The organism is Streptomyces lanatus, from assembly GCF_014655715.1.
In the GTDB taxonomy this organism is placed as follows: Bacteria; Actinomycetota; Actinomycetes; order Streptomycetales; family Streptomycetaceae; genus Streptomyces; species Streptomyces lanatus.
In genome coordinates this window covers 1-175,024 of the sequence record NZ_BNBM01000023.1, presented here as the reverse complement: position 1 = coordinate 175,024, position 175,024 = coordinate 1, and the positions used below count along the sequence as shown (strand labels likewise).

Here is a 175,024-nt window from a genome sequence, read left to right as displayed (position 1 = left end):
CTACGAACGACTCCGGCAGAAAGCCCAGAACCCACTGTCATAGGCCTCCGTCAGTTGCACATCTAGGGCGCGTATCGAGTCGTGATCATCGGGTGGTCCTGGTGAGGTCTTTGATCCAGATCATCGAGGCGTGCAGGTGGAGACTGGCGAGGTAGCTGTCGGAAGTCTTGTTCGTATCGGGTGTCTCACCGTCCCAGTTCCGGCCTCCTGGTACGTCACGCTCTGGGGCGGGTGCGGCACGTGGAGCCGACGTGAGCCGACCGGTGCACTGATGTCCGGGCGGGGAGTCATGGGACATGGCCCGGCACCCGGCTCAGGTTCCGGGGAGGATACGGCGCGTTTCGTAGGCCCACATCGCGATCTCGACCCGGTTGCGGGCACCGAGTTTGGCCATCAGGCTGGCCAGATGCGTCTTCACTGTGCTGAGGCTGATGTGCAGTGCATCGGCGATCTCGGTGTTGGTCAGCCCGCGAGCGACGGCGAGGAGCACCTGCTCCTCGCGGGCGGTGACGGGGGAGACCGGCTGGGTCACGGGCCGGCCGGCGGGCAGGTCCGCGAATGCCTGGAGCAGACGGACGGTGATGCTGGGCGCGATGAGCGCCTCACCGTCGGACGCCGACCGTACGGCCTGCGCGAGAAGGTCCGGTCCCGTGTCCTTGAGGAGGAATCCGCGGGCGCCGGCACGCAGTGAGCCGTAGACGTACTCGTCGAGGTCGAACGTGGTGATGACGACCACGGCCAGCGGGTCGGCGACGCCCGGGCCGGCGACCAGCCGGGTGGCCTCGAGCCCGTCGAGTACGGGCATGCGAATGTCGAACAGGCAGACGTCGGGGCGTAGTTCGCGGGCCAGACGTACCGCTTCGTGTCCGTCGGCGGCCTCGCCGACCACCTCGATGCCGGGCTGGGCGTTCAGCATGATCCGCAACCCGGTGCGGATGATCGTCTGGTCGTCAGCGACGAGGACGCGAATGGACACCGCTCTCGCTCCTCGCTCTCGGCAGTTCGGCTTCCACATGCCAGCCCCGGTCGGTACCCGGGCCGGCTCGTAGTGTGCCGCCGAGCAGGGTCGCGCGCTCGCGCAGTCCGGTAAGTCCGTATCCGTCGCGACCCCGGCCGGTGCGCCGGCCGTTGTCGCGCACGCTCACCCGTACCGTGTGCCGTTCCGCGGCGACCCGGACGACGAGCTCGGTCGCGTCGGCCGCATGGCGCAGCGCGTTGGTCACCGACTCCTGCACGATCCGGTAGACGGCCGCGTCCACGGCCGGGGGCAGCGCGTCCAGTTCGCCGTCGAGCCCCAGGTCGACCCTGAGGCGACCACTCGGGGTGCGCACCAGGCGCTCCAGATCCGCGACTCCGGCAGGGGGCGCCAGCTCGGCGCCGACCCCGCGGTCGCGCAGCGCGGCGACCATGGCGCGCATTTCCTCCAGCGTGCGCGCCCCTTCCTCCTCGACCCCGTCCAGCGCCTCGACGGCGGCGGACGGGTCGTTGCCCGCGAGCACCCGGCCCGCCTGGGCGATGATCACCATGGCCGACACGTGGTGGGCCACCGTGTCGTGCAGTTCCCGAGCGAGCTGCTCGCGCTCGCGGGAGCGCACCTGCTCCAACTGCCGCTCGCGAGCGGTCACCCAGAACCGCACGGCAGCCCCGACCACGCCGGGCAGCAGCAGGAAGACCAAGCCCACGACCTTTTCGACGACCGGGGTCTCGTCCGTGACGACACACAGCGTGCCGACCACGAGGATCACCGCGCCGCCCAGCATGATCTCGCGTCCCGATCCCCACCGGGGCAGCGCGTACACCAGCACGAGCACGACCGCGCCGGTGTACAGGCCGACGGGCTCGCGCGGTGCGGCGACCAGCGAGGCCACCGGAAGCAGGGCCACCGAGCCGAACGCCAGCGTCACCATCGCCAGCGGGCGGGTCCGGCGCCACAGGGACAGCAGGCACAGCCATACGGCGAACACCACCGCCACCGGCCGCCACACGACGTTCTCGCGCAGGGTGGCCTCCAGCACCACAAGGGCAAGGCCCGCGACGAGCAGCGCCCAGTCCCGCCGCACCCGGGCGGGCGCGTCGGGCGGCCGGGGTTCGGTCCACAGGGCTCGCAGGTCGTCTCGCAGCACGGTTCTCAGCGTAGGGACCGCGGCGTGCTGCGCATCGGCCGAAAGGATGGGGCGTCACTCCGACTTGGGGCCGACGGATCCGTGGCCCGCGGGCCGATGCCGCGGAGCGCCGTGGCGACGAGCCTCGGCATCGGCGGCCGTACAAGGACGGCCGACGAGGTGGTTGGAGGACCCGATGCTCTCGAAAGCCCTGTTGCGCCTGGGCGCAAGCGCCGCGCGCCATCCCTGGCGGGTGATCGCGGCATGGCTGATCGCCGCCACGCTCGCCGTCCTCGCCGCGATCGCCTTCGGCGGGCGTACCGCGGACTCGATGACCGCTCCGGGACTGGACTCCCAACGCGCCGCGGAACTGATGGAGCGGGCCGGCACCGGCCAGGAGGGGATGACCGCCCAAGTGGTCGTCACCCCCCTCGACGACGGTGCGACGTTCTTCGACGACGACGGCGCGCGCACCGCTCTCACGCGGCTGCGGGCCGAGGTGCAGCGGCTGCCGCACGTGCTCGGCACGAGCGACCCGGCGGGGGCGCTCGACACGGGCGGGGACACCGCCGTGCGCGGCGGCCTCGTTTCGGCCGACGGACGGATCGCGGTCGTCCGGGTGCAGTACCCCGACCAGAGCCGACTGTCGTCCGAAGACCTGGACGCCCTCGTCGAGCTCGGCGACCGGCTGCGCGCCGAGCTGCCGCTGCGCATCGAGATGGGCGGGAACCTCTTCTACGCCTTCTCCGACCCCGACGGCGGCGTGAGCGAGCTGATCGGCCTCCTCGCCGCGGCCGCGATCCTGTTCCTGGCGTTCGGTTCGCTCGTCGCCGCCGCGCTGCCGATCGGCATGGCGGTCTTCGGGCTGACCGTCGGGGTCGCCACGATGACGGCACTGGCGGGGGTGACAGAGGTCCCCACCTTCGCACCGGTCCTGGGCAGCATGGTCGGGCTCGGGGTGGGCATCGACTACGCGCTGTTCGTGCTCGCCAGGCACCGAGAGTACCTCGCGCGCGGGCTCGATCCCCGCGAGGCGGCGGGGCGAGCGGTGGCAACGGCGGGGAGGCCCGTGGTCTTCGCCGGCGGCACCGTCGTCGTGTCGATCCTCGGCCTGGCGGTCGCGAACGTGCCGTTCATGACGGTGGGCGGGGTTGCCGTCTCGATCGTCGTCCTGACGATGGTGCTCGCGTCGGTGACGCTGCTGCCGGCCTTCCTCGGCGCGGCGGGCCCGCGGCTGGGCCGGACCGGCCGGGTCGGCCGGGCACTTCGGGCCGGGCGGTCGGGCCGCCTCGGCCGACGGCGGGACCCGGCGGCGGGCGCCGCCCCCGCCGTCGGGTGGCGTCGCTGGATCGGGCACGTCTGCCGGCACCCGGTGCCGTACGCGGTCGGCGCGGCGGGGCTGCTGCTGATCGCGACGCTGCCCGTGCTCGGCCTGCGCGTCGGCTTGCCCGACGACGGCTCACTGCCGCAGAGCCGTACTGAACGCCGGGCCTACGACCTCGTCGCCGAGGGGTTCGGCCCGGGCACCAACGGTCCCCTCGTCATCGCCGCGGACCCCTCCGGCGATCGGGGAGTGGTGGATCGTCTCGTCGCAACGGTCGCGGCGGATCCGGGCATCGCATCCGTCGCGCCGACGCACATCGATCGGGCCACCGGCGTCGCGACCCTCGTGGTGTTCCCGACCACCAGCCCTCAGGACGAGGCCACGGCCGACACCATCGCCCGGCTGCGCGCCGAGGTGCTGCCCACGGCGATCGGGCACGGCCCGGCCAGGGCGCACGTCGGCGGGACCGCCGCGAGCCTGTCCGATGTGGGCCGACGCACCAGCCAGCGCCTGCCGGTGTTCGTCGCCGCCGTGCTGGTGATGTCGTTCCTGCTGCTGATGCTGGTCTTCCGCTCGATACTCGTACCGCTCAAGGCGGTACTGCTGAATCTGCTGAGCATCGGCGCGGCCTACGGCATCATGGTCGCGGTCTTCCAGTGGGGCTGGGGAGGCGCACTCATCGGGCTGGAAGCGACGGTTCCGATCGTGTCGTTCATCCCGATGTTCCTCTTCGCCATCCTGTTCGGCCTGTCGATGGACTACGAGGTGTTCCTCCTCTCCCGCGTACGCGAGGAGTACCTGCGCACCGGCGACAACGGCACGGCGATCGTTGAGGGCGTCTCGCGCACCGCCCGGATCATCACCTCGGCCGCCCTCATCATGGTGGCGGTCTTCCTGTCCTTCGCCGTCGCCGAGGACCCCTCCACCAAAATGTTCGGGCTCGGCCTGGCCACCGCGATCTTCATCGACGCCACGGTCGTACGCATGGTGCTGGTACCGGCGACCATGACACTCCTCGGCCGGACCAACTGGTGGCTGCCGAAGTGGCTGGACCGGACGCTTCCCCGCGGCCCGGTCGGTACCGACGACACCGACGCGGAATCGACGGGTGAGGCCCCGCTTCCACGGCTGGTTGGCCCTTGACTCAACTGCTGCCCGCCCTTGGCGTCCGGCACCTCAGCGCGTCACCTAGGGGCATATCGAGTCGTGGTTGGAGGAGTCGACCACGCAGCGGGACCAGTCCAGGCCCGAGCCGCGTTCAGTTCGGCGAGCAGGACCTCATGGAGCCGGGGGTCCCCTGGGGGGCGCGGACGAGAAGCGGACTCGCGGTGCCACCGCGCCTTCACCGCCACGTGATTGTGGCAGCCTCATTCGTGCCCGGTAACGGGGGCCAGCCGGCGGGGCATTGGGCAGCGTGCCGTTCCTCTCCGCACTCAGGAGGGTCTTCACCGCGGGGGCGCAAGGCTGCCTTCCCAGCTACCGGCAGCTCTCTCGGCTCGCGTGATTCTGCGGCTACTCGTCTCCGTCGACGCGTTGTTACAGGGGATAGCGAGGCGTACCGGAGACGACAGCGAGATCTGGGCTCGGTGCTCAGAGTTGTGGCGTAGGTCTACTGATCTGCAGCTTGCTTACGTAAGGCACACCCCAGGGACCGATTGTCAGTGCGCTGTGCTTTGACCAGGTCGACCCGGCGTGGACACGCCACACGATGGGGCGTGCCTGCGCTGTTCTGACCAAACAGGGGGTACAACTTGAGACCGCGAATACTGCTGTCCGTGGGCGCTGCGACTGTGGCGCTTCTGGGCAGTCAGATAGGCATTGCCCAGGGGGCCGACGAGCCGAGAACGGGTGCGGGCACCTCGCTGACCACGGGGATGTCCGCCACTGGCCCATCTGCTGAGGAATCCTCATCGGGGGAAGACACCACCGTCGATGACCCTGAGACGGCCCCCACTGCAGAAGACTTGGCGCTAGGCGCCGACGCTACCGCGGAGGAGCCGACGGCCGCCCCGCCAACCGCCGAAGACGGACAGCGGGTCGGGCTGGCGGCTGGGCAGGAGACCACCTGCGATGACCAAGTGAAGGCTGCCGCTGAAACTCCCGGTGGAGAGTTCACGGCGTGTGCGTCGTCCTTGGAACCGGTTGACGAGCTCAACTCCGAGGAACACGCTGCCCTGTCGCGACGCGAGGCTCCCGCCAACACGTCTGCCGCTGAGAAGGCCGCCCTGGCCGAGATGGAAGCCACCCCGCAGGATGCCGCAGAAGACGCAGCCCCGGCGACTGAACCAGCCGACGAGCCGGACGCCGCGGCAGCGGCAGCCAGGCGCTCGGCGTGGAAGGAACCGAAGTGGTGCACCGACGCAGGCGTGGACTCGACGTGGTACATCGAGCGCATGCGCGGCTGCGGCATCTGGCGCGGTGAGGTCAACGCCATCGATGTGCGAACGGGCCGCAAGGTCGGCGGTATCAAGTACCTCGTCGTCGGCTACTCCTTCTCAGCCCGGGACTCCAAGACGTGGGCCTACCAGACGAGGCTGATGGAGGTGTCCCGGTGGGGGCGGCGGTGAACGGCACCAAGGCTTCCGGGACTGCCTCCTGCACCGGCAAGTGCAAGGTCGTGGAAAAGAGCTTCCCGGCACAGGGGATCTCCGCGAGTGCTGAGCCCTACGGGCAGTTCTTCATGAACACCACGATCAACACGGCCGCCTCCAAGCAGCGGGGAACGGGCCGGAGCATCGCGTCCTGGCGGTTCAGCAACTCCCAGTGGGTCGCACCGTCGGATGCCACGAAGCTGTCCACCGTAGAGGTCCGCTGTGACAACGCCCTGCCCGGCGCTCCCCGCCAGGTCGGCTGCGTGAACCTTCGCGCCGTGCCGGAGATCAGCTACAGCCTGACGGGCCCGTGGCCGGAGATCGCCAAGCACATCAAGGACGCCCAGGCCACCGGACTTGCCGGCAAGCACGGCACGACCAACTACCTGACGCGGCTCACCGACCGCTCCAAGATCAAGCAGAACCGCGAAAAGGCCTGTCCGTCGAGCCTGGAGCGTCCGCCGGGCAAGTCCTGCGACGAGTACCCCTTCGCCAGTACATGGCAGGGCGCCAAGTACAGCGGTGGACCGTTCAGCCGGCGCATGGTCAACGCGCAGCAGAACAAGAATGCGGGAGACGCGCTGAGGGGCTTTTACACCTACGCTCGTGTCCTCGAAGGGGACCGCTTCCTAGTATGGATCCGGTAGGCCCGCGACAAGATCGGGAAGACAACAGTCGTGAATGAGTCAGCCCGTACCGGGACAGGCCTGGTATTCGCCCAGTACCACCACTTCCAGATCGTGGACCCGCAGGGGGCTCTGGCCGACGACCTCGACAGCACCTACAACGGGCTGGTATCCGCCTCGGGCGGAGCCATCGAGGTGACCACCGGGATTCACACAGGCGACGTCCAGGTCACTGTCGAGGTGCACACGCAGCCCCCCGACGTGGCCGCGGACTGGGAAGAGATCGCTGAGATCTCGTGCCACTCCCGTTCCGGGGAAGTGCTGGTGACTCATTTCATGGACGACCCTGCGGACCTGCCCTCTCTGGCGTCCCAAGGGCCAGGCCCGTACCGGCTGCGCGTCCATGCGCGCGGCAGGGACCGGGCCGTCGACCAGACACCCGTGGACGAGGTCGTGGAGTCCTACCTGATCCAAAGCTGGCCCGCCGCACAGCAGGACGCTGTCCTGGTGAAGGCGACCGACGCTTACGGAGCCCAGGTACGTGCCCAGTCGGCTGACGACACCATCGTCATCGACCACGAGGACTCGCTCAACACCCAGACCGGCCGGGAACGCGACATCCTGCACCGGGCCGAACGCGGCGACTACTCCTGATCACCACCGCACGCCTTCGGTTGGGGCGGTGCATCCTGCATCCGCCCCAACCGAAGCGAGCCCCTTGAACCGCAGGGGCGCACAGGTGCGTTGAACCAGGCAGGCATCCCGCCCGCCGGGCTGTCTAGATGCACTCACCCGGCGGACGACGCTTCGCCCCTCCTGGATGCCGCCCAACACTGCTTCATTCCCAGGGACCGTCATTTGGCTGCCCTCTCCCACGCCTACGGAGTGAGCCGGTTCGGGCCGTGGAACAGGAACGTGGCCTCACGGATCGAATCGAGGCCGAGCATCCCCATCAGGATGTGAGGCCCAGCCCTCATGCCACTTGTCGTTGGCCGGAAAACGCGTACTTGGCACTGCTGCCACGCGCCTTCACACTGCCCACCAGATTCGCCATAGGGGGGACCGATCCGATGCCGAAGCGGAAGGGACGCCGCACCAAGACGCAGCGGAAGCGAGAATTACGTCAGCGGGCAGGCATAGTGGCGGCCGGGGTGACGGTCGCCCTCTTTGTCCTTTGGCAGTCTCCGTGGCTTCTGCTGGGCATCGTCGGAACAGGGACTGCGTCTGCCAGATGCTCGGTGGCCTCGGTTTCCCAGTCGTTCGGGTGACACAGCGCATGGGGGTGCAGGCGCATGGGGAGAGGCCGTAAGACCATGCTGAACCCTGTCTGAACGGAACTTCATGCGCCGCATCGCTGCCACCGCCCTTGGAGCCGCCGTGTTCCTCGGCGTCCTCGCCACACCCGCCAGTGCCGACGACCCCATCCGCCAAGGCTTCTCGTGCCGAACGAGCGACACACCCGTCGACATCCTCGGCGAGGCCGAGATCGGGAAAGGCCTGGCAGCCGAACTGCTCCACGGCGAAGGTTTTGCGGGCGCGCAGGGCACGCGTATGGGCTCCTCCATGGAGTGCAACGCCAGCGTTGGTGGCAGTTAGTCAGTTGGGCCTGGGTCTGGATCCCTGTCTGCTGTTCCGCCTTGCGTCCCGTGATGTACGCCGACGCCGTTGCACCGATCGCTCCCACTGCTGCCCCGATGACACCGCCGAGAAGGCCCGCCAGTCCCGCATCGATGGGTCACCGTCTTACGTGCAGAAGGTCACGCCGGGTCGTGACGAGGTCGTGCCACCGTGCACGCGTGGCTACTTCGCCATCGAGCCAGTGCGGAGCGGGGTGGTCGGCGGGGAGCGGGAGGCCGGCCATGAAGTGGACGATGTCGGTGTAGTAGGCGTACGTGCCGTCTCGGGTCTGTGCGCGTAGCCGGGCGATGGTGTCCGTCAGCGCCTCGCGGTCGTCGAGGACGGCCTGGTGGAAGGCATGGGCGAGTTCGAGGGTGGGCGTCATGGAGGTGAGCCCGGCGACGTCGAGCTCGCTGCGCAGGGCGCGGACGCGGTCCTCGACGGTGGGGGTGCCGGCGTCGCGGATGAGGGCGGCGATGGCGCAGTTGATCGTGGTGGCGAGCAGGGCGAGGCGTGCGGGCTGATGGGCGGCTCGGCTACTCCTCCTGCCCTTCGCCCCGCGAAGCGGCCGTGAGCGTGAAGGCGTGCTTGAGCTGGCTGCGGGCGTCTGGACGCTCCGGCCCTGCCACCTCATCCCAGAAGGCGTGCGTCGATCACCGCGGACAGCTCACGTTCCCGCCGGCGCAGCGCGGCGACCTCAGTCTGCTCCTGCTCCGACCAGCCCGGCGAGTCCGGATATCCCTCGGGGCGCTGTCCGCCCTCCAGTGGTTCGACGGAGTAGGGCAGCTGCTTGTACAAGGCGGTGAGGTCGGCCCGTACCTGGTTGAGGTCCCGCTGCGGGCTGAGGAGCTCGTTCGGAAAGTCGTACGTCACGACGGGATATTAGTTCGACTCCCGCCGCCGGGCGCCGGACGCCCCAGGCCGCCTTCGGCGGGGCCGAACGGGCGGCTCCCCTGCTGCTCAGTCCAACCACGCGGCGTGCGGGTGCTGTTCTCCAAACCGTACGTCACCGCAGACGAGTTGATCCGACTGCTGGTGCGTGCCATACCGCCGCGGCCGGTAGACCCGGCGACGACCTGCAAAGCCCGTTGGTTCCTACGGGTCAGCAATCGACGTCCGTATTGCAGGCTGTACCGGGCCGGTCAGTCGGGGTGATAGGGCTCGTTGAAAACGGCCACCCCTTGCTCGGCAGTAACTCAGACCTGCTCAGTGAATCTCCTCACCCACCCCGCTCGGTGGCAAGCGGACCGCCCCGTGCTCCAGAGCACGACGCTCAACGCGGCGCAGGCTGTTCGATCGCGCCGCCCCGATGAGGTGTAGGGATGTAGCCCTTCGCCCCAGGTGGCAGAGCGTCGAGGCACGCCTGGGAGCAGGCGTTGACCAGTAGCGGCAGGACGTCGGTCGCCACCACCTTGGAGAGCCAAGCCTGGTGCGGGCCAGTTGCCGAGATCGGCCCGGTGCACACACTGCAGGTGCGGGCCGCGGTGGTGCCCCAGCGGGAGGGATCCAGGCCGTCAAGATCCAGGACCGTATCGCCGGGCAGCTGGAGCCGTGGTAACGGTGGCCGGTACTTGTAGTTGCCGTATATCGAGCGTGTGCTCACTGTGCTGTTCACCAGCCGAGCGCACCGTGTGATTTCGTACGGGAACCAGTGCAGCCGTCCCGACGTGTACGGGCTGAACCCCTCCAGGTTCGTCATATCGCCGATCTCCGGGGGTATTCGCACCAGGTTGCTCCCGTACAGCACGAGGGTGCGCACCGCCGTCAGCCGTCCGATCGACGCCGGCAGGGTCACGATCTGCCGCCGCTGCTCCGGGCTCAGCTCCGGCAGCGGGCGGAATTCCTCCCGCCCGTCGGTCGCCGCCTCTTCGATCAGTTCCAGCAACCGGAGCCAGCCTGGAGCATGAGTGTCCTGGATCTCGGGGTGGAAGGACGTGGCCGCGCCGGGGGCACTCACGCGGACCTGGTTGAAGCAGTGGCAGCGGTCCTGCGGCACCCCAGGCCGGGAGTCCATCGCTTCGGGAAAGCGGTTGGGGAAGACCCTCGCAGGGAGTTGTTCGTCCGTCATGGCGCAACGATAGGGACGCGGCGCCGGGTACCGCACCATCCGAACTCCAGTTCGCTCGTTGTATATCCCCACTCGGTTGAACGCCGGAGTGAGTGGGGGTGATGAGCGGCACTGGTCGATTTCAGGGCTCTGTCCGCAGTTTCGTGAACAGGCGCAGTGGCCAGTGGGTGGTGTCCCCCACCGTGTCAGTAGGCTCGCGACGTGACGGATCACGGCATTGAGTTCCCGGCCTTTCGACTTCATGTTGTGCCAGCGGTTCTCGCCCTTGCGAGTCCCTCATGGCAGCGCGATGTCTGGCTGCGGCCGGAGGAGTTCGAGGACCTGGACTACGTGGTCACTGTTCTGTTCGACGACTTCTGCAACGCAGACGATCCCGCGCCGTGGCTGGGCAAGAGCCTGCGGACGGAGGAGGAAGTCGCGCTCATGAAGGAGCTGGGCAAGGTCTACTCGACGGTGCAGGAAGAAGTAGGTCGCGGTGCCCCGGACGAGGTCTATCTAGACGCTCCAGCTTGGGGCACCGTGATCGCAGTCGCGGGCAGGTTGGCTCAGGTGATGGTCACCAATGACCTCCAGGCCGCGGCTCTCCTGCATGAACAGCTCAACCTTCCTCACCATCAGAGGCCCGCTGAAGGGGCATCGCCGGCTGAGTGAGGATGCGAGTGCGGAGGAGTCCGAACGAGGCCCGGCCGTACATGGCTCGCTTGAGCGTTTTCACCCGGTTCACGTGGCCTTCGACGACGCCGGAACTCCAGGGGGAGAGTGAGGCCGGCGGTGACCGCGTCGAGGTCCTGGCGGAGGAAACCGGCGACGCCCTTCATCGGCTTCGGCGCGTCCTGCTCGGCCTGCCGGACCCACTCCAGCAGCAGGTATCCGCGCTGGTGACGGACCAGGTCAGCGAACGTCCGAGCGAGATCGCATGCCCGGGTGATGTCCGGGCAGGCGAGCCGGACTTGAAGGAGTCGCTCGTCCTGGCTTTCGGTGAGCGTCTCCCGGGGCCGCATGATCCACGAGGTGATCTTGCGAGGGCTCGGAATGTCGGCCCGGACCGGTTCGGCGGTGCCCGCGCGGAGGGCGGCGAGGGGTTTGCGGATCACCTGGCGGCTGCCTCGGTAGCCGCTAGCCTGGATTTCCAGGAACAGGCGTGTGCCGCTGACCTGGCCTTGGGCTTCGGTGAAGCGGGCGTTGAGGTACGCCCTGAACGGCTCCAGGACGCCGTTGGGTCGGCGTTCGTGGGCGGAGACGAGCAGCTGGTCGAGGTTGGTGTCGCGGAAGCAGCGGACGGCCTTGCGTTCGAGGTTCAGGCGTCGGGCGATGGCGCTGATTGTCCAGTGTTTCTCCAGCAGGCGGTGGATGTCCTCGTAGCGGTGGCGGGTGCGCTCGATGATCTGGGTGCGGGGCAGTTCCGCGGGCGGTAACAGCATCGGGGGAACCGCGGGCGCTTCGGTCACCGTCTCTTCCTCTGCATGTTTGCGCAGGCAGTCGCGGTGTTGGTGGCAGGTCTTCTCGACTGCGGCGGACAGGTTCTGCAGCAGGTGCCAGCGATCAGCGACTTCGAGGGCATCGGGGGCGGCTTTCCTGACCGCCTTGGTGTAGGCGGTGGCCCGGTCTCGGCAGATGATCTCCGCACCGGGATGCTCGGTGAGCCAGGCTGCGAACGTCTCGGAGGTGCGGTCTGGCAGCACGTCCACGACCCGGCCGGCCTCGACGTCGACCAGCACGGTGCCGTAGGTGCAGCCCTTGCGGAAGGCGAACTCGTCCACCCCCAGCACCCGCGGGGCACGGTCCGGCACTGCTGGCGCCGTCAGCAGCCTGAGCAGACGCGTCCGGCCCGCGGCCAGCCGTAGTCGGCGGTACAGCCGGCCGGCGGGACGGCCGCCGAGCTCGATCGCGATCGACCGCAGCCAGCCCACCAGCCCGGTGCTGGAACGGCGGTACCGCGCGGACAGCCCCGGCACCTGCTCGACGAATGTCGTGCGCGAACAGCCCCCGCGATCGCAGAAGTACCGGCGTACCCGCAGCCGGACGACGACCCGGCATGAGCCCAACGGCCGCTCATCCAGGGTGCGTTGATACGTGCTGTGTACGCGGCGGGCCTGCTTGCAGCAGTTCGGGCACCGGCCTGGGCAGGCCGTCGACACGGCCTCCACCACCAAGGCGTCCGAGGAGTCGCTGACCCCCTCCACCCGCACGTCGATCCCGGGAAACAGCACATCCTCAACCGTCTTGCTCGCCACGGCAGGAAGTCGCTGCCGAAACGATCCCGCGTTCTAGCGGCTGACCTGGGGATTCACGGAAACTGCGGACAGAGCCTTGAAAACGGCCAGAGCTACTCGCCGCCCCACTCGGTCCGCTGTTCAACGGAGTGGGGAGTTTCAACGAGCGCCCTCCGCGGGGTAGACCGGGCGCGCCCACTTGTGCGTCGGGGTAAGCCCAAAAGAGGGGCCACAGGATGATCTTGATGCCCAGCTGTTCTGTCGGGCAGCCAGGGCAGGCTCGGCCATGTGCTGGACTCCTGGCGTCGGCGCTGGGGCCGGGGAGTACCTCGCGGTTCCGGGGAAGGCACTGATGCACTCCGTGCTCTCGGTGGATGTCGGAGGCGTCGCCTCGCTGACAAGCTGCTGGCCGCGGGGCCTCAGCCTTCACGTGCGGTGCCGCGCCGGAAGGCAGAAGACCCGACGCGGCATCAGTCGTTGCCTCGGACTGTTCGGGACCGATGTCGACCCTGGAGCCGATGGAGGGCGGGCGCACTGGACCGGGTGGTGGATGCAGTCGCCCATGGTCCTGACCGGTCAGCGGAACGGTGATGCGGCCGGAGGTGATATGCCGGGGTGGGCAGACGCTGGCCGGGGAAGACCTCTGCGCCCTCGGTCGGGACGTCGACTCGCACCCTGGCACCTACATGATTCCTCGCCTGACCCGGCATGGGTCCAGTACAGCCCCCGGACGTGCTGGCCATCGCGACCGTCAGGGAGACGCATCCGTCGCCGAGTGTCTCCCCTGCGTTTGACGTAGGCGTGGCATGGGGCTGGACTGGATTAATGGGCGCTGCGGCCGAACTCCATTCCAAGGAGAGCAGCGATGACTACTACGGAAACCTTCAATCTTCTGGAGCCGTACAGGATCGCCGAAGAGACGTTTGTTATTCCGTGGGCCTTGGAGGCTCCGCCGGTCGGCCACTTCCCGATGAATTCGATGGTGATCCGGGGAGCCGAACCGGTGCTTGTGGACACCGGGGCGCCGGCGGTGCGATCTCAGTGGCTGGAGGCTGCATGGTCCGTGGTAGATCCGTTGGACGTTCGATGGATCTTCCTCACCCACGACGATCGTGATCACGCCGGCAACCTTTTGGCTGCCCTCGCCGAATGCCCGAACGCGACACTGCTGACGACCTGGTTTTCGATCGGACGCATGGCTGAGGAGTGGGAGACACCGATCAACCGGTGCCGTTTCATGATCGACGGCGATACGGTGGATGTCGGTGACCGCGTTCTGGTGGCCAAACGGCCACCTTTGTACGACAACCCGACAACCCGCGCCCTCTTCGACACGAAGACCAACGTCTTGTGGGCGGTGGATACCTTCGCGACGAATGTGCCAACTCCTCTGCCCGACGTCGCCGGCCTGTCTGCGGATGAATTTCGTGAAGGACAATTCTTCGGCGGGCGGCTGGTTTCGCCCTGGGTGGCGTTGCTGGACGGCCAGAAGTTCCGGGCAGTGGTGGATGACTTCCAGCGGTTGGACGCCGAGGTCGTCGCTGGCTGCCACTCGCCGGTGCTCCGCCGACCACGAATCGCGGAGGCATTCGATTTTCTCCGCCAGCTGCCTGAGATTCCGGCCTGGCCAGAGTTCACACAAGCCGACCTCGACCAGTGGATGGCGTTGGCCGAGACCTCGGTCCCGCCCGAACAGCCACGGCCGTCGGCCACGTGACGAACGTTCCGGGGACCGTCCGGTCGGATGTCGGCTGGGTGGGGAGATCCACTGAGCAGGTTTGGGGACACCACCGAGCGCCGGTGGGGAAATTCAAAGAGCCCCATCATTGATTGGGGCTTCCTGGATGCGGCCAGAGTTGCGATTCCTCCTCAGTTGATCCGGTGTGGAGGCTGGGGATCATGAGCCTGTCACGGACGCCATGTGGGCAGCTTCCCGGCCGGACGGGACGGTTCGATCATGTGGCCCAGCCGGTGCGGGTAACGGACCCTGGGCGCTGCGGCCGCCACGGTCGCGGCAGCCAGGACGACGCTTGCCAACAGCAGGGCCGCCGAGTAGTCGGTTCCCAAAAGAGGCTGGGAGATCAGGGGGCCGATGATCTGCCCGATCCCGTAGGCCGCCGTCAACAGCGCGTTCGCTCGCCGGCAGCAGCGAGGAGCGGTCCAGGCACGGCACTGGCGCGGTCGGCGCGCTGCCGCCCCACTCCTGCAACCGCCGGGTCAATCGGCGTAGGCGTCCCCCCGGTGGCGGGTCATCGAGCGGCGAGGACGCGCGCCCACGGCTCATCGATGTCGGCCAAACCCAGCACGGCGACCACGTTGTCGAGCAGTCCGGCGCCGAACCAGCGCCGCACGGCGTCGTCGTCGCCCAGCAACTGCCGGACGGTGTCGACCTGTTTGGCGTAGCACCGGCGCACGGCCTGTGCCACCAGCGGCTCGCCGGCCGCAGCCGGGGCACTCCGTCCCTGCACATGCCTGCACCGTACGACTGGTGCGGATGGCTGCCGACCACCCGATGACCTCAGCGAAGCGGGTCTCCGCGTGCACCACTGGAAGACCCGACGAGCGTCGTGGTCAGCGGGTGCCCGCCTCGGCGCGCCTGTAGAACGCGGCGAGCTCGTGGGGGTTCTTGGTGTAGACGTCGATTTTGCGGACCATGCCGTCTTCGACCTGGTGGATCTCAACCATGGTCAGCGGGAACTTCTCACCGGTGGTGTGGGCTGTGAGCGTTCCGATGACGCCGGCCGGGCCCTCGAATACCTCGGCATCGGTGATGGCGACGTTGGCGTAGCCCATCATCGCGCCGAGGATCGACTGCACGAACACCTCGCGGCCCTGGTGCACGCCGCCGTAGGGGAGCTGGTTCGGCTCATCGACGATCACCTCGGGGGCGAGCTTTGCCAGGACACCTGGCACGTCGCCCTTGCTCAACGCGTCATACAGCCCTCGCACGACATCCGCGGGGCTCTCCGTCACCGTCTCGATCTGGTTGCTCATCTGCTGTGTCCTGTCAGTGTTCAGTTGCTGCCGACCGGGGCGCGTGCGTCCTCGCACCGGTCGGGCCCCGGGGGATCGGGGCACGCACCATGCAACGCGACACGGCCGTGACGGGGGAGTCCTTGCTGTGAGGGGTACTGGCAGGGCCCCTCACCTGTCGCGCAGCCTGCCTACCCTGGCCTCATGGACAACCGGGACGCAGTCAGCGCATTCCTCCGCTCCCGACGCGACAAGATCACCCCAGAGCAGGCCGGTCTGCCGACGTACGGTCAGCGCCGGGTGCCCGGACTGCGCAGGGGAGAGGTCGCCACACTCGCTGGCGTGAGCGTCGAGTACTACACGCGCCTGGAGCGCGGCAACCTCCAAGGGGTCTCCGACAGTGTGCTCGACGCCCTCGCCCATGCCCTGCGGCTCGACGACACCGAGCGCATGTACCTGTACGACCTCGCCCGCGCTGCCGGACCGGCGCCCGGGGCGCGGGCACCGCGGCGGGAAAGCCGACCGACGGTGCGGCCGAGTGTGGCGCGGATCGTCGATGGCATGCCGGAGCTGCCGGCGTACGTGATGAATAACCGCCTCGATGCGCTGGCCGCCAACCCGTTGGGCCGGGCCCTGTACTCGGAGATGTATGCCGACCCGACATGGGGGGCGAACGTCGCCCGGTTCGCGTTCTTCAACTCCGCAGCCAGGCGGTTCTACACCGACTGGGAGCGCATGGCCCGCTTCGCCGTGGGCGCGCTGCGCATCGAGGCGGGGAAAAACCCCTACGACCGGGAGCTGTCGAACCTGATCGGTGAACTGTCCACCCGCAGCGATGCCTTCCGTGTGATGTGGGGCTCGCACGACGTGCATGTCTTCCGCGAGAGCACCAAACGCCTCAACCATCCGCTCGTCGGCGAACTGGAACTCGATCAGGAGACCATGAGCCTGCCGGACGAAAGCGGCCTGAGCGTTGTCGTCTACAGCGCGCCCCCCAAAACCGCCGCGGAGGACGGCCTGAAGCTACTCGCCAGTTGGTCCGCCACGACCGGACAGGAGCAGGACACGCAATCCACGAGCAACCCGCCGCCCCTGCAGGCCTGACGGGGCGGTACTGGCCCCTTTCCGGCGCTCAGTAGAGACTGTCACCCGGCGCGAGCGAGCCAGTGAGCTCGGCCTCGATGATGTCTGTCCTGTGCGAGCGGGCCCGCACCGGCAGGCCCAGGAAGCGGCGAACTCGGTCGCGATCATGCGAGCAGTTGCGGCAGGCGGGACGGTGACGTAGACGACCGGGATGCGGTCCGCGACGTGTGGGTGCCGGGCCCGGTCAAGGAGCTCGTGGGAGGGCCCCAGCTGGGTGATGGCGATGGTCTTGCCAGTCCCCGCGCCATGACTCGAAGCCGACATGCTGCCCGGTCGTCACCGACCAGTACCAGCCCGCGAAGTGGCGCTCACCCCTCGACCAGCGAAACGGACGCATGGGAGCCGCGTCCTCGAACTGAGTCGTCACGCAGTTCAGCAGCGGGCGCCGCCGACGCTCGCGTTCAGCATCCACGTATGACATCTCGACGTACGGGCCCGCAAGATCCATCCCGGTCAGTGCAGCCACCCAGCGCCCTCAGGGCGATCGCCGGCGTGACTAGGTGTTGCGGGTCATGACGTTGTTGACGGTGGGTTTGGGGCGGTGGGCGGGGCGGGATCGATTGTGGACGGTCTGGCGCGGACGATGGCTTGGTCTCCCCGTGGACCGAACAGGTGCAGGATCTCCACGGCGCTCGTGTCCGCGGGGCCGAACCAGTGGGGCTCGGTGGTGTCGAACTCGGCCACTTCGCCGGGCCGCAGCGTGAAGTCCTGCGCCCCGAGGATGAGGCGCAGCCGACCGGCGAGGACGTAGAGCCATTCGTAGCCCGCGTGGGTGACCAGTTCCGGCTGGCGGGGTGCCAGTACCTGCTTGAAGACCTGCACTCGGCCCGGGTACTGCGTCAGGGGCACGAGGACGCTGCCGCGCCCCTTGCGCAAGGGCCGGAGGTGCACCCGAGGGTCACCGCTGGCCGGCGCCGCCACCAGCTGGTCGAGTGCGACGTGGTGCGCCCGTGCCAGCGGGATGAGCAGGTCCAGAGTCGGGCGCCGCCTGCCCGATTCCACCCGGGACAGTGTGCTGACCGAGATCCCCGTCGTGGCCGCGAGTGCCTCGAGCGTGAGTCCCCGTTCCCGGCGCAGCCTGCGCAGCCGGGGCCCGATGCCATCGAGGATCTGCTCCAGCTCCGTGTCCCCGGATTCTGTGTTCATGGACCCAGTTTTGCAGTGTTCGCAAAATTGATGGGCTACGGCCGTCGCGCGGGCCGAGCCTTGCCGGGCATTGTTCCCGAACATCAGAGGTAGACCGTGACCGCGACGACACACCCTGTTCAACCCATGCTGAGTGCGCGCAGACGCTGGACGGTACTGGCCGTCTGCTGCCTGAGCATGTTCCTGGTGGGCCTGGACACCACCATCGTCAATGTGGGCCTGCCATCCATTGGGCGCGGCCTGGGTGTCGACACGCGCGGTCTCGAATGGATCGTGGATGCCTACACCCTCGTCCTGGCCAGTCTCCTGATCTCCTCCGGCGCACTGGCGGATCGCTTCGGACGCCGCCGGGTATTCCAGTGCGGGCTGGCCGTGTTCGGCGCGGCCTCACTGATCTGCGCGCTCGCCCCGTCGGCCGGCGTACTCATCGCGGCCCGCGCCCTGCAGGGCATCGGCGCCTCGATGCTCAGCCCCGTGGCGCTCGCGATCGTGGTGAACGCGATGCCCGACCCGAAGGAACGGGCGCAGGCGATCGGCATCTGGGCGTCAGTGTTCGGACTGAGCATGGCCGCCGGACCCGTCACGGGCGGCGCGCTGCTCGCCGGGCTCGACTGGCGGGCGCTGTTCTGGATCAACGCCCCCGTCATCGTGGCCGCTCTGCTGCTCAGTGCGGTGTTCGTGCCGGAGTCCCGGGCACCGCGGGCCCGGCGGCTCGACCTGCCCGGCCAGGTCCTGCTGACCATGGTCCTCGCCGTCGTGGTCGGCGTCCTGATCGAAGGGCCGCGCATCGGCTGGACGTCGCCTGCGGCGCTGGCGGGATACGCATGGGCTGCCGTGGCGACAGCCGGATTCGTGTGGGTCGAGTCCCGCCGACGTGAGCCGCTCATGGATCTGTGGCTCTTCGGGCGACCGACCTTCAGCGGTGCCGTCGTGGGCGCGGTGGCGGTCTTCGTCGCCCTGAACATGACGCTGCTGCTGAACACCCTCTACCTGCAGCACACCCGGGAATGGACGCCGCTGGCCGCCGGCATGGCGACCTTGCCCCTGGCCGTCGGAGCGACCGTCTGCGCCCCCTGGTCCGGCCGCATGGTCGGCCGCACGGGACCGCGACTGCCGCTGCTCCTTGCCGGCGGTTTCATCACGGTCGGCGCTCTCTGCCTGGTCCGGCTCACCCCGCACACGAGCGTGCTCCTGCTTCTGGCCACGTACTCGCTCATCGGCATCGGGTTTGGCTTCGCCAACGCCCCGATCACCAACACCGCGGTCAATGGACTGCCATCCGCCCGTGCTGGCGTGGCCGGGGCGATCACCTCCACCGCACGGCAACTCGGCTCCGCCCTCGGCATCGCTCTCGCCGGCGGCCTGGTCACGGCCACCAGCCCGACGGGCCTGGCACATGCGTCCCGCCCGGGCTGGATCGTGGTCGCCACCTGCGGCGTACTGCTCTGCCTCGTCGCCCAGGTATCACGGCCGAAGGGGACCACCACGAGCCCCGCCGCCCCACAAGCGCGATGAGCCGCGTGACTCACCGCGACGCACCGTTGTCAGTTGAAGGGCGCCGCCGCCTCGTCGAGCGCTGCCGAACTCGCCCCATTGCTCACGTCGCTGCTGAGATGGGAATCTCCCGGGCCTGTGCCTCAAAGTGGGTGAACCGCTACCGCAGATTCGGCGAGATCGGGCTCTTGGACCGCTCCTCGACGCCACGACACCAGCCGACGGCCACCCCAGACGAAGTAGTAGCCCAGGTCGAGGTCCTCCGACGCGCCCACAAGTGGTCGGCAGCCCGCATCTCATTCGAGCTGACACAGGCCGGGACACCCATCAGCCGACGGACTGTGAGCCGACATCTGGCTCAGCTGGGGCTGAACCGGCGCCGGTTCATCGACCCAAACGGGGCGTCGAACAGAGAACCCCAAAAGATCATTGCTCGTCGACCAGGTCACATGGCCCACGTCGATGTCAAGAAGGTCGGTCGCATCCCCGACGGTGGCGGATGGCGCGTTCACGGCCGCGGGAGCGAACAAGCCAAGTCCGTCAACAAACGCAAGAAGAAGACCGAACGCGGCGGCTACGTGTACCTGCACTCAGCCATCGACGGATTCAGCCGACTTGCCTACACCGAAGCCCTGCCGGACGGGAAGGCAGCGACAGCGGTCGCGTTCCTGCACCGGGCACGAGCGTGGTTCGCCACTCACGGGATCACCCGAATCGAACGGACAGTGACGGACAACGGCTCCTGTTACCGGGCTGATGCCTTCGCCAGGGCCCTCCTCGAGGCCCGGCACCAGCGGATCACTCCGTACACCCCACGGCACAACGGCAAGGTCGAGCGCTACAACCGGACCCTGGCCGAAGAATTCCTGTATGCCCGGCCATGGACCTCAGAACAGCAGCGCACAGAGGCCCTTGAAGTCTGGAACGTCCACTACAACCGACCCCATACGGCCGTTGAGAACAGGCCCTCGGCAGCTCAACTATGTCGGGGGCGTCACCAACGTCATGGCCTCGTACAACTAGGTCGCTGATACGACAGCCAAAACGACTGGGTTCGCTGAGTAAACGCCTCGATTGGATGAGAACAGACAGTGCCGTAGCACGCCCTGCCCCCTGTGCTCAGCGCCAGCCCAGTGCCGGAGCGACATGGGTCAGGACGCTCTCGATCACGTGGGCGTTGTAGGCGACCCCGAGCTGGTTCGGCACGGTGAGCAGCAGTGTGTCGGCGACGGCGACGGCTTCGTCGTCGGCGAGCTGCTTGACCAGCACATCGGGCTCGGCGGCGTAGGAACGGCCGAAGATTGCACGGGTGTTGGCGTCGATGTAGCCGATCTGATCCTTGGAGTTGCCCTCACGGCCGAAGTAGGCTCGGTCACGGTCGTCGATCAGTGCGAAGATGCTGCGGCTGACCGACACCCGCGGCTCGCGGGTGTGCCCGGCCTCCCGCCAGGCCTCACGGTAGGCCTCGATCTGCTTGCGCTGCTGGACGTGCAGCGGTTCGCCGCTTTCGTCGTCCTTGAGGGTCGAGCTCTGCAGGTTCATCCCGAGCGTGGCCGCCCACGCCGCGGTGGCGTTCGAGCCGGATCCCCACCAGATACGGTCCCTGAGGCCCTCGGAGTGCGGCTCGATGCGCAGCAGCCCCGGCGGGTTGGAGAACATCGGATTGGGGTTGGGCTGCGCGAACCCCTCGCCCCTGAGCACATCGAGGAGGCGCTCGGTGTGATCGCGTGCCATGTCGCCGTCGGTCATGCCCTCGGACGGCACATGCCCGAAATGGCGCCAGCCGTCGATGACCTGCTCCGGGGATCCCCGGCTGAGGCCGAGCTGCAGCCGACCACCGGAGATCAGGTCCGCGGCGCCCGCGTCCTCGGCCATGTACAGCGGGTTCTCGTAGCGCATGTCGATCACGCCGGTGCCGATCTCGATCCGGCTGGTACGCGCACCGATGGCCGCGAGCAGCGGGAACGGCGAGGCGTACTGCCGCGCGAAGTGATGGACCCGGAAGTACGCGCCGTCGGCGCCCAGTTCCTCCGCGGCGACCGCGAGATCGATCGCCTGGAGAAGGGAATCCGCCGCGGAACGCGTCTGCGAGTGTGGGGACGGCGTCCAGTGTCCGAAGGACAGAAACCCGATCTTCTTCATACCGCTTTCAACAATCAAGGTCGGCGTTCATTCCCTGCCGACCCTGCCGCGGCAGCTTGGACCAGGAACGCGGTCGGACGACAGACGTTCTGCAGGGTCTTCCCGCGTGCGCCAGGGCCATGCACATGCGACAGCCCTGGCCAGCTCAGCTGCATCCCTTGGCCAGCAGTTCCAGAGAGACCTTCGCGAGGATCGGTGTTCTGGCCCGGGCGGTCACGAGCTCCTCGGGCTCGCTGGCCTCACCAGCCCTGCTGGCTGGCTCTGAGCCCTGCAGGCCGGTGTCGGCCTGCAGGGGCAGTGAGGCGTCCGGCTGGAGTCGGCCCGGTTGCGGACCCGCACCTTTCTGCAGTGGCCCCGCGGAGCGGTGCCTGTCAGCGCTTCTTGTACGCGGCGGTGACTTCGACCTCCACGATCCAGCCCTTGACGGCCAGCGAGGCGACCTCCATCGTGGCCCGCGCGGGACGGGCTTTGTTGGCGACCAGCGGTGTCTTGGGGGCGGAGGTGCCCATCGGGACCGGGACGACCTCCTTCGAGGTGAGGTCGATGTTGGCGAAGTACTGCCGGTACGCGCGGTTCCAGCCGGCGTAGTCGGCGGTGTCGGCGCCGGGCGGTTTCATCAGGTAGCACTTCATGGAGATGACGTCGGCCAGGGTCAGGCCCGCCGCTTCGACGTTGGTCTTGATGTTGCGCAGGACGACGAGTGCCTGGGCCTCGGTGACCGTGACACCCGAGGCGCCCTGAGTCAGGGCCGGGTCCGTGTAGAGCTCAGGTGAGCCGGCCGGCGCGGTCGGGTTGAGCGCGGTTGGGCCGAGGCCGCTGCTCTGGTAGATCGCCACCTCACCGCCGGTCACCACTCCGGTGGCGATGGCCGGGTTGGACTGCCCCTCGGGCAGCATGACGCGGACCTCTCTGGGACCGGGCCACCAGTCCTTGCCTTCGGCGAGCGCGGTGCCGCCGGTGAGCAGCGAGGCGGTCAGGGCTGTACCGATCACAGCCTTCGTAGGTCGCTTCATCTGGCTTCCTCCGTGGATACCCCCATCTTTAGGTGGGGGAGGAAACGGAGCCCCTGCGGAGCAGGGCAGGAAGAGATGAATCGCCGCCGGGCGATTCGTCGTTCAAATACCAACTCGCCGCAGGGGCCCACAAATTGAGGTGATAGTTTGTGAGCTATGCCCACTCACGTGAAGCGGGCATTCAAGTACCGCTTCTATCCGACGGATGCGCAGGCAGCCGAGCTGTCGCGCACGTTCGGATGCGTGCGCAAGGTCTACAACATGGCGCTCGCCGCGCGCACCGAGGCATGGACGCGCCAGGAGCGGGTCAACTACAACGCCACCTCCGCGATGCTGACCGCGTGGAAGAAGACCGAGGAACTCGCCTTCCTGAACGAGGTGTCGTCGGTTCCGCTCCAGCAGTGCCTGCGGCACCTGCAAGGGGCGTTCACTAACTTCTTCGCCAAGCGGGCCAAATACCCCCGCTTCAAATCCAGGCGGAAGTCCCGCGCCAGCGCGGAGTACACCACCTCCGGGTTCAGGTTCCGGGACGGGAAACTGACGCTGGCGAAGATGAAAGACCCGCTGGACATCTGCTGGTCCCGGCCTCTGCCGGAGGGGGCGTCGCCATCCACGGTGACCGTGTCCCGCGACAGCGCCGACCGCTGGTTCGTCTCCATGCTCTGCGACGACACCCCGGCCCCGATGCCCGCCACGGCTGGCGCGGTCGGCATCGACGCCGGGCTGGACCATCTCGTGACGCTGTCCACCGGAGAGAAGATCGCCAACCCCCGGCACGAACGTCGCGACCGCGCCCGACTCGCGAAGGCCCAGCGGGCTTTGGCGAAGAAGGTCAAAGGATCGGCGAACCGGGGCAAGGCCCGTCTGCGTGTCGCGAAGATCCACGCGATGATCGCCGACCGCCGCCGTGACGGCCTGCACAAGCTGACCACTCGACTCGTGCGCGAAAACCAAACGCTCGTGATCGAGGACTTGACCGTGCGCAACATGGTCAAGAACCACAAGCTTGCCCGAGCCATCTCGGACGCGAGCTGGACCGAACTGCGGTCCATGCTGGAGTACAAGGCAGCCTGGCACGGGCGGAACCTCGTGGTCGTGGACCGGTTCTTCCCCTCCTCCAAGCTGTGCTCCGCCTGCGGGACCATCACATCGATGATGCCGCTCAACGTCCGCACCTGGACGTGCGAGGGCTGCGGCACGACCCACGACCGGGACGCGAACGCAGCGAAGAACCTTCTGGCGGCCGGGCTGGCCGTGACAGTCTGTGGAGCTGGTGTAAGACCTCAACGGGAGTTCTCCCGGACGGGGCAGTCGGCGACGAAGCAGAAAACCCCACGGCGCGAGCCGTAGGAATCCCCCTCGTTCACGAAAGGGAGGAAGTCAAGCGGCCATCACCCTTTCGTGGATGTCGGTCACGACCTTGCGGGCCGAGGTGAACGCGCCGTGCTGCCAGGCGATGACATGGCTGAGCCAGTCACCGGCGAAGTAGACGTGCCCGGCAGGCTGGTTGAGCAGCGTGTATTCGGGCCCGGTCTGTGAGGGCCAGCCCACCCAGCCGGCCTCGATATGGGGCGTGCGGTGCCAGGCGACGCTGAAGGAGTGATCGAGTTCGGTGCGGTACTTGTCGCCGTGGATCTTCACGCCCCGGCCCACCGCCCGCGCGAGGCGCTGGACATGCGGCAGATCGCTGTACGCGATGGCGTTGGCACCGAAGTTGTAGTAGCCGATGAGCGTGCCGCGGCGGCCCTGGTAGCCGTTGGAGGGGTACCAGATGGTGGCCAGGTCCGTGTCGGTCGGCGTGATACCGCCGTAGATGTGCTCGTCCGTCTCCCACCAGCGGCTGCGGTACTCGAGCCCGATCTTGCCGACGGGGGTCGGGACGGCGTATTTGAGGGCCGCGGTTATGTCGGTGCCCAGGTTGTGCTTGAGGCGGGCCATGACCATCGGCGGCATGGCCGCGACGACGAAGTCGGCGCGTTGGGTGCGGATACGGCCGCCGGCGTCCTCGTATGTGACCTCGGCGCCGTCCGGCAGGTCCTTGACCTCCAGCGCCTTGGCGCCGTAGGTGATGCGGTTCTGGCCGATTGCCTTGGCCAGGGCGTACGGGATCGCGTCCATGCCGCCCACCGGCTGGAACATCAGCATGGCTTGGTCGTAGCCGAGTTCGAAGGCGAAGCGCTGCCCCACGCCGCTGGCGATGACGTCGGACAGCGTTGGCACGGGGCCGAGGACGGTGCCGTCCTCGAAGGCGGCGCCCGGCTCGGTGGAGTAGCCGCGCCGGTCGGTGCCGGTGTAGGTGTAGCCGTCGGCTTTGCCCTTGATGGCGCCGAAGCTCTGCAGGAACGTGATCAGCCGTTCCTTGTCCTGCGCGGTGAGCTGTGCGTCCAGGGCGCCCTGGTCGGTGGCCTTGGCGAGGAGTTCGGAGACGTAGCCGTAGACGTCGGCCTTCGCCGTGCGCCAGCGCATGGGCTTGCCCGCCAAGGCGGCGCTGCTCTCGTGGTAGATGTACGCGTTGGCGTTCTGGTTGGTGAACACCTGGAGTTCGACGCCGAGTTCGCGACAGTACTCGAGAGTGACGTGGGACTGCGGCAGCCGGGCCGGGCCCGCGTTCATGTACTGGCCCTTGGTGAACGCCGCCGTCTGCGTACGCCCGTCGAGATCAGTCAGCGTCGTGCCGCCGCGGACCGTCCAGTTGCGGCCGCCGGGGCGGCTGTTCGCCTCCAGGATTCGGCAGTCGTAACCGGCCTTGCCCAGCTCGTACGCCGTCGCCAGGCCGGCTATGCCGCCGCCGAGCACGAGCACCTTCTTGCCGCCGCGCCCGGTGAGCGCGAAGTCACTGCGCCGGGGCGCCCGGTACGCATCAGCCCGCACGTCCGGCACCGGCGCGAGCCCAAGTGCGCCCATCGCCGAGTACAGCACTCCGGCGCCACTCGCGACGCCGACGGACCTAAGGAAGTCACGGCGGGATGCCGGGGATTGCTCTGCAGCCATCAATTCCTCCTCACCCGCACCCCGGGGCGCGTGCCGGCCGGGGAGCGGTCGTTCGGTCAACCCGGTCACGTGGGGGGTGTGAGTCACTGAGGAGACCGGAGGTGCGTCATGAGCCTCCGTCAGGACTGTTACAGCGCCATGCCACTGACGTAACCGGTCCGAGCCGTGCGCTGGGCACCAGGAGGAAGGCGGGGGAGTGGTCCCGTCTTGGGCCGGGGCAGCCTTCCCCCCTCACGGGTTGGGCAAGAAGCCTTGGTGGGCGAGGCGTCTGAAGTGGCTGCGGGTGACGTTCACGTCCGGGTCGTCGGTGGCAGGCGGCGCCTTGGTGGTGAGGACCAGGGCCGGGACCGGATATTCGGTGTTTCGCTCGCCCCTTGAGGACGCAGGATGGTGCGCATGACTTTGGCCACCCCCCTGCTGCACACCGCTCGCCTGCGACTGCGCCCCTTTGCCGACGCCGACGCGGATCCCCTCTTCGCGCTGCACAGCAGCGCCTACGTGCTGCGCTACTGGGACTCCCCGCCGTGGACCGAACGGGCCCGCGCCGAGCGGTTCATCGCGATGTGCCGGAAGATGGCGGACGAAGGCACCGGGGCGCGAGTGGCCATCGACCGAGCTTCTGACGGGGCCTTCGTCGGCTGGTGCGGTCTGACCGGATGGAACCGGGACTACCGCAGCGCGTCGTTGGGCTATGTCCTCGGCGATGCGATGTGGGGCAACGGCTACGCGACGGAGGCCGCGCACGCCTTGCTGCAGTGGGCTTTCGACACCCTGGACCTGAATCGAGTGCAGGCCGAGACCGATACGCGCAACGTGGCATCCGCCCGGGTATTGGAGAAGATCGGATTCGTGCGGGAAGGGACGTTGCGGGAGGACTGCGTCGTGAACGGCGAGGTTTCCGACTCGTGGGTGTTCGGGTTGATCAGGCGAGAGTGGCGGCCGTCGCCGCGCCGATTCCGGCCGGCTAACTGGCTCTAACAAGAGCAGGCGATCATGTGACTGTCGGCTTGATCGCTCGTTGATTGGGGGGCATGGGGCAGCGTCAGTCGCGGCCGTGGATCGTGTCGGACGAACTGTGGTCGCTCATCGAGCCGTTGCTGCCCGAACCGCCGCCCAAGCAGGTCGAGGGACGGCCGCGAGTACCCGACCGGCAGGCCCCGTGCGGGATTCTGTTCGTGCTGCACACCGGCATCCAGTGGGAGTACCTGCCCCATGAGCTCGGCTTCGGCTCGGGCATGACGTGCTGGCGCCGACTGGCGGCCTGGAACGAAGCCGGCGTCTGGGGGCAGCTGCACCAGCTGTTGCTGAACAGCCTGCGGTCCCGGGCTCGTCCCGCTTCCGCGCCTGCCCGCCGACCACTCTGCACCGAAGACGCCGACCGGCTGCGCGCAGGCGCGCCATGGACAATCTGTTCGGCGGAGTGCGCGCGCCTTCCACTCTGGGCACGTTCCTGCGCGGGATCATTTACGGCCACGTGCGCCAACTCGCCGCGAGCCACCGCCGCTTCCTGAGGCGCTCTGCCACGTCGCACAGCCCGGTGAGGCGCAGGCCCAGGCCGGGCTGCCCGAGGAGGTGGGTGTAGTGGGCGACGCTCATGGCGCCGCCCATGGCCAGAAGGCGGATTCCCTCGGCGGTCAGATCCCGGCCGCCCAGGTGGTGCCGTTGAGTGTCCGCTGTTTTCCGAACCGAGCTCCAGGCGCTTTCGTCGACGGAGGCCCGTGCGCCGGTGGGGGCGGTGCTGCGGGCTTGCGAGAGACCACGCAGGACGGCGATGAGCGCCGTGTATGGGCCCCTCACCGTGCTCATCGCCCCTGCTCCTCGGCATCCCGTCGCCACACAGCCGGAAGGCCGCGCGCCCGCGTCGCCCCCGGACCGGGCGTTGAGGACGGTCGACAGCCAAGGGCTGCCGTAGCGTTCGAGCGTCCGTCCTTCAGCCCTTCACCGCCCCCGAAGTGAGCCCCTGCACGATGTGGCGGCTGGCGAAGGCGAACAGGAGCATGGTGGGCAGGATGGTGAGGACGGCCGCCGCGGACATCGAGCCCCAGTCGATGTTGAAGCTGGAGATGAAGCCGTTCAGGGCTGTGGGGACGGTCTTGTTGCTGTCGCTGTTCATCAGCGTCACCGACAGGAAGAGCTCGTTCCAGCAGTTGACGAAGTTGAAGATGAACGCGGCGATGATTCCCGGGCGCATCACCGGCAGCAGGACCCGGAACAGCGCCGAGAACCGAGACAGGCCGTCGATCATGGCGGCCTCCTCCAGGGCGTCCGGGATGTTCTCGAAGAAGCCGCGCAGCATCACCGTGCAGAACGGGATGCACACCGCGATGTAGACGAGGATCAGACCGAGGCGGTTGTCGACCAGCCGCAGGTCGGTCATCAGCAGGTACAGCGGTCCCAGCGCGATGAACGACGGGATCATCTGGGTGACGAGGGCGGCCATCAGCAGAGCCGACTTGGTGCGGAACTCGAAGCGGGCCAGCACGTACGCCGAGAGCATCGAGATCGCCGTCGCCGTCGCGCCGGCCACCGTCGAGACGATGAGGCTGTTGGTGAGGTAGGTCCCGAAGTCGGCCGTGCCGAACAGGCCGCTGTAGTTCTCCAGGGAGAACCGCTCGGGCCAGTAGGCGAGCGGGAACTTGAAGATGTCGCCGGGCGCCTTGAGCGAGGTGACGGTGATCCAGTAGAGAGGGAAGACGGTGAAGAGCAGCCACACGCCGAGGAAGGTGAACTTGACCACCCGGCCGACCGTGGACTCCTTGCCGATCATCGCCGCACTCCTTTCTTCTCACGCGTGGCCATGAGGAAGAACACCGCGAACACCAGCAGCGCGGCCACCACGAGGAGGCCGAGCGCGGAGGCCCTGCCGTAGTCGCCCTGCTGAGTGATCTTGATCATCCAGGTGGTCACGATGTGCGTCTCGTTGTTCGGCCCGCCGCCGGTCATGCCGAAGATCAGGTCGGGGAAGTTGAAGATCCAGATCACCCGCAGCAGCACGGTCAGCGCCAGCGTGGTGCGGATGTACGGGATCGTGATCTGGAACAGCGTGCGCGCCTTGCCCGCGCCGTCCAGCGCCGCCGCCTCGTACAACTCGTCGGGGATCGACTGCAGCGCGGCCAGGATCATGATCGCGAAGAAGGTGACGCCGTACCAGATGTTGGCGATGAGCACGGCCACCATCGCCGTCTTCGGATCCGCCAGCCAGGCGACCGGTTCGTCGATGAGACCGGCCTTCTGGAGCAGGTCGTTGACGACACCGAACTCGCTGTTGAACAGCCAGCGGAAGAGGATGCCGATGAGGAATCCGGAGATCGCCCAGGGGAAGAAGATCAGCGCCTGGTAGAGGCCGCGGAAGGGGAAGCGGCGGCGCAGCCACAGCGCGAGCGCGAAGCCGATCACCAGCTGCGGCACGATCGAACCGAACACCCAGATCGCGCTGTTGCCGAGGACGGTGCCCCAGGCCGGATCGGCGAAGACGTCGCGGAAGTTCTTCAACCCGACCCAGGAGGTGTCGGTCAGGTCGGTCAACTTCCAGTTGCGGAAGGCCATCTGACCGCCCGCGATCATGGGGTAGTACGTGAAGACCGCCACGAAGACCGCGGCCGGCGCCATGAACGCAGCGATCTGAAGACCGCGCCGGGTGGTGAACTCCCGCCGCCGGCCCCCGCGGGGGAGACCCCGTTTGTGCGAGGTCTCCCCACCGCCCGGCGTCTTCGTCTTCGTCGCCGTTGTGGACGTGACGGACATGTCTACTGCTCCTGCTGCCACTTCTCGGTCCAGTACGCGTCCCAGCTCGCGACCAGCTTCTTGGGCGTGGTCTTGCCGAGGATCAGTTTCTGAACGTCGGCGTCCGCCTTCTGCTGCCACTCGGCCCACCAGGTGACACCGCGCGGCTGGGTGACGACCAGGTACTTGTCGGGCTGCTCGGTCATGGTGACGTAGCTCGACCAGGGGCCGGTCTTGTAGAAGGGGTCGCTGGTCGCCGACTTGAGGATGGGCACCAGGCTGTTCTTCTTGGTGAACGTCGTCGACGCCTCCCCCTGGGAGAGGAACTCGACCAGCTTGACCGCCTCGGCCTTGTGGTCGCTGCCCTGGGCGACACCCCACCCGGCGGTGGCCAGCGGCTGCACGGTCTTGCCGCCGGGCCCGGCCACGAGCGGCGCGGTGCCCCACTGGTCCTTGTCGATGGACTTGGACTCCGAGACGGTGGCGATCACTTCAGGGTCCTGGAGCAGGAAGGCCGTCGAGCCGTTGGAGAACGCCTCGACCATCTCCGGGTAGCCCCAGGCGACGGACGACTTGGGGGAGGCCTGTTTGAAGAGCTTGAGGTAGTTCTCCATGGCCTTCTCCGCCTCGGGGGCGGCGAAGATCGTACGGCCGTCCTTGAGCTTGAAGCCGTTCGCCGGGTCGACCTGGTCGGCGAGGTAGGCCTCGATGGCGGCGGTGGCGTTGCTGTTGGAGTTGGCGCCGCCGCGGAAGGCGTAGCCGTAACGGCGCTTCGCCGGGTCGTGGATGGCGGAGGCCTGCTCCACCAGTTCCGCCCAGGTGGCCGGCGGCTTGCTGAAGCCCGCCTCCTTGATCAGGTCGGTGCGGTAGAAGAGGCTCAGGCCGTAGAAGCCGTACGGGACGAAGTACGTCTTGCCCTTGGCGTCCTTCGAGGCGTTGACGGCGTTCTGGGTCATCGCCTCCCAGCCCTTCCAGCCGTCGAGGTCCTTCTTCATGTCGTAGAGCCAGCCGTTGTTCGACCAGGGCCCGACGGTGATGTCCCGGACCTCCAGGACGTCCACCCCGCTGCCGGACTGGAGCATCTGCTGGAGCTTCTGGTCGGCCTGCTCGGTGGGCGGGGAGACCAGGTTGACCTTGACCTTGGGGTTCTGCTGCTCGAAGTCGGCTATGAGGTCCTTGAGCAGGTCGGTGCGGGTCGGGTTCGTCAGGCTCTCGACCATGTTGAGGGTGACTGTTCCGCTCGCCTCGGGGCTCATGGTGGAACAGCCGGTCAGGACCATCGCGGCGGCGGTGCCGAGCGCGAGAACTGCCGTCCTTCTTCTCATTGTGCTGACCTCTTCCCTGAGTTCTCTCGTGCCCACTTGCCGAGGACGGGGACGCATTCCTCGGCGAAGTACTCGTAGTCGGCGGCGGTGTTGTAGACGTGGGCGGACAGGCGCATGTAGCCGATGCCGTCGAAGCTGGTGAAGGCCGCCTCCACGCCCAGTTCGAGGGCCACCCGGTCGCGCAGCGCGTCCGCCTCGATCCGGTCGGCGGCCAGTCCGTCCGGGAGGCGCACCAGGCGCATGCCGGGGACGGGCATGCCGACTTCGACCGTGGTGTCCGCGCCGAGCGCGCTGCCGATGACCGAGGCGCCGTAGTCGGCAAGGTCGTCCATGTAGCGGCGGGCGGCGGGCCAGCCCCAGGTGCGCTCGACGAAGGCGAGGGACGTCGGCGCGGCGAGGTAGGCGGTGGCGTCGATGGTGCCCTGCGTGTCGAAGCGGTCCGGGAACGGATCGGCCGCGGCCCAGGAGTCGATGAGCGGGTAGAGCCGCTCGCGCAGCGGGCCGCGGGCGACCAGCGCCGCGGTGCCGCGCGGGGCGCAGCCCCATTTGTGCAGGTTGCCGGTCCAGAAGTCGTAGGTCGCGTCGGCGAGCGGCGCGTCGAGCAGTCCGGGCGCGTGCGCTCCGTCGACGAGGACGGGAATGCCGCGCCGACCGGCCTCGGCCCCGATGCGCTCCACCGGGAGCCGGCGCGCGGTCGCCGAGGTGATCTGGTCGACGACGACCAGTTCGGTGGCGTCGCCGACTTCGGCGACCACGGCCTCGTACGCCTGGTCCGCGTCCGCGTCCAGCGGCACCCGGGCGGTACGGACCCGGCCGCCCCAGCGCCGTGCCAGCCGCTCGGCACCCATCGTCACGGCCCCGTAGCCGTGGTCGGTGACGACGATCTCCCCGCCGGGACGCAAGGCGAGGGCGGCGTAGACGACGCTCGCGCCCGCGCTGGCGTTCGGCACCAGGGCGAGGTCGCCGGCGGGGACGCGCAGGAAGTCGGCCAGCTCGATACGGGCGGCGGCGAGCCGCTGGGGGAGCGCCGGGAACCACACCACGGGTGAGCGTTCCATCTCCACCCGCAGCAGTTCCTGCCGTTCCTGAGCCACCAGCGGAACCGCCCCGAAGGAGCCGTGGTTCAGGTGCTTGAGGGCAGGATCCAGCGACCACGCCCGGTCGGCGGGCCGGCCGTCCGCCAGCAGCAGAGGGCGCGGTGCGGTGGTCACCTCGGTCTCGCTCACAGGACTCCACATCTGGGCGGGGCGGGCTCACGGAAGATCAGAATCCGCCGGACACGTTTGATGACTCGGCATCCTGCACCACCTTTCTCGGCGGAAACAAGGGTCGTACAGTGAAAGTCATCAGATGACTTTCAAGTGGCATGCATCCGACACATCTGACACTCGCTACAGTGCTCCGAGGGCGGCGGCATGATTCGCCGGCCCGTCAGGGGAGGAAGAGGGGACGGATGTCCGCAGTCGAGAAGGCGTTCCACGGCCTACGGCACATGATCGGGACGGGGCGCCTCGGTCCGGGCGACCGCATTCCCCCCGAGGGCGAGCTCTGTGAGGAGTTGGGCGTCTCGCGGGGGTCGCTGCGCGAGGCCGTACGGATGCTCGCCGCCCTGGGCGTCATCGAGCCGCGACACGGCTCGGGCACCTACGTCTCACAGCTGAGGCCCGAGGACGTGATCGGCAGTCTCTCCCTGACCCTCGAACTCCTGCCGCTCTCGGGCCTGTTGGAGGTCTACGAGATCCGGCGCGTCCTGGAGGCCCATGTGGCCGCCCAGGCGGCGGCGCGCTGCACACCGGAGACCGTGCGCACGCTCTTCTCCCTCATCGAGGACATGGAGGCCACGAGCGACCCCACCAAGGCCTCCGAACTCGACCACCGCTTCCACGCGGAGATCGCCCGCGTGGGCGGCAATCCCACCCTGGCCACTCTGCTGGCAGTCTTCCGCGCCCGCTCCCGCAAATACCAGGTCTTCACCCTGCCCGAGGGGCCTGACCTGCGCAGGAAGAGCGACGACGACCACCGCGTCCTGGCCACCGCCATAGCCGACCACGATCCCGTCGCCGCGGCCGGCGCGGCCCAGGCGCATGTCGCGCAGACGGAGAGGTGGCTGCGGGCGTTCATGCCGCCCGTCGAGGAGGCCGAGCGTGCGGAATGACGGGCAGGCGTGGGGCCGCGACGATCGGCAGGGTGACGCGTTTAGCGGCTCTGGGCGCATCTCACCCCTGCGCTTGGCGTCCTGGCAGGTGAGACCTCCGTCGATCTCCCGGCGTCGGCTACGCCTGGACCGCGCCGTGTGCGATCAGGCTCTCGGCGCAGTTGAGGACCGTCTCGCGTGCGGGGCGTGGCTGCCAGCCGAGGAGGGTGCGGGCCTTCTCGGTGCTGTGCCGGTTGCGGCGGCCCAGTGAGGGGGTGATCTCGCGGAGCGAGGGATCTTGGTACCGCGCCGCCAGACGGACCGCGAAGTCCGGGATCCGACGCGTCCTGACTCGACGACCGCGTTCGCCCAGCCCGTCGCGCAGGATGCGGGCCATGTCGTTCATCCACAGGAACTCGCCGGTGGCGAGGAAGCGTTGACCGGCGGCGGCCGGTGAGGTCATCGCCAGGATGTGCACCTCGACCAGGTCACGGACGTCGACGACCTCGAGGCCGATGCGCGGGGCTCCAGCCGTCTGCCCCGAGACCATGCGGGCGATGATCCCGACCGACCCGAGGTTGCCGGGCGTGAGCACGGGGCCGAACACGGCACCGGGAAGCACGGTCGTCAACTCGGTGGGACCGTCGTAGCCCTCCATGTAGTCCCAGGCGGCGCGCTCCGCGAGGGTCTTGGAACGGCGGTACGGGATCAGCGTCGGGTCGTCCGGGTCGGTCCACAGGGTCTCGTCGGTGACGCCCTCGGCGGTGTACGACGACGGGCTCGCCGCGTTCGCCGCCGACGTCATCACCACGCGCCGTACGCCCGCCGCAGTCGCCGCCCGCAGTACGCGCAGGGTGCCGTCGCGCGCCGGGGCGATGAGGGCCTGGGGGTCGCCGGAGGCGGCGCCCAAGGGGGACGCGACGTGCAGGACGTGGTCGACGCCCTTCATCGCCGCGTCCCAGCCGTCGTCCGCCGTGAGGTCGGCGGCCGCGAAACTCAGGCGCCCCGCCGGGTCGACCTCGCTGGAGACGGCCTCGGTGACGAAGCACTCCCGCTCGGAGCTGCGCACCGTGGTCCGTACGTCGTATCCGCGGCGCAGCAGCTCGGCGATGCACCAGCCGGCGATGTAGCCGCTGCCGCCGGTGACCAATACCGATTCGGGCATGGGAATCCTCCGTGGAAGGGGGGGTGGGATGAGGCCATGTGCCAGAATGAAACGGAGGGCCCTCCGCTATGCCTTCCAAACGTAACGGAGGCCCCTCCGCTTGGCAACCGGCACGGCCGGCCGCGTGGCCTACGGGCACGACCGCCCGGCACGACCGACCCGGTACGACGGAATCGGCATGATTGGATCTCTCACGTGAACCCGCCACCCGCGAAACCGACCCGGAGAGACGCCCTGGGCAACCGGGAGCGGATCCTGACCGTCGCGCGCGTGGCACTGTCCGGGTCCGGTTCCGCCTCGCTCACGGCGATCGCCAAACAGGCGGGCGTGGGCATCGGCACGCTCTACCGGCACTTCCCGACACGGGAGGCGCTGGTCATGGAGCTGTACCGGCACGACATCCAGGGCCTGATCGACCGTGTGCCGGTCCTCCTGGGGGAGAACCCGCCTCTGACGGCGCTCCGCCTCTGGTTCGAGGAGGTCGCGCACTACGGCCGGCTCAAGTTCGGCGTGGCGGAGGTCATCCACGCGGCCGCCAACGGCGGTCTCGACGACGAGTACTACGGGCCGTTCGTCGCCGCCATCGCCCGCCTGCTCGAAGCCGGCGCGGACGACGGCACCCTCAAGCCCGGCCTCGACCCGGAGGACGTCCTCCTCCAGCTCGGCGTTCTGTGGCGTATCGAGCCGGCCCGAGGCGGCGCGGCGCGGGCGGCCCGCATCCTGACACTGATCGTGGACGGACTCCGGACCAGGCAGTCCTGACCGGCCCTCGGCGTGACGCGGCGTGTGCCGAGGCGGCGTACTTCATCGGATACGTTCCGACAGTCGCCTTCTGTCCGTCCGACGGCGACACTTCCCACGGGGGGCAAGCGCTTCCTGCGGGTGTTCGGCGGGTCGCACGGCGAGGTGCAGTCCGCGCCCCGGGTGTCGGTACAACGCCTTGTCAGCGCGACAATGGCAGCTGTATAACGTTGTAAATGTCAAGCACTGGGACTCGGCGCCAGGCTCACGGTGACGACACCGTACCCGCACCGACCGCCCGAGTCGGGCCGCTCTGAAAGGGAAAGCCGTGCGGGTCAGCCTCAAGGACGTCGCCGCCCATGCCGGGGTCTCCATCAAGACCGTCTCCAACGTGGTGAACAACTACCAGCACGTCACCCCGGTCATGCGTGAACGTGTTCAGCGGTCCATCGACGCGCTCGGCTACCGGCCCAACCTTGCCGCCCGGCACCTGCGCAAAGGCCGCACGGGCATGATCGCGCTCGCCCTGCCGGAACTGGGCAACCCGTACTTCGCCGAACTGGCCGCCGCCGTCATCGATGCCGCCGCCGCCCATGACTACATCGTGCTGCTGGACCACACCGGCGGACGCCGTGAACAGGAACTCCTCGTCAGTCAGGGCTTCCGCGCGCGCGTCATCGACGGACTCATCCTCAGCCCCATCGAGTTGGAGGCCGAGGACCTGCGCGACCGTGCGGAGAACGTACCGCTGGTGCTGCTCGGGGAGCGTGACTACGACCTGCCCTACGACCACATCGCCATCGACAACGTCGCCGCGGCGCGCACCGCCGTCCGGCACCTGGTCGGCCTCGGACGCCGGGAGGTGGCGTTCATCGGCGACCGACGCGGCCGCAGCGAGCCCGCGCAACTGCGCGTACGCGGCTGGCGCGAGGAGCTCACCGCCGCCGGACTCCCCGCCGACGACGGGCTCGTGGCCGCCACGGACGGCTGGGGGCATGTGGACGGCGCGGCGGCCATGACCCGGATCCTCGATGCCGGCCGGCGCCCCGACGCGATCTTCGCGTACAACGACCCGATGGCCATCGGTGCGATGCGGGTCCTGTATGAGCGCGGACTGCGCGTCCCGGAGGACATCGCTGTCGTCGGTTTCGACGACGTGGTCGAGGGGCACTTCGGCGCGGTGACGCTCACTTCCGTGTCGCCGGACAAGACAGCCATCGGCCGACTCGCCGTGGAGTCGGTACTCGCCCGGCTGGGCGGCGAGGCTGCCGAACCCCGCCGAGTCTGGGCGGACTACCGTTTGGTCGAGCGGGAGAGCACCCTCGGGCGCGGGGCGCCGGCAGGCGTTCCGCAAGGCTGACCTCTCGACGGGTACCGGTTTGTGCGGGTACGGCGGCGGTGACCACTTCACCGGCCGCGGCCTGAAACCCTGCTTCCTGCTTGCCGCGCTCGGTGGGCACCCGTGGCTGCCGCCGAGCGCTTGGTCGCCCGAGGTCCCTGGGCCGTACGGGAGTTGACGCACGCCCCGAACCCGCCATCGGGTAAGCGCTTCCCCCGTATCCCCGCCTTCCAACGATGCACACAGGTGTGCGCACAGGGGGTTTACAGCGTCCTTCCAACGATGTAAAAACCTCCTTGCAGCGGGCCCGACAACGTTGCCCGCCAGGGGAGATGCACCGTTTCTGCTCCTGCGTCAGCTCCCCAGTTCCCTTTCAGCGTCGCCCGGATCGGGGTCACCATGCAACGCACCACTCACCGTCCTCGTCTCCTCACCCGCCCCGGGGTCGTGGCCCTGGCCGCCGCGGTGGCCTTGACCGCCGGCGCCTGCGCGAAGTCGGAGGACGACGCGTCGAAGGACACGCAGTCCCCGGCGGCAGCCGGAGCCGAACAGAAGGTCGTCACACCGAAGCCGGGCAGCAAGACCTGTGCGATCGACGCCTACGGCGCCGAGAAGCTGGATCTGAAGAACGCGACCGTGGGCTTCTCCCAGTCGGAGAAGGAGGCCAACCCGTTCCGCATCGCCGAGACCCGGTCCATCAGGGACGAGGCGAAGAAGCGCGGCGTCAAGTTGCTCACGGCCAACGCGCAGTCGCAGTTCTCCAAGCAGATCAGCGACGTCCAGGACCTTCTGGCCAAGGGCGCTGACCTGCTGGTGATCGCCCCGCTGAACTCCGACGGCTGGGACCCGGTGCTCCAGGCCGCGGCCGCCAAGAAGGTCCCGATCGTCACGATCGACCGGAAGATCAACGCCACCGCCTGCAAGGACTATGTCTCCTTCATCGCCTCCGACTTCGTCGAGCAGGGCAGACGCGCCGCCGACCAGATGATCGAGGCGACCGGCGGCAAGGGCGAGGTCGCCATCCTCCTCGGCTCGGCCGGCAACAACGTCACCACCGAGCGCACCAAGGGCTTCAAGGAGCGGATCGCCGAGAAGGCACCGGAGTTGAAGGTCGTGTTCGAGCAGACCGGTGACTTCGCCCGCGAGAAGGGCCAGCAGGTGACCGAGCAGCTCATCCAGTCCAAGCCCGGCATCAAGGGCATCTACGCCGAGAACGACGAGATGGGCCTCGGCGCGGTCGCCGCGCTCAAGGGCGCGGGCAAGAAGGCCGGCGACGTCAAGATCGTGACCGTCGACGGCACCCGCAACGCCGTCCAGGGCATCGTGGACGGCTGGATCAGCGGAGTCATCGAGTCCAACCCCCGGTTCGGCCCGCTGGCGTTCCAGACGCTGGAGACCTTCACCAAGGGCGAGGAAGTCCCGCAGGACGTCATCATCCAGGACAGCGCCTACGCCGCGGACAACGCGAAGTCGGAGATCAGCAAGGCGTACTGAACCCTCGGGGGCCCGGCGAGTCCGGGCCCCCGGCCCACTCCTGCACCCCTTCTTCTTCCTGGAGGCACAGGTGGCACCCCCCGCCGAAGTCCTCGCCGTCCGCGGACTGAGCAAGTCCTTCCCCGGCGTCCGGGCCCTGGACGACGTGGACCTCACCCTGCACGCCGGCGAGGTCCACGCCCTCATCGGCGAGAACGGCGCCGGCAAGTCGACCCTCATCAAGCTCCTCACCGGCGTGTACCGCCCCGACGCAGGCGAGATCACCTTCCAGGGCAGCAAGGTCTCCTTCGCCACACCGCTGGAGGCACAGAAGGCGGGCATCTCGACCATCTACCAAGAGGTCAACCTGATCCCGCTGCTCAGCGTGGCCCGCAACCTCTTCCTCGGCCGCGAACCGCGCAACCGCTTCGGCGTACTGGACATCGCACGCATGAACCGGGAGGCCGAGAAGACCCTGCGCGGCTACGGCGTCCGCGTCGACGTCCGCAGGCCGCTGCGCACCCTCGGGGTCGGCGCCCAGCAGATGGTGGCGCTGGCCCGTGCCGTGGCCACCGACGCCCGCATCGTCATCATGGACGAGCCGACCTCCTCCCTCGAACCGCGCGAGGTCGAGACCCTGTTCTCGGTGATCCGGCGCCTGCGCGACGCGGGCATCGCCGTCGTCTACGTCAGCCACCGCCTCGACGAGCTCTACGCCGTGTGCGGCACGGTCACCGTGCTCCGCGACGGCCGACGCGTCCACCACGGCAGCCTCGCCGACCTCGACCGCCTCGCCCTGGTCTCCACCATGCTCGGCCGGGACCTCGGCGAGGTCCGCGAGGAGGGCCTCACCAAATTTACCGGCGACCACGAGGCGACCGACACCCAACCGGTGCTGGACGCGCGCGAACTGACGGTGCCGCACAAACTTCACGAAGTGTCCCTGAGCATCCGGCCCGGCGAGGTCGTCGGCCTCGGCGGGCTCCTCGGCTCCGGCCGTACCGAGACCGCGAAGGCCATCTCCGGTGCCCTGCCGGTCCGTTCGGGCCGGGTCACGGTGGCCGGCGTCCCGCTACGCGGCGGTTCGGCACCGGCCGCCATCCGGGCGGGCGTCAGCCTGCTGCCGGAGGACCGAAAGAGCGAGGGCATCGTCCCCGGCCTTTCGGTCCGCGAGAACATCGCGCTCGCCGTCCTGCCCCGCCTCTCCCGCTTCGGCCTCGTCTCCGAGGCGCGTGTCGACAGCGTCGTCGACACCTTCATCAAGCGGCTGCGCATCAAGGCCTCCTCACCGCACCAGAAGGTCGGTGAACTCTCCGGCGGCAACCAGCAGAAGGTGCTGCTCGCCCGCTGGCTCGCCATGAACCCCAAGGTGCTGCTGCTCGACGAGCCCACCCGCGGCATCGACGTCGGCGCCAAGGCCGAAGTGCAGAAACTCGTGGACGAACTGGCCGCCGACGGCCTGGGCGTCCTGCTCATCTCCTCCGACCTGGAGGAACTGATCGAAGGGTCCGACCGCGTGGTCGTACTGAAGGACGGTGCCGTCGTCGGCGAACTGACCGGCGACGACGTCACCGAGGACAAGCTGATGCGCACCATCGCCGGGGACGCCCAGGTGGAGCACCTGGCCAAGGAGGTGGCCACCGATGGCTGAGGCCACCCTCCGCACCGTCCCGCTGGACAAGGCCCGCGTGCTCCAGTGGCTGCAGACGTACGGCGTCTACGCGGGTGTCGCGGCACTGCTCGTCGTCAACACCGTCATCACCCCGCACTTCCTCTCCGCCGAGAACTTCCGCACCCAGGCCGTCCAGGTCGCCCCCGTCATCATCGTCGCCCTCGGCATGGCCCTGGTCATCGGCACCGAGGGCGTCGACCTGTCCGTCGGTGCCGTGATGGCGCTGGCGGCCTCCGTCACCGCGCTCTACCTCGGCTACGGGCTGCTGCCCGCCCTGCTCGTCGTCGCGCTCTTCGCCGCCGCGGTCGGACTGGCCAACGGCGCGCTGGTCGCGCTCGTCGGCGTGCAACCGATCGTGGCCACCCTGGCGCTCATGGTCGGCGGCCGGGGCCTCGCACTCGTGCTGCTGCCCCAGCTGGAGGACCTGCGCAACCCCTCCTTGGCCTCCCTGGGTTCCGGTGACGTCCTCGGCATCCCGTACCTGATCCTGATCGCCGCCGTCCTGGCCGTGCTGGTGGCCTTCGTGGTGCGCCGCACCACCTTCGGCCGCCAACTCCTCGCCATCGGCGACAGCCGGCCCGCCGCCCAGCTCGCCGGTCTGCCGGTGCGTCGCGTGCTGATCATCGTGTACGTCGTCTGCGCGCTGCTCGCGGCCGTCGCCGGTGTGCTGGCGACCGCCCGCCTCCAGGCCAGTGACCCGACCTCGCTCGGCAACCTGATGGAGCTCTCGGCCATCACGGCGGTCGTCGTCGGCGGCACCCCGCTGACGGGCGGACGGGTCAACATCGCCGGCACCGTGGCCGGAGCCGTCCTCATCCAGCTGCTCACCGCCACCCTCATCAAGCACGATCTGCCGCCCTCCTGGACCCAGATCGCCCAGGCCATAGTGATCGTCGCCGCGGTGTACGCGGCACGGGGACGGGGGAAGCGATGACCGTCACGAAAGCGGACGCGTCTGTGACCACCGCGAACAACGAGCCGACGGGGGAGACCGAACCGGTCGGCTCCGCGCGCTCCGAGCGGCTGAGCGCCCTCATCCAGCAGCACGGCGCCCTGGCCGTGCTGGTGCTCGTCTCCCTGGTGGCGTCGTTCTCCTTCGACTCCTTCGCCACCGGCGACAACGTCAGCAACATGGCGACGAGTTCGGCCTTCCTGGCGATCGTCGCCCTCGGCATGACCTTCGTGATCATCACCGGCGGCATCGACCTGTCCGTCGGCTCGCTGTTCGCCCTCGGCGGCGTCCTCGCGGCCTGGGGGTCACGCCACGGCACCCTGGTGGCCCTGCTGCTGCCGCTGGCGGTGTGCGGACTGATCGGCGTCGTCAACGGCCTGCTGGTCGCCCGCTCCCGACTCGCCCCGTTCATCGTCACCCTCGCCGCCATGCTGGGCGCGCGCGGCCTGCTGCTCGCCATCACCGACGAGGGCGCTGACACCTTCCTGATCGGCAAGGGCTCCTTCCTCGCCGAGCTGGGCCAGGGCACCACCCTGGGGCTCGGCAACCCGGTGTGGATCACCCTCGCCCTGTTCGTCGCCGGAGCCGTCGTGCTGCGCCGGACCCGCTTCGGACAGCACGTGTACGCGGTCGGCGGAAACGAGGACGCGGCGGCCCTGATGGGCGCTCCCGTGGCCCGCACCAAGATCCTCGTCTACACGTTGTCCGGCCTCTTGGCCGGTCTGGCCGGCGCGCTGAACGCCGCCTGGCTCGCCTCCGGCGTGACCATCCTCGGCAACGGAATGGAACTGGAGGCCATCTCCGCCGTCGTCATCGGGGGCACCCTGCTGACCGGAGGCCTCGGCTACGTCAGCGGCTCCTTGGTCGGCGTCCTGCTGCTGAAGGTCATCCAGAACGTCATCAACCAGATCGGCTCCCTGGACTCCTCCTACCAGCAGGTCGTCAGCGGCGCCTTCCTCGCCGTCGTCGTCATCGCCCAGACCTGGCTGGGCCGCAGACGACAGCTCATGTGAGAAACCCGAGCCCGACGGCCGAGCCCCCACGGCAGGCCGCCGACCAATTCTGATCTCCGGCATCTCGCCTGTAGTCCACGTGTGTACGGTGGCTCTCATGCAGCTTCGGTACAGCTTTCGTCTGTACCCGGATCATGCCCAACGCGGCGCGATGGCACGGGCGTTCGGGTGCGCCCGCGTCGTGTTCAACGACGCCGTGCGCGCCCGTGCGGACGCCAGAGCGGCGGGAGGCCCGTTCCCGAAAGCCGGGGAGCTGTCCACGCGCCTGATCACCCAGGCCAAGCAGACCGAGGCCCGCTCCTGGCTGGGCGAGGTCTCCGCGGTCGTGCTCCAGCAGTCCCTGCGCGATGCCGAGACCGCATACAGGAACTTCTTTGCTTCCCTCAGGGGCGAGCGCGAGGGGCCCAAGCTGGGGGCGCCGAGGTTCAAGTCCCGCAGGGATGCCCGGCAGTCGATCCGGTTCACCGCCAACGCCCGCTGGTCGATCACCGACAGCGGACGGCTGAGCCTGCCGAAGATCGGGACCGTCAAGGTGAAGTGGTCGCGCACCTTGCCCACCACCCCCACCTCCGTGACCGTGCTCCAGGACGCGGCCGGGAGGTACTTCGCCTCGTTCGTCATCGACACCGACCCGGACGCCGACGCAGCCCGTATGCCCGATACCGACCAGCAGAGCGGCATCGACCTGGGGCTGACGCACTTCGCGATCCTCGACGACGGCACGAAGACCGACTCCCCGCGGTTTTTGCGCCGCGCGGAGAAGAAGCTCAAGAAGGCCCAGCGGGAGCTGTCCCGCAAACAGAAGGGATCCAAGAACCGGAACAAGGCCCGCCTGAAGGTCGCCCGCGCCCATGCTCAAGTTGCCGACGCGCGCCGTGAATTTCACCACCAGCTCTCCACGAAGCTGATCCGCGAGAACCAAGCCATCGGCGTGGAGGACCTGGCGGTGAACGGACTGGCACGCACCAGACTGGCCAAGAGTGTGCACGATGCGGGCTGGTCACAGTTCGTGGCCATGCTCGTCTACAAGGCCGACCGGTATGGGCGTACCCTGATCAAGATCGGCCGGTTCGTGCCGACCAGTCAGACCTGCTCGTACTGTGACCACGTGGATGGACCCAAACCCGTCCACATCCGGGAATGGACCTGCCCCGCGTGCGGAGCCCTCCTCGACCGGGACATCAACTCCGCACGCAACGTGAAAAAGGCCGCCGGACTGGCGGCATCGGCCTGTGGAGCGCCGATAAGACCAGAATCCGTTCTGGCACAGCGCAACGAAGCAGGAAGCCACGGATTCCCTCCCGAAGCCCCTGCCGCGTAGCGGCACAGCAACGAGAGAGAAGGCCAGAATCCTCGGGCTTCAGCCGAGGAGCAAGTCAAAGCTTCGAGTCGCGCAACTGCCTCGACGAGTATTTGTGCCACTACTACGCCGAGTTGTGGCTGGCCACCCCGGGCGGCACCCACACCTGGGACAACCCCGCGCTCTTAACAGAGGACACCACCTGGGCCGTAGAAGCCCGGTGGGCACCGTGACCGAGGGATAGCGAACTGAGTGGGCCCGGCAGGGAAGTGCCATCCGCCGGGCCCATTCGTCGCCGCTTCCGCTACGGCTTCTCGTCCGTATAGAGGGCGCTCACCTCCTCGGCGGTGAGGGCCTTGTCATAGGCGTGGACCCCGTCGACCGCGCCGTTCCAGAAGTCCGTGTCGTTGCCGCCCCATTGGGCGCGGCCGACGGACAGGGAGCCGGTGCTGGGGTAGGCCGCGCCGCCGGTGGCGGTCGCCGCCGGCTTGCCGTCGACGTAGAGCTGGATGGTGTTGTCGGCGCTGTCGCGGACGCCGACCAGGTGGTACCAGCGGCCCTTCTCCGGCGTGGTCACCAGGCGGGCACGGCTCTCGCCCGGGGTGCTGAAGGCGAACGCGCCCTGCCCGTACTGGAGATAGAACGGGCTGGCCTGGCGCCGGGTGTCCTGGCTGACCGCGGTGGCGTAGTTGCCGGGGAGCTCGTCGAGCCGGACCCAAGCGGACACCGAGTAGCTTCCGGTGGTGTCGAGCACCGGTCCGTCGGTCTCGGCGTACTGGCCGTCGCCGTCGAACTTCAGCGCGCTGCCGCTGACTCCGGGCGTCCAAGTGGTGCCCGTGGAGAGCGTCAGGGGCTTGGCGTTCGGGCCGTCGTCCTTCGCCGTGGTCCCGGTGCCCTCGTCGAGGGCCCAGTGACCGCCACCCTTGAGGGGCTGCCGCTCGCCCGCTGCGGCACCGGCGGCGATGACCTTGCGGTTGATCTCACGGACCCGGACCGGGTCGACCTTGATCTCCCGACGGTCGTACGTGTACAGGCCGTTGAGCTCGTTCTCCAGGTCGGAGATCTGGGTGTAGATCGAACCGGACAGCTCGGCTCCGGCCTGGTCGAGGTAGAACTTCTCGGTGTTCTCGACGTACTTGCGGGTCAGCGCCTCCTTGTCGTTGACACCGCTGTAGATCACCGTCGGCGCGCCCGGCCACATGTGCCCGGGGGTGCGCAGGGTGAAGCCGCCGTGCTCACCGTCCATCGCGGCCCGCTTGTCGTCGGGGAACGGCGGGTCCTCGTTGTTGTAGTCGTGGTGGTCGATGATGTCGCCCTTGCCGGAATCGCCCTTGGAGTTGCAGCAGTTGACACCGCTGTGGGCGCTGACGACACGGGACGGGTCGGCTTCCTTCACGGCCTCCGCGATCTTGCCGGTCTCGGTGCGGTCCCACTCGCCCCAGCCCTCGTTGAAGACGATCCAGCCGATCACGGACGGCGCGTTGTGGTGCTCCCGCATCATCTCCCGGCCCTGGTCGACGAAGGCGCGCTGCCCGGTCTCGTTGGTGATGTTGCCGGAGACGAAGTCCTGCCAGACCAGCAGGCCGAGCTTGTCGGCGTGGTAGAACCAGCGCGCGGGCTCCACCTTGATGTGCTTGCGCACGGCGTTGAAGCCGAGTTCCTTGTGCGCCTTCAGGTCGAAGGCCAGGGCCTCGTCGCTCGGCGCGGTGTACAGGCCGTCGGGCCAGAAGCCCTGGTCGAGGGTGGCGAGGGAGAAGACCGGCTTGCCGTTGAGCACCAGTTTCTGGAAGCCGCCGACCTTCGCGATGCCTATCTTGCGCATACCGAAGTAGCTGCCGACCTTGTCGGTCGACCTGCCGTCGGTGAGTTTGACGTCGAGGTCGTAGAGGTAGGGGTCGTCCGGGCTCCACAGGTGCTGGTTGGCGACCGGCAGCCGCAGCTGCTTGTTGGCCGGTCCGCTCACCCTGCCCACGACGTTGCCGCGCTTGTCGCGCGCGACGGCCTCGACCCGGGCCCCGGAGGACGCCTTGCCCGACTCCACCGTCACCGCGAGGCTGCTCGTGTCGATGTCGGGCGTGGAGACAACGTTATCGATCGCGGCGTTCGCGACCGGCTCCATCCAGACGGTCTGCCAGATGCCCGACGACTGGGTGTAGAAGATGCCGCCCGGGTTGGTGGACTGCTTGCCCATCGGCTGGTCGGCGCCGCCGGTGTCGGTGACCGCGACCACGACCTCCTGCGGCCCGCTGCCCTTCAGCGCGTCGGTGATGTCGGCGCTGAACGCGTCGTAGCCGCCGGTGTGTTCGGCGACCTTCGTGCCGTTGACGAAGACACGTGCCCGGTAGTCCACCGCGCCGAAATTCAGCTTCAGCCGGTTGCCCTTGCCGACCTTCCAGTCCCTCGGGACGTCGACCAGCCTGCGGTAGAACATGTGGTCTTCGTGCCGCTCAAGACCCGAGAGCTGCGACTCCACCGGATACGGCACGGTGATCTTCTCGTCCAGGTCCTTGCCGAACACCGGCTGCTCGCCGGCCTCGGCGCCGCTGAACTGCCAAGGACCGTTGAGGTTCTTCCACTTGGAGCGCACCTGCTGCGGACGCGGGTACTCCGGCAGCGGGTTCCGCTTGTCGACCTTGTCGCCCCACTTGGTGGTGAGACGGTGGGTGGAGGCGTTGTCGGCGTAGCGGATGACCTTCGGAACGGTCTCGCCGCCCGACGTCAAGCCGCCCTCGCCGTCGTACGTGACCCGGACCTGCTGGTTCTTCTGGATGGGCTCGGCGAGCGTCACGAGCAGGGAGTTGCGGTCGCCGGGAGCGACGGTGGCCGACTTCAGGGGCATGGCCGTGGTGTCGGCCTCGACCTTCAAGTGGTCCTTGACCGCCTGGAGTTGACCGACCCGGCCCCCGAAACGGGCCCGTAGGCGGCGTCCGTCCGCGGCCACGGACAGCTCCACCGGGTACACCTCGAAGCCCTCGGGCGGGGTGAACGCCGACATCGGCACGAGCTGCTTGGACAGGCCCGGGCCGGCCCAGCGCAGGAACATGTTGGCGCCGCCGAAGTCCTGGAACATCTCCAGCCGGAAGTCGTGCTTCTCGCCCGCGTTCAGCCGGATCGCGGCGCTGGTCTGCTCCCGGTCCCAGTCCGGCTCCCAGTGGTCGATGACCGGTTCGCCGTCGATGTAGAGGCGGAAGCCGTTGTCGCCGATGGCGTAGAAGGTGTAGTCGCCGGTGGCGGGTGCCTCGATCTGGCCCGTCCAACGAGCGGTCGTGTGCTCCGTCCTGCCGTTCAGCTCCTGGAAGGTGCTGGTCAGACCGGAGAAGTTGATCTGTGGGTCGAGCAGCGTGCCACCGAGTTCGGCGAAGTCCCGTGCGCCGGGGGCCGACATGCTGAAGTACTCGCCCTTCAGGCCGTGCACCTCGACGTCGGCCGCCTCGACGGAGAGCGCCGAGGCGCTGCCGGTCGGCTCCGCTGCCGACGCGGTGGCGGCCAGACCGCTCGGGGGCACGACGAGAGCGGCCGTGGCCAGCAGCGCCCAGAGTCTGGTCCGTGGGCGGATGTGTTGTCTTGTCATCGAACCCTTCCTCGCACAGAGACCGCGGACCGGGGCCGGTCGGCTGGGAAGACCAGGCCGCAGGCATGACGGAAGACCGGTACGGACGCGGTCGGGCGGCTCTTTCAACGTTGGAAATCTTGCGACAGCCGAAATGACAGCACGGCCCCCGGCCGCTGTCCAGACTTTTCGCACCACCCTCTCGGGGCGTCATCCGAGGGCCAGTTGTGACCCGTGGCCCTCCATGGGATTGACATGTTCGCGGCTCACAACAATGCTCCTTGAGACTTGTTCCATCGATGGAAATCGGGGGCGCCGAGGTGACCATGAAACTTCCGCGCCGGATCACCGGCGCCGCGGCCGTGCTCCTGTCCGGCGTCCTCGCCGCCGTGCTGTCCCTGACCGCCGCCGAGCCCGCCCGTGCGGGTCAGACGAGTCTGCGGGCCGCGGACCCGAGCGTGCTCAGGGTCGGCGGCACCTATGTCTCGGTGCAGTCGGCCGGTGGGGGCATCGTCGTGCGGCAGGCTCCGTCCACGGACGCTCTGGCGTCGGCGCCCGCCCGGCAGGTCTGGTCCGACACCCGTGACCGCGGCGAGGTCTGGGCCCCCGAGATCGTGCGGGACGGCGGCCGTTACTACATCTACTTCTCGGCGGGCCGCGGTCCGGCCCACCGGATGTACGTCATCAGCTCGGCCGCCCCCGACAGCGGATACACCGCCGAGACCGAACTGGCCCTGCCGGACGGCAAATGGGCCATCGACGGAACCCTGTTCACCTTCAACGGACAGCGCTGGTTCGTGTGGTCCGGCTGGGCCGGCGACACCAACGTCGAGCAGAACCTCTACATCGCCCGTATGAGCAGCCCGACCACTCCGACCGGCGCGCGCCACATCATCTCGCAGCCCCGGGAGAGCTGGGAGCGGGTGGTCGGCAACCCGTTCATCAACGAGGCCCCCGAGGCCATCAAGGACCCCAACGGCCAACTGCACATCGTGTACTCCGCCAACGGCAGCTGGAGCGAGCAGTACTGCCTCGCCGACCTGCGGCTGCGCGCCGGGGGAGACCCGACGTACGTGTGGGACTGGTACAAGTCCAACGGCTGCCTGTTCGGCTCCAACCACGCCACGATGATGGCCGGCTGGGACCCGACGCTGTACGTCAACGGCCCCGGCCACCACAGCTTCGTCCTGCTCGACGGCGACATCGGCACCAGCCCGCCCGCCGGCCCCAGGTTCCCGCTGATGTTCCACGCGGTCCCCAAGGGGACGCCGTACGCGTGGGAGAACCGCTACTGGTACACCGGCACGTTCTGCTGGTGGGGCAACACCACCTACAGCCGCGCCAACGTCCCCGGCGAGAACACGAACACCGGCTGGAGCCTGAAGTTCTTCGAGTAGGCGACCCTCAGAACCGCGGTGCCGGTGCCTGGTCCTCCACCAGCTCGGCAGCCTCCTCCAGCGTGGCGCGACCGACGGCCGCGAACCCGCCAGTGGTTGACCCGCCGTCTCCTTCATGCAGGCCACGGCGATCACACCGACCACGGATGCGGCCATGACGTAGTACGCGGGCATCAGGTCGGTGCCCGTCACGTCGCCCGGTACAAGAAGCGCAATACCGTCGAGAGGGCTATCAACAAACTGAAGAACTTGCGTGCCGTTGCGACCCGTTACGACAAGCGCGGATACGTCTTCCTCGGCACCGTCACCGCGGCGGCCCTGGTCATCTGGCTCCGCGCATGACCGCGTGCAACGACGTCAGCTCACCGAGGCGCCCGGTGCCAACGCCAGGCCCGCTGCCGCGAGGAAGTCCTCAAGGCTGATGGCACCACTACCGGTGCCGTCGTCCCATTCGGTCAGGAGCCCCGAGAGGCCCTCGTTCCAAGAGTCTGAAGTGTCGGCATCAGGGTCCGGGCCAGGATGCCACTCGACGCAGCCCTCGCCATGCCGGTATCGGAGATACAAGTACTGGCCGTCTACCGTCCAGGCATCCCACTGCGACGGGCAGGCAGAACACGTCTGCACAACCCGCACCAGCTTCCGGCCCTCATCCGTATCCATCCGAGGATGGTCGCGCACGAGCAGACCCGGGGCAATCCAGTTCAGGCTGCCGTCACAGGTGCCTTAAGTAGCGGTCAGACACACGCCGCCAGTGATCGGCTGGACAGCTCCATGGTGCCGAGCAGGCACACCATCGACAGCCCCAGCATCAGCGTCGCCGCCGACACCAGGCTGCCCTGCCTGACCAGCAGGAACGCCGGGAGGGACAGGACGAGGAAGCCGAGCATGCCGGCCATCAGCAGCGGCTTGCGGCCCAGCCTGTCGCAGAGCCGTCCCACCTGGTTGATGATCGCCATCAGCACGGCCATCGTGGCGATCAGGATCAGCAGGCCGTGCGTCTCGGAGTAGCCCATCTCGTCCGAGAGGTACGTCGGCATGTACGACAGGAGCATGTAGTCGCCGATGTTGTAGGCACCGACGAGGCAGATGCAGAGGATCAGGGTCGGCCAGTACTCGCGGAAGATCTTCGCCAGGTCGCCCTTGGCGGTCGTCTCGACCACGGAGGCAGCATCGGAGGCGCGGTGCAGGGACTCGTCCTCCAGCCTCTGGAACGCGGGCGTCTCGTCCAGCCTCAGCCGGAGATGGAGACCGACCAGCCCGAGCGGACCGGCGACCAGGAACGGCACCCGCCAACCCCAGGACTCCATGCCGCCACTGCCCAGCAGCGAGGTCATGACCGTGACCAGCCCCGCGGCGCCGACGTACCCGGCCAGCGTGCCCAACTCCAGGAAACTGCCGTAGAAACCGCGTCGTTTGTCCGGTGCGTACTCGGCGATGAACGTGGACGCGCCGCCGTACTCACCGCCCGTGGAGAAGCCCTGGACGAGCCGGAAGAAGATCAGCAGAACCGGGGCCCAGAAGCCGATCGCGGCGTACGACGGGCTCAGGCCGATGGCGCAGGTACCGATCGCCATCATGATCATCGTGAGGGCGAGGACCTTCTTGCGGCCGACCTTGTCGCCCATCGGGCCGAAGACCATGCCGCCGATCGGGCGCACCAGGAAGGACACCGCGAAGTCGCGAACGACGACAGCAGCTGCACGGTGTCGGTGCTGGAGGGGAAGAAGACGTGACCGATGGTGACCGCGAGATAGCTGTAGATCCCGAAGTCGAACCACTCCATGGCGTTTCCGAGCGCGGCCGCTTTCACCGCCCGCCTCACGGCCGCCTCGTCGGTGACGCTGATGTCGGTGCGCGGGAGCGGAGGGTTCTTGCGCCGCTGCACCGCCTGAAGAGCAGCCTGTGGCGCCTTACCGCCGCCGGGTCCAGTTCGGCCTCGACCGGATCGGAGTCGCTGACCGCCATGAGCGGGATCCCTTCCGCCGAGCATCGGTGCCGACACGATCGACTGCTCGCCCGAGACTCTTGCCGACGCGTCGATCGATCAGCGCGATCGCAGCCACGCCCTGCCCGGGTACCCCGACGCCCTCTCGTGTCCCACGACCGGGAGATCGCTGCGGCGGGCCCGCTCGACTGTTGAGGGGCGAGGCGTCATTCGCGTCCGGCAGCGCCCTGCCCCTGACGGTCCCAGCCTGCCTCCGAACGCAGCACTCCGCTGACCCCTTCCGTGCTCTCCCGAAGCACCAGCCGATGCGCCACCACGAGGTCCTGAGGTGACCGCACGACGGTCGAGGAGGCGTCCGTCGAGGCGGATCCCATGGCCTCGTCCATCCGGCGTTGCAGGAGTTCGACGGCGACCTGGGCGACCGCGGCCTTGTCGGGGGCGACGGTGCTGAGCGTGGGGACGCTGAAGCGTCCGGCCTCGACGTCGTCGAAGCCGATGACGGCGACTTCCTCGGGAACCCGGATGCCGTGCTCGTGCAGGGTGCGCAGCGCGCCCAGCGCCAGCTGGTCGTTGAGGCACAGCAGGGCGTCGGGGCGGGCGCCCTCGCTCAGTGCCCGGGCCAGCGACTCGGCGCCGTCGGGCGTCCGGAAGGACTCGACGGGCAGGAGGGCGGCCGGGTCGTAGGCGACGCCCGCTTCGGCGAGTGCGGCGCGGTAGCCGCGGGTACGGGCCTCGGCCGTGCCCAGGCGCGCGTCGTCGCGTCCGCCGATGACCATGATGGAGCGGCGGCCGAGGCCGAGCAGGTGCTCGGTGGCTTCCCGTGCCGCTTTCTCGTTGTCGATGGCGACGTGGTCGGCGCCTTCCTCCAGCAGTTCGCCGATCAGCACGGTGGGCGGTGCACCCGCACTGTCGCGCAGGTCGTCGGAGGTGAGGGCGAGCGGGCTGAGGATGACTCCGTCGACGAAACTGGAGCCGAACCCGGTCAGTGCCGCCAGCTCGTGATCGCGGTCCGCGCCGGTCTGGTGGATCAGCACCGTCAGGGAGCGCCGCTCCGCCTCGCGGATGACGTGCCGGGCGAGCTCGGCGAAGTAGGGGACGTCCAGTTCGGGGATGACGAGCGCGATGATGCCGGTGCGGCCCTGGCGCAGATGGCGACCGGCCAGGTTCACCTTGTATCCGAGTTCCTCGATGGCATCGCGGACGGCACGTCTGGTCCGGTCGGAGACGTGGGTGTAGTCGTTGATGACGTTGGAGACCGTCTTCTCCGACACGCCCGCGAGCCGCGCGACGTCCTTGATCCTTGGTCGTGCCACCGGAACCTCCCTGCCCCTCAGCGCTGCTGAGTTTATGTCCCGGCAGGTCGCGGATCGGCGGTGCGTCCACCCGGCCCGTTCGGCCCCCGATTTCCGGCCGCGCCTCCTGGCTCTTTACAGCCAATGTACATCGATGTAAAAACTAGCCATCGCATCGGCTCGACCGGTGCGCCCCCGCCTGGCCCAGGCGGTGGACCGCCCTTGAGACGGCTGGTCCACCGTCGGTCCGGCATGCGTGTCCGGCCGTCGGAAGGTCCGCGATGTTCACCCGCTTCTCCGCTTCACCACCAACGCCCGCACCCGCTGCGGCACCTGCTCTCACCCGCCGCCGACTGCTGCGCGACGGCACCGCCGCCGCGGGTGCGCTGCTCGCCGCAGGCCCGCTGTCCGGCTGCGCCTCACCGGCCGCGGCCGACGCCTCGGCGCTGAGCGTCTGGGATCTGTTCCAGGGCGGCGACGGCATGCTGATGGACGACATGATCAAGGCCGCCTCCAAGGGCCCCCAGGGGTTCGAGGTGGAGCGGACGATCCTGGACTGGGGCCCCTCGTACTACACCAAGCTGGCCATGTCGGCCGCCGGCGGCCGGGCCTCCGACGTCGCGATCCTGCACCTGTCCCGACTGGCTGGCTATGCGCCCGGCGGCCTCCTCGACCCCTTCGACCTGGACCTGCTCGCCGAATTCGGCGTCAGCGAGAAGGACTTCGCACCGGCCGTCTGGTCCCGGACGCGGCACGAGAACACCGTCTACGCCATCCCGCTCGACGTCCACCCCTTCATCGTGTTCTACGACAAGGAGGCCGCCGACAAGGCCGGACTCCTCGACTCCTCCGGTGAACTGGCCCCGATGGGCTCCCCGGACGCCCTGCTCGACGCCGGCAAGGCGCTCGCGAAGGCGACCGGACAGAAGGGCATCCTGTTCGGCCACGTCACCGACACGGCCCAGAACTGGCGGCAGTTCGCCGCCCTCTACGCCCAGACCGGCTCCGCCTTCACCCTGCCGGACGGCGGCCCACCGCAGATCGACGTCGACGCCGCCATCCACGTGGTCACCTTCATGCAGCAGCTCTTCGACGGCCGCACCAACCCCAACAACCTGGACTACAACGGCGCGACGGCCGGATTCATCGGTGGCCGCGGCGGCATGATCATGACCGGCGAGTGGGAGCTGCCCACGCTGAAGAAGTCCGGCATCCCGCTCGGCGCCGCCCCGTTCCCCCAGGTCTTCGACAAGCCGGGCGTCTACACCGACAGCCACAGCTTCGTCCTCCCGCATCAGGAGAACCCCGATCCGCAGCGGCGCCGCGAGGCACACCGGTACATCGCGGCCATGGTCAAGCAGAGCCTCACCTGGGCGAGCGCCGGTCACATCCCCGCCTACCAGCCCGTGCTCGCAGAACCGGAGTACGCCGCCCTCGACCCGCAGTCCTCCTACGCGGACGCCGGCGAGGTGGCGGTGCTCGACCCGCCGAACTGGTTCGCCGGGGCCGCATCGAACTTCCAGAACCGGATGTGCCAGCCCCTGCAGGCGGCACTGCTGGGCAACACCTCCGCCGAGAAGGCGGTGCGCCAGATGGTCCGCGAGGCGGACACGCTGCTCCGGCAGCCCAACCCGGTGGCCTGACGAGCAGAAGGAGTGACCCACGTGACCACCACCGCACCTCCCGGCACCGGCACCCTGACCGGCCCGGCCTCCGACCGCCCCGGCGGACTGCGCCGTATCGGCCTCAAGGGCGGCCGCACCGCCAAGGGCCCCGGCCTCGCCTTCGTCCTGCCGTTCGCGCTCGTCTTCGCCCTGTTCCTGGTGTGGCCCATCGTGCACGGGCTCTGGATGAGCTTCACCGACAGCTCACTGACCCTGCACGACACGGCCTTCGTCGGCTTCGACAACTACACCGAGGCGTTCGGCGACCCCGACGTCTGGAGCAGCCTCGGCAACACGGTCGTCTTCACCGCCATCTCCAGCGTCCCGCTGGTGCTGATCGCACTGGCGATGGCCCTGCTGGTGCACAGCGGCCTCGCCGGGCAATGGGCCTGGCGTCTGGCCTTCTTCGCCCCCTACCTGCTGCCCGTCACCGTCGTGACGCTCATCTGGACCTGGCTCTACCAGCCCGAACTCGGCTTTGCCAACCAGTTCCTCGACACCCTCGGCATGGCGCCCGTCGGCTGGCTCTCCGACGAGTCCGTCGCCATGTGGTCGATCGCCGCCCTCACAGTCTGGTGGACGGTCGGCTTCAACTTCCTGCTCTACCTCGCCGCCCTCCAGTCCCTGCCTTCAACCTTCTACGAGGCGGCGGCACTGGACGGCGCCGGCGCCTGGCGGCGCCTGTGGTCCATCACCCTGCCGCAGCTGCGCCGGACCACCGCACTGGTCGCCATGCTGCAAGTCCTCGCCTCGCTCAAGGTGTTCGACCAGATCTACATCCTCACCAAGGGCGGCCCGAACGCCTCCACCCGCCCGGTCCTGGAATACGTCTACGACGTCGGCTTCACCGGCTACCGGCTCGGCTACGCCTCCGCCGTCTCCTACCTCTTCTTCGCCCTCGTCATCGTCGTCTCGCTAGTGCAACTGCGTCTCTTCCGCCAGGAGGACTGACCGTGTCCGCCACCGCAACACCCCTTCGCCCGCGGCGCCGTCCCCCCTTGGCGCCCGCCGAACCCTCCCTGGTCCTCGGCCACGGCCGGCTGCCGCGCGTCCTGGCCGGCACCGCGCTGGCCGTCCTCGCCGCCGTCTGGCTGCTGCCGTTCATCTGGGCCGTCGCCACCTCGGTGCAGAGCGAGCAGGACGCCGCGTCGCCGGGCCTGTCCCCGATCAAAGGCGCCTTCACGACCGAGGCGTACCAGCAGATCCTCGAACGCGGGAACGTCACCGTCTGGGCCTTCAACAGCTTCCTCATCGCAGGCATCGTCACCCTGATCACGGTCGTCGTCTCCACGCTCGCCGCGTACGGCTTCTCGCGCGGCACCTTCCGCGGCCGCCGGACCCTGCTCGCCGTCACCGTCGCCGCGATCCTCGTGCCGCCGCAACTGCTCGTCGTACCGCTCTTCGAGCAGATGCTGTTGTTCAACCTGGTGGACACCTACGCGGCGGTCATCCTGCCGCAGGTCGTCGCGCCCATGATGGTCTTCATCCTCAAGCGCTTCTTCGACGGCATCCCGCGTGAGCTGGAGGACGCGGCCCGCATGGACGGGGCCTCCGAGCTGCGGGTGTTCCTGTCGATCGTGCTGCCGCTGTCGAGGCCGATCGTCGCCGCCGTCGCGATCTTCGTCTTCATCGGGGCGTGGAACAACTTCATGTGGCCGTTCATCGTCACCAACGACCCCGACCTGATGACCCTCCCCGTGGGCCTGGCCACCGTCAAGGACGCCTTCGGCATCCAGTACGCCCAGTCCATGGCGTCCGCGCTGCTGGCGGCGCTGCCTTTGATCGTGGTGTTCCTCTTCTTCCAGCGCCGCATCGTCGACTCCGTGGCCACCACCGGCCTCGGCGGCTCCTGACCCCACCCCCGCCGTACGCACAGGCCGGCGGCCTCCCGCCGGCCCCCGATCGACTGGAGCATGTGTGCCCACCCCCTCCGTACCGCGCCCGGAGTACCCGCGACCGCAGTTCGTGCGACGCGACTGGCTCAACCTGAACGGCGCCTGGCAGTTCGAGACCGACCGAGGGGACAGCGGGCTCGAACGCGGCCTGCTCGGCCGCGAGCTGCGCGACGAGATCCTCGTACCCTTCCCGCCCGAGTCCGAGCTGTCCGGCATCGGTGACACCGACTTCCTGGAGGCCGTCTGGTACCGGCGCGCCCTCACCCTGCCCGCCGAGTGGGCGGGACGCCGCGTGCTGCTGCACTTCGGAGCCGTCGACCATGACACCACCGTGTGGGCCGACGGCAATCAGGTCGCCCGCCACCGCGGCGGCTTCACCCCCTTCACCGCCGACCTCGGCGACATCGCGGGCAGCGGTGAGGAGGTCGTCATCACCGTCCGGGCCCGCGACCCCAAGTCCGGCCCGCAGGCCCGCGGCAAGCAGGCGATCCAGTACGCCAACCACGACTGCAACTACACCCGCGTGACCGGCATCTGGCAGACCGTCTGGCTGGAGCCCGTCCCCGACCTGCACCTGCGGCGCCCCCGCATCACCCCCGACCTCGCCGGCTCCGCCTTCCACCTCGAACTCCCGATCTCCGGCAACCGCCCCGGCCACCGGGTACGTGCCGTCCTCAGCGACGCCGACGGCGAGGTGAGCCGCGCCGAGGCACGCGCCGACCTCGACCTGGCCCCACGCCTGCACCTGCCCGTCCCCGACGACCGGCGCCGCGAGTGGAGCCCCGAGGACCCGCACCTGTACGACCTGCGCCTGGAACTCCTCGACGCGAACGGGCAGATCGTCGACACCGCCGAGAGCTACGCCGGTCTGCGTGCCGTCGGCCTGCGCGGCAAGGCCGTCCTGCTCAACGGCCGCCCCGTCTTCCAACGCCTCGTCCTCGACCAGGGCTGGTACCCGGACGGGCTGATGACAGCGCCGACCGACGAAGCCCTCGTACGCGACATCGAGCTGGCCATGGAGGCCGGCTTCAACGGGGCCCGGCTCCACCAGAAGGTGTTCGAAGAGCGCTTCCTCCACCACGCCGATCGTCTCGGCTACCTGGTCTGGGGCGAGTTCGGCGACTGGGGCTGCGAGATCGGCGGCTCCTCGGGCGACAACCAGCAGCCCGACGCCTCGTACGTCGCCCAGTGGCTCGAAGCCGTCGAACGGGACTACTCCCACCCCTCGATCATCGGCTGGTGCCCGCTCAACGAGACGTACCAGAAGCTCCACGACCGCATCACCCGGCTCGACGACGTCACCCGCGCGATGTTCCTGGCCACGAAGGCCATGGACACCAGCCGCCCGGTGATCGACGCCTCCGGCTACGCCCACCGCGTCGCCGAGACCGACATCTACGACTCACACCACTACGAGCAGGACCCCGAAGCCTTCCGCGAGCTGATGTCGGGGCTGGCGAAGGACGCCCCGTTCGTCAACGCCCATGAGAGCGGCGCCCCTTACTCACTGCCGTACGGCGGACAGCCTTACTTCGTCAGCGAGTTCGGCGGCATCTGGTGGGACCCCGAGGCGGCCGCCGCGCAGTCCGGCGAGGACCGCACCGAGTCCTGGGGCTACGGCGAACGCGTCCGCGACGAGGAGGAGTTCCACGCCCGCTTCACCGGCCTCACCGGCGTACTGCTCGACGACCGTGACATGTTCGGCTACTGCTACACCCAGCTCACCGACGTCTTCCAGGAACGCAACGGCATCTACCGCTTCGACCGCAGCACCAAGCTCGACATCGACCGCATCCGCGCCGCGCAGCAGCGGCCGGCGGCGATCGAGGAGAGGGCGGAGGGCTGAAGCCGCTGCGCAGGCTGATGCCGCCAGTCCGGCGGACGCTGTCACGTTCTTCGCGTCGTTGTGGCCCGGGTCATGCCGGGTGCCGCAGGAGGGACAGGTCCACTCCCGTACGTGAGGGGGCTTGGGTCTGTCTGTCCCGGTGGCCGCAGGCGAAGCACGCCTGACTGGTGGGCTGCGCGTCAGCCACTTGAGCATGGGCACGGGCAACCTGCACCGCCTTTGCTACGGCATCCTTATCTCAAGGTGTCGCGGCCTGCGAGCGGAGACCTGTGCGCCGGAACAGCCGGGCCCGTCCGACCGGCCCACGGGTCGCTCCCCTCGGCCCCGAAGCAGATCCGATTGGGACCGAGGGGAGGCTCAACGCGAGGCGCCGTCCCCACTGTTACGGCAGGCTGCCGGTCGCGAAGTACGCCCGGCAGACCGTGCCCTCGAAGTCGGTGGCGATCTCGAGGACCCGCCTGCCGTCCGCCGACGGCAGCAGCGGTGAGCTGTAGTTCTGGCAGTAGTTCACTTCCGGGTTCGGCACGGTCACCGGTGCGGCGATCGCCGTCCAGGCTCCGCTGCCGTTCCGTGAGTTGGTGAGGACCGTACGTCCGCTGCCCGCGGCGGGTGTGCCGTCCCGGTTGAGCAGGCGCTGCCCGATCAGCAGGATCCGCCCGTCGGCCCCGCCGCCCGGAGTGGGCGCCCAGGCGATGGTCGGGGCGGCACGGAAGTACCTGCCGTCCGCCGTCTCGGGGCGGATGCCGAGGTTGGCGGGGTCACCCCAGTTCCAGCCGTCGGCGGAGGTCCGGTAGTGCACGACGCACTGGTACTGACCGCCGGGATTGCAGATCTCGTAGCTCATGAAGTAGGTGCCGTTCGGCAGCCGCCGCACCACCGGCATGCCGGGCCGGTCGGGCGCCCATGTGCTGGCCACGATGTTGTGGTGACCTTCCCAGTGCACCCCGTCGTAGCTGCGGGCAGCGACGAGTTTCTGGCTGTGTGCAGCGTCGGTCTCGTCGGCGTAGTGGCAGACCAGGGCGCCGTCCGCGGCCACGGAGAACTCCGGTTCCCACAGCCCGCCCGTGCCGTTCGCGACGGCGCAGGACGACAGGTAGGACCAGGTGCGGCCCACGTCGTTGCTCCGCCAGATCCGCAGCGCCATGCGACGGTCCTGCTCGTCCTGGCCGGCTGAGGAGGCCCACAGAAGGGTGCCGGGCGCCAGGGCGCCCACCTGGCGGGGCAGTTCGAACAGGGTGGAGCAGCAGAGTCCCTGGCCCGCTGCGGACTCGGGGTCGGCGACCCTGCCGACCTCGCGGAAGGTCGCCCAGGAGTCCGTGCTCTCGTGGATGGCTCCGATGCCGTTGTTGCCGTCGAAGGTGACGACGCTCGCGAGGACACGCCCGTTGGCGGAGCCGTTATGGGCGAGCCGAATGACCCGCGGGTACAGGCCCGTTCCGTTCCGCAGCGGAGTTCCGGTGGCCGTGAGGGAGGGCGCGGAGGGTGTTGTGTCAAGGGTCGAGGGCGCCGCCGCGTCGGTGGTCAGGGGCGAGGGGGCGGCGGGGGTGGCCGGCAGCAGGCTCAGTAGGCCGGCCAGTGCGAGCGCGAGGAGTCGATGCCGTCCGAGGGCATGCCGAAGTCGCAGGATCACCATGGTGTCCTTCCGGGTGGGGGAGATACGCGCCAGGCTAGAGCGGGATGTACATCGATGTAAACGGGGGCGACGCAGGCCGTTCGTCGAAAGCCGACCGGCCCTCGGCGCAGCAGCAAGAGACGTTCCCGGCCGGGGAATGGCACCACGCGCTACAGGAGCCCGTAGTCCTCGTGACGCTGGTTCAGCCGGCGGGGGAGCCGGGCGGCGAGGAAGTCGTTGAGTCTGCTGACCCGCTGCGAGCTGTGCGCGTCATCCTCGGTCAGGGCGTAGATGTCCGCGGTCCGTGTCGGCACGTCCGGCAGTACACGGACGGGCTCGCCCCGATCGAGATGACGCCCGACGTGCCACCGCGAACGCATGATGATGCCCGCCCCTCCAGGGCTCACCCGGGGACGACGTCACCGTCGTTGCTGGAGAGGCTGCCGCGACGCGGACGCGGATGTGCCGGGTGCCGGCCGTGTCCTCGAACCGCCACACATCCCAGCTGGGCAGCCAGCCGAGCTCCGGCCCGCCCGGCCAGAGCGAGCCCAACTCGCTCCAGGACGTGGTTGAGCCGCATGGTGAACCGCGCATGTGGGGCGGCCAGCCGGGAGAACGGCTCGGCGAACGTCCTGCGCCGACAGCTCGACGAACCGCAGATGAAGCGCCGAACGGTCAACCGGATCACGAAGCCCTGCTCCGCGAGCGGAAGATCCCTCAGCCTGCGCTGATATCGGTCGTGGACCCGGTCCGAGAAGCAGCCGCAATCCGGACACGCCCAGCCGGCCCCGCGGCCTCTCGCCATGACTTCGACCGAGCCGAACGCGGCCGTCACCGCCTCGACATACACATCGTCGATACCGGCGAACACCAACGAGTCCCAGAACGGTGCATCGGTCTGCATGACCAGCACCATCACTGTCCAAAGCCAACAACAGCGGCGGTCGACAGGGACCTGAGGGAGCGTCAATTCTGGTCGTCGGACGACAAGGCGTACGCGGTCTCACGCGAACAGTTCCCACGCAATCGAACTTCGCTGTAACGCTCCGCGACGACTCCCCAAGATCTTTGCCAGAACCCGTTTCCGGGCGACTGTTCGCGGACGGGGACTGACAAATGCATGTTGTGACAGAAGTGTTGACCGGAGTAGGCGCCGAACCTATCTTCTGACCGATTCTACGAACCGCGTTCGATATACCGGCATTGACGGTATCTCCGCACCGCCAGCACCAGAGGGAGCACCCTGTGAGACCAGCGCTTACCCGGCGAACAGTCCTCGGCATGATCGCCGGTTCGGCCGCGGCCACCGTCACTGGTGTCTCGGCCGGTACCGCCCACGCCGCCGTGCCCGCGTCCCCCGGTGTGACGTACACGAACACCATCGCCGAGCAGCGGGCCGACCCGCACATCTTCAAGCACACCGACGGCTTCTACTACTTCACCGCCACGGTTCCGGCGTACGACCGGATCGTGTTGCGCAGGGCCACCACGATCCAGGGGCTGACGGCGGCCCCGGAGACGACCATCTGGACCAAGCACGCCAGCGGTGAGATGGGCGGCTACATCTGGGCTCCGGAGATCCACTTCATCGGCGGCAGGTGGTACATCTACTTCGCCGCCGGCGCCTCGTGGGACGTCTGGAGGATCCGGCCCTACGTGCTGGAGTGCACGGACGCGAACCCGATCACGGGGACCTGGACGGAGAAGGGGCGCATCGTACTGCCGCTGAACACCTTCTCGCTCGACGCGACGACCTTCGCCGTGAACGGCACCCGCTACCTCTCCTGGGCGCAGAACGACCCGGCCGTCGGCCGTGGCACCAACCTTTACATAGCGCAGATGTCCAGCCCGTGGACCATCACCGGCACTCCGGTCATGATCAGTCGGCCGACCGCCTCGTGGGAGACCGCCGGCGCGACGGTCAACGAGGGCCCGGCCGTGATCCAGCGGGGCGGCAAGGTCTTCATGACCTTCTCGGCCGCCGCCACCGACGCCAACTACTGCATGGGGCTGCTGACCGCCTCCGCCTCAGCCGACCTGCTCAGCGCCTCGTCGTGGGCCAAGAACCCGAACCCGGTCTTCGCCAGTTTCGCCGCCACCAGCCAGTACGGCCCCGGGCACAACCAGTTCACGGTCTCCGAGGACGGCAAGTCGGACATCCTCGTCTACCACGACCGCAGTTACAAGGACGTCGTCGGTGACGGCCTCAAGGACCCCAACCGCCGCACCCGCGTCCAGAAGATCTACTGGAAGGCCGACGGCACCCCCGACTTCGGCATCCCGGTCGCCGACGGCCTCACCCCCATCCGGCTCTCCTCGTACAACTACCCCGACCGGTTCATCCGCCACTGGGAGTACCGCGCCAAGATCGAGCCGAACGTCGCGCCGCTCGCCGACTCGCAGTTCCGAGTGGTCACCGGTCTCGCCGGCACCGGCACCGTCTCCCTGGAGTCGGCGAACTTCCCCGGCTACTTCCTGCGTCACAAGAACAACGAGGTGTGGGTGGAGAAGAACGACGGAACGTCGCTGTTCGCCGGCGACGCCTCCTACATGGCCCGGGCCGGCCTCGCGGACTCCGCCGGTGTCTCCTACGAGTCGTACAACCTCCCGGGCCGCTACATCCGCCACTACAACTATCTGCTGTACGTCCAGGCTGTGAGCACGACGACCGCCCGGGCCGACGCCACCTTCTACGCCCAGTGAGCCACAAGTACGGTCCGTTACCCTCCGGAAGGCTCCGACCCCACGGCTCGGAGCCTTCCGCACCAACCGGCACACTGCCACCGCTCGCGTGGCAAATGGCCATTCCCGCGTCCCTCAAGGCCGTGAGGCAGGCTCTGCTCGCTCCTGCGAGTGATCGCGGGCTCGGGCCCTGTACCCGCTCGGTCCTGCGGGTTAGCCGCTTATGCGACCCATTGCGTTGAAGTCCGCCGCCACCGCGGCGGCTGCCGTCCTGCTCCTGACTCCCAGCGCGTCCGCGTCGCCACCCCTAGGCCCCATCAGGCGGGCAACTTCCCTGCCATAGATCCGATGTGTAGCGCTCCCATTCATCGAGTGGGTGGCCCTTCAGGGCTAGCCTATCGCCGCAAGAATCCTTCGACCATTGATTTTTGGATTCTATCGCCTCCGCTACAGACGCGGCCATCGTGGTTCATCTATAAATTCATCGGATGTCTCCTGGAAGTTGAAGCGGAAGACGGCCGCCGCGCCGGTGTTCCGCTCCCCGCTCCCCGCATCTCCCTCCCCCGACACATGGAGCCGCACCATGTCCTCCGCCTCCCTCAGCAGACGTTCTCTGATGAAGGCCGCCGCCCTTGCCGGAGGAGTGGCGGCCTTCGGACTGCCGCAGGCCCTGTGGCCCTCCACCGCCGAGGCGTACACCGTCCCCTCGAAGATGGACTGGTGGTACCAGGCCAGGTTCGGGATGTTCATCCACTTCGGGTCCTACTCGCATCTCGCCAGGGGCGAGTGGGCGATGGACCAGCAGCGGTGGAGCAAGGCGAGCTACCAGACCCAGGTCAGCCAGAAGTTCAACCCGAGCCAGTTCAACGCCGCCGCCGTCGCCGAACTGGCCAAGAACGCCGGCATGAAGTACCTCGTGATCACCGCCAAGCACCACGAGGGCTACGCGATGTGGAACTCCGACGTGGCGAGCTTCACCGACACCACCGGCAGCAAGCTGTACAACCTGCACGACTACAGCGGCTTCCAGACCGACCTGCTCGGGGACCTCAAGAGGGAGTGCGAGAGTCGCGGGATCAAGTTCTGTCTGTACTACTCGATCCTCGACTGGAACCATCCTTCACAGGTCGACCGCTACCAGGGCGGTTTCACCACGATGTCCTCGCAGGCCGCCCGCACCGCCTACATCGCCGACATGAAGGCGCAGCTCCAGGAACTGCTGGACCGCTACGACCCGGCGCTGCTGTGGTTCGACGGCGACTGGTCCGGCGAGCCCTCCAGCCCCACCCTGGAGGACTGGTGGCTGAAATCGGACGGCGTCGACCTCTATAACTGGCTGATCGCCCGCAAGCCCGGCCTCATCGTCAACGAACGGGTCAAGCGGGACCTCGGTCTCGGCGACTACGCGGTCGCGGAGTTCGGGGTACCCGCCCAGCCGATGAACCGGCAGTGGGAGAAGTGCGCCACCATGAACGGCTCCTGGGGCTACAACGCGGGCTTGGAGACCCGCTACAGGTCCTTGAAGGACATCGTCCAAGAACTCGTCACGGTGGTCTCCCGGGACGGCAACTACCTGTTGAACATCGGCCCTACGGGCGAGGGCTTGGTCACCGCCGGAACTGAGACCGTCCTGAACGGCCTGGCCTCATGGATGTCGACGTACGGCGACAGCATTTACGGCACCAGCGGCAGCCCGTTCGCCACCGAACCGACGTGGGGGAAGGTCACCAAGAAGAGCGGCAGGCTCTTCGCCCATATCTTCACCTGGCCGACGAACGGCCAGCTGCGGATCCCGGCGCTCGACAACACGATCCGCCGCGTCTATCTGCTGAACAACCCCTCGGCCTCGCTCTCGTACACCGTCAGCGGCGGCACCATCGATGTCACCGTGCCGGCCACCGCGCCGGACGCCAACGTCTCCGTGGTGTGTGTCGAGGTCCAGGGCATGCCCATCAGGGTTTCCGCAGCGGTGTTCCAGAACGTCAACTACCAAGGCAGCGGCGCCGTTCTGCCGCTGGGCAGCTACACCTCCTCCCAGCTGTCCGCCGCCGGACTGGGGCCCGCCATGGCCTCCTCCCTCCTGGTGCCCGACGGCTACCAGGTGACGGGCTACTCCGGCGACAACTTCACCGGCACCGCCTGGACGTTCACCTCCAACACCCCCGACCTCCTGGCGACCGGCAACAATGACGCGATCAGATCACTGAAGGTGACGTTCAGGCCCGACAAGTACTACCGCCTGACCAATGTCACGAGCCGCTTGGCGCTGGACAGCGGCGGCAATGTCGCCAGTGGCTCGAACCTGAAGCAGTGGCAGCCGATAGACCACACCAATCTCCAGTGGCAGGCGATCGAACTCGGAAACGGCTACTACAGGCTCGTCAACCGCACCAACGGCATGGTCGCCGACGGCTGGGGCTCCACCACCAACGGTGACGCGGCCCGGCAGAAGGCCTGGGACGGCAGCGAAACGCAGCAGTGGCAGATCACCCACCGCGGCCAGGACCAGTACTCGATCGCCAACCGCAGCACGGGACTGGTCCTCGACAGCGGCGGAAGGGTCGCCTCAGGGGCCGTGACCAAGCAGTGGACATGGCAGCAGAGCACCAACCTGCTGTGGACGTTCAGCCCTGTCGCCTGACCGGCGCCACCCCGGTGACCCACCTTCCCACCCGGTCGGGGCTGCGGCACACGACCGGGTGGTAAGCGTTGCAGGACGGCAAGCCGGTGCCCTCGGAACGCGCTGGGCCCCTGCCCGGCCTCACCAACTTCGCGCTCCACCTGCTCAGGGACCTCAATGCCGTGACAGCCGGCCTCACCCTGGAATGGAGCTCTGGCGGCACCGAAGGCGCCGTCAACCGCATCAAAAGATCAAAAGGCAGCTCTACGGGCGAGCCGGATTCGAACTACTCCGCAAGATGATCCTGCTCCAGTGACGCTCCGCGACCGTTCCCCAATATCTGTGCCAGAACCGAATTCTGACGTCACCATCGGGGTTGCGGTGTCAAGCTGGATGTGCTGAGTAAAGGAGCACCCCCGATGCTGCCTGGCCAGTCGAAGGTCGAGTTGTACGCCGCGCTGCGGCGCGACTCCCGCGATGGCATGTCGAACCGGGCGTTGCAGTGCAGGTACGGCGTCACCTGGAGCACGGTCGACAAGGCCCTGACCTCGGCTTGGCCGCAGCCACGCACGACAACCGCTTCGGCGCGGCCGTCGAAGCTGGTTCCGTTCACGCCGCTGATCGACGAGATCCTGCTCATTGATCTGGATGCGACCAGGAAACAGCGCCACACCGTCGCCCCGGATCTACCGCCGTCTGATCGACGAGCACTCCTCGTCCGAGGCGTTGCGTTGACCACTTGAACCCGCACCGATGAGAGGGCGCAAGCGTCCTGCGGGCAACCGCGTGGTCCGGCCGGGGACTGAGAGTCCGGTGTTTATACTTTGCTCGCGACCACCATGTAGTTCTCGGCCTCGAGATCGAACGTGCTCAGTTCCGTCCGGAGTCCGACCCGGTGCAGCTCGACTTCGAGTTCCTCGTACCGGTAGGGCCAGCAGGACAGCAGTTCCGAGCGGACGAGAACCAACCCGGTCGCATCGACTTGCGCGATCGCAATCTCGATGTGGTGCTCCTCCTCCCAATGCGGCGCAATCTCCCAGCGGTAGACCACGACGGCATCGCGACCGTTCCGGCGGACGAGTCGGTCACTGATCTCCAGCCGGGAACCTCTGGCCCTCACGAGTTCCCAAGTGCGGGATGTGAGTACCAGGCGCCCGCCGGGGCGCAGAAGCCGTGACATCGACTCCAGAGCAGCACCCCTGCCTGTCGCGCCCGTGGCATGGTGAAGCGAGTTGCCGACGCAGAACACCATGTCGAACGTGTTGTCCTGGAAATGGTCGGGCAACTCTTCCCAGTTCGCCCGTACGGCCCGGACGGATGCCCCGAACTCCTCGGACAGCTCTGCGGTCCGACGGACCATCGCTTCGCTGGCGTCAGTTGCGACAACCTGCATGCCACGACCGGCGAGGCCAACCGCCAACTGTCCGGTTCCGCATGAACAGTCGAGGACGTGAGCGTTCGACGGCAGCAGATCGAGGACGTCGTCGAACGACGCAGCGAACTCGGCTGGAGACAACTTTGCATCCGAGATGAGCCATTCGTACACCTCGGCAAGCACGTCATAACCTGTCACAACCACTATCTCCGTCAGGCGGCGGACTCAGGGTAGGGCGTCAGTCCATCAGCGGAGCAAGCCGGGCACCAATGGTTTTCGCAAGGATGGCTCTGGCGGTGTTTGTGGGTTGTCAGTTGTCCGTCTGAGTGGATTGGCTATGGCGACGCGTTTGGGACCACTGAGGCGTCTCGAATCGGCCCCAATCTGTGAAGACCGCCGCCTGCGAAGACGGCTTGAAAACAGTCCTGCTTGGCCCTCCGAGCCGGTCACGGGCGGGGCCGATGAAGGTCGCCTCGGAGCGGGCTTCACATTTCGGGGCCTGCTGAAATCGCCTCGGTGGGGACGGAGGGAGTCGCCCTAGCCAGCTGGTTGAACTCGTCCCGGACAAGCGGACGTTGCACCTGGTCGCCGGAGGCGTGGGGATCGGTCTGGCAGTGGCCGCCCTGCTTCTGACGTTCGTACGTCCGCTGCGTCGCCCGATCCTGAACTTCCTACGCACCGCCCTGACCGACGCACGGATCCTGCACACCCGGCCCAGCCGCATCCTCGCGCTCTGGGGCGGAGCCGCCGCCACCCCGCTGCTCCAGGCAAGCGTGAACGCCTCGGTCGGCTTCGCGCTGGGCTTGCCGCTGACCTGGGCGCAGAAGACCTTCGCGTTCCTCGTCGCCAGCACCGCGGTCGGAGCCGTACCGGCACCGGGCGGCATCGGCCCCATCGACGCGGCCCTGGTGTTCGCCATGGTCCTCCTGGGCGCCGCGCTGAGCCTGGCCACGACAACGATCATCGGCTACCGGGTCCTGACGAGCTGGGTGCCTCTGCTGCCGGGCACGCTCGTGCTTTCACTCCTCGTCCAGCGCAAGGTGCTGTGAGCCGGGCCACACCTCAGTCCCTAAGACGCCCTCTTCTGCTCAACTCCCTTCTCTCGTAACGTCGTTGCCGCTGCTTGAAGTGGCCATGACGTCGGGATGGGATGTATGGGTGGGATGGGCTCAATGCGCAGAGGCGGGACGGGCTCAATGGGCAGAGGTCTGCTTTCGCTGGTTCTCGCCACGGTCACCGGTGCCGCGTTGCTCGTCGCACCGGCCGCCGCGGCGCCGCCTCCACCGGGCGATGTCTACCGGCCCGTCCGTGGGCCGTCCGCCCCGGCCGAGTACCGCTATATGCAGAAGACCCTGCCGGGAGAGTCGATCCCACGGCACGCACACGACCTCGCCGCCGCGCAGGCGCGCGAACTGCCCACCGTGGGCGGGCGCTGGAAGGGCGTCGGACCCACCAACATCGGCGGGCGGATCGTGTCCCTCGCGCTCGATCCCAAGCGGGCCGACACGCTGTACGCGGCGGCTGCCAGCGGCGGGCTCTGGCGCAGCACCGACGCCGGTCAGACGTTCCACTCGGTGTGGCCCGACAGCTGGACGCAGGCCATGGGCGCGGTCGCCACCGCGCCGGACGGCACGTTGTACGTCGGCACCGGCGAGCCCAATCCGGGCGGCGGCAGCATCACGTACGAGGGAACCGGCATGTACCGCAGCACCGACGGCGGCCGGAACTGGACGCCGATCGGCCTGCGTGACTCCGGGGCGATCAGCGCCATCACCATCGATCCCGCCAACCCGCGCCGTATCTATGCCGCCGCGGCCGGATCGCTCTACAACGGCGGTGGCGACCGGGGCGTGTACCGCTCGGAGGACGGTGGCGCCACTTGGGAGCGGATCCTCGCCGGCGCCAACGAGTTCACCGGCGCCACCGAGATCGTCGTCGACGGCGACCGGCTCTACGCCGTGATGTGGGACAAGCGCCGCCGCCCCGATTTGCGGACGTACGGCGGTGTCGGCTCGGGTGTCTTCCGCTCCGCCGACGGCGGTGAGACCTGGCAGCGGCTCGGTGGCGGGCTGCCCGCGCAGGGCACCGGCGTAGGGCGGATCGGACTCGCCGTCGCGGGCGACCGGCTCTATGCGATCGTCAACAAGGCCGACGGCTACTTCGAGGGCTTCTACGCCTCCTCCGACGGCGGCGACAACTGGACCCGTACGCCCGACAACCAGGCCCTCACCGACTCGCAGTCCAGCTTTGGCTGGTGGTTCGGCAAGGTGTGGATCGACCCCCGGGACACCGAGCACGTGCATGTGGCCGGGGTCGCACTGCTGACCACGAAGGACGGCGGCGACACCTGGAGCGCCGACGACACGAGCATGCACGTCGACCATCACGCCATGGTGTGGGACCCACGCCGCCCAGGCCGCGTCTACCTCGGCAACGACGGCGGCGTCTACCGCTCCGACGCGCGCGGCGACGGCGGCTGGGTCAAGTCCCGCCACCAGCCGTACACCCAGCTCTACAGCGCGGCGATCAGTCCGCAGGACGTCACCAGGATCTCGGGCGGCGCTCAGGACAACGGCTCGCTGCGCTCCTGGGGCGGTGACGGCTTCAACGAGTACCTCGGCGGCGACGGCGAGGAGAACCTCATCAACCCCACCGACGTGAACAACGTTTTCGCCTGCTACCAGTACGGCAACTGCTTCTCCTCCACCGACGGGGGAGACACGCTCACGTACTTCGCCGACCGGACGACGTTCCAGCGCCGCAACTGGTTCACACCGATGGAGTTCGACCCGCGTAACTCTAAGGTCCTCTACTACGGCTCCGAGGTCGTCAACCGCTCCACGGACGGCGGCGAGACCTGGCGGGCCATCAGCCCCGACCTGTCCGGCGGCCCGGGCACCGACCCCGTCTACCCCAACTACGGCACCATCACCTCGATCGCCCCGGCGTCCGACGGCCGCACCGTGTACGCGGGCACGGACGACGGCCGGGTCTGGGTGACCAGGGACCTCGGGGCCACGTGGACGAAGCTGGCGGAAGGGCGGCCCTGGGTGACCCGGGTCGTGGTCGACCCGAAGAACCCGAACCGGGTGTGGACCACGCACTCCGGCTACCGCTCCGGCTCCCCGCTCCCTCATGTGTACGGCAGCACCGACGGCGGCCGGCACTGGCGGAACCTGTCGGGCAACCTCCCGGACGCGCCCGTCAACGATCTGGTCGTAGCGCGGGGCGGCATCCTCTACATCGCCACCGACCAGGGCGTGTTCACCAGCGCCACGCGCGGCGGCCGGTGGCTCCGCCTCGGCCGAGGCATGCCGCAGGTGCCGGTCGACGACATCGAGTACGACGCGGGGCAGCACCGCATGGTGGCGGCGACGTTCGGCAGGGGCTTCTACGAGCTGACGACGCCCTGAGCTGCGGATGCTGGGGATAGTCAGGCAGACACGTCGAGCGCGGCGATGCCGGATTCGGCGCCGTGGCCCTGACACAGCGCCCGTGGCGCACATGTGAGACTCGGTCGGACTGCAAACGCACCCGACCGAAGGTGACGCCAACCATGACCGACTTTCCTGAATCAACGCTGGTGGTCACCGGAGCAACGGGACGCCTGGGTGGGCGTGTGGCCCGCCGGCTGGCCGAGCGCGGCATCGCGCAGCGGCTGCTGGTGCGTAACCCCGAGCGGGCTCCCGAGCTGCCCGGTGCCACGGCGGTCGGCGGCAGTTACCACGACCATGACACCGTAGTCCGCGGTCTGAGCGGGGCGAAGACCGTGTTCATGGTGTCCGCTTCCGAGAGCGCCGACCGGCTCGACCAGCACAAGGCCTTCGTGGACGCCGCGGCAGAGGCGGGCGTCGGGCACCTGGTCTACGTGTCCTTCTTCGGCGCCGCGCCCGACGCCGTGTTCACGCTGGCCCGCGATCACTTCCACACCGAGGAGCACATCCGGGCCAGCGGGATGGCGTACACCTTCCTGCGCGACAATCTGTACGCCGGGTTCGTCCCCGACCTGACCGGTGAGGACGGTGTCATCCGCGGTCCGGCCGGGCAGGGACGTGCGGCCTTCGTATCCCACGACGACATCGCCGAAGCCGCCGCCACGGTCCTCGCCCGGCCGGCCGGGCACGCCGGTGCCGTCTACGACCTGACCGGTCCCGAGTCCCTGACGCTGGACGAGGCGGCGGCGATCGTGTCAGAGGTGCTCGGCCGCACCATCACCTACCACCCCGAGACGGTCGAGGAGGCATACGCCTCCCGCGTCTCCTACGGTGCCCCGCAGTGGCAGCTCGATGCCTGGGTGTCCACCTACACGGCCATCGCCGCCGGCCAGCTCGACGGGGTCAGCGACGCGGTCCCCCGCCTCACCGGCCACCCCGCCACCCCCCTCGCCGACGTCATACGCGCCGCCCGCAGAGGGGCAGGCAGGTGATCAGTACTCCAGCTCGGGGCGCAGGCTGTAGGCCCGCAATTGGAATGTCCCGTTCCGTCGTGACGACCTGCGTGTTCTCGCGTTGTCTCATTCGGTTGGCCCAGCATTCTGTCTCACGATCTTGTCCTTTTCGCTGCCCTGCCCACCCGGGGCATACATCGGCCGACCGCCACGAAGGATCGGTCAGTCTCCGAAAGGAATGTCGCCGTTGGTGGCGAGGTGGTGGATATTGCTGTGGGCCTGTACCCAGTCGGTGATGTAGCGCAGGGCCTTCTCTGCGGCAGAGTCGTCCTCCCCGCAGCCCTCCGGGTCACGGACACCGTCGGGATAGCAACTGGCCATGTGTCCATAGATCAAACCGTCCGCGCCAGAGCGGCGGGAGTCGAGATAGGCATCTACCTGCCGTGCGGCCCCTGTGGGGCCCCTGAGCCGCTGATGGTCCAACCGAAGACGCTGGCGAATTCGCCGCGATCGCGTGCCTGGGCCCCGAGACTAACTGGTCCTAACAAAGCCTCTGGACGTGTCGGTGGGTGATCAGGCAAACGGCGAGTCCGAGGAAGGCTTCATGGATGTCGTCGCGTCGTTCCCACCGGATGCGAAGGCGTCGGAAGCCGTGCAGCCAGGAGATCGTGCGCTCGACGACCCAGCGGAAGGTGCCCAGGCCGGTGCCATGCGGCTGGCCACGTTCTGCGATCACCGGTCGGATCCCGCGCTGCCGCAGAAGCCGGCGGTACTTGTCGTGGTCGTAGCCGCGGTCCGCGAAGAGCATGTCGGGCCGCCGCCGTGGTCGGCCGACGAGTCCCGCGACTGCCGGGATCTTGTCCAACAGGGGCAGGAGTTGGGTGACGTCGTTGCGGTTCCCGCCGGTCAGCGACACCGCGAGCGGGATGCCCTGCCCGTCGGTGATGACGTGGTGCTTGCTGCCCGGACGCGCGCGGTCGACCGGACTGGGTCCGCTTTTGGGCCCCTGCGTGCGGCCCGGACGTGGGAGGAGTCGATCACCGCCCGCGACCAGTCCAGCTGGTTCTTCGACCGCAGCTTGTTCAGCAGCATCTGGTGCAGCTGGTCCCAGACGCCGGCCTCGTTCCAGGCCGCCAGCCGGCGCCAGCAGGTCATACCCGAGCCAAAGCCGAGCTCCTGGGGCAGGTACTCCCACTGGATGCCGGTGTGCAGGACGAACAGGATCCCGCACAGGGCCTGCCGGTCGGGCACCCGCGGCCGTCCCTCCACCTGCTTCGATGGCGGCTCGGGCAACAACGGCTCGATGAGCGACCACAGTTCGTCCGACACTATCCACGGCCGCGACTGACGCTTCCCCATGCTCACATCAACGAACGATCAAGCCGACAGTCACATGATCAAACCGCTTTTGTTAGAGCCAGTAAGACCGTGTCCTATGTGGTCAGGCGGACGAGGCGCTTGTAGCAGCACAGGGCGGCGGCGAGGTCGAGAAAGGCCAGGTGGTTGCGGGGATGGCGTTCGTATCGAGGGCTGAGTCGGCGGTAGCCGGATAGCCAGGACATGGTCCGCTCGATGACCCAGCGGCGTCGCCCTAATCGTTCGCTGGACTCGATCCCTTTGCGCGCGATGCGTACTCCGATGCGCTTCCATCGAAGCCATCTACGCAGGTCGGGGCGGTCGCAGGCTGTGTCCGCGTGCAGGCGCTGAGGCTTGAAGTAGCGGCCGCGATGGGGGTCGTGTTTCGTTTGGTGCCCCTCGACCATGGGCTTCAGCTCTTCGCTGTCGTGGGTGTTGCCGGCTGAGACGCCGACGAGGAGAGGCAGTCCGTTCGCGTCCGACAGGATGTGCATCTTGGAACCCGGCTTGCCCCGGTCCACGGGGCTCGGACCTGTGTGTTCGCCCCCCTTTTAGCCCTGACGTGCGCCGTGTCGAGGACGACACGGGTGACGTCGATGAGGCCGGCGTCATCGAGTCGGTACAGCACGGCCTCGTGCAGGCGGCCCCAGACACCGGCTCTCGACCAGATCAGGAAGCGGCGGTGAGCAGTCGACTTCGATATCCCGAAGCAGGGCGGAAGCTGGCGCCATGCGCAGCCGCTGACCAGGACGTAGACGATGGCAGCGAACAGCGTCTCATCAGGCGTGTCCTGCGTTCCGCCGCCCTGTGGCCGCATCCTTGACGGAGGGATCAACGGCTTGGCGATCTCCCACAACCCGTCCGGCACGATCCAGCTCCACGTTGCCCGCCCCATGCCGGGTCAACGTCCGCCTCACCACATAGGACACGGTCTTAGAAGAGCCCGTATAAGACCGCGTTATGGGGCAGCCGCGCATCGCATACTTCGGCCGTACTCTCGCCTTACAGCAAAGCATTCTTTCACTCCCGCCGACGCTGGCGTATCACTTAACGGGCACTTTCATTCTGAACAGTTTCTCTGCATTTCGGAATGCAATCTTTTCCTTGTCTTCGCGTGGCAAATCGACTCCGCGGAACCAGTCGGTCTGCTCCTTTATGTCCGCGAACGGGTAGTCGGTTGCGAACATCACTCGATCCACGCTTATGTACTTCAGCAGGAGATCGAGCAGTTCGGTCTGGGGGAATGCGCTGGTTGTGACCCAGAAGTTGTCCTGGAAGTATTGCCCGATGGGCTTCTCGAGCGAGTCTTTGGTCGGCTCGCCCATGTCATTGACGATCCGCTCGTAGTAGAAGGGAAGACCTTCGCCCATGTGGCCGATGATGATTTTCAGTTTGGGGAATCTGTCGAAAACCCCGTACGCGATCATCCGAATGCATTGGGTCAGCACCTCCTGGTGCCAGCCATATCCAGACCCACTGAAAATGTAGTCTTGGTACTCTTCCGTGTATTTAGACCGTGTGGTGCTGTAGTAGATCTTGAAGACCTCGTCAGCTGGATAGCCGGGATGCAGGTAGATCGGCACATCGAGAGCAACAGCACGTGCCAGCACAGGCTCGAAATCGGGATGATCGAGATACTTCTTCGCGATGTGTCCGTTGGTCAGTGCGCCCAAGAAGCCATCTTCCCGAACCGAGCGTTCCAGTTCGTCCGCCGCCGCCTCCGGGCTCTGCAAGGGCAAGGTGGCGAAAGCCTTGAAGCGGCCCGGATATTTGGCGATTGGCCCGTCTACAAGTTGCCGGTTAAGACGATAGGCAAGGTCGATGCCCCTCTGCCCAGGGACATTTTGTACGGAGGGTGTATGAGCAGAGAGGATTTGAACATTGAGTCCCCCCGCATCCATATCGCCGATGCGGCGTTGGCCTAGATCCGAAAGACCAATTTCCTCAAGGAACGCTATGTGATCCTGATTGATGGAGTTCAGCTTCAACAACGTGGGAGTCGAAAAGGTCTCCTCCGTGCCGATGAAGGGCAGGTCCTGGTCCCGCCGTGAAATGTCCGAAGTCTTGTCCGAAGTCTCGTTCTCGCTCACTTCCGAGACAATGGCGTGCGTGGACAAGCCGGCACCAATGCCAAGCGCCGTGCTGGCGGTGAGAAAGCCGCGGCGTCCCATGGGCTTCATGTCAGTCCCTCTCTTCAGGCGTTTGTGTGGTGAGGTATCCGTACGGCATCCGTCTGCGAGATGCTTCAGGGGGTCTTCGCGTCCTGCTCGCGCACCGCGACAGCGCTCAGGTCGAGGAACCGCTCGCCGGTGCGCAGCGGCTGTGGTGGAGCTGACGACCGCCCGCGTGCGCGCTGCGCGGGCCGGTCGCGGCGGGCCCGCACTGTTGTCGGCGTGTGACCCCGCATGCGGCGACAGGGAACGCCGTCGCCAGCGCCCTGGTGGCCGCCTCGAACCGCAACCGGCCGGGCTGCGCTTTCCCCGATGGTGCTGCGTCGACTGCCATCACTAGCCTTCTACATACGGGTTGCATCGCTTATCCGCATGCCTATTTCCTACCGAGCGAACCTGAGACGAACGTTAAAGAGCTGCTCACGCGCTCTGCTGAATGATCAGTTGTGGGGGCTTCTCGAGCCGTTGCTTCCGCCGTGGCCCGATGAAGGCGCCCGGTCCGCGGCCGGTGCCGGATCGGCAGTGAGCTTTTTCCAACCTCAGGTTGAGGCGTGACGAAGGGCGGGGATGGTCTTCACGATGGCGGTGACTCGGTTGGTGCTACAGCGGAGTTTCCGCGGGAGGCGCCAGCCCTTCAGGGCGGCCATGGTTTGCTCGCCGAGGCAACGGATTCCGGCGTGGGTGCTGTTGCACCGACGTTGCTGCAGCTTGAGACGCCGGCCGCGGACGGGCGCCCGGGTGGTGCCGCCGGCGCCTTGATATGCCTTGTCCGCCCAGCGCTTTACCTCCGCGCGGCAGGGGGCGTAGCCACCGGCAGCCCCCATGCCGTGGCGAGCGCCCGGAATGGTGGGTGAGGCCGCCAGCAGCCGACCTGCCGCGTCGGCGATGACCTGCCACGCCGAGCCGGGCTCGTCGGACATGGCGGCGCCGACACGGCTGAGAGCTACCGCGGAGCTGCGCACCGACCGGTGACCGGTCGGTGCGGGCTCGGTCTACCGGTTCGCGGCTTCGCGAGAGGCGATCCGGTTCGTGCGACCGACCACGCGGTCCACGGTGTTGCGCACCGCGAGACCCGGCCGGGTGCGGGGCACCATGAGCCTGGAGAGCAGACCGACGCGTCGCTGCCGCGGGCCTACCTCACGGCGGAGGGGTGTCGAGGGCGAGGTCGTAGTCCGGGTCGGCGATGACGACCGGCGGGTTGGCTGGCCCGGGGGTTGGGTGGGCGGGAATCAGGTCGCGGCCGGTCGACAGGTAGGCGATCTCATGGACATCGATGATCAGACGGGTGTCGTCGAGGGGCAGGATCTCGAAGGGCAGTGTGTACAGCTGGGCGTCGGGAGCGACGAACAACCGCGTGCGGCCGTCGATCCGCAACGGGTCCACCAGGGCCTTGCGCAGTGCGACGGCCGCCTCGCCGGACGCCCGCGCGACATCGTCCGCAGCGGCCTTGTCCACGTCGATGTCGCGCGCCCGGTCGCCGCGGCTGACGTGGCGGCGCAGCAGGGCGATGTTCGCGTCGATGCTGTCGGCCCTGCCCAGGTCGATCAGGCGGACGTCGTCGTCACGATCGGGGGTGACGACGAAGGCGTAGTACCGGTCGGGTCCCCACGGAGACTCGCCCTGCGCCGGGATGGCCGACTCGTTGAGCGCCGGAACGCACAGGAACTCGACGAGCGCCGACCCTGCGGGCAGCCGTGACCGGACTGCCTCCAGGGTGACCCGCTGCAGCACCTCGCCCAGCCATCCTTCGCCAGGGAAGAGGATCCGCAGCTCGGACTCGAGGCGGTCGCGGTTTCCCATGAGAGCCCCCGCCCTGCCGGCGTAGTCGGAAAGCCGCTCCAGCCACTCCTCCCGGCTCAGCTCACCCTGCTCGGGCCACCCCTCCATGAGGTGCCGGTACACATCTTGATGAGCGCTCTCGATTTTCGGATACATCCCGTACCGCAGGCTCCGCGCGAATGTGGCGAGTACGTCCCCGAGTAAGTCCTCGATGTCCTCGGGGATCTCGCCGTTCTCGATGCTCTGCGCCACCTCGGCGAACTTGCTGTGCGCGTCACCGCCGTCATGATCCCTGCTGTGGATCTCCTCGCGCCTGCGTACGAAGTCGGCCTCGGCCACGATTCCCTTGCGCCGCCAGACGACCTCCAACAGCTGCGCCACCATGGCGGGTGACTGGAACTGGGGCCGGCCGAGGATGTTGAGCAGCGCGACCGGCTGATCGACGGCGAGGGAGGCGATGCCCACCACGGTGGACTTCCCCAGGATGAGACCATCCTGATACCGCTCGGCCGTCAGAACGACATCGATCGCCTCGCGTTCGCGTCCCATCGCGACGAGAGCTGAACCGAGATCCCGCAGCAGCTCAATGTACGGCGGCTTGCGTTCCGCATCGGTGTCCCGGCCCAGCAGTTCGACCGCGCGTCGTAACAGTTCCTCCGCGCCCTCCCAGTGGCCCTTCGCGAGCTGAACCGCTCCGCGCATGCCGACGGTGACAGCGATGGCCGGAGCATCACCGCCCACCGCCCTCTCCATCAACCGGAGGCTGGTCTGCAGAAGTTCGTCGGCCTCGTCGAAGCGTTGCTGCGCCATGCGGCACTTCGCCAGTCCGGCGCAGGCGTTCGCGTAGTGCTCGTTGTCGCGGCCGGCCTTCCGCTCGATGAGGTCCATCGCCCGGCGCAGCGTGCTCTCCGCATCGTCGTACTGGCCCTCGGAGGAGTCGACTGCGGCCTTGCCGATGAGCAGCATCGCGTGGTCGACGGAGTCCTCGAGGCCGGCCGAGCGATGGAGCTCGATCGCCTCCTCCATATTGCGGCGGGCGGAACGGCTGTCCCCGACGTCGAGATGGAGCACGGCGAGGTTGTGCGTGGTGACCGCGAGCTCCGCGCCCGACTGGTGGCCCATGACGTATCGGTAGCTGAGCATCGCCTCCCCGAATTCTCCGGAGAGCTTCTGGGAGAGCGCTAGCTTGGCCACCGTGTCAATGGCGGTGGGGTGGTCGAAGCCCAGCTTCGATTGATCGATCGCGAGGGCCTCGCGGTACCGGGCGGCGCTGTCGGAATGTCGACCCAACTGGTGGTACAGGTAGCCGAGTTGCTTAAGGCGCGATCCGTACTCCGGCGAGTCGGCGCCCTTCAGGCGGCGGGCGATCTCGACGATCTCCGTCACCTGGGCTTCGGCCGCACTGAGCTTTCCCATGTCGATGTAGACGTTGGTGAGACCGTCGGCCATGCCGATGTACCGCAGGTCGTCTGTGCCGAAGAGTCGGCGCCTGAGATCGACGGCCTCGCGATAGAACCCTTCGGCCTCGGCGTGCTTGTCGAGGTTTGCGCACACGAGGGCCAGGTTGCCAAGACACGTCGCGTACGACGGGTGGTCGGTTCCGACCGCCCAGGAGAAGGATTGCAGCGCCTGGCGGTGCATCTCTTCGGCGGCCTCCAGCTGGCCCTGAGCGTGTTTTGCCTGGGCAAGGTTGTCGAGAATGGTCGCGTAGACCTCGCTGGACACCCCGTCGAACAGCAGCGCCATCTGAAGAGCGGGGGCCAGCAGCGGTTCGGCTTGCTGCCAGTCGCCGGTCGCGGCGTAGGCCATGGCCAACTCGTTCAGGCTGCGGCCCGTCTCGGGATGGAAACCGCCGTGCCGGCCGATGACGAGTGCCAGCACGAGGTGGGCGATGTGGATCGACTGCCCGTGGTCGCCGTTGGACCGCAGCGCGTGGAAGCTGCCCCGGAGGCGGTTCACCTCCTTGTCGGCATCCGGCACCGCCTGGATCCACTGGTCGAGCAACTCGGTTTCCATCAGCGCGATTTGGGTCTCCATGCACTCGACATCCATATCGAGGCACTCGCGCAGGTGCTGGCGTCCGGCATCCAGGTCGCCGGCGGTGATCAGATATGTCCCGGCATAGCACAGCGCCTGGCACCGCTGAAGGCCATTGTCCGCTTCGGCGATGACCGACGCCGGCTCCCGTCGGCCCAGCGTGACGTCGAGGAGAGTGGACTCCCACGGGCCGACGGCGCTCTCGTGCAGGGTCTGCCCGATCGTGTCGTCGGGAGCCATCCCCATCCGGCGCATGCTGATGAGGAAGACCTGCACCATCCCCAGGCTGGGGCCGGTTTCCAGGATGCCCATCGCGATCTTGGCCGCGGTGGGGTAGTCGCGTCGCACGAACGCCCACAGACACTGCTCGAACGGTTCGTAGTCCACCTGATCTCCCGTCTGTCACTCACGGATTACCGCGCCCATGTCCGTCATGCCCGGGGGCCGATCACTGGACGTCATCAGGATCGTCAGGTCCGCCCGGGACCCGCGTGGTGACCTCGACGGTCTTGATGGCCCAGTCCAACGCGACAGGCGGCGCCGTCTCGAGATCGCGCTCCACCGCGAGCAGGCCGAGCCAGTCCAGGACCCCGGTGACGCCGCGCCGCCCGCCCCGGGCGGACGGCACATGCGTTTCCCGCAGCCGTGGCAAGGCGAACGGGGCCGAGCTGAACGGCTCCTCCGCAACCAGGAGCACCAGCCAGTCCGTGACACAGGCGCCCGGCTCGACCGGCTGGTCGGGGGGCAAGGACAGCGTGACGGCCGCACGGTTACCGGCCTCCGCCGTCCAGTGTCCCGCCACGTACTCCCCGGGGAACAGGTCCGCATGCATGCGGTACCGGTCGGTCAGGTCGAGCAGCACGCAGAACAGCTTCCGGTCTGTGGTGTTGCGCAGCCGGACAAACATTGACGGCGGCTCCCATCTCTCGCCGGTCCAGGTGTAGGCGAAGTTGAGGTCCTTCACCAGCGCGGGAGCGCCGTCGCGGGGCGGACGCTGCCGACCCGGCAACGCCGGGACAAACTCGAGCTGGATCGCCTCCTCAAGTGCGGGGGACGCGCTCTCCAGGTTGCGTACCTGCAGCCAGCGGGCGATGTGGTCCAGGTCGTGGACGGTCTGCTGGATGCCGCGGTCGTCGATGGGGAGCGGGGACGCCAGTGGCCTGTCGTCGAGACCGGCGACCTGAATCGTGCCGTCGCCTTGGCATACCCGCAGCCCGAGCCGGAGAGCGGACTCATCAGTGGTGGGGACGATGCGAATGTACGGCGACGGGCCGCCGCCGGGACCGGCGGCCTGGACTCTCTCGGCCAGGCGAAGGGCGATGTCGGGGTCCGCCTGGACCGACACCGCGACAGGAGGCAGCGGTACGTCGGTCAGGACCATGTCGTACTGCTGTTCCTCCTCGGGTGCCCACCCGACCGGTTCGACGACGCTGCGCTGGATGTACACGTCGGCAACGTGCACCTCTCTGAGCGGCGAGCTGCGGTGCACTCCGAACCGCGAGCCGGCAACGACGCCGTGCAGAGCCCCCGCGTCCACCTCCCACTGACCCCGCAGGTACCGCAGGGCGACCCGGGCAGCGCGCGGCCGCAGCGCCCCGCCGAAAACCTCCCGGTCGGCAAGATCACCGAGCGCCTCCAGGCCGGGAATCTGCCGCAGGAGCCGGCCCTCGACACGGCACCGGGCGTAACTGAACACCTGGCGGTAGGTGGCGTCATGGCCCAGCCGGGCCAGCGCATGGCCGAGCGCCTCGGTGAACACACCATGCCAACCGTCCGGGAAATGCCGCTCGTTGGCCACCTCCCACTCCTCGCACGCGGACAACGCCACATGCCCGGGCAACTGCGCGCCGGGAACCGGACCGGATGACTCTGCAGCATCGGCAGCCAGCTCGGGCAGCAGGTCACGCAGTTCGGGCGCAGTCTCCAACCCAGGTGCGAACCGCGGGGTCAGGCCGGGCGGCAGACCCTCACGCATCGCGCTGCGGGAATGACATGCATCCATGATCGTCACCAGGGTGGCGCCGGTGCCGACCACCTCGTGCGCCAGGACGGCCAGCTCCTTGTCGTACAGGTCCGGACACCGGCGCGGCTGTCGTGACACACCACCGTCTGGCACATGCCAGCGCTTTCGGCGTACCAGATCTCCTTAGGCAACGGCCCCGTCGAGCCGTGGCCGCTGTACCAGAACAGCGCGATGTCGTCGGCGCCCAGACCACCGAGATGACTGCGGAACGCCTCGATAATGTCGGCCCGGGTGGCCTGCTCGTCGCAGCGCTTCTCGATGACCAGGTCCGCCGGCGCGATCCGGTCGCGCAACAGCCGCTCGGCCAGTCCGACGTCATTCACACAGCCACGCAGGTTCAGGTGCGGCAGCCGGTACGTGTCGATACCGACCAGCAGGGCGTGGACCTTGGGCATCGATGAAACTCCTGTCCGTGGCGGTCTCGCAGTCATGGACCGACGTGCGCGAACGGCAGCCCACCCGGTGGACCGCCCGTCGATATGGGCTCCCAGCTGGCGAACGGAATGATGCAGCCCCGCAGTGGTCGGTATGCAGCACGCTGCCGGATGCCACTCGATGTGCTGCCACTCATTGCACGAGCCACCACCACGATCCGTTCCCGACCACTCAGGGCGCACAGACGCACATCTACGGCGCACACCGTCACGATCTGAGCGCCGCTACCAACGGCTTCGAGAACAGGCCAAACACAACGCTTTGGCGCGCCATCTGATGTCCCACGGACCGCACCACACGTACGTCACGTCAATTCTGTGGAATCAGGGTCTGTCAAGCAGTTCGGCATGCGGTGCGGGGCCGCGCTACGGTCGGAAGCCGGCCTGCCGGGGCGGCGCCGACGGGATGGTCGAGGGTGCACCACAGGCAGCTCAGAGCGTGAGTCGCTGATCACATGCGCTGCCATCACTCTGATGACCAGGCGCATCGCCCGCCGGACCTGCCGTGGTGCGGGCCCGCAGACTTTCCGAGAGCACGAACGGAACTGATCATCATGGCCCTGCCGACGGGCAGGGCCACCTCCCCTTGGCCGCGACGACGCCGTCACCTGGACGACGGACGGCGGCTCCGGAACGTGTCGACTGCCATGACGGCCCGGAGTCTCTCGTCCCGGCTCACCCAGCGGGCAAACGGGCGGCCCCGGACCGCACGTCCGCGCGGGTCCGGGGCCAGTGACACCTGTCGCGCCGCGTCACCGGTTCGATGCCTCGGTCCGCAGGGTCGCCGCGTCGGTCGGCTACGAGGCGGTCTTTGTCCCGATGCCGTGGGCGAGGAGGCTCTCGGCGGTGTCCTCGATGGTGTCTTCGATGGGGCGCGCTCGCCATCCGAGGAGCTGCTCCGCCTTGGTGCTTGTGGCGTCGAGGTCCCGGCCGAGCTGGTATTTGAGCAGTCGCAGTTCCGGGTTCACGATGCCCAGTGTGCGTGCGGCCCAGACGGGCAGTTCGCGGGTCGGGGCCTTCGCGGCGCGCTCACCGAGGCGGTCATGCAGGATGCGTGCGATGTCGATGACGCGCAGGCTGTGCCCGGCGATTGCCAGGAAGCGTTCGCCGGTGGCTGCCGGATCGGTCATCGCACGCAGGTGCAGATCCGCGACATCGCGCACGTCGACGAAGCCCATCCCGAAGGGAGGGCACGCAGGAACCTGTCCTTCGAGCATTCGGCGGACCAGACGCAGGGATGGCGGGTCGTCCAGGCCGAGCAGGGGTCCAAGGACCCCCACGGGATGAACCGCCGCCAGTTCCAGGCCACCGCCTTCGTCCTGGACGAACTGCCAGGCGGCGCGTTCGGCGAGTGTCTTGGACCGCTGGTAGGGCGGGATGTCGCTGTCGACGTCTGTCCAGTCCTCCTCGGTGAATGGGGTCGAGCGCGGGGGGTGCCCGATTCCGATGGCGCCGAAGGCGCTGGTCAGGACGACCCGGCGCACACCGGCGTCGCGGGCTGCGCGCAGCACTCGCAGGACGCCCTCGCGTGCCGGGACCACCAGGTCGTCGTCGTTCGCCGGCGTATGGCGCAGGGTCGGCGAGGCGACGTGCAGGACGAAGTCGCAGTCGGCGACGGCAGCGTCCCAGCCCTTGGGCTGTTCGAGGTCGGCGCGTACGACCGTGAGACGGTCGTCGTCGAACGGTGTGGCCGCGTGCAGCCAGGACCGCAGCGCCGGCTCGCGTTGCAGGTCGCGGACCGTGGTGCGGACGGTGTGCCCGGCATCCAGCAGGGCCTGGATGCACCAGCTCCCCACGAAGCCAGTTCCTCCGGTGACCAGTACTCGTGTCATCTGTCTCTCCTCAGCTCTCGGCTCGTGCGGTAAGGGGTGCCAGCGAGTGCGCCGCACGGTGGCGCTGGGCGGCGGCCACGCTGCTTCCGAGGAGGGCGTGGCCGATCATGATCGGGTAGATCACGGCGCGTTCGAACAGGCCGATGTTCCACATCCAGCCGCTGAACACGTCGGTCATGAAGAGGGGGAACGCGATCAGTCCGGCGGTGCCGAGAGTGATGCTCGCGAGCGACCGGCCCCGGGTGAGACCGATGCGTGCGCCGCCGGTTCCGACGGCGATCGCCATGATGTTGCCGGCGAGCATGACGCCCTGTGCGCCGAAGGTGTGGAACGCGATCAGGCCGTTGTCGACGTTGGCGTTGGAGCCCTGGAAGAGGCCGACGAGCGAGACCCCGGCGCCGGCGAGGACGGCGAGGCTGATGATGATGATCGGGCGGGCGCCCTTGCGCGGGTCGAACACGAGGAACGCACCGACGATCAGGAGGGTGCCGTAGATGACCCAGCCGGTGTCCATGACGGCGCCGAGGGGGGAGTTGGCGACTTGTCCGAACGCGGTCTGCGGCGGGCCGGTCAGGCCGAGGTGGCTGACCCAGTTGTACAGGGGCGAGTACGGAGGGTCCTGCCATGCGGCGGCGGTGATGAACTCGGCGGCCCAGGACACGAGCGGGCCGAGAAGGATGAGGAGGGCTCCGGCGCGGGCAGCGGCGCCGGAGCGGACGATGGGGTTCATGCGAGAGCCATGCCGGGGACTCGCTGGCGGATTGCCTCCATCTCGGCTTCGTCCGAGACGCCCTGCCAGTCGTAGCGGGGGGTGTACGGGGCCTCCAGGACGCGCACGTCGTCGCCGGTGAGCTCGGTGTCGAGGGAGGCCACGGCCTCGTCGATCTGCCGGACCGAGCCGGCGCCGACCAGCGGCGCGGTGACGACCGGCTGGCGTCGCAGCCAGGCAAGCGCGACCTGCGCGCGGCTGACGCCGTGAGTATCCGCGACCTGCCCGACGGCGTCGATGATCGCGTGGTTGGACGCCTCCTCGGCCGGCGAGTAGAGCAGGTCCGCGTAGGCGCCGTCCGTCTCGGAGCGCACCGTCGAGCGGGCGTCGTCCCACGCGCGGGTGAGGCGGCCGCGGGCTAGCGGCGACCAGATGATGGTGCCGACGCCCTCGTCCAGGCACAGCGGGATCATCTCGCGCTCCTCCTCACGGGCGAGGAGGTTGTAGTGGTCCTGCATCGACACGAACCGCGCCCAGCCGTTTTCCTTCTGCAGGCGCAGCGCTTTCGCGAACTCCCACGCGTGCATGGACGACGCGCCGAGGTAGCGGACCTTGCCGGCCTTCACGAGGTCGTTGAGTGCTTCGAGGGTCTCCTCCCAGGGGGTGGAGTGGTCGTTGCGGTGGATCTGGTAAAGGTCGATGTAGTCGGTGCCCAGGCGGCGCAGCGAATGGTCGACCTCGGTCATGATCGCCTTGCGTGACAGGCCGCGACCGTTGGGTCCCAGCCGCATCGGGTGGCGCAGCTTCGTGGCGATCACCACTTCGTCGCGGTCGGCGAAGTCCTTGAGCGCCCGGCCGAGGATCTCCTCGCTGGAACCGTTGGAGTACATGTTCGCGGTGTCGAAGAAGTTGATTCCCGCTTCCAGCGCGTGCTTGATGAGCGGGCGCGCGTCCTGTTCGCCCTTCGACCAGACGGGGTGCCCGCGGTCGGGCTCGCCGTAGGTCATCGCACCGATCGCGATCGGGGATACGTCGAGGCCGGTCATGCCGAGCTTGATGTAATGCATGACGCTCCTTAGAGTATGTGGAGAACTCTCCATTTAACGTAATGGAGAACTCTCCACTTAGCAAGGTGAGGTCCTGTGGTCCGCTCAGACGCCCGTGAGAACAGGGCGCGCATCCTCGCCGCCGCACGCGAAGCCCTCGCGGCGGACGGCAGCACGTCGATGAACCAGATCGCTCAGCGCGCGGGAGTCGGGGCGGGCACCCTGTACCGCAACTTCCCCACGCGCGAGTCGCTGGTCCTGGCCGTCTACCAGGACGAGGTGGCACGCATCACCGGCACCGTGCCTGACCTGCTGGCCCGGATGCCTCCACTGGAAGCGCTCCGCCACTGGACGACCGACCTCGTCGAGGCCATGCGCAGAAAACATGGCCTCGGCGACGCTCTCGGCCCGGGCGCGCACCAGGCGATCAGCGAGCAGAGCTACGGGCCGGTCATCGCCGCGATCACAGAACTACTCGACGCCGGCAAGAAGGACGGAAGTATCCGCCCGGACGCCGACCCAGGCGACTTCCTCCAACTCACTGGCGCACTGTGGCGCGCCGTGTCCAGCCCCGAGGACCGGGCGCCCCACATGCTCGCGCTCATCCTCGACGGACTCCGCGCGCACCGGTAAACGACATGCACGCGACATGGCCCGTCAGATGAACGACTCTTCTGCGGAATCAGATTTGTCAAGCTTGCGTTGCTTTGCCCTGTCGGACGCCGACGATCGGTAGGAGTTGAGCTGTGCTGGGTGCCGTGATCTGCCGGGGTGTTGGCCCGGCCGGAGTCGGGGTATCGGCGAGCCTGCCGAGGAGTTCGTCGATCGCGGTCTGACCGTCGGTGAGAGCGGCTTGTTCGTCCTCGGTGAGCGGGATCGAGACGGCCATCCTCTGCAAGTTGCCTTTGGCTTCAAGGAGTTGGGCTCTTGTGGAGTCTTTTGGGGAGTAGAAGTCGCAGCGGGCGCAGGCCATACGGTGCTGGCACTGTTCGAAGAAGGTGTAGGTGCAGTAGCCGTGTCCGAGGTCGTAGTGCTGCCAGGGCTCGCCGGCTGCGGCAGCGCCGGAGGTGACCGCGTCGCGGTCGACGAGGACCTCGATGGTGCGTACGTTGCGGGCGAAGTACCCGGCGTCCTCGTATGCCTTGGTCAGCGTGTTGGGGCTGATCTTCGCGTAGTGCTGGGTGGACTCCGGGGAGCGGTGTCCGAGCCAGGCCTGCGGCTCGAACACGGTCATGGGTTCTTTCGCGTTGTAGAGCTGGCTGGCGATGGTGGAGCGGGCACGGTGACTGGTGATGCTGCCGCGGACGTCGGCGGCCGGGATGCCAGCCTTGCGGCAGAGCATGGGGATGATGCTGCTGTTGATGTAGCCGCTGGAGACGGCGCGGGCGCGGTAGGCGAACAGGAAGTCGACCTGTTCTCCGGTGCGTTGGTCGGTTCGCTTCGGCTGCTGGGGGCGCAGTGCTTCCCAGGCGTTGATGGCCTGGCCGAGCAGCGGGTCGACCGGTTTGGTGAACGCCGTCCCGGTCTTGTGCGCGGGCACGTCCAGCAAGCAGACGGCGTCCCGCGCGAGGATGCGCTCGGAGTCCCCGGCGACGGGGCTGCCGTCGTGCTGCCAGCGGATACAGCCCAGGCGCAGCCGGGCGATCTCGTTGCTGCGCTGCCCGGCGAACAGCCAGGTCAGCGTGACGGCCCGGACGAGTTCCAGGGGGTAGATGGGCCCGGCTTTGCCGCGAGGAAGGTCGGCCGATTCCAGGTTGAGTCCGGCCCACAGCAGCTTGGCCCAGATGTCGTCGGCGATCACACGTGGATTCGGGCCGACCAGGGCGTTGATGGTGCGGGGCACGGAGAGCGCGCGGAGAGGATCGAAGCCGAGGCGCAGCCACTGCCAGTCCTGGATGTCGCGGAAGAAGACCCTTACGGTGCGGATGAGGCCGGCTTTAGAGGTGGCCTGGAGCGGCTGGCCGAGGCGTTCTTGGAAGCTGCTGGTGTGTACGACGTAGTCGCCGATCTTCATACGGTCGACGGCTGCGATCCAGGCCGCGCACGTCTGCCGCGTCCATACTGCAGGGTCAGCGGCTTCCGGTTGGTGCGCGGCGATCCACCGTCCGGTCTTCAGCAGCGCGGCCCGGTTGTGGAGGCGCGCGCGGTGGGTCATGGTCGCGGTGGCGTACCAGCGTTCCACCCATTGGGCCCAGACCCGGGGCACTCCGTCGTGGCTGACCACGTCAGAGCCGGAGTTCACGAGGGGCGGGTCGCAGAAGCCGAGGGCTGCCACGGCGCGTTGTACCGCGTACAACACCTTCGTGCTCTCGTCGGTCAGGAGATCCTCCCGCCGGACTCGGTCGAAGAACGCGGTGGTGAGGTCGCTGCTGTGGGGGCTGCGGTTGAGCAGGAAGAGCTGGCTCAGCACCGAGGGCACGTTCTTGTCGTGGTCCTGGCCGTACTGGTAGCCCCAGTCGGTCAGCACGGTACGGACCCGTCCGATCTCCGACTCGACGAGGCGGCGACCGAAGACGCGGCAGGCGAGCGACAGCCGGTCGAAGTGTCCGAGCCGGTGGAAACCGGTGAAGCGTTCCAGATGGTAGGCGTACCCGCACAATGTCGGGCGCACTGATCCCGCGGTCCAGTCGGGCACCTGCTCTTGAAACGCCCGGTGATGGTGGCCGAGGAACCTCAGCCATTCCTCGCTGTCCCAGTCCCAGTACGCACGTCCGACATCCGCGCACCGCAGCAGCACCACGGCGGCGGCGTCGTTCATGACCCGCCGTCCATACTCGGTGCGCCGCACGTCGAAACTGGCATTGATGTCGTGCAGAGGGCGTGTGAGACGGACGATGTCAGCCCACTGTGGGGCATCAGGGTCGTGATAGCGCTGTCGGCGCAGGTTGCGTTGGCCCAGCTCGCGAATGGCACGCTGCTCCGCTCCTGCCAGCGCAGGTGAGCGGTCGTAGCGGTGCAGGTCGATCGGAGAGCGCCAGCGTCCGGGGGAGTCCTCGGGCAGGGACGCAGCCGTCATCGCGAGCATCCTCCCGCCCCGGCCTGCGACGTGTCCGGGCCGGCGAGCATCTGGACCCGCCAGGCGTGAATGTGATCCATCCCGCTCTTCAGCTTCTCGGCGAGGTCACGGCCGGAGAGGTGGATGTACTGCAGGGTCGTGTCAATGTGCCGGTGCCCGGCGAAGGAGGCGATGGCATGCAACTCCCAGCCCATCCGCGCCAGATCGGTCAGGCACAGATGGCGGGTGGTGTGGGTGGAAAGCCGCTCGACACCGGCCGCCAGGGCGAGACGGCGTACCACCTTCGACCAGGTCCACAGACTCAGCGGCTGGCCATGGTTGCGCCGGGACTCCGACAGGAACAGTGGCCCCCGGGCCCGGCTGACCGTCGTGCGATGCGTGAGGTAGTTGGCCAGCAGCACGCCTGTCGGCGCGGAGTACGGCTCCACGCGTTCCAGCCGGTTCTTCGTCGTCTCCGCACGCACCCGCAGCGTCCGGTGCGCCGGATCCAGATCGTCGGTGCGCAGCGAGCACAGCTCCTCCCGGCGCAGCGCCGCATCGTAGGCGAGCGCCAGCATCACCCGGTTACGCACCGGTTCACGCCGTGCCACCTCCAGCAGATCCAGCCACTGCCGCTCGGTCGGGATCCAGGGCAGTTTGGAGAACCGAGGCACCAAACCTCGCTCCTGATAGCTCCCGCGTCGGCCAGGCGTGTACCGCCTGCGGCCCACAGGGTTCGACTCTCGCAGGCCTTCCTTGATGAGGAAGTCGTAGAACAGACGTACCGGCACCAGGCGTTGCTGGATCGTCGCGTTCGCCAGACCCGCCCCCGACTCGATCGAGACGACGTTCGCCCCGCGCCGGTGCGGCCGAGACGTCAGCTCGCGAACGAACACACCCACGTGCGCGCGGCCGGCAGACAGCGGATCGACCGCTTCTCGCTCACACAGCGCGAGGTATTCCGCGAGTCCCCGGGCGTAGGCGTCCAAAGTCCCTGGCGCGCGCCCGAGGTCTTCCCAGGCCTGCAGCCAGGTAGCTGCGTGATCGTTGCGTGCCAGCACCGGCCACTTGGCCATGAGTATCGATGTACTGCTCAAGCCGTTCCCCAGGATCGTGGATGAAGCCGGGCTACAGGATCACCCAGGCAGATTCCACATAACTTCTAGGAGATGCGGTCTGTGGGACGTCCCGCTTGCACAAACGGCAACCCGTCGCTTCCACGAACTCGGCACCAGCCTCCGCGGCTGCGGCTCGGGGCACAGACGCGAGAGTGAGGGACTAGCGCTGACGATCGCCTGCCCGCTGCTCTTCATCGTCCTGATCTGCCTCTTCCTTGGCTTCGTTGAGTACGCGAAGGAGAGTGTGCATGGCCAGAAGTGCGGGGAGGGTGAACTCTTCGCGGTAGGAATCGTATGAGGCGTGGTGAGCGGCGAGATGTCGGTTGAACGTGTCCTGCGTCGTCACGCCGTTCCTGGTGTCGGCGAAGACGTTCTTGATCGAGCGCAGGACGAGGTGCGCGCGCAGGTCGAAGATCCCCACGGAACGCTCCGGCAGCGGAATCGCGGTGTCCACCCTCCGCAACGTAGCGCCAGGCCCGGTGTGCCCCCGGAGGTCGCGGATCTGGGCGCGGAACTCCTGCCGATACCACTCGATGCGGTGATGCTCCATGGCGCTGTTGAGGACATTCCCGGCAAGGGAGAGCGCGCCTTCCCAAGCACCCTGACGGGCGCACTGAACAGGCACACGGGCCAGTCCGGTCAAGTCGTCCAGGTCTCCATGCGTGACGTTGCTCAGACCTTCGTCGAGCTGACGGAGCACCTCGGGCCGGTGGTCGAGAAGATAGGAGTATCGGCCGCTGCGATCCGGCTCCTGCAGCAGGGCACGTAGAAGCTCGGAGCTCGGTGCCCACATCATCCCAATGCCGTCTTCGGTGCAGATGTTGATCAGGTGCTCCCACTCCTGGTCGTCGAAATCCTGAAGGTTGGGCGGGAACAGCAGCCCCGCGAGTCTCTGCGCCTGAGAAGCTGTGCCAGAACCGGTGATCTGCGACGCGCTGTGACTGGCGCCTGGTGCAAGACTCGCTCTGACGCCTGCGGCTCATCGAAGAAGACAAGGCCCCCGTCTGATCACGTGACGGGGGACCGACGGCAAGTGTTTGTGAGTAGCGCCGAAACGGCCGTCTCCGTGACTACACCCACGTTAGAAGATCAAGACGGCGTGTGCAGGAAGGTTATTCCGTGCTTGCCGGCGAGTTCCGACACGGCCTGGGGGCCGCCGGCGTCCTGCAGGCTGCGGAAGCTCTCGACGAGGTCTTCGGCAAAGTGCTCGAACCCACCGGGAGACGAGATTTGAAGCAGTCGGGGTGCTACGTCCGAGGTCGGGCGGACGGCGTGCGGAATACCGCGGGGCAGCAGCATGAAGTCGCCCGGCTTGGCTGTGTAGACGCGGCCGTCGAACGTTGCCTCGATTTCACCTTCGAGCATGTAGAGGACTTCGTCGACGTTGTGGTGGATGTGGAGAGGCAGGTCGCCGCCGACGGTCACCTCCAGCACGGAGTAGCCGCCCCCGGTGTCCTCGCTCCCTGCCTTCAAGGCGAATTCGGGCGCCACCGGTACGCGGGTGGGCCTGCTCTCGCCCTGTGAGAGGTAGATGAACCGATCTGTACTTATATCTTCTCCTGAAATGGGTAGGAAGGTCGTCGGATCCGCGTGAAGGGCCGTATCCGTCACGGACGCCGTTCAGATCACTTTGAGGGCGTCGACCACGGCTTCGCGGAGCGGAGATTCACGGTCTTCTGCCTTCGATTTCTGCGCCGACGACGTGCTCAAGGCCGCCTTGCTGATCGCGGTTTCGGCTCAGAGAAGGACGCTGGGGTCGTATGGCTCGTCGGGTATGAACTCGTGGCGCCATGCGCGTTCGCTGAGCTCGGAGGCAGACGCCCCGGCTTGCCAGGCTTTGACGAGCTTGTTCGGATCGACGAAGTGGCCGATGGGTTTGGCCGCGAAGTCGTGGGAGTGGCGCATGCACTCCGTTGACGTCCAGCTGTTGCCGAAGTTGTCGACGTGGAGCTCGACGCTGTTGCCGTCCGGGTCCGTGTAGTAGAACGCGGTCTGGGCGCCGGCATCCGTGCACAGGACCGGAACGATGCCCTGGGCCTGGGGACGGAGGTAGGTGCCGAGCAGTTCCTCGAGGGTGCGGTAGGCGAAGGCGAAGTGCTGGATGCGGCGGTGCGCGGCCTTGTTCTCGTCGGCGCTGAAGCCGGGCACTTCCACGAAGGCCAGCCGGTGGTTGGCCTCGTCGTTGGTCACCCAGACAGACTTCATCGCGGGGGCGCCCTTCGTACCGGCGCTCGCTGAGTCGGTGCGGTGGACCACATCCATCCCGATCACCACCCGATACCAGCTCACCATGGCGTCAGCGTTGCTGGTGGTCATCCCGAGGTGGTGCAGTCGAGGGTGGCGATCGTCGTGCTGTTCACCCTTCGTCCTCCTTACTCGGTCTGTCGACTGACACCACCGTATGGGCTTAGATGAATAAACGGCAGTAGGATGTTTTCCTGTACCTAAGCGGCCCCGCCCGGCGCGCAACACCGGCGAGCGCGCCCCGCTCCCCGGCAGCGGCCGCGCCGCCCAAGTGGGCACGCTCGGGGCAACGGGAAGCCCCGGCTGGACGGGGGAGACCAGCCGGGGCCGTGTGCGGTGACGTGCGGGGGGCGGTCGCCTCTCGGCGGAAGGCTCCATGGGGCTTCAGCCGGACGGTCGTCCCCATGGGCTATAGGTGAGGCCCGGGGACACTGTCCCCTCCGCAGCCACACATAGATGAACGGTCAACTGCCGAGGGTTGTTCCATACGCTGCCGGACTTCCGTTGTGAGGTGGGGCACTCGGCCGCACGGCTGCGGGTCACTTGAGGAAGTCGGCAACGAGGGTGGCGAATTCGTCCGGGGTGGCCAGCCGGATCCCGAGGCCTTCGGCCTTGGCCCGCTTGGATCCGGCGCCCTCGCCGGCGACGACGAGGGTGGTCTTCTTGGAGACGCTGGAGGAAGAGCGGCCTCCAGCCCGTTCGATGAGCTCGTTCATCTGGTTGCGGCTGAGGTTCTCCAGCACGCCGGTCATCGCGCCGGTCACGACCACCGTCATGCCGGCCAGCGGGCCACCCGCCTTTTCCTGCTCCATGCTGCTGTCGGGACCGTCGGCGGCGGGGGTGGGCGGGGTGGCGCCGGGTTCGGTCATGTTCACCCCGGTGGCGGCGAGTTTGTTGATGAGCGGGGTCAGTTCGGCGAGTTCGGCGACGATGGAGGGGGCCTTCTCGGTGCCGATGCCCTCGACCTGCTGCATCGCTTCGGCGTCGGCGGCGCGGATGTTGTCCATCGTGGCGAAGTGCCGGGCGATCCGGCGGGACATGGAGCGGCCGGTGCCGCGCACCCCGAGTGCACACAGCACGCGTGACAGGGGCTGCGCCTTGGCCGCGGCGATCGCCGTGATGAGGTTGTCGGTGCTGGTATCGCCCATCCGCTCCAGGCTCAGGAGCTGCTCGCGGGTGAGGGTGAACAGGTCGGCGAGGTCGGCGACGAGACCGGCGTCGACGAGCTGGACGATGCGGGTGGCGCCGAGGCCTTCGATGTCGAGCTGGTCGCGGCCGGCGGCGTAGGACAGGGCGGCCACCAGGTGGCAGTTGCGGCCCATTGCGCAGCGCCAGCGCTGCTCGCTGGTGTCGATGCCGGCACCGCACCGCGGGCACACCTCGGGGAAGACGATGGGCTGTTCGTCGCCGGTGCGCAGGTGAGCGACGGGGGCCTCGATGCGGGGGATGACGTCGCCGGCACGGTGGACCATGACGTGGTCGCCCAGGCGCAGGTCTCGGCGGGTGATGTCGGCCGGGTTGTGGAGGGTGGCGTAGGTGATGGTGGCGCCGTCGATCTCGACGGGTTCCAGGACGGCTCGCGGGGCGATGACGCCGGTGCGGCCGACGTTCCACTCCACCTCGAGCAGCCGGGTGATCTTCTCGACGGCGGGCAGTTTGTAGGCGATCGCCCAGCGCGGGGCGCGTGATCCGGAGCCGGCGGCCTGCTGGTCGGCGGCGAGGTCGGCCTTGATGACGATGCCGTCGATCCCGAACGGCAGGTCGGGCCGCAGGGCGGCGATCTCCCGCACGCGGGCCAGCACCTGTTCGACGCTGTCGGCGGTGGTGCCGGGCACCGCGGTGGTGGCGGTGGTGTTCACCCCGTACGCGGCGGCCTGCGTCATCAGCTCGCTGTGTGCGTTGCCGCCCAGCCGCGCGGCGAGCGCCGTCTCGGTGTCGGGCAGGGGCAGCAGGCTGTAGCCGAAGAACGTCATCGGCACGGTGTAGGTGCGCTCCTTGGCGCGCAGGGTGCCCGCCGCGGCGCCGCGCGGATTGGCGAACGGCTGCCCGCCGTGCGCGGTGCGCACCTCGTTGGCCTGCTCGAACTGGGCGGTCGTCATGAGGACTTCGCCCCGCACCTCGACCGTGACGGGCTCGGCAAGTTGGTCCGGCAGGCCCTCGATGGTGCCGATCGCGTGCGAGACGTCCTCCCCGGCCGTCCCGTCGCCGCGGGTGATCAGCTGTCTCAGCCGGCCGTGGGAGTAGCGGGCGGCGATCGCCAGACCGTCCAGCTTCGGCTCGACACTGAACCGCTCGACCTCGTGGCCGGTCCTCCGGGCCAGCGAGGCGGACCAGGCGGTGAACTCCTCCGGCGAGAACACGTTGTCCAGGCTCAGCATCGCCACCGTGTGCGGGACGTCGCCCTCCACGGCGCCGCCGGCGACCTTCCCGGTCGGCGAGTCGGGCAGCACCTGGTCGGGATGGCCGGCCTCCCACGCGGCGATGCCGCGCACCAGCCGGTCGTAGGCGTCATCGTCCAGCACCGATGTACCGCCCGCGTAGTAGGCGGCCGACGCCTTCACCGCGTCCTCGACCGCCTGCGCGTAGGCGGCGGCATCCACGATCACTGCACCTGGTGTTGTCATGCCCGCCATCCTGCCCGCCACCACTGACAATGCCTCCGGCGAACGGAGGCCGGACGGCCACCGCCGCCGGTTGCGGGGTCACGGTTCCCCTCCGTGATCTGGTACCAGCTGTTACCATCCGGGCATGGCGAAGACTCAGAAGGGCTGGCGGGTCGACGACGAGATCGCGGAGCTGGCCACGGCACGGGCCAGAGACCGCGGCATGAGCGTCGGCGACTACATCGCGGCTCTCGTGCGCGAAGACGCCGACGGGCTGCGCCAGCGAGGCCTGGACGCCGCCCGGCGTTTCCTCGATGAGCACCAGTCGGTCTTCGACGAGGCCGAGGACGCCGTCCGTCCCTCCCCGGGGGCACACGCCGCGTAATGGACCTGCACATCGACGTTCCCTGGATCCTGCAGGTCGCGGAGATCGCGGGCGCGGCAGACCCGGCCCCCGACGACTACGGTGTACCGGTGGCCGCGGTCGCCTGCCATCGGGCCGAGCTGCTGGAAACCCCCGTCTACGACGGCCCCTACGCCCGCGCAGCCGCGCTGGTGCACATCCTTGGACGCTGCCGCTGGCTGGAGCGCTCCAACATGGCCGTGGCCGCTGCGACCGGCGTGATGTACCTCGAGGCCTCCGGAATCCCGGTCAAGCCCACACGCGAGGATGCCGTCGCCCTCCGCGACCTGCTGCGTGACCCCGCCTGTACCGCCGCCCAGATCACGGTCCTGCTGCGGACCTGGCCGCAAGCCACCTGACCGCATTGTCACGAAGCCCTCCCGCGAGGAGGGCCAGGGGCGGGTCCGGACAGGAGGCGGAGGGCGGCCTGTTGCCGTATTTCCCCCGGTTCAGATCGCACGACGGGCCGTACGAGCACAACCGAACACTGGCGAGGGCCGACGCCGCCTGTGCCGGAAGCCGTATTCGCGTACCCCTCGCCCCGCGCCCCGAGCGATGTCGAGAACTCCCGCGCGGCTCCGACGTCACCTCAGGAAGGCATCCAACGGAGGGACGAGGTCATGAGCAAGGTCGTTTCAGGCATCTCGATGTCGCTGGACGGGTTCGTCGCCGGCCCGAATGTCTCCCGCGAGCAGCAGCTGGGCGACGGCGGCCTGCCGCTGCACCAGTGGCTGCACCAGCCGGACCCGCGCGACATCGACCTGCTGGACGAGATGCGCGCAGGGCTGGGGTCGATCCTGATGGGGCGGGTGTCGTACGGCCTGGCGGAGGGCGACGGCGGCTGGGGTGAGGGCGGGCCCGCCGGACCGACGCCATGCTTCGTGCTCACCCACAAGGCACCCGCCTTGGAGACGGTACGGGCCCCGTCGGTCTTCACCTTCGTCACTGACGGCATCCACAGCGCGGTGGCCCAGGCGAAGGCGGCGGCGGGCGGCAAGGCGGTCGCCGTGCACGGCGCGAGCGCGGCTCAGCAGTGCCTCGCGGCCGGGCTGCTGGACGAGATCCAGATCCATCTGGCCCCGGTCGTGCTCGGCGGCGGCACTCGGCTCTTCGAGCACCTGGGCGGGCAGTACCGGCTGGAGCGTACGAAGGTGATCGAGACGCCGAACGCCACCCATCTGCGGTTCAGCGTGATCCACTGACCGGCTCCGTACTCAGTGGACGAACGGGCAGTTCGCCACCGACAACGGCGGCTGGCACCGCGTGACCGGGTCGATCGTCCGGCCCAGGACCAGCCGTCAAAGCAACGACACCACGTTCTACGTGAACTGCAAGGATTCGGTGCCCAGCCACCGCAAGCACCGGCTGGAGGCCCGCGGCTATGCCATCGCCAACGACGGCACCGAGGTTCGCGGCAACCTGTTGTATGTGAAGGCGAAGTCGCGGCGCTGTCTGTAAGCGCCTTCGAGGAAAGGTGGATTCCGTGGACCATCCTGCCAACACCTTCGGCTATACACCTGCGAATCCAGAGTCCGGGCGGGAGGCTGTGTTCGTACCTGAACCGCAGGACTCGGCAGACCAGGGCGAGGATGAAGTCCAAGAGGAGCTGGTCCAGGGACGGGCCCGGCGCACTGAGCCGGGCGAATTTCCACCGGATTACTGGACTCGTTGACATACACGGCGCTTATATCGGCGCCGATTGATGCTCAGAGTCAGGTCTCCCCGTGGCGCACGGGGAGACCCTCTTCGTGACCACCCACGAGATCATGCAGGAGGCGTTCGCTTTCCTCGCCGCATCCAGCCCGAACTACGAGGCTGACGCCTCAAGGCACCTCATGCGGTTCGCGGTCGGCGTCCCGACGTCTTCTTGGACGGCTGCTTCTTCGCCGTCGTCTTCTTGGCCGCGGCCTTCTTCGGCATCTCGTGCACGTCGGCCGGGCCTTCGCCACTGCCCCCGGTCAGGCGACATCCGGGCCCGATCGCGGGCGGTTCGACGGCTTCGTGGATGAGGACTTCGGCACGGTTATGGACACCAGGCGCCGCCTGATGAGATCGCACCGGCACTACCGCCCGGCAGCGCCGTAGGCACTGCTCATTGGGCCCGAACTTGTAGATCATGACGAGCAACCTACCGACGAATCCCACGCCTGAACGAGCGATATTTGCTGGTCAGGGCGACACCAGATCATGGCCCCGCTCTCCTCCTCCACTCCACTCAGCCGATGCCCGGCTGGCGCAGGGCGTCCAGCTGGCCCGAGGCAAGTTCGGCGACGGGCGGCAGGCTTACAGGTTGCGCAGGTAGGCGGTGTGGATGATGCGGGCGGTCTCCACCGGGCCGTCGCACAGCGTCGGGTGCTGAGTGGTCGCATCGCCGAGGAAGTCGGTGAGCGGAGCACGTGAAGAAGCGGCCGTGAAATCCGTTGGGCACGCGTTCGACCCGGACCTACCATCGCGCGCATGACGACTCATCACGAGATACTCGAAGCCGCTCTGACCCAGATCACCGCCGGTTACGTGTTTCCCGAAAAGACGGCTGCCATCGACGCGGCGATCCGGCGTCGGCTGGACGAAGGCGCATATCTGGACCTGGACGTGCGGGAGCTGTGCGAGCGAGTCACGGACGATCTCCAGAATGTCTGTCCGGACAAGCATTTGCGGTTGTTGTGGGCCGAGGAGCCGCAGTCGATGGACGAGGAGCCGGAGGCCGTCGCTCGCGCCCGATTCGCGCAGTACGCAAGGGAGAGCAACTACGGCATCCGGCGGGTGGAGCAGCTCGACGACAACATCGGCTACCTCGACCTGCGCATGATCGCCCCCGCCGATCTGGGTGGTCCCGCGATCGCTGCCGCCATGCAACTGCTCGCTCCCACCGAGGCATTGGTCATCGACCTGCGGCAGTGTCGGGGCGGCTCACCGGAAGGCGTGCAGTTGTGGTGCAGCTACTTCTTCGCTGACGACGGGGTGCACCTGAACGACATCTACGAGCGGGCCACTGACTTGACCCGCCAGTACTGGACCCTCGGGCACCTCGCCGCACCGCGCTACCTGGACCGCCCGGTCACCGTACTGACCAGCGACCTCACCTTCTCCGGCGGAGAGGAGCTGGCGTACAACCTGAAGGTGCTGGGGCGCGCCACCTTGATCGGCCAGACCACCCGCGGTGGCGCTCACCCTACGGACCGGATTCCGGTCGCCCCGCACGTTACCGTGACCGTTCCCGCTGCCCGCTCGATCAACCCGGTCACCGGCACCAACTGGGAAGGCGTCGGTGTCGAGCCCGACGTGGCCGTCGCGGCCGGGGACGCGCTGAAAGCGGCGCTGGAGCACCTGCGCACGCGGATCGGCTGAGCAGCGTTCGACGCTTTGCAGATAAGCGGCGGGGAGGCTGGGGCGGATGGGGCAGGTACCGGTGCCGTGATCATGGAGTTGCGACGCTCTGTGATCACTGGAGAAATCTGTGCCTGCGCTTCCTTCATGGCTGACCGAACCGCTCTGGGACCAATTCGCCGCCCTGCTGCCGCAGCGACCGCAGTTCGAACCGACCCACCCGCTGGGCTGCCACCGACGCCGTATCAGTGACCGGATCGTGTTCGACAAGTTGCTCCAGGTTTTGCGATTCGGCTGCTCGTACGAGGCAATCGCGGACTCCACCTGCTCGGCCACGACCATCCGCAACCGACGCGACGAGTGGATACGCCTGGGCCTGTTCGCGCGGTTGAAGCGGATCGCCCTGGATGCCTACGACCGCGTCGTCGGTCTCGTCCTGGACCAGATCGCCATCGACGGCGCCATCGCCAAGGCTCCCGGAGGCGGCGAAGCGGCCAGACGATCCCCGGTCGACCGAGGCAAACAGGGCATGAAACGTTCGAACATGACCGACGGCTACGGCATCCCGCTCGGCCGGGTTCTGGCCAGCGCCAACCAGTACGACTCACCCCTCCTGGCCCCGACTCTCGCTCTCCTGGAGGTTCTTGGACCGCTGCCCGATGAGATCACCGTGCACCTGGATGCCGACTACGACTCCACCAAGTCCCGTACCGTGCTTGGCAATCGGAGGCTGTACGGCCAGATCGCCCGCAAGGGGACCAAGGCGCCGATCCAGGCGACCCAGCGGTGGTACATCGAGCGCACCCACGCTTGGCAGAACGCCTTCCACCGGCTCGCCCGCTGTTACGAACGCCGGATCACCGTCATCGAAGCCTTCTTCGACCTCGCCGTTCGTAGCCTGATCCGCCGGGCGTGGACCACCCACCGCTGGGATGTGCGTCCCCAGCGCCGACCATGAGCGGCCGCCTATCTGCGTGGCCCCTTAACGAATATCAGAGAGGAAGATGATTGACATGGGTCAGCCGGTAGCGTTCTTCGAAGTGATCAGCACAGATCAAGAGCGGGTACAGAAAATCTACGCGGATCTGTTCGACTGGCAGGTCACCCCGGATCCGGCGATGGGTGGCTACGCTCTGGTGGACACCGGCGCCGGCGGCGCGGCGATCATCGGAGGGATCGGCCCGTCGATCGCCCTGGGAGACACCGGAGTCAAGATCTACATGAGGGTCGACGACCTGGACGGTTACCTGGAGAGGGCCGAGGCGCTGGGTGGGAAGAAGGTGGTGCCGCCCACCGACCTGCCGGGTGACCACAGCCGTTACGCGATCTTCGCGGATCCGGACGGGAATCTTGTCGGCCTGTGGGCCTGACCGGCAAACGGAGGATCCCGTAGAAGGACGAGACGCACTGCCCGATGGCCGACATCGCGACGGACGCTGCGACTGACGAGGCGCTGCGTCACTTGCTGAACCGCGTCGCCGGGCGGTCCTGCGTCTCGTCGCCCATGACGCGCGGGCGAGATTGCCGCGGCGTTCGACATCACCCGCACCGCGGTCGGCCATAGGGGATTGCCGGTCAGGCCGGTCTGGTCGAGTCCGGTGCGGCCTCGGCGGTCGGGCGATGCCGGCAGTCATCGGGCACCGCCTCGCGGGCGTGAGCTGGGGATGGACGTCGCCGGGTTCCTGATGATGTCCCACATGGCCGAACCGGCCGAACTCGCCCGCCAGGCGCGGCTCATGGAGTCGTACGGCGCGCACTGCGTCTACGTCACCGAGTCCGGCGGTCAGCTCACCATGGACGGTATCCGCGACCGCTTCCGCGTCTACCGTGACGTCTTCGACCCGGTCACGGAGTTGGGCATCCACGCCCATCACGACCTCGCCCTGGGCGTGGCGAACACCGTTGTCGCCGTCGAGAGCGGCGCTGTCCGCGTCGACGCCTCGCTCGCCCGTCAGGGGGGCAGGCGCGTGCAACTGCCCCCTCGAGGCTTTCATCGCGGTCGCCGACCTGATGGGGTTCGAGCACGGCCGCGATCTGTTCCCGCTGATGGACGCCGCCGACGATCTCGTACGACTGCTGAAGGACCGCGAGGTGAGGGTGGACCGCGAGACGCTCAGCCTCGTCCACGCGGGCGTGTATTCCAGCTTCCTGCGCCACGACGAGACCGCCGCCGCGCGCCACGGCTTGGACACCCGCAGCATCCTCGTCGAGGCCGGCGCGCATGGTCGGCGGCCAGGATCGCCGATTCGCCAGCGCCTGCGTTCCACTCTTTGGCAGTTGTCTCCAGAGAGGAACAGCACGCACCTCAGTCTTTGACAGTGCCCCGCTGAGCGGTGAGCGCAACTTGGGTCAGGAGGTCTCGAAACTGGGCCCGCTGTTCTTCGCTCAACTCCACAAGCAGCCGTGCTTCAGCGGCCGCGACATCAGTTCGCATGCGCTGCAGTTGCGATCGGCCTTCGTCCGACAGGATCACGTGGCGAGCCCGCCGGTCCTGCGGATTCGGGCGCCTCGACAGCAGACCCTGCCTCTCCAAGTCGTCGAGAAGATAGGTCATCACCGTTCGGTCGAGACCAACCTGGCCGGCCAGTTCGAGTTGCGTGGGGGGCTTGTCCCCGGCCTCGGCCAATGCCATGAGCACCAAGTAGGCGCGTGACCCTCCGGGCAGCGTCTCCGAGGCGTCGGCTGCAGCGCGCCGAAGCGCCCCCGAGATCATGCGAATGGCCCAAACCAGGTCGTTGTCCAAGGCAAGACACTTGGCGCTTTCGCTCGCTCGGCCGCGGGGTTCAGAGGACATCGCATCACCGTAGCACCTTTCGACATCACTACAGATAGTCTTGTGAGCAGAATATCTTGTCTGCATAGTGTCCTTGGAGGGGGTGCTCCAGCTCCGCGATGACGCAGCGGGTGACGGGCTGCGGCCCGGCTATGGCAAGGAGACGCGCCATGGCCGTCAGTGACGAGTCGACACGGCGAAGCGCCCTGGTCGCGGGGGCGACGTCGGGGATCGGGCGGGCGATCGCCGAGGGCCTGGTCCGACGGGGAGCGTCCGTCGTCTTGCAAGCCAGGGACAGCAGCCGGAGCGACGCCGTGGTGTGCAGGGCCGGCATCTATGAGTTCGTCTCGACGGTGCACGCTGACGCCGCGAGCTTCGACCGCAGGTCGCCGTCAAATGCGGGCCCGTTCCTACTGCTAGCAGCCTTGATGCCCGGAATGGTGCACCGACAGAACGGATCGATCATCCCGATCGTGTCGGGCTCGGCGCGAATCCCGGCTGCGGTCGGAGCGGCTTACGGCACCTCGAAGGCCGGCATCGAGATGCTCGCTCGCTCTTGGGCGTTTGAGTTGGGGTCCGTCGGGTGCGCGAGTCAATACGGTCTCCCCGGTAGCCGTCCACGTCGAGGGAACGGCGGCGATGCTCGGCGGGCATGCGGCCTGCTCGATGGGGCAAACGCGCGAGGGCGCGCCGAGGGGCCCGAGCGAAATCGCGGATCTCGCCTGCTCTCTGCTCTCGCCTTTGAGCAGCTGCGTCAACGGTGCGGTCCTCGCTGGCGATGCCGGCGAGCGCGGCGCCAGATGGCGGTCCTGTCCGTTGGCCCTCGCCCCTGACCGCGCCGTCCCGGGAGGCGATGGCGAGGACCCTTGGTGACCGCGGGGCCGCCGGGGATGTCTGTGGTGACGCGCCCGGCCCCCAGCCGAGGTCCGACTGCAGTTCGTCGCGAACCACCGGCACCCGCGTCATGCCGGGCTGTTAGCCAGCCCACTTTTCTTGAAAGCAGATGTTCTGTTGTGCATACTATCTGCATCGCAGCCGAACTATGGAGGTACCGGCACCATGAACCTGTTCCGTCTCGACGCGAGCATCCGGACCGAAGGATCGGTGAGCCGCGCCCTCGCGGACACCGCCGAGAAGGCGTGGCTCGCCGAGCACCCCGGCGGCGTCGTGACCCGGCGCGACCTCGGGTTCCAGCCGCTGCCCGGGGACGCGTGGACCGCGCTCGCCCACGAAGTCGTCAACCCGGCCGCACCGGCCCCGGCCGAGGCGCACGAGCTCCTCGACCGCCTCGGCGCCGAACTCCTCGCCGCCGACGCGTTCCTGTTCGCGGTGCCGATGTACAACTGGAACGTCCCGGAACAGGTCAAGACCTGGATCGACCTGATCCTGAAGCACGACCAGGTGGGGATACACGGTGACCAGCCGCTCAAGGGCAAGCCGGCGCTGCTGACACTGAGCCGGGGCGGCGGCTACGGGCCCGGCTCCCCGAAGGAGGGCTGGGACTACGCCACGCCCTACCTGCGCAGGATCCTGGCCGACGTCTTCGGGCTCGACCTGCAGATCGCCGAGGCGGAGCTGACCCACGCGTTCTGGAACCCGGAGATGGCGCACCTGCGAGGGCTGGCCGAGGAGTCGATGAAGACGGGGCACGAGGATGCCGCCGAGCACGGGCTGCGCATCGCCAAGCTGAGCAGGGTCTGACCCCCCAGGGTCTGTCTCGTAGATCACCGCGGGCTGCGCGCCCCCTCCGCGCGGCACCTCCCGCTTGCGGGGGACTGGCCGCGTCGGCGTCGTCACACAGAGGATCCCCTGACGAGCATTCCTCCGCCGCCTTGCGATGCATCCGCGCGGACGGCCGCTCGCCACCGCACCGATCTGCGAGACAGACCCTGGAACGATTGTTCTCAAGGCGTTCTGAAGGGACTGCACATGGGCAATGGGGCCGCAGTGCGGGAGACGGCCGTTCCGTCGTCGGTCATGCAGAAGGCGTTCGATCTGCTGGAAGTGTTCCGAAAAGGCCGCGTGTTGACGCTGAGTGAGGTGGCGCGCCGCGCCGGTCTGCCGAAGTCGACGGCCTACCGCGTCCTCGGGATGCTCGTCCAGGTGGGGGCGGTGGAACATGAGGGCACCGGCTACCGGATCGCGTTCCGGATGATGGCCCTCGGTGCGGCGTCGCCCGAAGGAGCGGTCCGCAACGTCGCGCTTCCGTACCTGCTGGATCTGCACCGGGCCGTCGGGCACACCATCCATCTGTGCGTCCTGCGCGGCCCGGATGTCGTCTACGTGGAGAAGCTGTACACGCCGCGGGCGCGGTTGTTCGCCACGGAGGTCGGGATGGCTCTGCCCGCTCACTGCACGAGTGTGGGCAAGGCACTGCTGGCCCACACGGACCCGGGCCTGGTCGAGGCGGCCACCACGGGCCGTCTGCGCGCGCTCACCGCGCACTCTGTGCGGGATCCGGAACTGCTCCGTCGTGAGCTGCGACGGGTCCGGCAGCGTGGGGTCGCCACCGACGTCGAGGAGGCGGCGCCCGGACGGTCGTGTGTGGCCATGCCGATCGTCTTCGGCGGCCAGGCGGTGGCGGCGGTGTCGATCGGGTTCCCCACCGAACACGGGTCGGCCGATGTCTTCCTGCCACCCCTGCGACGGACGGTGTCGTCGATCGTCAGGGCACTGCCCGGCGTCCTGACGTGACGGGGGCAAGCTGGGCGGCCGGCAGCAATCCCTGACGGTGTCTCCACCGCGTCCGACCCGGCCGCATGGCAACCAAGTGCTCGTCGCACGACAGCTGACGAGCCACTTCGAAAGGAATCCCGATGCATATGCCACGCATTACACGCATTCGCTCCAGGGTGGTCACGCTGGGTGTCATAGCGTCGGGGGTCGTCGCGCTCAGCTCTGCGACCGCACTCCCCGCCAACGCGGCAACCAGGTACTGGACGGTCCAGGGGACCGGATCTACGCCGGCCGCGGCCAAGAAGGCCGCCGATAAGAAGTGCACCGATGCCGGAGGGCACCCAGACCCGTGGGCAGGCTACGTGCAGAAGTCCGTTGGCTGGACCGCAACTGAGCAGTGCTCCAAGTAGGGGCGCGGTTGACATCGATCCGCATCGACGGGAATCGATGAGACGCACAACGGCACTTGACCCGCGAAAGCGCAGGTCAAGTGCCGCTTTTGCTGTGCGTCAACGGGGACAAGGACGACCGCGTGCGCGGTGTCGAAGGTGGAGGCGCGGACGTCGATCCATCCGGTCCGGTGCGTGGAAGGGCCCTTTCCGTGGTCGTTGAGGTGGCGGGGAGAGAGCAGGCCGGGGCCCGGCTCGCGGCGGAACGGTTGTGCCGGTTCCCGGAACACGCGCAGCGCCGGCGGAACGATGTGCCGGTTCCCGGAACACTCGCTTCGTCGGCGCGGTCTCCCGCCTTAGCGTCAACGTCATCAGCTCAGTCGGCGCCCCGATCGACGCGCCGCTCGACGCCGTCGCCCGCACGCTCGGGCTTCCCGCCCCCCAGGACGGCCGGGCCGCCGGAAAGACCTTCGCCACCGCAGCTCACTGACCATCCCGGACAACCTGAGGAGAAAGCACATGAGCTTCTTCACATCGCTGAGCTATGTCGTGGTCCGCGGTCCACTCGACGAGTGGGCCCGCTTCGCCACCCAGACCATCGGCGCGGAACCCTCGCCGTCCGCCGCGGGCGAACTGCGCCTGCGACTCGACGAGTACGCGTACCGCATCCTCGTCGAGGACGGCGAGCCCGCGGGCCCCCGGTCCCTGATGGCACTGGGCCTCACCGTCCCGGACGCGGCCACGCTCGCCGCGCTGGAAACTCACCTCGCCGCCCGGGGCATCACCGTCCGCGAGGACGAGGAACTGCGAGCCCGCCGGGGCGTCAAGGGACTGCGGGTCTTCTCCGATCCCGCAGGCCAGACGATCGAGGCCGTCCACGGCCTGCCGCTCGCCGACACTCCGTTCGCGTCCCCGCTGGGGGTCCGTTTCGTCACCGGTGATCTGGGGGTCGGGCACGCCCTCCTGACCAATCCGGGTGGCGCGCGCGAGCTGGCCGAGTTCTACCAGCGTGAGCTGGGATTCAGGCTGACCGACACGATATCGATGGCTCAGTTCGGATCGGACGAGAACGCCTACTTCCTGCACTGCAACCCCCGCCATCACTCCATCGGCGTCGGCGAGGGCGTGGGCCCCATCCCGGGCCTCGATCACCTCATGCTCGAAGTCTCCGACTTCTCCACCGTCGGCCGCATCATGAGCCAGATCAACGGCGATCCCGACCGCGTCATCATCACGCTGGGCGAGCACACGAACGACCACATGACCTCGTTCTACGTGACCACGCCGTCCGGTTTCCAGATCGAGTACGGCAGCGGCGGCGTGGTGATCGACGACGACACGTGGCAGGTCGCCCACTACGACGCGATCAGCGCCTGGGGCCACAAGTACATCGCGGCCGACGCCTGAACCGCCACCGGAGACAAAAGGAAAGCCATGCCCACAACCGAGGCCCTGACCGAATCGGCGACCAGCAAGTACGTGCAGACCAGCAAGTGGAAGCTGCACTACAACGAGGCCGGTGACGGTCACCCGCTGATCCTGCTGCACGGCGGGGGAGCCGGCGCCAGCGGCTGGAGCAACTACTCGAGCAACATCGCCTCCTTGGCACGCCACTACCGTGTGATCGCCATCGACATGCCCGGCTGGGGCAAGAGCGACACCGCCGTGCCGGGCGACCGCGACCACGTGGAGGCGCTGGAACTGGCACTGGACGCGCTCGAACTGGACCAGGTCGCCATCGTCGGCAATTCGCTGGGCGGAAGGACGGCGCTGCGGTTCACGGCGCACCATCCCGAGCGCGTCAGCCACCTGATCCCGATGGGCGCCCCCGCCCCGGGGGTCAACGTGCTCGGCCCGCCCAACGACAAGACGGACGGAATCCTCCCCTTGGTGCGCGCCTATTTCGACCCGTCGCCGGCGAACTTCCAGGCGATGGTCGCAGCGTTCGCGTACGACCCGGCGCTCGCCGAGGACGCCGACCTCGCCCGCCAGCGGTCCGAGGCCGCGCTCGCCCGGCGGGACCACCTGGAGAACATGAGGCTCTCGCTGCCCAGCGGGGATCTCAATGGCCCGCCGCAGCTGTTCCAGGACCTGCCGCCGCTGCTGGCCGAGCTCACCGTGCCCACGCTGATCGTGCAAGGGCGGAACGACCGCGCCGTCCACTTCGAGAACGCGCTGCGGTTGATGGCGATGATTCCGTCCTCCCGGCTGTACCTCATCAACAACTGCGGCCACTGGGCGCAGATGGAACACGCCGAGGAGTTCAACCGCGTCGTGCACGAGTTCATCTCGGCACACTGACCCGGAACGGGCGGTGTCCTGGAACCGACTGGGCGGTCTTGGCGCCGCCGCCGGCGCGTACACGCCGCTGCGGATGCGGCTGAAGCCGATGGTGCGGATGAAGACGATGAGTCACCCCGCACCGTGCATGAATCCCATGCGGGATTGCCGGCTCAGGGCAACGGGCAGGTCGGCATCCTCGGTGACAGCGACGATTTCCCGCTCGATGCGGGTGCACGGGCGGCCGAGCCGGTGCCCGGCCTCGGCGAGCAGCTGGTCGGCGACTGCTCCACTCTCTGATCCGCCCGCCTGGCAAAGGCTCCGGCTTGCGAGCCCTCGGGGCCCAAAGTGTGGTGACCGCCGCCGATAAGATCTGAAGGGCAACACGCCGGGACTTGACACAGAATCGGCCTGGAAGACGCCGATCGTCCGGCCTGCGGCAATCATGGCGTATACGTCCGGATCGTCCTGTGGAATCGACGCCATGTCCAGGCTGATGCCGTGGTGCTCGGCAATCAGATCGCACGCGGTGTGCAAGGCGGCCAGGATGCTCAGCCCTAGGATGTCTATTTTCAGGAGTTGGGCGGCGGCCACATCATCTTTGTCTCCTTGCAGGACCGAGCGGCCTTCTCGTGTGGCCCACTCGACCGGCATAATTTCGCCGATTGGCTGGCGGGTTAGTACCATCCCGCCGACATGGATTCCCAAATGGCGTGGCAGTGTATGGAGCTGCCCGGCGAGGGAGCGTACGTCGTCGGGGATGCTGGCCTCGGGGCCGGGTGGCTCGTGGTGAATATGGCGGGTCATCTCGCTGATCCGGGCCATCGGATAGCCGAGCGCGCGCTGAGTCCCGCACACTGAGGCGGGGTTGGTAGGTGATGAGGTTTGCCACCAAGAGCAGGCCGTGTTTGAGTGCGTCGACAGAGGTGATCCCGAGGGCGTAACAGACTACGGAGGACGCGGCGCTGCCGCGGCCCTGGCACCAGATCCCCTGCTCGGTCGCGAACCTTGTGATGTCCCAGCAGATCAAGAAGTAGCCCGGCATGCCCATGTCGGTGATCACGGACAGCTCGTAGTCGAGCTGTTTCCACGCCGCCTCGGCTGCCGGGTCGGTGCGCGGCCCGTAGCGGCGGGTACAGCCTTCTTCGGCGAGGTGGCGCAGATAGCTGTCGGTGGTGTGCCCGGCGGGCACCTCGAAGTCCGGCAGCTGCGGGCGCAGTTTCCTCAAGTCGATGACGCTGCTGCGGGCGAGGTCGACGGCGGACGCGACGGCCTCTGGGTAGCGGGACATGAGGATGCGCATCTCCGCGGCGCTGCGCAGGTGCGCCGCCGGGGCCGGCGGCAGCTCCCCGACCGCGGTGTCGAGGTTGGCGCGGCGACGCAGCGCGGTCAGCGTCGCGGCCAGCCGCGCGTTGCGCGGGGCTGCGTAGCGGACCGCGTTCGTGGCCACCACCGGCAGACGCCATCGCTCTGCCACCGCGTGCACGGCGGCCTTGCGCGGCCCGTCTTCGGGCAGGCGGTGATCGACGAGTTCGGCGTGCAGAGGGGTGCGGCCGAAGAGTTCGGCCAGCCTGTCCATCCGGTCGTGGATGGCGTCACTGTCATACGCGGCCTCCCCGGCCACGGGGCAGCCGGTGAGGATCGCCCACTCTCCCTCGTGCGCGGCAGCCGACAGCGCGTTGAGGTCGTAGACCGGGGCGCCTTTGGCTCCGGCCAGCTGCCCGGCGCTGATCGCCGCGGACAGCCGGGTGAAGCCCAACAGGCTGCGGGCGATCACCACGATGGACCCGAGGCCCTGGTCCAGGGTGAGTTCGGCGCCGTAGATGGTGCCGAGGCCGCACTCGTTCGCGGCCTCCGCCAGACGTCTCGCGCCGTAGAGCCCGTTGGTGTCGGTGATCGCCAGGGCCTCGATACCGAGGCGGTGGGCCCCGGCGACCAGCGCCACCACATGGCTGGCGCCGAAGAGGAACGAGCTGGCGGAGTGCACATGCAACTCCGCCCAGGTGCCGCCGGGCGCCGGCGCGGCGCGCGCACCGGGGAAGCGCAGCACCTGCCCGCGGCCGTGGTCAGCCATAGAGCGCCTCCACCGCCCACCGGCCGTCCTGGATGTGCGGCAGCCAGGCGCGACCGTCCGCGCACGCGACCTGCAACCGCGCCAGACGGCGGGCCTTGGCGGGGATCCACCAGTCCTCCAGCACCGGCCACGGCCCCGCCCACCCCGTCACCGCCACCGGCGCGCCCCCGTCGATGGACAGCGCGGCAGGGGCCTGGGCCAGCAGGATGCGTCCGCTCACCCCGACCGAGCCGCCATCCGCCCCGACCAGCAGGGCGGGGTGCCGCGGTGAGCAGGCGATGCATGAGGTGCTCGGTAAGGGGGGTTCCCGCAGCCGCATGCCGGTACTGTTTCCGGCTGTCAGCAGCCAGGTCCCCGCGTGCTGGGGGAGCGGGGTCATCACAGTGGTGTACGGGTTTCGATCCGGTTGATCGGGTACCACCCCGGGGATCCCAGAACGCGATCTCGTGGGGTGTGGCGATGGCGACCGCGACACCGCTCTGGGTCAGAGGGACGACACAGAGCGCGGTCCGCTCCGGGCTCGTGGCGGCCCTGCGCGAGGTCCTTACTGCGGTCGAGGCCGGCGGTATCACCGGCCTGCCCGGGCTCGCCGCTCGCCACACCGGTCGGCGCATCACCGCCTCCGGCGCCCGCGCCCGGGTACGCGGCAGGGCCGTCCTGATCACCCCCACCGGCTCCGGCTCCGGCCGCGTCGGGGGCCAGGCCATCGCTTCTGGCTCCGTCCGCCTGCGTCTCCTGATCGCTGAAGCGGCCCGGCTGGGACTGCGTCTGGTCTTCACCGTGCGCCTTGCCAGGACCGGCTGTGTGCACTCTTCCGGCAGCCGCACGGACTCACCCGGTATCCGCCGCGGCGTCGTCCAGTGTGCCGGCCACACTGAGGAGCGCTCCTAGGGATCTGCCCAGACCGGCGGGTTCGATGCCGGCGGCTTCGCCCGTCGCGTGGATGCCGCAGGCGGCGACGTCACCATCGCCGTGCACCGGTGGCTGGTCGGGACCGGGTCGCATCCGGCCGGACGTCCAGATCATCGACCTCGGGGTCCGTACCTGGCGCTCCCGCTGACCGTACCTGGGGCAACTGTCACTCCAAGCAGGGTCCTCAGCTCTCTGTCTCGGTGGGCTGCGTTTCGGCTTCGGGCGCAGCCGCCGGCTTGGGTGCGGGTGCGGTGTAGAAGACGGACCTTCCTTGTTTGGTGCGTTCCGCCTGGCTCTTGGCCACGAGGCCTTCGAGCGTGACCCGCACGACCTTGACCGCGATCTGACGCTCCGGGTGGGCCTGGTCGAGCGCGGCAGAGATTTCCGCGGCCGAGCGGGGTTCCTTCAGCTCGAGGAGGTGGCGTCGAATGAGCTCAACCAGGGTGGGCTGGCCCGCCTTTGCGGCAGCTGCCGGTTTGGCCACGGGCTTCGTGGGTGCCGTGTTCTCCGGTGCGGTGGTGGACTTCCGGGCCTTTTGTTTCCCGCCGCGTGCGGTGCCGGTCTTCTTCTGCCGGGGGGAGGGCACCGTGGCGCCGTCGGCCTCTGCGGCTGGCTGGGCCGGTGCCTGGGTGACGCCGAGTGCCTGCTGCACGTTCACCAGTACCGTGTGGTCGTGCTGGACCGCGGCGAGTTGCTCTTGCAGGGACGCGATCTCCGCACTGAGACGTTCCTGCTCTTTCGCATTGCGGTCGAGGTCGCCTGTCACCTGGGCGACGTACTGCGATGTCAGTTCAGTGGCGGGAGCTGTTGTCTCAGGCATGGGGCTGACCTTTCCTCGGCGATCGAACGTCTTGCGAGGCTGTGCCACTTGTGGGTGACGCCCCTGTTGGGCGAGGTATCGGCGGTCTGGCATGGGCGCCGCAAGTGCCGCAAGATGCCTCGGCGTACAGATCGTACGGACAAACAGCGCCGGTTGTTCCTGCCGGATGGTGTCTTCTTACTCTTGAGACAGTCTCACAATCCTCATGTCTGTTGTGCGCGAGGCAGGACAGCGGAGCGTGGCTGGGTCTGCGGCTGGGGCAGTTGCCAGATCACTTCGTCGGTCTCCCGGTTGTTCTGCCAGGCCTTCAGGGTGCGTGTGGTCACCAGCCGGTCGGGTAATTCTCCGGTCTGTTGCGGGGAGTGCCCGCACAGGCGGGGTGAGGATGTCCATGTCGGTGCTGTGTTCGCCGGGGGTGCAGGTGTGTGCGGCCAGCACGAGAGCGGCCGGCCGCAGCGCGGGAGCTGCGGCCGGCAGGACCAGGGGAACAGGCCGCAGTGCCCAGTCGGCGGCACGGCGTCCGGGCGTCTGGTCCAGCAGCGCCGCGTCGGGCAGTCGCACCTGCACCGGCAGCGTGTGGAAGTCCGGCAGCGCGAGCCAGTCGGCATGGGCCGGCTCCAGCCACAGCTCGCGGTTCTCGCGAAGGCGCATACCCTGCAACAGGCCCGCTGGCAGCTGGACATGACTACAGGTGCCAGGACGAAGCGCGCACCGGCCCGGTCGCGGACGCAGTCCCACAGTCCAGATGCGCCGCACTGCTGCGTGCGCGCCGGGCGAGCCTCGTGGGCTGGCCGCCCCTCTGCCGCACCAGCCCATACCTCTCCTGGCAGCGTGTCGTCCCCGACCCCCGCACCTGCGCGGATACCGAGGACGACACCACACGCTGCGCTGGTCGAACTGGCGCCGCCAACGCCAGGCAATCGCCCGCCGCTGTCACTACCTGCGGTGTTGTCGCACGCTCGAGGGGCGGTCCCCATGAGAGCGCCCCTGCACGTTCGGAGTGCCGCTGCACTCCCGCCATCTGGCGAAAGACCAGGTCAGACAGCGAAATCCTGCTGGAGTACTAACCCCGCGCCGGTGAATGGTGGCTCGAAGGCGGCGCGGGCGGCGGGAAGAACCCCACCGGTCTCGAGCGGGCCGTAGTCCGGCACCTAGCTCTTGCCTTGCGTTGTATCAGAACGTCGAGGGGTTGCTGCAGCTGTACAGGAGCGCACCACGGTCGTAATAGTGGGGCCACTGCATGTGGCTGCGGGTATCAGGGCCGTAGACACCGTCGGCACTGCCGGAGAGCCCGAGCTTGTTGTTCTGGAGCCACCTGACGGCCTCGACCGTGCCAGTGCCGTAGATGCCGTCGGCGCCACCGGAGTTGTTGATCCGCTGGGCGGCCCAGGTGCCGCCGTAGCAAATGATGATGGCTTGCTGAAGAGCTTCGACCGCCGACCTGGAACCCACCTGGTAGCCCATGTAGCAGGAGATCCCGTTGTCCGTGCGGGCTGGGATCTTGTATTCGTTGACGGTCCCGCTGAGATGTGGCACGTCGCGCCACGCGGTGGTGTTGCAGGGGCCGTAGGCGGCATGGGCCGGCTCGGTCATCATCGGGCTGGCCGTCAGGCCGGCGGCGAAGAGGAAAGCCAAAGCCCCCAACACGCTGATCCGCAAGCGGAGCGTGGTGGACACGCGTTGTTTCACGATGCAACCCTTTCTGGTTGGTGATGTCGTCTCAGTGACGGCCTCGCCCACGGACCTTAGGGTCATCGGGGGCTTCGGACTTTGCCATCCGTGCAGGGAACTGTGTCAGTGGTGCACCGCCTCAAGTTGGCGCCGCATCAGGTGAGGGCTCTGCGTGGGCCCGTCGAAGCCGTTGCGCAGCGAGAGAGAATCCCGCCAGACTGACGGCGGGAACTGTCCGTGTCGAGGGGGGGCTTGTGGGGGAGCGGACTGAGGTACTGCCAGGCTGGCTCTGTGACCGACGCAGACGAGGGTCTGCCTCGTGAGCCCGGTCCTGGACACCGAGTTCATCCCGCCGCAGGACCGGGAGGAAGTGGTCCGAAACGCGGTGTGGGAATCCATGGTGGCGGTCGACATCGACCACGGACCGCCGGCTGAGGACATCTCCGTCCGCATTGGGCTCGGCACCGTGGGACCCATCAGGATCTGTTCGGCGCGGGCGACCGCGGTCACCCTCCGTCGGACGGAGCGGCTCGCCCGGGAGGACGAGGAGCCGGCCGTCACTCTCGGTGTTCAGATGACGGGCAGCAGCGTGGTGGTGCAGAACGGTCGTGAATGCCTGCTGAGGCCGGGGGAGTTCGCCGTCTACGAATCGATCGCTCCCTACACACACCTCTTCGACGAGGGAGTCGACTACCGCTTCATCCGTTTCCCCCGCACGGCACTCGCGCTCCCCGACCGGTTGCTACGGGACATCACCGCGGTCCCCCTGGGATCCGACAACCCCATTGCGCGCCTCGCCTTCACCTACTTCTCCCAACTGGCCGCCAGCGACGCATTGCACCAGGGCGTGCACGCCGAGGCCGTCGTGGAACCCAGCGTCGAACTCCTCCGTGCGGTCCTGACGTCCCAGCACGGCAACTCCAGCCTGGCCAGAGCACCGTTGGAGGCGACACTCAGCCTGCGGATCACCCGATACATCCGGGCGCACCTAGCTGATCCCGATCTGTCGGCGGCACGGATCGCCGCCGCACACGACATCTCCGTACGTCATCTCTACGCGGTACTGTCCCGGTCGGGCATCAGCCTCGGAGACTGGATCCGTACACACCGCCTGGCGGAATGCAGGCGAGAGCTGGCCGGCCCGAACGGCCGGCTGCGGACCATCGCAGCGATAGGACGAAGGTGGGGCTTCGTGGACGCGACCCACTTCAGCAAGGTGTTCAGACAGGCATACGGACTCTCGCCCCGGGCCTGGCGCGATCAGAACCACCCCCGCTCCTGCGCGTAATGGTCTTTGCGCGGCCAGGTTTCGCGTGAACCCGACCTTGGATGCTCGGTCTGGGCCCTGGGTTCAGACCGAGCGGTCCATCAAACTCATGCCAGGCGAAACCGTCTTCGACCGGACCACGAGAAGGCCAGCCTTCAGGAGCGGGGCCACGGGTGTGCACAAGCCCAACTCATCGCGCCCGGAGCGCGAGTGCCGTGGGCTGGCTGCATAGGTTCGCCAAGTTCTTCAGGCCGCGGCGTCGACGGGACGTCCGCCCCAGTAGATGCCTCTCTCGCTGCGGATCCGGGCGCGTTCCTTGCGTTCGGCGGCCAAGACGTCGCGTTGACGGGCATTGGCGTTGCGCCACAGCAAGCAGCGTGTGCAGGGCCCGGATCTGCACGGCGTGGTTGGGGTGATGGGAGTTGGCGATGAGGGTGAACTGCCGCAGCGGTCCGAGGTGGACCTCGATCGGGTTGGCCCACGAGGCATAGGCTGTGGGCGTCCTGCTGTTGGGGCCGTTACTTGCGCTGGGCTCGTGCCCGTGCCCCAGCGGGCCGGCCTGCCCCGCACGGTCGTTGACGGCCCGGGGCCGGACAGCCTGGTTCACCCAAGGGCGGAGGAACTGCCGGGTCCTGACGCTGGATCTTGTCGGTGGCGGCCATGCCGACGCGCTCCTGCTGTCCGTCGGCGGGCATGCTGGCACGGTTGTCGTTCGGCGTCTGCGGCCGCTGTCGGGTGTGGGTCGGCTTCGCGGTCTGGGCCGACTGGCCCCGCATGGACTTGTCTGGGCGGGCGGCCGGGGCGCGTACCACGGCACCGCCGTCCTGTCGGACCGGGGCAACGGCTGGTCGTTGAACGCGCCTCCCGCAGGCCCCACGCGACCTCCTCACCACCGCAGCGACGGCAAGTGCGGCCATGGACCGGCCCTTGATGGCGATTCTTGAAAACGGCTCGGTCCGCAGTTGCGTGAAGGTGGGTAGTCAAGCCGCCGATCAGTTTGGCCACGGCAGGACGGTGAGCTCCGGCCATTCCTCCTTCCAGCGCGCCGCCTTGGCCTCATAGACTTCCCGCGGAGCCAGGACCGAGTTGGGCCGCACGACCAGGTTGAACACGTCGGAGAGCCCGTGAGGTGCGTAAACGCGCCACCCTCTATCGGATTCCAGCCGGACGCCCAGACAGCACGTTGTTGCAGCGAAGCAGTCGATCGCGGTCTCGGTGGATTCGTGTGGCGGACACGGGTTCCCGAACTTCTGCTCGTACCAAAGATGCACGCGGGCTTCGTTGCGGATCTCCACCTCGGCCGGCAGGCCGGTGAACACCTCCTGCCCCGCCTTGATCACGGCGTCCTCCGCTTCCCAGGAAGGGTCGCTGCCGTCGAAGTAGAAGACGTCGTAGTCCTTGATGCCGTTGGTCGGGGGCCTGTCGGTGACCACGTTCCATACCGTCTGGAACAGGCAGCCCGCCGTCAGGTACCAGCCGGGCAGCTCAAGTGTTGCCGCCCTAGCCATCACGTCAGTCAAGATCTCGTTCTGGGAGAGCACGGAGCGTAAGCCGTTGAGTTGCTCATCGAGAGGAAGTCGCCCAAACATCCGCCTTGCCTACCACGATCGCCGCCGGAGCATCACGGCTGGGTGAGGATGCGGGTTCGCAGGAGTTCGAACGAGGCGCGGCCGTACATGGCTCTCTTGAGTGTTTCACCCGGTTCACATGGCCTTCGACCACCTCGGAGCTCCCGGGCAGGGTGAGTCCGGCGGTGACGGCGTCGAGGTCCTGACGGAGGAGGCCGGCGAAGCCCTTCATCGGCTTGGGCGCGTCCTGTTCAGCCTGCCGGATCCACTCCAGCAGGAGGTATCCGCGCTGGTGGCGGACCAGGTCGGCGTAGGCGCGGGCGAGATCGCAGGCGCGGGTGATGTCCGGCGGGCCAGCACCAGCGGGCCACGGTCCGGCACCGCTGGCGCCGTCACGGCCTCGCCGTGGCCGAGGAACTGGTGCTGTCGGTCAGGACCGTGGAAAGGCACATGTTTTCGGTCCTGGAGGGGCTGGGTGCCGCAGCGAGATGCGGGCCTTGGTCCAGGCGAAGCAGGCACGGGCGGGTCCGGCAGGCTACGCGTACGCCCCGGGGCGGAGAACTGCCAGATGGACAGGGGGAGGCCGAGAACGGCGACCAGCGCGGCGACGGAGGGAAGGGGCCATCGGGCGCGTTCGAGGGATGTCGAGGCGTAGTTCGTGGTCGGCGAGCCGCCGGTCGGTCTGGTCGCCGCGCGGGATGAGCAGGGCGAGGGAGCCGTCGACTCGGGCGAACCCTTCGGCCATGGTGCCGCGTAGCTTCTCCGGCTCGACGGCGACCGACTCGAGTGGGGGCGGTTGGGTCACGCGCTGCCACCCTGGTCGTCGTCGACCAGGCCGAGGCCGACACGGTCGAGCAACTGCTCGACGGCGGGCAGGGCCATGACGCGCGTGGGTCCGCTGGCGACGGCGAGGGCGCCGGCGACCAACGGCAGGGACTCGAGGTCGGTGCGGCAGATGCCGGACGACTCGATGCGCACGAGGACCTCGTCGGCGCCCGGGTTCCGGACGAGGACGTCCTCCAGTTCGACGGCGCCCTTGCCGCGTATGACGGCGGCCTGCGTCTGCACTGACATGGATTGTCTCCTCGGGCGGTTTTAGAAGTCCTGGTCGGTGGGGCGGATCACGATCTCGTTGACGGCCCGGCGGCGCGGGCTGGTGGCGATGTAGGCGATGGCGTCGGCGATGTCCTCGGGGTGGAGTTTCTCCACGCCCTCGAAGCGCTGGCTCTCCGCCTCCTGCGCGTGACCCTGCTGGTGGCTGAACAGTTCGGTGTCCACGGCGCCCGGCTCTATGACCGAGAAGCGCAGGTTGCGGCCGCCGAACTCCTGGCGCCAGGCCTCGGTGGCCGCGGTGACGCCGAACTTGCTGGCGTTGTAGATCGCAACCCCGGCCGTCGCGACGCGGCCGGCCACGGAGCTGATGTTGATCACGTCGGCGACCTGCCGGTCGGCGCTCTTGGCCGCCTCCAGCAGGTGGGGCACTGCGGCCTTGACGACGTACATCACGCCCTTGACGTTGACGTCGATCATCTGGTCCCACTCGTCCAGGCGTGCACGCTCCGAGTCGCCGTTGAGCATGGATCCGGCCGCGTTGACCACGATGTCGAGGCGGCCGAGGCTGTCGACGACCTCCTGGACCGCGGCGGCCGCGGAGTCCGCGTCGGTGACGTCGGCGGCGACCGCCATTGCCCGGCCGCCTTGAGCGGCCACGAATTCGGCGAGTTCCTCGACCCGGTCCTTGCGGCGGGCGACGAGCGCGACGGTGGCGCCCTCTTCGGCGAGCCGCAGGGCCGTGGCCCGTCCGATACCACTGCTCGCGCCAGTGACAAGCACCACAGTCGAGTTCAGCTTGCTGGTCATACGTCTGCCCTCCAGAAAAAAGAGGCATAGTTGCTGCTCACACTCAATGTATGAGGTCTCTTACTTGCTTCAATGTAAGAGGACTCTAGCGTGAAGTCAAACGCCCGCATCGACGGAGGATGGAGGCGTGCGAAACCGCCACTCCGACATGTAAGATCTCCCTTACATTGAGTGAGGAACGGAGGAATTCGTGCCGAAGCGCAGTACCTACCACCACGGCGACCTGAAGGCTGCGCTGGTGTCCACCGCGCTGGAACTGATCGCGGAGCAGGGCATCGCTGCGCTGTCCGTGGCCGAGGTGGCCCGGCGCGCAGGTGTCAGCACAGCGGCTCCCTACCGCCACTTCGCCAGTAAGCAGGCCTTGCTCATCGCCTGCGCCGTCGCCGCGGCCCGCTCACTCACAGCGCGGATGCTCCAAGCACAAGAGGAACTGCCCCGCGACAAGCAGGGGTCGGTCGACCCGGTCGAGGCCACAGCGGCCGCAGCCGCCGCCTACACGCGCTTCGCCGCCGAGAACGGCTCCGGACTTGACCTGATCTTCGCCCCCGAACTGCAGGACGCCGGAGACGAGGATCTGCTCCAGGCCGGCCGCGGCGTGATGGACGCCCTGCTCCCCTCGGCCCTGGCCCTCACCGGCGGAGACGCACGCGAGGCCTTGGAGCTGCTGGAGCGGCAGATCGCCGCGGCTCACGGCTACGCGGCGCTCCTGCGTTCCGGCTTCCTCACCCGGCGCCGGCCCACGCTCGACAACGTGGCCTCCCACGCCGCGGCCATCGCGCGAACCCTGGCCCGCGAGGCACAGCCCACCGCCCAGAGTTGATCCCCACAGGCGCCTGCCACACCGACGGCCCCCGGTTCACGAAACCACCGGTCGCTCCTCACGCGAGGATGACGGGCACGCGGCGGGCCCGACTGCTCTGGCCACGCCGCCGCGACCTCTCCAGGTGAGGCACTGTCGGCAGCTCGCGCAGGGTGCTGGTTCCGGGGAGGCGGCCTGGAGGTTCACCTGGGCGTCGAAGAGGACTTCCACCCGAACAGGAAGGCGCATCCAGGCATCCTTGTGACCTCCATCCAGGCGCTCGCTAAGCGCCTGGAAGTCAACGGAGTCGGCGTCACCTGGGATGACAACTTCCCCGGGCATACCCGCTTCTACGCGTTCGACAAGCTGGGCAACCCCGGCTGGAATTCCTTGAACCCGTCCGCGATTGACGACGTCAGGGTGACCGGTGAACTTCTTTGGTCCAGGTGTCGGTACGAGGCCCTCGCCGGGTGAGGCGTCGGGTCATCATGGTCATGAGTGCCCAGTTCAGGTGGGCTTCGGAGTGCTGGGGTAGGCGTTCGTAGTCGCGGGCGTCGCCGCAGTCCCAGACATGGACCACGACCCGCCCAGGGCGCCCGTCATCCGGGGGATGCGCTGGACCTTCCAAGCCCAATGGGCGGAGTGCGGCGGCTCGTCGACGTCTCGCGGCAGGGGAGTCGTGGGCACCTCGTCGTGCGAGACCCCGTCGATCGGCCGAGTCTGTGCCGGGGTCAGCCAGGCCGTGTACTTGTGAGGCTCCGCCTGCTCGGTCGCCAACTGGTGGAGAGACAGTATTCCGGGGGTGCGCTATTGGGCGCCTCGGAAACCTCTCCGGGAGCGTGCAGGCACGTAGGATGCGGCGGTGCCGTGTGGGGACACGGCCGGGGGGAGAGGGCGAGCGTGCGCTCGGCGTGGGATGGGATGAGAAGGATCTGTGCTGCGGTCTTGGGTGTCTTCCAGCTGTTCTGTGCCGTCATGTTCGTGCCTGTGTTCGTGGGTCTGGTGATCGTGGGACTCGTCTGGGATGACCCCGGCGAAGTGAATCGACCAGCGCCGGCTGTGTCGGAAGAGCCTGCCTCTGTGTCCCCGGTGCAGTGGACGTACCAAGGTGCTGTGTGTGCCGACGGCTGGGTGTCCGCCTCTGTCGGGGAGCGGGGCGCGTGCAGCCATCATGGCGGGGTCGCCGGAAGCTGGGTGGCAACGGACGGCACCGAAGTGATCTGTCGAAACTCTCCGCCGCGCGCTCAAGAGCAGATCGACCGGTCAGTGGCCGCCTTCGGCCGGATTGTCTGCTAGACAACAAGGCGTCCGAGTCAGGCCCAGTGGCTATTCGGTCGCACCCATGCGGGCGGCGAGGCAGGCGCTCCAATCGTCCTTGGCGTAGTTCGTCCAGCTCTGTGCCGTGCTGGGGTGCATGCCGAAGAGGTCGGCGACCACGATCGGCGGGAGGCTGGTGACGGCTTCGATCATGGCGGTGTAAGGCATCCCATTCGTGGTGGTGAAGGCGGTTCCTCAGAGGGTCAACCCGGCATCACGGCGCAGAGTTGGCGCGACGTCACCTTCACTCGGGCCTCCCGGCCGCCGGTGCAGGCGGATCCTGCGAGACACCCGCCGACAAGGCATCGATGATCTACGTGACCTTCTGCAACGGACGCCGGTTGCTTCACGGGCTCTAACGGTTGTCTCAGGTTCGCTCTTTAGGAAGGAGGCATCAGGGAAGCGATGTAACCCGTATGTAGGAGGCTAGTGATGGCAGTCAAGGCAGCGCCGTCCGGGGAAGCGCCGGCCGGTCGGTTGGCAGGCCGGTGGGTGCCGTGGTTGGTGATTGGCTTATGGCTGGTGCTGGCGGCGGGCATGGTGCCGCTGAGCGGAAAGTTGAGTTCGGTCACCACCGACAGCGCCGTGGACACTCTGCCGGCCAGCGCCGAGTCCACCAAGGTGGCGGTGCTGGAGGACGGTCTTCCCGACGGTGACGACAACACGTTCGTCTTCGTGTACCACCGTGCCAGCGGCATGACCGACGCCGACCGCGCGACGGTCGAGCGCCACTACGACACCCTTGCCGAGCGGTACCCGCCGAAGGCGACGGCGGCGGCCGGCGGCGGCGACGAGGGCCCACCGACGAGCCCCTCCACCGACGGCAAGGCGATGATGTTCACCCTCGAGGTGAGCACGGCCTACGGCGCACCGGAGGACATCGTCGGCCCGTTGCGTGACGCCGCGAAGGACCGCCCCTTGGGCCTGGAACTCGACGTGAGCGGCCCGGGCGCGATCGACGGCGACATGGATGCCGTCTTCGACGGCATCGACGTGCAGGTCCTCCTCACCACCATCGTCGTCGTCACGCTCCTGCTCATCCTCACCTACCGCAGCCCGGTGTTGTGGATCATCCCGCTGGTGGCCGTTGGCGCGGCCGCGCTGACCTCGATGGGGACCGTCTACCTGCTCGTCAAGGGCTTCGGCATCGTGGTCAACGACCAGAACTCGGCGCTGCTGACGATCCTGGTGTTCGGCGTCGGCACGGACTACGCGCTGTTGCTCATCGCTCGATATCGGGAGGCGCTGCACCACCACGAGAACGTCCGGGTCGCGATGGTCCACGCGCTGCGCTCCGCGGCGCCGGCCGTCGTCGCGTCCGCGGCCACCGTGGTCGCCGGCCTGCTCTGCCTGCTCGTCGCGGACCTGAACAGCACCAGCGGGTTGGGCCCGGTCGGTGCGGCCGGCATCCTGTGCGCGCTGGTGGCCATGCTGACGCTGTTCCCGGCGGTGCTCGTGGTGCTCGGCAGGGGTATCTTCTGGCCGGCCGTCCCGCGGTTCAGCACGGCCGTGGAGGAGAAGCCGGGGCTGTGGGGACGGCTCGGCGCCGCCATCAGCCGCCGCCGGTGGGTGGCGACGCTCGGCTCGCTCGGAGTCCTCGGCGTGCTCGCCCTCGGGCTGGCGGGCAACACCGGCGCCCTGCGGGAGCAGGACCAGTTCCTGTCCGCGCCGGAGTCGGTCACCGGCTTCACCGTTCTCCGCCAGCACTTCCCGGAGCTCGGCGGCCAGCCGATGACGATCTTCACGCGGCCGGCGCACCAGGAGCGGGTGCTCGACATCGTCAAGGACACTCGCGGTGTGGCCCTGGCCGTCCCGGAGCAGACCAGCGGTGGCTGGGCCAACATCTCCGTGTTCCCGAAGGACGCGCCGGACACCGTCGCGGAGTACGACACGATTCTGCGGGTGCGCACCGCCGTGCACGCGGTGAGCGGGGCGGAGGCGATCGTCGGCGGGCCGAGTGCGGAGAACCTCGACACCGAGGTGACCACCGAGCGCGACGAGAGGCTGGTGATCCCGCTGGTGCTCGCCGTCGTCCTGATCGTCCTCGGGTTGCTGCTGCGCGCGATCCTGGCCCCGCTGGTCCTGATGGCCACCGTGATCGTCTCATTCGCCGCGGCCTTCGGTGGCAGCGTGTTCGTCTTCGACACGATCCTCGGGTTCAAGGGTGTCGACTATTCGGTGCCGCTGCTGGCATTCCTGTTCCTGGTGGCGCTCGGCGTTGACTACAACATCTTCCTGGCCAGCCGGGCCCGGGAGGAGACCGTGCGTCTCGGCACCAGGGAGGGCATGCTCAAAGCCCTCTCCGCCACCGGTGGCGTCATCACCTCGGCAGGCCTGGTCCTGGCGGCCACGTTCGCGGTCCTCGCCACACTTCCGCTGGTGATGCTGATCGAGGTCGGGTTCCTGGTCGCCTTCGGCGTGCTGCTCGACGCCCTGCTGGTGCGGTCGGTTCTGGTGCCCGCCCTCACCCTGCTGATCGGCCGGCGGATGTGGTGGCCGAGCCGGCTGTCCCGTCCAGCGGCAAAGCTGCCGGACGGTCAACAGTCGCTCGCCGACGACGAGGAGCCCGCGCTGCAACGGTGAGCGCGGCGGCACGGACGAGATCCGGGACGGGCCTCAGGCCCGTCCCGGATCTTTTCACGGGCCCGACCGGCCGCCGCCCTTTGGTCCTGCGCCACGCGCCGGGGCTGGGGTCGGCGCACCGCGGTGTCCTGCCCCGACGGTGGGCCGCCCGGGACCATGCCCGAGGGCCGCCGACCCTTGTCCTGCGCCGTGCCGTCGGGGCTGGGGTCGGCGGATCGTGGTGTCCTGCCCCGGTGGTGAGCTGCGCTGGGCCGTGCGCGAGGTCGCCGTCGCTTGTCCTGCGCCGTGCGGCCGGGTCAGGTCAGCGCGCCGCGGTGTCCTCCCCGGCGGTGAGCCGCGCGATCGGGGCGGGCGGGGCCGCGGCCGGAAGGTCGACCCGAAGCAGCGCGCCACCGCGTGCGGAGCGGGCGACGGTGGCCCGGCCGCCGTGGGCGTCGACGACCCGCTGCACGATCGACAGCCCCAGACCGGATCCCGGCAACGCCCGGGCGCTGTCGGCACGGTAGAACCGGTCGAACACCCGCGGTACGTCGGCGGCTTCGATGCCCGGCCCGGCGTCGTCGACCTCGAGCACCGCCGACGCACCCTGGGCACGGAGCCGGACCTGGACCGGCTGGTCCGCGGGGGACCACTTGCCGGCGTTGTCGATGAGGTTGAGCACCGCCCGCTGGAGGGCGGCGGGACGCCCGCTCACCCACACGGAGGTCACGTCGAGCGCGACCTCGATGTCGGGCACGCGGGAACGCGCCCGGGTCGCGGCGGCCACCACCACGTCGCCGAGGTCGAGCAGCTCGGTGTTCTCGTCGCTGACGTCACCGCGCGCCAGGTCGGTCAGCTCGGCGGCAAGGGTGCTCAACTCGGCCACCTGGGCGCCGAGATCGTTGAGCAGCCGGGTCCGGCTCTCCGCCGGCAGTGCGCTGTCCAGGGTGCCGCGCCGATCGAGCCGGATCAGCAGCTCGGCGTTGAGGCGCAGGCTGGTGAGCGGGGTCTTGAGCTCGTGGGCGGCGTCCTCGGCGAGCAGCCGCTGGGCCCGCCGGGAGTCCCGGAGCGCGGCGAGCATGTCGTTGATCGACTGGATCAGCCGCCGGATCTCCCCACCGCCCTCATCCGGGATGTCGGCGTCGAGATCCCGGGTGTGCGCGACACGTACCGCTGCGGCGGTCAGCCGGTCGATCGGTGCCAGCCCGGTCCGCGCCACGGTCCGCCCGACAAGGGCACCGCCGACCACGCAGAACAGCCCGATCAGCAGCATGCCGAACCCGAACCGGTTGACCGGGCTGTCGTCGGCGACGCGGGCCACCTGGACCGCGCCGTCGCCCGCCCGCAGCGTGTAGATGAGGTAGCCGTCCTCGTCGCTGTCGTTCGACTCCATCAGGTCGGCCGACGCGCCCTGCGCCACGCGCCCGGCGTGCTCGCTGACGGGGGGCAGCGCGGGTTGGCCGGCCGGCGTCCGGGTCGAGCCGTCGGGCAGGATGACCCGCACCAGCCGACCGGATCCGGGATACGGCGGTAGCTGGACCTGCGCCAGCCCGGCGCGCTGCGCGTCCGTCGCCAGGACGCGGGAGTCGGCGCGCAGCTGATTCTCGGCGCTGTCCCGCAGCTCCCAGCCCATCAGCTCGCTGGCCACCTGGAAGGCCACGAACACGCTGACCGCGATGGCCGTCGCCGCGATCACCGTCAGCCTGGTCCGCAGGGACCGCCGGCGCCACCATCGGGTCAGCCGGCGCGGTTCCCGGCCGGTGGGCCTGCTCACGGAGGAGTCTCCCGCAACGTGTATCCCAGGCCGCGCAGCGTGTAGATCAATCGCGGCTCACCCTCGGCCTCCATCTTGCGGCGCAGGTAGCTCACGTATACCTGGAGGTTGTTGGCGGTGGCGCTCATGTCGAAGCCCCAGATCGCCTCGAACAGCGCGTCGCGGGTCAAGACCCGGGTCGCGTTGCGCATGAGGACCTGCAGGAGGGAGAACTCGGTCCGGGTCAGGCGCAGCGGCCGCCCGCCCCGCCACGCCTCGAACCTGTCGGGATCGAGCCGGACGTCGGCGAACGACAGGATCTGCGACTCCCCGTCGGCCGGCGTGCGCCGGCGCAGCAGGGCCCGCACCCGGGCCAGCAACTCCTCGGTGGCGAACGGCTTGGGCAGGTAGTCGTCGGCGCCCGCGTCCAGCCCCGTGACCCGGTCGGAGACCTGGTCACGAGCGGTCAGCATCAGCACCGGCAGATCCCGACCCGCGGCCCGCAACCGCCGGCAGGTCTCCAACCCGCCGAGGCGGGGCATCATCACGTCGAGGATCAGCAGATCCAGCGTGTCACCGCCGGCCCCACCGACCCCGTCGAGCACGGCGAGACCGTTGGCGACGGTGCTGGTGTCGTAACCCTCGACCTGGAGCACCCGCTCCAGCGACTCACGGATGGCCGCTTCATCATCCGCGATCATGATCCGCACGCCGGCCCGCCCCCTTCCAGTCGATGCTTTCGCCGCTCATCGTCCCCGATCAACCTGAAGCCAGGATTAGCGCGTCGCTGGGGACCGCGCTCTTAGCTTGACTCTGAAGCTCAGGAAAACCTAGCGGGCTTGGGGCCGGCGCCCGTGGGTTCCGATGCGGGTGACACCGGTGGCGGCTTCGAGCTGCTGCTTCAGGCGCTGGTTGTCCAGGGTGACTTGCTGGATGCGGGCGGCGGCCGACGAGAGGTGGGCGGTCAGCTCCTTGTTCCGCCGCTTCAGCTTGGCATTGCGAGCAACGAACTGGTCGTAGTGGCTGGTTGGAGTGTCGACTGCGGGTGCGCTGGTGCGGGCGGCTTCGGCGATGTCCCGGGCGATGCCGGGGAAGTGGCGGCGGAAGGTGGTGTTGCTCAGCCCGAACTCGCGGGCCAGGGCGAGGACGGTGGGGCGCTTGCCGGTGTCGATGGCCGTTTGGCGGAGTCGGGTCAGGGCCGCATGGACCCGCGCTTGGGATGGGAGGTCGGTGCGACGGGTCACGAAGGCTCCTGAGTGGTGGCGAGGAGGCCTTCGATCTGGTGCTTGCGCCGGAGCAGTCGGTTCTGCAGGAGGGGCGGCAGCGGTGGGCGTCGGGTCAGCTGCTGGTCGACCAGTTCGATCTCTCCTCGCAAGGCGTCGGTGTTCTCCCTGGTGAGGGCGACGTTGCGGCAGGCCAGTGGCTGGCACTGGGGGGTGGTCTCCGAGTCCTTCGAAGGCTCCTTGGCGGGCTCGTTCACAAAGGGCCTTGGCCGGGTCGTGGACGTAGGTGACGTAGGTGCCGGGATGGACCGCGGGGTCGTCCCGGTTCATGATCCGTCGGAGTCTGCGGTCGTCGAGGACGACGGTGCCCTGGAAGCGGGATCGTTGTTCGAACTCCTCCAGGCGGCGGGTGCCTCGGCGGCTGCCGGGCCGGCCAGGCGGTTGTGCTCGTGGGCGTCGATCACGGTCAGGAGGTGTTCGCCGCGGGCCAGGGCTTGTTCGCTTTCGACCTCTGCCCGGAAGCCGGAGTCGGCTGGTGCCTAACGGTGCAGTCGGGTATCGGAACTCACCGAATAGGTCGGACGGCGCGGTGCCCCATTTGATGGGGCTCAACAAAAGCATGCCGTGTCCGGCTTCGAGCAGGGCGGCTTCAGAAGGCCGGCGCCACGTGGGGGCTGAGCACGTGGCGGATGGCGGTGAAGGCGTATCCATGGCGCGCGAGGGAGTCGCCCCAGTTCCGTTCGTCGGGGTCGTGCTCGTAGCGCAGGCAGTGCCAGCGGGCGGAGACTGGGTCGGTCTTGTCGTCGACGTTGTGCCCCAGGTTCTCCAGGTGGGCCCTCCACCTCTGGACGACATCGAGGTCGGTCTCCCCGGGACGCCGGTCAACGAGGTCATCGACGGCTTGCCGGCGCACGGCAGCGGGCTCAACGCGCTGCTCTTTGGCCGTGATGTCGGCGTACGACTGTTTGTGTCCAGCCGCGTACACCGAAGCGTCCCCGTGGAATCCTGCGGCGAAGGTCGGCGGAATCCGGGTACCTGTTGACTCTCCCTCGGTGGGAGACCCAAGGGTGGAGCGCATGCACGTCGGTGACAACACGCTCTGGAGTATCGGGGAAGTCGCTCGGAAGACCGGGCTGTCGGTGAAGCTGATCCGGCACTGGTCGGACGCCGGGGTCGTTCACCCGGCACGTCGGACTCCGGCCGGCTACCGGCTGTACGGCACCGAGGCACTGGCGCGGCTGCAGCTGGCGCAGACACTGCGAGGGCTGGGCCTGGGGCTGGCGACGATCCGGAACGTACTGGAGCGCGAGAGCACCCTGTCAGGCGTGGCCGCGACGCACATCGACGCGCTGGAGAAGCAGATCCGCACGCTGCGAACGCAGCAGGCCGTGCTGCGCTCCGTCACCCGCCGCAACACCACTGCCGAGGGGCTCACCACCATGACCGAGCTGGCGCGCATGTCCGCCGCCGAACGCCGTTCCATCATCCAGGACTTCGTCACCGACACCCTGGGAGAACTGGACGTACCCACCTACCGACGGGGCCTGCTGGCGGCCACCCCTGACCTGCCCGCCGATCCCACCGACGAGCAGGTCGACGCCTGGCTTGAACTAGGCGAACTCGTCAGGAATCCGGCTCTGCGCGCCAGTGTGCGCCGTATGGCCCACTACGCCGCCGAACACCACCCAGGCGAGCACGACGATAGCGCGTTGCGGGACGCAGAGGAGGTGACAGACGACTGGCTGCGGCGAGTGGAGACAGCGGCGGCGCAAGGAATTGCCCCGGACTCGCCAGCAGCCGATCCCGTCGTCACCGCCATCGTGGCGAGCTGGATCCCCACGCAGGCTGCTCCGGACGGAAAGGAGCTTGTCGACAACGCGCAGGCCAGAGGTCTGCTCCTTGAACAGCTCGAAGTCGCCTCCGACACGCACGCGGAGCGGTACTGGCAGCTGCTGTGCATCATCAACGGCTGGCCCGTGCGGCCCAGCATGGCGGCAGCCGGCCGATGGCTGACAACGGCACTGCGGACGCATCCTGAACCCGGTGTGCGAGCTGCGCGACTCGGCGAGATGTACGACGCCGGGGAGGACGCGTGGGAACCGACCGGCGTGCTCCAGACCTGTGAAGAGGTCCTGGATGCCGTCGGCGTACTCGTCTCCGCGGTGGAGGCGGGCCAGTTCGACAGGCCAACGCCCTGCGCCGACTGGGACGTTCGCGCCCTCCTCAACCATCTGGTCTGGGAGAACCTGCTGTGGGCCGGTCTGGCCGACGGAACTCCCCGCTCCGACTTCACCGCCGACCACATCGGGGACGATCATGTCGCGGCCTTCCGTACCGCAACCCGGGCCGCACGGTCGGCCTTCGCACGCCCGGGCATGCTTGAGCAGCGCTACGGGCCCGCCCCCGGTCGACGGCTCGTCGAGCAGCTGGTGATCGAGATGCTGGTCCATGGCTGGGACCTGGCCCAGGCCATCGGGCACCCCTACGACACCGTTCAGCACGTCGCTGAGACGGCGCTCCCCGTCGTACGCGAGATCTACGGCGATCTGCCCCGTACTGCCGCCGGTTCCTTCGCTCCGCCGCAGCCGGTCCCCGATGACGCCGATCCTCTTGACCGTCTCGCCGCCTACCTGGGCCGCACTGTCACGTGACGAACGGCCGGCGCGACCACATTCCCGTGTACCCGCTTGAGTCCGTTCGCGTGTACGCCGACACGTGATGTAGAGGCGGTCGCCAGTGCGGAGATCGCGTCCTCCTGCGAGCCGTCACTGTCGCGCTCGCTGAAGTGGTCGGCACGGGTGCCGATCGGCTCACGGGTGCGATCCCATGCCTGCGTCCATTCGGCAGGGCCACCCTCGCCTTGTCACGTCCGCGACTGCTCGGTGATCGTCGTCATGCCGATGTCCTTCCCCGGGGTGCCGTGAGGCGACCCCTTACCAAACTTGGACTGGTTGGGGTCTCGACCGCGGTCCTCGGAGGGCCCGGAATACGCCGGCAACCTGCCGTACGCAGAGACGGCCAGCAGCTTGTCGCCCGGCTGCGTAGGCGGCTGCGGCGGCGAGGACGGCGGAGTCCATGCCCACGATCACAAGCTAACGGCCGGGCCCGGCATAGTGTGCAGATACGTACGGGCCGCGTCGGTGAACCGAACGCGGGCCGCGTGGATCTGATCCCACGGCGCTATAGGGGCGTCTATGTGTCGACGGCCCTGAACGGCTTCGGAGAGAAGATCCCGGGCCTGGTCCTCAGTGACGGCGCCCTCGTCGATGGCTCGGCGCAGAGCCTCCGCGGTCTCCCGGTAGGCCGCAGTGAGCGCGCTCACCTCCTCCGGGTCCGCTGCCCGGATGGAGTGGGCCTGGTCCTGGTTGCTCGGCGGCGTGTCGCGGGCCTGCGGGTTCATGGCCGAGGTGACCCCCCGCAGGATCACGAGGCGGCCCAACGAGGGCATAGACGGCGTCTCGGTGCGGCTCAGGTTGAGCAGCGCGTTTACGGCGACGAGCCCCACCCCTGGAGGGAAGAGGATTCGGTCGCTCGGTTCCTCGAAGACCGGGCTGAGCCGGTGCCGGGCTGCCAGGAAAGGCAGCTCTGACCGGCAGCGCTCTTCGGCCTGTTCGACGGCCGCCGCAACCTCGTGGGCAAGAGGGATCAGGTCCGGGGGGCCTTCCAGCTCCACGCGGGCCAGGGACGTACGGAAGGCGGTGCGGGGCTCGGAGGCGAACGTCAGACGTACGCTCAGCTGATTCTCTGCGGTGGCGTACTCCTCAACGGCTCGCCACAGGACGGGCCGCATGTGTTCCGCGACGGCGTGAGCGGACTCGATCAGGGCGACGTGGGCGGCGCGTTGGGCTTCTCGGGCCTTGTCCTCGAAGGTGGACCGCGCGGCGCGTTCGGCGGCGTCGCGTGCCGCGGCGGCTTGGGCGTGGCCGCCGCGGGCGGCGATCCACTGTCCGGCGAGGCTGACGGCGTGCGGTATGGCTGCGCCGGCTGCTGCTGCGGCGGCGGTCATCAGGTAGGACATGACAGGTGATCATGCCGCAGTGTGGGTGTCCTTGTGCCGGTTGTCGGTGCTGTCGCGCACGATGGACGGCATGGCGCAGGAGAAGGGCCCGGACCCGAGGGTGAAGTGTCCTGCAGAGTTGGTCCGTCATCCGGCGACTGGAGGAAATGGCCAAGGGCCGTGGGTTCGAGTTTTCCGAAAAGGGCTCGGCGCCGAACCGACGGGTGACACGGCAATCGGTACACCTGCGGGCTCGGGTTCGGTCGGGCCTGCCGAACCGCCGGTGTCAGCTCGCACTGCTGTCCGGGGCTGTGGCTGCTCTGGTGGCGTACATCCTCGCCCGGCACACGTCCTCGGACCTGGGACAGGCATTGGCCTGGAGCGGCGCCTCTTTCCTTGGCATCACCTACCTCGTCTTCACGATCGAAGAGAAGTTGGGCCTGTGACGTGTGCCCAGCGTCCCGTGTACACGCACACAGCGGGGCACCGCCGTCCGCGCGAAGCGGACGGCGGTGGGTGGTGCTGGCTCAGGGGGCGGGCTCGTATGTCACGGTCTGCGCTGGGCAGCTTGCGGAGGCGTTCTCCAACGCGGCCAGCTCGACGTTGTCGACGGCGAGAGCCCAGCGGAGCTTGGTGCCGACCCATTCGGCGAGGTACCGGCAGTGGACGTCGGCGGCCGGCGGCAGCCATTCGGCGGGATCCTGGTCGGCTTTGCTGCGGTTGGAGCGTGCGGTGACGGCGACGAGCGAGGTCTCCGCGCCCTGGTCGTTGGCGTATGCCTCGCGGCGTCGTGGGGTCCAGGCCGAGGCGCCGCTGTCCCAGGCTTCGGCGAGGGGGATCATGTGGTCGATGTCGAGTCCGGATGCCGACATCACGACGGTGGCGTCGTAGTACGAATACCAGCTGCCGCCGGTCAGGCGGTGGGCCGGCCGGACGGCGGGCGGGGTGACCGCTACATGGATGAGGACTTCGGCGCGGGTGTTGCAGCCGTCGACGGGGTTGTCGCCGGTGTTCCAGTGGCGGAACTTGTTCCGGTCGTAGCCATCTCGGGACTCGGTGGCCACGGGCAGGCCCCCGACGGCTTCGGTCAGGGGCAGGGTTTCGGCGGCGTGGGCCGGGGTGGAGACGAGGACGGGAAAGCGGTCCCGTCGCCGACGTCGATGAGGATCCTCGCTCCGGTCCTGACTCCGATCCCCGGCATGGACGTCAGGACCTTGGAAAGGTCCGTCAGCAAGCTGACGGACCCAGACGAAAGATCGAGCTCAGACGCCGCGGCAGACGAGGGCCTGCCCAGCAACGGGAACTGAGCACCACATCGCCTGCATCCCGCTCCGGGCTGCATCGTCGCGTACCGCCTGCGCCGTGGGGTATTCCGAGGGCGACTTGGACGCTGACCTACAGTCCAGATCACCTAGACCGAGGACATCCACACTGCAGAACTGGAGCTGGGAGTGCAGGCCGCTCGGAGATTCGATGGCCGTGGCGGGGCTGGCCAGCCCGAGGACCAGTCCAGCCGTGATGGCAACGCCATAAACGAACGGTGCGACTGCCCTGTTGCGAGTGATCATGCTTGGCAAACGACAGAAGGGGTCGTCTGTCACGCGGAACCCGCAGGCTGTGTTCCGGCGGATGGCCGAGAGCCTTGAGATCAGAAAGCTGATCAGGAGTCGGGTACATACGGAAACGCGACACGAATTGCGATCTCTCGGCTTCGTGTCGGTGGTCGGGAGAGTCGGTGGTGGCGTTCTGGGGTGGGGTGTTGTGGGGCTGGTCAGTGGTTGTTTGTGGGTGGGTGGGTCGCTGTCATGAGGTGAGAGATTGATGGGCGGGTCCACTGTCGTGTGGCTTTATCGCATGGCAGCTGATGCTGTCTCAGGTTCAAGATTTCTTATGCGCTGAGGTGGGCTCGGCCGGTGTGATCGAGGGGTGGATCGAGCGGTAGGGGCCGGCCGTGGGGCTGCGCTGCCCAGGGCGTTGGTGGTGCGTCGTCTGCTGGAGCGGCAGCAGGCGGGGGAGTTGTCGACCCGGCATGTGCGTGCGGTTGCTGAGACGGTGGGAGTTTCGGAGCGCACGGTGTGGCGCTGGCTGGAACAGGCCAAGACGACCGGGCAGATGGAGGCCGGGGCCCGGCAGGGGTATGCGGTGTCGGACGAGGTGTGGGCGCTGTTGGGGGAGGTGGGAGGGAACGTAGCTGAGCTGAGGCGTCGGCTGGTCGATGCTGGTGGCGGGGCTTCGGTGCCGTCGGCGTCGACCTTGCACCGGGTGATTCGCAGGGACCGTCGGGCGGGGCGGGCTTTGCTGGTCGAGCGGGAGCCCGAGGTGGCCGGGCCGAGGAGGCCGGATCCGCTCAGCGAGCTGGGCTTGAACGTCGTGTCCGACAGAGGTACCGACGGGCAGGTGTTTCTGCGGGAGCAGAAGCATCTGGCGCAGGTCCCGGTCCTGGTGCCGGGCGCCCAGGTCGTGCATACGTCTGCTGTGCAGTCGGTGCTGCGGACGGTCGCGCACGCGTCCGCGGTGGGCGCGGTGGTGTGTTTGTACGGTGACGCCGGCCAGGGCAAGACCGTCGCGTTGCAGTACGCCTTGTCCCAGCTGCCGCACCCGGCCCGGGTCCGTCGGGTCCATGTCGGTATGCACCCGACGGTTCCTGAACTGCGCCGGGTGCTCGCGGATGCCCTCGAGTTGGGCAGGCGTCTGCCGCGCGGGGCGGGGGAGGCCGACCTGATGCTGGTGAACGCGCTACGACAGCCCCGCGTGCTGGTACTGGACGAGGCACAGCGCCTTCCGGGGCCGGCGCTGGAGTTTCTGCGCGGGCTGTGGGACCACCCGGACACGGACACGGCACTCGTGCTCGCGGGTGCGGGCAGCGAACGGGCGCTGCGCCGGGTGCCCGCGCTGGCCTCTCGGGTGCTGACCTGGGAGTTGGTGCCGCGTCTTCGCCCGGGTGAGGTGGCGGCGGCGATGGCGGCCTTCCACCCGCTGTGGGAGGACGTGAGCGAGGACGATGTCGTGTGGGTGGACGAGCATGTGGGCCACGGCAATTTCCGGACGTGGGCGAAGCTCACCTCGCACCTGACCGCCGAGATCTACGGCAAGAGCCGTGCGGTAGTGGACCGCCGGTTGCTGGAGCGGGCCTGCGCACGGCTCATGGGGCCGCTGTGACCGGCGCCTTTGGGCCGGGAGAGGCCGGGGGCCACGAGGACGGTCCGCACACGCGGGGAGGGCTGCCTTCTTCCTCCCTGTCGGCGCTGCGCGGCCCTGCCGTGCGCCGTCTGCTCGCCCTGCGGCAGGACCAGAAACTGACGACTCGACATGTGCGGCTGATGGCGGAGTCGTTGGAGGTGACAGAGCGTACGGTGTGGCGGTGGCTTGCCGCTGCCGAGCGTGACGAGGCCGCGGCCGCGGAGCCCGGGGCGCGGGTCCAGAGCAAGGACCGCTTCTCCGTCACCCCGGAGGTGCGCCGTCTGCTGGCCTTGTGGAAGGGCAACGTCGCGGCGGTCCATCGTGAGCTGACCGCTCGCGCGGCCAGGGGCGAGGGGGAGCCGCCTCCATCGATTCCGACGCTGCACCGGGCGATCCAGCGGGATCTGACGCCGGGGGAGCGGGCTGGGCTCGCGGGAGGGGAGCGGGCGGCGCGCAAGCATGATGTGTTCCTGGCCCGGCCGCGCGGCTGGCGCAACCAGGTGTGGGAGACCGACCACGTCCAAGCGGCGGTGCTGGTCGACGTCGAGGGCAAGTCCCGCAGGCCGTGGATCACCTGGTTCACCGACTGCGCGACGAACGCGATCACCGGCGTCGCGGTCACGCCGGGAGACCCGTCGCGGGAGTCGGTGCTGTCCGCACTGCGCTCCGCGGTCCTGCGCGAGGACCCCTACGGCCCGTTCGGCGGTCTGCCGCAGAAGGTGCGGGTCGACCGTGGCAAGGACTTCCTGTCCCGGACGGTGACCGCCGCGTTCGATCTCCTGGACGTCACTGTGGAGGACCTGCCCGCCTACACCTCCCACCTCAAGGGCACGGTCGAGGGCCTCAACCGGGCGGTGGAGAGCATGTTCCTGGCCGCGCTGCCCGGCTACGCCCGCCAGCCCCGCCCCGGCAAACGCCCCTCCCGGCCGAAGGACGAAGTGCTGCTCAGCTTCGAGGACTTCACCGCCCGGCTGCTGGACTGGACACGGTGGTGGAACACCGGGCACCGCCCCGCGCCGTTGCGGGGCAAGACTCCGCTTGAGGCGTGGCAGGACGATCCCACCCCGCTGCGGGACGTGCCGGCCGCGGATCTATGGACGTTCACCCTGGAGGACGCCGGTACCCGCACGCTGACCACCCGCGGAGTCCGTTTCCGCAGACGCGACTACGTGGGGCCGTGGATGACCGGCCAGGCTGGCATCCAGGTCCGGGTCCGTTTCATGCCCCACCACGATCACCGGATCGAGGTCTACCATGCGGCCACCGGCCGTTACTTGGGGTCTGCGGACCTGGCCGATCAGGCCACCGAGGAACAGGTCAGCGCCGTACGAAGAGCGCGATCCGCCCGTAGCCGCCGTCTGAAAAAGGATCTCGAAGCTTCCCAGCGGGAGCGCTACGCCGCCGTGAACCAGCCCGAGGCGCCCCGGCGGCTCGGTGCGCTGACCACCGCGCAGGCCGAGGCCGAGCTCGCCCAGTCCGCCGGCACCGCCCTGTCGGATCTGGCGATGCCGGACCTCATCCCGCCCGCCGCGCCCCCGGCCGACTGGCGTACCCCGCCTTCCCTCGTCACCCGGACCGCGCCCGGCCGGCCTCCTCCCGTTCCGTCCGAACCTGCCCCCAGGCGCCCGCCCGGACCGGCTGAACAGACCACTGAAGACGGAGATGCCTCGTGACCGCGGCCACCTACCAGTACGTCGACCTGCCCGATGCGTCGGTGGTCACCACCCGGGCCCTGCTCACCGCCCGGGACAACATCACAGACACCGTCGCCGCCCGCGCGATGATGTGCATCCACGGCGGCGCCGGCTTCGGCAAGACCCTCGCCGTCAACATCTGCCTGCGCGCACTCGAACCGCACGAGGACGTCCGCAAGATTACCTTCCGGGCCCGGCCTACCGCCCGCGCGGTGCGCTACGAGTTGTTCACCGCGCTCGACCTGGCCGGCGAACCACCGCGCCACCCCAGCGAGTTCGACCGCCTGCTGAAAACCGCGCTGGCCGAACGCCCTCGCACCTTCCTCGTCGACGAGGCCCAGTGGCTCAACGGGGAGGCGTTCGAATACTTCCGCTACCTGTGGGACGAACCCTCAACCCAGCTCGCGATCATTTTCGTCGGCGGGGAGGGCTGCCACACAGTGCTGCGCCGTGAACCGATGCTGTCCTCCCGGATCTTCATCTGGCAGCACTTCACCCGCCTCACCCCCAGCGAGGTCCTGGAGGCCATTCCTTTGTTTCATCCGGTCTGGGCCGACGCCGACCCCGATGACATCACGTTCGCCGACCAGCACGCCGCGCACGGCAATTTCCGCGCCTGGGCCCAGTTGACTGCCCACATCCGCACCGCCCTGGCCCGCACCGGCCGCCCCCGGGTGGATCAGGAGCTGCTGCGCTGGGCCTTCAGCCGCCTCACCTGACCACCACACCGATGCCGCCCGCCGTGCCCCCGTCCGTCGCCGTGGTCATCGACCCGGGCGACGATGCGGTTCACACGCACACCGCCCTGGCCGCCCACCATCCGCCCGCTGGGCGGATCACCCTGCACCCCGGCCCGGGCACCACCAGCGAGACCGGCCTCGCCCACGACCTTCTGGCCGCCCTGGGCAAACCGCCCCTGCTCCCGGGCCGTTTCCCCGCCGGCCGTCAGCCCGCCTGGGAAGCCGCCACCGCCTGGATCAACGCCCTGCCCGTGAACCGGCTGACCGTCCTGCGCGCCCACCGCCTCACTGCCCGCCGCACGATGCGCCTCCTGGAGCTGCGCGCCCTGACCGGCATCCACCTGACCCTGGTCTGCCACCGCTCTCACCTGCCCGCCGCCCTGCACCAGGCCCTGCAGACGGCCGACTACGCCATCACCGCCGACTTCCAGGCCGCCCACCGCCACTACTACGGCACAACCGCTCCCGTACCCCAGCCTGCGGACGAGCCCGCCCAGCCGACAGATCAGTGGCTCACCCTGCCCGCGCTGGACCGCCTGGTCTCCTACGACAGCCCTGCCCCCTGTACCGCCCCGTGCGTACCGCCGCCGATTGTCTTCCGGCACCGCCCGCCACCGACACCCCTCACCGAGCAGGCAGTCCAGGAGGTCGCCCGCCGCCTTTCCACCGTGACCGCCCACCCCCGTTTGGCCGCCGCCCTCGCCGCCGCGCTCTTTACCGGCGCCTCCTTCCAGCAGCTCGCCACCGCCCGCCCCGGCGACTACGACGCCGCCGCGGCCACCCTGGCCCTGCATGACCGCGCCCGCTACACCGACGGCTGCGCCACCTACCGCGTGCCGCCGTGGGCCCGCGTCTTCCTGAAGGCCGCCGTCTGCTTCGCCCGGCTCGCGCCCGGCCAGGACCAGCATCTGCTGGCCGGCCCGCACGACCGCACTCACCTGCTGCGTGTGGCGGAGGCGGCCAGACTGCGCCCGCCGCAGCCGCCTGCCGGCCAGCGCGCCGGGCCTGTCGGCCGTATCCAGTGGGACTGGCGTGAACGCAAGGAAGCACAGGGCTACGACACGATGCTGACACGGCACCAGGTGCCGCCCTCGTCCTGAGCCCGGAACCTGGTGCACAGTCAGGCGATGGAGAAATCGGCGAACTCGAGGTCGGTGAAGGCGATCCCGAGGCCGTGGGCGCGCAGGCCTGCGTCCCGGAAGTAGGCATGCCCCAGCGCTCGGGCGAGGATCACCATCTGCTGCTGCTCGCCTGCGCCGGCGTCCTGGGCGGCGAACAGCTCGCGGGCTACTTCTCCGGACAGGTACTGGGTGATCAGCCGGATGCGCGGGTCGTCCGACGAGCCTGCCGGAGCGGCGAATCCGAACCGCGCTCTGGTGTGGAGGACAAAGCCGTCGGCCTCGGCCCGGGCCCGCCGGCGGGCCCGCACCCGGGGCTGCCATCGTGCCCTGACGGCCTCATCGATCAACTTCGCGTGCACAGCACTGGGGTTGCGGCGCATGCCCGGCCGGGTGGTGGTCCACCTCTGTACCGTGCGCTGGGAGATCCCCAGGAGGGTGGCCACATTCTTCGTGGAGTTCTTCTCCGTCTTGAGCAGGAAACGCACAGCGGCATCACGGGTGGGCACGGGACGGGTCAGCAACGCCTGTTCGAGCCCCTTGACGATCTCACCCATGCCAGCCCCTTACCGTTCTGCTACTGCGATGGCCGGTGCATGGCGGCCCGTCTGCTCTCCCAGATCTCTCACACCAAGCCGCTTGCCCCGGCCGGTTCAGGCATAGCCAGGACACCACTGGCGGCCCTCGGCTAAAGAACGTGTACGAACCCAAGCCCTCCCGGGGCAACCCTGCTATTGCCACCGCCGTTTACGTAATCCGTACGCGTTTGGTACGCGAAACGTGCGCTTCACGCTAGGGTCGGGGCTGGAGGTGCTGCATGTCCGAGCTGTTCGACGCGGTCGACGCGCTCATCGCGTCCCGCTCCCCGTTGCCGCCCCCGGCGGAGCGCAAGCGGCTGCGCCAGGCGCACGGGCTGACGCTGGACGAGGTGGCCGCCGCACTGCAGGTGCGGCGGGCGACGGTCAGCGGCTGGGAGGCCGGCAAGACCGAGCCACGGCCGCCGGAGCGTGACGCGTACGCCCGCATGCTCAAGCAGCTCGCCCAGCTCTACCCCGCCAACGCTCCGGTGCCCCCCGAAGACACGGCGGTCCCCGGAATGCCTGCCGTTGCGGCTGCTCCTGCGCCGTCGGCAGCTGAACCGGCCCAAGCCCACGCTGACTCCGGGCCTGCTCGCAGGATCACTGCACGCTCCACCACTCCTGCCGCTGTACCGCGTCCGGCGACCACGACCAGGCCGACGTCGCGCGGTCCGGCCGCGAAGAAGGCCGCCCCCGCCGACACCCCGGCAGGCGGGAGGGAAGCGAGGTTCGAGAACGGTCCGCTTGCGGTCGTCGACGTCGACGCAGAGGGCCAGGTGCTGGCGTACTGCGTCGGCGGCCTGGTCCTGGACGTGCCTGCCAAGTCGCTTCCCGCGCTGGTGGAGTGGACGCTTGGCGAAGGACGGCTCGGTCAGCCGAAGTTGTCCGGACCGGGCAAGGACGCCGACCCGCTGATCGTGCTGACCGGGGCCGCATGCGAGCGTTACGGCCTGCCCATCACGCTCACCAAAGAGGAGCGCCTGGCCGGCCGGATCCCGGAGGGCCACAAGGTCATCAAGCAGCTGACGCGCGCCAACTGGCAGCTGACCAAGCGCGGGTTCGGGCCGTGGGCAAGGATCTACCGCCCCGCGCAGGGCTCGGACCGATCCTGCGTGCAGCTGTGCATCCCGTCGTGGGACGCGCTCGACACCCGGCATTGGGCCGACGCCGCCCAGTTGCCGCCGGCCGACCTCGCGCGGCTCCTGGGCACCTATGCGACCCGCGTGATGACGCCGCGCGGCTCCACCGCCGTCACGGGCCTGGAACTGATGACCGCCCTGCACCCGCCGACCCGCGCCTCCGAGCCCGACGCCGACGGCAGGCGGCATTCCGAGCGCAACCCCGGCTCGCTGGGCAAGGATCCGGTGGACTGCGCGCCGTGCGAGGCACCCGACGGGCACCCGCTTCTCACCGATCTGCCGCGCTTCCACCAGCGCACCCCGGCGGAGGTCCTGGTGGAGGAGGCGTACGACTGGGCACGCCCGCTCACCGACGCCGAATGCCTTCGCCCCCACCTGGTGGGCATCGACGTGAACATGGCCTTCGCCGCAGGCGCGAACGGCCTCACAGTCGGTCTGGGCGCGCCGATGCACGTCAAGAACCCTGTCTTCGATCCGAAAATGCCCGGCTCCTGGCTGGTCGACCTGAGCCACGTCGACCTGGCCCGCGTGAAGGTGGCCAAGGACAGGTGGGCGCAGCTGGACGGCGAGCTGCTGCCCAGTCCGTTCACGCCGAAGGGCGAGCGCCCGACGGGGCCGGCCTGGTACGCCACGCCGACCGTGGCGTACGCGGTAGAGCTCGGCTACGACGTCACGCCGATCGAGGCGTACGTCCGCCACGACAACGGCCGCTACCTGGACGCCTGGTACAACCGGCTGCGCGATGCCTACCTGGCCACGATGGCCGACCTCGGGGTGGGCGTGGACCTGTCCCCGGAGGAGTTCCTGAAGGCGATGGACGGCTACCGGCAGCGTGACCCCCAGCTGGCGATCGTGGTGTCCGCGGTCAAGGCGACTGTGAAGGGCGGTATCGGCAAGCTGCGCGAGCGTCCCCGCGGGGAGGGCTGGAAGCCCGGGCAGCCCTGGCGGGCCCTCGCCCGGCCCACCTGGCGCCCGGACATCCGCGCCGCCGTCATCTCCCGCACCCGGATCAACATGCACCGAAAGATCGTCAAGCACGCCGCCTTCACCGGCCAGTACCCGGTGGCCATCCTCTCGGACTGCGCCGTCTACGCCTCCGACGGACCCTCTCCGCTGGACTTCCTGCCCTACCGGGACGGCAAGCCGCTGCCCGGCGGCTTCAAGCTCGGCGTGAACCCGGGCCTGGTCAAGTGGGAGGGCACCCAGAGCGTGCTGTGGGGCGAGGGCGTGCGCGAGCAGTTCAACGCTCCGGAGCTCAACCTCGCCCGGTACATCAAGGACGGCACCGTCACCGACGTCGACAACGGGGAGTAGCAGGCGATGAGTGTGTTCGGGGACGGCCTGGACGCCGCGGTGCAGAAGGCGTTCACCCGCCCGGCGCCCAAGAGAGCGCCCGCGCAGATGCGCTACCTGGTCAAGCAGCTGGGGAGCACCAAGGCGGTCGCCCAGATGCTGCGCATCTCCCAGCGCACCGTCGAACGGTACGTCAAAGACCAGATCAAAAAGCCGCGCCCGGACCTCGCCGCCCGCCTGGAGGCCGAAGTGAAGAAGCGCTGGCAGCCGCAGATCCGGGCCAAGGCCCGGCAGAAGGCGGCGACCACCGACGGCATCGTCATCGACACCCGCGCCCGGATCGGCTACACCGCCCCGATCGGCACGACGGACGAGGACCGGCTCCGGCACCTGACCGTAGCCCTGCCGCCCCGCTACGCCGCCCGCCTCTTCAACGCCCAGGAGCAGGGCGCCAGCGACCAGCAGCTTCAGCAGATCGCCGCCGAAGCACTCAAGGAGGTGTACTTCCAGGACAACGGCCGCCGCGCCGGCCAGTTGGAGGAAGTCCGCTTCACCGACATCGAGCACCTCGAGTTCGACCTGTAGATCGGCGCCGAGGCGGCGCTGCCCCGTACAACATGAAGCGCGCACCTGCCGGGAGCAGGTGCGGGCCGACGACGGAAACGAGTGCTGTGGGCAAGCGAAATGCAGGGCGTGGCCCCTTACAGCTTCGCTAGCTTGACCTGGTGACACCTTCGACCCATACACGTCCAACGCACGGGCGGCTGGTATGACATCCGTGGCTTCGCTCTTCGCCTGCCGTCCCGCTGACGTGACCCTGGAGCGCGTTCGCGAGCTGGTTGCCATCGGCCAGCCCGAGAGCCTGACCTTGGAGTACAAGGAGAAATACACCCCCAGGATCCCGACCTCGGTCGCGGCGATGGCCAACAGCTACGGCGGCCTCATCCTGGTCGGCGTCACCGAGAGCAACGTCGACGACCGGGTCATCGGTGTTCCGGAGGGCACGATCGTCCAGATCGTCAACGGTTGCCATCAGACGCTGGAGCCCCCCTGGGTGCCGGAGATCATCCCGGTGCCCCTGCCGGAGACCGATGGCCGGACGGTCCTGGTCGTGCGCGTGGACGCGGCCAAGGCATCGCGCCCGCTTCTGATCCAGGGGGCTGCTCCCATCCGGCTGCACGGACGCAACTCGGTAGCGGACCGAGCAGGGCTCGCACGGCTGATCAATGAGGCCGCGCCCCGGGCTGTGGTGGCCGGACTGCGGTTGCCGCCGGCCGACCTGCCCCTGGACGACCAGGGGAAGTCGAGCGCCGACTTCCTCGTGCGTACGGGGATGTTCGTTCCGGTCGACGCGGCGGCCACCTGGCGCCCGCTGTCGGAGCGCGGCGTGCAGGCCTTCGCCGACGCGCTGAACAACTCGCCTGTGCACCATGCTCTGTTCCGCTGGTGCGCATCAATCGGCGAGGGCGGCATGAACCCGTTCTACCGGTCGGGCTTCAACAGGGCCCGCAAAATCCGGCTGTTGTGGCAGGGCGGCCCAAACGGAGCGCCGGCCTTCCCGCTGGAGGCTGTGGCCAGGATCGACCTGCCGGATGCCTACGGGGCTCCCGTCTCGCACCTGCAGGTCTCCGTGGAAGTCCTCGCACGCTTCCGGCATACCTTCGGCCGCACAGTGCCCCTGTCCGTTGCCCGCCTGCACGAGCTGGTCGACGCACTGACAGCCACGCTGGTCGATGACAAGGTCACCGAAGCGCTCGCCGCTCTGGCGGGCGTCGATCCTCTCGTGATGCCCCAGCCACTTGGCCTGGACTTCCTCAGCAGCACTGACATGCCGGACCTGCTCGCCGGGAACGGACTGACTTCGGTGCCGGACGCCGGCACATCCCGGGGAGCCAACCTGCTCGCTGACCCGGGCGTCGACCAGCGTGACCTGGGGGAGCGGCGTGCGCTCATCGACAGCTGGCTCCAGCAGATCAGCCTGGACGCCGGCCTGCTCGGCATGGAGAAAGTCCTGGAACAGCTCCACAACGCCTCTCTCTAGCAGCAACCATGATCTCTCCGCCGCGCTGAGGCTCTGTAAGGCACGAAGACGCCGCGCTCAGCCCCACCTCCTCGGGGGCGGGCGAGCGCGTTCGGGGGAGCGGGCTACCGCAGTACCTGAGCCTGGGCGGCCCGCGAAAGAACATTACGACGGCCTTGGCGCTACGGGACCTCTCTCCGAGCCGCACCCCCATGAATCGAATAAGTGATCCACTTTAGGGAAAGTTGGGACACAGAGTGATGCAGTGGCCCAACATGCAGTTATGGACGGGAATGAGCCAACGTTCTTTGATCGGCGTCCTGCTGCATCAGGGGCCCTCTCGTACGGGAACCGACTGGTCGTTAGGGACACCTCTCACGTGCTTATCGAGGCCATCCCCTTCTTCATCCCCCACAGGAACTCATCGACTGAGCTGTCCATGAAGCTCGTCCGTACAGACAAGCGGACCGGTGAGCAGTGCGAGATGACGCTCAAGTCGGAGGACCTGTACATACTCAAGCGACACATTGCCCAAGCGCTCTCTGTGTCTGAGCAAGACGACGATGGCCAGTTCATCGTGCTCAGGACGGATGGGTTCGGGGCACAGCCCGATGCATCCGACGACGCCGTCGACGCTATAGGCAGCGCTCTTGAAAACCGTCGGTTCGCCGCACAACTCGCCCATCAGGTCAACCCCGAGACTCTGGCCAAAGCTTTCTCAGCTGCCGTCAGGATCGGCGAGCTGAGGGCGGCAGTCACCGAATTGCAAGAGCACCTTGCCGAGGGCCGCAACCGAGAGGACGTCTACCAAGACTGGTGTGAGCGCCACTCCTGGGCTTTCGGCAACGCCTACGTCGCCCGTGATGATCAGAGAGTGATCGGAATCGGCGACCATGTCGACCTCCTGATGAAGTCCACCGCCAGCGGGCTCCGTGACGTATACGAGCTGAAGCGTCCGGACAAGGACGTGATCCTTTACGACGACACGCACCAGAACTGGTACTGGTCATCGCATACAGCGAAGGCGATCGGGCAGTGCCACCGCTACCTCGACACCCTGCATCGCGCAGCAGAGTTCGGTCTGCGACCTGCCCGTCCCGACATCGTCGCTTACCACCCCCGTGCCCTCGTCATCATCGGGCGGTCTTGCGATTGGGAGGAGGCGCAGCTGCGTGCTCTGCATGGGCTCAACAGCAGGATGCACGGAATCACCGTCATGACCTATGACCAGCTCGTCTCCCAGTGCCATGCGCTACTGACCCACGTGACCGCCGCAGACGAGGCCACCGAATCCGAGCGGAGCGAGTTGACTGCTTAGCCTTCCCGGCGTGCATGGACGGGCCGGGCAGAAGCACCCTATCCGGCCACACGAGGCTTCTACGCCCACCGCATTCCGATCGCGGACAGCTGTTCCACCCGCTCCGGTGACAACGTCGCGGCCCGGCTGCGCTGGTTCCCGACCCATGCACCGAGCCGGAGCTCCCGCTCCTCCTGGCCCTCGCCGTCGATGCCGACCACGATGGTCTCCACGTGCTTGCGGGGTACCCGCAGGTGTCCCTCGCGCTCGTAGAACTGCTGCGCGGCGGCGTAGTTGAGGGCCCATTTGTCGGCCTGGGTACGGCGTGGGCGTGGCTTCTCGTCCTCGGCCGCGGGCTCGATCCCGAGGACGTGCTCCAGCATCCACTGCTGCACGCTGGTGAGCTTGTCGAAGCCGAGCCGCTGGGTGCGCACCCACCGTCCGAGGTCCTCGCCCTGGCGCACGACCTGGCCCGGTTCGGTCGGCAGCGCACCGCCTTCGTCCAGGTGCTGCCGGGTGAGGTGGAAGGCGCGCTGCCACTCCACGGGCCACGTCGGGCACCACGATGGGTCGATCTCCTCCAGTTGTTCGCGCCGGTCGTCGGACAGAGCGCCGGCCAACGACCCGACCGGGAGCTCCTCGGCGCGCCGCTGCTCGATCTCGGCTGCCTTGCGGGCGGCGGCCCGGGCGTTCTTCAGCCAGATGCCCACCTTCGCCCTCTGGTAGGTGGCGTCCAGCGGGGCCAGGAGGTGCCCGTTCTCGGCAGCCCACCCGCGGGCGGCGGACAGGCCCTCCTCCCAGGCGACGTCGAAGTGCGACCACACCATGCCGAGCTTCTCCAGCTGCTGGACGCGGCCCTCGTCCATGTCCCCGCGGGCGTAGAAGCGCCGGTTGTCGGCGATCCACTGTCCCAGCGGGAAGTTCGCGAGCGAGGCCGGCCATCCCCCGGCTTCCGCCTCCTGGCCGTCGGCGGCGGGCACGCGGTACGTGAATGGGACCTTCAGGTCGCCGTGCTCACGAGTATGTCGTCTCAACCGAGATGCAGAAGCAAGGCTCTATCTCAGCTCTCTGAGCTGGGGTGCTGCAAAGATTGAGAAGATGATCAAGCGATGGATTGTCTGCCTTTTTGTGCTCTGACCTGCAAGGATGCACTGATTGAGACGGGCTTGCATGTTCAGTGAGACGACCTGATGTGGTAACAGGTGAGCGGGGGTTGCTGTGATCATATCCGGCGGTCACTCAGGGAAGGTCACCGCACGCTCAAGCCAGCCGACCGCCTGCAGATCCTTGGCGAGCCAGTGGTAGGCGAGGTTCGTGGCCTGGCGGTCATGGTAAGGAAGCAATGCCTCCTGGTGGACGACGCCGGGTGAGCGGAATGCTGAGAAACTGTCCTCGCGCAGGCTCTCCCAGAGTGAGCTGGCGGGGAGGTGAGGCTCGTCGGACAGGCGCAGATCGACGGTGGGCTGGTCCTGCGGGGCGGATGTTGCATCGGGGCGTAGGGCGTACATGACGGTGGCGGGCTGAGGCTGCGACTCGTCTGTTGGCATGGCTACCATGCCTTCGGCACGGACGGGGAAGATGCTGTACAAGCCGAGCGCGGCCCCGAACCGCGGGAAGTTGAGCTCGACCAGGTCGCGGTAGCCGATGAGAGCGTCGCGCAGCACGTCGGCGGTGATGGACCGGGTGAGGGCGGGGGAGTAGGCCTGCCATAGGAAGCGGGGTGAGGGGCTCATCCGATCGGCGGGTGGCCTGGGGTTGGCGAGAGTGTCTCCCTGAATGTGGTGCAGGTGCGTGCTGAGCCAGCGGACGTCGTCGGAGTCGATCTTGCGGCCACCACCCCACTGCCACGATGCCCGCACGTAGGTTGCGGACTGGTCCTTCAGGATGTCGAGCTCGGTCTGAAGATCGCTGAGACGGATGTGCTGGCCGACCCGTGAGTAGTGTCCTTTGGCCATGATCTGCCGTGCGAGGAACCATGCGCGTTCGGCGGCGAGAGGCGAGGTGGGTGCCACGGGCAGGGTGCGCTGCTGTATCCGGTTGGCCAGGGCGGGGCGCAGCAGGGAGCGGGCCCGCTCCCAGCAGGCCAGGCGTCCGTGCGGGGCGGGGAAGCTCGTCCGGTCGTGAAACCGGGTCAGGGGGTTGGGCAGGGACGCGAGGTCGGCCCACGCGACGAGGTCTTCGTCCAGGACGCCGGGCCGTGCCTGCGCGACGGTCAGCCAGTCATGGTCGAGCTGGACGGCCCACGGGATGAGCTGGCCCTGCTCGTGCGGGACCAGAAGAGGGCCGAGGGGCTCAAGGCTTGCAAGCCAGCAGAGGGTGGCTTCCCGTAGCTGGCGTGCCACTGCGGGCACCTGTTCCCGACCGTCACTGCCGACCGTCGCTTCGCGCGCCGGCGCGGCCGGGGACAGACTTCTGTCCCCGGGGGCCGTGGCCGTCTCGTCCAGGACCCAGGAGGCTGCTGCCGGGTTGGTGCGCGTCAGGGTGCGCACGAGCGCCTCGGCGTCCTCGTCCGGCGCGGCTGCCACGACGAAGGCGATGGCGTACCGCCAGTGGGGGAAGGACTGGGGTGCGGCGGCGGACGCCAGCGGTGTGTGGCCCTCCTGCAAGGCCTGGGCGGCGAAGTGCTGCTCGAACAGGGGGAGCGCGAAGCGCAGGAGACCTCCGTCGTGGACGATGAGGCCGGTCTCCTCCAGCTCCCAGATCAGATGCTGCGGGGCAAACGAACTGGCCTGGACGGGACCTTGCTGGTCCAGGATGCGCGCGGCGAGGCGGGGCAGAGCCTCCCATACGTCCCGCGAGGCCTGCGGGTGCTCGCGCTGGAGAATGCGGGTGGCGAGCTGGGAGAGCAACTCCCGGGCGGAGACGTGCGTGTCGCCGCCGGCACGCAGACGGCTGGCGAGGGCGTGAACCTGCAGTGGACTGGTCAGCAGATGCCGCGTCTCGTGCCGATCCGGAACCCTGAGATACTCCTCGCCGAGCACGGTGCGCAGCAGCTGCAGACCCCGTCGTGGGGGCCAGGGCGGCACGGGCAGACGTTCGTCATCCTCCACACTTCCCGCGCCCGGCCGGGTGGTCGCCAGCACACTGACACGAGGCCAGACCTGCACCAGCTGCCGTGCATCACACAGCAGCTGGTCGGCCTGCCGAGGGCTGACCGCATCGAGGTTGTCGATAACCACCCGGCAGGTGCGCACCGGGTCGTTCCCCAGCGCGTCCTGGACAGCCTGGGCCAGCGTGGAGGTGATCTCCCGGGCCTCCAGCCACAGCGGAATGTCGATCTCCGAATCGGCCCACGCCTGGGTCAGTCCCTGACTCCACCAGCGTTCGGCTTCCTCACTCTTGCCCGCGCCCATGGGGGCGACCAGGACGCGAAGGGCGCCCTCGGGCACCGCCACCACCGGGCCGGCATGCTCTGCCTTCCAGGCCAGGACCGCACGCACGCGGTCGGCAGGGGTGCTGCGCAGGCGTACGACGCTGCGCGCCCGGCATCTGCGCGAGGCCAAGTCGAGCCCGTCCTGGCGGGAGCGAAGGCGCGGCGTGAACGGTACGACGGCGCTCATGCGCTCCACAAGGTCATCCATGTTGAAGGAGACGGCAGCAACCTGGGCCACCTCGGCGTCGCTCAGCGCCAGGCCCACCGCGCGCGAGCGCGTCTCGATCTGCCTCTCCTTCCAGGCACGCAAGAGATCTGCCGGATAGTCGTCCGGCGTGGCGTCGATCTCGGATGCGTGCCGCTCGCACAGCAGGATGAGATTGCCGAAGCTGCGGTTGTCCTCCTTGCTCATCCCGGGATCCCACCGCGGTCCGCCTTCACTGCGGGCGTGGATGTGCGCGATGCGGCTATTGAGCAGGCGCTGGCCGGTAACCGGGTTCTCCCGGTACAGCGGCTCTCCGCAGTCGGGGATCCCACAGGTCAGCGCGGTGGCGTACAGCTCCTTTACGGTGCTGTCGGTGGGCGGGGCATGCCGAAGGGGCACATGGCTGGCAGGCGGGACGTCGGCACCCATGAGCACAGTGTGGCGGGCCACCGCCGTCAGCGCAGACAGACTCCCTGCGCCGCAGGCGGCCTTACTCCAGGCGGGCCCGGTCGGAATTCGGGCTGGGGTCTTCTCGGCCGGCGTGGTCGGACACGTCGGGTTCGTGATCGAGCCAGTGCTGGCGCACGGTCCAGTGGACGCGAGGACTACCCGCATCGCGGAGGAAGATATCGGCGACGAGGTCCCGGGTGCAGGTCCTTCCGCCGTGGGCGCTGTATACGCTGTCACGGCGCTGCGGCTGCGGGGTGCTCCGTCGCACGATCTGCACGATGCGCGACTTCATGCCCGACACCGTAGCCGGGCGGCCGTACGGACAGTGCCGGACGCTCAACTCGCCTGCGGCAGGGCGGTCATGGGCCGAGGTGGATGTCTTTGTAGGCTGCCTCGATCGCACCGGCATTGATCAGCGCGATGCGCAGCTGTTCATGTCCGGCCGTGCCCTCGGCGGTGCTCTGGGCAAAGAGCCGGGCCGCATGTCCTTGGATCTCCTGCCGGTGGAAGACGTCTACCTGGGCGCCGAGCACGGCCGCTGCGATCAGCAGGGCGTCAGCCGAGTCGGGGTGGCGCGCTGCACGTTCGGCTACCGCGTAGGGCGCCTCCACCTCCGGCTGCCGGGCAACGGTGCGAGCGGTCAGCTCCAGCCAGGCGGCATCGTCGAGACGGTCGGCGTAGGCGAACCGTCCTGCACCGGTGAGAGCTGCGGGCTCCAACTGCGTATCGAGCGCGCAGCGCCACAGCGCTGTCGCACGCTCGGGCCACGGGCTTGTTTCCGCGCAGCGGATCACGGCTTGGGCAAGGCGAGACAGCAGCTCGGACACCGCTTGGGGCCCGCCGTCCTGCGCGGCAAGCTCCGTCAGCAGTGCCAGGGCCGGCCCCAGGGCCTCGGAGCCGGTGAGGAACGACAGGATGATCTTGTCGAGGACGGGGATGCCGCCCGGGCCGGCCGCCGCCCGCAACAGTGCCGAACGATCCAGGCGCGCCAAAACGCCGGTGTGCGGCTGCCCCTGTCGCAGCCAGGTCGCGGTGGGGCGCCAGGGGGTGTCGAGTGCGTACAGCCGGTCGGTGTGCTCCTCGGCCCATGCCGCATCCATGTGTGTGAGTTGGCCGAGACAGAAGCCGATGATCGCCAGGGCCTGGTCGTCGGGCTCGTCTTCCAGCAGGCGGGTCAGCACCCCGCGGGCCGGGTCGGCCAGCGCCTGGCCGGTGCGGTGAGCCTGCTGGAGGGCCCCGGCGGTCAGCGACAGCAGCGCCGCCCCGCCCGGTTGGTCGACGGCTGTCAGTAGCGGCTGCGGGGTATCGGTACGGGGCCGTGTCCAGCCGGTGACCAGGTCCTGAAGCCACTCGACGGCCGCCTCTGACTCTCCCGATGCGGTGTCCAGCAGCAGGCCGCTCTCCCACGCCCGGTGCAGCAGGTTGCAGATCACCCGCTGCAACTGCTCTGTGCCCGACTTGTCCTGCCCGGCTGCCGGTCGGGCTGCGAAGGCGGCCAGGGCGATCGAAGCGAGCTCGCCGTGGTCGAGTTTTCCTTCACGGGTGGCCCGGTGCAGGGAGTTGAAGTAGGTGGCCAGCATGGCCGGGTCGCTGGCCACTGCCGCTGCCACGGCGTCCACATCGCGGGCCCACAGTTGCGGATCCTGGGACACCAGGTCGCCGAGCAGACCGGCGCGAGCGCCACTGGCGTCGACGTCGGTGCGTTCGACGGGCGCATTGACCAGGAGGCCTGCCGCGGCAGCCGGTCCTTCCTCCGCTGCACGGGCAGCGAACACGTCCGCTGACAGACCGCCATGGCTCTCGAACCAGGTCGTGAAGCGCATGACCGGCTCCGGACGCGCCGGCGCGGGCCGCTCCGTCAGCGCGCGGAGCGCCTCTATCAGCGGCCGCCACGGCTCGAGCACCTCCGGGGACAGGACCGGGGACAGCTCCCACACGGTGCGCCAGGCTGACGGTAGCGGCTCGTGCGCCGCCTCGTAGGCGTCCTTCCAGGAGGCGATCTCCTGCACAGACGGTGCCTGCCCCAGACCCTGGGCCAGCGCACTGTGCAGTCCGACACGGTCCTGGTCGGGGCAGGCGTCCTCGAGCAGTGCGAGGAAGTCCGCGACGTCCGCGCGCGGGGACCCGGCAGCCACAAGCCGGCCAGACAACGGGAGGGCCTGCTCCCACCAGATGCCCGACGATGCCGGGTCGGCCCGGTCGGCGTCGTAGCTCTCGACAAGGACGACCGCGCGCAGTCGGTCGGCGGCCGGGCCGGCCGGCAGCTTGTTGTCCAGCACCCGCAGCCGCTCGGACAGCGGGACGCCCAGCCGGGCGTCCTGCCGGGCCAAGTCGAGCACCACGCGTATCAGTGTGAACAGCACGCTCCGCGGCGGATCGGCCAGGGAAATCTCCCGCAGGTCGTTGACCAGGCTCATCTCCCACTCGTCGGCCGCCGCCAGATGCACGGCGAGCACAGAGGCCACCGCAGACCGGATGATCACCCCCAACCGGTCACCTGCTGGACGCAGTTGGCCTTCGGGGTGGGCCGTCTGGGCCAGACTGCACGCCAACTGCGCCGCCTCCCAGGACTCATGGACGCCGAAGGACGGCTGACGCAGCACGTCCTCTACGACGCGGACCCACTGCCCGGTGCGGTCGGACACCAGGACGTTCCGGGCCCAGTAACTGATGCGCAGCAGCACATGGCGGTCCTGCTGCTCCCTGGCGAACTGCTGCAACACTGCACACGCCGTCATGCCTGCCTCGGCCACCAGACTCACCGTCATGCCGACCGCGCCCGGGCCGCGTGCCTCGATCACGGCACGCTGCTGATCTACCCACGCGCACACCTGCGGCGCGTCGGCGGCTATCTGCCGCCGCAGGTAGGGCAGGGCCGGCCAGCGGGACGTCTCCGGCAGAAGCCGGTCCAGCGGCAGCAGGCCAAGCCAGTGCCGGCTCACTGCCGCGCGGAAGAAGTAGCTGCCGGCACGAGGATCCGACATCGAGGCAATCTCGGCAGCATCCTGCGGCGACGGCTGCTCGCTCAAGGCCAGTTGCCGCAGCCGGTCGGCACGCTCCGGAAGCCCCAAAAACAGCTGCTCGAAGGCCGCCACCACGCCCTCGAACCGCACGCGTGACTCCCCGGGCGTAGCGCCCGACCCATGCAGCACGCCGGAGGTGTCCCGATAGAACCGGGTCCAAGAGTTGCGCACGGCCTCGGCCTCGGCCAGCCCCATCTCCTGTCGCGTCAGCTCCTGCACCAGGTGCGCGATCTGGCGGACGCGCCGCCCGCCCGGATTGTTCTCCTCCGCCCGCAGCGCATCGACCGCAGCGGCGAGGGCGTCCAGCAGCCCATCGGTGACCTGGTCGTCTGCGCGCCAGACATCGACGGCCGCCTTGGCGGCATCCGTGACAGTGCCCCTCGCCGCCTCGATGCCCTCGATGTCATTCGGCGCCAGATTGAGGATGCTGTCGATCGCCCCCCGGCAGCACGACTGGGCGACCTCATACGGAGCGTTCCACCGGCCCGGATCGGACAAGACCGCCGCCGCATCCCGCAGGAGGTTCAATGCCCGCTCGCCGTGCGGCCCTTGAGCGGTCAGCGCCATGGACAGTTCGGCAGAGACGGTGAAACCGGTGCTGCCGGCAGCACCGCCGGCCGAGTCGTTCGCGACAGTCACCCGGCCACCGTAGCGGCCCCAGACGCGGCAACAGCCGCATGCAGTGGGCGGAACGCAGCAGCCCCGGGACTCCTGTGCCCACCGGCAGACACATTCGCCGCCCTTCTTGACACATGATTCGTGATTAGCGAATCATGAATCATGTCTCAAGAAGCCTTGGAGCGGCTACGTGAGGCGTCCGTGCGGGTCTTCGGCAACCGCTACCGGGCGGAACTGATGCTGGCGCTCGCTTCGGCGGACGCGCGCGGGGTGTGCCTGGGCGATCTCGCGGTGGCCCGGGAAGTCCCGGCGAGCGTCTACCAGGCCCCGGTGCGGGCTCTAGTGGAGGCGGGCCTGGCCCGGAAGCTGCCGCGGGTGGCGGGGGAGAGGCGCCGCTGGTACCGGCGCAGCGACGATGACGCGCTCTGGCAGTGTCTTGAAGGCCTGTTGAGCTGTTTGGCACAAGCACCCGTATCCATGCGGGTTGGATAGACGACGGGGCCGCCGCGCGCGGCCGGGGCCCGGTGAGGCAGGGTGGAGGCCATGGCGACCTTGGCGAACTCCGTGATCGACCGTTCCATGCGGACGGCATCCGCGGCTCTGCTGGAGGCAGGAGCCCAGGCCCAGGCCGCGTCCTTGCAGGGCGTCGAGGCATCGTTCTTCTACCAGATGGATTCAGCCGAGCACGCCAGGCGCCGGCACGCCGCTGCGGCTCCTCTGGACCGGATAGCGGCCCTGGAGACGCTCCTGGACCTCCCGGTCGGCATCCCCGTTCCGCTCGCCAGGCTCGGTGCCGACCAGCGGCGCGCCGTGCGGACCCTGCCCACGGGATGTGCCGACCGTGACCGCACCTCGGTGACCCGGCGCGCGGTGCGCCCGGCACGCGTCGACCTGGCAGTGGTCCGGGCCTCCGGGTGGCGCCAGGGCCTGCACGATGCCGGCCGGTTCGCGCCGTTCTGCCGCCGCGCGATGCTGCTCACCCGCTGCCCCTCGCACCTGGACGAGGCACTGGCCGAGGCCGACTTCTACGGCATCGGTGTCTTCCTCGCTGCCGGTGACAGCGTCGAGATGGTGCTGGAGCCCGCCCCGTACCGGCCGTTGCGGCACACCGCCGCCGCATGGTGCTTCGTGGAGGAGCTGTATCAGCTCCTGCGGTAGTCCTTCGCGTCCGTTTGCGGCCGTGCCGCCTCGGCCGGGGCAGCCAGCGCCCACCGTTTGAGCTGCGGGGGCACTTTGAAGCCGTTCGGCTGCAGCAGCTGCGCGTTCAGCAGCGGATACCGGCCCACGGCCGTAATGCAGCGTTCGTGCCACCACCGTTGGCGCGCCGAGCCGGGAGCGAGTGCGGTCAGAGTGCGCAGCCACTCCATCATCACCGCCACATTGTGCGCAGCCGCCCGCGCCTGCCGATCACCCGCATTACTGGCGAACGAATCCAGCGCCCGCACTTCCTCGCACGCCGCGCAGCCGCAGACGGGGGCCGCTGCGCCGGCGAAGCGGTCGGCCAGCGTCTTGCCGAGGAAGAAGTGCATCAGCTCGGGAAACAGCACGTGCGGCGACGTCGAGAAGTTCTTGCTGGTTTCGGCCTTCTGGCCGGGAGCGACGATGTGCCGCAGCTTGCTGCCGGCGCCGAACGCCGTGAACGCCGCCCCCGCGGCCAGTGCGCCGAAGGCGGCCAGGTCGGTCCGCAGCAGCGCCGCCCCCGGCACCTCAGTGACGATGCGTCGCAGGTGGTCGACGGCCCCGGGGTGACGGGCGAGCGGATCCATCTGCCCTCCCAGCATGAGGGCCTTGGGCCCGGGCACCAGCCGCAGGCAGGCGATCAGCTGCCGCACCGAGTCCTCCTCACGCAGCCAGCCCACGTCCACGGGCGCGGCGAAGACGACCTGCGGATCGTCCAGCGCGGCCACCTCACGCACCGCCGCCTTGAGCGCGTCCGAATCCTCCGCGTGGAGGTAGCCGGTCGGGGTCATCGGCGCGGTGACACCCACGGCCCGCTGCTCCGCCAGTGACACGGCCAGCGGATCGTCGAAGCCGAACGTGCCCTCGGACGCGTCCGGGAAAGGCTCCTCCTCGCTCGCCGCCCGGAGCTCATACACGGCCGGGTCCACCAGCAGCGGCCCACTGAACTGCTCGACGCCGCGCAGTTTCCTGGCCTGCTGCAGCGCACCAGGACCGCACAGCACCAGCCCGCTGCGGCCCGCGTCGAGCTGCGGGCGGAAGAAGCCCACGCGCGCCGGGCTCACGTGCAGCAACAGGCGGCCCTGCAGGACGCGCAGCGCACCGGGCAGGGCCTGGGGCGAGTCGGGAGGCTCGGTGAGATCCGATCGGGAACGCGGCATCGGGGCAGACGGATCGATCATGGCCTCACCTTCGAAGCGGCACGGGATAATGAGCGGTCGCCTGCCACGTACAGGCGTTCAAAGTCCTGGGGCAGCAGCCGGGCGCAGGCTGCCGCCTGGTCGATGTCCAGGCCGCGGTCCGACAGCAGGGTGTCCACCAGCGCCTCAACGCACCGCGGCCGTTCCGGCGTGATCTCGACCGGTTCGGCGGTGCGGTAGCCGAGAGCCGACATCTCCACCACCACGGTGCGGTACTGCCACTCGCTGAGGGCGTTCAGGTCGACCGCGCGCCGCAGCAACGCGCTCATGGACACCCGCCAGATGCGCTTGAGCGCCGCCAGTTGCGCAAGGTCCACACCGCCGGCGAACGCCCGTCGGATGTCGGCCGCGGGCATCAGGAACTCCGAAGCGAAGGCATCGGCCTGCTTCTCCTGCTCTCCTGCCCTGCCGGGCTCGGTGTGCATCACCAGATGCCCCAGCTCGTGCGCGACGCTGAAACGGCAACGGTCGCCCGGAGCAGCGTCGTTGACCAGCATCAGCGGCCGCTGGCGGCCGTCCCACTGGCTGACCGCATCCAGCAACCCGCTGCCCAGGTCCCGCACCACGACCCAGCCGCCCGCCGCCTCGACGGAGGCGATCACATCGGCCACCGGACCCGCCGGCAGTTCCCACTCCCGGCGCACCCGGCGCGCCGCGTCCTTGGCGGTCGTGAGATCGTCCAGCGTCACCTGCGGAAACCGGTGCGTGGCATCCGGTACGGCGGCGGCACCGGCCATCCCGGACACCTGCAGCCGCACCAGAGCGAGTTGGGCGTGAATGCGCCGCAGCGCGGGCGCGGACAGAGAGGCCCGCTTGCGGTGATGGATCAGCCCGATACCCACACCGCTCACCTGCGGATCCACGCACAGCAGCTCCGGAGGGTAGCCAAGGGCGGCGGCGTACAGCGCCAACCGGTCCTCGCTGACTTGCAGCCGCCCCGACTCCGCCTTGCTGACGTACCCCTGGGAGACAACGGCGCCTCCGTCCGACGCTTTGGTCATGGCGTCGGCGACCCCGGTCTGCGTCATCCCCCGCGACTCGCGCGCGAGCGCGAGCATACCGGGGTGAGCCTGCAGGCCACCGGATGTCATCACACCACACCACCTCAGATCAGACCTCAAAACATTAACATGAAATATTCCTAAAGTGATTCGGAAGTCGTGTGACGTCGGCCGCACCCAACTACCGTCCCGCGCTGACCCCGTGGCCATGCCTTGCGTCGCGCTGCTTCGCGGCGCCGCCGTTGTCACAGGCGCCGTCTAGGCTTGTCGCTTCTGTACCTGCACGGGAAGTTCGAGTCGGGGGGAGCAGCATGGCGGACGCCAGCACGGGGCAGGGCAACTATCTCTACGAGCGGCTGACGGAGAAGAACTTCCAGCGCCTGTGCGCGGCCCTCCTTGCCCACGTCCACCCCGACGCCCGCTGCTACCCGGTCGGGCACTCCGACGGCGGCCGGGATATGACCCGCACCGACGGCGCCGAAGCCGTCGTCTACCAGGTGAAATGGACCAGCAAGGCCGCCCAGAACCCGGTCTCCTGGCTCAGCGCCGCGGTGAAGGAGGAGGCGGACAACATTCGCCGACTGGTGCGTGCCGGCGCAACCCGGTACGTGCTCATCACCTCCGTCGCCGGCACGGCCGTCCCGGGGCGGGGCAGCATGGACCGCCTGGACGCCGAACTCACCCGGTTCAAACGCGACTTCAACATCCCCATGCAGGTGTGGTGGCGCTCCGACATCGACGCGCGCGTCGATGCCGCGCCCACCGAACTGAAGTGGGCCTACGCCGACATGCTGGCCGGCCACGACCTGGTGCGGTACTTCATCCACGGCGCCCGGGCAGCTGCCCAGCACCAGGACCTGCGCACCCTGGTGATGAAGGTGATTGCCACGCAGTGGGAGGAAGACTCCAAGGTCAAGTTCAAGCAGGTCGAACTGACCACCCACAACCTCGACGACCTGTTCGTCGACGTCGGCGCCACCCGTGTCTCCGAACCGAGCAACCTGCGCCGACCCCTGCCCGGATCGCTGGACCTCGGCCAGGACTCTGCCGACCTGGCCGGGGCCGCCCGCTACCTGATGCGCGCCGACCGTCCGTTCACCCTGGTGCGCGGCGAGCCCGGCCAGGGCAAGTCCACGCTGAGCCAGTACCTGTGCCAGCGCCACCGCGCGGCCTACCTCAGCGAAGCCGACGAGTCCGCCATCGGCCCGGCCGCGCCGGAACAGCCCGCCGACCCGCGTATCGCACTGCGTATCGACCTGCACGACTACGCGGCCTGGCTGGCAGGGCAGGACCCCTTCGCCGACGACATGGGCGCGGTCAAGAAACGACTGCGCCGCGACGGACAACTCGAACAATTCCTTGCCGCGTTCTTCACGGCCCACGGCGGAGGGCTGCCCGCCGACGCCGCGACGGTGCACGATCTTCTGGGCCGACTGCCCGTCCTGGTGGTCCTCGACGGGCTCGATGAAGTCGCCAGCCCCAGCACGCGCAAGCGCGTCGTCAGCGAGATCGACAACTTCACCGCCCGGCTGCGCACCGCGCTCAACGCCCAGTTGATTGTCACCACCCGGCCCAACGCGTCAGAACTGGCCGAACCGTCCGAGAACCTGTTCGAGACCATCGCGCTCACCCGCCTCAGTCCTGAACTGCGCAACACCTACCTGCATAAATGGGCGCGAGCCCGAGACATATCAGGCCCCGATCTGGTCGAGCTGGAGCGGACGTTCAGACAGCGCTCCGCCGAGCCGCACATCGCCCAGCTGGCAGACAACCCCATGCAGCTGACGATCCTGTTGTTCCTGATGCAGCGGCGCGCCAACTCCGTGCCCAACAGTCGCACCGCGCTGTACACCTCCTACATGGAGACCTTCCTGGACAGGGAGGCGGAGAAGTCGGCGACAGTCCACGAACACCGCGCCGACCTGGAGGAGGTCACAGCGTTCTTGGGATGGCATCTGCAGGCACGTGCCGAAGCGGAGAACGGCAACGGCCAGATGCCGACCCGCGAACTACTCAAAGCGGTCATGAACTACCTGTTCGACGTCGACAAGGACGAGTCGATGTTCACCGACTTGTTCACCGCCGTCACCGACCGGGTCTGGGCCCTCACGAGCAAGGTGCAGGGAACCTTCGAGTTCGACGTGCAGCCGCTGCGTGAGTACTTCGCAGCCCGCTACCTCTACGAGTACGCGGGTGCCGACCAGCGAGGCTTCGACACCGGCGAGGTGCTGCGCAACATGGTCCGGCGCGGATACTGGCTCAACACCCTGCGCTTCTACGCCGGATTCGCCAATCCCAACGAACTCGGCGGCATGGTGGAGGCGCTGGAGGAGGAGCGCGAGGCCCGCCTGCACCCCAACCAGGTCCGCATGGCTGCCTGGAACCTGCTGGCTGACGGCGTGTTCGTCGGACGCAAGCGCTCGCAGAACCGGGCCGCGGAGCTCTTCCTCGATGATCTGAGCGTCCGCCTCATCCACCACAGCGCCACCTACATGCACGAACTCCCAGAAGTAGCCGGAGACCGCGGCGGACACCGCTTGGCGGCCGGACTGAGAGCGCTCGTCGAGAAGGAACCTGTCTCCCGGGCGACAGCCGAACGCATCCAGCTCGCGTCGCGTCTGGATGACCCCGCCAAGTTCGACGCTTGGTGGCAGCACCACATGCTCGCGGCAGCCGGTACCGAAAATGAGCGCACCTGGTTGGAGATCGCCGCACCCACCCAGAGCCTGGCCCGCGTCGGCGCCGCGGTCGTCAACCGCCTCGCCCTGGCCGACCCGGCCACCGCAGCCGCGGCCCTCGCCGCCGGAGCTGTGGCGGAACCTGACTCCCCGGCAGAACACACACTTCTCCGCGCCGTCCTCGACGGCCACGCCAGCGACATCACCCACCTCTGCCCCGGCTACGTGGGAGACGTACTGCGCGTACTTCGCCCCGACTACTACATACGCAAGGCATGGGAACAGCCGGATACCGCAGACGGGCGAGAGACCATCTGGGCCCCGCAGCACCACCGGCACGGCGCATTCCGCCGTCTTCGCGACAGGGACCCCCGCTTCGCCCTCCTGCAGCAGAAGGCGAAGAACACCGCAGGGCAGGCAAACACCACATCAATCTGGGGCAACACCGCCCGCGCCGTCAGCGAACTGTTCGGACCATGCTGGCTGGCCGCCGAGATCGCCATCATCGGAGCCGCCGCCAATCCCAAAACGTTCCTGACCGGAGGAGACCTCACCCGGGACTCCGAATGCTTCGGGCTCCGCCCCGACTACGGGCGCCTGCTGCAAGAAATACGTCGCAATCGCGCGGACCCGACATGGTGGACGAACACCTTCACCACCTACACCGACCCGCTGTCGCGTGCGGTCTGGGTACTGGCACTGCTCAGCACCGCCACCCAGGACACCCTTCTCGAGCACCTTGAACACGTGGACGACGCCATCAGCCAGATCCCGGACGAGATGCTGTCCGCACTGCGCCTGAGCTCCAGCCGGCTGGGCGCCACGACCTCGGCACGACCCCTGCAAGAAGCTGTTCTGGTTGCCGCTGCCGATCGGAGCCTGGCCACCGTCAACCTCCTCACCCATTACGTCCCCAGCAAGGGGCTTGCTGCCCTGGACGAGTCGGTACTGATCGACATGGCTCGCTACGGCAGCTCTGCCTGGCCGGCCCTGCACGCCCTGACCGAACGGGCGTCACACTTCCTTACGCCGCAGCTGATGGAGGGGCTGAGAGCTTACGGCCCCTACTCGCAAGGGCCCTTCGGGGAGCCGCTCCACGTGCGCAGCGACGTCCTCAACAACGCCCCCGAAGCTGTCACTGCCATCCTTGACGCACCATTCGACTACCCAGTCGAATGGGTCCTGGCCGCCGTCGCAGCAGCCGAACGCTCAGCTCTGGCCTCCGACGCCTCCCACCTGCAGGATGTGGCCCGCGAACAGAACTGGTTCACCCACCAAGACCGCTGAGACGAGCACTCGGACAGCGAGCCAAGCCGCGCCGGCCCCTCCGCAGAAGGAACAGCGGCAGAGCCGTGCTCGAGCCGAGGGCAGACCAGATGGCTTGAACATTGGTCAGAGCGCGCTGAGCTGCGCGACACCACCTCGCACGGGGTGCACCGATGCGTAGCGGCCGACGCGCCAGTGCGGAAGGACAGACCAATGCAAAATGACCGGACCGGGACCGGTGCTCCCGGACACCAGCTGCCGGACCGGCTGCACGTGGTCGGGCCGGGCTGGCACCCCCTGCTCCTGCGGCTGCACGAGCAACTCGTCGCCCGTGAACCGGACTACCGGATCGCCGACCTGAAGGAGAAGCTCGGCGGCGTCCGCATCCACCTCGTCGCCGCCGTGCATCCCGAGGTACGGGGCCTGCTTGCCGCGGCCGAGGCGCAGTCCACGGCCACCTGCGAGTTCTGCGGTACACCGGGGCGCTGCCGCAGGCGCGGGGACGCCGCTCACGGCTGGATCAAGGCGGTGTGAGACAGCTGCCACGCGGCGTGGTCCCGCCACGCCATCCTGATCATCGGAGGCGTCGTGCGCCGACGTGAGGAGGCTGCCCCGGGCGGTCGGGACGTGTGACTGGCCCCTGCGCTGGGCGCGGTGCCGTGAACGGGTGTCACGCGGACGGGAGGCGTCCGGCCCTGGCTGTCCGCGGCCTGTGCGCGAGGACGCGGGGCGGCGAACGCCAGCGGATCAGCGGCTGTCGCCGCGGCCGATGCGGATGTCGTCCAGGAGTTGCTTGGTGATGGCCTCCGTGCCGGTCTCGGTGCAGGTTTCGATGGTTTCCTGCGCGGCCTGGCAGATCAGGTCGTTGAGGGAGGCGATGTAGCCGCCGGTGCGCTGATGCAGGTACTTGGAGAGTTTCAGCAGGGATTCGGGCTTGTGGTCGTACAGGCACAGGTCCTCCTCGAAGCCCCGCACGACGCTGTGCCAGGCCTCGCCGTAGGGGATGACCCCGGCCCACAGCATCGGCAGGTCGCTGAAGTAGGTCTTGCCCTTGACCACGTCGGGCAGGTTCTTGCGCCGCTTGTCGTAGCGGGCCTCGTGGATGATCTCGCGGGCGCCGGTGCCGCAGAAGACGAACGTGACGTTGGTGCGGTCCTGCAAGGATTCGAAGTAGCTGAACGCGGCCGCGATCTCGTTGTCCTCGATGCGGTTGATGCCGTCGATGAGGACCAGCCGGGTCCTCGCCTGGCGCATCACGTGGGCGACGGGTTCGGTCATGTCGGCGGTGCGCCGGTTGCGGTCGTGCGGGTTGAGGGTGTGGTTGAGGCCGAGGAACTCGGCGAAGGGCAGTGACCAGTGCAGATTGCTTTCCCGTTCCGGTGGGACGGTGATGTGGATGACGGGGATGCGGTTGGGGTCGGGGCCCAGGTCTGATTCGATCAGGCCCTGGTAGCCGCGGCCGATCTGCACCAGGAGGGTGGACTTGCCGGTGCCTCGGTCCCCGTCGATGATCATGTCCGTGGCGCGGCCGACGCTGTGGAAGCGGTTCTTGCGCAACCGGCGCCGTGCATCCAGCAGGCCCCGCCACAAGGCCGGGGTGACGACGGGCAGCATCTCGGCGTGGTAGACGAGGCGGGGATCGCGGGGGCCGACCTTGGTGCCCTTGGGGGCCCAGTCGGCGCGTGCGGGCGGGGCCAGACGGCGGGAGGCTGCCAGGTCCCAGCCCTCCCGGGTGGTCAGCAGCGGCGGGTCGATGGGCTGGGTGACGGCCTCGGCCACGCCGCTGCCGAAGGCGCGGATCAGTTCTTCACGGCTCACGGTTCTTCTCCGTCTTCTTCGTCGCCGGGCCCGTCGGTGCCCAGGGCGGTGGCCGGATGGGGGGTGGAGGGCTGGGTGAGGGCGAACACCTCGGCCGCGCCGCCCCGCAGGCTGAGGACGCCTGTCCGGTACGGCTGGGCGGGTATCCGCGAATGGTTGTCGGTGTCCGCCGCGTGATCGGTGTCCGCCGGCACAGGATCCGCCTGCGACCGGGCTTCTGTCTGCGGCCGGGGCGCGGGCGTGGCGGGGGCGGGCTGGGCGGCGTGCAGGATGTCCTCGGCGGGATTGGCCAGCCTGGGTGCCCGCACCACGGTGGCGGGATCAGGGTCGGGGATGCCCTCGTACGGGTCGGCCACCGGCACGTCCAGGTCCAGGGCCGGGCCGGTGAACAGCTGCGGCGCCCGCGGGGCGTCGGGGTCCGGGCCGCGCCGGGCCCGCTCGCGCAGACGGGACACCTCGCGGGCGATACGCCGCTGGTCTTCCCTGCGGCCGCCGTCCTCGAGCACGTTGAGGGTGGCCTGCTCCCAGGTCCACTCGGTCCAGTCGTCGCCGACGAGCCGCTGGTGGATGAACTCCGCCTCCACCCAGTCGTCCTTGTGGTGGTCCCACAGCCACACGAACCGCGGGGCGTAGGGGCTGTAGCGGATCTGCCAGCGCCTGCCCTGCCCGGGGATCCCGGTGTGCCGGTTCTTGTACTCCTGCAGGGCCTCGCTGTTGTAGGTGCGGTTGCCGATCCTGACGCCCTTGTCCGTCACCTTCAGGTGGTTGAACGGCAGCAGCTTGCGGTTCTGGTGCGGGGTGAGCACGAGCGGCACATGGCCCTCGGCGGCCACCAGCGCGGCGTACATGCGGTTCGGGCTGATCGTCAGGCCGGGCAGGTACGGGCTGCGCAGCCCGTCATGCGGCTTTTGCTGCCAGTCCAGGGCAATCCACTCATTGAGCAGGTCCTGCAGCTCGTTCAGGCTCCACAGCGGCCCCTCGGTCACGTGCTTGCCGCGCCGCCTCAGGTCGGAGCCGGTGTAGCCGGCCACGTACTGCGAGAACCGCCGCTTGATCGCGTTGAAGGTGCTCTCGATGATGGCCTTGTCGGTGGCGGTGCGCTCCCGGGCCGGGCGGACCTTGATGTGCAGCATCCGGCACACGTCGTCGAAATGCTCACTGTTGAAGATCTTGCCGTGGTCGACGACGACCATCCGCGGGCGGATCACCGGCCGGGCGGCCGCCCCGGCCATCCGCGGGTCGCACGCCACCAGATCCGCGTACGGCATCTCGGAGTGCTCCGCCAGCGCCCGCGGCGACCAGCCGGGCCGGGCCGGCATCGGGGCCAGGGCCTGGGCCAGCATGAGCACCGCGTCGAAGGAGCGGGTGGCGCGTCCACCCAGCCGCCGCCCCCGGGGGCCGCGGCCCGGCACCTTCGGCACGATCATCGCGCCGATGATGGTCCGGGAGGCCACGTCGATCGCCGCGGTCAGTTCCACCTGGACGGGCCGTCCGTCGTCGCCGACCGCGATGATGTCCAGGCCGGTGGAGTCGATCTGCACCTGCTCGCCCAGCCGCCGCGCCAGGGTCGGCGTGTACGGGGGCACGGCACCGTTGGCCTCGTCCAGCCGCCGGTCGGTGGGCCAGTGCAGGGAGGCCACGTTGATGCCCAGCCGGCCCAGCAGCCGGTAGAAGGTGGCCCGGGAGATCATCAATGAGTCGTAGTCGGCCTCGTGTTCGCGCCACACGGCGGCCTGCAGCCGCCCGTACAGCCGGCTGGCGTCCCCGTCGGATTCCCCGAGCCCGGCCTTGACCTCCGCCAGTAGCAGCTTGACCACCCGCTCGTCGGTGCGCCCCCAGGGCGAGCCCGGCACGATCTCGCGGATCAGCCCGAACACCCCGCGCGCCTGATACGCGCGCCTGCGCCGCTCGATCGTGCCGGCCGAGGCATGCCTAAAGCCCAGCGTCTTCATCTCCGCGGCCTTGGCGGCCAGACGCTGGCGCACGGTGAAGTGGCCGGGGTCGTAGCCGGGGCGCGGCACCGTGCCCTCCTCGGCATCCGGGGGGACCCCGTCGTCGACCTCCCGCAGGTGGCGTTCCCAGTCCCGCACCAGCTTCAACTCGGCCTCCGGCAAGACGGACAGGCCGCTGGTGTCCGCCACCTGCTCCTTCTCGAGTTCCTGCAGGTCGTCATCGAGGAGGGCGAAGTCGTCGGCGCCGACCACGGCCGAGACCAGGGCGCGGGCGTCCGCCCCGTCCTCATCCAGGCAGCCCAGCTGCACCTCCTCGCCCTGCAGCACCAGCACCCGGTAGGTGCCGCCCCGCCAGCGCAGTCTCGCTCCCAGCCGGAGCCCGGCCTGCTTTTCCGTGTCCGTCTGCATCGCGGCAGTCGCCATCGGTTACACCTCCTCAGCGGGAGCCGCCTGGCTGACCCACACCGGCGAGGTGGGCAGCAGCGGCTTGGTCCAGTCCCATGTCAACTCGCCCGTCCACACCAGGTGCCAGGCGTATCCGGCCGCCTTCAGGCCGAGGCCCGAGGCGGCCGCGCCGGCCTGCAGCGGGCGCGGCACGGCGAACACCTCCAGCAGCACCCGGCGGACGTGATCGTCGGCGGCGAACTCCTGGCCGCTGAAGTGCGCGGCGCCTTCCAGCGAGTCCCGCAGCACGCCGTGCGGTACCTGAAGCGGGCGCACTTCCCAGCCCGCCCCCTCGGCGGCCTGTTGCAGCACCCGCTCCTCCATGCCTGTCTCGTCGCGGGGCGTGTGCGCGAAGACCAGTCGGCGTTCGTCGCGGGTGCGGGCGACGAACGCCGGCTCCACGGTGCCGCGCCGGCCGTCCAGTTCCCAGTGCACCTGCACCACGCGGGACTGGAAGCAGACGATGTCCGCATCGAAGTCCAGGAGCATCGCCGCGTCCATCTGCACCGTGCTCGCGCACCACACCACCTGCCCGGTCGTGGCCGAGGCCCACTTGGTCAGGATGGAGCCGCGGCCTTTGTAGGCGCGCGGCTCGGACAGCGGCTGCCGCTCCTCGAGCGGCACGCCCCGCAGCCCGGCCGGCTCGTCGCGGCAGGTGCGGCCTGCCGCGCTGCGGTACTGCACCTGTATGTCCATCGGCCAGGGCGCCCCTTCCGCATCTGTCATCCCGCAGGCAGCGGCGGGAGCGATGCTGGCAGCCGATGCTAGGCGACAGGCCGCGCGTGCCGGCGGCCTGCCCCGGTACTCAGGCGCGGTCGGGCACGGTCATCCGCTCGCTTGTTCAGAGCAGGCGGCGCGGATCTGGCGTTTCACGCCCGGGCCGAGGCTGCGACAGCATCTCCCAGCCCACCCCGTCGACCGGGTCGGAGAAGGGGCGCAGATGCAGGATGTCTGTGCGTCTTGCGCGCGGCAGGACTCCCATCCCGCGGCCGTATCTGAATGGCAGGCATGACCGTGCTCCCCACACCGCCTGCGCGTCGGCGGCGGTTGCGGGGAAGCGCTGTGGAACGCACTCGGACAGAGCCCGCGCCAGCCCCGCCGACGGGTGCCAGCGCGGCGCCCGGGCCGTCGTCGGCGTGTGGCTGCGATGCCGGTGCAGCCACAGTTCGATCGGTAGCCGCACCTCGTCGAACTCGAACGGGCTCCCCCAGGAGCGGAAGAGGCGGCGCATCTGCCGCTCCCACGCACCCGGGTCCAGCCGGCCGGGCGGGTCCTGCTGCGCGAACATCCGCGCCAACTGCACGACCTCCGGGTAGATCACGACGAGGGCGGGAAACGGCGCACCGTAGTCGAGGGTGGGGAACGGCAGCTGCCGTTCGATCCACACCGGCAGGGACAGACGCGGGTTGTTCCACCAGTAGGCGCAGGCGCTGAGCGCGTCGGCGAACAGGATCCGGCCCCTGCTGCCCAGTTGTCGCTCGAAGCGGATCCGCTGCCGCTCCGCCCCGAGCAGCAGCGGCATCCGGCCGCGCAATACCGCCCGGGTGGCCTCCTGCTCCGGGGTAGTGCCCAGCCAGCGGCCGTGCCGCCGGCACACCTGCCACGGCAGATCGGACCGGATGAAGACCGGGCGGTCCGCGCCTTTCGCGGCCGCGCACCCAGGGCAGCCCTGCAGCAAACAGGGCCCTTTCGACGAGGGCTCCTCCCAGGTCCAGGCCGCCGTCGAGGGCTCGGCCAGCAGGAGGTCGCGCAGGCCGCGCAGGGCCCGCTGCAGACGCGCGGTGGGGCAGCCAGCCAAGGCGGACAGCCGCTCCCGCGCGGCGGCGTTGAGACGCAGCTCCGCCTCGCCCGGCTGCACCGGATCGGCCGGGCCGGAGCCCAGCCGCTGCAGCAGCGCGGCCGTCTCCAGCCCATTGGCCCAGGCCAGGCGCTGCACATATGAGCCGTTCGTCTCCCCTCTCAGGAAGCCGATCCTCTGGGGCAGGGCGCGCGGCGCACGCGGGGAGGCATGCGTTCCCGCCGACAGGTGGACTGGTGTCATCGCCGCGCCTCGTTCGGGGTCTCGACGTGCAAAAGGAGGGCGGCCGTCGGCCTTGGCCGCCTCGGCGCCTGGTCAGCCGTAGGGGCGGGGGAGGCGGCCACTGGACAGCACCCTCCACGGGACACAGGTCAGCTTGTCGACGGAGGCCATCTCCGGCACGTCCCGGTGCGGGGAGCCCGGCGCCTGCTGCCAGCGCGGTGAGAGATCGGGCCGGCGGCCTTGGAGCGGCGGGTGGAGCCGGCTCCACTCGTCCAAAGCCATCCCCAGCCGCCAGCCCAGATCCCTGACCACCTGGTCGCGCCAGTGCTGGTGCTCGTCGGGCCGCAGCCGGTGCTCCAGACGGCGCCGTTCAAGACGAGCCATCCGGGTAGCGACGCGGACTGCGACGGGCAGCAGATGCAGGGGCGCGGTGCGGCTGCTGCCCAGGCGGGGCAGGTGCATGGCCACGACCTCGTGTGCCAGGACGCCGAAGGCATCAGCGACCAGCAGACGGCCCACCGGGCCGGCACCCACCAGCCGCAGCCGACGCCGCTCGGCCTGGATGACGTGCGGGCCCGGTGCCAGGTCGATGAAGGAAGCCCGGTCTTCGCGCGAATTGTCGTAGAAGCGGCCGTGCCGCACGCAGATGTGCCAGGGGTCCGGCCGGATCAGCCACACCGGGTCAAGCACCCCGTGACGAGCCGCGCACAGCGCACACCCGCGCACCAGGAACCCGCTGTGCGGGCGCCACGGCCACTGGTACTGCGGAGCGCCCGACCCGTCGGGCAGCAGATGCTCGTCCCGCAGGCTCACCAGCGCCCGCATCAGCTGATCCAGCGGGCGCCCGGCCATCTCCGCCAGCCGCTGGCGAGCCGCCCGGTTGACGTACAGCTCGCTCTCCCACGGGCTGACGCCGGCGGCGGAGCGCCCCTCGCCCACGGTGCCCAGAAGGTGGCTGACGGACTGCCCGTGACGGGCTGCCAGCCGGGTCACGAAGGAGCCGGTCGACTCGCCGTCCACCAGAGGCTGCCGGTAGGTCAGAGGCCGCATCCGCTGTGCCACTGCTCACCTCCGGCCGTACGAGCGCCCCGCACGCGTGTTCTGTCCCCCGGGCGGGCTGTGCGCTGTGATCTCGGTAACGACTTCCCGGTTTCACCTTTGAACAGCCGCCACGGCTGGCGCAAGGTCGATGCAGCACCCGCCGCCCCGCTGGCCGGGAGCGCGGCGGAGTGCTGCTGCCTGCTCCGCCCCGTGAAGGGAGCCAAGGCCGTGGCCGAGACAGATGTCAAACAACTGCGGGTCCACCAGCGCGAAGCCTACGACGCCGCGGTGCGGGCCCTGACCCGCATGCCCCGCGCCACGATCATTTCCGCCACCGGCACCGGGAAGACGATCACCGCCATCCGGATCGCGGAGCATTTCGTCGGGCAGGGGCACATCCTCGTCGTCGTCCCCTCCCTGAGCCTGGTCGGCCAGACCGCCCGGCACTGGCACGCCGACAGCCGCATCGCCCGCATGCTCGCCGTCTGCACGCTCAAGCCGACCACGGTGAGTCCTTCCGGGGCCCGTCTCACCACGACCACCGACCCGGCCCGCATCGCCCGCATCCTGGCCGCCTCGTCCGATCCGGCCGTCGTGGTCACCACCTACCAGTCCCTGCCCGCGATCGCCCGCGCCCACCGGCGCCACCGGCTGCCCCCCTGGGCCATCGTGATCATCGACGAGGCGCACCGCAGCAGCGGCAGCAGCAAAAAGCAATGGGCGCTCATCCACCACGACCATGAGATCCCCGCCGAGCGCCGCCTCTACATGACCGCCACCCCCCGCGTCTGGAAGCCCGAGGACCCCACCGCGAAACGGCGCCGCCGCAGCACGCCGCAGTCCGACGAACCGCCCGAGCCGCTGGCCTCCATGGACGACCCCTCCATCTACGGCCCCGTCGTCTACAACCTCGGCCTCGCCGACGCCATCGACCGCGGCATCCTCGCCGACTACCGCATCGTCGCCCCGGTCATCACCGACGACGACCTGCGGGACATCCTCAACACCGACGACATCAACCGCCGCCCCAACGGTCTGCGCCTGGCCGCCCTCCAGGTGTGCCTGCTGCACGCGATGAGAACCCACCGCATCCGCCGCGTCATCAGCTTCCACAGCCGCATCGCCTACGCCCGCCAGTTCAGCGAGACACTGCCCCGCACCGTCGAGGCCGCAGCCGCAACGACCCGCGTGCGCCGCCTGTGGACGCGCGCCCTGTACGCCGATCAACCACAACGCCTGCGTGCCCAGTTCCTGGCCGAGTTCGAAGACATCCCCCTGCTGCGCCGCAGCCCCGGCCCCGCCGACCACATCGACGGGGCCGTGCTGTCCAACGTCCGCATCCTGGGCGAGGGCGTCGACGTGCCCGACGCGGACGCCGTCCTGTTCGCCGACCCCAAACGCAGCGCCTCCGACATCATCCAGGCCCTCGGCCGAGCCCTGCGCCAGCCCCCGGGAGCCGGCAAGGTCGCCCTGCTGGTCATCCCCGTCTACATCGGCCCCCAACAAAGCACCGAACAGGCCATGCGCTCCTCGGAGTACACCATCCTCTGGGAAGTCCTCAACGGGCTGCGCACCCACGACTCCCACTACTGGCGGCGCCTGGGCGGCGGCCCCAGCTACTTCCAACGCACCATCCCCCGCCCCCCGCCGCCCGAACGCGCAGGGGAGGTCGCCTCCGTCACCCAGCTCCGCACCCACCAGGTCGACAACGGACTGTGGGGGATCGGCTGGGAGGCCGCCGTCCGCTTCTTCGAACGCCGCGGACACCTCGACGTGCCCAGCGAATACACCGACCGCACCGGATACCCCCTGGGGCACTGGCTCGGCCAGCAACGCTCGCTCTACGCCCACGGAAGCCTCGACGCCCAGCGCGCCCTCGCCCTGACCGGCCTCAACATCTCCTGGCCCCACCCCGAAAACAGCTTCGAAGCCCGCCTGGAACAGGCCATCGCCTTCGCCTCCCGCCACGGCACCCTGGCCGTCACCCGCGCCCCCACCCCACGCGAGCGGCCGCTGCTGCGCTGGCTGGCCCGACAACGCCGACTGGCCGCCGACAAAAGCCTGCACAGCGACCGCATCGACGCCCTCAACGCCGTCGACCCCTGGTGGAACCCGCCCTGGGGCGTGGCATGGCAGCACGACTACACCCACCTCACCCTCACCCCCCACACCGGCCCCGCCACCCCCACGCCGGCCTCCGGCCAGGACGCCGGCACCTGGCTGGACCACCAGCTCACCCAACTGCACACCCTGCACCCCCAGCAGGTGCGGTTGCTGGCCCAACTCGCCGCCCAGCAACCGCACCTGCACCCTCACGCCATGCTGCTGCTGCTCGACCCGGCACCGCGCGCCCGCGCCTTCAGCCGTGGCCTGACCGCGGCCCGCCAGTACCAGCGCCGCGAAGGCCACCTGAACGTCCCGCTCGCCCACCGCGAAGACGTCCACGGCGACGAGGTCCTCCTCGGCAGGTGGCTGCGCAGATGCCGCAGCAACACCGCACAGATGACCACGCCCCAGATCACCGCGCTCACCTCGCTCGGCATCGACCTGGACCCCGTCTTCCAGCCCGCCCCCACCGCCACGGACCCCACCGAGGACACCATGGACAACGACGCCTGGCAGCCCGGACCGGATCTGTCGTGGATCCGGCCACTCCTCCTCGCCCGATGAGGGCGCCCGCCAGCGCCGCCATGCCACCTGCCCGACGTGAGGAAGCCCCGTTGCCCGACACCACACGCCCTCTGCCGCTGCGCCCGCACCAAAAGGACGCGCTGAAGGCGCTCACCGACGCCTTCGCGGCGGGAGAGGAACGGGCGACCGTCGTCTCCGCCTGCGGAACCGGCAAAACCCACACCGCGGCAGCAGCCGCCGATCACCTGGCCTGCGACGGCACCGTCCTGGTGGCCGTGCCCACCCTCGAACTGGTGACGCAGACCATCGAGCGCTGGCAGCGGGCCGGGCGCCCGGGACCGATGGCAAGCGTCTCCTCCATCACCCACGCCACACCGCACCGCCGACCGCCCGCGGTGCGCATCCGCTCCCCGCACCACCTGGCCGACTTCTGCACCGCACCCGGGCCGCGCACCGTCTTCGCGACCTACGCATCCCTCCCGCAGGTCAGCCAGGCCCATCAACTCGGCCTGCCCTCCTGGGACCTGATCGTGGCCGACGAGGCCCACCGCACCTGCACCGACGCCCACCGCGGCTGGGGCATCGTCCACGACGACCACGCCATCCCCGCCACCCGCCGCCTGTACATGACCGCCACCCCGCGCATCTACACGGCGCCGACCCCCACCGAACTGGCCCGCCTCACCAACCCCCAGCCGACGGCCACCATGGACCGGCGCGAGGTCTTCGGCCCCATCGTCTACCGCCTCGGCATGGCCGAGGCCATCGACCGCGGCATCCTCGCCGACTACCAGGTCGTCATGCCCGTCATCCACGACCATGACCTACACACCGTGCTCACCGACCGCCCCGACACCACCCCGCACCACGACGGCCTGCGCACCGCCGCCCTCCAAGTCGCCCTGCTGCGGAGCATGGCCGACCACCAACTGCGCCGCATGCTCGTCTTCCACAACCGCACCCGCGCCGCCCGCACCTTCTCCGACACCCTGCCCATCACCGCCGCCCAGGCACAAGCACCGTTCCACCAGCCCGATCTGGTCTCCCGCTGGCTCAGCCACACCCACACCGCAGCAGAACGCGCCCAGGCCCTCGCCGACTTCACTCACGCCCCCGCCCCAGCTGTCCTGCACAACGTGCGTGTCCTGAACGAAGGAATCGACATCCCCGCCATCGACGCCGTCGCTTTCGCCGCGCCCCGCTCCAGCGTCGTCGACGCCCTCCAGGCCATCGGCCGCGCCCTGCGCCTGCTGCCCGGCCGCAAGACCAAGGCCACCCTCGTCATCCCGCTCTACCTGCCCGCCGGCGCCGGCCTCACCGATGGCGATCTCGACCACTCCGCCTACGCCCCCCTCATCGCCATCCTGCAAGCCCTGCGCGCCCATGACGAGCACTTCCTCGAACGTCTCGTCCTGCCCCCGCGTGCCAGCGGCCGCCGCCGCACTGCCCCTCTGGAAGAGCACTACCCCAGCCCCGAGCGCGCCCTGGAGATCGCCCTCGTGCTCGGCCTCGACATCACCTTGCCCGCAGTAGGCACCTTCACCGAAGGCATCACGGCCGCCGCCTCCTACCGCGCCGACCACGGCCACCTCGACGTCCCCACCGACCACAAAGCCGCCGACGGATTCGCCCTGGGCCAGTGGATCACCGGCCAGCGGCTGCGCCGCCTGTCCGGCCGTCTCACACACGACCAGATCACGGCCCTCGACGCCCTGGACATGCACTGGACCAGCCCCCGCCAGTCCTTCCCCCGCATGCTGCGCCTGGCCCGCGCCTACGCCCAGCGCCACGGCCACCTCGCCGCCCACACAACACAGCGCCACGGCGGCCACGGACTCGGCGCCTGGCTGTCCTACCAGCGCCGCAAAGCGGATGCCGGCACGCTCCACCCCCACCACCAACAGCAGCTACAAGACATCGATCCGTGGTGGAACCCGCCCTGGCCCCTGACCTGGCAGCGCACCTACGCCGCCGCCCAAGCCCACGTGGCCGTCGGCGGCAGCACCGAGCCACCCAACTCCTTCACCACACCCGACGGCGTCCCCCTGGGCCAGTGGTTCAGCCGCCAGCGCAACCACTTCTGCCAACTACACTCCGGACAAGTCCAGTTGCTGCTCGATCTGCACCTCGTGCCATCCGTCGACAGCCTTCTGCCGCATTCCCACCGCACCGAACACGGCCGCCAGCTGCGCCGAGCACTCGTCGCCTGCGCCGATTACCTCGCCCGTGAAGGCCACCTCCGCGTACCCCGCCAGCACATCGAACACGACTGGATCGGCCCGTTCCCCCTCGGAACCTGGATCCACACCACCCGCCGCAACCCTCACAAGCTCACCGAGCTTGACCGAGCTGCGCTGGACGTGCTGCGCATGGTCTGGTGAGAGCCTGTTTCCGAACCCTGTAACAGCAGGTCACGGACTGTCAGGCCGGAATGGGCCCTGTGCGCAAGGGTTCGGGGAACGGTCACCGTGACCGTTCCCCGAACGGATCACGCGTCTTCGTACATCTCACCGCTCAGGATGACTTGTGCCATCTGCGCGATGACGTCACGCCGCGTCGTCTCACCCGTTGTCGGTGCGGGATAGCCGGCGGGCAATGCGCGCTCCACCGCATCCACGATGTCATCGATCTTGAATGTGATCTGACTGTCTACCGCGAGGTGGGCGACGGATTCGACCGCCCGTTCCGTCCGAGCGATCAAGTCTCGGACCAGCGACTCATTGTCAAAGGCCATAACACGCAGAGTAGTTGAAGTGAGGGACTGGAGAGCTGGGGTTCAGAAACAGGCTCTGAACTTGTTCTTTATCTACCAAGATCGGCCGGGTCTTCCGATGGCCTTGAGGGTCTCGGGTGGTTTGACGGTCTTACCAACGTCGTAGCGGGGTGCGGGATGGCGGTTCTTGGCCCCGGGCGGTCGTCCGGGACCAGCGCCGCGAGGTTGGGGAACACGGGCCGGGCAGAGCAGGTGGGCTCGGATGTTCCTGAACCCCCGGCGGACCCGGGCCGGGGTGAGGCGATCGGGCTTGGCCGGCTTCTCCCAGGGCCGACGGAGGTCGGGCGGCCAGCGGCCGGGCGAGGCGGAGCTGGGTGTGGGCGACGACCACGAGCCATGTCCACCGATCTGCGGCCTGGGGAGTACGGACCTTCGGGGTGGTCCAGCCGAGGATCTGCTTTCCGAACCTGAAGGTGTGCTCGAGATCGAATCTCCGGAGGAACACCTGCCACCACAGATCCACGTCTGCCGGGGCGGCGCCAGTCTTGGAGGACCACAGCCAGACCGGTGGTGCTTCCCGCTCTTTGGAGAGGTGCTCGACCTTCAGCCGGACCAAGGTGCCCTCGACGACGGGGAGTTCACCGTCGTGCTCCAGCCAGGCCGAACGGTGGGTCAGCCTCGGGTGGACCCGGTCCCATGCCTGGGCTTCGGCCTTGCCGTAGTTGGCGGTGTCGGTGACGGTGGTGATCGCCGCCTCGGGCCAGGTCTCGGGATTGGCGAAGCGGAACTCCTTGCCGTGCTTCGGCGGTCTGCCGCCCTGGGGATAGGCCAGGGAGTACTCCTTGAGCGAGGGCTTCGGCAGCCGCATCACCCGGTCGCTGCGGATCCGGCCGACGAGCCCGACAGGAAGATCCCGCAGGACCCAGGCCAGGCGGGTGACGTCGTAACCCGCGTCCATGACGATCGTGATGTCCGGATCACCGGGCGCCCACTGGCCGGCTGAGATGAGCCGCTCGGCCACCGCCCGGAGTTGGGTGGCGGTGACGGCGGTGGCATCGTCTTCGGGTCCGAGCCGGACCACGTCAAGGATCGACGTCCACGAGGTCGCTCCCGGTTCGAGGACGGCGACGAAGGAGTACGGCCAGCCCGGGATGAACTGGGCGGCGGACTTCGCCCGGCCGTAGACGTGGCAGAACAGCCGGTCTGCCGAGCACGGCGCGTCCGAGCGCAACCACGGCGACACGTCGACCGCCAGCACCAGGCGGCCGCCCTCGAACCGGGGCAACGGCAGCCCGGCGAGCAGGGCCCGCAGCTTCTCGACGTCGAACCGGCCCCGGTTGAGAGCTCCGTATAACGCGCCGTGCCCACGCCGGTGTTCGGGCACCATCGTCAGGTCCACCGGCGAGGTGACCGGCCCGTCGATGCATAACAGCGCGTCGGCCAGTTCGAACAGTTCGTCACGCCGGGCGGTCAGACACTCGTAGAACTCTGCTCGGAAGCGTGACGCTTCCGCGAACGCTTCCCGTCGGACATCCGGGCACACCACACTCATGACAACGGCCTTCGACTGGTTCTCCTCGTGACGGAGCACAGGATCAGACGAAGGCCACCCTCATGTCCGGCGAATGTCCAGGTGAGTGACCTCGTTCGGGACACCGTTCGAGGCCAGAAGAAAAAGAACAAGCTGAACAGCGCCCGCACCGGCCCACGATCGCATCACGTCCTGCGCTCTTGAGACACAAGAAGGCCCTGCGGGGAGAGGTGTCCACGGCGCCAGCAGTTGCCATGCGACTTCTGCGAACGCCGGACCGTGTGAGGAGACTCTGCACCGACTCATGCGCTGCTGTCGGCAGCATCTGTCCGTCACCTCGTCTGTTCCACCGGAGCGTAAGAGCCCACTGAGCGGCCTTACTTCTTTGACAGCGCCTCGAGCCAGGCCCCCCCGGGGGGCGGAACGAGGAAGTAGCCGCCTCCCACGGTGAGGATGCACTTGGCCATGGTTTCGCCTTGCAGCCGGGTCTGCACTGCTTCGAAGCCGTGTGTCAGGTCGTGCTGGAGGCAGGAGATGAGGCCCTGGTCGTCCGTGCCCCGCTGGTAGTTGTAGGCGCGTCGCACCATGGGCGGGGGCGGGGAGCCTTGATGTCGTGCACGGCGCCCGGCACGGCGGGCGAGGCCCACAACAGTTCCCCCTGTGGATCGGCGACGACCTGCACGTTCATGCCGTCTGTCGGCGTCTCAACTTCGCTGGCCAGCACGTCAGTTGACACTGCCGAGATCGATCTGCATGGTTGACTGAGGGGTGTGTCGACCTCACTTGGTGTCAGCCGACCGGACCCGGCTTCCTACATGTTGCGCGCTGCTGCGGGCGATGCCGGCCGTGCCTACAAGCAGCAGTTGATCGATCTGCTGGACATTACGCCCGGCCAGACGGCGCTCGATGCGGGCTGCGGGCCGGGGACGGACCTTGCGGCCCTTGCTGAGCGAGTCGGCAGGGACGGCAAGGTGATCGGCGTCGACCGGGCTCCTGCCATGCTGGCGAAGGCCCGCGAACGCTCCGCAGAACTGCCCGTGGTGGAGATCCGAGAGGGCGATGTCCATGCCCTGCCTGTCGCCGCGGAGTCGGTGGATCGAGCCAAGATGGACCGAGTCCTCATGCACGTCGACGATCCCGCCGCAGCCCTTGCGCAACTACACCATGTCACCCGGCCTGGAGCAGTGATCGGTCTCGTCGAGCCGGACTGGGACACCCTGGTGGTCGACTCCGAAGACCTCGACACCAGCCGAGCGTTCACCCGCTACACCACCGGTCACGTCGTGCGGAACGCCACCATCGGTCGCAGCCTCGCCCGCCTCGCAGACCAAGGGGGCTTTCACATCCTCACCGTGGTGACGACCACCCCCGTTTTCCGGGACTTCCAGGAGGCGGACCACACACTGGGGCTGGGCCGCAACATGCAACAGGCCATCGACGGGAACCACATCGACCAGCAACGTGGCCGGCGCTGGTTCACCGACCTCTCCGAGGGCCAGTTCTACGCCTCCTTCACTCTCATCACGGTGATCTGCTCCCGCTGAAGTGTGCACGTCGGCAGTGACACTGCTGCGGGTGCCTTCGCTCAAAGCGATCTTGAGGGGGCGTTCTGGCTCTAAGAACCGTGAAAGTGGGCTGGAAGCGAAGGCTCTCTTCGCCGAGCCGCGCCGAGCGGTCGGCGACAACCGCAGACGGCCGGCAGCGCCCAGGCACGCGCTTTGCGCGCAGGGCACTCGCTATGACCTACGAGCGGACCAGGACGAGCGTTTCGGACGGTGCGGCGCGGCCGTCCGCTCGCTCGAGCAGGACGTTCAACCCTGCGGCCACGGTCAGGTACAAGGAGGCGAGGTCGGGTTGGTTCAGGGAGTGCTGCGCCGATGCCGCCAACGTCAGTGCGGCGACCTGAAGATGTGCAGCCTCCGCGGCGCCGGCGAACCTGCAGATGTCGGGCAGGGAGGCGGACAGGGTCTTGGTGCTCTTCGCGAGGGAGAGCACAAGGCGGTGTTGCTCTTCGCGATGGGAGGGCAGCGCCCGCAGATGGTCGAGCATCAGGGAGGAAGCACGTTCCAGGCTGGCGGCGAGGTCGGCGGGCAGGATGACAGTGGCTTGAAGCTCCGTTGTCATCCGGGTGCGTATGAACCGGATGGCGGTGTGGGAGTAGTCCGCTAGTGCGGCCTGCTCCGTGTTGCGTCGCGCGGCTGTGAGGGCGCGCAGACAACCGTGGACATAGACGGCGTTGCGCAGGTGTGTGTCCTGGTCGCTGACGGTCGCGTCGACCGCGCGTGCGAGTGTGTCGCTGGAGAGGCTGCCCAGGACGGCGCGTGCCAGGGTGAACGCCTGCCCCAGGGCGAGAGCGGCGTCGAGGGGCAGGCTCGCTGCTTGCCTGCGAGCCTGCCCCTGCACGTCGTCGGGGGCGATATCCAGCGCAAGTCTCTGTGTTTCCTCCAGCACACTGACGATCTCGCTCTCCGTCACGGAGCCCATGGTCAGCAGCCGCGTCAGACTGGCGCTGAGAGCCTGCACATGGTCGGTGGCCACGCCCAGAACCGCACCGACGGGTGTGCCCGCGACACGCTCCAAGGGGTTCAGAAACGCGTGGGCGATGCCCAGTTGGCCCAGGCTCAGCACACTGCTGCTGCGCGGGTCCGGCCACTGCGACGGGCTGGGCAGCTGGGCCATGTAGGGGTGCGTTACGGTGCCGGGGACCCACAGCATGCAGTCCAGCGCCGTGCCGTCCTCGTCGGCCGCACACCAGACGCTGTGGCGCGGCGAACGGGAGACCAGCGCGAACGCTGGATCGTCAGCTTCCATCCGGGTGGGCAAGCGGTAAGTAGCAGCGCCGGGCAGAAGGTTGTTGAGCCACTCAAGAAACGGTGCCACGTCGTGCTGCGGGATACCCACCGCTGGCGCATCCAAGGCACCCCCGGCAAGAGGTGGCCCGACACGGCGACGAGTGTCCGCCGTGAACAGCAGATACACCTCCTTGTTGACAGGGCGGGCACACAGCATCGCGTCGTTGCTCAGCCGCGTACTCTCCCTGAGCAGACGAGTGACCGTAACGGCCGTCATCAGCCGGCGAGTGGCTGAACGAGCGGACTCCTGCAGCGCCTGCTGACGCAGGTCTTCCAGACGACGGGCCGTTTCCGGGGCGAGTTCGGGAGCGGCGTCAGCGCAGTCGAAGGCCAGCGCAAGCGCCTGTGTCGTCCGCGAGGCGAGGCAGGCCTCCACGATCCGCGCCGGATCAGCATGTGCCGCATACAGCACCGACGTCTCACGCCACCAGTCGTCGTTGACACTGGTGATCAGCACCTCGGTCAGCTGATGCTGGCGGATGTGCAGGGCTGCCAAGTGTTCCTGCAGAGTGAAGTGGGCGAAGGCGTACAGGCCCAGCTCCCGCTCCACCAGAAGCCCACTGGCCGCCATTGCGTCCAGAAAGACTTCCACGGTATCCGTGGGAACCGAGACAGAGACGCGGGAGAGCACCGGCTGCAGGAGCCGCGCGGCATGGGCAGCACGAATGTCACGTCGCTGTCCGTCCATCATCCGGTAGGCCAGCTCGCGCAGCACCACCTCCTTCTTCGCGCCCGTGATGTCCAGGTCGGGGCCGGCAGGGTTCTTGACCTGGTCGCGCCGCCACAACAACACCTCGCAGATCTCCGCGTACAGACCTGCGCGGCTGCCCGGGAGTGCACCTCGATAGCGGTGCACGTGCGCGATCATCGTCAACAGCAGCGGGTTCGTCGCCAGTTCATACAGCGCCGGCCGCGATCTCAGACGCGACAGCAGATCCTGCGCCTCATCGGCCGCCTGTTGAGCAACGCCAGCATCGTCCACGCCCGTGCTCAGCCTCTCGACCGCCTCGTACCAGCCGAGAACGAACTGCGAGATCTGCTCCCCGGTGAACCGGCGGACATGCAGGACCTGAGCCCTGTTCAAGGGTGCACGCAAGTACCCATGAGGCCGCGACGTAAGAACGAAATCATTGCCCTCGTACTGCTCGACCTGCTCTTCCACCCACCGGGACACCGCCCGGCGGTCGCTCTCACTGGCGACCTCATCCAAGCCATCCAGCAACACCACACAGTGCCCGTCCTGCAGCCGCTGGGCAAACCAGCCGTCCGGTTCTTCAACCTGCAGTCTGCGCAGCGACGAACTGATGACCCGCTCCAGCGTCAGAGAAGGATCCGCCGCGATCGCCGCCGCATGATCACGAAGAAGGAGCATCACCGGCAACGATCGCCCAGAGCGCCGCCCGAGACTGAGACTGAGCGCCACATGCTTCAGCAAAGTGGTCTTCCCCGTGCCGGGAGCCCCGATGACGGCCACACACGTCCCCTGCGGACCCCCGAGGAAATCCCAGACCGACTGTCTCCTGCCCGTCGACTCAGCGGCCCGAACCGTGCCGGCCAAAGACTCATGCCGCACCTCATGCGCCGGCCGCGCGCCCAGGCTGACATCGACAAAGACCTCGTTCAGCCCAGGCGCATAGTCCCCACGTGTCGCCAGCCCCTTGAGATCGACGAACCGGTGACGACTTGCCACATGGGCCCGGTAGTCCCTCTCGAACCGCGACATCCGCCGCACGAGCCACCGGTCGACCACATCCGCAGCCCGCTTCGCCCATCTCGACTGCAGATCTCCGAACACCTTGCCGGCGAAGGTCGCCGCCAGCAGAGACAGCTCGTATACGACAGCCAGCATCAGCGCGATCAGCGGATGAGCAGCGACGGCCGGCCAGAACTTTGCGCCCACCAGGGCCGGCGGCACCAGGCTCAGTGCCAGCACGCCTGCCTTAACAGCTAACCCCGACGGTGCCCCCGCCATACCGCCCCCGCTCGTCCGGTGGATCAGAGCATCTTTTCTACCGCCCCACCCGCCCCCTTCGTGACCGAACGCATGCAGATGCTGCCACGCACGCGGTAGTGCCCCTTGAACATGTCATCGATCCTATTGACGGCGCTGGCGCTGCCTGGTCAACAAGCTCCATCGACGGCGGACGCGGCGGCCCGCGATTGCCCTCCAGGCGCTCTTCATCTATGCCGACACAGCGTTTCTCACCTTCGGCTGCCGGTACAGCTCGATCCAGCGGTGCCGTTCACGCTCCGTCTCGCCGCGCCCCTCGGCGGGCGGCTGTACGTTTACGCCGACTCCTCCTGCTCGGGCCGGCCCTCCGGCAGGGGGCCGGTGCGCAGATCCCTGCGGGCGCGGGTGATTTTGCCGATCAGACGGCCTGCCTCGCCGCCAGGCCAGCTGATGTCTGCCTGGCCGTGATCGGCGGCCTCGCTCCCCGAGCTGAACAGGGCGACCGGCGACTGGTACTCGGCTGCGGCCGCGAAGGTCGCCTCGTCGATCCGGCCATTGATCAGCGCCACCCGCAGGCCCAGGAGGTGATCGCCGTGGCAGCCGGCCCATCCTGCGCAGATCCGGCGCGTGGTGCTGTCCGCGTCGGTCTGGTGGCACTGGAACAGACCCGGGGGCTGTTCAGGGGTGGGTGCGTCGTATCTGCGGAGCTTGTCGTACTCCTCACGCGCCCAAATCCCAGACGGCGCGTCCCGGCGGTAAGGACAGCTGTCGCACGGCCGTGGTGCGGGCGGACGCATTGTTGGCGGCATCTGCTGAGTATGTCTCACGCGGGCTGCCGGCATCCGCCAGCCCAGACGTGGGGAGCCCACGCCGCGGCGAGGACAAGGATCCGTGCCCAGGCACGGGGTCGACGAGGTCTGGCGCCTCAGCACTGTCCTTGGTGGTGGTGCTGACCAACTCCATCGTGCTGTCAGCCTCGTAGGCTGCTCGCCGCCGACAGCGGGGGTGGAGTATGCCGGGGGCGTGCCGCGCCGAGGCGTTGCGACGCGGCGGACCGGGATGCGCCGGTCGGCGGCGGCCGCTATGGGGCGGAGTTTGGTCCGGAGTCGCTGGGGGGCTGGAGCGATCCGAGGAAGGCTCCGAGGGTACGAGGGGACGGTTGCGGAGCCACGAGAGGCAGCGGGTTCGCCCCATTGCGGCGCATCGCGGATGTCTCGGGCAGCCAGACCGATGGCAGTGCCTGCGTGATCAACTCCGGGGTGATGTGGGCTTGCACCCGGTCATGGATGGCCTTGAGGGACGATTCCCGCGCAGCCCCGGACTGAGCCGGATCTGGCAGCGTGTTCCGATGGCTGTGGGCCGCATCCCAGAGCGGGTGGTCATGGTGAGCGCGCAGCGACCCGAACGAGCCCGGTTCGAAGAGCTCGACAGGTTGCGCATCCTGCCAGCTCTGCACGATGTCCATGCCGTCGCCGCCGCTGAGATAGCTGAGAGCTTCTGTGCCCGATGACATCCGAGTCAGGCCCCAGTTGCTCCCAGCCACGATTCCCCACGTTTCGAAACAGAAGGACCAGCGCCCCAGCACACCGAATCGCATCAGGCTCCCTGGGTTCTCGTAGTCAACCAGCGAGTCGGATGCGTCCAGAGTCAACGATTCAAACGCCGTTGCCGGCGCGCCGAGCCGCAGCAGCAGCTCTGCCGGCGAGACATCGCGGACGTAGGACAGGCAGAACGACGGCAACCCCATCCACAGAACCGCGCGCTCTGGCGTGATGTCAGGTTCTGGCAGTGATGCATTCATGTGAGCCTTCCCCTTCGCGGGAGTCGGTTGGGATTGCCGTACCGGATCTGTCAGAAGTGGAGGTTGACCGTGAACTTCTCACCGTCGATGACATGCTGGCTGGATATGAAGCCGCTGTACTTCGATCCCGCGTCGGTGTTCTGCTGGAGCGGTACGTGTGCGCGTATGCAGGGTTCGTTCTTGGTCACAGGACGGGAGTGATCGAACTCGTAGAAGTTCCACGAGCCGTTTTCGAGCAGTGGAACGATCTCAGCGCACAAGGCGCCGTTTGTTCCGCCCTCGTACGTGCCGGCGAAGGGGTACTCGTCGCAGGAGTCCGTCGGAACCAGATCGTCGTCCCTGACGAACGGAACAGTCGAGCCCTCCTCGCACGTGTTGGTCCGGTTCGCGATCCTCGTCGCCTTGTCATCCAGGCGTGTCAGCGGACTGTCGGCGGCTCCAGGGTGGTTGCTGAGGTACAACTGCGCCCAGGCATAACTTGCCGCCGCGGCACCGTACTTATCGTCGATCGGAAGATCGAGAACCGGACGTACGTCGCTCACAACGCACCCGGTCACAGTGTTCCTCTCCATGGTCTTATCGCATCGAATCCGGCTCAGGGACGACCACACGACGGGGTTATTGGTCGAAGAGACCCGAGACGGAGGAGAGAAGAAACTGTAGTTGGGCACCTGGAAGTCTTCATCACCAGATGCCGGAGAGTCGGTGTAAGTGATGCTTGACGCTGCACTGGCTCCAGGCGCCATGAGTACGCCGGTGCTCGCCAGAAGGGGGTTTTCCTGCCGGGCGGAGCATGGTGAGGAACAGTCCGCCACGAACTTGACGATGGCGCTGGCCAAGTCGCCGCCGCCGGAAACCATGGTAATGAGACCGTCCTCCTTCCAGGATCCGGATCTCGGCTTCAAAGTCGCCTGGCCGACGACCATGAAGATCGCCGTGCTTACTGCGCCTGTCTTTGTGTTGATGAACGTGGAAGTGAGGTTCAAGTTGTAGCAGTACGAGAGTCTCTGCTCGGTCCAGCTATTGGCGACAACGGAGCAACTGGACACCCCGTTCTCGCCCGACCCCTGGTCGTCGTCATCGTCGTGGGCTGGATCCGCGAGGATTGACGATCTTGGTGACGGAAGAGGCGCGATGCGTGTACACAGCACTCCCGGCCCTGCCGTGGGGGAGGCAGCGCCTGCGGGAACGTCGGAGCAGACGGGGGCCGTCTCCTCGATGGCAGTCGAGAGCTGCGGCACCGCCTGAACGGCTAACTCGGCCTTGACCTGCGCTGGTGAAAGCGTCCCTAGAAACTTCCCGGTCCCAGGCTGCAGCGGGGCGGCCTGTGCAACGGGGTCAGCCGCCAGGGTCAGTGCTGCGCCTAACCCTAATGCGGTAAATGCAGTCAATGTACGTCGTCCCAGATGAAACACGGCAACCCTCCTGCTGCTCTCCAGCCATTCGGCCGGTGAAGCCTACAACTTCCAATCAAACAAGCTGAGTTGATGATTGATCTTCGCCAGACGCGAGGTCCATTTGGCGAATACCTTGCTCTTCCGCCGCCGTACCATGCCCGGCCGATGGTGAGCCCCGAGCCGTCCCGCTACCGGTGCCGGCTAGAGGTTGTCCCGTAACCGGTGGGGCGGTTGGTGCGTTGGTTGGGCATGGGTGGGG

The 175,024-nt window shown here is 68.5% G+C and carries 143 protein-coding genes and 22 pseudogenes; 74 read left to right on the top strand and 91 right to left on the bottom strand.

Annotated elements, in window-relative coordinates; translation table 11 throughout:
- Positions 1 to 313: 313 nt before the first annotated feature.
- A complete protein-coding gene (locus IE325_RS41020) occupies positions 314 to 976 on the bottom strand; it encodes a response regulator (protein WP_190075276.1) in 663 nt (220 codons plus the stop codon).
- Positions 951 to 2,123, bottom strand: a complete 1,173-nt coding sequence (locus tag IE325_RS41015; RefSeq protein WP_190075275.1) for a sensor histidine kinase — start codon at positions 2,121 to 2,123, stop codon at positions 951 to 953. The genes IE325_RS41020 and IE325_RS41015 overlap by 26 nt, the downstream gene beginning before the upstream one ends.
- A gap of 175 nt (positions 2,124 to 2,298) precedes the next feature.
- Between IE325_RS41015 and IE325_RS41010 the strand changes: the two genes are divergently transcribed.
- The 5 genes from IE325_RS41010 (at position 2,299) to IE325_RS40990 (ending at position 8,239) form a co-directional block, all read left to right on the top strand.
- Positions 2,299 to 4,569 (top strand): MMPL family transporter, encoded by a 2,271-nt coding sequence (locus tag IE325_RS41010; RefSeq protein ID WP_190075274.1) that lies wholly within the window; start codon positions 2,299 to 2,301, stop codon positions 4,567 to 4,569.
- Between the two features lie 632 nt (positions 4,570 to 5,201).
- Positions 5,202 to 5,993: a hypothetical protein gene (locus IE325_RS41005; protein ID WP_190075273.1), complete on the top strand. Its 792-nt coding sequence runs from the start codon at positions 5,202 to 5,204 to the stop codon at positions 5,991 to 5,993.
- Positions 5,978 to 6,664 (top strand): NucA/NucB deoxyribonuclease domain-containing protein, encoded by a 687-nt coding sequence (locus IE325_RS41000; protein ID WP_190075272.1) that lies wholly within the window; start codon positions 5,978 to 5,980, stop codon positions 6,662 to 6,664. The genes IE325_RS41005 and IE325_RS41000 overlap by 16 nt, the downstream gene beginning before the upstream one ends.
- A gap of 30 nt (positions 6,665 to 6,694) precedes the next feature.
- Positions 6,695 to 7,297 (top strand): hypothetical protein, encoded by a 603-nt coding sequence (locus IE325_RS40995; RefSeq protein WP_190075271.1) that lies wholly within the window; start codon positions 6,695 to 6,697, stop codon positions 7,295 to 7,297.
- A gap of 687 nt (positions 7,298 to 7,984) precedes the next feature.
- Positions 7,985 to 8,239: a hypothetical protein gene (locus IE325_RS40990; protein ID WP_190075270.1), complete on the top strand. Its 255-nt coding sequence runs from the start codon at positions 7,985 to 7,987 to the stop codon at positions 8,237 to 8,239.
- Between the two features lie 139 nt (positions 8,240 to 8,378).
- On the opposite strand, the gene IE325_RS40985 is transcribed toward IE325_RS40990, so the two are convergent.
- Entirely contained in the window at positions 8,379 to 8,894 is a 516-nt protein-coding gene (locus IE325_RS40985) for a hypothetical protein (protein ID WP_190075269.1), read from the bottom strand.
- A pseudogene (locus IE325_RS40980) lies at positions 8,797 to 9,133 on the bottom strand (DUF8825 domain-containing protein). Before IE325_RS40980 ends, IE325_RS40985 begins: the two are co-directional and overlap by 98 nt.
- Before the next feature lie 53 nt (positions 9,134 to 9,186).
- Between IE325_RS40980 and IE325_RS40975 the strand changes: the two are divergent.
- A pseudogene (locus IE325_RS40975) lies at positions 9,187 to 9,337 on the top strand (NYN domain-containing protein); the annotation flags it as partial.
- Between the two features lie 196 nt (positions 9,338 to 9,533).
- On the opposite strand, the gene IE325_RS40970 reads toward IE325_RS40975, so the two are convergent.
- Entirely contained in the window at positions 9,534 to 10,328 is a 795-nt protein-coding gene (locus IE325_RS40970) for a leucine-rich repeat domain-containing protein (protein ID WP_229912411.1), read from the bottom strand.
- A gap of 201 nt (positions 10,329 to 10,529) precedes the next feature.
- Here IE325_RS40970 and IE325_RS40965 point away from each other — a divergent pair, with 201 nt between their 5' ends.
- Positions 10,530 to 10,979, top strand: coding sequence for an SCO4402 family protein (locus tag IE325_RS40965; RefSeq protein ID WP_190075268.1), 450 nt, complete (start codon positions 10,530 to 10,532; stop codon positions 10,977 to 10,979).
- On the opposite strand, the pseudogene IE325_RS47255 reads toward IE325_RS40965, so the two are convergent.
- Positions 10,927 to 11,122, bottom strand: a pseudogene (locus IE325_RS47255) (hypothetical protein); the annotation flags it as partial. The gene IE325_RS40965 and the pseudogene IE325_RS47255 overlap by 53 nt on opposite strands.
- A 15-nt stretch (positions 11,123 to 11,137) precedes the next feature.
- A pseudogene (locus IE325_RS40960) lies at positions 11,138 to 12,466 on the bottom strand (ISL3 family transposase); the annotation flags it as partial.
- Between the two features lie 940 nt (positions 12,467 to 13,406).
- On the opposite strand from IE325_RS40960, the gene IE325_RS40955 reads away from it, so the two are divergent.
- A complete protein-coding gene (locus IE325_RS40955; protein ID WP_190075266.1) occupies positions 13,407 to 14,258 on the top strand; it encodes an MBL fold metallo-hydrolase in 852 nt (283 codons plus the stop codon).
- A 191-nt stretch (positions 14,259 to 14,449) separates the two neighbouring features.
- Here the strand turns inward: IE325_RS40955 and IE325_RS47175 are convergent.
- The 3 genes and pseudogenes from IE325_RS47175 to IE325_RS40940 form a co-directional block, all read right to left on the bottom strand.
- Positions 14,450 to 14,686, bottom strand: a pseudogene (locus tag IE325_RS47175) (MFS transporter); the annotation flags it as partial.
- A gap of 104 nt (positions 14,687 to 14,790) precedes the next feature.
- Entirely contained in the window at positions 14,791 to 15,009 is a 219-nt protein-coding gene (locus IE325_RS40945; RefSeq protein ID WP_229912410.1) for a hypothetical protein, read from the bottom strand.
- A 103-nt stretch (positions 15,010 to 15,112) separates the two neighbouring features.
- Positions 15,113 to 15,535 (bottom strand): nuclear transport factor 2 family protein, encoded by a 423-nt coding sequence (locus IE325_RS40940; protein ID WP_190075265.1) that lies wholly within the window; start codon positions 15,533 to 15,535, stop codon positions 15,113 to 15,115.
- 183 nt (positions 15,536 to 15,718) lie between these two features.
- On the opposite strand from IE325_RS40940, the gene IE325_RS40935 reads away from it, so the two are divergent.
- Positions 15,719 to 16,618, top strand: coding sequence for a helix-turn-helix transcriptional regulator (locus IE325_RS40935; protein ID WP_190075264.1), 900 nt, complete (start codon positions 15,719 to 15,721; stop codon positions 16,616 to 16,618).
- 70 nt (positions 16,619 to 16,688) lie between these two features.
- Here IE325_RS40935 and IE325_RS46465 read toward each other — a convergent pair.
- Both IE325_RS46465 and IE325_RS40930 read right to left on the bottom strand, forming a co-directional pair.
- Positions 16,689 to 16,900: pseudogene (locus IE325_RS46465) on the bottom strand (ATP/GTP-binding protein); the annotation flags it as partial.
- A gap of 267 nt (positions 16,901 to 17,167) precedes the next feature.
- Positions 17,168 to 17,803, bottom strand: a complete 636-nt coding sequence (locus IE325_RS40930) for a helix-turn-helix domain-containing protein (RefSeq protein ID WP_190075263.1) — start codon at positions 17,801 to 17,803, stop codon at positions 17,168 to 17,170.
- A 126-nt stretch (positions 17,804 to 17,929) separates the two neighbouring features.
- Here IE325_RS40930 and IE325_RS40925 point away from each other — a divergent pair, with 126 nt between their 5' ends.
- Together IE325_RS40925 and IE325_RS40920 are read left to right on the top strand one after the other, a co-directional pair.
- Complete coding sequence (locus tag IE325_RS40925; protein ID WP_190075262.1) at positions 17,930 to 19,318, top strand: MFS transporter; 1,389 nt, start codon at positions 17,930 to 17,932, stop codon at positions 19,316 to 19,318.
- A gap of 5 nt (positions 19,319 to 19,323) precedes the next feature.
- A pseudogene (locus IE325_RS40920) lies at positions 19,324 to 20,320 on the top strand (IS481 family transposase).
- Between the two features lie 96 nt (positions 20,321 to 20,416).
- Here IE325_RS40920 and IE325_RS40915 read toward each other — a convergent pair.
- Positions 20,417 to 21,439, bottom strand: coding sequence for an LLM class flavin-dependent oxidoreductase (locus tag IE325_RS40915; protein ID WP_190075260.1), 1,023 nt, complete (start codon positions 21,437 to 21,439; stop codon positions 20,417 to 20,419).
- Positions 21,440 to 21,810: 371 nt separating this feature from the next.
- Positions 21,811 to 22,452 carry a Rid family hydrolase gene (locus tag IE325_RS40910; RefSeq protein ID WP_190075259.1) on the bottom strand — a complete coding sequence of 214 codons (642 nt, stop codon included), beginning with the start codon at positions 22,450 to 22,452 and terminating at the stop codon, positions 21,811 to 21,813.
- Between the two features lie 156 nt (positions 22,453 to 22,608).
- On the opposite strand from IE325_RS40910, the gene IE325_RS40905 reads away from it, so the two are divergent.
- The gene (locus IE325_RS40905; RefSeq protein ID WP_190075258.1) at positions 22,609 to 23,802 is read left to right on the top strand and encodes an RNA-guided endonuclease InsQ/TnpB family protein; all 1,194 of its coding nucleotides are present in this window, start codon (positions 22,609 to 22,611) and stop codon (positions 23,800 to 23,802) included.
- 30 nt (positions 23,803 to 23,832) lie between these two features.
- On the opposite strand, the gene IE325_RS40900 is transcribed toward IE325_RS40905, so the two are convergent.
- Positions 23,833 to 25,443 carry a flavin monoamine oxidase family protein gene (locus IE325_RS40900; RefSeq protein ID WP_190075257.1) on the bottom strand — a complete coding sequence of 537 codons (1,611 nt, stop codon included), beginning with the start codon at positions 25,441 to 25,443 and terminating at the stop codon, positions 23,833 to 23,835.
- A gap of 396 nt (positions 25,444 to 25,839) precedes the next feature.
- Between IE325_RS40900 and IE325_RS40895 the strand changes: the two genes are divergently transcribed.
- On the top strand, positions 25,840 to 26,421 hold the full coding sequence (locus IE325_RS40895) for a GNAT family N-acetyltransferase (protein ID WP_190075256.1): 582 nt from the start codon (positions 25,840 to 25,842) through the stop codon (positions 26,419 to 26,421).
- Positions 26,422 to 26,474: 53 nt separating this feature from the next.
- Positions 26,475 to 26,765 (top strand): annotated as a pseudogene (locus IE325_RS46460) (transposase); the annotation flags it as partial.
- A 190-nt stretch (positions 26,766 to 26,955) separates the two neighbouring features.
- Here the strand turns inward: IE325_RS46460 and IE325_RS40885 are convergent.
- From IE325_RS40885 to IE325_RS40865, 5 genes and pseudogenes are all read right to left on the bottom strand, one after another.
- Positions 26,956 to 27,090: pseudogene (locus tag IE325_RS40885) on the bottom strand (ATP-dependent endonuclease); the annotation flags it as partial.
- A 283-nt stretch (positions 27,091 to 27,373) separates the two neighbouring features.
- Positions 27,374 to 28,210, bottom strand: a complete 837-nt coding sequence (locus tag IE325_RS40880) for a carbohydrate ABC transporter permease (protein WP_190075254.1) — start codon at positions 28,208 to 28,210, stop codon at positions 27,374 to 27,376.
- The gene (locus IE325_RS40875) at positions 28,207 to 29,187 is read right to left on the bottom strand and encodes a carbohydrate ABC transporter permease (RefSeq protein ID WP_190075253.1); all 981 of its coding nucleotides are present in this window, start codon (positions 29,185 to 29,187) and stop codon (positions 28,207 to 28,209) included. Before IE325_RS40875 ends, IE325_RS40880 begins: the two co-directional genes overlap by 4 nt.
- A gap of 2 nt (positions 29,188 to 29,189) precedes the next feature.
- Complete coding sequence (locus IE325_RS40870) at positions 29,190 to 30,491, bottom strand: ABC transporter substrate-binding protein (protein ID WP_190075252.1); 1,302 nt, start codon at positions 30,489 to 30,491, stop codon at positions 29,190 to 29,192.
- On the bottom strand, positions 30,488 to 31,717 hold the full coding sequence (locus tag IE325_RS40865; RefSeq protein ID WP_190075251.1) for an aminotransferase class V-fold PLP-dependent enzyme: 1,230 nt from the start codon (positions 31,715 to 31,717) through the stop codon (positions 30,488 to 30,490). Before IE325_RS40865 ends, IE325_RS40870 begins: the two co-directional genes overlap by 4 nt.
- 227 nt (positions 31,718 to 31,944) lie before the next feature.
- Between IE325_RS40865 and IE325_RS40860 the strand changes: the two genes are divergently transcribed.
- Positions 31,945 to 32,646 (top strand): FadR/GntR family transcriptional regulator, encoded by a 702-nt coding sequence (locus tag IE325_RS40860; protein ID WP_190075250.1) that lies wholly within the window; start codon positions 31,945 to 31,947, stop codon positions 32,644 to 32,646.
- 118 nt (positions 32,647 to 32,764) lie between these two features.
- Here IE325_RS40860 and IE325_RS40855 read toward each other — a convergent pair whose 3' ends face one another.
- Entirely contained in the window at positions 32,765 to 33,790 is a 1,026-nt protein-coding gene (locus tag IE325_RS40855; RefSeq protein ID WP_190075249.1) for an NAD-dependent epimerase/dehydratase family protein, read from the bottom strand.
- A 195-nt stretch (positions 33,791 to 33,985) separates the two neighbouring features.
- Here IE325_RS40855 and IE325_RS40850 point away from each other — a divergent pair, with 195 nt between their 5' ends.
- From IE325_RS40850 to IE325_RS47315, 8 genes are all read left to right on the top strand, one after another.
- Positions 33,986 to 34,552 carry a TetR/AcrR family transcriptional regulator gene (locus IE325_RS40850; protein WP_190075248.1) on the top strand — a complete coding sequence of 189 codons (567 nt, stop codon included), beginning with the start codon at positions 33,986 to 33,988 and terminating at the stop codon, positions 34,550 to 34,552.
- A 307-nt stretch (positions 34,553 to 34,859) separates the two neighbouring features.
- Positions 34,860 to 35,891, top strand: coding sequence for a LacI family DNA-binding transcriptional regulator (locus tag IE325_RS40845; protein ID WP_190075247.1), 1,032 nt, complete (start codon positions 34,860 to 34,862; stop codon positions 35,889 to 35,891).
- Between the two features lie 378 nt (positions 35,892 to 36,269).
- Positions 36,270 to 37,364 carry an ABC transporter substrate-binding protein gene (locus IE325_RS40840; protein WP_190075246.1) on the top strand — a complete coding sequence of 365 codons (1,095 nt, stop codon included), beginning with the start codon at positions 36,270 to 36,272 and terminating at the stop codon, positions 37,362 to 37,364.
- Positions 37,365 to 37,434: 70 nt separating this feature from the next.
- Complete coding sequence (locus tag IE325_RS40835; protein WP_190075245.1) at positions 37,435 to 38,994, top strand: sugar ABC transporter ATP-binding protein; 1,560 nt, start codon at positions 37,435 to 37,437, stop codon at positions 38,992 to 38,994.
- Entirely contained in the window at positions 38,987 to 39,949 is a 963-nt protein-coding gene (locus tag IE325_RS40830; RefSeq protein WP_190075244.1) for an ABC transporter permease, read from the top strand. Before IE325_RS40835 ends, IE325_RS40830 begins: the two co-directional genes overlap by 8 nt.
- On the top strand, positions 39,946 to 40,980 hold the full coding sequence (locus IE325_RS40825; RefSeq protein WP_190075243.1) for an ABC transporter permease: 1,035 nt from the start codon (positions 39,946 to 39,948) through the stop codon (positions 40,978 to 40,980). Before IE325_RS40830 ends, IE325_RS40825 begins: the two co-directional genes overlap by 4 nt.
- Before the next feature lie 97 nt (positions 40,981 to 41,077).
- Entirely contained in the window at positions 41,078 to 42,301 is a 1,224-nt protein-coding gene (locus IE325_RS40820) for an RNA-guided endonuclease InsQ/TnpB family protein (protein WP_190075242.1), read from the top strand.
- On the top strand, positions 42,205 to 42,513 hold the full coding sequence (locus IE325_RS47315) for an AbfB domain-containing protein (protein WP_268256391.1): 309 nt from the start codon (positions 42,205 to 42,207) through the stop codon (positions 42,511 to 42,513). Before IE325_RS40820 ends, IE325_RS47315 begins: the two co-directional genes overlap by 97 nt.
- Before the next feature lie 71 nt (positions 42,514 to 42,584).
- On the opposite strand, the gene IE325_RS40810 is transcribed toward IE325_RS47315, so the two are convergent.
- Positions 42,585 to 45,851 (bottom strand): LamG-like jellyroll fold domain-containing protein, encoded by a 3,267-nt coding sequence (locus IE325_RS40810; RefSeq protein ID WP_190075241.1) that lies wholly within the window; start codon positions 45,849 to 45,851, stop codon positions 42,585 to 42,587.
- 305 nt (positions 45,852 to 46,156) lie between these two features.
- On the opposite strand from IE325_RS40810, the gene IE325_RS40805 reads away from it, so the two are divergent.
- On the top strand, positions 46,157 to 47,227 hold the full coding sequence (locus tag IE325_RS40805) for a glycoside hydrolase family 43 protein (RefSeq protein WP_190075240.1): 1,071 nt from the start codon (positions 46,157 to 46,159) through the stop codon (positions 47,225 to 47,227).
- A gap of 7 nt (positions 47,228 to 47,234) precedes the next feature.
- Here the strand turns inward: IE325_RS40805 and IE325_RS46455 are convergent.
- Positions 47,235 to 47,419, bottom strand: a pseudogene (locus IE325_RS46455) (MFS transporter); the annotation flags it as partial.
- Between the two features lie 3 nt (positions 47,420 to 47,422).
- Between IE325_RS46455 and IE325_RS40800 the strand changes: the two are divergent.
- Positions 47,423 to 47,569, top strand: a pseudogene (locus IE325_RS40800) (IS5/IS1182 family transposase); the annotation flags it as partial.
- Between the two features lie 15 nt (positions 47,570 to 47,584).
- Here the strand turns inward: IE325_RS40800 and IE325_RS40795 are convergent.
- From IE325_RS40795 to IE325_RS40785, 3 genes and pseudogenes are all read right to left on the bottom strand, one after another.
- A complete protein-coding gene (locus IE325_RS40795; protein ID WP_190075239.1) occupies positions 47,585 to 47,887 on the bottom strand; it encodes a hypothetical protein in 303 nt (100 codons plus the stop codon).
- Between the two features lie 89 nt (positions 47,888 to 47,976).
- Positions 47,977 to 49,192, bottom strand: a pseudogene (locus IE325_RS40790) (MFS transporter); the annotation flags it as partial.
- A gap of 186 nt (positions 49,193 to 49,378) precedes the next feature.
- Positions 49,379 to 50,485, bottom strand: a complete 1,107-nt coding sequence (locus IE325_RS40785; RefSeq protein ID WP_190075238.1) for a LacI family DNA-binding transcriptional regulator — start codon at positions 50,483 to 50,485, stop codon at positions 49,379 to 49,381.
- Between the two features lie 260 nt (positions 50,486 to 50,745).
- Here IE325_RS40785 and IE325_RS40780 point away from each other — a divergent pair, with 260 nt between their 5' ends.
- The 4 genes from IE325_RS40780 (at position 50,746) to IE325_RS40765 (ending at position 55,869) form a co-directional block, all read left to right on the top strand.
- Positions 50,746 to 52,107, top strand: a complete 1,362-nt coding sequence (locus IE325_RS40780) for an extracellular solute-binding protein (protein WP_190075237.1) — start codon at positions 50,746 to 50,748, stop codon at positions 52,105 to 52,107.
- 21 nt (positions 52,108 to 52,128) lie between these two features.
- Positions 52,129 to 53,079, top strand: a complete 951-nt coding sequence (locus tag IE325_RS40775; RefSeq protein WP_190075236.1) for a carbohydrate ABC transporter permease — start codon at positions 52,129 to 52,131, stop codon at positions 53,077 to 53,079.
- Between the two features lie 2 nt (positions 53,080 to 53,081).
- Positions 53,082 to 53,981: a carbohydrate ABC transporter permease gene (locus tag IE325_RS40770; protein WP_190075235.1), complete on the top strand. Its 900-nt coding sequence runs from the start codon at positions 53,082 to 53,084 to the stop codon at positions 53,979 to 53,981.
- 64 nt (positions 53,982 to 54,045) lie between these two features.
- Positions 54,046 to 55,869, top strand: a complete 1,824-nt coding sequence (locus IE325_RS40765) for a glycoside hydrolase family 2 protein (protein ID WP_190075234.1) — start codon at positions 54,046 to 54,048, stop codon at positions 55,867 to 55,869.
- A 382-nt stretch (positions 55,870 to 56,251) separates the two neighbouring features.
- On the opposite strand, the gene IE325_RS40760 is transcribed toward IE325_RS40765, so the two are convergent.
- From IE325_RS40760 to IE325_RS40750, 3 genes are all read right to left on the bottom strand, one after another.
- Positions 56,252 to 57,502 (bottom strand): glycoside hydrolase family protein, encoded by a 1,251-nt coding sequence (locus IE325_RS40760; protein ID WP_190075233.1) that lies wholly within the window; start codon positions 57,500 to 57,502, stop codon positions 56,252 to 56,254.
- Positions 57,503 to 57,651: 149 nt separating this feature from the next.
- Positions 57,652 to 57,795, bottom strand: a complete 144-nt coding sequence (locus tag IE325_RS40755; protein ID WP_190075232.1) for a hypothetical protein — start codon at positions 57,793 to 57,795, stop codon at positions 57,652 to 57,654.
- An 89-nt stretch (positions 57,796 to 57,884) separates the two neighbouring features.
- Positions 57,885 to 58,385, bottom strand: a complete 501-nt coding sequence (locus IE325_RS40750; RefSeq protein WP_229912409.1) for a transposase family protein — start codon at positions 58,383 to 58,385, stop codon at positions 57,885 to 57,887.
- Between the two features lie 377 nt (positions 58,386 to 58,762).
- On the opposite strand from IE325_RS40750, the gene IE325_RS40745 reads away from it, so the two are divergent.
- The 4 genes and pseudogenes from IE325_RS40745 to IE325_RS40735 all read left to right on the top strand — a co-directional run bounded on the left by IE325_RS40745 (position 58,763) and on the right by IE325_RS40735 (position 63,526).
- Positions 58,763 to 60,184 carry a family 43 glycosylhydrolase gene (locus IE325_RS40745; RefSeq protein WP_190075231.1) on the top strand — a complete coding sequence of 474 codons (1,422 nt, stop codon included), beginning with the start codon at positions 58,763 to 58,765 and terminating at the stop codon, positions 60,182 to 60,184.
- A gap of 562 nt (positions 60,185 to 60,746) precedes the next feature.
- Positions 60,747 to 62,804, top strand: coding sequence for an alpha-L-fucosidase (locus tag IE325_RS40740; protein ID WP_190075230.1), 2,058 nt, complete (start codon positions 60,747 to 60,749; stop codon positions 62,802 to 62,804).
- Between the two features lie 101 nt (positions 62,805 to 62,905).
- Positions 62,906 to 63,099: pseudogene (locus IE325_RS47250) on the top strand (ISL3 family transposase); the annotation flags it as partial.
- Between the two features lie 103 nt (positions 63,100 to 63,202).
- Positions 63,203 to 63,526 (top strand): hypothetical protein, encoded by a 324-nt coding sequence (locus IE325_RS40735; RefSeq protein WP_190075229.1) that lies wholly within the window; start codon positions 63,203 to 63,205, stop codon positions 63,524 to 63,526.
- Between the two features lie 74 nt (positions 63,527 to 63,600).
- Here IE325_RS40735 and IE325_RS40730 read toward each other — a convergent pair whose 3' ends face one another.
- Positions 63,601 to 64,356, bottom strand: a complete 756-nt coding sequence (locus tag IE325_RS40730; RefSeq protein ID WP_190075228.1) for a class I SAM-dependent methyltransferase — start codon at positions 64,354 to 64,356, stop codon at positions 63,601 to 63,603.
- A gap of 344 nt (positions 64,357 to 64,700) precedes the next feature.
- Between IE325_RS40730 and IE325_RS40725 the strand changes: the two are divergent.
- The 3 genes and pseudogenes from IE325_RS40725 to IE325_RS40715 all read left to right on the top strand — a co-directional run.
- Positions 64,701 to 65,207 (top strand): annotated as a pseudogene (locus tag IE325_RS40725) (lysylphosphatidylglycerol synthase domain-containing protein); the annotation flags it as partial.
- 147 nt (positions 65,208 to 65,354) lie between these two features.
- Positions 65,355 to 67,571 (top strand): WD40/YVTN/BNR-like repeat-containing protein, encoded by a 2,217-nt coding sequence (locus IE325_RS40720; protein ID WP_190075227.1) that lies wholly within the window; start codon positions 65,355 to 65,357, stop codon positions 67,569 to 67,571.
- A 143-nt stretch (positions 67,572 to 67,714) separates the two neighbouring features.
- Positions 67,715 to 68,584: an SDR family oxidoreductase gene (locus tag IE325_RS40715; protein ID WP_190075226.1), complete on the top strand. Its 870-nt coding sequence runs from the start codon at positions 67,715 to 67,717 to the stop codon at positions 68,582 to 68,584.
- Between the two features lie 183 nt (positions 68,585 to 68,767).
- On the opposite strand, the gene IE325_RS47310 is transcribed toward IE325_RS40715, so the two are convergent.
- From IE325_RS47310 to IE325_RS40655, 12 genes are all read right to left on the bottom strand, one after another.
- Complete coding sequence (locus IE325_RS47310; protein WP_491590979.1) at positions 68,768 to 69,028, bottom strand: hypothetical protein; 261 nt, start codon at positions 69,026 to 69,028, stop codon at positions 68,768 to 68,770.
- Positions 69,029 to 69,086: 58 nt separating this feature from the next.
- Positions 69,087 to 69,904, bottom strand: a protein-coding gene (locus tag IE325_RS40705) for an IS5 family transposase (RefSeq protein WP_229912408.1) whose coding sequence is annotated in 2 segments (ribosomal slippage) — positions 69,087 to 69,553 and positions 69,553 to 69,904 — 819 coding nt in all. Because the reading frame shifts where the segments join, the coding sequence is not laid out codon by codon here.
- A gap of 74 nt (positions 69,905 to 69,978) precedes the next feature.
- Positions 69,979 to 70,796 (bottom strand): IS5 family transposase gene (locus IE325_RS40700; RefSeq protein ID WP_190075224.1). Its coding sequence is split into 2 segments (ribosomal slippage): positions 69,979 to 70,454 and positions 70,454 to 70,796, totalling 819 coding nucleotides; the frame shifts between segments, so codons are not numbered across the junction.
- A 148-nt stretch (positions 70,797 to 70,944) separates the two neighbouring features.
- On the bottom strand, positions 70,945 to 72,081 hold the full coding sequence (locus tag IE325_RS40695; RefSeq protein WP_190075223.1) for an amidohydrolase family protein: 1,137 nt from the start codon (positions 72,079 to 72,081) through the stop codon (positions 70,945 to 70,947).
- Between the two features lie 65 nt (positions 72,082 to 72,146).
- Positions 72,147 to 72,308, bottom strand: a complete 162-nt coding sequence (locus tag IE325_RS40690; protein ID WP_190075222.1) for a hypothetical protein — start codon at positions 72,306 to 72,308, stop codon at positions 72,147 to 72,149.
- A gap of 303 nt (positions 72,309 to 72,611) precedes the next feature.
- The gene (locus tag IE325_RS40685) at positions 72,612 to 72,992 is read right to left on the bottom strand and encodes a transposase family protein (RefSeq protein ID WP_190075221.1); all 381 of its coding nucleotides are present in this window, start codon (positions 72,990 to 72,992) and stop codon (positions 72,612 to 72,614) included.
- Positions 72,993 to 73,209: 217 nt separating this feature from the next.
- Complete coding sequence (locus IE325_RS40680; RefSeq protein WP_190075220.1) at positions 73,210 to 76,275, bottom strand: tetratricopeptide repeat protein; 3,066 nt, start codon at positions 76,273 to 76,275, stop codon at positions 73,210 to 73,212.
- A gap of 61 nt (positions 76,276 to 76,336) precedes the next feature.
- On the bottom strand, positions 76,337 to 77,923 hold the full coding sequence (locus IE325_RS40675; protein ID WP_190075219.1) for a hypothetical protein: 1,587 nt from the start codon (positions 77,921 to 77,923) through the stop codon (positions 76,337 to 76,339).
- Positions 77,896 to 78,306, bottom strand: coding sequence for a caspase family protein (locus IE325_RS46755; RefSeq protein ID WP_190075218.1), 411 nt, complete (start codon positions 78,304 to 78,306; stop codon positions 77,896 to 77,898). The genes IE325_RS40675 and IE325_RS46755 overlap by 28 nt, the downstream gene beginning before the upstream one ends.
- A gap of 836 nt (positions 78,307 to 79,142) precedes the next feature.
- Positions 79,143 to 80,177: an SDR family oxidoreductase gene (locus tag IE325_RS40665; RefSeq protein WP_190075217.1), complete on the bottom strand. Its 1,035-nt coding sequence runs from the start codon at positions 80,175 to 80,177 to the stop codon at positions 79,143 to 79,145.
- Positions 80,178 to 80,187: 10 nt separating this feature from the next.
- Positions 80,188 to 80,907, bottom strand: a complete 720-nt coding sequence (locus tag IE325_RS40660; protein WP_190075216.1) for a DUF998 domain-containing protein — start codon at positions 80,905 to 80,907, stop codon at positions 80,188 to 80,190.
- Positions 80,904 to 81,953 (bottom strand): aldo/keto reductase, encoded by a 1,050-nt coding sequence (locus IE325_RS40655; RefSeq protein ID WP_190075215.1) that lies wholly within the window; start codon positions 81,951 to 81,953, stop codon positions 80,904 to 80,906. Before IE325_RS40655 ends, IE325_RS40660 begins: the two co-directional genes overlap by 4 nt.
- Before the next feature lie 75 nt (positions 81,954 to 82,028).
- Between IE325_RS40655 and IE325_RS40650 the strand changes: the two genes are divergently transcribed.
- Positions 82,029 to 82,565 (top strand): TetR/AcrR family transcriptional regulator, encoded by a 537-nt coding sequence (locus IE325_RS40650; protein ID WP_190075214.1) that lies wholly within the window; start codon positions 82,029 to 82,031, stop codon positions 82,563 to 82,565.
- Positions 82,566 to 82,623: 58 nt separating this feature from the next.
- Here IE325_RS40650 and IE325_RS40645 read toward each other — a convergent pair whose 3' ends face one another.
- The 6 genes from IE325_RS40645 to ligA all read right to left on the bottom strand — a co-directional run bounded on the left by IE325_RS40645 (position 82,624) and on the right by ligA (position 90,913).
- Positions 82,624 to 84,948: a tyrosine-type recombinase/integrase gene (locus IE325_RS40645; protein WP_190075213.1), complete on the bottom strand. Its 2,325-nt coding sequence runs from the start codon at positions 84,946 to 84,948 to the stop codon at positions 82,624 to 82,626.
- On the bottom strand, positions 84,945 to 86,003 hold the full coding sequence (locus IE325_RS40640; RefSeq protein ID WP_190075212.1) for a tyrosine-type recombinase/integrase: 1,059 nt from the start codon (positions 86,001 to 86,003) through the stop codon (positions 84,945 to 84,947). The genes IE325_RS40645 and IE325_RS40640 overlap by 4 nt, the downstream gene beginning before the upstream one ends.
- Positions 86,004 to 86,205: 202 nt before the next feature.
- On the bottom strand, positions 86,206 to 86,841 hold the full coding sequence (locus IE325_RS40635; RefSeq protein ID WP_190075211.1) for a hypothetical protein: 636 nt from the start codon (positions 86,839 to 86,841) through the stop codon (positions 86,206 to 86,208).
- A gap of 293 nt (positions 86,842 to 87,134) precedes the next feature.
- Complete coding sequence (locus tag IE325_RS40630; RefSeq protein WP_229912407.1) at positions 87,135 to 87,536, bottom strand: cupin domain-containing protein; 402 nt, start codon at positions 87,534 to 87,536, stop codon at positions 87,135 to 87,137.
- Between the two features lie 246 nt (positions 87,537 to 87,782).
- Positions 87,783 to 88,667: a VOC family protein gene (locus IE325_RS40625; protein WP_268256390.1), complete on the bottom strand. Its 885-nt coding sequence runs from the start codon at positions 88,665 to 88,667 to the stop codon at positions 87,783 to 87,785.
- Positions 88,668 to 88,828: 161 nt separating this feature from the next.
- Complete coding sequence (ligA, locus tag IE325_RS40620; protein ID WP_190075209.1) at positions 88,829 to 90,913, bottom strand: NAD-dependent DNA ligase LigA; 2,085 nt, start codon at positions 90,911 to 90,913, stop codon at positions 88,829 to 88,831.
- 124 nt (positions 90,914 to 91,037) lie between these two features.
- Here ligA and IE325_RS40615 point away from each other — a divergent pair, with 124 nt between their 5' ends.
- The 4 genes from IE325_RS40615 (at position 91,038) to IE325_RS46750 (ending at position 92,753) form a co-directional block, all read left to right on the top strand.
- The gene (locus IE325_RS40615; RefSeq protein ID WP_190075208.1) at positions 91,038 to 91,277 is read left to right on the top strand and encodes a hypothetical protein; all 240 of its coding nucleotides are present in this window, start codon (positions 91,038 to 91,040) and stop codon (positions 91,275 to 91,277) included.
- Positions 91,277 to 91,654 carry a fic family toxin-antitoxin system, toxin component gene (locus IE325_RS40610; protein ID WP_190075207.1) on the top strand — a complete coding sequence of 126 codons (378 nt, stop codon included), beginning with the start codon at positions 91,277 to 91,279 and terminating at the stop codon, positions 91,652 to 91,654. The genes IE325_RS40615 and IE325_RS40610 overlap by 1 nt, the downstream gene beginning before the upstream one ends.
- 261 nt (positions 91,655 to 91,915) lie before the next feature.
- Entirely contained in the window at positions 91,916 to 92,497 is a 582-nt protein-coding gene (locus IE325_RS40605; protein ID WP_190075206.1) for a dihydrofolate reductase family protein, read from the top strand.
- 121 nt (positions 92,498 to 92,618) lie between these two features.
- Positions 92,619 to 92,753, top strand: a complete 135-nt coding sequence (locus tag IE325_RS46750; RefSeq protein ID WP_268256389.1) for a hypothetical protein — start codon at positions 92,619 to 92,621, stop codon at positions 92,751 to 92,753.
- Between the two features lie 375 nt (positions 92,754 to 93,128).
- On the opposite strand, the gene IE325_RS46445 is transcribed toward IE325_RS46750, so the two are convergent.
- Positions 93,129 to 93,413, bottom strand: coding sequence for a hypothetical protein (locus IE325_RS46445; protein WP_229912406.1), 285 nt, complete (start codon positions 93,411 to 93,413; stop codon positions 93,129 to 93,131).
- A gap of 339 nt (positions 93,414 to 93,752) precedes the next feature.
- Here IE325_RS46445 and IE325_RS40595 point away from each other — a divergent pair, with 339 nt between their 5' ends.
- The 4 genes and pseudogenes from IE325_RS40595 to IE325_RS40580 all read left to right on the top strand — a co-directional run.
- On the top strand, positions 93,753 to 94,643 hold the full coding sequence (locus tag IE325_RS40595) for a S41 family peptidase (protein ID WP_190075205.1): 891 nt from the start codon (positions 93,753 to 93,755) through the stop codon (positions 94,641 to 94,643).
- A gap of 109 nt (positions 94,644 to 94,752) precedes the next feature.
- Positions 94,753 to 95,580, top strand: coding sequence for an IS5 family transposase (locus tag IE325_RS40590; RefSeq protein WP_190075204.1), 828 nt, complete (start codon positions 94,753 to 94,755; stop codon positions 95,578 to 95,580).
- A 55-nt stretch (positions 95,581 to 95,635) separates the two neighbouring features.
- A complete protein-coding gene (locus IE325_RS40585) occupies positions 95,636 to 95,992 on the top strand; it encodes a VOC family protein (protein WP_190075203.1) in 357 nt (118 codons plus the stop codon).
- 282 nt (positions 95,993 to 96,274) lie between these two features.
- A pseudogene (locus IE325_RS40580) lies at positions 96,275 to 96,848 on the top strand (hydroxymethylglutaryl-CoA lyase-like TIM-barrel protein); the annotation flags it as partial.
- A gap of 79 nt (positions 96,849 to 96,927) precedes the next feature.
- Here IE325_RS40580 and IE325_RS40575 read toward each other — a convergent pair.
- A complete protein-coding gene (locus IE325_RS40575; protein WP_229912415.1) occupies positions 96,928 to 97,365 on the bottom strand; it encodes a MarR family winged helix-turn-helix transcriptional regulator in 438 nt (145 codons plus the stop codon).
- Between the two features lie 149 nt (positions 97,366 to 97,514).
- Here IE325_RS40575 and IE325_RS46440 point away from each other — a divergent pair.
- The 6 genes and pseudogenes from IE325_RS46440 to IE325_RS40550 all read left to right on the top strand — a co-directional run.
- Positions 97,515 to 97,916: pseudogene (locus IE325_RS46440) on the top strand (SDR family NAD(P)-dependent oxidoreductase); the annotation flags it as partial.
- A 118-nt stretch (positions 97,917 to 98,034) separates the two neighbouring features.
- Positions 98,035 to 98,268, top strand: coding sequence for a hypothetical protein (locus IE325_RS46435; RefSeq protein ID WP_350896660.1), 234 nt, complete (start codon positions 98,035 to 98,037; stop codon positions 98,266 to 98,268).
- Between the two features lie 186 nt (positions 98,269 to 98,454).
- Positions 98,455 to 99,096 (top strand): FMN-dependent NADH-azoreductase, encoded by a 642-nt coding sequence (locus tag IE325_RS40565; RefSeq protein WP_190075202.1) that lies wholly within the window; start codon positions 98,455 to 98,457, stop codon positions 99,094 to 99,096.
- A 228-nt stretch (positions 99,097 to 99,324) separates the two neighbouring features.
- The gene (locus tag IE325_RS40560; protein ID WP_190075201.1) at positions 99,325 to 100,089 is read left to right on the top strand and encodes an IclR family transcriptional regulator; all 765 of its coding nucleotides are present in this window, start codon (positions 99,325 to 99,327) and stop codon (positions 100,087 to 100,089) included.
- 890 nt (positions 100,090 to 100,979) lie between these two features.
- Positions 100,980 to 101,867 (top strand): VOC family protein, encoded by an 888-nt coding sequence (locus IE325_RS40555; protein WP_190075200.1) that lies wholly within the window; start codon positions 100,980 to 100,982, stop codon positions 101,865 to 101,867.
- Between the two features lie 27 nt (positions 101,868 to 101,894).
- Entirely contained in the window at positions 101,895 to 102,761 is an 867-nt protein-coding gene (locus tag IE325_RS40550) for an alpha/beta fold hydrolase (protein ID WP_190075199.1), read from the top strand.
- Positions 102,762 to 102,872: 111 nt separating this feature from the next.
- Here the strand turns inward: IE325_RS40550 and IE325_RS46430 are convergent, their stop codons facing one another.
- Genes IE325_RS46430 through IE325_RS40540 form a run of 3 tightly spaced genes read right to left on the bottom strand, consistent with a single transcriptional unit; the run spans position 102,873 to position 105,193 of the window.
- Complete coding sequence (locus IE325_RS46430) at positions 102,873 to 103,448, bottom strand: hypothetical protein (RefSeq protein WP_229912405.1); 576 nt, start codon at positions 103,446 to 103,448, stop codon at positions 102,873 to 102,875.
- Positions 103,336 to 104,814: a PHP domain-containing protein gene (locus tag IE325_RS40545; RefSeq protein WP_229912404.1), complete on the bottom strand. Its 1,479-nt coding sequence runs from the start codon at positions 104,812 to 104,814 to the stop codon at positions 103,336 to 103,338. Before IE325_RS40545 ends, IE325_RS46430 begins: the two co-directional genes overlap by 113 nt.
- Entirely contained in the window at positions 104,807 to 105,193 is a 387-nt protein-coding gene (locus IE325_RS40540; RefSeq protein WP_190075198.1) for a hypothetical protein, read from the bottom strand. The genes IE325_RS40545 and IE325_RS40540 overlap by 8 nt, the downstream gene beginning before the upstream one ends.
- Before the next feature lie 80 nt (positions 105,194 to 105,273).
- Here IE325_RS40540 and IE325_RS40535 point away from each other — a divergent pair, with 80 nt between their 5' ends.
- The gene (locus IE325_RS40535; RefSeq protein ID WP_229912403.1) at positions 105,274 to 105,705 is read left to right on the top strand and encodes a hypothetical protein; all 432 of its coding nucleotides are present in this window, start codon (positions 105,274 to 105,276) and stop codon (positions 105,703 to 105,705) included.
- A gap of 205 nt (positions 105,706 to 105,910) precedes the next feature.
- Here the strand turns inward: IE325_RS40535 and IE325_RS40530 are convergent, their stop codons facing one another.
- From IE325_RS40530 to IE325_RS40525, 3 genes are all read right to left on the bottom strand, one after another.
- Positions 105,911 to 106,546 carry a hypothetical protein gene (locus IE325_RS40530; RefSeq protein WP_190075197.1) on the bottom strand — a complete coding sequence of 212 codons (636 nt, stop codon included), beginning with the start codon at positions 106,544 to 106,546 and terminating at the stop codon, positions 105,911 to 105,913.
- Between the two features lie 203 nt (positions 106,547 to 106,749).
- Positions 106,750 to 106,872, bottom strand: a complete 123-nt coding sequence (locus IE325_RS46745; protein ID WP_268256388.1) for a hypothetical protein — start codon at positions 106,870 to 106,872, stop codon at positions 106,750 to 106,752.
- A gap of 847 nt (positions 106,873 to 107,719) precedes the next feature.
- Complete coding sequence (locus IE325_RS40525) at positions 107,720 to 108,286, bottom strand: peptidoglycan-binding domain-containing protein (RefSeq protein WP_229912401.1); 567 nt, start codon at positions 108,284 to 108,286, stop codon at positions 107,720 to 107,722.
- Between the two features lie 250 nt (positions 108,287 to 108,536).
- Here IE325_RS40525 and IE325_RS40520 point away from each other — a divergent pair, with 250 nt between their 5' ends.
- Entirely contained in the window at positions 108,537 to 109,505 is a 969-nt protein-coding gene (locus IE325_RS40520) for an AraC-like ligand-binding domain-containing protein (protein ID WP_190075195.1), read from the top strand.
- Between the two features lie 225 nt (positions 109,506 to 109,730).
- On the opposite strand, the pseudogene IE325_RS46425 reads toward IE325_RS40520, so the two are convergent.
- The 5 genes and pseudogenes from IE325_RS46425 to IE325_RS40505 form a co-directional block, all read right to left on the bottom strand.
- Positions 109,731 to 109,986, bottom strand: a pseudogene (locus tag IE325_RS46425) (IS630 family transposase); the annotation flags it as partial.
- Positions 109,987 to 110,476: 490 nt separating this feature from the next.
- Entirely contained in the window at positions 110,477 to 111,073 is a 597-nt protein-coding gene (locus IE325_RS40515) for a nucleotidyltransferase family protein (RefSeq protein ID WP_190075194.1), read from the bottom strand.
- Between the two features lie 531 nt (positions 111,074 to 111,604).
- A pseudogene (locus tag IE325_RS47170) lies at positions 111,605 to 111,797 on the bottom strand (hypothetical protein); the annotation flags it as partial.
- A gap of 56 nt (positions 111,798 to 111,853) precedes the next feature.
- Positions 111,854 to 112,126: a hypothetical protein gene (locus IE325_RS40510; protein WP_190075285.1), complete on the bottom strand. Its 273-nt coding sequence runs from the start codon at positions 112,124 to 112,126 to the stop codon at positions 111,854 to 111,856.
- 21 nt (positions 112,127 to 112,147) lie between these two features.
- On the bottom strand, positions 112,148 to 112,912 hold the full coding sequence (locus IE325_RS40505; RefSeq protein ID WP_190075193.1) for an SDR family oxidoreductase: 765 nt from the start codon (positions 112,910 to 112,912) through the stop codon (positions 112,148 to 112,150).
- 190 nt (positions 112,913 to 113,102) lie between these two features.
- Between IE325_RS40505 and IE325_RS40500 the strand changes: the two genes are divergently transcribed.
- Together IE325_RS40500 and IE325_RS47165 are read left to right on the top strand one after the other, a co-directional pair.
- Positions 113,103 to 113,732, top strand: a complete 630-nt coding sequence (locus tag IE325_RS40500) for a TetR/AcrR family transcriptional regulator (protein ID WP_190075192.1) — start codon at positions 113,103 to 113,105, stop codon at positions 113,730 to 113,732.
- Positions 113,733 to 113,972: 240 nt separating this feature from the next.
- The gene (locus tag IE325_RS47165; RefSeq protein WP_373315325.1) at positions 113,973 to 114,185 is read left to right on the top strand and encodes a hypothetical protein; all 213 of its coding nucleotides are present in this window, start codon (positions 113,973 to 113,975) and stop codon (positions 114,183 to 114,185) included.
- Here the strand turns inward: IE325_RS47165 and IE325_RS40490 are convergent.
- Positions 114,145 to 114,264 (bottom strand): annotated as a pseudogene (locus tag IE325_RS40490) (IS5-like element IS4811 family transposase); the annotation flags it as partial. The gene IE325_RS47165 and the pseudogene IE325_RS40490 sit on opposite strands and share 41 nt — an antisense overlap.
- An 80-nt stretch (positions 114,265 to 114,344) precedes the next feature.
- Between IE325_RS40490 and IE325_RS47305 the strand changes: the two are divergent.
- Entirely contained in the window at positions 114,345 to 115,007 is a 663-nt protein-coding gene (locus tag IE325_RS47305; protein ID WP_491590978.1) for a DUF3761 domain-containing protein, read from the top strand.
- Between the two features lie 30 nt (positions 115,008 to 115,037).
- Here IE325_RS47305 and IE325_RS40485 read toward each other — a convergent pair whose 3' ends face one another.
- Positions 115,038 to 115,196, bottom strand: coding sequence for a hypothetical protein (locus tag IE325_RS40485; protein ID WP_190075191.1), 159 nt, complete (start codon positions 115,194 to 115,196; stop codon positions 115,038 to 115,040).
- A 264-nt stretch (positions 115,197 to 115,460) separates the two neighbouring features.
- Between IE325_RS40485 and IE325_RS40480 the strand changes: the two genes are divergently transcribed.
- A complete protein-coding gene (locus tag IE325_RS40480) occupies positions 115,461 to 117,611 on the top strand; it encodes an MMPL family transporter (RefSeq protein ID WP_190075190.1) in 2,151 nt (716 codons plus the stop codon).
- Positions 117,612 to 117,912: 301 nt separating this feature from the next.
- Here IE325_RS40480 and IE325_RS40475 read toward each other — a convergent pair whose 3' ends face one another.
- The 5 genes from IE325_RS40475 to IE325_RS40455 form a co-directional block, all read right to left on the bottom strand.
- Positions 117,913 to 119,364 carry a HAMP domain-containing sensor histidine kinase gene (locus IE325_RS40475; protein WP_190075189.1) on the bottom strand — a complete coding sequence of 484 codons (1,452 nt, stop codon included), beginning with the start codon at positions 119,362 to 119,364 and terminating at the stop codon, positions 117,913 to 117,915.
- Positions 119,361 to 120,053, bottom strand: coding sequence for a response regulator transcription factor (locus tag IE325_RS40470; RefSeq protein WP_107460438.1), 693 nt, complete (start codon positions 120,051 to 120,053; stop codon positions 119,361 to 119,363). The genes IE325_RS40475 and IE325_RS40470 overlap by 4 nt, the downstream gene beginning before the upstream one ends.
- A 120-nt stretch (positions 120,054 to 120,173) precedes the next feature.
- The gene (locus IE325_RS40465; RefSeq protein WP_190075188.1) at positions 120,174 to 120,587 is read right to left on the bottom strand and encodes an MreC domain-containing protein; all 414 of its coding nucleotides are present in this window, start codon (positions 120,585 to 120,587) and stop codon (positions 120,174 to 120,176) included.
- The gene (locus IE325_RS40460; protein ID WP_190075187.1) at positions 120,584 to 120,823 is read right to left on the bottom strand and encodes a hypothetical protein; all 240 of its coding nucleotides are present in this window, start codon (positions 120,821 to 120,823) and stop codon (positions 120,584 to 120,586) included. The genes IE325_RS40465 and IE325_RS40460 overlap by 4 nt, the downstream gene beginning before the upstream one ends.
- Before the next feature lie 392 nt (positions 120,824 to 121,215).
- Positions 121,216 to 121,551: a hypothetical protein gene (locus tag IE325_RS40455; RefSeq protein WP_190075186.1), complete on the bottom strand. Its 336-nt coding sequence runs from the start codon at positions 121,549 to 121,551 to the stop codon at positions 121,216 to 121,218.
- Between the two features lie 91 nt (positions 121,552 to 121,642).
- On the opposite strand from IE325_RS40455, the gene IE325_RS40450 reads away from it, so the two are divergent.
- Positions 121,643 to 123,217 (top strand): TIGR03086 family metal-binding protein, encoded by a 1,575-nt coding sequence (locus IE325_RS40450; RefSeq protein WP_190075185.1) that lies wholly within the window; start codon positions 121,643 to 121,645, stop codon positions 123,215 to 123,217.
- Between the two features lie 434 nt (positions 123,218 to 123,651).
- Here the strand turns inward: IE325_RS40450 and IE325_RS40445 are convergent, their stop codons facing one another.
- Positions 123,652 to 124,584, bottom strand: a complete 933-nt coding sequence (locus IE325_RS40445) for a hypothetical protein (RefSeq protein WP_190075184.1) — start codon at positions 124,582 to 124,584, stop codon at positions 123,652 to 123,654.
- A gap of 146 nt (positions 124,585 to 124,730) precedes the next feature.
- Here IE325_RS40445 and IE325_RS40440 point away from each other — a divergent pair, with 146 nt between their 5' ends.
- Entirely contained in the window at positions 124,731 to 125,009 is a 279-nt protein-coding gene (locus IE325_RS40440) for a hypothetical protein (RefSeq protein ID WP_190075183.1), read from the top strand.
- A gap of 81 nt (positions 125,010 to 125,090) precedes the next feature.
- On the opposite strand, the gene IE325_RS40435 is transcribed toward IE325_RS40440, so the two are convergent.
- A complete protein-coding gene (locus IE325_RS40435) occupies positions 125,091 to 125,660 on the bottom strand; it encodes an HNH endonuclease family protein (RefSeq protein WP_190075279.1) in 570 nt (189 codons plus the stop codon).
- Between the two features lie 26 nt (positions 125,661 to 125,686).
- Positions 125,687 to 125,785 (bottom strand): annotated as a pseudogene (locus IE325_RS40430) (transposase); the annotation flags it as partial.
- A gap of 704 nt (positions 125,786 to 126,489) precedes the next feature.
- Between IE325_RS40430 and IE325_RS40420 the strand changes: the two are divergent.
- The 4 genes from IE325_RS40420 (at position 126,490) to IE325_RS40405 (ending at position 131,277) form a co-directional block, all read left to right on the top strand.
- On the top strand, positions 126,490 to 127,722 hold the full coding sequence (locus tag IE325_RS40420) for an AAA family ATPase (protein ID WP_190075181.1): 1,233 nt from the start codon (positions 126,490 to 126,492) through the stop codon (positions 127,720 to 127,722).
- Between the two features lie 101 nt (positions 127,723 to 127,823).
- On the top strand, positions 127,824 to 129,416 hold the full coding sequence (locus IE325_RS40415) for a TnsB C-terminal domain-containing protein (protein ID WP_190075278.1): 1,593 nt from the start codon (positions 127,824 to 127,826) through the stop codon (positions 129,414 to 129,416).
- Positions 129,413 to 130,156, top strand: a complete 744-nt coding sequence (locus tag IE325_RS40410; protein ID WP_190075180.1) for an AAA family ATPase — start codon at positions 129,413 to 129,415, stop codon at positions 130,154 to 130,156. Before IE325_RS40415 ends, IE325_RS40410 begins: the two co-directional genes overlap by 4 nt.
- Positions 130,157 to 130,167: 11 nt before the next feature.
- Positions 130,168 to 131,277: a hypothetical protein gene (locus IE325_RS40405; RefSeq protein WP_229912394.1), complete on the top strand. Its 1,110-nt coding sequence runs from the start codon at positions 130,168 to 130,170 to the stop codon at positions 131,275 to 131,277.
- Between the two features lie 20 nt (positions 131,278 to 131,297).
- On the opposite strand, the gene tpg (IE325_RS40400) is transcribed toward IE325_RS40405, so the two are convergent.
- Positions 131,298 to 131,852 carry a telomere-protecting terminal protein Tpg gene (gene tpg, locus IE325_RS40400; protein WP_190075179.1) on the bottom strand — a complete coding sequence of 185 codons (555 nt, stop codon included), beginning with the start codon at positions 131,850 to 131,852 and terminating at the stop codon, positions 131,298 to 131,300.
- 260 nt (positions 131,853 to 132,112) lie between these two features.
- On the opposite strand from tpg (IE325_RS40400), the gene tap reads away from it, so the two are divergent.
- The 4 genes from tap (at position 132,113) to IE325_RS40380 (ending at position 137,643) form a co-directional block, all read left to right on the top strand.
- Complete coding sequence (tap, locus tag IE325_RS40395; RefSeq protein WP_190075178.1) at positions 132,113 to 134,326, top strand: telomere-associated protein Tap; 2,214 nt, start codon at positions 132,113 to 132,115, stop codon at positions 134,324 to 134,326.
- Positions 134,327 to 134,332: 6 nt separating this feature from the next.
- Positions 134,333 to 134,890: a telomere-protecting terminal protein Tpg gene (tpg, locus tag IE325_RS40390; RefSeq protein ID WP_190075177.1), complete on the top strand. Its 558-nt coding sequence runs from the start codon at positions 134,333 to 134,335 to the stop codon at positions 134,888 to 134,890.
- A gap of 193 nt (positions 134,891 to 135,083) precedes the next feature.
- Positions 135,084 to 136,346 carry an AlbA family DNA-binding domain-containing protein gene (locus tag IE325_RS40385; RefSeq protein ID WP_190075176.1) on the top strand — a complete coding sequence of 421 codons (1,263 nt, stop codon included), beginning with the start codon at positions 135,084 to 135,086 and terminating at the stop codon, positions 136,344 to 136,346.
- A 262-nt stretch (positions 136,347 to 136,608) separates the two neighbouring features.
- Positions 136,609 to 137,643 carry a Shedu anti-phage system protein SduA domain-containing protein gene (locus IE325_RS40380; protein ID WP_190075175.1) on the top strand — a complete coding sequence of 345 codons (1,035 nt, stop codon included), beginning with the start codon at positions 136,609 to 136,611 and terminating at the stop codon, positions 137,641 to 137,643.
- A 59-nt stretch (positions 137,644 to 137,702) separates the two neighbouring features.
- On the opposite strand, the gene IE325_RS40375 is transcribed toward IE325_RS40380, so the two are convergent.
- The 4 genes from IE325_RS40375 to IE325_RS40360 form a co-directional block, all read right to left on the bottom strand.
- Positions 137,703 to 138,656 carry a helicase associated domain-containing protein gene (locus IE325_RS40375; protein ID WP_434095399.1) on the bottom strand — a complete coding sequence of 318 codons (954 nt, stop codon included), beginning with the start codon at positions 138,654 to 138,656 and terminating at the stop codon, positions 137,703 to 137,705.
- A 201-nt stretch (positions 138,657 to 138,857) separates the two neighbouring features.
- The gene (locus tag IE325_RS40370; RefSeq protein WP_190075174.1) at positions 138,858 to 141,629 is read right to left on the bottom strand and encodes an NACHT domain-containing protein; all 2,772 of its coding nucleotides are present in this window, start codon (positions 141,627 to 141,629) and stop codon (positions 138,858 to 138,860) included.
- A gap of 61 nt (positions 141,630 to 141,690) precedes the next feature.
- Complete coding sequence (locus tag IE325_RS40365; RefSeq protein ID WP_190075173.1) at positions 141,691 to 141,942, bottom strand: hypothetical protein; 252 nt, start codon at positions 141,940 to 141,942, stop codon at positions 141,691 to 141,693.
- Between the two features lie 67 nt (positions 141,943 to 142,009).
- The gene (locus tag IE325_RS40360) at positions 142,010 to 145,312 is read right to left on the bottom strand and encodes a hypothetical protein (RefSeq protein ID WP_190075172.1); all 3,303 of its coding nucleotides are present in this window, start codon (positions 145,310 to 145,312) and stop codon (positions 142,010 to 142,012) included.
- Between the two features lie 141 nt (positions 145,313 to 145,453).
- Between IE325_RS40360 and IE325_RS40355 the strand changes: the two genes are divergently transcribed.
- The gene (locus tag IE325_RS40355) at positions 145,454 to 145,783 is read left to right on the top strand and encodes an ArsR family transcriptional regulator (protein WP_190075171.1); all 330 of its coding nucleotides are present in this window, start codon (positions 145,454 to 145,456) and stop codon (positions 145,781 to 145,783) included.
- Between the two features lie 51 nt (positions 145,784 to 145,834).
- Positions 145,835 to 146,449, top strand: coding sequence for a hypothetical protein (locus tag IE325_RS40350; RefSeq protein ID WP_190075170.1), 615 nt, complete (start codon positions 145,835 to 145,837; stop codon positions 146,447 to 146,449).
- On the opposite strand, the gene IE325_RS40345 is transcribed toward IE325_RS40350, so the two are convergent.
- Positions 146,434 to 147,651 (bottom strand): hypothetical protein, encoded by a 1,218-nt coding sequence (locus IE325_RS40345; RefSeq protein ID WP_190075169.1) that lies wholly within the window; start codon positions 147,649 to 147,651, stop codon positions 146,434 to 146,436. The genes IE325_RS40350 and IE325_RS40345 overlap by 16 nt on opposite strands.
- A complete protein-coding gene (locus IE325_RS40340; RefSeq protein ID WP_229912392.1) occupies positions 147,648 to 148,760 on the bottom strand; it encodes an ImmA/IrrE family metallo-endopeptidase in 1,113 nt (370 codons plus the stop codon). Before IE325_RS40340 ends, IE325_RS40345 begins: the two co-directional genes overlap by 4 nt.
- 71 nt (positions 148,761 to 148,831) lie before the next feature.
- Here IE325_RS40340 and IE325_RS40335 point away from each other — a divergent pair, with 71 nt between their 5' ends.
- Together IE325_RS40335 and IE325_RS40330 are read left to right on the top strand one after the other, a co-directional pair.
- Complete coding sequence (locus IE325_RS40335; RefSeq protein WP_190075167.1) at positions 148,832 to 152,635, top strand: NACHT domain-containing protein; 3,804 nt, start codon at positions 148,832 to 148,834, stop codon at positions 152,633 to 152,635.
- A gap of 192 nt (positions 152,636 to 152,827) precedes the next feature.
- Positions 152,828 to 153,148, top strand: a complete 321-nt coding sequence (locus tag IE325_RS40330; protein WP_190075166.1) for a TraR/DksA family transcriptional regulator — start codon at positions 152,828 to 152,830, stop codon at positions 153,146 to 153,148.
- Between the two features lie 213 nt (positions 153,149 to 153,361).
- Here IE325_RS40330 and IE325_RS40325 read toward each other — a convergent pair whose 3' ends face one another.
- From IE325_RS40325 to IE325_RS40305, 5 genes are all read right to left on the bottom strand, one after another.
- Positions 153,362 to 154,432 (bottom strand): ATP-binding protein, encoded by a 1,071-nt coding sequence (locus tag IE325_RS40325; protein ID WP_190075165.1) that lies wholly within the window; start codon positions 154,430 to 154,432, stop codon positions 153,362 to 153,364.
- On the bottom strand, positions 154,429 to 156,807 hold the full coding sequence (locus IE325_RS40320) for a Mu transposase C-terminal domain-containing protein (RefSeq protein WP_190075164.1): 2,379 nt from the start codon (positions 156,805 to 156,807) through the stop codon (positions 154,429 to 154,431). The genes IE325_RS40325 and IE325_RS40320 overlap by 4 nt, the downstream gene beginning before the upstream one ends.
- 3 nt (positions 156,808 to 156,810) lie before the next feature.
- The gene (locus IE325_RS40315; protein ID WP_190075163.1) at positions 156,811 to 157,524 is read right to left on the bottom strand and encodes a hypothetical protein; all 714 of its coding nucleotides are present in this window, start codon (positions 157,522 to 157,524) and stop codon (positions 156,811 to 156,813) included.
- 145 nt (positions 157,525 to 157,669) lie between these two features.
- Positions 157,670 to 158,869: a TniQ family protein gene (locus tag IE325_RS40310; protein WP_190075162.1), complete on the bottom strand. Its 1,200-nt coding sequence runs from the start codon at positions 158,867 to 158,869 to the stop codon at positions 157,670 to 157,672.
- A 72-nt stretch (positions 158,870 to 158,941) separates the two neighbouring features.
- Positions 158,942 to 159,898: a TniQ family protein gene (locus tag IE325_RS40305; protein ID WP_190075161.1), complete on the bottom strand. Its 957-nt coding sequence runs from the start codon at positions 159,896 to 159,898 to the stop codon at positions 158,942 to 158,944.
- A 219-nt stretch (positions 159,899 to 160,117) separates the two neighbouring features.
- Between IE325_RS40305 and IE325_RS46740 the strand changes: the two genes are divergently transcribed.
- Both IE325_RS46740 and IE325_RS40295 read left to right on the top strand, forming a co-directional pair.
- Positions 160,118 to 162,559: a DEAD/DEAH box helicase gene (locus tag IE325_RS46740; RefSeq protein ID WP_190075160.1), complete on the top strand. Its 2,442-nt coding sequence runs from the start codon at positions 160,118 to 160,120 to the stop codon at positions 162,557 to 162,559.
- A gap of 50 nt (positions 162,560 to 162,609) precedes the next feature.
- Positions 162,610 to 164,901, top strand: a complete 2,292-nt coding sequence (locus IE325_RS40295) for a DEAD/DEAH box helicase (RefSeq protein ID WP_190075159.1) — start codon at positions 162,610 to 162,612, stop codon at positions 164,899 to 164,901.
- A 107-nt stretch (positions 164,902 to 165,008) separates the two neighbouring features.
- Here the strand turns inward: IE325_RS40295 and IE325_RS40290 are convergent, their stop codons facing one another.
- The 4 genes and pseudogenes from IE325_RS40290 to IE325_RS40275 form a co-directional block, all read right to left on the bottom strand.
- A complete protein-coding gene (locus IE325_RS40290) occupies positions 165,009 to 165,254 on the bottom strand; it encodes a hypothetical protein (protein ID WP_190075158.1) in 246 nt (81 codons plus the stop codon).
- A 72-nt stretch (positions 165,255 to 165,326) separates the two neighbouring features.
- Positions 165,327 to 166,785 (bottom strand): annotated as a pseudogene (locus IE325_RS40285) (NF041680 family putative transposase).
- Between the two features lie 356 nt (positions 166,786 to 167,141).
- Complete coding sequence (locus IE325_RS40280; protein WP_190075157.1) at positions 167,142 to 167,351, bottom strand: Dyp-type peroxidase domain-containing protein; 210 nt, start codon at positions 167,349 to 167,351, stop codon at positions 167,142 to 167,144.
- A pseudogene (locus IE325_RS40275) lies at positions 167,339 to 167,455 on the bottom strand (IS5/IS1182 family transposase); the annotation flags it as partial. The pseudogene IE325_RS40275 and the gene IE325_RS40280, both read right to left, overlap by 13 nt.
- A gap of 124 nt (positions 167,456 to 167,579) precedes the next feature.
- Between IE325_RS40275 and IE325_RS40270 the strand changes: the two are divergent.
- Positions 167,580 to 168,308 carry a methyltransferase domain-containing protein gene (locus tag IE325_RS40270; RefSeq protein ID WP_190075156.1) on the top strand — a complete coding sequence of 243 codons (729 nt, stop codon included), beginning with the start codon at positions 167,580 to 167,582 and terminating at the stop codon, positions 168,306 to 168,308.
- A gap of 199 nt (positions 168,309 to 168,507) precedes the next feature.
- Here the strand turns inward: IE325_RS40270 and IE325_RS40265 are convergent, their stop codons facing one another.
- The 4 genes from IE325_RS40265 to IE325_RS40250 all read right to left on the bottom strand — a co-directional run bounded on the left by IE325_RS40265 (position 168,508) and on the right by IE325_RS40250 (position 174,609).
- A complete protein-coding gene (locus tag IE325_RS40265; RefSeq protein ID WP_190075155.1) occupies positions 168,508 to 171,549 on the bottom strand; it encodes an NACHT domain-containing protein in 3,042 nt (1,013 codons plus the stop codon).
- A 353-nt stretch (positions 171,550 to 171,902) separates the two neighbouring features.
- Positions 171,903 to 172,376 (bottom strand): DUF6283 family protein, encoded by a 474-nt coding sequence (locus tag IE325_RS40260; RefSeq protein WP_190075154.1) that lies wholly within the window; start codon positions 172,374 to 172,376, stop codon positions 171,903 to 171,905.
- Between the two features lie 272 nt (positions 172,377 to 172,648).
- Entirely contained in the window at positions 172,649 to 173,368 is a 720-nt protein-coding gene (locus IE325_RS40255) for a DUF6461 domain-containing protein (protein ID WP_190075153.1), read from the bottom strand.
- 50 nt (positions 173,369 to 173,418) lie between these two features.
- Complete coding sequence (locus tag IE325_RS40250; RefSeq protein WP_190075152.1) at positions 173,419 to 174,609, bottom strand: NucA/NucB deoxyribonuclease domain-containing protein; 1,191 nt, start codon at positions 174,607 to 174,609, stop codon at positions 173,419 to 173,421.
- Positions 174,610 to 175,024: the final 415 nt, after the last annotated feature.

Bases quoted from the DNA above. Each gene is read 5' to 3' on its own strand.
- IE325_RS41010 (WP_190075274.1), top strand. From the start codon at position 2,299: ATGCTCTCGAAAGCCCTGTTGCGCCTGGGCGCAAGCGCCGCGCGCCAT.
- IE325_RS40990 (WP_190075270.1), top strand. From the start codon at position 7,985: ATGCGCCGCATCGCTGCCACCGCCCTTGGAGCCGCCGTGTTCCTCGGC.
- IE325_RS40985 (WP_190075269.1), bottom strand. From the start codon at position 8,894: ATGAGGTGGCAGGGCCGGAGCGTCCAGACGCCCGCAGCCAGCTCAAGC.
- IE325_RS40970 (WP_229912411.1), bottom strand. From the start codon at position 10,328: ATGACGGACGAACAACTCCCTGCGAGGGTCTTCCCCAACCGCTTTCCC.
- IE325_RS40955 (WP_190075266.1), top strand. From the start codon at position 13,407: ATGACTACTACGGAAACCTTCAATCTTCTGGAGCCGTACAGGATCGCC.
- IE325_RS40940 (WP_190075265.1), bottom strand. From the start codon at position 15,535: ATGAGCAACCAGATCGAGACGGTGACGGAGAGCCCCGCGGATGTCGTG.
- IE325_RS40935 (WP_190075264.1), top strand. From the start codon at position 15,719: ATGGACAACCGGGACGCAGTCAGCGCATTCCTCCGCTCCCGACGCGAC.
- IE325_RS40930 (WP_190075263.1), bottom strand. From the start codon at position 17,803: ATGAACACAGAATCCGGGGACACGGAGCTGGAGCAGATCCTCGATGGC.
- IE325_RS40925 (WP_190075262.1), top strand. From the start codon at position 17,930: ATGCTGAGTGCGCGCAGACGCTGGACGGTACTGGCCGTCTGCTGCCTG.
- IE325_RS40915 (WP_190075260.1), bottom strand. From the start codon at position 21,439: ATGAAGAAGATCGGGTTTCTGTCCTTCGGACACTGGACGCCGTCCCCA.
- IE325_RS40910 (WP_190075259.1), bottom strand. From the start codon at position 22,452: ATGAAGCGACCTACGAAGGCTGTGATCGGTACAGCCCTGACCGCCTCG.
- IE325_RS40905 (WP_190075258.1), top strand. From the start codon at position 22,609: ATGCCCACTCACGTGAAGCGGGCATTCAAGTACCGCTTCTATCCGACG.
- IE325_RS40900 (WP_190075257.1), bottom strand. From the start codon at position 25,443: ATGGCTGCAGAGCAATCCCCGGCATCCCGCCGTGACTTCCTTAGGTCC.
- IE325_RS40895 (WP_190075256.1), top strand. From the start codon at position 25,840: ATGACTTTGGCCACCCCCCTGCTGCACACCGCTCGCCTGCGACTGCGC.
- IE325_RS40880 (WP_190075254.1), bottom strand. From the start codon at position 28,210: ATGATCGGCAAGGAGTCCACGGTCGGCCGGGTGGTCAAGTTCACCTTC.
- IE325_RS40875 (WP_190075253.1), bottom strand. From the start codon at position 29,187: ATGTCCGTCACGTCCACAACGGCGACGAAGACGAAGACGCCGGGCGGT.
- IE325_RS40870 (WP_190075252.1), bottom strand. From the start codon at position 30,491: ATGAGAAGAAGGACGGCAGTTCTCGCGCTCGGCACCGCCGCCGCGATG.
- IE325_RS40860 (WP_190075250.1), top strand. From the start codon at position 31,945: ATGTCCGCAGTCGAGAAGGCGTTCCACGGCCTACGGCACATGATCGGG.
- IE325_RS40855 (WP_190075249.1), bottom strand. From the start codon at position 33,790: ATGCCCGAATCGGTATTGGTCACCGGCGGCAGCGGCTACATCGCCGGC.
- IE325_RS40840 (WP_190075246.1), top strand. From the start codon at position 36,270: ATGCAACGCACCACTCACCGTCCTCGTCTCCTCACCCGCCCCGGGGTC.
- IE325_RS40830 (WP_190075244.1), top strand. From the start codon at position 38,987: ATGGCTGAGGCCACCCTCCGCACCGTCCCGCTGGACAAGGCCCGCGTG.
- IE325_RS40825 (WP_190075243.1), top strand. From the start codon at position 39,946: ATGACCGTCACGAAAGCGGACGCGTCTGTGACCACCGCGAACAACGAG.
- IE325_RS40820 (WP_190075242.1), top strand. From the start codon at position 41,078: ATGCAGCTTCGGTACAGCTTTCGTCTGTACCCGGATCATGCCCAACGC.
- IE325_RS40810 (WP_190075241.1), bottom strand. From the start codon at position 45,851: ATGACAAGACAACACATCCGCCCACGGACCAGACTCTGGGCGCTGCTG.
- IE325_RS40805 (WP_190075240.1), top strand. From the start codon at position 46,157: ATGAAACTTCCGCGCCGGATCACCGGCGCCGCGGCCGTGCTCCTGTCC.
- IE325_RS40795 (WP_190075239.1), bottom strand. From the start codon at position 47,887: ATGGATACGGATGAGGGCCGGAAGCTGGTGCGGGTTGTGCAGACGTGT.
- IE325_RS40780 (WP_190075237.1), top strand. From the start codon at position 50,746: ATGTTCACCCGCTTCTCCGCTTCACCACCAACGCCCGCACCCGCTGCG.
- IE325_RS40760 (WP_190075233.1), bottom strand. From the start codon at position 57,502: ATGGTGATCCTGCGACTTCGGCATGCCCTCGGACGGCATCGACTCCTC.
- IE325_RS40750 (WP_229912409.1), bottom strand. From the start codon at position 58,385: ATGCAGACCGATGCACCGTTCTGGGACTCGTTGGTGTTCGCCGGTATC.
- IE325_RS40745 (WP_190075231.1), top strand. From the start codon at position 58,763: ATGATCGCCGGTTCGGCCGCGGCCACCGTCACTGGTGTCTCGGCCGGT.
- IE325_RS40740 (WP_190075230.1), top strand. From the start codon at position 60,747: ATGTCCTCCGCCTCCCTCAGCAGACGTTCTCTGATGAAGGCCGCCGCC.
- IE325_RS40735 (WP_190075229.1), top strand. From the start codon at position 63,203: ATGCTGCCTGGCCAGTCGAAGGTCGAGTTGTACGCCGCGCTGCGGCGC.
- IE325_RS40720 (WP_190075227.1), top strand. From the start codon at position 65,355: ATGGGCAGAGGTCTGCTTTCGCTGGTTCTCGCCACGGTCACCGGTGCC.
- IE325_RS40715 (WP_190075226.1), top strand. From the start codon at position 67,715: ATGACCGACTTTCCTGAATCAACGCTGGTGGTCACCGGAGCAACGGGA.
- IE325_RS40695 (WP_190075223.1), bottom strand. From the start codon at position 72,081: ATGAAGCCCATGGGACGCCGCGGCTTTCTCACCGCCAGCACGGCGCTT.
- IE325_RS40690 (WP_190075222.1), bottom strand. From the start codon at position 72,308: ATGCGGGGTCACACGCCGACAACAGTGCGGGCCCGCCGCGACCGGCCC.
- IE325_RS40685 (WP_190075221.1), bottom strand. From the start codon at position 72,992: ATGTCCGACGAGCCCGGCTCGGCGTGGCAGGTCATCGCCGACGCGGCA.
- IE325_RS46755 (WP_190075218.1), bottom strand. From the start codon at position 78,306: ATGCCCAAGGTCCACGCCCTGCTGGTCGGTATCGACACGTACCGGCTG.
- IE325_RS40665 (WP_190075217.1), bottom strand. From the start codon at position 80,177: ATGACACGAGTACTGGTCACCGGAGGAACTGGCTTCGTGGGGAGCTGG.
- IE325_RS40660 (WP_190075216.1), bottom strand. From the start codon at position 80,907: ATGAACCCCATCGTCCGCTCCGGCGCCGCTGCCCGCGCCGGAGCCCTC.
- IE325_RS40655 (WP_190075215.1), bottom strand. From the start codon at position 81,953: ATGCATTACATCAAGCTCGGCATGACCGGCCTCGACGTATCCCCGATC.
- IE325_RS40645 (WP_190075213.1), bottom strand. From the start codon at position 84,948: ATGACGGCTGCGTCCCTGCCCGAGGACTCCCCCGGACGCTGGCGCTCT.
- IE325_RS40640 (WP_190075212.1), bottom strand. From the start codon at position 86,003: ATGGCCAAGTGGCCGGTGCTGGCACGCAACGATCACGCAGCTACCTGG.
- IE325_RS40635 (WP_190075211.1), bottom strand. From the start codon at position 86,841: ATGATGTGGGCACCGAGCTCCGAGCTTCTACGTGCCCTGCTGCAGGAG.
- IE325_RS40625 (WP_268256390.1), bottom strand. From the start codon at position 88,667: ATGGAGCCTTCCGCCGAGAGGCGACCGCCCCCCGCACGTCACCGCACA.
- ligA (WP_190075209.1), bottom strand. From the start codon at position 90,913: ATGACAACACCAGGTGCAGTGATCGTGGATGCCGCCGCCTACGCGCAG.
- IE325_RS40615 (WP_190075208.1), top strand. From the start codon at position 91,038: ATGGCGAAGACTCAGAAGGGCTGGCGGGTCGACGACGAGATCGCGGAG.
- IE325_RS40610 (WP_190075207.1), top strand. From the start codon at position 91,277: ATGGACCTGCACATCGACGTTCCCTGGATCCTGCAGGTCGCGGAGATC.
- IE325_RS40605 (WP_190075206.1), top strand. From the start codon at position 91,916: ATGAGCAAGGTCGTTTCAGGCATCTCGATGTCGCTGGACGGGTTCGTC.
- IE325_RS46445 (WP_229912406.1), bottom strand. From the start codon at position 93,413: ATGATCTACAAGTTCGGGCCCAATGAGCAGTGCCTACGGCGCTGCCGG.
- IE325_RS40595 (WP_190075205.1), top strand. From the start codon at position 93,753: ATGACGACTCATCACGAGATACTCGAAGCCGCTCTGACCCAGATCACC.
- IE325_RS40585 (WP_190075203.1), top strand. From the start codon at position 95,636: ATGGGTCAGCCGGTAGCGTTCTTCGAAGTGATCAGCACAGATCAAGAG.
- IE325_RS46435 (WP_350896660.1), top strand. From the start codon at position 98,035: ATGCTCGGCGGGCATGCGGCCTGCTCGATGGGGCAAACGCGCGAGGGC.
- IE325_RS40565 (WP_190075202.1), top strand. From the start codon at position 98,455: ATGAACCTGTTCCGTCTCGACGCGAGCATCCGGACCGAAGGATCGGTG.
- IE325_RS40560 (WP_190075201.1), top strand. From the start codon at position 99,325: ATGGGCAATGGGGCCGCAGTGCGGGAGACGGCCGTTCCGTCGTCGGTC.
- IE325_RS40555 (WP_190075200.1), top strand. From the start codon at position 100,980: ATGAGCTTCTTCACATCGCTGAGCTATGTCGTGGTCCGCGGTCCACTC.
- IE325_RS40550 (WP_190075199.1), top strand. From the start codon at position 101,895: ATGCCCACAACCGAGGCCCTGACCGAATCGGCGACCAGCAAGTACGTG.
- IE325_RS40545 (WP_229912404.1), bottom strand. From the start codon at position 104,814: ATGGCTGACCACGGCCGCGGGCAGGTGCTGCGCTTCCCCGGTGCGCGC.
- IE325_RS40540 (WP_190075198.1), bottom strand. From the start codon at position 105,193: ATGACCCCGCTCCCCCAGCACGCGGGGACCTGGCTGCTGACAGCCGGA.
- IE325_RS40535 (WP_229912403.1), top strand. From the start codon at position 105,274: ATGGCGACCGCGACACCGCTCTGGGTCAGAGGGACGACACAGAGCGCG.
- IE325_RS40530 (WP_190075197.1), bottom strand. From the start codon at position 106,546: ATGCCTGAGACAACAGCTCCCGCCACTGAACTGACATCGCAGTACGTC.
- IE325_RS40515 (WP_190075194.1), bottom strand. From the start codon at position 111,073: ATGTTTGGGCGACTTCCTCTCGATGAGCAACTCAACGGCTTACGCTCC.
- IE325_RS40510 (WP_190075285.1), bottom strand. From the start codon at position 112,126: ATGTCAGTGCAGACGCAGGCCGCCGTCATACGCGGCAAGGGCGCCGTC.
- IE325_RS40505 (WP_190075193.1), bottom strand. From the start codon at position 112,912: ATGACCAGCAAGCTGAACTCGACTGTGGTGCTTGTCACTGGCGCGAGC.
- IE325_RS47305 (WP_491590978.1), top strand. From the start codon at position 114,345: ATGGGCGGAGTGCGGCGGCTCGTCGACGTCTCGCGGCAGGGGAGTCGT.
- IE325_RS40485 (WP_190075191.1), bottom strand. From the start codon at position 115,196: ATGCCTTACACCGCCATGATCGAAGCCGTCACCAGCCTCCCGCCGATC.
- IE325_RS40480 (WP_190075190.1), top strand. From the start codon at position 115,461: ATGGCAGTCAAGGCAGCGCCGTCCGGGGAAGCGCCGGCCGGTCGGTTG.
- IE325_RS40450 (WP_190075185.1), top strand. From the start codon at position 121,643: ATGCACGTCGGTGACAACACGCTCTGGAGTATCGGGGAAGTCGCTCGG.
- IE325_RS40445 (WP_190075184.1), bottom strand. From the start codon at position 124,584: ATGTCCTACCTGATGACCGCCGCCGCAGCAGCAGCCGGCGCAGCCATA.
- IE325_RS40440 (WP_190075183.1), top strand. From the start codon at position 124,731: ATGGCCAAGGGCCGTGGGTTCGAGTTTTCCGAAAAGGGCTCGGCGCCG.
- IE325_RS40405 (WP_229912394.1), top strand. From the start codon at position 130,168: ATGCCGCCCGCCGTGCCCCCGTCCGTCGCCGTGGTCATCGACCCGGGC.
- tpg (WP_190075179.1), bottom strand. From the start codon at position 131,852: ATGGGTGAGATCGTCAAGGGGCTCGAACAGGCGTTGCTGACCCGTCCC.
- tap (WP_190075178.1), top strand. From the start codon at position 132,113: ATGTCCGAGCTGTTCGACGCGGTCGACGCGCTCATCGCGTCCCGCTCC.
- tpg (WP_190075177.1), top strand. From the start codon at position 134,333: ATGAGTGTGTTCGGGGACGGCCTGGACGCCGCGGTGCAGAAGGCGTTC.
- IE325_RS40380 (WP_190075175.1), top strand. From the start codon at position 136,609: ATGGACGGGAATGAGCCAACGTTCTTTGATCGGCGTCCTGCTGCATCA.
- IE325_RS40370 (WP_190075174.1), bottom strand. From the start codon at position 141,629: ATGGGTGCCGACGTCCCGCCTGCCAGCCATGTGCCCCTTCGGCATGCC.
- IE325_RS40365 (WP_190075173.1), bottom strand. From the start codon at position 141,942: ATGAAGTCGCGCATCGTGCAGATCGTGCGACGGAGCACCCCGCAGCCG.
- IE325_RS40355 (WP_190075171.1), top strand. From the start codon at position 145,454: ATGTCTCAAGAAGCCTTGGAGCGGCTACGTGAGGCGTCCGTGCGGGTC.
- IE325_RS40350 (WP_190075170.1), top strand. From the start codon at position 145,835: ATGGCGACCTTGGCGAACTCCGTGATCGACCGTTCCATGCGGACGGCA.
- IE325_RS40345 (WP_190075169.1), bottom strand. From the start codon at position 147,651: ATGATCGATCCGTCTGCCCCGATGCCGCGTTCCCGATCGGATCTCACC.
- IE325_RS40340 (WP_229912392.1), bottom strand. From the start codon at position 148,760: ATGACATCCGGTGGCCTGCAGGCTCACCCCGGTATGCTCGCGCTCGCG.
- IE325_RS40330 (WP_190075166.1), top strand. From the start codon at position 152,828: ATGCAAAATGACCGGACCGGGACCGGTGCTCCCGGACACCAGCTGCCG.
- IE325_RS40320 (WP_190075164.1), bottom strand. From the start codon at position 156,807: ATGGCGACTGCCGCGATGCAGACGGACACGGAAAAGCAGGCCGGGCTC.
- IE325_RS40315 (WP_190075163.1), bottom strand. From the start codon at position 157,524: ATGGACATACAGGTGCAGTACCGCAGCGCGGCAGGCCGCACCTGCCGC.
- IE325_RS40310 (WP_190075162.1), bottom strand. From the start codon at position 158,869: ATGACACCAGTCCACCTGTCGGCGGGAACGCATGCCTCCCCGCGTGCG.
- IE325_RS40305 (WP_190075161.1), bottom strand. From the start codon at position 159,898: ATGCGGCCTCTGACCTACCGGCAGCCTCTGGTGGACGGCGAGTCGACC.
- IE325_RS40290 (WP_190075158.1), bottom strand. From the start codon at position 165,254: ATGGCCTTTGACAATGAGTCGCTGGTCCGAGACTTGATCGCTCGGACG.
- IE325_RS40280 (WP_190075157.1), bottom strand. From the start codon at position 167,351: ATGGTGCGACGCGCCTACAACTACCAGCGGGGCACGGACGACCAGGGC.
- IE325_RS40270 (WP_190075156.1), top strand. From the start codon at position 167,580: ATGTTGCGCGCTGCTGCGGGCGATGCCGGCCGTGCCTACAAGCAGCAG.
- IE325_RS40260 (WP_190075154.1), bottom strand. From the start codon at position 172,376: ATGCCGCCAACAATGCGTCCGCCCGCACCACGGCCGTGCGACAGCTGT.
- IE325_RS40255 (WP_190075153.1), bottom strand. From the start codon at position 173,368: ATGAATGCATCACTGCCAGAACCTGACATCACGCCAGAGCGCGCGGTT.